Annotated in this window: 192 protein-coding genes, 1 pseudogene and 2 riboswitches (1 of these 195 cut by a window edge); of the genes and pseudogenes, 109 read left to right on the top strand and 84 right to left on the bottom strand. The window is 61.4% G+C overall.

What is annotated here, in order from left to right; translation table 11 throughout:
• The first annotated feature begins 31 nt into the window (after window positions 1-31).
• Entirely contained in the window at window positions 32-430 is a 399-nt protein-coding gene (locus UF78_RS20180) for an NINE protein (RefSeq protein ID WP_045163999.1), read from the top strand.
• A 54-nt stretch (window positions 431-484) separates the two neighbouring features.
• Here the strand turns inward: UF78_RS20180 and UF78_RS20175 are convergent, their stop codons facing one another.
• From UF78_RS20175 to gshB, 7 genes are all read right to left on the bottom strand, one after another.
• Window positions 485-1,756, bottom strand: coding sequence for a dihydroorotase (locus UF78_RS20175; RefSeq protein ID WP_045163998.1), 1,272 nt, complete (start codon window positions 1,754-1,756; stop codon window positions 485-487).
• On the bottom strand, window positions 1,756-2,772 hold the full coding sequence (locus tag UF78_RS20170) for an aspartate carbamoyltransferase catalytic subunit (RefSeq protein WP_045163997.1): 1,017 nt from the start codon (window positions 2,770-2,772) through the stop codon (window positions 1,756-1,758). Before UF78_RS20170 ends, UF78_RS20175 begins: the two co-directional genes overlap by 1 nt.
• 10 nt (window positions 2,773-2,782) lie before the next feature.
• Window positions 2,783-3,295: a bifunctional pyr operon transcriptional regulator/uracil phosphoribosyltransferase PyrR gene (pyrR, locus tag UF78_RS20165; protein WP_045163996.1), complete on the bottom strand. Its 513-nt coding sequence runs from the start codon at window positions 3,293-3,295 to the stop codon at window positions 2,783-2,785.
• A gap of 20 nt (window positions 3,296-3,315) precedes the next feature.
• Window positions 3,316-3,741: a Holliday junction resolvase RuvX gene (gene ruvX / locus UF78_RS20160; protein WP_045163995.1), complete on the bottom strand. Its 426-nt coding sequence runs from the start codon at window positions 3,739-3,741 to the stop codon at window positions 3,316-3,318.
• A complete protein-coding gene (locus UF78_RS20155; RefSeq protein ID WP_045163994.1) occupies window positions 3,738-4,307 on the bottom strand; it encodes a YqgE/AlgH family protein in 570 nt (189 codons plus the stop codon). The genes ruvX and UF78_RS20155 overlap by 4 nt, the downstream gene beginning before the upstream one ends.
• Before the next feature lie 88 nt (window positions 4,308-4,395).
• Window positions 4,396-5,292, bottom strand: coding sequence for an energy transducer TonB (locus tag UF78_RS20150; protein WP_045163993.1), 897 nt, complete (start codon window positions 5,290-5,292; stop codon window positions 4,396-4,398).
• Window positions 5,293-5,469: 177 nt separating this feature from the next.
• Window positions 5,470-6,432 (bottom strand): glutathione synthase, encoded by a 963-nt coding sequence (gshB, locus tag UF78_RS20145; protein WP_045163992.1) that lies wholly within the window; start codon window positions 6,430-6,432, stop codon window positions 5,470-5,472.
• 236 nt (window positions 6,433-6,668) lie between these two features.
• On the opposite strand from gshB, the gene pilG reads away from it, so the two are divergent.
• From pilG to UF78_RS20105, 8 genes are all read left to right on the top strand, one after another.
• A complete protein-coding gene (gene pilG, locus UF78_RS20140; RefSeq protein WP_019339789.1) occupies window positions 6,669-7,076 on the top strand; it encodes a twitching motility response regulator PilG in 408 nt (135 codons plus the stop codon).
• Window positions 7,077-7,120: 44 nt separating this feature from the next.
• Window positions 7,121-7,486 (top strand): twitching motility response regulator PilH, encoded by a 366-nt coding sequence (pilH, locus tag UF78_RS20135; protein ID WP_045163991.1) that lies wholly within the window; start codon window positions 7,121-7,123, stop codon window positions 7,484-7,486.
• Between the two features lie 33 nt (window positions 7,487-7,519).
• A complete protein-coding gene (locus UF78_RS20130; protein ID WP_045163990.1) occupies window positions 7,520-8,056 on the top strand; it encodes a chemotaxis protein CheW in 537 nt (178 codons plus the stop codon).
• Window positions 8,057-8,134: 78 nt separating this feature from the next.
• Window positions 8,135-10,183: a methyl-accepting chemotaxis protein gene (locus UF78_RS20125; protein WP_045163989.1), complete on the top strand. Its 2,049-nt coding sequence runs from the start codon at window positions 8,135-8,137 to the stop codon at window positions 10,181-10,183.
• Between the two features lie 58 nt (window positions 10,184-10,241).
• Window positions 10,242-11,108 carry a CheR family methyltransferase gene (locus UF78_RS20120; protein ID WP_045163988.1) on the top strand — a complete coding sequence of 289 codons (867 nt, stop codon included), beginning with the start codon at window positions 10,242-10,244 and terminating at the stop codon, window positions 11,106-11,108.
• An 11-nt stretch (window positions 11,109-11,119) separates the two neighbouring features.
• Window positions 11,120-18,487 carry an Hpt domain-containing protein gene (locus tag UF78_RS20115; RefSeq protein WP_045163987.1) on the top strand — a complete coding sequence of 2,456 codons (7,368 nt, stop codon included), beginning with the start codon at window positions 11,120-11,122 and terminating at the stop codon, window positions 18,485-18,487.
• Entirely contained in the window at window positions 18,480-19,532 is a 1,053-nt protein-coding gene (locus UF78_RS20110) for a chemotaxis protein CheB (RefSeq protein ID WP_045163986.1), read from the top strand. Before UF78_RS20115 ends, UF78_RS20110 begins: the two co-directional genes overlap by 8 nt.
• On the top strand, window positions 19,529-19,999 hold the full coding sequence (locus UF78_RS20105) for a chemotaxis protein CheW (protein WP_045163985.1): 471 nt from the start codon (window positions 19,529-19,531) through the stop codon (window positions 19,997-19,999). The genes UF78_RS20110 and UF78_RS20105 overlap by 4 nt, the downstream gene beginning before the upstream one ends.
• A gap of 63 nt (window positions 20,000-20,062) precedes the next feature.
• On the opposite strand, the gene UF78_RS20100 is transcribed toward UF78_RS20105, so the two are convergent.
• Together UF78_RS20100 and UF78_RS20095 are read right to left on the bottom strand one after the other, a co-directional pair.
• Entirely contained in the window at window positions 20,063-20,791 is a 729-nt protein-coding gene (locus tag UF78_RS20100) for a 16S rRNA (uracil(1498)-N(3))-methyltransferase (protein ID WP_045163984.1), read from the bottom strand.
• A gap of 78 nt (window positions 20,792-20,869) precedes the next feature.
• Window positions 20,870-22,276, bottom strand: a complete 1,407-nt coding sequence (locus tag UF78_RS20095) for an adenosylmethionine--8-amino-7-oxononanoate transaminase (protein ID WP_045163983.1) — start codon at window positions 22,274-22,276, stop codon at window positions 20,870-20,872.
• A 166-nt stretch (window positions 22,277-22,442) separates the two neighbouring features.
• On the opposite strand from UF78_RS20095, the gene UF78_RS20090 reads away from it, so the two are divergent.
• From UF78_RS20090 to adeC, 5 genes are all read left to right on the top strand, one after another.
• Entirely contained in the window at window positions 22,443-22,997 is a 555-nt protein-coding gene (locus UF78_RS20090) for a cytochrome b (protein ID WP_045163982.1), read from the top strand.
• Between the two features lie 47 nt (window positions 22,998-23,044).
• Window positions 23,045-23,620 (top strand): YceI family protein, encoded by a 576-nt coding sequence (locus tag UF78_RS20085; RefSeq protein ID WP_045163981.1) that lies wholly within the window; start codon window positions 23,045-23,047, stop codon window positions 23,618-23,620.
• A gap of 247 nt (window positions 23,621-23,867) precedes the next feature.
• Window positions 23,868-25,028, top strand: coding sequence for an efflux RND transporter periplasmic adaptor subunit (locus UF78_RS20080; protein ID WP_045163980.1), 1,161 nt, complete (start codon window positions 23,868-23,870; stop codon window positions 25,026-25,028).
• A gap of 6 nt (window positions 25,029-25,034) precedes the next feature.
• Complete coding sequence (locus tag UF78_RS20075; RefSeq protein ID WP_045163979.1) at window positions 25,035-28,169, top strand: efflux RND transporter permease subunit; 3,135 nt, start codon at window positions 25,035-25,037, stop codon at window positions 28,167-28,169.
• Window positions 28,166-29,593, top strand: coding sequence for an AdeC/AdeK/OprM family multidrug efflux complex outer membrane factor (gene adeC, locus UF78_RS20070; RefSeq protein ID WP_045163978.1), 1,428 nt, complete (start codon window positions 28,166-28,168; stop codon window positions 29,591-29,593). The genes UF78_RS20075 and adeC overlap by 4 nt, the downstream gene beginning before the upstream one ends.
• 102 nt (window positions 29,594-29,695) lie before the next feature.
• On the opposite strand, the gene UF78_RS20065 is transcribed toward adeC, so the two are convergent.
• The 4 genes from UF78_RS20065 to UF78_RS20050 form a co-directional block, all read right to left on the bottom strand.
• Window positions 29,696-31,510 carry a DEAD/DEAH box helicase gene (locus UF78_RS20065; RefSeq protein WP_045163977.1) on the bottom strand — a complete coding sequence of 605 codons (1,815 nt, stop codon included), beginning with the start codon at window positions 31,508-31,510 and terminating at the stop codon, window positions 29,696-29,698.
• 243 nt (window positions 31,511-31,753) lie between these two features.
• On the bottom strand, window positions 31,754-32,605 hold the full coding sequence (metF, locus tag UF78_RS20060; protein WP_045163976.1) for a methylenetetrahydrofolate reductase [NAD(P)H]: 852 nt from the start codon (window positions 32,603-32,605) through the stop codon (window positions 31,754-31,756).
• Window positions 32,606-32,685: 80 nt separating this feature from the next.
• The gene (gene ahcY, locus UF78_RS20055; protein WP_045163975.1) at window positions 32,686-34,095 is read right to left on the bottom strand and encodes an adenosylhomocysteinase; all 1,410 of its coding nucleotides are present in this window, start codon (window positions 34,093-34,095) and stop codon (window positions 32,686-32,688) included.
• A gap of 23 nt (window positions 34,096-34,118) precedes the next feature.
• Window positions 34,119-34,270, bottom strand: a riboswitch (S-adenosyl-L-homocysteine riboswitch).
• Between the two features lie 86 nt (window positions 34,271-34,356).
• Window positions 34,357-35,616: a cation:proton antiporter gene (locus UF78_RS20050; protein WP_045163974.1), complete on the bottom strand. Its 1,260-nt coding sequence runs from the start codon at window positions 35,614-35,616 to the stop codon at window positions 34,357-34,359.
• Window positions 35,617-35,935: 319 nt separating this feature from the next.
• On the opposite strand from UF78_RS20050, the gene UF78_RS20045 reads away from it, so the two are divergent.
• Complete coding sequence (locus tag UF78_RS20045) at window positions 35,936-36,370, top strand: hypothetical protein (protein WP_045163973.1); 435 nt, start codon at window positions 35,936-35,938, stop codon at window positions 36,368-36,370.
• A gap of 73 nt (window positions 36,371-36,443) precedes the next feature.
• Complete coding sequence (locus tag UF78_RS20040; RefSeq protein ID WP_045163972.1) at window positions 36,444-36,890, top strand: c-type cytochrome; 447 nt, start codon at window positions 36,444-36,446, stop codon at window positions 36,888-36,890.
• A 21-nt stretch (window positions 36,891-36,911) separates the two neighbouring features.
• Here the strand turns inward: UF78_RS20040 and UF78_RS20035 are convergent, their stop codons facing one another.
• Both UF78_RS20035 and ligB read right to left on the bottom strand, forming a co-directional pair.
• Window positions 36,912-37,292, bottom strand: a complete 381-nt coding sequence (locus tag UF78_RS20035; RefSeq protein ID WP_045163971.1) for a DUF1090 family protein — start codon at window positions 37,290-37,292, stop codon at window positions 36,912-36,914.
• Window positions 37,293-37,352: 60 nt separating this feature from the next.
• The gene (gene ligB, locus UF78_RS20030; protein ID WP_045163970.1) at window positions 37,353-39,023 is read right to left on the bottom strand and encodes an NAD-dependent DNA ligase LigB; all 1,671 of its coding nucleotides are present in this window, start codon (window positions 39,021-39,023) and stop codon (window positions 37,353-37,355) included.
• A 559-nt stretch (window positions 39,024-39,582) separates the two neighbouring features.
• On the opposite strand from ligB, the gene UF78_RS20025 reads away from it, so the two are divergent.
• Entirely contained in the window at window positions 39,583-40,512 is a 930-nt protein-coding gene (locus UF78_RS20025; RefSeq protein WP_045163969.1) for an ABC transporter ATP-binding protein, read from the top strand.
• Window positions 40,509-41,270 carry an ABC transporter permease gene (locus UF78_RS20020; protein WP_045163968.1) on the top strand — a complete coding sequence of 254 codons (762 nt, stop codon included), beginning with the start codon at window positions 40,509-40,511 and terminating at the stop codon, window positions 41,268-41,270. Before UF78_RS20025 ends, UF78_RS20020 begins: the two co-directional genes overlap by 4 nt.
• A 32-nt stretch (window positions 41,271-41,302) precedes the next feature.
• Here the strand turns inward: UF78_RS20020 and UF78_RS20015 are convergent, their stop codons facing one another.
• The 6 genes from UF78_RS20015 to UF78_RS19990 all read right to left on the bottom strand — a co-directional run bounded on the left by UF78_RS20015 (window position 41,303) and on the right by UF78_RS19990 (window position 48,544).
• Window positions 41,303-43,432 (bottom strand): amylo-alpha-1,6-glucosidase, encoded by a 2,130-nt coding sequence (locus tag UF78_RS20015; RefSeq protein ID WP_045163967.1) that lies wholly within the window; start codon window positions 43,430-43,432, stop codon window positions 41,303-41,305.
• Window positions 43,433-43,435: 3 nt separating this feature from the next.
• Complete coding sequence (locus tag UF78_RS20010; RefSeq protein WP_045163966.1) at window positions 43,436-44,500, bottom strand: glycosyltransferase family 4 protein; 1,065 nt, start codon at window positions 44,498-44,500, stop codon at window positions 43,436-43,438.
• A 262-nt stretch (window positions 44,501-44,762) separates the two neighbouring features.
• Window positions 44,763-45,953, bottom strand: a complete 1,191-nt coding sequence (gene metK, locus UF78_RS20005) for a methionine adenosyltransferase (RefSeq protein ID WP_045163965.1) — start codon at window positions 45,951-45,953, stop codon at window positions 44,763-44,765.
• Window positions 45,954-45,967: 14 nt separating this feature from the next.
• Window positions 45,968-46,969 (bottom strand): ArsR/SmtB family transcription factor, encoded by a 1,002-nt coding sequence (locus tag UF78_RS20000; protein ID WP_045163964.1) that lies wholly within the window; start codon window positions 46,967-46,969, stop codon window positions 45,968-45,970.
• 79 nt (window positions 46,970-47,048) lie between these two features.
• Entirely contained in the window at window positions 47,049-47,651 is a 603-nt protein-coding gene (locus tag UF78_RS19995; protein ID WP_045163963.1) for a LysE family translocator, read from the bottom strand.
• Window positions 47,648-48,544: a TauD/TfdA family dioxygenase gene (locus UF78_RS19990; protein ID WP_045163962.1), complete on the bottom strand. Its 897-nt coding sequence runs from the start codon at window positions 48,542-48,544 to the stop codon at window positions 47,648-47,650. Before UF78_RS19990 ends, UF78_RS19995 begins: the two co-directional genes overlap by 4 nt.
• A gap of 165 nt (window positions 48,545-48,709) precedes the next feature.
• Between UF78_RS19990 and UF78_RS19985 the strand changes: the two genes are divergently transcribed.
• The 7 genes from UF78_RS19985 (at window position 48,710) to fba (ending at window position 56,082) form a co-directional block, all read left to right on the top strand.
• Window positions 48,710-49,630 carry a LysR substrate-binding domain-containing protein gene (locus UF78_RS19985; RefSeq protein ID WP_155397679.1) on the top strand — a complete coding sequence of 307 codons (921 nt, stop codon included), beginning with the start codon at window positions 48,710-48,712 and terminating at the stop codon, window positions 49,628-49,630.
• 122 nt (window positions 49,631-49,752) lie between these two features.
• Window positions 49,753-51,750 carry a transketolase gene (tkt, locus tag UF78_RS19980; protein ID WP_045163960.1) on the top strand — a complete coding sequence of 666 codons (1,998 nt, stop codon included), beginning with the start codon at window positions 49,753-49,755 and terminating at the stop codon, window positions 51,748-51,750.
• Between the two features lie 168 nt (window positions 51,751-51,918).
• Complete coding sequence (gene epd, locus UF78_RS19975; RefSeq protein ID WP_045163959.1) at window positions 51,919-52,965, top strand: erythrose-4-phosphate dehydrogenase; 1,047 nt, start codon at window positions 51,919-51,921, stop codon at window positions 52,963-52,965.
• Between the two features lie 48 nt (window positions 52,966-53,013).
• The gene (locus UF78_RS19970) at window positions 53,014-54,177 is read left to right on the top strand and encodes a phosphoglycerate kinase (protein ID WP_045163958.1); all 1,164 of its coding nucleotides are present in this window, start codon (window positions 53,014-53,016) and stop codon (window positions 54,175-54,177) included.
• A gap of 112 nt (window positions 54,178-54,289) precedes the next feature.
• The gene (locus UF78_RS23155) at window positions 54,290-54,484 is read left to right on the top strand and encodes a hypothetical protein (RefSeq protein WP_080890668.1); all 195 of its coding nucleotides are present in this window, start codon (window positions 54,290-54,292) and stop codon (window positions 54,482-54,484) included.
• Between the two features lie 27 nt (window positions 54,485-54,511).
• Window positions 54,512-54,844 (top strand): MliC family protein, encoded by a 333-nt coding sequence (locus tag UF78_RS19965; protein WP_045163957.1) that lies wholly within the window; start codon window positions 54,512-54,514, stop codon window positions 54,842-54,844.
• A 173-nt stretch (window positions 54,845-55,017) separates the two neighbouring features.
• A complete protein-coding gene (fba, locus tag UF78_RS19960) occupies window positions 55,018-56,082 on the top strand; it encodes a class II fructose-bisphosphate aldolase (RefSeq protein WP_045163956.1) in 1,065 nt (354 codons plus the stop codon).
• An 80-nt stretch (window positions 56,083-56,162) separates the two neighbouring features.
• Here the strand turns inward: fba and UF78_RS19955 are convergent, their stop codons facing one another.
• Entirely contained in the window at window positions 56,163-56,540 is a 378-nt protein-coding gene (locus UF78_RS19955) for a response regulator (RefSeq protein ID WP_045163955.1), read from the bottom strand.
• Between the two features lie 219 nt (window positions 56,541-56,759).
• Between UF78_RS19955 and UF78_RS19950 the strand changes: the two genes are divergently transcribed.
• The 6 genes and pseudogenes from UF78_RS19950 (at window position 56,760) to UF78_RS19925 (ending at window position 59,689) form a co-directional block, all read left to right on the top strand.
• Window positions 56,760-57,380 (top strand): class I SAM-dependent methyltransferase, encoded by a 621-nt coding sequence (locus UF78_RS19950; protein ID WP_045163954.1) that lies wholly within the window; start codon window positions 56,760-56,762, stop codon window positions 57,378-57,380.
• Window positions 57,381-57,581: 201 nt separating this feature from the next.
• The gene (locus UF78_RS19945; protein WP_045163953.1) at window positions 57,582-57,860 is read left to right on the top strand and encodes a DUF3509 domain-containing protein; all 279 of its coding nucleotides are present in this window, start codon (window positions 57,582-57,584) and stop codon (window positions 57,858-57,860) included.
• 128 nt (window positions 57,861-57,988) lie between these two features.
• Window positions 57,989-58,462, top strand: a complete 474-nt coding sequence (locus UF78_RS19940; RefSeq protein ID WP_045163952.1) for a hemerythrin domain-containing protein — start codon at window positions 57,989-57,991, stop codon at window positions 58,460-58,462.
• Window positions 58,463-58,524: 62 nt separating this feature from the next.
• Window positions 58,525-59,086 (top strand): annotated as a pseudogene (locus UF78_RS23250) (EAL domain-containing protein); the annotation flags it as partial.
• A gap of 4 nt (window positions 59,087-59,090) precedes the next feature.
• On the top strand, window positions 59,091-59,438 hold the full coding sequence (locus tag UF78_RS19930) for a hypothetical protein (RefSeq protein WP_045163950.1): 348 nt from the start codon (window positions 59,091-59,093) through the stop codon (window positions 59,436-59,438).
• A 62-nt stretch (window positions 59,439-59,500) separates the two neighbouring features.
• Entirely contained in the window at window positions 59,501-59,689 is a 189-nt protein-coding gene (locus UF78_RS19925; protein ID WP_045163949.1) for a hypothetical protein, read from the top strand.
• Window positions 59,690-59,741: 52 nt separating this feature from the next.
• Here UF78_RS19925 and UF78_RS19920 read toward each other — a convergent pair whose 3' ends face one another.
• Together UF78_RS19920 and yccS are read right to left on the bottom strand one after the other, a co-directional pair.
• Entirely contained in the window at window positions 59,742-60,926 is a 1,185-nt protein-coding gene (locus UF78_RS19920; protein WP_080890667.1) for an NAD(P)/FAD-dependent oxidoreductase, read from the bottom strand.
• A gap of 164 nt (window positions 60,927-61,090) precedes the next feature.
• A complete protein-coding gene (gene yccS, locus UF78_RS19915) occupies window positions 61,091-63,277 on the bottom strand; it encodes a YccS family putative transporter (RefSeq protein WP_045163948.1) in 2,187 nt (728 codons plus the stop codon).
• Window positions 63,278-63,469: 192 nt separating this feature from the next.
• Here yccS and UF78_RS19910 point away from each other — a divergent pair, with 192 nt between their 5' ends.
• Window positions 63,470-64,948, top strand: coding sequence for a PhoX family protein (locus UF78_RS19910; protein WP_045163947.1), 1,479 nt, complete (start codon window positions 63,470-63,472; stop codon window positions 64,946-64,948).
• Between the two features lie 222 nt (window positions 64,949-65,170).
• On the opposite strand, the gene dbpA is transcribed toward UF78_RS19910, so the two are convergent.
• On the bottom strand, window positions 65,171-66,550 hold the full coding sequence (gene dbpA, locus UF78_RS19905) for an ATP-dependent RNA helicase DbpA (protein ID WP_045164370.1): 1,380 nt from the start codon (window positions 66,548-66,550) through the stop codon (window positions 65,171-65,173).
• Between the two features lie 124 nt (window positions 66,551-66,674).
• On the opposite strand from dbpA, the gene UF78_RS19900 reads away from it, so the two are divergent.
• The 4 genes from UF78_RS19900 (at window position 66,675) to UF78_RS19885 (ending at window position 70,611) form a co-directional block, all read left to right on the top strand.
• A complete protein-coding gene (locus tag UF78_RS19900) occupies window positions 66,675-67,196 on the top strand; it encodes an ATP-dependent zinc protease (RefSeq protein WP_045163946.1) in 522 nt (173 codons plus the stop codon).
• Window positions 67,197-67,959: 763 nt separating this feature from the next.
• Window positions 67,960-68,223 (top strand): DUF4212 domain-containing protein, encoded by a 264-nt coding sequence (locus tag UF78_RS19895; RefSeq protein ID WP_045163945.1) that lies wholly within the window; start codon window positions 67,960-67,962, stop codon window positions 68,221-68,223.
• Window positions 68,224-68,229: 6 nt separating this feature from the next.
• Window positions 68,230-69,999 carry a sodium:solute symporter family protein gene (locus tag UF78_RS19890; protein ID WP_045163944.1) on the top strand — a complete coding sequence of 590 codons (1,770 nt, stop codon included), beginning with the start codon at window positions 68,230-68,232 and terminating at the stop codon, window positions 69,997-69,999.
• A gap of 90 nt (window positions 70,000-70,089) precedes the next feature.
• Window positions 70,090-70,611 carry a hypothetical protein gene (locus UF78_RS19885; protein WP_045163943.1) on the top strand — a complete coding sequence of 174 codons (522 nt, stop codon included), beginning with the start codon at window positions 70,090-70,092 and terminating at the stop codon, window positions 70,609-70,611.
• A 66-nt stretch (window positions 70,612-70,677) separates the two neighbouring features.
• Here UF78_RS19885 and UF78_RS19880 read toward each other — a convergent pair whose 3' ends face one another.
• From UF78_RS19880 to UF78_RS19830, 11 genes are all read right to left on the bottom strand, one after another.
• On the bottom strand, window positions 70,678-70,860 hold the full coding sequence (locus UF78_RS19880) for a hypothetical protein (RefSeq protein ID WP_045163942.1): 183 nt from the start codon (window positions 70,858-70,860) through the stop codon (window positions 70,678-70,680).
• On the bottom strand, window positions 70,857-71,978 hold the full coding sequence (locus UF78_RS19875; RefSeq protein WP_045163941.1) for a PepSY-associated TM helix domain-containing protein: 1,122 nt from the start codon (window positions 71,976-71,978) through the stop codon (window positions 70,857-70,859). The genes UF78_RS19880 and UF78_RS19875 overlap by 4 nt, the downstream gene beginning before the upstream one ends.
• A complete protein-coding gene (locus tag UF78_RS19870) occupies window positions 71,978-74,437 on the bottom strand; it encodes a TonB-dependent receptor (RefSeq protein ID WP_045163940.1) in 2,460 nt (819 codons plus the stop codon). The genes UF78_RS19875 and UF78_RS19870 overlap by 1 nt, the downstream gene beginning before the upstream one ends.
• Before the next feature lie 128 nt (window positions 74,438-74,565).
• Window positions 74,566-75,546 (bottom strand): FecR domain-containing protein, encoded by a 981-nt coding sequence (locus UF78_RS19865; RefSeq protein WP_045164369.1) that lies wholly within the window; start codon window positions 75,544-75,546, stop codon window positions 74,566-74,568.
• Window positions 75,547-75,548: 2 nt separating this feature from the next.
• The gene (locus UF78_RS19860; protein ID WP_045163939.1) at window positions 75,549-76,067 is read right to left on the bottom strand and encodes an RNA polymerase sigma factor; all 519 of its coding nucleotides are present in this window, start codon (window positions 76,065-76,067) and stop codon (window positions 75,549-75,551) included.
• A gap of 133 nt (window positions 76,068-76,200) precedes the next feature.
• Window positions 76,201-76,902, bottom strand: coding sequence for a 3'-5' exonuclease (locus tag UF78_RS19855; protein ID WP_045163938.1), 702 nt, complete (start codon window positions 76,900-76,902; stop codon window positions 76,201-76,203).
• Window positions 76,899-78,833, bottom strand: coding sequence for a putative nucleotidyltransferase substrate binding domain-containing protein (locus UF78_RS19850; RefSeq protein ID WP_045163937.1), 1,935 nt, complete (start codon window positions 78,831-78,833; stop codon window positions 76,899-76,901). Before UF78_RS19850 ends, UF78_RS19855 begins: the two co-directional genes overlap by 4 nt.
• 179 nt (window positions 78,834-79,012) lie before the next feature.
• Window positions 79,013-79,417: a phosphate ABC transporter substrate-binding protein gene (locus tag UF78_RS19845; RefSeq protein ID WP_045163936.1), complete on the bottom strand. Its 405-nt coding sequence runs from the start codon at window positions 79,415-79,417 to the stop codon at window positions 79,013-79,015.
• 11 nt (window positions 79,418-79,428) lie between these two features.
• Window positions 79,429-80,577 carry a hypothetical protein gene (locus tag UF78_RS19840; protein WP_045163935.1) on the bottom strand — a complete coding sequence of 383 codons (1,149 nt, stop codon included), beginning with the start codon at window positions 80,575-80,577 and terminating at the stop codon, window positions 79,429-79,431.
• Between the two features lie 20 nt (window positions 80,578-80,597).
• The gene (locus tag UF78_RS19835) at window positions 80,598-82,220 is read right to left on the bottom strand and encodes a methyl-accepting chemotaxis protein (RefSeq protein WP_045163934.1); all 1,623 of its coding nucleotides are present in this window, start codon (window positions 82,218-82,220) and stop codon (window positions 80,598-80,600) included.
• 195 nt (window positions 82,221-82,415) lie between these two features.
• Window positions 82,416-84,596, bottom strand: coding sequence for a malate synthase G (locus UF78_RS19830; protein ID WP_045163933.1), 2,181 nt, complete (start codon window positions 84,594-84,596; stop codon window positions 82,416-82,418).
• Between the two features lie 293 nt (window positions 84,597-84,889).
• Between UF78_RS19830 and UF78_RS19825 the strand changes: the two genes are divergently transcribed.
• Window positions 84,890-85,408: a glycine cleavage system protein R gene (locus tag UF78_RS19825; RefSeq protein ID WP_045163932.1), complete on the top strand. Its 519-nt coding sequence runs from the start codon at window positions 84,890-84,892 to the stop codon at window positions 85,406-85,408.
• A gap of 5 nt (window positions 85,409-85,413) precedes the next feature.
• Here the strand turns inward: UF78_RS19825 and rarD are convergent, their stop codons facing one another.
• On the bottom strand, window positions 85,414-86,307 hold the full coding sequence (gene rarD, locus UF78_RS19820; RefSeq protein ID WP_045163931.1) for an EamA family transporter RarD: 894 nt from the start codon (window positions 86,305-86,307) through the stop codon (window positions 85,414-85,416).
• 193 nt (window positions 86,308-86,500) lie between these two features.
• On the opposite strand from rarD, the gene UF78_RS19815 reads away from it, so the two are divergent.
• The 6 genes from UF78_RS19815 to UF78_RS19790 all read left to right on the top strand — a co-directional run bounded on the left by UF78_RS19815 (window position 86,501) and on the right by UF78_RS19790 (window position 93,875).
• Window positions 86,501-87,268 carry an SDR family NAD(P)-dependent oxidoreductase gene (locus tag UF78_RS19815; protein WP_045163930.1) on the top strand — a complete coding sequence of 256 codons (768 nt, stop codon included), beginning with the start codon at window positions 86,501-86,503 and terminating at the stop codon, window positions 87,266-87,268.
• Entirely contained in the window at window positions 87,265-88,875 is a 1,611-nt protein-coding gene (gene treF / locus UF78_RS19810) for an alpha,alpha-trehalase TreF (RefSeq protein WP_045163929.1), read from the top strand. The genes UF78_RS19815 and treF overlap by 4 nt, the downstream gene beginning before the upstream one ends.
• A 681-nt stretch (window positions 88,876-89,556) precedes the next feature.
• On the top strand, window positions 89,557-91,680 hold the full coding sequence (locus UF78_RS19805; RefSeq protein WP_045163928.1) for a TonB-dependent siderophore receptor: 2,124 nt from the start codon (window positions 89,557-89,559) through the stop codon (window positions 91,678-91,680).
• A gap of 49 nt (window positions 91,681-91,729) precedes the next feature.
• The gene (locus UF78_RS19800; protein WP_045163927.1) at window positions 91,730-92,026 is read left to right on the top strand and encodes a DUF3649 domain-containing protein; all 297 of its coding nucleotides are present in this window, start codon (window positions 91,730-91,732) and stop codon (window positions 92,024-92,026) included.
• On the top strand, window positions 92,023-93,549 hold the full coding sequence (locus tag UF78_RS19795; RefSeq protein ID WP_045163926.1) for a PepSY-associated TM helix domain-containing protein: 1,527 nt from the start codon (window positions 92,023-92,025) through the stop codon (window positions 93,547-93,549). Before UF78_RS19800 ends, UF78_RS19795 begins: the two co-directional genes overlap by 4 nt.
• Before the next feature lie 2 nt (window positions 93,550-93,551).
• Window positions 93,552-93,875: a DUF3325 domain-containing protein gene (locus tag UF78_RS19790; RefSeq protein WP_045163925.1), complete on the top strand. Its 324-nt coding sequence runs from the start codon at window positions 93,552-93,554 to the stop codon at window positions 93,873-93,875.
• Window positions 93,876-93,956: 81 nt separating this feature from the next.
• Here the strand turns inward: UF78_RS19790 and UF78_RS19785 are convergent, their stop codons facing one another.
• From UF78_RS19785 to UF78_RS19775, 3 genes are read right to left on the bottom strand one after another with little or no spacing between them, the layout of a single operon-like run.
• Entirely contained in the window at window positions 93,957-94,457 is a 501-nt protein-coding gene (locus UF78_RS19785) for an LEA type 2 family protein (RefSeq protein ID WP_045163924.1), read from the bottom strand.
• 8 nt (window positions 94,458-94,465) lie between these two features.
• Window positions 94,466-95,227 carry a slipin family protein gene (locus tag UF78_RS19780; protein WP_045163923.1) on the bottom strand — a complete coding sequence of 254 codons (762 nt, stop codon included), beginning with the start codon at window positions 95,225-95,227 and terminating at the stop codon, window positions 94,466-94,468.
• A 3-nt stretch (window positions 95,228-95,230) separates the two neighbouring features.
• Window positions 95,231-96,610: an NfeD family protein gene (locus UF78_RS19775; RefSeq protein WP_045163922.1), complete on the bottom strand. Its 1,380-nt coding sequence runs from the start codon at window positions 96,608-96,610 to the stop codon at window positions 95,231-95,233.
• A 210-nt stretch (window positions 96,611-96,820) separates the two neighbouring features.
• Here UF78_RS19775 and UF78_RS19770 point away from each other — a divergent pair, with 210 nt between their 5' ends.
• The 7 genes from UF78_RS19770 to UF78_RS19740 all read left to right on the top strand — a co-directional run bounded on the left by UF78_RS19770 (window position 96,821) and on the right by UF78_RS19740 (window position 104,568).
• Window positions 96,821-97,654 carry an MBL fold metallo-hydrolase gene (locus UF78_RS19770; protein WP_045163921.1) on the top strand — a complete coding sequence of 278 codons (834 nt, stop codon included), beginning with the start codon at window positions 96,821-96,823 and terminating at the stop codon, window positions 97,652-97,654.
• Window positions 97,654-97,872 carry a hypothetical protein gene (locus UF78_RS19765; protein ID WP_045163920.1) on the top strand — a complete coding sequence of 73 codons (219 nt, stop codon included), beginning with the start codon at window positions 97,654-97,656 and terminating at the stop codon, window positions 97,870-97,872. Before UF78_RS19770 ends, UF78_RS19765 begins: the two co-directional genes overlap by 1 nt.
• 201 nt (window positions 97,873-98,073) lie before the next feature.
• A complete protein-coding gene (locus UF78_RS22745) occupies window positions 98,074-98,232 on the top strand; it encodes a YqaE/Pmp3 family membrane protein (RefSeq protein ID WP_003286662.1) in 159 nt (52 codons plus the stop codon).
• A 207-nt stretch (window positions 98,233-98,439) separates the two neighbouring features.
• Window positions 98,440-101,949, top strand: a complete 3,510-nt coding sequence (locus tag UF78_RS19755; protein ID WP_045163919.1) for a response regulator — start codon at window positions 98,440-98,442, stop codon at window positions 101,947-101,949.
• A gap of 1 nt (window position 101,950) precedes the next feature.
• Window positions 101,951-102,769, top strand: coding sequence for a CheR family methyltransferase (locus tag UF78_RS19750; RefSeq protein ID WP_045163918.1), 819 nt, complete (start codon window positions 101,951-101,953; stop codon window positions 102,767-102,769).
• Complete coding sequence (locus UF78_RS19745; RefSeq protein ID WP_045163917.1) at window positions 102,766-103,368, top strand: chemotaxis protein CheB; 603 nt, start codon at window positions 102,766-102,768, stop codon at window positions 103,366-103,368. The genes UF78_RS19750 and UF78_RS19745 overlap by 4 nt, the downstream gene beginning before the upstream one ends.
• A gap of 3 nt (window positions 103,369-103,371) precedes the next feature.
• Window positions 103,372-104,568, top strand: a complete 1,197-nt coding sequence (locus tag UF78_RS19740) for a hybrid sensor histidine kinase/response regulator (RefSeq protein WP_045163916.1) — start codon at window positions 103,372-103,374, stop codon at window positions 104,566-104,568.
• A gap of 19 nt (window positions 104,569-104,587) precedes the next feature.
• Here UF78_RS19740 and UF78_RS19735 read toward each other — a convergent pair whose 3' ends face one another.
• From UF78_RS19735 to UF78_RS19710, 6 genes are all read right to left on the bottom strand, one after another.
• On the bottom strand, window positions 104,588-105,241 hold the full coding sequence (locus UF78_RS19735) for an HAD family hydrolase (RefSeq protein WP_045163915.1): 654 nt from the start codon (window positions 105,239-105,241) through the stop codon (window positions 104,588-104,590).
• Entirely contained in the window at window positions 105,241-106,242 is a 1,002-nt protein-coding gene (locus UF78_RS19730; protein WP_045163914.1) for an ABC transporter ATP-binding protein, read from the bottom strand. The genes UF78_RS19735 and UF78_RS19730 overlap by 1 nt, the downstream gene beginning before the upstream one ends.
• A 108-nt stretch (window positions 106,243-106,350) precedes the next feature.
• Window positions 106,351-107,148 carry an ABC transporter permease gene (locus UF78_RS19725; protein WP_045163913.1) on the bottom strand — a complete coding sequence of 266 codons (798 nt, stop codon included), beginning with the start codon at window positions 107,146-107,148 and terminating at the stop codon, window positions 106,351-106,353.
• Window positions 107,135-108,046: an ABC transporter permease gene (locus UF78_RS19720; protein WP_230623707.1), complete on the bottom strand. Its 912-nt coding sequence runs from the start codon at window positions 108,044-108,046 to the stop codon at window positions 107,135-107,137. Before UF78_RS19720 ends, UF78_RS19725 begins: the two co-directional genes overlap by 14 nt.
• The gene (locus UF78_RS19715) at window positions 108,043-108,846 is read right to left on the bottom strand and encodes an alkaline phosphatase family protein (protein ID WP_045163912.1); all 804 of its coding nucleotides are present in this window, start codon (window positions 108,844-108,846) and stop codon (window positions 108,043-108,045) included. Before UF78_RS19715 ends, UF78_RS19720 begins: the two co-directional genes overlap by 4 nt.
• A gap of 117 nt (window positions 108,847-108,963) precedes the next feature.
• Complete coding sequence (locus UF78_RS19710) at window positions 108,964-110,022, bottom strand: ABC transporter substrate-binding protein (RefSeq protein ID WP_045163911.1); 1,059 nt, start codon at window positions 110,020-110,022, stop codon at window positions 108,964-108,966.
• 349 nt (window positions 110,023-110,371) lie between these two features.
• Between UF78_RS19710 and UF78_RS19705 the strand changes: the two genes are divergently transcribed.
• Entirely contained in the window at window positions 110,372-111,088 is a 717-nt protein-coding gene (locus UF78_RS19705; protein WP_045163910.1) for a UTRA domain-containing protein, read from the top strand.
• 699 nt (window positions 111,089-111,787) lie between these two features.
• Here UF78_RS19705 and UF78_RS19700 read toward each other — a convergent pair.
• From UF78_RS19700 to UF78_RS19655, 10 genes are all read right to left on the bottom strand, one after another.
• Entirely contained in the window at window positions 111,788-112,561 is a 774-nt protein-coding gene (locus UF78_RS19700; RefSeq protein WP_045163909.1) for a hypothetical protein, read from the bottom strand.
• 7 nt (window positions 112,562-112,568) lie between these two features.
• A complete protein-coding gene (locus UF78_RS19695; RefSeq protein ID WP_045163908.1) occupies window positions 112,569-116,006 on the bottom strand; it encodes a T6SS effector BTH_I2691 family protein in 3,438 nt (1,145 codons plus the stop codon).
• A gap of 14 nt (window positions 116,007-116,020) precedes the next feature.
• Window positions 116,021-116,869, bottom strand: coding sequence for a DUF4123 domain-containing protein (locus UF78_RS19690; RefSeq protein WP_045163907.1), 849 nt, complete (start codon window positions 116,867-116,869; stop codon window positions 116,021-116,023).
• Window positions 116,866-118,965 (bottom strand): type VI secretion system tip protein VgrG, encoded by a 2,100-nt coding sequence (gene tssI, locus UF78_RS19685; RefSeq protein WP_045163906.1) that lies wholly within the window; start codon window positions 118,963-118,965, stop codon window positions 116,866-116,868. The genes UF78_RS19690 and tssI overlap by 4 nt, the downstream gene beginning before the upstream one ends.
• Before the next feature lie 190 nt (window positions 118,966-119,155).
• Window positions 119,156-119,674: an Hcp family type VI secretion system effector gene (locus tag UF78_RS19680; protein ID WP_021206448.1), complete on the bottom strand. Its 519-nt coding sequence runs from the start codon at window positions 119,672-119,674 to the stop codon at window positions 119,156-119,158.
• Between the two features lie 280 nt (window positions 119,675-119,954).
• A complete protein-coding gene (selO, locus tag UF78_RS19675; RefSeq protein WP_045163905.1) occupies window positions 119,955-121,415 on the bottom strand; it encodes a protein adenylyltransferase SelO in 1,461 nt (486 codons plus the stop codon).
• Between the two features lie 80 nt (window positions 121,416-121,495).
• Window positions 121,496-124,810 (bottom strand): mechanosensitive channel MscK, encoded by a 3,315-nt coding sequence (gene mscK / locus UF78_RS19670; protein ID WP_045163904.1) that lies wholly within the window; start codon window positions 124,808-124,810, stop codon window positions 121,496-121,498.
• Window positions 124,811-124,920: 110 nt separating this feature from the next.
• Window positions 124,921-126,666 (bottom strand): potassium/proton antiporter, encoded by a 1,746-nt coding sequence (locus UF78_RS19665; RefSeq protein WP_045163903.1) that lies wholly within the window; start codon window positions 126,664-126,666, stop codon window positions 124,921-124,923.
• Between the two features lie 200 nt (window positions 126,667-126,866).
• Entirely contained in the window at window positions 126,867-128,669 is a 1,803-nt protein-coding gene (locus tag UF78_RS19660) for an acyl-CoA dehydrogenase (protein WP_045163902.1), read from the bottom strand.
• A 118-nt stretch (window positions 128,670-128,787) separates the two neighbouring features.
• Complete coding sequence (locus UF78_RS19655; RefSeq protein WP_052679347.1) at window positions 128,788-129,690, bottom strand: polyprenyl synthetase family protein; 903 nt, start codon at window positions 129,688-129,690, stop codon at window positions 128,788-128,790.
• 124 nt (window positions 129,691-129,814) lie between these two features.
• On the opposite strand from UF78_RS19655, the gene fni reads away from it, so the two are divergent.
• From fni to crtB, 5 genes are read left to right on the top strand one after another with little or no spacing between them, the layout of a single operon-like run.
• Complete coding sequence (gene fni / locus UF78_RS19650; RefSeq protein WP_045163901.1) at window positions 129,815-130,864, top strand: type 2 isopentenyl-diphosphate Delta-isomerase; 1,050 nt, start codon at window positions 129,815-129,817, stop codon at window positions 130,862-130,864.
• Window positions 130,865-130,907: 43 nt separating this feature from the next.
• Complete coding sequence (locus tag UF78_RS19645) at window positions 130,908-132,197, top strand: glycosyltransferase (RefSeq protein ID WP_045163900.1); 1,290 nt, start codon at window positions 130,908-130,910, stop codon at window positions 132,195-132,197.
• The gene (crtY, locus tag UF78_RS19640) at window positions 132,190-133,353 is read left to right on the top strand and encodes a lycopene beta-cyclase CrtY (RefSeq protein ID WP_045163899.1); all 1,164 of its coding nucleotides are present in this window, start codon (window positions 132,190-132,192) and stop codon (window positions 133,351-133,353) included. The genes UF78_RS19645 and crtY overlap by 8 nt, the downstream gene beginning before the upstream one ends.
• Complete coding sequence (locus tag UF78_RS19635) at window positions 133,350-134,870, top strand: phytoene desaturase (protein ID WP_045163898.1); 1,521 nt, start codon at window positions 133,350-133,352, stop codon at window positions 134,868-134,870. Before crtY ends, UF78_RS19635 begins: the two co-directional genes overlap by 4 nt.
• Window positions 134,867-135,793: a 15-cis-phytoene synthase CrtB gene (crtB, locus tag UF78_RS19630; protein WP_045163897.1), complete on the top strand. Its 927-nt coding sequence runs from the start codon at window positions 134,867-134,869 to the stop codon at window positions 135,791-135,793. The genes UF78_RS19635 and crtB overlap by 4 nt, the downstream gene beginning before the upstream one ends.
• Window positions 135,794-135,834: 41 nt before the next feature.
• Here crtB and UF78_RS19625 read toward each other — a convergent pair whose 3' ends face one another.
• A complete protein-coding gene (locus UF78_RS19625; RefSeq protein ID WP_045163896.1) occupies window positions 135,835-136,329 on the bottom strand; it encodes a sterol desaturase family protein in 495 nt (164 codons plus the stop codon).
• Window positions 136,330-136,416: 87 nt separating this feature from the next.
• Entirely contained in the window at window positions 136,417-137,460 is a 1,044-nt protein-coding gene (locus tag UF78_RS19620; RefSeq protein ID WP_045163895.1) for an NAD(P)H-dependent flavin oxidoreductase, read from the bottom strand.
• A 144-nt stretch (window positions 137,461-137,604) separates the two neighbouring features.
• Between UF78_RS19620 and UF78_RS19615 the strand changes: the two genes are divergently transcribed.
• The gene (locus tag UF78_RS19615; RefSeq protein ID WP_045163894.1) at window positions 137,605-138,447 is read left to right on the top strand and encodes a 23S rRNA (adenine(2030)-N(6))-methyltransferase RlmJ; all 843 of its coding nucleotides are present in this window, start codon (window positions 137,605-137,607) and stop codon (window positions 138,445-138,447) included.
• A gap of 90 nt (window positions 138,448-138,537) precedes the next feature.
• Here the strand turns inward: UF78_RS19615 and UF78_RS19610 are convergent, their stop codons facing one another.
• Together UF78_RS19610 and UF78_RS19605 are read right to left on the bottom strand one after the other, a co-directional pair.
• Entirely contained in the window at window positions 138,538-139,512 is a 975-nt protein-coding gene (locus UF78_RS19610) for a serine/threonine protein kinase (RefSeq protein ID WP_045163893.1), read from the bottom strand.
• Window positions 139,513-139,581: 69 nt separating this feature from the next.
• The gene (locus UF78_RS19605; RefSeq protein ID WP_045163892.1) at window positions 139,582-140,289 is read right to left on the bottom strand and encodes a ComF family protein; all 708 of its coding nucleotides are present in this window, start codon (window positions 140,287-140,289) and stop codon (window positions 139,582-139,584) included.
• An 84-nt stretch (window positions 140,290-140,373) separates the two neighbouring features.
• Between UF78_RS19605 and bioB the strand changes: the two genes are divergently transcribed.
• The 10 genes from bioB (at window position 140,374) to UF78_RS19555 (ending at window position 152,667) form a co-directional block, all read left to right on the top strand.
• Window positions 140,374-141,429, top strand: a complete 1,056-nt coding sequence (gene bioB / locus UF78_RS19600; RefSeq protein ID WP_045163891.1) for a biotin synthase BioB — start codon at window positions 140,374-140,376, stop codon at window positions 141,427-141,429.
• An 84-nt stretch (window positions 141,430-141,513) separates the two neighbouring features.
• Complete coding sequence (bioF, locus tag UF78_RS19595) at window positions 141,514-142,695, top strand: 8-amino-7-oxononanoate synthase (protein ID WP_045163890.1); 1,182 nt, start codon at window positions 141,514-141,516, stop codon at window positions 142,693-142,695.
• On the top strand, window positions 142,688-143,410 hold the full coding sequence (locus UF78_RS19590; protein ID WP_045163889.1) for an alpha/beta fold hydrolase: 723 nt from the start codon (window positions 142,688-142,690) through the stop codon (window positions 143,408-143,410). The genes bioF and UF78_RS19590 overlap by 8 nt, the downstream gene beginning before the upstream one ends.
• A complete protein-coding gene (gene bioC, locus UF78_RS19585; RefSeq protein WP_045163888.1) occupies window positions 143,407-144,231 on the top strand; it encodes a malonyl-ACP O-methyltransferase BioC in 825 nt (274 codons plus the stop codon). The genes UF78_RS19590 and bioC overlap by 4 nt, the downstream gene beginning before the upstream one ends.
• Window positions 144,228-144,911 (top strand): dethiobiotin synthase, encoded by a 684-nt coding sequence (bioD, locus tag UF78_RS19580; protein WP_045163887.1) that lies wholly within the window; start codon window positions 144,228-144,230, stop codon window positions 144,909-144,911. Before bioC ends, bioD begins: the two co-directional genes overlap by 4 nt.
• A 95-nt stretch (window positions 144,912-145,006) precedes the next feature.
• Entirely contained in the window at window positions 145,007-145,264 is a 258-nt protein-coding gene (locus UF78_RS19575) for a hypothetical protein (RefSeq protein ID WP_045163886.1), read from the top strand.
• Window positions 145,265-145,491: 227 nt separating this feature from the next.
• Window positions 145,492-147,297 carry a phenylacyl-CoA dehydrogenase gene (locus UF78_RS19570; RefSeq protein WP_045163885.1) on the top strand — a complete coding sequence of 602 codons (1,806 nt, stop codon included), beginning with the start codon at window positions 145,492-145,494 and terminating at the stop codon, window positions 147,295-147,297.
• A 151-nt stretch (window positions 147,298-147,448) separates the two neighbouring features.
• Window positions 147,449-148,753, top strand: a complete 1,305-nt coding sequence (locus UF78_RS19565) for a GGDEF domain-containing protein (RefSeq protein ID WP_045163884.1) — start codon at window positions 147,449-147,451, stop codon at window positions 148,751-148,753.
• Between the two features lie 108 nt (window positions 148,754-148,861).
• Entirely contained in the window at window positions 148,862-150,655 is a 1,794-nt protein-coding gene (locus tag UF78_RS19560; protein ID WP_045163883.1) for an acyl-CoA dehydrogenase C-terminal domain-containing protein, read from the top strand.
• 233 nt (window positions 150,656-150,888) lie between these two features.
• Complete coding sequence (locus UF78_RS19555) at window positions 150,889-152,667, top strand: acyl-CoA dehydrogenase C-terminal domain-containing protein (protein WP_045163882.1); 1,779 nt, start codon at window positions 150,889-150,891, stop codon at window positions 152,665-152,667.
• 392 nt (window positions 152,668-153,059) lie between these two features.
• Here the strand turns inward: UF78_RS19555 and msrA are convergent, their stop codons facing one another.
• Together msrA and UF78_RS19545 are read right to left on the bottom strand one after the other, a co-directional pair.
• Window positions 153,060-153,707 carry a peptide-methionine (S)-S-oxide reductase MsrA gene (gene msrA, locus UF78_RS19550; protein ID WP_045163881.1) on the bottom strand — a complete coding sequence of 216 codons (648 nt, stop codon included), beginning with the start codon at window positions 153,705-153,707 and terminating at the stop codon, window positions 153,060-153,062.
• Window positions 153,708-153,806: 99 nt separating this feature from the next.
• Window positions 153,807-156,482: a bifunctional diguanylate cyclase/phosphodiesterase gene (locus UF78_RS19545; protein WP_045164366.1), complete on the bottom strand. Its 2,676-nt coding sequence runs from the start codon at window positions 156,480-156,482 to the stop codon at window positions 153,807-153,809.
• A 111-nt stretch (window positions 156,483-156,593) separates the two neighbouring features.
• Between UF78_RS19545 and UF78_RS19540 the strand changes: the two genes are divergently transcribed.
• Window positions 156,594-157,121, top strand: coding sequence for a hypothetical protein (locus UF78_RS19540; RefSeq protein WP_230623706.1), 528 nt, complete (start codon window positions 156,594-156,596; stop codon window positions 157,119-157,121).
• A gap of 106 nt (window positions 157,122-157,227) precedes the next feature.
• Here UF78_RS19540 and aceF read toward each other — a convergent pair whose 3' ends face one another.
• Window positions 157,228-159,225, bottom strand: a complete 1,998-nt coding sequence (aceF, locus tag UF78_RS19535) for a dihydrolipoyllysine-residue acetyltransferase (RefSeq protein WP_045163880.1) — start codon at window positions 159,223-159,225, stop codon at window positions 157,228-157,230.
• A gap of 27 nt (window positions 159,226-159,252) precedes the next feature.
• Window positions 159,253-161,898 carry a pyruvate dehydrogenase (acetyl-transferring), homodimeric type gene (gene aceE, locus UF78_RS19530; RefSeq protein ID WP_045163879.1) on the bottom strand — a complete coding sequence of 882 codons (2,646 nt, stop codon included), beginning with the start codon at window positions 161,896-161,898 and terminating at the stop codon, window positions 159,253-159,255.
• A 278-nt stretch (window positions 161,899-162,176) separates the two neighbouring features.
• Here aceE and glnE point away from each other — a divergent pair, with 278 nt between their 5' ends.
• From glnE to UF78_RS19460, 14 genes are all read left to right on the top strand, one after another.
• Window positions 162,177-165,122 carry a bifunctional [glutamate--ammonia ligase]-adenylyl-L-tyrosine phosphorylase/[glutamate--ammonia-ligase] adenylyltransferase gene (gene glnE, locus UF78_RS19525; protein ID WP_045163878.1) on the top strand — a complete coding sequence of 982 codons (2,946 nt, stop codon included), beginning with the start codon at window positions 162,177-162,179 and terminating at the stop codon, window positions 165,120-165,122.
• 45 nt (window positions 165,123-165,167) lie between these two features.
• Window positions 165,168-166,091, top strand: coding sequence for a branched-chain-amino-acid transaminase (ilvE, locus tag UF78_RS19520; protein WP_045163877.1), 924 nt, complete (start codon window positions 165,168-165,170; stop codon window positions 166,089-166,091).
• An 81-nt stretch (window positions 166,092-166,172) separates the two neighbouring features.
• Window positions 166,173-167,207, top strand: coding sequence for a lipopolysaccharide heptosyltransferase II (gene waaF, locus UF78_RS19515; RefSeq protein ID WP_045163876.1), 1,035 nt, complete (start codon window positions 166,173-166,175; stop codon window positions 167,205-167,207).
• Window positions 167,208-168,209 (top strand): lipopolysaccharide heptosyltransferase I, encoded by a 1,002-nt coding sequence (gene waaC / locus UF78_RS19510; RefSeq protein WP_045163875.1) that lies wholly within the window; start codon window positions 167,208-167,210, stop codon window positions 168,207-168,209.
• Window positions 168,209-169,330, top strand: coding sequence for a glycosyltransferase family 4 protein (locus UF78_RS19505; RefSeq protein WP_045163874.1), 1,122 nt, complete (start codon window positions 168,209-168,211; stop codon window positions 169,328-169,330). The genes waaC and UF78_RS19505 overlap by 1 nt, the downstream gene beginning before the upstream one ends.
• Window positions 169,327-170,142 carry a lipopolysaccharide core heptose(I) kinase RfaP gene (gene rfaP / locus UF78_RS19500; protein ID WP_045163873.1) on the top strand — a complete coding sequence of 272 codons (816 nt, stop codon included), beginning with the start codon at window positions 169,327-169,329 and terminating at the stop codon, window positions 170,140-170,142. The genes UF78_RS19505 and rfaP overlap by 4 nt, the downstream gene beginning before the upstream one ends.
• Window positions 170,139-170,876 carry a lipopolysaccharide kinase InaA family protein gene (locus UF78_RS19495; RefSeq protein ID WP_045163872.1) on the top strand — a complete coding sequence of 246 codons (738 nt, stop codon included), beginning with the start codon at window positions 170,139-170,141 and terminating at the stop codon, window positions 170,874-170,876. Before rfaP ends, UF78_RS19495 begins: the two co-directional genes overlap by 4 nt.
• Window positions 170,873-171,628, top strand: coding sequence for a lipopolysaccharide kinase InaA family protein (locus UF78_RS19490; protein ID WP_045163871.1), 756 nt, complete (start codon window positions 170,873-170,875; stop codon window positions 171,626-171,628). Before UF78_RS19495 ends, UF78_RS19490 begins: the two co-directional genes overlap by 4 nt.
• Window positions 171,625-173,049 (top strand): lipopolysaccharide kinase InaA family protein, encoded by a 1,425-nt coding sequence (locus UF78_RS19485; protein ID WP_045163870.1) that lies wholly within the window; start codon window positions 171,625-171,627, stop codon window positions 173,047-173,049. Before UF78_RS19490 ends, UF78_RS19485 begins: the two co-directional genes overlap by 4 nt.
• A 106-nt stretch (window positions 173,050-173,155) precedes the next feature.
• Complete coding sequence (locus tag UF78_RS19480) at window positions 173,156-174,886, top strand: carbamoyltransferase family protein (RefSeq protein WP_045163869.1); 1,731 nt, start codon at window positions 173,156-173,158, stop codon at window positions 174,884-174,886.
• 32 nt (window positions 174,887-174,918) lie between these two features.
• Window positions 174,919-175,980: a glycosyltransferase family 9 protein gene (locus UF78_RS22475; RefSeq protein ID WP_080890665.1), complete on the top strand. Its 1,062-nt coding sequence runs from the start codon at window positions 174,919-174,921 to the stop codon at window positions 175,978-175,980.
• On the top strand, window positions 175,977-176,900 hold the full coding sequence (locus UF78_RS19470) for a glycosyltransferase family 2 protein (protein ID WP_045163868.1): 924 nt from the start codon (window positions 175,977-175,979) through the stop codon (window positions 176,898-176,900). Before UF78_RS22475 ends, UF78_RS19470 begins: the two co-directional genes overlap by 4 nt.
• A gap of 1 nt (window position 176,901) precedes the next feature.
• The gene (locus UF78_RS19465) at window positions 176,902-177,840 is read left to right on the top strand and encodes a glycosyltransferase (protein ID WP_045163867.1); all 939 of its coding nucleotides are present in this window, start codon (window positions 176,902-176,904) and stop codon (window positions 177,838-177,840) included.
• Window positions 177,834-178,721 carry a glycosyltransferase family A protein gene (locus tag UF78_RS19460; RefSeq protein ID WP_275589520.1) on the top strand — a complete coding sequence of 296 codons (888 nt, stop codon included), beginning with the start codon at window positions 177,834-177,836 and terminating at the stop codon, window positions 178,719-178,721. Before UF78_RS19465 ends, UF78_RS19460 begins: the two co-directional genes overlap by 7 nt.
• Here UF78_RS19460 and UF78_RS22740 read toward each other — a convergent pair.
• The 3 genes from UF78_RS22740 to UF78_RS19450 are packed head-to-tail and all read right to left on the bottom strand — an operon-like array spanning window position 178,679 to window position 181,186.
• Complete coding sequence (locus UF78_RS22740; RefSeq protein ID WP_080890664.1) at window positions 178,679-179,332, bottom strand: CatB-related O-acetyltransferase; 654 nt, start codon at window positions 179,330-179,332, stop codon at window positions 178,679-178,681. The genes UF78_RS19460 and UF78_RS22740 overlap by 43 nt on opposite strands.
• Window positions 179,319-180,524 (bottom strand): O-antigen ligase family protein, encoded by a 1,206-nt coding sequence (locus UF78_RS19455; protein WP_230623704.1) that lies wholly within the window; start codon window positions 180,522-180,524, stop codon window positions 179,319-179,321. The genes UF78_RS22740 and UF78_RS19455 overlap by 14 nt, the downstream gene beginning before the upstream one ends.
• A 5-nt stretch (window positions 180,525-180,529) precedes the next feature.
• Complete coding sequence (locus UF78_RS19450; RefSeq protein WP_045163865.1) at window positions 180,530-181,186, bottom strand: toluene tolerance protein; 657 nt, start codon at window positions 181,184-181,186, stop codon at window positions 180,530-180,532.
• Between the two features lie 159 nt (window positions 181,187-181,345).
• Between UF78_RS19450 and msbA the strand changes: the two genes are divergently transcribed.
• Complete coding sequence (gene msbA / locus UF78_RS19445; RefSeq protein ID WP_045163864.1) at window positions 181,346-183,157, top strand: lipid A export permease/ATP-binding protein MsbA; 1,812 nt, start codon at window positions 181,346-181,348, stop codon at window positions 183,155-183,157.
• A gap of 33 nt (window positions 183,158-183,190) precedes the next feature.
• Window positions 183,191-184,612 (top strand): bifunctional D-glycero-beta-D-manno-heptose-7-phosphate kinase/D-glycero-beta-D-manno-heptose 1-phosphate adenylyltransferase HldE, encoded by a 1,422-nt coding sequence (gene hldE / locus UF78_RS19440; protein ID WP_045163863.1) that lies wholly within the window; start codon window positions 183,191-183,193, stop codon window positions 184,610-184,612.
• Between the two features lie 42 nt (window positions 184,613-184,654).
• Here the strand turns inward: hldE and UF78_RS19435 are convergent, their stop codons facing one another.
• The 4 genes from UF78_RS19435 to UF78_RS19420 form a co-directional block, all read right to left on the bottom strand.
• Window positions 184,655-185,542 carry a hypothetical protein gene (locus tag UF78_RS19435; protein ID WP_045163862.1) on the bottom strand — a complete coding sequence of 296 codons (888 nt, stop codon included), beginning with the start codon at window positions 185,540-185,542 and terminating at the stop codon, window positions 184,655-184,657.
• Window positions 185,543-185,581: 39 nt separating this feature from the next.
• Window positions 185,582-186,394: an aldo/keto reductase gene (locus UF78_RS19430; protein ID WP_045163861.1), complete on the bottom strand. Its 813-nt coding sequence runs from the start codon at window positions 186,392-186,394 to the stop codon at window positions 185,582-185,584.
• Window positions 186,391-187,566, bottom strand: a complete 1,176-nt coding sequence (locus tag UF78_RS19425) for an NAD(P)/FAD-dependent oxidoreductase (RefSeq protein WP_045163860.1) — start codon at window positions 187,564-187,566, stop codon at window positions 186,391-186,393. Before UF78_RS19425 ends, UF78_RS19430 begins: the two co-directional genes overlap by 4 nt.
• Before the next feature lie 77 nt (window positions 187,567-187,643).
• On the bottom strand, window positions 187,644-187,976 hold the full coding sequence (locus UF78_RS19420; protein WP_045163859.1) for a DMT family transporter: 333 nt from the start codon (window positions 187,974-187,976) through the stop codon (window positions 187,644-187,646).
• A gap of 145 nt (window positions 187,977-188,121) precedes the next feature.
• Between UF78_RS19420 and waaA the strand changes: the two genes are divergently transcribed.
• The gene (waaA, locus tag UF78_RS19415) at window positions 188,122-189,393 is read left to right on the top strand and encodes a lipid IV(A) 3-deoxy-D-manno-octulosonic acid transferase (protein WP_045163858.1); all 1,272 of its coding nucleotides are present in this window, start codon (window positions 188,122-188,124) and stop codon (window positions 189,391-189,393) included.
• A gap of 125 nt (window positions 189,394-189,518) precedes the next feature.
• On the opposite strand, the gene UF78_RS19410 is transcribed toward waaA, so the two are convergent.
• A complete protein-coding gene (locus tag UF78_RS19410) occupies window positions 189,519-190,976 on the bottom strand; it encodes a TolC family outer membrane protein (protein WP_045163857.1) in 1,458 nt (485 codons plus the stop codon).
• A 196-nt stretch (window positions 190,977-191,172) separates the two neighbouring features.
• Window positions 191,173-191,278, top strand: a riboswitch (TPP riboswitch).
• A gap of 102 nt (window positions 191,279-191,380) precedes the next feature.
• Between UF78_RS19410 and thiC the strand changes: the two genes are divergently transcribed.
• Together thiC and cytX are read left to right on the top strand one after the other, a co-directional pair.
• Window positions 191,381-193,261 carry a phosphomethylpyrimidine synthase ThiC gene (thiC, locus tag UF78_RS19405; RefSeq protein ID WP_045163856.1) on the top strand — a complete coding sequence of 627 codons (1,881 nt, stop codon included), beginning with the start codon at window positions 191,381-191,383 and terminating at the stop codon, window positions 193,259-193,261.
• A gap of 359 nt (window positions 193,262-193,620) precedes the next feature.
• Window positions 193,621-194,916, top strand: coding sequence for a putative hydroxymethylpyrimidine transporter CytX (gene cytX / locus UF78_RS19400; RefSeq protein ID WP_045163855.1), 1,296 nt, complete (start codon window positions 193,621-193,623; stop codon window positions 194,914-194,916).
• Here cytX and UF78_RS19395 read toward each other — a convergent pair.
• A complete protein-coding gene (locus tag UF78_RS19395; RefSeq protein WP_045163854.1) occupies window positions 194,888-195,616 on the bottom strand; it encodes a DUF3298 and DUF4163 domain-containing protein in 729 nt (242 codons plus the stop codon). The two genes, cytX and UF78_RS19395, sit on opposite strands and share 29 nt — an antisense overlap.
• 225 nt (window positions 195,617-195,841) lie before the next feature.
• Here UF78_RS19395 and nudF point away from each other — a divergent pair, with 225 nt between their 5' ends.
• From nudF to UF78_RS19350, 9 genes are all read left to right on the top strand, one after another.
• Window positions 195,842-196,459: an ADP-ribose diphosphatase gene (nudF, locus tag UF78_RS19390; protein WP_045163853.1), complete on the top strand. Its 618-nt coding sequence runs from the start codon at window positions 195,842-195,844 to the stop codon at window positions 196,457-196,459.
• Entirely contained in the window at window positions 196,456-196,902 is a 447-nt protein-coding gene (locus UF78_RS19385; protein ID WP_045164362.1) for a DUF1249 domain-containing protein, read from the top strand. The genes nudF and UF78_RS19385 overlap by 4 nt, the downstream gene beginning before the upstream one ends.
• 174 nt (window positions 196,903-197,076) lie before the next feature.
• A complete protein-coding gene (gene cpdA / locus UF78_RS19380; protein WP_045163852.1) occupies window positions 197,077-197,892 on the top strand; it encodes a 3',5'-cyclic-AMP phosphodiesterase in 816 nt (271 codons plus the stop codon).
• 126 nt (window positions 197,893-198,018) lie between these two features.
• A complete protein-coding gene (locus UF78_RS19375) occupies window positions 198,019-198,636 on the top strand; it encodes a YqiA/YcfP family alpha/beta fold hydrolase (RefSeq protein ID WP_045163851.1) in 618 nt (205 codons plus the stop codon).
• An 18-nt stretch (window positions 198,637-198,654) separates the two neighbouring features.
• Entirely contained in the window at window positions 198,655-200,541 is a 1,887-nt protein-coding gene (parE, locus tag UF78_RS19370) for a DNA topoisomerase IV subunit B (RefSeq protein WP_045163850.1), read from the top strand.
• Complete coding sequence (locus UF78_RS19365; protein WP_045163849.1) at window positions 200,538-201,521, top strand: esterase-like activity of phytase family protein; 984 nt, start codon at window positions 200,538-200,540, stop codon at window positions 201,519-201,521. Before parE ends, UF78_RS19365 begins: the two co-directional genes overlap by 4 nt.
• Window positions 201,518-202,045: a retropepsin-like aspartic protease family protein gene (locus tag UF78_RS19360; protein ID WP_045163848.1), complete on the top strand. Its 528-nt coding sequence runs from the start codon at window positions 201,518-201,520 to the stop codon at window positions 202,043-202,045. Before UF78_RS19365 ends, UF78_RS19360 begins: the two co-directional genes overlap by 4 nt.
• On the top strand, window positions 202,042-204,300 hold the full coding sequence (parC, locus tag UF78_RS19355) for a DNA topoisomerase IV subunit A (protein WP_045163847.1): 2,259 nt from the start codon (window positions 202,042-202,044) through the stop codon (window positions 204,298-204,300). Before UF78_RS19360 ends, parC begins: the two co-directional genes overlap by 4 nt.
• 270 nt (window positions 204,301-204,570) lie before the next feature.
• Entirely contained in the window at window positions 204,571-205,209 is a 639-nt protein-coding gene (locus tag UF78_RS19350) for a PqiC family protein (protein WP_230623703.1), read from the top strand.
• 141 nt (window positions 205,210-205,350) lie between these two features.
• Here the strand turns inward: UF78_RS19350 and UF78_RS19345 are convergent, their stop codons facing one another.
• Entirely contained in the window at window positions 205,351-206,916 is a 1,566-nt protein-coding gene (locus tag UF78_RS19345) for an AhpA/YtjB family protein (RefSeq protein WP_045163845.1), read from the bottom strand.
• Between the two features lie 206 nt (window positions 206,917-207,122).
• Here UF78_RS19345 and serB point away from each other — a divergent pair, with 206 nt between their 5' ends.
• Complete coding sequence (serB, locus tag UF78_RS19340; RefSeq protein ID WP_045163844.1) at window positions 207,123-208,337, top strand: phosphoserine phosphatase SerB; 1,215 nt, start codon at window positions 207,123-207,125, stop codon at window positions 208,335-208,337.
• Between the two features lie 185 nt (window positions 208,338-208,522).
• Here the strand turns inward: serB and UF78_RS19330 are convergent, their stop codons facing one another.
• The 5 genes from UF78_RS19330 to UF78_RS19310 form a co-directional block, all read right to left on the bottom strand.
• Entirely contained in the window at window positions 208,523-210,589 is a 2,067-nt protein-coding gene (locus UF78_RS19330) for a GGDEF/EAL domain-containing response regulator (protein ID WP_045163842.1), read from the bottom strand.
• Between the two features lie 61 nt (window positions 210,590-210,650).
• Window positions 210,651-212,471 (bottom strand): hypothetical protein, encoded by a 1,821-nt coding sequence (locus tag UF78_RS19325; protein WP_045163841.1) that lies wholly within the window; start codon window positions 212,469-212,471, stop codon window positions 210,651-210,653.
• 153 nt (window positions 212,472-212,624) lie between these two features.
• Window positions 212,625-213,527 carry an archaetidylserine decarboxylase gene (asd, locus tag UF78_RS19320; RefSeq protein ID WP_045163840.1) on the bottom strand — a complete coding sequence of 301 codons (903 nt, stop codon included), beginning with the start codon at window positions 213,525-213,527 and terminating at the stop codon, window positions 212,625-212,627.
• 11 nt (window positions 213,528-213,538) lie between these two features.
• Complete coding sequence (locus UF78_RS19315; RefSeq protein WP_045163839.1) at window positions 213,539-214,354, bottom strand: rhodanese-like domain-containing protein; 816 nt, start codon at window positions 214,352-214,354, stop codon at window positions 213,539-213,541.
• 45 nt (window positions 214,355-214,399) lie between these two features.
• Entirely contained in the window at window positions 214,400-215,914 is a 1,515-nt protein-coding gene (locus UF78_RS19310; RefSeq protein WP_045163838.1) for an HDOD domain-containing protein, read from the bottom strand.
• Between the two features lie 164 nt (window positions 215,915-216,078).
• Here UF78_RS19310 and motA point away from each other — a divergent pair, with 164 nt between their 5' ends.
• Together motA and motB are read left to right on the top strand one after the other, a co-directional pair.
• On the top strand, window positions 216,079-216,930 hold the full coding sequence (gene motA / locus UF78_RS19305) for a flagellar motor stator protein MotA (RefSeq protein WP_045163837.1): 852 nt from the start codon (window positions 216,079-216,081) through the stop codon (window positions 216,928-216,930).
• Window positions 216,931-216,938: 8 nt separating this feature from the next.
• Window positions 216,939-217,940: a flagellar motor protein MotB gene (gene motB / locus UF78_RS19300; protein ID WP_045163836.1), complete on the top strand. Its 1,002-nt coding sequence runs from the start codon at window positions 216,939-216,941 to the stop codon at window positions 217,938-217,940.
• Window positions 217,941-217,982: 42 nt separating this feature from the next.
• On the opposite strand, the gene rsgA is transcribed toward motB, so the two are convergent.
• A complete protein-coding gene (gene rsgA, locus UF78_RS19295; protein WP_045163835.1) occupies window positions 217,983-219,014 on the bottom strand; it encodes a small ribosomal subunit biogenesis GTPase RsgA in 1,032 nt (343 codons plus the stop codon).
• Window positions 219,015-219,141: 127 nt separating this feature from the next.
• Between rsgA and UF78_RS19290 the strand changes: the two genes are divergently transcribed.
• A complete protein-coding gene (locus UF78_RS19290) occupies window positions 219,142-219,918 on the top strand; it encodes a hypothetical protein (RefSeq protein ID WP_045163834.1) in 777 nt (258 codons plus the stop codon).
• 62 nt (window positions 219,919-219,980) lie between these two features.
• Window positions 219,981-220,523: an oligoribonuclease gene (gene orn / locus UF78_RS19285; protein ID WP_045163833.1), complete on the top strand. Its 543-nt coding sequence runs from the start codon at window positions 219,981-219,983 to the stop codon at window positions 220,521-220,523.
• A 39-nt stretch (window positions 220,524-220,562) separates the two neighbouring features.
• Here the strand turns inward: orn and UF78_RS19280 are convergent, their stop codons facing one another.
• The 3 genes from UF78_RS19280 to UF78_RS19270 form a co-directional block, all read right to left on the bottom strand.
• A complete protein-coding gene (locus tag UF78_RS19280; protein ID WP_045163832.1) occupies window positions 220,563-221,204 on the bottom strand; it encodes an oxidoreductase in 642 nt (213 codons plus the stop codon).
• Window positions 221,205-221,224: 20 nt separating this feature from the next.
• Window positions 221,225-222,904 (bottom strand): C13 family peptidase, encoded by a 1,680-nt coding sequence (locus UF78_RS19275; protein WP_045163831.1) that lies wholly within the window; start codon window positions 222,902-222,904, stop codon window positions 221,225-221,227.
• Between the two features lie 76 nt (window positions 222,905-222,980).
• Window positions 222,981-223,436 (bottom strand): MaoC family dehydratase, encoded by a 456-nt coding sequence (locus tag UF78_RS19270; RefSeq protein ID WP_045163830.1) that lies wholly within the window; start codon window positions 223,434-223,436, stop codon window positions 222,981-222,983.
• Between the two features lie 186 nt (window positions 223,437-223,622).
• Between UF78_RS19270 and UF78_RS19265 the strand changes: the two genes are divergently transcribed.
• From UF78_RS19265 to UF78_RS19255, 3 genes are read left to right on the top strand one after another with little or no spacing between them, the layout of a single operon-like run.
• On the top strand, window positions 223,623-223,985 hold the full coding sequence (locus UF78_RS19265; protein WP_045163829.1) for a CidA/LrgA family protein: 363 nt from the start codon (window positions 223,623-223,625) through the stop codon (window positions 223,983-223,985).
• A 5-nt stretch (window positions 223,986-223,990) separates the two neighbouring features.
• Window positions 223,991-224,698 carry an LrgB family protein gene (locus UF78_RS19260; protein ID WP_196298710.1) on the top strand — a complete coding sequence of 236 codons (708 nt, stop codon included), beginning with the start codon at window positions 223,991-223,993 and terminating at the stop codon, window positions 224,696-224,698.
• 9 nt (window positions 224,699-224,707) lie between these two features.
• Entirely contained in the window at window positions 224,708-225,310 is a 603-nt protein-coding gene (locus tag UF78_RS19255; protein ID WP_045163827.1) for an LON peptidase substrate-binding domain-containing protein, read from the top strand.
• A gap of 16 nt (window positions 225,311-225,326) precedes the next feature.
• Here UF78_RS19255 and UF78_RS19250 read toward each other — a convergent pair whose 3' ends face one another.
• Window positions 225,327-226,646, bottom strand: a complete 1,320-nt coding sequence (locus UF78_RS19250) for a bifunctional DedA family/phosphatase PAP2 family protein (RefSeq protein ID WP_045163826.1) — start codon at window positions 226,644-226,646, stop codon at window positions 225,327-225,329.
• Between the two features lie 301 nt (window positions 226,647-226,947).
• On the opposite strand from UF78_RS19250, the gene UF78_RS19245 reads away from it, so the two are divergent.
• The 5 genes in view from UF78_RS19245 to mrdA are tightly spaced (at most 16 nt apart) and all read left to right on the top strand, a layout consistent with a single transcriptional unit that may run on beyond the window.
• Window positions 226,948-228,213 (top strand): glutamate-5-semialdehyde dehydrogenase, encoded by a 1,266-nt coding sequence (locus tag UF78_RS19245; protein ID WP_045164361.1) that lies wholly within the window; start codon window positions 226,948-226,950, stop codon window positions 228,211-228,213.
• A complete protein-coding gene (gene nadD, locus UF78_RS19240; RefSeq protein ID WP_045163825.1) occupies window positions 228,213-228,872 on the top strand; it encodes a nicotinate-nucleotide adenylyltransferase in 660 nt (219 codons plus the stop codon). Before UF78_RS19245 ends, nadD begins: the two co-directional genes overlap by 1 nt.
• Before the next feature lie 14 nt (window positions 228,873-228,886).
• Window positions 228,887-229,246 (top strand): ribosome silencing factor, encoded by a 360-nt coding sequence (gene rsfS, locus UF78_RS19235; protein WP_021209688.1) that lies wholly within the window; start codon window positions 228,887-228,889, stop codon window positions 229,244-229,246.
• A 7-nt stretch (window positions 229,247-229,253) separates the two neighbouring features.
• On the top strand, window positions 229,254-229,721 hold the full coding sequence (rlmH, locus tag UF78_RS19230; RefSeq protein ID WP_045163824.1) for a 23S rRNA (pseudouridine(1915)-N(3))-methyltransferase RlmH: 468 nt from the start codon (window positions 229,254-229,256) through the stop codon (window positions 229,719-229,721).
• Between the two features lie 16 nt (window positions 229,722-229,737).
• Window positions 229,738-230,686, top strand: the 5' portion of a protein-coding gene (gene mrdA, locus UF78_RS19225) for a penicillin-binding protein 2 (RefSeq protein WP_045163823.1). Its footprint extends 941 nt past the window's final position; only the first 949 of its 1,890 coding nucleotides appear in the window; it begins with the start codon at window positions 229,738-229,740; its stop codon lies off the right edge, out of view.

Below are 230,686 nucleotides of genomic sequence, written 5' to 3'. Positions count from 1 at the left end.
CGCGCGACTCAATCAGACCAGCGAGGCTCAGATGCGGCAGAACACCCATAGCACCCTGATCGGCTATCTTCTGTGGATATTCGGATTCCTCGGTTCCCACCGCTTCTACTACGGCAAGCCGATTACCGGCACCATCTGGTTTTTCACGCTCGGCTTGTTCTTCGTTGGCTGGATCATCGACCTGTTTCTGATCCCGTCGATGGACCGGGAGGCCGACATGCGCTTTCAGCCTGGCCCGATCGATTACACCGTCGCCTGGATTCTGCTGACCTTCCTCGGCGTGTTCGGCGTGCACCGGATGTATCAGGGCAAATGGATTACCGGCCTGATCTACCTGTGCACCGGCGGGCTGTTCTTCGTGGGCGTGCTTTATGACTTCTGGACGCTGAACAGCCAGGTTTCGATGCGCAACATGGAAAAGCGCTGGTAAAGACGGTTTCGAGGGCGGTCCGACCTTCTGGTCCGGACCGCCTGGGTTTCGAGATCAGGCTTGAAAGGCGACTCTGCCGTCGACGATGGTGTGGCGCACCGCCCCTGGGAGGCAGTGGCCGATGAAAGGGCAATTGCGACCCTTCGAATGCCAGACTTCGCCAGCGAGGGTAGAGCTGCGTGGGTCGAACAGGACCAGATCCGCGGCGTCGCCTACCGCCAGGCGTCCCGCCCGAAGCTGCAGTGCGGCGGCCGGACCGCCGCTGAGGCGCGCGATCAGAGTCGGCAGATCGAGCAGGCCATCTTCGACCAGGGTCAATGCGAGCGGCAGAAGAATTTCCGCACTGCTGATGCCCGGCTCGGTTTCGCCGAACGGTGCCTGCTTGGCATCCGCTTCGTGAGGTTGATGATGACTGGAAATCGCCGAAATGACGCCAGCTTTGACTGCTTCGCGCAGGCCGTCGCGGTCGGCGGCGCTGCGTAGCGGCGGTTGCACATGGTAAAGGCTGGAAAAGCCGTGCAGCGCTTCATCGGTCAGGATCAATTGATACATCGCCACGTCGGCGGTCACCGACAGGCCGCGCGCCTGTGCATCGGCGATCATCTGCGCGCCACGAGCGGTGCTGAGCTGGCTGAAGTGGGCGCGGACACCAGTCTGTTCGACCAGCAGCAGATTGCGCGCCAGGGCGATGGTTTCGGCTGTTTCAGGGATCCCGGCCAGGCCGAGAAAAGCGGCGGAAGGGCCTTCATGGGCAAGACCGCCTTCGGCCAGATCGCTGTCCTGGGAATGCATGATCACGGTGAGGCCGAAGGTCGCTGCATATTCCAGCGCGCGGCTCAGGTTCCGGCTGCTGGCGAAGTTGGTCAGGCCATTGCCGAAAGCGACACAGCCGGCATCGCGTAGCGCCACCAGCTCAGCGAGCTGTTCTCCCGCCAGGTTGCGTGTCAGCGCGCCAATCGGAAAGACCTTGGCATGACCGGACTCGCGGGCGCGGTCGAGGATCAGCTCGGCGACCGCGGCGGTGTCCAGCACCGGTTTGGTGTTCGGTGGACAGCACAGGCTGGTGATGCCGCCGGCCGTGGCAGCCAGTGTCTCGCTGGCGATGTTGCCCTTGCGACTGTAACCCGGCTCGCGCAGGGCAACGGACAGATCGACCAGCCCGGGGGCGGCGACCAGCCCCTGGGCATTGATGCTGTGTGCAGCGTTGAAGCCAGCTGGTGCCTGGCCGATGGCGACGACCAAGCCGTCCTGGCAATAGATATCGGTGATTTCATCGCGCCCGTTGGCGGGGTCGATCAGGCGAGCGCCGAGGATTTCGGTTGGCATCAGTTCTGCTCCTCGGCAGCGTATTCGGTTTCGATCTGGCGCTGGGCGGTCTGGCCGCTCATGGCCATGGAGAGCACCGCCATGCGAACCGCGATGCCGTAGGTCACCTGGTTGAGAATTACTGACTGGTCGCCGTCTGCGACCGCCGATTCGATCTCGACGCCTCGGTTGATCGGGCCTGGATGCATGACGATGGCGTCCCGCTTGGCCAGCGCCATGCGCTGTGTGGTCAGCCCATAGAGACGGTAGAACTCGCCCTCGCTGGGCAGCAGGCCGCCCTGCATGCGCTCGCGCTGCAGGCGCAGCATGATCACTACGTCGACATCGCGCAGGCCTTCGGTCATGTCGTGGAAGACACTGACGCCGTATTGCTCCAGGCCGATCGGCAGTAGCGTTTTCGGGCCTATCACGCGAATGTCCGGACAGCCGAGCGTCTTCAGCGCGAGCATGTTGGAACGGGCTACCCGCGAATGCAGGATGTCGCCGACGATGGCCACCGAGAGCTTCTCGAAGTCACCCTTGTGGCGGCGGATGGTGAGCATGTCGAGCATGCCCTGGGTGGGGTGCGCATGGCGCCCGTCACCGCCATTGATGATTGCGACGTCCGGGCAGACGTGTTCGGCGATGAAATGTGCAGCGCCCGAATCGGCGTGGCGCACGACGAACATGTCGGCCGCCATGGCTTCGAGGTTGCGCAGCGTATCGGTCAGGGTTTCGCCTTTGCTGGTCGACGAGGTGGAAACGTTCAGCGTGATCACGTCCGCCGAGAGGCGCTTGGCCGCCAGTTCGAAAGTGGTGCGGGTGCGCGTGGAGTTCTCGAAGAACACATTGCAGACGGTCTTGCCGCGCAGCAAGGGGACCTTCTTGACTCCTCTGGCACCGACTTCGAGAAAGGAGTCGGCAGTGTCGAGGATTTCGGTAAGCAGCGTGCGAGGCAGGCCATCCAGGGACAGGAAATGGCGCAGCTGACCATTGTCGTTGAGCTGTAGCGGCCGCTTGGCGTCAGTAGGCGTCATCGCGAGGGTCTCAATTGGCGGAGGCGAGGGTCTGGTATTCGAGAGCGAGCGGTGCCGGGCCGAGCAGCTTTACCCTTTGGTCGGAAGGCAACGACAGCGTTGCGCCGACTACGTCCGGCCGGATCGGCAGTTCGCGGGCGTTGAGGTCCAGCAGGCAGACCAGACTGACACTGGCGGGGCGGCCATAGTCGAACAGCTCGTTGAGCGCGGCGCGAACGGTGCGCCCGCTCATCAGTACGTCGTCGATCAATACGAGATGCTGGCCTTCTATTTCGAACGGAAGCGCCGAAGGGCGAACCTGTGGGTGCAGGCCATTCTGGGTGAAATCGTCGCGATAGAACGACACGTCCAGCACGCCGAGGGCTTCCTGCTTGCCGCGCAGGTCCAGCAGCGCTTGGCCTATCCAGACGCCACCGGTGTGGATGCCGATAAAAAGAGGCTCCGATATACCGTGACTGCTCAGGTGTTGATCCAGCGCCGCGGCCATTTCGGGCAGTAGCTGATCGGGGTTCGGCAGGGTCATCGTTTCTCCTTGATAACGCATCAGAGGGTTTGCGCCGTCAGCCAGCCTTCGAGTAAAAGGGCGGCAGCGAGGGCGTCGACCGGGCATTCGCGGTAACCGCCTTGCTGCCCGCCGCGCAGGCGTTCGCCTTTGGCTTCGTAGGTCGTCAGACGCTCGTCGTGGGTGTGCACCGGCAGGTTGAAGCGGCCGTTGAGGCGCCGGGCGAACTTCTCCGCGCGCGCACTCATTTCGCTGGGGCTGCCATCCATGTTCAATGGCAAGCCGACCACCAGAGCGTCCGGTTGCCATTCGCGTAATAACGCTTCGATCTGCGACCAGTCGGGCACGCCGTTCTGCGCCTTGAGCACGCAAAGCTCCCGGGCCTGGCCGGTAATCGCCTGACCGACAGCAACGCCGATCTGCTTGGTGCCGTAATCGAAGCCCAGCAGTAAACGCAGGGCACTCATGCGTGACCGACCTGGCTGCTAAGAAGCCGCAGGTCGACACCCAGCGAGGCGGCTGCAGCCGCAAGGCGCTGGTCGTAGGGAAGGTCAAAAAGAATGTGCGGCTGCGCCGGGCAGCTCAGCCAGGCGTTGTCGACCAGTTCGGCCTCGAGCTGACCCGGTTCCCAGCCGGCATAGCCGAGAGCGATAAAGTGCTGCCTGGGACCGTAGCCGTCGGCGATGGCGAAGAGCACGTCCTGGGATGTGGTCACGCCTAGGTCGCCGAGGCCGAGGGTGGCCTGAAACTGCGCGTCGGCCGGGTGCAGCACGAAGCCTCTGTCGGTCTGCACCGGACCACCGGCGAAAATCGGCAGCTGCTGACTGGCGGGACTGACCGGCTCGTCGGGGCGCAGCTGGTCGAGTATGTCGGCCAGGATCAGTCCGCTCGGACGATTGACGATGAGCCCCATTGCGCCTTCCCGATTGTGTTCCACGAGATAAATCAAGGCGTGGGCGAAATTGGGGTCGGCCATATGGGGCATGGCGATCAGGAAATGATGCTTGAGGTAATTGGGTGAGGTCGCGTTCATGGTTGCTAGCTTAAGCGTTGCGGGCGAGGCCGTGAAGCTGCATGCGCTGGCTTGCCGCGCTGTTGACGCCGGGTGCTGATTCAGCTGATCAACGGCTCGACAATCGGTCGCCGCGCTCGAAGCGCCATGTCCTGATGATCTCGACCTGGTCGAACTTATTCGCCAGCTCTCCCGAGAAAGGTGCAAACGGCGCTGCAAGCCTGACGATGCGCATGGCCGCCTCGTCGAGGACCGCCTGTCCTGAGGATTCGAGCACCCGTAGCTCCTGCACCGCGCCGTTGCGGTCGATGACCACCAGCATGCGAAGGCTGCCATAGATCCGCTGACGACGAGCTTCGTCAGGGTAGTTGAGGTTGCCGATGCGCTCGACCTTCTTGCGCCACTCGTCGCGGTACCAGGCGCTGATATCTCGCATGGTGGCGGCGCTGTTCTGGCGACTGACGCGAGGCCGCTTGGCGTACTGCTCGACTTGCTGCGCAAGCTCCGCCTCGAGGCTGGCGATTTCCGAGCTGAGCTGTGAGCTGTCATAGACAGGCGCCGGCTGCGCCTGGGGCTGTGGCTTGTTTTTCTGCGGTTTTGCCGGCGTCTTGTCTAGCTGCGGCGCACGGGTCGCGACTGCGGTTTTCGGGGCCTCGCTGCGAGTGCTAGGCGGCGGCGAAGAGGCCGGCGTCACCTTGCGCACCTGGGTGTCTTGAAATGGCGCTTGCTCGGTCGTTTTCGGGGACGCCTTGTGCTCCAGCGTGCCGCTACCCTGTTGGTTGTCCTGCGCGAGAAAGTCGGCGTCCTTCGGTTTGTCTTCGCTTTTGAACGTGGACAAGGTGATTTCCAGCGACTTGCTGATCTGCTTCGGTTCCGATAGCGAGAAGCCGAGGCCGAGGATCAAGGCTGCGTGCAGCGCGGCGGCGAGAAATATCGTGAAGCCGAGACGATCCGCCGGGCGGACGCCGGTATGGGCAGGAATAGGTTGGCGTGTAGCGGCGTTCATCGCATCACAGTCGGCTCGAAGTGCGCGCAGTCTGCCCAGCACGGCTGCAAAAGTCTATGAACCAGGCGACAGCTTTGCTGCGTAAGGTGACTCCGATTTTTGTTGCGGCGCAGCCAGATGCCTATAGGTTACGCGTGGAAGGTGGCGGTTGGTTGGTAGGCCAACCGCGCACTGGTCTCAGGCGTTGGAGTGGCGCTGCAGTTTGGCCTCGATGGCATCCATCAGACGTTCGCCGATCCGGGTATCGAACGCGTTGTCGATCTCGCGAATGCAGGTCGGGCTGGTGATGTTGATTTCTGTGAGGAAATCTCCGATCACATCCAGTCCGACGAACAGCAGCCCGCGTTTGCGCAGCTCGGGACCGACAATGGCGGCAATCTCTCTGTCTCGATCAGAAAGCGGCTGTGCAACGCCACGCCCGCCGGCGGCGAGGTTGCCGCGGGTTTCTCCTGCCGCCGGGATGCGTGCCAGGCAGTACGGCACCGGTTCACCGTCGATCATCAGTATTCGCTTGTCGCCATCCTTGATCGCCGGAATGTAACGCTGCGCCATGATTTGCCGGCTGCCGTGCTCGGTCAGCACTTCGAGAATCACCGAAAGGTTCGGGTCGCCTTCGCGGTGACGGAAAATCGAGGCGCCACCCATTTCATCCAGTGGTTTGAGAATGATGTCACGCTGCTCGCGGGCAAACTCCCGCAGAATGTCGGACCGTCGACTGACAAGCGTCGGTGGCGTGCATTGCGGAAACTGGGTAGCAAAGAACTTCTCATTGCAATCGCGCAGGCTTTGCGGTCGGTTCACCACCAGCGTGCCGGCTTGCTCGGCAAGCTCCAGCAGGTAGGTGGCGTATACGTACTCGCTGTTGAACGGCGGGTCCTTGCGCATCAGGATGACGTCGAGTTCGCTAAGTGCGCTGTCGATCTCTTCCTCTGCTTCGTACCAGCGCTGGGGGTCGTTGAAGACCTTGAGCGGCCGCATGCGAGCGCGCGCCTCGCCACCTAGCTGATAAAGGTCGCGCTGCTCCATGTAGCAGATGGTCCAGTCGCGAGCTTGGGCTGCCAGCAGCATGGCCAGCGAGCTGTCCTTTTTGAAGGCGATCTGCGCGATTGGATCCATGATGATCCCGACGCGAACAGTCATGCGATGATCTCCGGCGAGGGGCAGAGCGGAGCTGCCAGGGGCTTGAAATGTCGATGCAGATTGGCGGCGGTTGTGCGTTGGGTCAAGGAAAATCCCGCTGCCTTGGCAGCGGATAGCTTGCATTTGAGGAGTGTGCTAAAAAGGTCCGGCGATTGGGTGCAGCCCATCGATGGCAGGGCCTCTGGCGCACTGACATAACGATAAACTACGACTCACCGAGGCGATGGTAGGGCGAAATGGAACAGCACTCCGAGGGCTTGAAGGTCATGGTGATCGACGATTCGAAAACGATTCGTCGCACCGCCGAAACGCTGCTGAAGAAAGTAGGTTGTGATGTGATCACGGCGGTGGATGGCTTTGATGCGCTCGCCAAGATCGCGGATAGCCACCCGCGCATCATTTTCGTCGATATCATGATGCCGAGGCTTGATGGCTATCAGACCTGTGCGTTGATCAAGAACAACAGTTCTTTCAAATCCACCCCGGTGATCATGCTGTCCTCCAAGGATGGCCTGTTCGACAAGGCCAAGGGGCGGATCGTGGGGTCGGACCAGTACCTCACCAAGCCTTTCAGTAAAGAAGAGTTGCTCGGTGCGATCAAGGCGCATGTGCCTGATTTCGCACCGGTAGAGCAAGTATCCTGAAGTTCGGCCCTGTGTGCCGCTGAAGCCTTTCCCACGGAGAAACCATGGCTCGCGTTCTGATTGTTGATGACTCGCCGACCGAGATGTACAAGCTGACGGCCATGCTGGAGAAGCATGGTCATGTCGTTCTGAAAGCTGAGAACGGAGCCGATGGCGTAGCGCTTGCTCGTCAGGAAAAGCCGGACGCGGTACTGATGGATATCGTCATGCCCGGTCTGAACGGTTTTCAAGCTACTCGCCAACTGACCAAAGATGCTGAAACCAGTCACATTCCAGTGATCATTGTGACCACTAAAGACCAGGAAACCGATAAGGTCTGGGGCAAGCGTCAAGGCGCCAAGGATTACCTGACCAAGCCAGTGGATGAAGCGACACTGCTGAAGACCCTGAGCGCCGTACTAGCCGGATAAACGGCGGTTTCGTAATCAAGGGATGTTGCCAGCATGTCGGATACGCCTACGCCGTTTCAGCGACTTCTGGAAATCGATACCCGTTGCCGAGCGCTGGCGGCAGGACTGCCCTCGCAGCAGGAAGCCATCCAAACCTGGGCAGGTATCGGTTTTCGAATGGGGGGGCGACTGTTTGTTGCTCCGATGGGGGAGGTTGGCGAAATACTCCACGAGCCGCGCTATACGTTGTTACCAGGAGTGAAGACCTGGGTGAAGGGCGTGGCAAACGTCCGCGGCCGGCTGTTGCCCGTCATGGATCTGTGCGGTTATTTCGGCCTGGAGCTGTCTCCGTTACGTAAGCAGCGGCGGGTATTGGTGGTCGATCATCAGGAGGTGTTCGCCGGATTGACGGTCGACGAAGTGTTCGGCATGCAGCACTTCCCGGTGGATGCCTTCTCCGAGCAGTTGCCGCCGGTCGAGGCATCGATCCAGCCCTTTATTCACGGTGTCTTTCAGCGCGAGCAGCCTTGGCTGGTCTTTAGCCCGCACGCGCTTGCCGCGCACCAGACCTTTCTGGACGTGGCGTATTGATTTAGGTGGGGTCGGCTGATGCCGGCCTTTTGGTTCTTGGAAGGAAACGTACGGGTGGTCCAGGCGGGGGCCGGAAAAATGAAAAAAATGAACGCAAATGCTTTGCTGGCAGGGATACGTAGCAATACGCTGATCGCCGGGCTGTTTATCCTTCTCATCGTGTCGATGGTGCTGTTGTTCGTGAACTTTGCGTACATCAATACCCAGGCGGACTATGACAATGAGTACATTGGACACGCAGGTGAGCTGCGAGTTCTATCTCAGCGCATCGCGAAGAACGCGGTAGAAGCGGCTGCGGGTACGCCGGACGCATTCGGCTCGTTGAAAGACGCACGCAACGACTTTAGCGAGCGCTGGACCTACCTCTCCGAAGGAGACGATCGCATAGGGCTGCCAGCGGTTCCGCAATCGCTGCAGGCCGAAGTCGCTGCGGTGCAGCAGGACTGGGACACGCTACGGCAGAACACGGATGCGATCCTCGCCAGCGAGCAGACGGTTCTTTCCCTGCATCAGGTCGCCACGACCCTCGCCGAAACCATTCCGCAACTGCAGGTCGAGTACGAAGAAGTCGTCGATATTCTTTTGGAAAGTGGCGCCCCGGCTGCCCAGGTGTCCGTTGCTCAGCGCCAGTCGCTGCTCGCGGAACGTATTCTGGGCTCGGTGAACAAGGTGCTTTCCGGTGACCAGGACTCGGTGCAGGCCGCTGACATGTTCGGTCGTGATGCGAGCCTGTTTGGGCGCGTGCTCAGCGCGATGCTCGAAGGCAACGAAGCCATGGGCATTTCCCGCGTTGACGATGCCGAGGCGCTGGATCGTCTGGCTGCAATCTCCGAGTTGTTTCAGTTCGTTTCCGGTTCTGTGGATGAGATTCTCGAAACCTCGCCGGAGCTGTTCCAGGTGCGTGAATCGTCGAACAGCATCTTCGAAGTTTCGCAGACTCTGCTCGACAAGACCTCTGCGCTGACCCAAGGTCTTCAAGGTCGTGCCGATGCCCGATACATCAATGCCCTGGCTGGCTATGTTCTGGGTGCGCTGGCCCTGGCCTCGATCCTGCTGATCGGTCTGGTGATGGTTCAAGAAACACGTCGTCGTCTGAGTGAAACGGCCGAAAAGAACGAACGTAACCAAACGGCGATTCTCCGCTTGCTCGACGAAATCGGTGACCTGGCCGATGGTGACTTGACCGTAGCCGCCACGGTTACCGAAGACTTCACCGGTGCCATCGCAGACTCCATCAACTACTCCATCGACCAGTTGCGCGATCTGGTCGAAACGATCAACCAGACTGCCGTTCAAGTGTCAGGCGCGGCCCAGGAGACTCAGGCGACCGCGATGCACCTGGCCGAAGCTTCCGAGCATCAAGCCCAGGAAATTGCTGGGGCTTCCGCGGCGATCAATGAAATGGCGGTTTCGATTGACCAGGTATCGGCCAACGCCGCTGAATCGTCTGCGGTGGCGGAACGCTCCGTAGCCATTGCCAACAAAGGCAACGAGGTCGTTCATAACACCATTACCGGCATGGATAACATCCGTGAGCAGATTCAGGACACGTCCAAGCGGATCAAGCGCCTGGGCGAATCGTCCCAGGAGATCGGTGACATCGTTAGCCTGATTAACGACATTGCCGACCAAACCAACATCCTTGCCTTGAACGCAGCGATTCAGGCATCCATGGCCGGCGATGCGGGTCGAGGCTTCGCTGTGGTTGCGGACGAAGTACAGCGCCTTGCCGAGCGTTCGTCTGCGGCGACCAAGCAGATCGAAGCGCTGGTCAAGACCATTCAGACCGACACCAACGAAGCGGTTATCTCAATGGAACAGACCACTTCCGAAGTGGTACGAGGTGCGCGTCTGGCCCAAGACGCGGGTGTAGCCCTGGAGGAAATCGAGAAGGTATCCAAGAGCCTTGCGGCTCTGATTCAGAACATCTCCAACGCGGCGCGTCAGCAGGCTTCGTCAGCTGGTCACATTTCCAACACCATGAATGTCATTCAGGAAATTACCTCGCAGACCTCTTCGGGTACCACTGCGACCGCGAAGAGCATCGGTAACCTTGCGAAGATGGCCAACGAAATGCGTCATTCGGTATCCGGCTTCACCTTGCCGGAAACGCAGGATCAGGCCTGACTGATAGCACGGCGGCCGGTCACGGCTGCTGTGAAAGTTCATGAGTAAGGGGCAGGATATGCAGCCAAGCGTTGACTGGTCACTGAGACCCTTGGCTGATATGTCATCAGCCGAGTTTCGTGATTGGCAGGCCTTGCTCGAAGAGCGCTCCGGCCTCGTAGTGACCGAACAGCGGAGGACGTTTCTGCAGGCCAACCTGAGCAGCCGCATGCGCGAAGTTGGTGTGGCTGATTATGCCAGCTATTACCAGCAGGTTACCGATGGCCCACGAGGCGCGGTCGAATGGTCCACCTTGATGGACCGCCTGACGGTGCAGGAAACCCGCTTCTTCCGTCATCCGCCTTCGTTTTCGATGCTTGCTGCTTACATACAGCAGCGTCAGGAATCGCGCGATGCTGCGCTGCCCTGGTCGCTGTGGAGCGTGGGGTGTGCAAGCGGTGAAGAAACCTATTCGCTGGCGATCTGTGCTGCCGAGGCGTTAAAGGGCACGGCGGGCGAGGCGCAATACGGGGTGATCGGTACGGATATCAGCCTGAGCGCTCTGGGCCGATCTCGAGATGGCCTTTACAGTCGCCGTCGGCTCGATCAGTTGGATCCCGACCTGCGCGAACGATATTTCCAGGCAATGCCTGATGAGCGATTCCAAGTAATACCCAGCCTGGCTGCGCGCGTGTGCTTTGCCAGACTCAACGTGCTGGAGCTGGCTGATGCGCCAATGTCCGATATGGACGTCATTTTTTGTCAGAACCTGTTGATTTACTTCCGTCGCTGGCGCCGCCGCGAAATCCTCAATCGCCTGGTCGAGCGCCTAGCGCCGGGGGGGTTGTTGGTTATCGGCGCGGGCGAGGTGATTGGCTGGCAGCATCCGGAACTGGTGCCGGTAGCCGATAGTCAGGTTCTGGCCTTTACCCGGAAAAGTTTATGAGCGGAGTCGCTATGGGTGATCGGCACGATTATGTCGCCCTGGAGTGGGTGAAAGGCGAAATTGCCGAAACGCTGAAGCAGGCGCGGCAGGCCTTGGAAGCGTTCGTCGAAAACCCGCAGGACTCGACGCGGATGCGCTTCTGTCTGACCTACGTGCATCAGGTGCATGGCACCCTGCAGATGGTCGAGTTTTATGGTGCTGCACTGCTTGCCGAAGAAATGGAGCAGCTCGCCCGTGCGCTGCTTGACGAGCGCGTCGCCAGTCAAACCGAAGCGCTTGAAGTGCTCATGCAGGCGATTCTGCAAATGCCGGTCTATCTGGATCGCATTCAGAGCGCTCGTCGCGATCTGCCAATGGTCGTACTGCCGCTGCTCAATGATCTGCGTGCCGCGCGCGGTGAGAAACTGCTGTCGGAAACCAGCCTGTTTTCACCCAACATGTCCGCTCGGGCGCCGGCTTTGTCTGAGGAGTTTCTGGCCCAGCGGCAAACCGAAGACCTTCCGGGGCTGCTTCGCAAGCTACGGCAGATGCTGCAGGTCGCGCTGGTCGGTGTCATCCGCAACCAGGATCTGCCCACCAATCTGGGTTATATGGCACGGGTCTTCGCGCGCCTGGAAATGCTCTGCCGAGATGCACCGCTGGGTGCGTTGTGGCAGATCGCATCGGGCGTCGTCGAGGGGCTCGCCAGTGGGGCCGTCGCCAACGGCACCACGGTCCGGAACCTGCTGCGACAGGTTGACAAGGAGCTCAAGCGGCTTGTTGCGCAGGGCGCCGACGGAATCAACCAGCCGGCACCTGACGAACTGACCAAGAATCTGCTCTTTTACATCGCCAAGGCGCCCACAGAGTCGCCACGCATCAAGGCGTTGAAGGCTGAGTACAGCCTGGACGATGCGCTGCCCGACAGTACGCTGGTTGATGAAGAGCGTGCTCAGCTGGCGGGTCCGGATCGCGGCGCGATGCGTTCGGTGGTGGCAGCGTTGTGCGAGGAATTGGTTCGGGTCAAGGACAGCCTGGATCTATTCGTACGCAGTGACCGTGTGGCCCTGGCCGAGCTGGGGGCACTGCAGCCTCCGCTCAAGCAGATCGCCGATACGCTTGCAGTATTGGGGTTCGGTCAGCCACGCCGGATCATTCTCGATCAGATCGGTGTGGTCGAAGCGTTGGCGCAAGGGCAACAGCAGCCCGACGATGCGGCGCTGATGGACGTGGCGGGTGCGTTGCTATATGTCGAGGCGACATTGGCTGGCATGGTTGGCGGAACGTCTGACGAACGAGGAGAAGAGAGCCACCTCCCGACTACCGATGTTGCGCAGATTCACCGCCTGGTTATCCGCGAAGCGCGTACGGGGCTCGAACAGGCCAAGGACGCGATCATCGAATTCATCGCCTCCCAGTGGAATCATCAACATCTGGCGCGCGTACCGGAGCTTCTGACCCAGTCGCGTGGTGGGTTGGCAATGATTCCGCTTGCTCGCGCGGCGGCGTTGCTGGATGCCTGCAATCGCTACATTCAGGAGCAGCTCCTAGCCAGGCAGGCCATCCCCGACTGGCAGAGCCTGGATACTCTGGCCGATGCTATCACCAGCGTTGAGTACTACCTCGAGCGGCTCAGCGAAGACTGCGGCTCGCAGGGCGATCTGATTCTTGATGTTGCCGAAGAAAGTCTGCAGGCCCTGGGCTACCCGCTGCGTGACCAGCCGTCGACGGATGAGCATGATCCGATCGCTCCTGAAGCGGGCCTCGAGCTGTCCGATCCGCTGGACGAAATCGAGGTGTTGCTGCCCGAACCGGCTCCCGAGTTCCTGAATGACGCGCAGCCAGAGCAGCCCGTCGCCGTCCAGTCCGATGACGCTTCGGCTGCTGAGCTGACAACGGTCGATACCGATTTGACTATCGATTGGAGTCCTGAGGGCGGAGACGTCCATGCCGACGAGGTTGCCGAATCTGAAAAGCCAGACTGGCCGAGCGAGACCCTCGATCTAGCGGAATCCGTATTTTCGCAGACCGGCGTCACCGAACCAGACGATCAACTGGTGGAGCCTGACACGCAGCCCATCGATGATTCGCTCGGTGACACTGTGGCATGGAGCGAAGCCGACATGGCCGAACTCGATATGCCAGAGGTGGTGCTGCCGGAGCTGATGGAGCAACCGGTTGTTGCCGAGCCGGCGATGAGCATGGAAGACGTCATGGCGGCACCTGTCGTCTCGATCAACCCCCCAGCACAACATGTTCCTCCTACGCTGCTGCCACCACCTGAAAGCGAGGAGCCGGTCGACGAGGACCTGCTCGAGGTTTTCATTGAGGAAGCGGCCGAGGTCCTCGAAACCATCGGCGAGTATCTGCCACGGTGGTGCGCCGACGCCGGGAACAAGGACGCGCTCGGCGAAGTGCGGCGAGCTTTCCATACGCTCAAGGGCAGCGGCCGCATGGTTCGCGCGCTGATCATCGGCGAACTTGCCTGGTCCGTTGAAAATCTGCTCAACCGTGTTCTCGACCGTAGCATCGATGCGAGCGAACCGGTCAAAAAGCTGGTGACCGATGTGGTCGCGCTGATGCCAGAGCTGGTCGAGGAATTTGCGGCCAAGGCGCAACGTCAGCGTGACGACGTCGATCGTTTGGCTGCCAACGCCCATGCCTTGGCCAAAGGGCAGCCAACCGATCCGGATCCACAAGGTGGCGTTGCACTGGATGAGCCGGTGCAGGAGTCAGTTGTTGAAGATGTCCTTGACCCCCAATTGCTGGAGATCTTCCGCAACGAGGCAGAATCGCATCTCACTACGCTGGTCGATTTTCTTGCCGATTGCGCGCAACGCCTTCCGCAACCGGTGACCGATGCCTTGCAGCGGGCGCTGCACACGCTCAAGGGCAGTGCGCACATGGCCGGAATTCTGCCGGTTGCGGAGATAGCCACTCCGCTAGAGAAAATGGTCAAGGAGTTCAAAGCCAATCTGATACCGCTGGATCTGGCCGAGGCAGAGCTTCTACATGCCGCAGAGCAACTGCTGCGCTGTGGATTAGTCAATCTCGAGCACGACCCGCTGGCACCCATCGAAGGGGCCGATGAGTTCATCGCGCAAGTCCATGCGCTGCATCAGGCTCGGCTAGCGGACGCCAGCGAACGTGGCGATAACGAAGCGGGCGAGCCGCGCGATCCCGGCATGATTGCGCTATTTCTCTCGGAAGGCATGAACATCCTGCTGGACGCTGAAGATCTTCTGCGAAGCTGGCGCGAGCACCCGGCCGAGCGCCAGGAGCTGACCGCGTTGCTGGAAGAACTGACGACGCTCGGGCTCGGCGCGCAAATGGCCGATCTGCCGCAGATCGATGCCCTGTGCCAGGTGCTGCTCAACCTCTATGCGGTTGTGCAGGACGGCCGTCTCGCGGTCAGTGCACGTTTCTTCGATGATGCCGAGCAAGGTCACGAGGCGTTGGTCGGGATGATGGATCAGGTTGCGGCTGGTCTACAGGTGACCGGCCAACCCGAACTGGTGGCCCGTCTCGAAGAGCTCTTGGCCGAGGCGATCGATCCGCACGCATACGAGCTGCCGTCCGACGATACACAACCGGAACCCTCTATTCCGACTGTTGCGATTGATGGGCTCGTCGAGGACCCTATCGCCGAAGCCGAAGCCGAAGCCGAAGCCGAAGCCGAAGCCGAAGCCGAAGCCGAAGCCGAAGCCGAAGCCGAAGCCGAAGCCGAAGCCGAAGCCGAAGCCGAAGCCGAAGCCGAAGCCGAAGCCGAAGCCGAAGCCGAAGCCGAAGCCGAAGCCGAAGCCGAAGCCTGGCCAACCGAATCCCGCTCGGAGCAGGATGAGCTGGATGAGGAAATGGTCGAGATTTTTCTCGACGAAGCCGTCGACCTGCTTGAAAGCGCCGGTGGAGCCCTGGAGCGTTGGCTGGGAGATCCCGCCAACCAACTAGCACTCTCGGCCCTGCTGCGCGACCTGCATACGCTCAAGGGCGGTGCGCGGATGGCCGAAATTCGGCCGATCGGCGATTTGGCGCACGAACTCGAAACCCTTTATGAAGGGCTTTCGGATGGCCGCTATGTGCATACCGACGATCTCGCAAAGCTGCTGTTACGCAGCCACGACCAGCTTGCAGTGCAGTTGGAACAGCTCCAGGCGCACAAGCCAATGGATGCTGCCACGAAGCTCATCGAGCACATCAAGGCCTACCGGCAAGGCGTCACGCCAACATTTGAAAGTGGTGTTTCCAGATCCGATGAAACGCTAGCTATTGACGATGCACAGGAGGTGGAGCCCTTAGCCGATGCGCCTGACTCGTCAGCGCTGGAGGGCCGGCTTGATCAGCCGGTGCTCGCCACGGATATCGACGCGGACCAGGCCGAGGCTGACGCGGCAGCGCCCACCGATGAGGATATCGGCCAAGTCGAAGACGTGCCGGTATCGAACGGCGCTTTGCCCGTCGAGCCGGAAACGCCTGGCGAGGATGATCTGCCGTTCGCGGCAGATGCCGAGGTTGAGGAGCCCGAACCATTCGAGGTGCCGGCACCGGCGCCGATGACGGAACCCGCCAGGGCTGAAACCGACAGTTTCGAGCATCGCGATCCCGAATTGGTCGAAATCTTTCTGGAGGAAGGTTTCGACATCATCGAGCGCGCCAGCGCATCGCTACAGCGCTGGATGGAGGATGTCGGCAATAGTTTTGAAATCGAAGCGCTACAGCGGGATCTGCACACCCTCAAAGGCGGCGCGCGGATGGCGGATATTCGCGAGATCGGCGATCTGGCACATGAGCTTGAGTATCTATATGAGGGGCTGTGCGCTGGTAACTACCGATCGAGTCCGACGCTCTTCACGCTGCTGCAGACTTGTCATGACCGGCTTGCGGCAATGCTCGACGCGGTACGCGCCAACCGCGAGCTGCCGAGTGGGCAGGATCTGATTGCGACCATTCGACGGTTTCGATCGAATCCCGAAGAGCAACTGAGTATGCCCAGTAGCGTTGCCTTGAAGGCGGCCCAAGACGCTGCCCAGGACGCCGCCGAAGCGGAGATTCTGGACATTTTCGTCGAAGAGGCGGATGACTTGCTGGAAGAGATGGACGCCGCACTGGGGCGCTGGGAAGCCACGCGCGACAGCACAGCTCCTCTGGTCGACATGATGCGTGTGCTGCACACGTTGAAAGGGGGCGCGCGGCTGGCGGGGCAAAATCGCCTGGGCGATATGGCGCATGACCTCGAACAGCGCTTAAGCGAAAAGCAGCTGCAGGGCGGTCCTTGGGAGGACAGCCTGTTCCTGGATGTTCAGGGCGGCTATGACGCCTTGCTCAAGGAAGTCGAAGCGATGCGCTCGCGTTTGGTGAGCGAGACTGAAGCCTTTTCCGCCGAGCAGGCGCAGGACATTCGACAGGGCGATCCTCCCGAGTCTTCTGTCATCGTGCTTGAAACACCTATCGTGGCCGCCAGTGTTCAGGCGCCGAGCAGCAATACGCCTGCTAAGGTCCTGCCGTTCATCCGTCGTGCTGAGCAGGCTGCACTGGATGCTGCCTCTCGTCGTGCACCGCAGGAACTGGTGAAAGTGCCAGCCGAGCTCCTGGAAGGGTTGGTCAACCTAGCGGGCGAAACCTCGATTTTCCGGGGGCGGGTCGAGCAGCAGGTCAGCGACGTCGGCTTCACGTTGGGAGAGATGGAAGCCACCATCGAGCGGGTACGTGACCAGTTGCGGCGGTTGGATACCGAAACCCAGGCGCAGATTCTCAGCCGCTATCAGGCTGAAGCAGAACGTGCCGGATACGACGATTTCGATCCGCTGGAAATGGACCGCCATTCGCAGCTCCAACAGCTTTCCCGTGCACTGTTCGAGTCGGCCTCCGACCTGTTGGATCTGAAGGAAACCCTGGCTGCACGTAATCGTGACGCCGAAACCCTGCTGCTACAGCAGGCACGGGTCAACACAGAGCTTCAGGAAGGCCTCATGCGCACGCGCATGGTTCCCTTCGACCGGCTCGTGCCGCGCTTGCGCCGGATCGTTCGCCAGGTGGCGGGAGAGCTGGGCAAGCAGGTCGAGTTCCACGTAGGCAATGCAACGGGGGAGATGGACCGCAGTGTGCTCGAGCGTATCGTCGCCCCGTTGGAACACATGCTTCGCAACGCTGTGGATCACGGTATCGAAGTCGCCGCCAAGCGGGTGGCGGCGGGCAAGCCCGAACACGGGAACATTCGCCTGGATCTGAGCCGCGAAGGCGGGGATATCGTTCTGGCATTGAGCGATGACGGAGCGGGCATCAATCTCGAAGCCGTTCGTCGCAAGGCGATCGAGCGCGGACTGATGCTGGCTGGCAGCGATCTGTCGGATCATGAGGTCCTGCAGTTTATCCTCGAGGCGGGTTTCTCCACTGCCGAGAAGGTGACCCAGATATCCGGTCGCGGTGTCGGCATGGATGTGGTGCATTCTGAGGTCAAGCAGCTCGGCGGCTCCATGAGCATCGAATCGACGCTTGGCAGCGGTACGCGCTTCCTGATCCGCCTGCCGTTTACCGTGTCTGTCAACCGGGCGTTGATGGTTTACTCAGGCGAGGATCTCTACGCGATCCCGCTGAATACCATCGAAGGTATCGTGCGGGTATCGCCTTACGAACTGGAGGCCTATTACCAGCCAGGTGCTTCGCGTTTCGAGTATGCGGGACAGACATACGAACTGCGCTATCTCGGCGAACTGCTCAACAACGGCCAACGGCCCAAGCTGGTAGGTCAGAGCTTGCCGTTACCGGTGATCCTGGTGCGCTCGAACGAGCACAGTGTGGCGGTACAGGTCGATAGTCTCGCCGGTTCCCGCGAGATCGTGGTGAAGAGCTTGGGTCCGCAGTTTGCCACGGTGCCGGGGATTTCTGGTGCGACCATCCTGGGTGACGGTCGCGTGGTGGTGATTCTCGACCTCCTCGCGACCATTCGTGTATTGCATGCGCATCTACTCACGCAGCAGCAGCCGTTGCGTTTGCTCGGCGAAGACGAGCCGGTTGAGATAGAGGTCGATCGGCCGACCCTGGTCATGGTGGTGGACGACTCGGTCACCGTGCGCAAGGTCACCAGCCGCCTACTCGAGCGTAACGGCATGAATGTATTGACGGCCAAGGACGGTGTCGACGCGATCACCCAACTGCAGGAACGCAAGCCGGACATCATGCTGCTGGACATCGAAATGCCGCGCATGGATGGTTTCGAAGTGGCGACCCTGGTGCGTCATGATGACCATCTGAAGGATCTGCCGATCATCATGATCACCTCGCGAACTGGCGAGAAGCACAGGGATCGAGCAATGGCCATCGGTGTGAATCAGTACCTCGGCAAACCGTATCAGGAATCGCTGCTGCTCGAGACCATTCAGCAGTTGGTCAAGCGCCATGACTGAGGTCGCTGCGGCCCGCATCGGCGTGATCGCCGATACCTCATTGCAACGTCATGTGCTGCAGCAGGCGTTGAGCGCCAATGGCTACAAAGTGGTGCTCAACAGCGATCCAGCGCGGTTACAGGAAGCGGACCTGATGGCGGTCGACGCCGATCTATGGCTTGTTGATCTGGCCCAGACGGAAGATTCGCCATTGGTCAATGCGCTGCTCGAACGAGACAGTTGCCCGGTATTGTTCGGCGAGGGACACGCGCCGGAACGTCATTCCGAACACTATCCGCGCTGGGAGCGGCGCTTGTTTGGCAAGCTGAAGCGATTGGTCGGCGATCCATCCCGGGTCGTGGGTCCATGTCTGGAAGTGCTGCGCGGGCAGGCGGAACGCCCCGCGCGCCTGGAGCTGCCCGGTGCGCTGGCAAATGCCGATTCATGCGCCGGTGAACCGGCGCGCGAGGTCTGGTTGCTGGCGGCTTCGCTGGGCGGCCCGGAGGCGGTGAAGGCCTTTCTCGACGCATTGCCGAGTGGGTTGCCGCTTGGTTTTGTCTACGCTCAGCACATCGAAGCCAGCTTCGAGTCAGCATTGTCCCAGGTAGTGGGGCGACACAGCCAATGGAACGTCAATCAGAGCCGGGAAAATGACTCCATTCGCTGCGGTGAAGTCGTGGTGGCACCTATCAGCCAGGAAATGAGCTTCGGCAAGGACGGCGCCATGTTGTTCCACGAACGTGGCTGGCCCGAGCCCTACAGTCCTTCCATCGATCAGATGATGCTTAATCTGGCGCAGCAGTTCGGCAGCCGCTGTGGGGTCATTGCCTTCAGCGGTATGGGCAGCGATGGCAACGCTGCGGCCGCCTATGTGTTGCGTCAGGGCGGCAGAGTCTGGACCCAGCGTGCCGACTCTTGCGTTTGTTCGAGCATGCCGGACAGCCTACGCGAAGGCGGCTATAGCTCCTTCAGCGGCGATCCACGCGAACTGGCCCAAGCCCTGGTCAATCATTTTGCGCAACAGGCCAACCAGCCCGTTGCGGTTTTGCAACTGGATAAACCATGAGTCAATCCGTTAGTACCCAGGACACTTCCGCCAGCATCACTGGGCTGCTGGTGCCATTGGCCGACCGTACGCTGCTGCTGCCCAACGTAGCCGTCGCCGAGCTGATTCCTTACCGCGCCCCCCAATCCGCGCAGGGCACTCCGTCCTGGTTTCTCGGTCAGGTTTCCTGGCGGGACCTGAACTTGCCGCTGCTGTCATTCGAGGCGGCCTCCGATGGCCAGCCCGAAGTGGGTGCCCAGGCACGAGTTGCGGTGCTCAATGCCGTCGGAGGGCGCGATCATGTGAAATTCATCGCCTTGCTGGTGCAGGGCATTCCTCGCTCGGTGAAGGTTGATTCGAGCCTGGCGCGTTCAGACGTGGCGCTGGCGCCCCTGGAGCTGGACGCGGTCAACCTGGGCGACGTGCAGGCGCGAATTCCGGACTTGGTCGCGCTGGAGCAAAAGCTGGCGGATGCCGGCCTGATCTGACGGGCCCGCACGGGGACCGTTGATCAAGCGATCGTTGGTAAATGGCTATCGATGCGAGCACTCTCAGACGTCAGTCTGGAAGTCGCCCCATAGCTGCTGCGCAACGCTCAATGCCACCACCGGCGCGGTCTCAGTGCGTAACACTCGCGGCCCAAAGCGGGCCGGTTGAAACCCGGCACTACGGGCCTGTTCGATCTCGGCATCATTCAGCCCTCCTTCGGGGCCGATCAGAAATGCCAGCGTAGCGGGACGCTGATGGGTCGTCAGCGGTTCGGCCAGCGGATGCAAAACCAGCTTCAGATCCGCCTCCACGGCAAGCCACTCCTGCAGTGACATCGGCGGGTGGATGGCCGGGATAACCGAGCGGCCGCACTGTTCGCAGGCGCTAATGGCGATCTGACGCCAATGGGCCAGGCGTTTGTCGGCCCTTTCGTCTTTCAGGCGAACTTCGCAGCGCTCGCTGACGATCGGCGTGATCTCCGTGGCACCGAGCTCCGTCGCCTTCTGAATGGCCCAGTCCATTCGTTCGCCGCGCGACAGACCTTGGCCGAGATGAATCTTTAACGCCGATTCGGACAGGCCAGCCAATTGCTCGCGCAGTTCGACCTTCACATGCTTCTTGCCTACCTCGACCAGTTCGCCCCGGTATTCCTGACCGCTGCCATCGAACAGCTGCACCACCGCGCCGGTTGATAGCCGCAAGACCCGGCTGATGTAATGCGCTGAGGCTTCTGGCAGATCCTGCGTGCCAAGCGAGAGTGGTGCGTCGATGAAAAAGCGGGATATGCGCATCGGGAAAGCTACGGTCGGAAGTCGAGGCGGCAGTTTATAGCGTTCGCCGCGGGCTCAGAAGCCCGCGCCGTACCCTAGCTAACCCGGATCGCGAAACTCCTTGGGTGCACCCGGTGACATGGGAACGCTGACGGTCGTGCGTGTTGCGATATCGATACCCTCGGTGGCCACTTCGGCGAGGAAGTCGATCTGCTCCTCGGTGATGGTATAGGGCGGCAGGAAATACACCACGCTGCCCAGCGGACGTAGCAGTGCGCCGCGTTGCAGGGCGTGTTGATAGACCTTGAGCCCGCGCCGCTCCTGCCAGGGATAGGGAGCCTTGGTGGCCTTGTCCTGCACCATCTCGACGGCGACTGCCATGCCGGTCTGGCGTACTTCAGAGACGTTCGGATGGTCTTGGAGGTGGGCCGTAGCGGACGCCATTCTCGCGGCCAGCGCCTTGTTGGCCTCGATGACGCCGTCCTGCTCGAAAATATCCAAGGTTGCCAGCGCTGCGGCACAGGCCAATGGATTGCCGGTATAGGTGTGCGAATGGAGAAAAGCGCGCAAGGTCGAGTAGTCGTCGTAGAACGCCTGATACAGCTTGTCGGTCGTCAGTACCGCGGCCATGGGCAGGTAGCCACCGGTGAGCGCCTTGGACAGGCAGAGGAAATCAGGCGTGATGCCCGCCTGCTCGCAAGCGAACATCGTTCCGGTTCGGCCGAAGCCGACGGCGATTTCGTCGTGGATCAGGTGTACATCGTAGCGATCGCAAGCGTCGCGCAGCAGCTTGAGGTAGATCGGGTGATACATGCGCATGCCGCCAGCGCCTTGAATGAGCGGCTCGACGATGACCGCAGCGATCTGCGCATGGTGCTCAGCCAGGGTCCGCTCCATATGGGCGAACATGTCGCGCGAGTGCTCTTCCCAGCCCATGCCGTCGGGACGCAGATAGCAGTCCGGGCTGGGGACCTTGAAGGTATCTAGCAGCAGCGGCTTATAGGTGTCGGTAAAAAGTGCCACATCGCCCACCGACATGGCCGCCACGGTTTCGCCGTGATAGCTGTTGGTCAGGGTGACGAAACGCTGCTTGTTCGGCTGCTCGCTGTTGCGCCAGTAGTGGAAGCTCATCTTTAGCGCGACCTCGATGCCGGTCGAGCCGTTGTCGGTATAGAACACCCGGTCGAGCCCGGCCGGTGTGATCTGCACCAGACGCTCAGATAGCTCGACCACCGGCTGATGACTGAAGCCGGCGAGCATCACGTGTTCGAGCTGGTCGAGCTGGTCCTTGATGCGTTGATTGATGCGCGGATTGGCATGGCCAAACACATTGACCCACCAGGAACTGACCGCATCCAGGTAGCGTTTGCCATCGAAATCCTCGAGCCAGACGCCTTCGCCACGCCGTATAGGGATAAGCGGAAGCTGTTCGTGATCTTTCATCTGAGTGCATGGATGCCAAAGTACGGAAAGGTCACGCTGCATCCAGCTGTCGTTCAGGTTCATCTTGGCTCCTTGGCATTGGCGTCGACGCAGCCTAGCAGAAACCGGACGATGGCTCTGACTCGGAGCATCTATCTGCTTGCCCGATAATTTGAAACGAAAAAATGCGATTCATTTCGATCTATAAGCCGTTAGGCTAATCCTCCTGTTCTTCTATCGAGACGCAACCATGCAATGGCGCAATTCGCCCAATAACTACGGACTGGTGAGCATCGTCATGCATTGGCTTATGGCGGCGGCGGTGTTCGGCTTGTTTGCGCTGGGTTACTGGATGGTCGGTCTGAACTACTACAGCAACTGGTATCGCACCGCCCCTGATATCCATAAAAGCGTTGGCCTCGTGCTGCTGGCGCTGATGATCTTCAGAGTCATCTGGCGGTTCAGCAGTCGGGGGCCGGGCCCGGTGCCTGGCCATTCCTCGCTGGTGCACCGAGCGACCAAGGTGGGGCATGGCCTCCTGTATCTCGGCCTGTTCGCAGTAATGATTTCCGGTTACCTGATCTCCACCGCAGACGGCCGCGGGATCGAGGTGTTCGGCTGGTTCGAGGTCCCGGCGCTGGTCACCTCGATTCCTAACCAGGAGGACGTGGCCGGCCTGGTGCACCAGTACCTCGCCTGGGCTTTGGTGATCCTGTCCGGGCTGCACGCGTTGGCGGCACTGAAACATCACTTTATCGACCGCGATTCGACGCTTGATCGCATGCTCGGCCGCGCCGATGCCTGAGGTCTCGTTAGACCACCTTTAAACCATTTTTAGAAAGGAGCGACCCAATGTTGAAAAAAACCCTCACCGCACTTGCCCTGAGCTCGATGATTCTCGCTGGCCAGGCGACCGCCGCTGATTATGTGATCGATACCAAAGGACAGCACGCTTTCGTCAATTTCAAGATCAGCCATCTCGGCTACAGCTGGCTTTGGGGCAGCTTCAAGGAATTCGATGGTGGCTTCAGTTTCGACGCCGACAAGCCTGAGGCCAGCAAGGTCAAGGTCAGTCTGGATACGGCGAGTGTCGATACCAACCATGCCGAGCGCGACAAGCATTTGCGCAGCGAAGATTTCCTCAACGTGTCTGAACATCCAAGCGCGACCTTCGAGTCGACATCGGTCAAGCCCACCGGCGAGGGCACCGCAGACATCACTGGCAACCTGACGCTCAATGGCGTGACCAAGCCAGTGGTAATTGCCGCCAAGTTCATCGGCGAGGGTAAGGATCCGTGGGGTGGCTATCGCGCCGGCTTCGAAGGCACTACCACGCTCAAGCTCAAGGATTTCGATATTAAGATGGACCTGGGCCCAGCCTCCCAGACAGTGGACCTTATCATCTCGGTAGAGGGTGTCCGGCAGTAATCGGAAAAACGCTCCATCAGACGCCGGCGCAAAGCCGGCGTTCTGCTTTTTTGCAACGTGACTACGGGCGGGTTCAGGCATTTGCATGATGTGCCGAATCGATAGCGTCAATTGGCGCGATAGCGCATTGGAGACGCGATTGTCTGTTTACAGACATTGGTGAATGTAAGTATATTCCTCGCATTCTGCCATTCGAGTCTGTCCGAGCTGTCCTGCTCGGGTTAGCTGTTCAACGAGGTCGCTTCCGATGTCAATCAAGTCAGCCGGCGCTGCTCTGATCACGCTTTTTGCCACCGCGACGCTACTCAGCGGTTGCCAGGAAGAAGAGGCGGCGCCAGCCGCTGGGCAGCAGATTCCGCAGGTGGGTATCGTGACGCTCGAAGCCGAGCCGTTCACTCTGACTACTGAACTGCCGGGCCGCACCACTGCGTACCGGGTGGCGGAGGTTCGGCCGCAGGTCAACGGAATCATTCAGAAGCGCCTGTTCACCGAAGGTAGTGAGGTGAAGCAGGGGCAGCAGCTCTATCAGATCGATCCGTCCGTTTATGAGGCCACGCTGAAAAGCGCCGAGGCACGGCTAGCCTCGGCCAAGTCGCTGTCTGATCGCTATGGACTGCTGGTCAAAGAGCAGGCGGTGAGCCAGCAAGCCTACGACGAGGCCCGTGCGGCATCGCTGCAGGCGCAAGCCGAACTCGAACGGGCAAAAATCGACCTACGTTACACCAAGGTACTTGCTCCCATCTCCGGCCGCATCGGCCGCTCTGCGGTGACCGAGGGTGCGCTGGTCAGCAACGGCCAGACGCAGGAACTGGCGACCATCCAGCAGTTCGATCCGATCTATGTCGATGTGACCCAGCCGGTGCAGGACCTGATCGCGTTGCGTGCTGACCTGGAAAGTGGCCGGCTGCAGCAGGCCGGAGATAACGTCGCCAAGGCCCGACTGATCCTGCCGGGCGGCGCCGAGTACGGACATGAAGGTACGCTCGAAGTGTCCGAGGTGGCTGTGGACGAGGGCACCGGTTCGGTCACGCTGCGCGCCGTGTTTCCGAATCCGGACAAGAACTTGCTGCCGGGCATGTTCGTCCACGCACGGCTGCTGGCTGGGGTACGGCAGCAGGCCTTGTTGGTGCCGCAGCAGGGCGTTACCCGTAACGCTCGCGGCGAGCCGACCGCGCTGGTGGTAGGCCCCGACAATAAGGTTGAGCTGCGCCAGATCAAGACGGAGCGCGCGGTGGGCAATCGTTGGCTGGTCAGCGACGGCTTGAAACCTGGCGACCGGGTCATCACCGAAGGCCTACAGTTCATCCGCCCCGGTGCCGAGGTCAATCCGCGCCCGGCCGGCAACGTGCAGCAGGCCGGCCAGGCTGATGGGCCGGCAGGTGTACCTGCTGCCGGCCAGGGGGAATAACCAACCATGTCCAGATTCTTTATCGATCGGCCTATCTTCGCCTGGGTTATCGCCCTGGTGCTGATGCTTGCCGGTACGCTGGCGATTCTCAATCTGCCGGTCAATCAATATCCCAGCATCGCGCCGCCAAATGTGGCGATCTCTGTCAACTACCCGGGCGCTTCGGCGCGGACCGTCCAGGACACCGTCGTCCAGGTCATCGAGCAGCAGCTCAATGGCCTCGATGGGTTGCGCTACATCTCATCGGAGAGCAACTCCGATGGCAGCATGACCATCAACGTGACGTTCGAGCAAGGGACCAACCCCGATATCGCTCAGGTCCAAGTGCAGAACAAGCTGCAGCTGGCGACTCCCCTCCTGCCGCAGCAGGTGCAGCAGCAGGGCATCCGTGTGTCCAAGTCGGCGCGCAACTTCCTGATGGTGGTCGCGCTGGTATCCAAGGACGGCCAGCAGAGCAACTTCGATCTGGCCAACTACATCGTCGCCAACATCCAGGATCCGATTTCCCGGACGCAGGGCGTTGGTGACTTTCAGGTATTCGGCGCTCAATACGCGATGCGTATCTGGCTCGACCCGGCCAAGTTGCAGCAGTACCAGCTGACTGCTGTCGACGTCCGCTCGGCGATACAGGAGCAGAACGTCCAGGTGTCATCCGGTCAGCTTGGCGGTTTGCCGGCGCTGAAAACCCAGCAGCTCAACGCCACCATCATTGGCAAGACCCGTCTGGAAACCCCAGAGCAATTCCAGAAGATCTTGTTGAAGGTCAACCCGGACGGCTCCCAGGTACGCCTGCGCGACGTCGCTAAAGTCGAGCTCGGCGCCGAAAGCTATTCAATCCGCGCCGAATACAACGGCCAGCCAGCTGCGGGCCTGGGCATTCGCCTTGCCGCAGGTGGCAATGCATTGGACACCGCCAATGCGGTGCGCGAGACCATATCCGAGCTGGAACCCTTCTTTCCGCCAGGCGTCGAGGTGGTGTACCCCTACGACACCACACCGGTGATCTCAGCTTCGATCGAAGGCGTGGTGCACACGTTGCTCGAAGCCTTCGTGCTGGTCTTTCTGGTGATGTTCCTGTTCCTGCAGAATCTGCGGGCGACGCTGATCCCGACATTGGCCGTGCCGGTGGTAATTCTCGGTACCTTCGCGATCCTGCTGACCTTCGGCTACAGCATCAACACGCTCACCATGTTCGCCATGATCCTGGCCATCGGTCTGCTGGTGGACGATGCCATCGTGGTAGTAGAGAACGTCGAACGGGTGATGCGCGAGGAAGGGCTCTCGGCCCGGGAGGCGACGCGCAAATCCATGGGCCAGATCCAGGGCGCCCTGGTGGGGATCGGCGTGGTGCTTTCAGCCGTGCTCCTGCCGATGGCCTTCTTCGGCGGCTCCACCGGTGTGATCTACCGCCAGTTCTCCATCACCATCGTCTCGGCCATGGTGCTGTCGGTGTTGGTCGCGCTGATTTTCACTCCGGCGCTGTGCGCTACCATCCTCAAGCCGCATGACGGCGATCACGAAGGCAAGCGCGGTTTCTTCGGCTGGTTCAACCGCACGTTCGATCGCGGCACCCAAGGTTACGAGCGCGGTGTGGCAGGTGTGCTCCGGCGCAAGGCGCCCTACCTGCTGATGTATCTGTTGATCGTGGGTGTGATGATCTGGATGTTTACCCGCATTCCCACCGCTTTCCTGCCCGAGGAGGATCAGGGCGTGCTGTTCGCGCAGGTGCAGACGCCAGCCGGTTCGACCGCCAACCGTACCCAAGAGGTGGTCGAGCAGATGCGCGACTACTTGCTGAACGAGGAAAGCGAAACGGTCCGTTCGGTGTTCACCATTACCGGCTTCAACTTCGCCGGTCGCGGCCAGAGTTCTGGCATGGCTTTCATCATGCTCAAGCCCTGGGAAGAGCGCACCGAATCCGGGCAGGGGGTATTCGACCTGGCCCAACGCGCCCAGGGCTATTTCTTCAGCCTGCGCGACGCCATGGTGTTCGCCTTCGCGCCGCCTGCGGTGATGGAGTTAGGCAATGCCACTGGTTTCGACGTCTATCTGCAGGATCAGGCCGGGCTCGGCCACGAGGCCCTGAGCCAAGCGCGTGATAAGTTCATGGAACTGGCGGGGCAGGATCCGACGCTCACCGGGGTTCGCTTCAACGGCCTGCGAGACGAGCCGCAGTACCACCTGATCATCGACGATGAAAAGGCGCGGGCCCATGGGGTTTCGCTCGCAGCGATCAACGACTCGCTGTCGATCGCCTGGGGCTCGAGCTACGTCAACGACTTCATCGACCGCGGGCGCGTCAAGCGCGTTTATATGCAGGGTGAGCCCACCTCGCGGATGAACCCCGAGGATCTAGGCAAATGGTATGTGCGCAACGATGCCGGCGAGATGGTTCCGTTCACCGCCTTTGCCAGTGGCAAATGGACCTATGGGCCGCCCAAGCTGACGCGTTTCAATGGCGTGCCGGCGATGGAGATTCTCGGCTCGGCCGCTCCGGGCTACAGCTCCGGCGAGGCGATGGCGGCGGTCGAGCGGATCGCCGAGCAATTACCTACCGGCATCGGCTATTCCTGGACGGGCCAGTCTTATGAGGAGCGTCTGTCCGGTTCGCAGGCACCGGCGTTGTATGCCCTGTCGCTGCTGGTGGTATTCCTGGCGCTCGCGGCGCTCTATGAGAGTTGGGCAATTCCATTCTCGGTCATGTTGGTCGTGCCGCTGGGTATCGTTGGCGCGCTGGCCTTTACCATGGGGCGTGGGTTGTCCAATGACGTTTTCTTCCAGGTGGGGCTGCTGACCACCATTGGCTTGTCGGCGCGTAACGCGATCCTGATCGTCGAGTTCGCCAAGACCTTGCACGAGCAGGGCATGACATTGGTCGAGGCGGCGATCGAAGCCTGCCGCATTCGTCTGCGGCCTATCGTGATGACCTCGCTGGCGTTCATGCTCGGCGTGCTTCCGCTTGCGATTTCCAGCGGCGCGGGCGCGGGCAGCAAACATGCGATCGGCACTGGTGTGATCGGCGGCATGCTCAGCGCTCTGTTGCTGGCAATATTCTGGGTACCGCTGTTTTATGTCCTGGTGTCTTCGCTGAGTGGGCGCAGAAAAAAGGTCGCTGAAGAACCTAAGGGAGATACCCCATGAACAAGTCGGTAATGGCCCTGGCACTGATGGCGGCGCTGAGCGGTTGCTCCCTGATTCCCGAGTATCAGCGCCCTGATGCTCCTATGGCGGCTAGCTGGCCGGAAGGCGAGGCCTACGAGGGTGCTTTCAGCGCGTCTCAGGGGCAACAGACTCTGGACTGGGAAACCTTCTTCCGCGACCCGGCACTGCGGCAACTGATTGGCGTGGCATTGGAAAATAACCGCGATCTGCGTGTCGCGGCGCTTAACGTCGATGCCTATCGGGCGCTTTATCGCATCCAGCGAGCCGACCTGCTACCAGCCGTGAGCGCTGACGGTTCCGGGAGCCGCACCCGGACGCCAGGAGACCTCAACCAGACCGGGCAGAGCGCGATCAGCAGTCAATACAGCGCGACGCTCGGGGTGTCCTGGGAGCTGGATCTGTTCGGTCGCCTCGGCAGTCTGCGTGAGCAGGCGCTTCAGGAGTATTTCGCCACCGAAGCAGCGCAGCGCAGCACGCAGATCAGTCTGATCGCCAGTGTTGCCAACGCCTGGTTGACGTTACAGGCCGATCAGGCTCTGTTGCAGGTCAGCCGCGACACTTTGAAGACTTACGAGCAGAGCTTGGGTCTTACCCAGCATAGCTTCGATGTGGGTGTCGCTTCGGCGCTCGACTTGAGCCAGGCACGCAGCGCGGTGGATACCGCGCGGGTCCGTATCGAACAGTACACGCGTCAGGTGGCGCAGGATCGCAACGCGCTGACGTTGCTGCTCGGACAGAACATCCCCAGCGACCTGCCGGTCCCTGGCGAATTACAACGAGAACAGTTAGCAGCGTTGCCCATCGGTCTGCCGTCCGATCTGCTGCACAAGCGCCCGGACATCATTCAGGCCGAGCGCCAACTCAGGGCGGCCAATGCGAATATCGGCGCGGCCCGAGCGGCGTTTTTCCCGAGTATCAGCCTGACCGGCGCGGCGGGCACGGCAAGCAGCGAACTGTCTGACTTGTTCGGCGGTGGCTCGCGTCACTGGAATTTCTCGCCGAGTATCAGCGTGCCGATCTTCAATGCTGGCCAATTGCGCGCCAACCTCGATTACGCCGAGATCAGCCGCAACATCCAGGTGGCGCAGTACGAGACGGCTATTCAGACCGCCTTTCGCGAGGTGGCTGATGGTCTTGCTGCCCAGGCCACCTATACGCGTCAGGTACAGGCGCAGCGCGACCTGCTGGATACCAGCGAAGACTACTTCCGTTTGGCGGAACGCCGCTACCGAACCGGCGTGGACAGCTATCTGACGCTGCTGGATGCCCAGCGCCAACTGTTCGATGTGCAGCAGCAATACATCACCGATCGCCTGGCGCAGATGATCAGCGAGGTCAATCTGTTCAAGGCATTGGGTGGTGGCTGGGACATGCAAGCAGAGCCGATCCCCAGCGAAGGCTGATTGTCTTCGAGAGGCGCCAGCCGCGACAACGACTCCTGCGATGCAGACGCACCAACAAAAACGCCGCCCCGAAGGGCGGCGCTTTTATTGGCGCATTTCAGCTCAGCGATTGCGGGTCAGCAAGGCTGGCTTCTCGCCGCGGGGTTTCGTCGGCAGCTGGTCCAGTTGCTCAGCGCTGGGTAGCCGATCGAGCTTCGACTCCTTGTGGATGATGACGGGCTGCTTTTCCTTCGGCTTGGCCGCGACGTCCTGGCGGGCGCCACCGTCATTGTCGATCCGACGGCCTTCGTTCTTGCGGCGTGGCTGACCACCGCGCGATTGCCCCTGCCGTTTGCCTTTACCCTGGCCGGCACCACCTGTCGAGGCTCCAGCGCCGCGCGGGCCTGCCGCCGCACGCGGCTGGCCCGTACCTGGCTGTGCGGGTGCGCCCGGGCGACGGCCACGGCCTTGCTTGTTCTGATAAGGACTGACGTAATCGACGCGATTACCGAAATTGTCCAGCTCGTCATCGAGAAACACTTCCGGATCGCGATCGCTGGGCAGGCGTGGTGGGCGGCTGACCGGAGCGGTGACCGTGTCGGCTGTCGTCGAGCCAGGCGTGGCGGCCTTGGCGTTGCGCGGCTTGTTCCGCCCGCGGCGGTTGCGCTCGCGCTCTTTCGGCTCACCGCTGGATTCCGCTGCCTTGGCAGCGCGCGGCTTGCGCTCGCTGTTGCGGGCAGGTCGCGGTTGACGTGGCTCGCGTACTTCGGGTTTTTCCGCCTCGATGGTACTGGCGTCGAAGCCCATCAGGTCACCGTCTGGAATCTTCTGCTTGGTCATCCGCTCGATGCCCTTGAGCAGTTTTTCCTCGTCGGGCGCCACCAGGGAGATCGCCTCGCCGCTGCGACCGGCGCGACCGGTCCGGCCGATGCGGTGCACATAGTCTTCCTCAACGTTGGGCAGCTCGAAGTTGACCACATGGGGTAGCTGATCGATATCCAGACCGCGCGCAGCGATATCGGTGGCGACCAGAATCCGCACTTGGTTGGCCTTGAAGTCGGCCAGTGCCTTGGTGCGCGCGTTCTGGCTCTTGTTGCCGTGAATCGCGACCGCTGGCAGGCCGTGCTTGTCGAGGTATTCGGCGAGGCGGTTGGCGCCGTGCTTGGTGCGGGTGAACACCAGCACCTGCTCCCAGGCGCCCTGAGTGATCAGGTGGGCCAGCAGAGCACGCTTGTGCGAGGCCGCCAGGCGGAATACGCGCTGTTCGATGCGCTCGACCGTGGTGTTTGGCGGGGTGACCTGAATCTTTTCCGGCTCGTGCAGCAGCTTGCTGGCGAGGTCGGTGATGTCCTTGGAAAAGGTCGCCGAGAACAGCAGGTTCTGGCGCTTGGTCGGCAGCTTGGCCAGGACCTTCTTGACGTCATGGATGAAGCCCATGTCGAGCATGCGGTCGGCTTCGTCGAGGACCAGAATTTCCACGTGAGAAAGATCGATGGCTTTCTGGTTGGTCAGATCGAGCAGGCGGCCGGGGCAGGCGACCAGTATGTCGACGCCCTTGGCCAGGGCCTGCACCTGTGGGTTCATGCCTACACCACCGAAGATCACCGCGCTTTTGAGCGGCAGATCGCGGGCATAGACCTTGAAGCTGTCGTGAACCTGGGCAGCGAGCTCGCGGGTCGGCGTCAGCACCAGCACGCGCGGTTGGCGTGGGCCGTGCCGGTGTTCGCGATCGGGATGCCCGCCCGGGAAAAGAATTTCGAGTACGGGGAGGGCAAAGCCACCGGTCTTGCCGGTTCCCGTCTGTGCCGCGACCATCAGGTCGCGTCCTTGCAACACGGCGGGAATAGCCCGCTGTTGCACCGGTGTAGGCTGGGTGTAACCGGCAGCCTCGACGGCACCGGCTAAAGCCTCGGAGAGACCGAGGGAAGCAAAGGACATGAGTAATCCTGTCTTGTATAGGGCGTTGCCCTGGGATGATCATGCCTGGCTCGAATCGCGACTGGCGTGCGATCCCGTCCGGTCCTGCCGCATTGGAAGATGCTGGCATCCGGGCGTAAGCCTGGCGGAAGCGCGGAGTATAACAGAGCTTGTTAACACCGCATTGCTAGGACAGTGTGGCAGTTCGCAGGTTCATTGACCAGCTCCCTGTTTCGCAGGGAGCTGGATCGATGGGTCAGCGGGTCAGCGGGTCAGCTTCAGGTTGTCCCAAATGGCCAAGCTGGGCTCGGCCTGGTTCAGAGTGTAGAAGTGCAGGCCCGGTGCGCCACCGGCCAGCAGCTTCTCGCACATCTCGCTGATCACCTGCTCGCCGAAGGCATGGATGCTGTCGGCGTCATCGCCGTACGATTCCAGCTGCTTGCGCACCCAACGGGGGATTTCGGCACCGCAGGCATCGGAGAACCGCGCCAGCTTGCTGTAATTGGTGATCGGCATGATGCCTGGAACGATCGGCGTCTCCACACCCAGCTTGCGCACGCGCTCGACGAAATAGAAGTAGCAGTCGGCATTGAAGAAATACTGGGTGATGGCGCTGTCGGCGCCGGCTTTGGCCTTGCGCACGAAGTTGGCCAGGTCGGTCTCGAAGTTTCGCGCCTGCGGATGCATTTCCGGATAGGCGGCGATCTCGATATGGAAATGGTCTCCGGTTTCGCTGCGAATGAACTCCACCAGTTCATTGGCGTAGCGCAGCTCGCCGCTGGCCATGCCCATGCCTGACGGCAGATCGCCGCGCAGGGCGACGATGCGCTTGATGCCGGCATTCTTGTACAGGTTGAGCAGCTCGCGCAGTTCCTGCTTGCTGTCGCCGACGCAGGAAAGGTGCGGCGCGGTGGGCACCTTCACTTCACCGTCGAGCTGCAACACGGTGTTCAGGGTGCGATCGCGAGTCGAGCCGCCTGCACCATAAGTGCAAGAGAAAAAATCTGGCTGGTATTCGGCCAGACGCCTGGCGGTGGCTATGAGCTTTTCGTGCCCGGCGTCGGTCTTGGTCGGGAAGAACTCGAAGCTGAAGTTGTGGCTACGTGGTTGTGACATGACAGTTCCTTTGAGCGATCGGCCGCACCCTCTCCCGTACGAGCAGGCTCGTCGGGAAGTAGGCGCAGCCGCGGCCTCGATTAGTAGCGGTAGCTATCCGGCTTGAACGGGCCTTCGACTTCCACGCCGATGTACTCGGCCTGGCTTGGGGTCAGGCGGGTGATGACGCCGCCGAAGCCCTTGACCATTTCCGCCGCGACTTCCTCGTCGAGCTTTTTCGGCAGCACCATCACGGTGACGTTCTTGGTCTTTTCGATAACCGGCAGATCGGCGAACTTCTCGTTGAACAAGTGGATCTGCGCCAGCACCTGGTTGGCAAAGGAGCCGTCCATGATCCGGCTCGGGTGACCGGTGGCATTGCCCAGGTTCACCAAACGGCCTTCGGCCAGCAGGATGAGGTAGTCGTCGTTCTGTGCGTCGAAGCTGTCCGGGCCGGTGCGGTGGATCTTGTGCACCTGTGGCTTGACCTCTTCCCACGCCCAGTTCTTGCGCATGAAGGCGGTGTCGATCTCGTTGTCGAAGTGGCCGATGTTGCACACCACGGCGCGCTTCTTCAGCGCCTTGAGCATGCCGGCGTCACAGACGTTGGCGTTGCCGGTAGTGGTGACGATCAGGTCGATCTTGCCCAGCAGAGCCGCGTCGACGCTGGCATCGGTGCCATCGTTGAGGCCGCCCTTGTACGGGGAAACCAGCTCGAAGCCGTCCATGCAGGCCTGCATGGCGCAGATCGGATCGACTTCCGAAACCTTGACGATCATGCCTTCCTGACGCAGCGATTGGGCCGAGCCCTTACCCACATCGCCGTAGCCGATCACCAGCGCCTGCTTGCCCGACAGCAGGTGGTCGGTGGCGCGTTTGATGGCGTCGTTGAGGCTGTGACGGCAACCGTACTTGTTGTCGTTCTTGCTCTTGGTGACCGAGTCGTTGACGTTGATCGCCGGGATCTTCAGGGTGCCTTTCTTCAGCATGTCCTGCAGGCGATGCACGCCTGTGGTGGTTTCCTCGGTCACGCCGTGGACGCCCTCGAGAACCTGCGGGTACTTATCGTGCAGGATCTGGGTCAGGTCGCCGCCATCGTCCAGGATCATGTTGGCGTCCCACGGCTGGCCGTCCTTGAGGATGGTCTGCTCGATGCACCACTCGTACTCTTCTTCGGTTTCGCCTTTCCAGGCGAACACCGGAATGCCGGCAGCGGCTATGGCGGCGGCGGCCTGATCTTGAGTCGAGAAAATATTGCAGCTTGACCAGCGGACTTCGGCGCCGAGGGCGGTCAGCGTCTCGATCAGCACGGCGGTCTGGATGGTCATGTGGATGCAGCCGAGGATTTTCGCGCCTTTGAGCGGTTGCTCGCCGGCATATTTGTGGCGAAGGCCCATCAGGGCGGGCATTTCCGATTCGGCGATGATGATCTCGCGACGGCCCCAGGCGGCCAGGGAAATGTCGGCGACCTTGAAGTCGTTGAAACCGGCAGGCGTCATGACAGCGCTCATTGAAGAGTTCTCCATTCGTTTTGTGCGAATGGGCGCCGTTGATGCGTATGGTTAACGCCCCATCCGAGCCTGACAGGTGAAACCTGATGTGGATCTGCCGCGGCGCGACAAACAGGCCGCGTGGCTTGCGAGATCCAAAACAGGCTTTCGCCCTGCTGCAGCGCCCCTCGGACAGGTGGCGGGCACGGCCGAGCGGTGTCGGCGGTGTGAAGCTCGGCGATTATAGCCGTGACCGCGCGCAATCCCAAGCCCGACGCAGTGCTACCTGTCAGCGACTGTCGCTGCTGTCCCGATGCAGATATTGCGAACCAATCGGCCGATGCTAAGCCCCTGTACCAGAATCGAGAACAGCACTACCAGATAAGTGATGTTGAGTAGCAGGTTGCGCTCTTCGCTGGCGGGCAGCGCCAGGACCAGCGCCACCGAAATGCCGCCGCGCAGCCCACCCCAGGTGAGGATGCGAACGGTGCCGTTGGGTAGCGCACGACCCATCCTGCGCAGCAGCAGAGCAGGCGGGCCTACCGCGGCCAAGCGTGTACCGAGGATCAGCAGCGTGACGCACAAGGCGATCAGCAGGTATTGCGCGCTGAAGGGCAACAAGACCAACTCCATGCCGATCAGGACAAACAGCACCGCATTGAGAATCTCGTCGAGCAGCTCCCAGAAATTGTCCAGATTCTCCCGGGTGTGGTCGGACATCGCGTGGCGGCGGCCCTGGTTACCGATGATCAGTCCGGCCACCACCATGGCGATCGGGCCGGAGACGTGCAGATGGGTCGCCAGGGTGTATCCGCCAAGCACCAGCGCGAGGGTCAGCAACACCTCCACCTGGTATTGATCGATGCTCTTGAGTAAGGCGAAGGTCAGCGCGCCGAGCAGGGCACCGAGCAAGATGCCGCCCCCGGCCTCTTCGAAGAACAGCCAGACGGCCTCGCCGGCCCCCGGCGCCTCCCCTCGTGCCAGCACACCCAGGAGCACGGTGAACACCACAACCGCGACCCCGTCGTTGAACAGTGATTCGCCGACAATGGTGGTCTCCAAGGCTTTTGGTGCGCCCGCTGAGCGCATGATGCCGAGCACCGCGATAGGATCGGTCGGCGAGATCAGCGCACCGAACAGCAGACAGTAGATCAATGGCGGTTGCAGTTCGAATAGGTCGAGAATGTACCAGGTGCCGAATCCGATCACGGCGGTCGAGAACAGCACGCCGACGGTTGCCAGCAAGCCGATTGCCCAGCGGCGGGCACGCAGGTCGGCCAGGTTGATGTGCAGTGCGCCAGCGAATAGCAGAAAGGAAAGCATGCCATCCATCAGCAAGTGATTGAAATCGATACGCCCGACCAGTGTTTCGATCTGCTGTTCGATCGAAGGCAGGCCTAGCAGCGCCAGGCCGTGCAGCAGCACCGAAAACAACAGCGCGGTCGCCATTACGCCGATGGTCGGTGGGAGACCGATGAAACGGTAATTGACATAGGCGAGCAGCGCCGTGAGGCTGATGAAGATGGCTGACAGTTCGAGCATGAACTCCGGATACCTTTCGCAGGTGGGTTAGGCAATGGACTGGCATCGGTGCAGTTGGTGCCGAGCAGCGCGCTGCGACCGGCCGCAAGTACGGCGAGGCAAGGCAGGCATGGCGGAGCGGCACCTGCCGCCGGCAGATTATCCCCGCGCTTATGTGTGGCAGCGCCCTTTGGGTGCGAGCATCCTGAACCGTGGGCGCGTGAGAGTCGCCGCTATCCTCCGCCCGTCTTTGGCGATCCATCCGAACGTGCTGGTGGACGTACGGTCAAACGGGAAGCTCTGGTGAATCTCGCCGGGCGAAACCACAGGAGCTGCCAGCATGAACCTCTTGTTCCGTTCCGTTCCGCTTGTCCTGATCGCCGCGTTCAGCCTACCGGCTGCCGCCAACTCCTGCTATGTCAGTGCCGACACCTCCGGTGCCGTTCCGCCGCCGGTTGTGACAGAAAAATGCTTCGAGTACAAAGGCCTGGACGACAACTCCATCGATTGGGTGTGTCAGGACAACGAGGCCATCAAGAATTCCCAGCGGGAAATCCGTGACAGCTGCCCCGCCGGACATTTCGGCGTATGTACCGCGGCGCTGACACCTGAAACCCTTGCCAATGAGCGCGCCACCGGCACCCAGGCGGATAACGGCACCCTGCCGACCACCGTGCCCAAGGAGGCGCGGATCGTCACCTACCACTATCAGGCCACTGATCGCGCTCAGGCCAAGATCGACTGCGAGAGCGCAGGCGGTGAATGGTCGCAGTAGTCCCGAGGCGTTTGGTGAATCGGTCACCTGGGTAGATAATCGCCGGCCATCGTAGTCCCGAGTGGTTTGTGCCATGAAACTGATGCCGTTGTGCGTTTCGCTGATCGCCGTCCTTGCACTGGTCGGCTGCGACCGCATCGATCCCAATTCGCCGCTGGGCAAGCGCAAGGCGATCTATCAGCAGATGCTCGACACCAAGGAAGACCTCGGCGGCATGCTGCGCGGTCGGTTGCCGTTCGACGCCCAGGGGTTCGTCAGCGGCGCGGCAAAGCTGGACGAGTTATCGCGTCAGCCCTGGCAGTACTACCCGGAGGTCAAGGAAGAGCAGAGCGAGGCGCGGGATGATGTCTGGCAACAGCAGGAACGTTTCAACCAGTTGGCTCGCGAGCTGGAGGCGAACACCGCCGCGCTGGTCGAGGCGACGGCTCAGGGGCCGGTGACCGCTGGCAGCGTCGGGCCCGCCTTCCAGCGAGTCGAAGACACCTGTGAGGCCTGCCACAAGAAGTTCCGCAACTTCTGACTTTGGTAGCGCGCTCCGCCGTCAGCGCTTGGCCGCCTCCAATGCGCGGCGCGCCTGATCCAGGCGGCGCTTGCTGTTCTCGATGACCTGCGCATCGCCGGTGCTTATTGCCTCGCGTAGTTGTGCCTCGCGCATCGTCGCCAGGCGCGCTGCGCGCTCTATTTCGTCGTGATTGGGTTGCAGTGCAACGACCCCGCGACAGCGCTCGGCAAGGCCATGCAGGCGCGCTTCCAATGCAGCGCGCTGGCCGGTGTCGTCCTTCAGGCGCGCCTCCTTGATCTGCTGGCTGATGCGCTCGCGGGCCTGGCTGCACTCGATGCTGGTCTCGGGTGCTGCCAAGGTTGCCTGGACGCCGCAAAGGCTTGATAGCAACAGTATGAAGAGAATTCGCCGGTCGGCCATGCCTTCATCCTTTTTCTTATTCTCGACGTCATATGACTGGACTCAATCAGCGAAGTGCCCTCAAAAGCCGACTATCCCAGCGTCGTGTAGCTGTTGCCGGAGATGAACAACCTCCGGCGCCGAGAGGAACGCGCGCAGCTGCCGGGCACGTGTCGCGCCGATTCCGGGCCTGGATTGCCATTGCTCCAGGCTGGTCGTGGCGAGGGTATTCCAGTCGTCGGCAAGCTGAGTGTCTCCGGTGGGAGGGATACCCAGCGCCTTTAGCCATGCCTTGAAGGGACGCTCACGCGCCAACTGAAAACTCGCCGCCAGGCGGCTGGCACTGGCTTCGCCAATGCCTGGGATTGGTAGGAGGTGATGCTGATCGAGCTGCAGCCAGTCGAGCGCACTCACTACCAGACCGGATTCCACCAACGTCTGCCAAGTGCCTGGACCGAGCTGCGGCAGGTCCAGCCCTTGCTTGCCGCTGAGCCAGACCAGACGCGCTAGGAATTGCTGCTCGCAGCCAGGGCTTGCCTGCCAGCAACTGAGCGCGTGGTACGCGTCAGAAGCAGGGGCGTCGACCGGCTGGCGCCGTTGCGCACGCCAGACGACCCCGTCGTACCGGGGGATGGTAAGGCCGGCCAGAGCGATCGCGACCTGATCGTCGGGGCGAATATCCGCCGCCTGCCAGCGGGCCAGGGAGCCCAGGCTGACGCGGCTGATACGTCGGTCGTCGAGCTGTAGCGGCTCCAGTTCCAGCACCGGCGTGATCTTGCCCGTGCGACCGATGCTGAACTGCACTTGGCGTACACGGGCGACCGCCGTGCGAACTGGATATTTCCAGGCAGCAGCCCAGTCTGGAGGCCTGGCTTGCCAATCGTCGCTGTCCGGACGCCTGCCTTGGCGCAACACGATGCCATCGCTAGCGAACGGTAGCGGATGATGGAACCAGTGGTCACGCCAGTGCTCGGCGTGGGTAATCGTTTCGATTGGTACGGACAGCGCGGCGCTTTGCGCGAAGCCCATCGCTGTCAGGCCGTCCAGGCGAGCCTGCATATTGGACGGGCCGTTAGGCCAATCCCAGACGAACAGGCCGATCTGTCTGGCGGTCCCCTGATCGAGCATCTGGCGCGCCATCGCTCCGGCGGCCTGTGCGCGTGCGCCGGCGCTGCCGACCGTGGCCTGAACGTGGTGGTCGAGCCGCCAGTAGAGTTCACCCTGTAGGACGACGTCTTCAGTGATTGCCAGCCGGGGCGGTATGGCCGGTAGCTGACGGGCGCGTGCTGTCCAGTCCTGACCGCGGCTGCCGTTGCCGCGGCTGATGGCCTGAATCAACGAGCCGTTTCGGTAGTGCAGCGTCACGGCAACACCGTCGACCTTCGGCTGGACCCATAGGTCGGCGCGTTGGGCCATCCAGGCGGCTACGGCTGCGCGGTCGGCGAGCTTCGTCAGCCCGGTCTGGACAACCGGGTGCGGCACGTCGCCCGTCGCGGTCGCCAGCGGATCGGTGGTGATGGCGGAGGCCGGCGCAAAGCAGGCATTCCACTGTTGAAGGCGTGCGACGGCCTGGTCATAAACTTCGTCGTCGACCAGGGTGATGCCTCGACGGTGGTAGGCATCGTCCCACTCGGCGAGTTGCCGCTGCAGCGCGCGGCTTTCCGATTTGGCGCGTTCGGCCGACCAGTCAGGGCATTGCGCCGAGGACAGGACAGGGGCGAGACACAGCAATAGCGTGATGACGGGTCGCATCGGAGCATCCTTGCTCGTTGGGGCTCTGCATTTTGCCAAGCGTGCCCCCACGTGACCGTGCGCTAACGCATGTTGAACAGTTCCTGATGAAAGTCATCGGCAGGCAGGCCGTAGCCAGCGAGACCGTATCCCAACTGGTGGTCGACGTTCGCCGATTGGCTGTGGGCCGAAATCCTGGCCAATCGTGCAGCTGATAGGCCTTGTCCAGTCTGCCGAACAGGCGCTCCAGTGCGCGAGGGCGAATAGCGAGGTAGAGACTGCGCTCATCGCGGCGATGGAGAGCAGGCCGCTGAAGTGAACCATGTCCGCGCGCAGCGGCCAGAATCGGGAGCAATGGCCGGTGGTGACGTCCGTCGTATTGAGCCAATATCGATAAATTGCGTGACGAAGGCCGGTCTGATCCGTTGTATATGCGGTGCCCCTCCTTTTAACGACAGCATAAGTTCGAGCATGCGCCTACGATGCGGCAGTGGGCATGATCGTTATCAACGGCATCGATTAGTGAGCTAACCACCTGCGTCGTACAATCGTCAGCCAATCTTTGCGGAGTGATTCATTAGTGCAGCCCGTGATCTCCATCGAACAGCTGAGCAAGACCTATGCGTCCGGCCATCCGGCGCTGAAAACGATTGATCTGCAGATACGCAAAGGTGAAATCTTCGCCTTGCTCGGCCCCAACGGCGCGGGCAAGACCACGCTGATCAGCATCGTCTGCGGCATCGTCAATCCGGGCGGCGGCCGGGTGCTGGTGGACGGTTATGACATCATCGGCGATTACCGCGAGGCCCGTTCGAAGATCGGTCTGGTGCCTCAGGAGCTGGTCAACGAGGGCTTCGAGAGCGTCTGGGCCACGGTGCGCTTTTCCCGCGGGCTGTTCGGCAAGGCGCCCGACGATGCCTATCTAGAAAAACTGCTGCGCGATCTGTCGCTGTGGGACAAGAAGAGCGCGCGGATCATCGAGCTCTCCGGTGGGATGAAGCGCCGGGTGATGATCGCCAAGGCGCTGTCCCACGAACCGAGCATTCTGTTCCTCGACGAACCGACGGCCGGCGTCGACGTCGAGTTGCGCCGGGACATGTGGGAGATGGTCCGCGGCCTGCGTGAGCGCGGCGTGACCATCATCCTCACCACTCACTACATCGAAGAAGCCGAGGAGATGGCCGACCGCATCGGGGTGATCAGCAAGGGCGAGATCATTCTGGTCGAGGACAAGCAGGTGCTGATGCACAAGCTCGGCAAGAAGCAGCTGACGTTGCACCTGCAGCGCCCGCTGGCAGAGATACCGGCCGAGCTGGCCGATTACCCGCTGGAGCTGGTCGATTCGGGCAACCAACTGGTGTTCACCTTCGACACCCAGCACGAGGATACCGGCATCGCCGACTTGCTCAGGCGCCTCGCCGCGCACGGCATCGATTTCAAGGATCTGCAATCGAGTGAGAGTTCGCTGGAGGAAATCTTCGTCAGTCTGGTAAAAGGCAGCCGCACATGAATTTCTACGCAATCCGCGCCATCTACCTGTTCGAACTGGCGCGCACCTGGCGCACGCTTTTGCAGAGCATCGCCACGCCTGTGATATCCACTTCGCTGTACTTCGTGGTGTTCGGTTCGGCCATCGGCTCGCGCATGGAGGCGATGCATGGCATCCCGTACGGCGCGTTCATCATCCCGGGTCTGATCATGATGGCGCTGCTGACCGAGAGCATCTCCAACGCCTCGTTCGGCATCTACATGCCGCGCTACTCCGGCACTATCTACGAGGTGCTGTCGGCGCCGGTGTCTTACCTGGAGATCGTCATCGGCTATGTCGGCGCGGCGGCGACCAAGTCGATCATACTCGGCCTGGTGATCCTGCTCACCGCGAGGTTGTTCGTCGATTACGAAATAGCCCATCCATTGGTGATGGTGCTGTTCCTGGTGCTGACCGCGGTGACCTTCTGCCTGTTCGGTTTCATCATCGGCATCTGGGCCGACGGCTGGGAGAAGCTACAGATCGTGCCGTCGCTGATCGTCATGCCGCTGGCCTTTCTCGGGGGCAGCTTCTATTCCATCGAAATGCTGCCGCCGCTGTGGCAGAAGGTCACGTTGTTCAACCCCGTGGTGTACCTGATCAGCGGGTTCCGCTGGAGCTTCTATGGCGTCTCGGATGTCAATGTCGCGGTCAGCCTGGGTATGACCATGGGCTTTCTGGCGCTGTGTCTGGTGCTGATCTGGTGGATATTCCGCACGGGTTACCGGCTCAAGAACTGACGACACGCACCCCGCCATCGGCGGGGTGTCGTTTACAGACAGATGTCGACGCTGACAGGTTGCGGGCCGTGCTGGGCTTCGACGAAGGCCACCACGCGCCGGTCCAGACGCTGAAAGGTCAGGTCGATCAGCTGCTCTCCCACCGCCAGTCGCCGCAACTGCAAGCGGTCGATACCTGCCGGCAGGCGCGGTTGGCGAATTTGGATGCGCTGCCGACGACCGTCCACTTCCAGGCCGAGGCAGGCCTGCAACAGCATGAACACCGAGCCGGCCGCCCAGGCTTGCGGCAGACAGGCCACCGGATAAGCTGTAGGCGCTTCGCCGGGGCTGCGGCTGAAACCGCAGAACAGTTCCGGTAGGCGCATGCCGAAGTGGGTGGCGGCCTCGAACAACCCGCTCAACAGGCGCACCACGCCGTCCCGCTCGCCATACTGCGCGAGCCCAGCGGCGCACAGCGCGACATCGTGCGGCCAGATCGACCCATTGTGGTAGGACATCGGATTGAAGCGTGCGGCTTCCGGCGCCAGGGTACGAATGCCCCAGCCGGAGTTGAAGGCGCTTGCCAGCAGCTGCTGCGCCAGAGCTCGACCGCGTACCGCTTCCGGCAGGCCGCAATACAGCAGATGGCCGGCGTTGGAGGTGCGAATCCGACACGGCTCTCCGGCGCCGTCGATAGCCAGAGCGTAGAACTGCTGATCGTCCAGCCAGAACTGCCGCTCCACCGCCGTGCGTAGCCGTTCGGCCTGCTGGCGCCAATGAGCGGCGCTGTCTGCATCGCCGTGCCAGCCGGCCAGTTCCGCCATGGTCAGATAAGCGCGGAAGGCATAGCCCTGAACTTCGACCAGGGCAATGGGGCCGTCTGGTGTCCGACCATCGGCGTGGAATACCGAATCGTGACTGTCTTTCCAGCCCTGATTGAGCAGGCCGCTCGCCTCGCCGCGGGCATAGGCGAGAAAGCCCTCGGGGTGATTGGCGGCGTTCTGTTCCACCCAGCCGATCGCCGAGCGAAGCGCCGGCCAGATCGAGTCGATGAACTGACGATCTCCGCTGCGCCGGGCGTAGGCGCCCGCCAGCACCACGAACAATGGCGTCGTATCGACGCCCCCGTAATAACGACCGAACGGCAGCTCATTGACCGCTGACATCTCGCCCTTGCGCGTCTCGTGCATGATCTTGCCGGGCTCTGCGTCGCGGAAGCGGGAGGTTTCGCTGGCCTGGTGCGCGGCCAGGTAGGCGAGCACGCCGCGTGCCAGTGCCGGATCGAGCCACAGCGTCTGCAAAGCGGTGAAGATCGCGTCGCGCCCGAATGGCGTGGAAAACCAGGGGATACCGGCGTAGGGATAGGGGCCGGTGGGCAAATCGGTAGTGAGCAAGGCGACGTCAGCCCGCGACTTGTCCAGCCAGGACTGGAACAGGCGGCCTGATGCATACAGGCGCGCGCCTCGTTGTTGCTGTCGGCGCATGCTGCGGCGTGCGTTAGCCGCTGCCTGGCGAAAGCGCGCCGGCCCCGGCGCGGCGGGCTCGATACCGATTTCCAGGTAAAGAGCCCAGCGCTCGCCTGCGTCCAGGTCGACCTGAAAATCAGCCTGGGCATCGCTGAGGTGAGTCGGCGTCAGCGAAAAGCTGATTGCGCTGCAACGCAGTTGATTGTCGAGACCGGCATAACGCATTGCCACATGACGCTCACCGAGTTCAGAAGCGTGATGCTCACCGCGTTGAGCGCGGGTTTGTCCGCGTACTTCGAACATGTCACGAAAGTCCGCCGCGAACCCTAGCGAGAGCGGAATCAGGGTCGGTTGGTCGCTATAGTTGGCTAGGCTGAGTCGTTCGTACAGGCGTCCCTGCCAGAGGAAGCGCTTGCGCTCGACATGAATCACTCCTTGCGGTGTGCTGGTATCTCCGAGCGGCCGTAGTGGGCGGTTGCTCAGGTGCGCAGTGAAGTAAACGTTGTCCTGGCTGACCGCGGCCGACAGCAGCGACGCGGGTTGGCCAGCCAGCCGCAGCTGCAGGCGCGACAGTACTCGAGTGTCGTTGCGAAACAGACCGTCGTCGGTCCCTTGAACGTCACCGAAGGCGTCGGCCACCATAAAACTGTCGCCATCCTTGAGCACGTAAAGCGTACGGGGCATGTACGCCTGATGAGTGTCGTGAGTGGTGTTCATAGGTCATGCCAACTTCTGCAGAGGTTGGTGAGGGTCGGTGTCGCCCAGAAGCTTCCAATACAGCTCCAAGTAGCGGCGCGCCATGGCGTGAGACGAGAAGCGCTGCTCAAACACCTCGCGCACATGTGCCCTGTTCAGTTGCGGCAATCGATCGATCGCTACCGCGGCCGCTTCCTCGCTATCGACGATGAATCCGTTGACACCGTGCTCGACGATTTCTGGAACCGAACCACAACGCCAGGCGATTACCGGCGTTCCGCAGGCCATCGCCTCGATCATCACCAGCCCGAACGGTTCGGGCCAGTCGATGGGAAAGAGCAGTGCCCGGGCGTTGCCGAGGAAATCGGACTTTTCTGCATCGCCGATTTCACCGACGAACTCGACCAGTGGATGGTCCAGCAACGGGCGGATTTCCTGTTCGAAATACTTGCGATCGGCGCTGTCCACCTTGGCCGCAATCTTCAGTGGCAGGCCGACCCGACGGGCGATCGCGATGGCGCGGTCGGGGCGCTTTTCCGGCGAGATGCGGCCGAGAAAGGCCAGATATCCGCCGTCCGCCTCGGCGTGGAAGCGGTAAGCCGAACCGTTGAGCCCGTGGTGAATGGTTCCGCACCAGTTGGCGAATGCCAGCGGCGCGCGTTGATCGTGGGAAATCGACACCAGTGGATAGCGGTGCCAACGGCGGTACACCTCGCCCAGATCGTCGAGGTCAAGGCGGCCATGCAGTGTGGTCAGGGTGCGCTCGGCAATGTCCTCGAAGAACGGAAAATGCAGCAGGTCCACATGGAAATGCAGAACGTCGAATTCATCGGCGCGTGCGCGAACCTCGTCCATCAGCCGTAGGTGGCTGGCGAGGTCCGATTTGAGCGGTGCAGGGTCTAGCCGCAGGGCGCGCCGGCGTGCAGGAACCAGGTCGGCGGTCGTTTTGGCATCGGCAGCGGCGAACAGCGTGACCTGGTGGCCGAGGTCCACCAGCGCGTCGGTCAGGTGTGCCACCACCCGCTCGGTACCACCATACAGGCGGGGCGGAACGGCTTCGTAGAGAGGGGCGATCTGCGCAATCTTCATCAGTGGTCTCCTTGATCAGGGATGAACAGAGCGAGAGGTACTGCGGAAACATCTCCTGTTATGCGATCGCTTATGGGATAGGGGCTGCCGGATGATTTTCAAGCGCGGCGCTCGCTGCCGCTTGTCGGCAAACCGTCGGGCTCGGACCGGCGAGGAGTTCGCAGACCAGGCGCACTCGCTCGATATTTTTGGATGGTGGCAGAATGAAAAAGCCCCGCTCAGCTCGCGCTGGCGGGGCTTTTCTCGCACCGGCGGTCTGGTTTTACAGCCCGGCAGCGGCGCGCAGGGCGTCGGCCTTGTCGGTCTTTTCCCAGGTGAAGGCGGTGAAGGTGTCGCCACCGACCGTCATTTCATAGGGATCGCGACCGAAGTGGCCGTAGGCCGCGGTGGCCTTGTACATCGGGTGCAGCAGATCGAGCATGGTGGTGATCGCGTAGGGGCGCAGATCGAAATGCTCGCGGACCAGGGCGACGATCTTCTCGTCGCTGAGCTTGCCGGTGCCAAAGGTATTGATCGAGATCGACGTCGGCTGCGCCACGCCGATGGCGTACGACACCTGGATCTCGCAACGCTCGGCGAGGCCCGCGGCGACGATGTTCTTCGCCACGTAGCGGCCCGCATAGGCGGCCGAGCGGTCGACCTTGGACGGGTCCTTACCGGAGAACGCGCCACCGCCGTGACGGGCCATGCCGCCGTAAGTGTCGACGATGATCTTGCGCCCGGTCAGGCCGCAGTCGCCCACCGGTCCGCCAATGATGAACTGGCCGGTCGGGTTGATGTGGAACTGGGTGTCCTTGTGCAGCAGCTCGGCTGGGATCACATGCTTGACGATCAGCTCCATCACCGCTTCCTGCAAGTCGGAATGCTTGACCTCGGGATTGTGCTGAGTGGACAGGACGATGGCGTCGATGCCGACCACCTTGCCGCCTTCGTAGCGGCAGGTGACCTGGCTCTTGGCGTCCGGACGCAGCCACGGCAGCAAGCCGTTCTTGCGCGCCTCGGCCTGGCGCTCGACCAGGGCGTGGGAGAAGCGGATCGGAGCCGGCATCAGCACGTCGGTTTCGTTGCTGGCGTAGCCGAACATCAAGCCCTGGTCGCCGGCACCCTGGTCTTCAGGCTTGCTGCGGTCGACGCCCTGGGCGATGTCCACCGACTGCTTGCCGATGATGTTGATGATGCCGCAGGTGGCGCCATCGAAACCGACGTCCGAGCTGTTGTAGCCGATGTCGATGATGACGTCGCGCACCAGCTGCTCGAGATCGACCCAGGCGCTGGTAGTGACTTCGCCGGCGACGATCGCGACGCCGGTCTTGACCAGGGTTTCACAGGCCACACGGGCATGCTTGTCCTCGGCGATGATGGCGTCCAGCACCGCATCGGAGATCTGGTCGGCGATCTTGTCCGGGTGCCCTTCGGACACGGACTCGGAGGTGAAAATCGAATATTCGCTCATCTATCGGTTCCTAATTACCGGTGGGTGAGTCGGCTGACAGGGGTGGGCCGGGAAAAATACCGGGCCTGGATCTGAAAACCGTTCTTCAAGCCAATGTAGAGGCTCTCGCCGGGCGTGAGCCCCGCGGCATCGGCCCAACGGGCCAGATCGTCCTGTTCGAAGCCCAACCATAGATCGCCGCAGGCCTCCCTGGCCCAACTCTGGTTGTGGCTGCACAGCTCGGTGAGCAGCAGGCTGCCGCCCACGTTCACCAGCCGTGCCAGTTGCTTGAGTGCTTCGCCCGGCGCTGCCAGGTGATGCAAAACCATGTTCAAAACGACGCAATCAGCAGAAGGGCATTCGTCCTGCAGTGCGTCGGCAAGTTTCAGCTCGACGTTGTCCAGCGCATCCTGCTCGCAGCGAGCGCGTGCGAGTTCCAGCATTGCCGGACTGTTGTCCACTGCCACGACGTGGGCGAATCGATGGGCCAGCTCGGGCAGAAAGCTACCGTCGCCCGGGCCGACCTCGAGCGCTGTCGCAGAAGGTGCGAAATTCAGCGCATTGAGCAGCGCCACTACGCTATCGCGATACTGTGGCAATCCGGCGATCAGGTCCTGGCGCGCCTGAAAACTGCCTGCCATACGTATGAAGAAATCTTCGCTGGCGGCGCTGCGTTGGGCATGCACCGCGGCGATTCGTGCCTGGACGTCGAATGGCAACACCAGTTGATCGACTTCCTCCAGCAAGGCGGCGTGCAGTCGGCCGCCCAGGGTTTCGCCCTGCGGCAGGGTGCGGCGATAGAAGATCGCATTGCCCTCGCGCCGTGTTGCCAGCAGTCCGGCCTGGGTCAACACCTTCAAATGGTGGCTGACGCCGGATTGGCCGATGGCGAAGATCTGTGCCAGTTCGAGCACGCCGAACGAATCGCTGGCCAGCGCACGCAGTACGTTCAGGCGCAGCGCGTCGCCGCCGGCCTTGCACAGGGCGGCGAGCTGGTCGCTGTCATCGAAGGACATCTGGGGAATGCGCAGGCTCATAGGCCGCGCAGTCTAGTCGGTCGTTTTTCGTCCAGCAATGGCTGTATCAAAAAGTTTTGATATTGGGCAAGCTGGAGGTTCAGTTCACCAGGCTGTTTACACCCATGCCGCACGACACCAACCCGAGTCCCAGAAGAAAGAAGCTCGGCAGTAGATTCAGCACATGCTGCAGCCGCGCGTGGCTGGCCAGACGGCGTGCCGCCAGACTGTAAGTGATCAGAATGGAGACATCGACCAGGGCCCAGATCGTGATCAACGCTGCCGCCTGGGGTGCGAAGGGTTGCGCGGGAAGGATGAAGCCCGGCAGGAAGGCCAGGAAGAACAGGATGTCCTTGGGGTTCGACAACCCGACCGCCATGGCGCGCCAGAAATAATGTACATGCGACCGTGGCAGTTGCGGCTCTTCGTCATTGCCGCCGCACAGCCCGTCGGCGCCGAGCCAGATCAGATAAAGGCCACCGAGCACTTGGCCCCATTCGAGAATGACCGGTTCCAGATCCAACGCCAGGTAGATCAACACCAGCGCTGCGACCAGCAGGATCTGGGCGGACAGCACGCCGCCAAGGATGGTCCAGGCCGGCCAGCTGCGTCGCGCGTCGGCAATAACCAGTGCGACGACCGGGCCAGGGGAGGCGATCAGCAAGACGACCGCGGCGGCGAAGGCAAGGTAGGTGGCGTTCATAGTTCGGTCACCAATTCGAATATGCGCGATTGTTTGCCCAGCTTTTCGGTGTAGAAACGCAGGTTGCAGCTGGCGAAGGTGCGCTGCATCCAGCGATCGTTGCCATCGAAGCGGGCCGTGAAGGGGCTGCGGGCATGCGCGGTGTGGCGGTTATCGATGATCAGCAGGTCGCCACAGCCCATACGCACGGGCTCGACGACTTCCCAGGCGAGGTTGCGCAGGGTGTCGAGCGAGCGTTGGGCGCGATCGCTATAGGCGACCATGAACTGCGGGTCGAAACGGAAGAAGGGGGCGTCGGGATCCCCGTAGAGCACGGTCTGATGCTTGTTTATATCGATGCGCTGGTTCTTTTCCGTGGTGCCGTAATCGGAAAAAAAGTTGTACGGCTCATTGAGGAAGAATGCCTGCTGCTCGTAGGTCAGCCGTTCGAGAATGCGATTGACCGAAGCGATGTAGGTGATGGCTTCTGCTGCAGGATCCTGGCGCAGGCACAGCAGCAGCAGATAGTCCGGCTGGACCGCATGGAAGGCATTTTCGGTATGCAGGTCGAGCTCGGTATCGAAACTGTCCGAGGTGGCAGCCCGCGATTGTGTCTGCTGCGGGAAGAAGTTGTTGACGATAGCGCCATCGGACTCCTGGACGTAGCCGATTGGCTCGCCCAGCAGGGCAGTGGCTTGCAGCAGCAGCCGTTCGCTGGTGTCGTCCGGCTTGCAGAGCTCGGCGCGCGAGGCGGGAGTCGGAGGGATGTCGCCGACGTCCGTACTCTCCAACAGCAGAAACCCCTTCGAGTTGCCGAACAGCCGGAAGTCGAGGATTTGCGCGATCTGCTCCTGGCTCAGACCTCCGTTGCTGATGCTGGCGGACAAAAGTAGGTCAAAGTTGCGATCGGACATGTCATTCTTCCCTGCATTTATACGAGGCAGATGCCTCTTCTTATCTGTTGATGCCATCGCATTGCGGGCTCGGTTGCTGGCGCAGTATTGGTGGCGTTCGAGAGGGTGCAAAATGGAAAATACGTCCGTCTGCGATGAGTTTTACTCATGCCGGAGAGAGGCGGCATGACGCTGCGGATGCCTCCTTTGTATGCGCTGCGTGCCTTCGAGGTGGCGGCGCGCTTCGGTTCGTTCACCCAGGCGGCCGAGAGCCTCTGCATCACTCAGAGCGCAGTCAGTCGGCATGTGAAAGCGCTGGAGGAAAACCTCGGCTGTCAGCTTTTCGAACGGCGCGGTTCTCGGTTGGCGCTGACCGATACCGGGCGGTTGCTGGCGCAAGAGCTGAAGGTCGGCTTTCGCACCCTCGAAAACGCCTGCATCGCGGTCAACCGGCGGCAGGACGCGCTGAGACTCAAGGCCCCCTCGACGCTGACCATGCGCTGGTTGCTCGGCGCGTTGGACGACTTCCGGCTGACACATCCGCAGAACCGGGTGCAGCTCACCAGCGCCTGGATGGATCTGGACACGGTCGATTTCCATAACGAGCCGTTCGACTGTGCGATCTTGCTGGGACATGGTGGTTTTCCGGCGGACTGGAATCGAGTCAAGCTGTTCGATGAGTGGCTGGTGCCGGTGTGTTCGCCCGAGGTGCTTGGCAGTACGCGCTGGACGGCCGCCCAGCTGGCGGCGGCCGAATTGATCCATCCCTCTCGCGACTGCCGCGATTGGCGGCGTTGGCTGCAGCGGGTCGGTTTGATCGACGCCGTCGCCTGGCAGCAGGGCAAACTGTTCGACACCTTGGAGCTGGGCATCTCCGCCGCGGCGCAGGGGCACGGCGTTTCAATCGGCGATCTGGCGCTGGTCGCTGCCGAGCTGCACAAAGGTGCGCTGACGCTACCCTTCGACCAGGCGGTGCGCTCCGGCGACAGTTATTACCTGGTGTGGCCGGCGACCGGGGAAACGCCGGTGACGCTGACCCGAATGAAGGACTATTTGTTGAAGCATTTGCCGGATGTCGGCAACCACGGGGTACGCCTGCTCGACTGAGTGGATCGGTGGCGACGGAGCATGCGTGTATTCAGTCATTGCCCCGCCACCCTCGGTAGGGGAAAATGGCCGCCTTTTTCCGCCCCCTTCGTTTTAGAAGCTACCCCGCAGGAGATTCAGCGATGCCCAGCCGTCGTGAGCGAGCCAATGCCATCCGCGCCCTCAGCATGGATGCCGTGCAGAAAGCCAACAGCGGCCACCCGGGTGCCCCCATGGGCATGGCGGACATCGCCGAAGTACTCTGGCGCGACCATCTCAAGCACAGCCCGACCAATCCGCAATGGGCCGACCGCGACCGCTTCGTGCTGTCCAATGGCCACGGGTCGATGCTGATTTATTCGCTGTTGCACCTGACCGGCTACGACCTGTCCATCGATGACCTCAAGAACTTCCGCCAGCTGCACAGCAAGACCCCGGGGCACCCAGAGTTCGGCTACACCGCCGGCGTAGAAACCACCACCGGGCCGCTCGGCCAGGGGCTGGCCAATGCCGTGGGCTTCGCCTTGGCGGAAAAGGTCATGGCCGCGCAGTTCAACCGCCCCGGCCATGAAATCGTCGACCACAACACCTACGTGTTCATGGGCGACGGCTGCCTGATGGAAGGTATCTCGCACGAGGTCTGCTCGCTGGCTGGCACCCTCGGCTTGAACAAGCTGATCGCTTTTTACGACGACAACGGCATCTCCATCGACGGCGAAGTCCATGGCTGGTTTACCGACGACACGCCGCGTCGCTTCGAAGCCTACGGCTGGCAGGTGATCCGCAACGTCGACGGTCATGACGCCGACGAAATTCAGATGGCGCTCGAAACGGCCCGCAAGAGCGACCGTCCGACACTGATCTGCTGCAAGACCATCATCGGTTTTGGCGCGCCGAACAAGCAGGGCAAGGAAGAGTCCCACGGCGCTGCTCTCGGTGAGGCTGAAATCACCCTGACCCGCGAAGCGCTGGGCTGGAAGCATGGTCCGTTCGAAATCCCCGCCGAGATCTATGCCGAATGGGACGCCAAGCAGAAGGGCGCCGAAGCGGAGAACCAGTGGAATCAGCGTTTCGCCGCCTATCAGGCTGAGTTCCCGGCGCTGGCCAGCGAGTTCACACGGCGCATGGCCGGTGAACTGCCGGAAGATTTCGCCGAGAAGGCCTCGGCATTCATTCGCGAAGTGGCTGAGAAGGGCGAAACCATCGCCAGCCGCAAGGCCAGCCAGAATTGCCTGAATGCCTTCGGCCCACTGCTGCCGGAACTGCTTGGCGGCTCGGCGGACCTGGCCGGCTCCAACCTGACGCTGTGGAAGGGTTGCAAGCCTGTAGTAGCTGAAGACGCCTCGGGCAACTACATGTACTACGGCGTGCGTGAGTTCGGCATGGCGGCGATCATGAACGGCGTTGCCCTGCACGGCGGCCTGATCCCCTACGGCGCGACCTTCCTGATGTTCATGGAATACGCGCGCAACGCCGTGCGCATGTCGGCGCTGATGAAGCAGCGTGTGCTCTACGTGTTCACCCACGACTCCATCGGTCTTGGCGAAGACGGCCCGACTCACCAGCCGATCGAACAGCTGACCAGCTTGCGCACCACGCCGAACCTGGACACGTGGCGCCCGGCCGACACGGTCGAATCCGCCGTGGCCTGGAAGCATGCGGTCGAGCGCAAGGACGGTCCGAGCGCGCTGATCTTCTCGCGTCAGAACCTGCCGTACCACATCCGGGACAACGAGACCGAAGCGGCCATTGTCAAGGGCGGCTACATCCTGAAGAGCTGCCAGGGCGAGCCGGAACTGATCCTGATCGCCACCGGTTCGGAAGTCGGGCTGGCCGTTCAGGCCTACGACAAGCTGACCGCGCAGGGACGCAAGGTGCGGGTGGTGTCGATGCCCTGCACCAGCGTGTTCGACGCCCAGGATGCGGCCTACAAGCAGCAGGTGCTGCCAGTGGAAGTCGGTGCGCGCATTGCTATCGAGGCGGCCCATGCGGACTACTGGTACAAGTACGTCGGCTTGGACGGCCGCATCATCGGCATGACCACCTACGGTGAATCGGCGCCGGCCGGCCAGCTGTTCGAGGAATTCGGCTTCACCGTCGACAACATCCTCAGCGTTGCAGAAGAACTGCTGGAAGACTGACAAGCAAGCTGAAGGCCTGACGCTGGACGCTCGAAGTAGAAGCGGCCTGGCTCAGGCTTGAGGGATCACAGCAGCTGAGAAGTGGCGGCTCGAGGCTGGAGTGGCGGCGGCACGAACCACTTCCAGCATCCGGCTTCCGGCTTCCAGCTCGCCCAAGACGAGCCGCGAATGTCCCGAACTCTCCCCTATCGCGTTGCCCTGAACGGTTACGGTCGCATTGGTCGCTGCGTGCTTCGTGCGTTCTACGAGCGCAATGCGGCCTTCGATTTCGAAATCGTCGCCCTCAACGACCTCGCCGATATGGCAAGCCTCGAATACCTCACCCGTTTCGACTCTACCCATGGCCGCTTCCCCGGCGACGTGGCGGTGGCGGGCGATTGCCTGCATCTGAACGGTCACTGTGTGCAGGTGCTGCGCGAGTCGACACCCGAGGCGGTGGACTGGCGCAGCCTGGGCGTGGACCTCGTGCTGGAATGCTCCGGCGCGTATAACACGCGCGCCGGCGGCCAGCGCTTCCTCGATGCCGGTGTGCCGCGGGTGCTGTTCTCGCAGCCCATGAGCGGCGCCGCGGATGTCGACGCCACCGTGGTGATGGGCATCAATCATGAGCAGCTGAGCGGCGCCGAGCGGCTGGTCTCCAACGCGTCCTGCACCACCAATTGCGGCGTGCCTCTGCTCAAGCTGCTCAACGATGCGATCGGACTCGACTACGTGTCGATCACCACTATCCATTCGGCAATGAATGACCAGCCGGTGATCGACGCCTATCACCACGACGACCTGCGTCGCACACGCTCGGCTTTCCAGTCGGTGATCCCTGTCTCGACCGGCCTCGCTCGTGGCATCGAGCGGCTGTTGCCGGAACTCTCGGGGCGGATTCAGGCCAAAGCCGTGCGAGTACCGACGGTGAACGTGTCCTGCCTGGATATCACCCTGCAGATGACCCGCGATACCGACGCCTCGACGATCAACCGGATCCTGCGGGAAGCGGCTGAAACCGGGCCGTTGAAAGGCTTGCTCGCGTACACCGAGCTGCCCCATGCCAGTTGCGATTTCAACCACGACCCGCATTCGGCGATCGTCGATGGCAGCCTGACGCGCGCTTCCGGCCCGCGACTGGTGAACCTGCTGGCCTGGTTCGACAATGAATGGGGTTTCGCCAACCGTATGCTGGATGTGGCCGATCACTATTTGCGGGTCGCCGATCACACCTGAAGCCGCACCGCTTGAAGACATCGCCGTTTTGAACTTAAGGAAGATCACATGACCGTTTTGAAGATGACCGACCTCGACCTCAAGGGTAAGCGCGTGCTGATCCGCGAGGACCTCAACGTGCCGGTGAAGGATGGCGCGGTGAAAAGTGACGCAAGGATCCTGGCGTCCCTGCCGACCATCAAACTGGCGCTGGAAAAGGGCGCGGCGGTACTGGTCTGCTCGCACCTGGGCCGTCCGGAAGAGGGCGTCTACAGCGAGGAGGATAGCCTCAAGCCGGTCGCCGACTACCTGAGCAAGGCACTGAATCGCGAGGTACCGCTGGTCAAGGACTATCTGGACGGCGTTCAGGTGAAAGCCGGTGAGGTGGTGCTGTTGGAGAACGTGCGCTTCAACAAAGGTGAGAAAAAGAACACCGACGAGCTGGCGCAGCAATACGCCGCGCTATGCGATGTCTTCGTCATGGATGCCTTCGGCACTGCCCACCGTGCCCAGGGTTCGACCCACGGCGTGGCCAAGTTTGCCCAGATTGCCTGTGCCGGCCCGCTGCTGGCCGCCGAACTGGATGCATTGGGCAAGGCGCTGAAAAGCCCGGCCAAGCCGATGGCGGCCATCGTCGCGGGCTCCAAGGTGTCGACCAAGCTGGATGTGCTGAACAGCCTGAGTACGGTTTGCGATCAGTTGATCGTCGGTGGTGGCATCGCCAATACCTTCCTCGCCGCCGCCGGTCTGCCGGTAGGCAAGTCGCTGTACGAAGCCGATCTGGTCGACACTGCCAAGGCGATCGCGGCCAAGGTCAGTGTGCCGCTGCCGGTCGATGTGGTGGTCGCTAAGGCGTTTGCCGACGATGCCGAAGCCACCGTCAAGGCCGTTGCTGATGTGTCGGACGACGATATGATCCTTGATATCGGCCCGCAGACCGCGGCCAATTTTGCCGAGCTGTTGAAGTCTTCGAAGACCATCCTCTGGAACGGCCCGGTTGGCGTGTTCGAGTTCGACCAGTTCGGCGAGGGCACCAAGGTGCTGGCCAAGGCCATCGCTGAAAGCCCTGCATTTTCCATCGCCGGTGGTGGCGACACCCTGGCGGCGATCGACAAATACGGTGTAGGCGAACAGATCTCCTATATCTCCACTGGTGGTGGCGCCTTCCTCGAGTTCGTCGAGGGCAAGGTCCTCCCGGCCGTCGAAGTGCTCGAGCAGCGCGCTGCGAAATAAGTGTTTGCGCCGTTATCGCTTCGGCGCTCCGCACAACAAGCGCAACGATCAAGGCAACCCCTGAAGCTCGGTGCTGTCTCTGTTCTGTCCGAACGAGGAATGGAGACTCACCATGCGTTATGCCGCTATCGCTGTTTGCTGTCTTGGGTTGGCCGGGTGCGCCGGCGGTGCACCGGATTCGGCTTGTGAAATATTCGATCCACCGCCAGTTGAAAGCCCAACCGCACAGAACGATCAGCGGGTGCAGATGCAGAGCACTGGCGACCCGACCGCGGGTACTGCCGCCGATGCCCAGGACTGCCCTTGAGTGGTCCAACCAGCCAAGGAGGAATCGATGAAAGGCCTGTTCATTGCGTTTGCCGCGCTGCTGCTCGCCGGCTGCGGCCACTGGCAGTCCGGCCCCGATGCGCCTTTCGTGCGCTGGAAATGCCAGAGCCAGCAGGACATCGCCTGGCGCTATGCCGATGAGAATCGGCAGACGGTGGAACTGAAAATCGGCAACAGCGACAAGGTTCATACGCTGCGCAAGGAACCTGCCACCCGTGGTGCTTTCTATAGCGATGGCGTTGTGGCTTTCCACGACAAAGGCAACGAAGCGCTGGTCTATCGGCTCGCCGACGACAAGCTGCTGGCTCATGGCTGCAGCGCTTCGCTGATTACGATTTAACGCCCATGCGCTGCTACCGGTGTGAGGCAAATTTGCGGCGTTTTCGCCAGAGCTGATGGCTTTTGGCCCGTCCGCCACTACAATGCCGCGCCTATAGCGCGGTGCTTGAACACCGCCAGCCCCTGGGGCAGGCTTTACACGATTAATCGACCCTAACCGGGAGAAAGGAAAACATGGCACTCATCAGCATGCGCCAGATGCTCGACCACGCCGCCGAATTCGGCTACGGCGTGCCGGCCTTCAACGTGAACAACCTCGAGCAGATGCGAGCCATCATGGAAGCGGCCGACAAAACCGACTCCCCGGTGATCGTCCAGGCTTCGGCCGGTGCCCGCAAATACGCCGGTGCGCCATTTCTGCGCCACCTGATCCTCGCGGCCATCGAAGAATTCCCGCACATCCCGGTGGTCATGCACCAGGACCACGGCACCAGCCCGGACATCTGCCAGCGCTCCATCCAGCTGGGTTTCAGCTCGGTGATGATGGACGGCTCGCTGCGTGAAGACGGCAAGACGCCGTCCGATTACGAATACAACGTTCGCGTGACCCAGCAGACCGTCGCCTTTGCCCACGCCTGTGGCGTGTCGGTAGAAGGCGAACTGGGTTGCCTGGGCAGTCTGGAAACCGGCATGGCCGGTGAAGAGGACGGCGTTGGCGCCGAAGGCACGCTGGATCACAGCCAACTGCTGACCGATCCGGAAGAAGCCGCCGACTTCGTCGCCAAGACCAAGGTCGATGCCCTGGCCATCGCCATCGGCACCAGCCACGGTGCCTACAAGTTCACCAAGCCGCCAACCGGTGACACCCTGTCGATCCAGCGCATCAAGGAAATCCACCAGCGCATTCCTGACACCCACCTGGTGATGCACGGTTCCTCCTCGGTGCCGCAGGAGTGGCTGAAGATCATCAATGAGTACGGTGGCGACATCAAGGAAACCTACGGCGTGCCGGTCGAGGAAATCGTCGAGGGCATCAAGTACGGTGTGCGCAAGGTCAACATCGATACCGATTTGCGTCTGGCATCGACCGGTGCGATTCGCGAGTTCATGGCGAAGAACCCCAGCGAGTTCGATCCGCGCAAATACCTGGCCAAGACCGTGACCGCCATGCGCGATATCTGCATCGCCCGTTACGAAGCCTTCGGCACTGCCGGCAATGCGTCGAAGATCAAACCTATTTCCTTGGAAGGCATGTTCGAGCGTTATGCGCGCGGCGAGCTGGATCCCAAGGTCAACTGAGTCGCTGTTGCGAAACACGAGCCCGCCCTGTGCGGGCTCGTTGCGTTATGGGGGCGTCGACTCCGCAGCCATTGGTGCCACTAGGCGAGCAGTTGCTGAATCTGGGTCCGTAGCCTATCCAGCGAGAACGGCTTGGCGATGATCGGGGCGCTGCGCGCGATCGGGCTGCCGGACTCGTGAATCTCGATCGGATAGCCGCTGATGAAGATGACTTTCATCTCCGGCCGCAGTTTGAGCGCCGGTTCGGCAATCATCACGCCGGAAACGCCACCGGGTAATCTGAAATCGGTCACCAGCAAATCCAGCTGCGGCTTGGTCGCCAGAATCTCGAAAGCCTGGGTGGAATCCGACGCTTCCAGGACCCGGTAGCCTTCGTCGGCCAGATAGTCAGACAACAGGCGAAGAATATGCGGTTCGTCCTCAACGAGCAGGACAACTTTGCTGAATGTTGGGCTCATCGGAGCAATTCTCGACGTATTCGGTGAACATATTGCGTCAGCCCGGTGATTAATCCGGCTTGGGGTAAGCACGTTGGGCATTGCAGCATTGCGCAAGTTCAGGGCCGGAACGCCATTCGTCAAGCCTTTGTTGGCGCGCGTACAGTAGAGCGGTTGCGCGTTGGCAATCAAACCATGCCTCATCAGAGCTCAAGCCCCAACCATTTCCGGAAGCCCATCATGACCGACGAAAACACCCAGACCATCGCCGACCGGACCCTGGACGACTATCGTGCCAATGCCGAGGCGTTTCGCGAAGGTACCCGTGATCACGATGTCAGCCAGAATGTCGACGCGCTGCTGCGGCACATCCATGGCGAGCCGCCCTTTCGCATTCTAGATCTGGGATGCGGCCCGGGGCGCGACCTCAAGACCTTCACCGCGCGAGGGCATGTCGCGGTCGGGCTGGAAGGGGCGGAGCCCTTTGTGCAGATGGCTCGGGCCGAAACCGGTTGCGAGGTGCTGCACCAGAACTTCCTGCAACTGGATCTTCCCACCGAAGCCTTCGATGGCATCTTCGCCAATGCGGTGCTGTTTCATGTGCCCAGCCGAGAAATCGTCGCGGTTCTGCTGAAGCTGCACGCGGCGCTGCGCCGCGGAGGCGTGCTGTTCAGCTCCAATCCGCGTGGCAACAATCAGGAGGGCTGGAGTGGCGCTCGCTATGGCGCCTGGTATGACTGGCCAACCTGGCGCGGCTTGCTGCAGTCGGTGGGTTTCGTTGAACTCGAGCACTATTACCGACCGACGGGCTTGCCTCGTGAGCAGCAGCCTTGGCTCGCCAGCGTCTGGCGCAAGGGTTGAGCGCCGACATCAGAAGACAGCGGTTGTTCACCAAGCAGAGCAGAATGCATGCCGCAAACGCCGACTTCATGCGTTTTGCATGCATACAAAACGCTATTATGTGACGCAAGTCACTGAATTATTGGATTTTATTTATCTTCTCCGGTTGGCACGGACGCTGCTCCAGTAATGGAAGCTGGACCATAACCGGAGTACACAATAATGATCGCCGCTGAAAAAATTCTCTCTGCCGCGTTTCCAGAGTTTGAAGTCATTACCCACCCTCGTCCGGACGGCGGGCTTTTGCTGACGCTGCGTAACGATGATCGGGATATCATCAAGCGCGCTCTTTCCAAGGGACAGACCCAGACCAACATTCAGCTGGAGTGGGTCATCAGCTCGATACGCCGCGACCTGGCGCTTGAGGCTGGTATGTCGCCTGCCATCGCCCGTCTGCAGAGCCAGAGCCGCACCGGGCTGCCCACCTACGAGTACGCGTGAGACGAGCGGTCGGCTGGCAATGCTGCGAGCCGGCCGACTGCATATGCTGCGCACTCCAGCGTAGGCGATCCGACCGGGCCGAAGAGCCTTGGATGGTCGCAAAGCCTGATAAGCGATGAGGAATCCGCATGAACGCCATTGACCTGTTGATCGATGATCACGAAAAAGTGAAAGACATCCTGACGCGTCTGACCGAGAGCACTGAGCGTGCGGTCAAGACTCGCGCCGAGCTGCTGCAGAAACTGGAGATGGAAATCACCATTCACACCCAGCTCGAGGAACAGATTCTCTATCCCGCCTACAAGGAAGCCGGCGGCAAGGAAGAACTGAAGATGTATCACGAGGCGAAGGAAGAACACCGGGCGGTTGATTCGCTGGTGCTGCCCGACATCAAGGCGACCGATCCATCGACCGTCGAGTTCTCCGGGCGCATCAAGGTCTGCAAGGAGCTGCTTGAGCACCATATCGAGGAAGAGGAATCGGAAATGTTTCCCAAGGCCCGCGAACTGTTCGACCAAGCCCGGTTGGAAAAAATGGGCGGGCAGATGGCTGAACTGAAAGAGCGCCTGAAGAAGGAATTCAGCGCCAGTCAGGCAGCGTGAACGCAGTCGCCGGGGTGTCTACCCCGGCTGCTGGACGGGCGAAGCCGCCTGAATCGGCTTAGATCACCGAGACGCTGCTGATGCAGGACAGCGAGCTGACGCTGAGTAGTCTGCGCGAAATCGCGGCGCTCGGTATGCGGCTGGCGCTGGACGACTTCGGCCCCGGCTACTCCTCGCTCGGCTACCTGAAGCGCTTTCCGCTGCACATCCTCTCTCAAGGTCGATCGCAGTTTCATCGCTGCCGCGCCGAAGGATGCCAATTCGGTCGCTATCAACCGGGAGATCTTCGGGCTGGGCCATAGCCTCGGCCTGGCGGTGATCGCCGAAGGGATAGAACGCCCCGCGCAATTGCGGTTCCTGATCGCCGAAGGCTGCCAGACCGCCCAGGGGTACTGGTTCAATCGGCCTATGCCCGCCGCCGAACTGCAACCGCTGTTCAGCGACGTAGCGTGTTTCGAAGGGCTCTGGCGCTTGCTGCCGCAGTCCAGACGGTCCGCGGAGCACAGTCGCCGACGTTCGCTTTGGCAAGCCAAGGCACTCTTGGCGATAGCAAGGGTCAACTTCTGTGGAATCGATGATTCAAGAAGTCGCCGGCTGCCTGCCGGCTCACTCTGTAGGAGGTGACCCCATGCGTCTTGCTTATTTATCTGCCCCTGTCCTAGGTCTGCTGCTGGTTGGTTGTGGCCCGGATGAGGAGCCCAAACGCGACGAGATGCCGCCGCAGCCGACCACCGAGCAGCCCGCCGTGCCGCCAACCAGCACGCCGCCGGCTGATACTGGCACTGACACTGGTACTGGCGCCGGTACGGGTGCGGGTCCAGGTACAACCGGCACCGGAACGGGCGCAGGTGCGGAAACAGGTACCGGAACCGGTATGGGCACCGCGCCGGCTGACAACGGCAGCGGCATGGGCACTGAGTCGGGTGCCGGTACCGCGCCCAACACCACCGGCAGCGGTACGGGTACCTCGCAGTAACGTCTCAAATCCGTGGGTGTCTCGCGAGCCTGGCGAGGCACCCATTTTTGCAGGAGATCCGTATGAAATCGAAATGTATCGTTGTCGCCGCAGTGTTGCCGCTTTCGCTGATGCTCGCCGCCTGCTCGCCAGACGATGAGCCCTCGGCTATGGATAACAACAGCGACAACCAGCAGGAATATCAGAACACCGCGACTGACCCAGCTGGGCCACGCGAGGTCTCGCCGCCATCGAACCTGTCCAACGAGTAACGGCACGCCCCGGTGGGGGGTGTTTCTTGCGTAAGAGCTCTACGGGGGTGCGTCAGACGTACTGCGCGGCGGCATAGGCGGACGCCCAGGCCCACTGAAAATTGAACCCGCCCAGGTGACCGGTAACGTCGAGCACTTCACCGATGAAATAAAGCCCCGCGGCCTTTTGCGATTCCATGGTTTTCGACGACACCTCACGGGTATCCACGCCGCCCAGCGTTACTTCCGCGGTGCGATAGCCCTCTGTCCCAGCGGGCACCAGTTGCCAATTCGCAAGCTTCTCCGCCACCTCTTCAAGCTCGCCCGGGTTGTACTGCTTCAGCGGCTTGGAAACGAACCAGTGCTCGGCCAGAAGCCCTGCCATCTTGCGGGTGAACAGCTCGCCCAGGAGCGTCTTCAGCTCGGTGTTGGGCCGCTCGCGTCGCTGTTCGTCGAGCCAGTCTATGAGATTCAGGTGTGGTAGCAGGTTGATCTCGATGGTGTCGCCTGGTTGCCAATACGACGACACCTGCAGAATCGCCGGCCCGGAAAGACCGCGATGGGTGAACAGAATATTTTCACGAAAGCTCTGGCCGTTGCAGCTGACCAGGCAGCCTTCCACCGAAGTGCCGGAAAGCGCGTCGCACATACCCTTCAGCTGCGGCTCGGTGATGGTGAACGGCACCAGGCCGGCACGGGTCGGCAGCACGTTGTGGCCGAACTGTCGCGCAATCTGATAGCCGAAGCCACTGGCACCGAGCGTCGGAATCGACAGCCCGCCGGTGGCGATGACCAGTGATTGGCAGGCGAGCTCGCCGGCGTCGCTCTGCAGCTGATAGCCACTTTCAATTCGCTCCACGGACTGCACGGCGATACTCAGCCGCATGTCGACCCCGGCCTGCTGACACTCCTCGAGCAGCATGCCGAGGATGTCGCTGGCCTTGTGATCACAGAACAGCTGGCCGAGCTTCTTCTCGTGATAGGGCACGCCGTGGCGGCTGACCATCTCGATGAAATCCCACTGGGTATAACGAGCCAGGGCGGATTTGCAGAAGTGCGGATTGGCGGAGAGGAAGTTGGCCGGCTCGGTGTACATATTGGTGAAATTGCAGCGCCCGCCACCAGACATGAGAATCTTTTTGCCCGCCTTGTTGGCATGGTCGAGTAGCAGCACCCGGCGACCCCGCGCCGCCGCGGTGAAGGCACACATCAACCCTGCCGCGCCGGCGCCGATTACCACCACATCCGTCTGCAACACCGCTCACCTCGGTCAGGCCTGAAAACGCGGCATGGTACCCCGCCGCAGCGGCGGATGCAGCGCTCTTCGGCGGTCGGCATGGATCGCTCCGGACTGTTTTTCGACGCACGCCGAGTAGGGCATACGGGTTTGCATGGCTGACTGCCTGGGACCGTATAGTTGCCTCAGGGCAAGGGGGAGGAGGGCTGGCGAACCAGGTGACTGGCCATACTGCGCAGCGGCGCCAGTTGACGGCAGATCAGGCCCAACTGCGTCTGCAGCAGGCGATGCGTATCGTCCATCTCTTCGGATGTCTGTTCGAGTTGCTGCGCCAGGGTTTCTTCGTCCTCGCTGTAAACCGCCACCGGCTGGTTGTTTTGCAAGGCCGCCGCCAGTTCATCAAGGCCGCCCGCCAGGCGTTGCGCGGCGCTTTCCAGCAGATCGTCACGGGCGTCGTCGGGCAGGCTCTCGCGATGTGCGCCCAGCCCCGACAGGTAATTGAGTAGCGTGTGCGAGAGGATCAGAAAGCGGAAGCCGGTCTCGGCGTCCTTTCGGAAGTGGCCCGGTTCCAACAGCATGTTCGACAGCGTGGTCGACAGCGCGGCATCGGCGTTGTGGGCGTTGCGTCGGGCCAAACGGTAGGCCAGATCGTCGCGCTTGCCGCTCTCGTACTGGCGCATGATCTGACGCAGATAATCCGCGTTGCGGCTAAGGGTGTTGGCGACCACCTGGTTGAGGCGGCGGCCCTGCCAGTCCGGAAGGATTAGAAAGACCGCGGCTGCGGCGATCAGGCTACCCAACAGGGTGTCGACCAGGCGCGGCCAGATCAGCCCGTAGCCGTCGCCGACCTGGTTGAAGCAGAACAGCACCAGCAGGGTGATCGCCGCCGTCGCCAGGGTGTAGCGGCTGCTTCGTGTGGCAAAGAACACCACCCCGGCGACCACGGCGAACAGCGCCTGGATCTGCTGACTCGGAAACAGATCGAACAGCGCCCAGCCCACCACCAGCCCTAGCACGGTGCCGGTCACCCGCTGCACCAGCTTGATCCGGGTCGCGCCGTAGTTCGGCTGGCAGACGAATACCGTGGTCAGCAGTACCCAGTAACCCTGTTCCGGATGAATCGCATGCAGCACGGCGTAGCCGCACACCAGCGCCAGGCTCATGCGCAGGGCGTGGCGAAACAGCAACGAGGTGGGTGTCAGTTGCAGGCGGATACGTGCGAAGGCGTCGCGTATCGATTGCGGATCGCGGTCCAGCAGGCTGCTGTCTTGCTCGCCCTCAAGTGCGTCCGGGTTGCTGGCGCTGGCGAGCTGGCGCTGCATGGTCGACAGGTTGCCCGACAGAGCGCGCAATGAACGCAGCAATCCGCGCCAGGCCGGGTTGCTTTGCATCCGCAGGTGCTCCAGCGACGACTCGAGATCGGCTAGCGCCTGCCCATTGGCTTCGCTGTAGCGAAAGGGTTGGCGCAGCTGTATCGCGTTGGCTAGCTCGGCGCAGGCCACACCCTGCAGCCGCAACAGTCGGCCGCAGCGAAACAGTACGTCGCTGTGGAAGAACGCCTCGGCCAACGCCTGATAGGGGTAATGCGAGGAGCTGACGCGTTCGTGCAGGTCTTGAGCGAGGAAATAGAGCTTGAGGTAATGACTGATTTTCACGCCCGGCCGCCCATTGCCGAGTCGGTGCAGCAGGGTTTCCTTGGTGGCATTGAGCGCGCTGACCACGCGGCCGTTCTGTTGCGCCAGCTGCAGGCGGCGCTCTTCCACATCGAGCTGACGCACCGGCTCGAACAGCGAGGCCTTGAGTTTGAAGTACCGGCCCAGCTCCCGATACAGCCTGGCCAGGCTCTGCTGCACGGGTTGGTGCGAAAACAGCGCATTCCAGAGCACAGACAACAGTCCGTACCAGGTTGCCCCGGCCAGCAGCAAGAACGGGTCGCGCCAGGGATGGAGCGCCTCGCCGCCGCGCTGATCGGCGGCGATCATGCTGTAAATGGATAGGATCAGCGTGGCTTGGGCAATGGTCGCGTATCGCTCGCCCAGCGCGCCAAGCATGACCAGGCCGAACGCGGCGGCAGCCATGCCGAGGGCGAACAGCCACGGGTAGGGGAACAGCAATTGCACCGAAGCCGTCGCGATGCTGAAACACAGCAGGGTGACCAGCAGTGCCGAGAGCCGTCCGAGCCAGCTGTCGTCTGTTTCCGCCAAGGCGCTGGCGATTACCCCGAGAAACAGCGGGATGGCCAGGGTCGGCTGCTCGAGAGACCAGCTAAGCCCCATGCTGCCAGCCAGCGCGATCAATACGCGAAGGCTGTAGCCGAACTTCTCCAGGGCCCAGAGGCGGCGCAAGGAATGGCTGAGCGATGGTGAACGCATGGGGCAGTCGGGCCTGGCTATGGAAAGGGGGTTGGGCGCTTGTGGCGTGCAGACGTCACGGCTTGCGTTGCAAAGCTTATACCGTCCGTCCGTCCCGTATCACCGGAACGCCATCGCTTGGTCATCGTTCCGCCGTAATCGTCTGGCTTCATTCCATGCGCCCCTCCCCATTCCGATAAAAGAGGACACCGCATGAACCGTGAACATGATGCCAGCCGCCGCAACCTGCTCAAAGGCAGTGCCATCGCCGCCGTGGTCGCCACGACACCTTTCCTCGGCACGCTGCAAGCCTTTGCCGCACGCAACGCTCAGGGTCGCGGTGCGGGCTTGGTTCGTAGCAGCTACGGTCCGCTGCGCCCAACCAAAGACCTGAGTACGGGTCTGGAGCTGTTGCAGTTGCCAGACGGCTTCCAATACAGGAGTTTCTCCTGGACCGGCGACCTGATGGTAAATGGCCAACCGGTCCCCGCGTCCCACGATGGCATGGGCGTCATTGATGTGCGTCGCGGTCCGAATGGCCCGGAAATCGTGCTGGTGCGCAACCATGAAGCCGGTACCGGTAGCCTGATCGAAGCCAACGGCATCTATGACGACGTCACCCTCGCCAACGGCCAGCGTCCGGCCGGGGGCACCACCAACCTATACGTGTCGCGGGACATCGAACAGCCGGTACGGACCCTGCCCAGCCTGGGTGGTACGCGTACCAACTGCGCGGGCGGCGTCACGCCGTGGGGCACCTGGTTGTCCTGCGAAGAAACCACCGCCGACTACCGCAGCGTCGGCGGCCGCGCCCACGGCTATGTCTTCGAAGTGACGGCAGACCCGGCGCTGACCACCGGCCAGCCGATCATTCAGATGGGGCGCTTCGCCCATGAAGCGGTAGCCGTCGACCCGCGCAACAGTTACGTCTACCTGACCGAGGATGCGCGCAACCAGGCCGGTTACTACCGCTACATACCGACCGATGCCAGCCAGCAACCGGGCTCGCTCGCCGTGGGTGGAATCCTGCAGGCGGCACGGGTACGCAACCGCGCGCTGATCGACCTGCATGCGCCGAGCCAGGGCGACAGCTATCAGCTGGAATGGGTCGAGGTGTCGAATCCTGATCTCGATCCGCAGCCCGAGGGCAGTGGACCCTTTGCCCAGGCCCGTCAGGCGGGAGGTCTGAGCATGAGCCGTGGCGAAGGTATTTGGTACAGCGAAGGCAAGCTGTTCATCGTCGACACCAGCGCCGGTACCGACAGCCAGGGACGTGCCGGTTACGGTCGCGGCGCGGTATGGATGCACGATTTGGCAACCGACCGGCTGACTTGCATCTTCGCCTCCACCGACGCCGAGATCGCCAACAACCCGGACAACATCACCGTCAGCCCGCGCGGGGGCCTGTTGCTTTGCGAGGACGGCGGCGGTGTACAGGATATGTACGGTTTCGGCGAACGTCTGTTGGGGCTGACCACGGCGGGCGAAGCCTATATTTTCGCCAAGAACAACGTGGTGTTCGACGACATACAGGCTGCGGCAGTCGGAAAGAAAGTGTCCGGCGGCGACTACCGCAACCGTGAGTTCTGTGGCGCCTGTTTCGACCCGAGCGGGCATTTTCTCTTCGTCAATATCCAGACCCCGGGCATCACCTTCGCCATCTGGGGTCCCTGGGCGCGTGGGTCGTTGTAGAAGCAGCTGGAAGCCTGAAGCTGGAATCCGGAAGTAAAGCCTTGGGCTTGTGGGGTGGGTGTCGCGCCTTAAGTACACCGTGGCCGCGATTGGTGGATCGGTGAAGCGTGATCCACCCTACGTCAGCTTCGTAGGATGGGTGCAACCCATCAAAGCCGGGCGGTGGAGCCGAACGAAACCCCGCGCACCCGCGCGAAATTCCGCTTTGGCTTCCATCCGGTCTTACAGCTGCCTAACCTTCAACGACCGCCCTTTGATCTTCCCGGCATTCAAGCGGTTGAGCGCCTGTCTGGCGACATCGCGCTCGACCGCGACGAATGCCTGGAAATCGAAGATCGCGATCTTGCCAACCTGCGTGCCCGGAATTCCCGCATCGCCGGTGAGCGCACCAAGAATATCGCCGGGGCGCAATTTGTCCTTGCGGCCTGCGCCGATGCAGAGTGTCACCATTGGCGGCTGCAGTGGTCCGCCCGACTGCGCTTTCAGATCGCTCAACGGTTGCCAATTAAGCGGCGCTTTCTGACGTTCCTCGATGGCCCGGGCGCGGTGGGCTTCGGCGGGAGCGACCAGGCTGATGGCAATCCCCTTCTTGCCGGCGCGCCCGGTACGCCCGACTCGGTGGACGTGAATCTCCGAATCACGCGCCAGCTCGACGTTGATCACCATGTCCAGCGCATCGATATCCAGGCCACGGGCGGCAACATCGGTCGCCACCAGTACCGACAGGCTGCGGTTGGCGAACATCGCCAGGACCTGATCGCGATCGCGTTGCTCCAGATCGCCATTGAGCGCCATGGCGGAAATACCCTTGGCGCTGAGCTGGTCGACCAGCTCCTGGCACTGTTGTTTGGTGAAGCAGAACGCGACGCAGGTTTCGGGGCGGAAGCTGGCGAGGATGCGAACCACGGCATTCATTCGATCTTCCGGATCGATCTCGTAGAAGCGCTGTTCGATCTGCGTGTCGTCATGCAGCGCTTCGACTTTCACTTGTTGCGGGTCGCGCATGAACGTCGCCGAAAGCTGCTTGATGCCAGCCGGGTAGGTGGCGGAGAACAACAGCGTCTGACGCTTGCTCGGGGTCTGCCCGATGATCTCGGCGATGGCATCGTAGAAGCCCATGTCGAGCATGCGATCGGCTTCATCGAGCACCAGCGTGTTGAGACCGTCGAGTTTAAGCGTGCCCTTTTTCAGGTGTTCCTGAATACGTCCGGGCGTGCCGACGATGACGTGCGCGCCGTGTTCCAGCGAGCCGATCTGCGGGCCGATGGAGACGCCGCCGCAGAGGGTGAGGATCTTGATGTTGTCCGCCGAGCGTGCCAGTCGGCGCAGCTCCTTGGCGACCTGATCGGCCAACTCACGGGTCGGACATAGCACCAGTGCCTGGCAGCCGAAATAGCGGGGATTGAGCGGCTCGAGCAACGCGATGCCGAAGGCGGCGGTCTTGCCGCTGCCGGTCTTGGCCTGTGCGATCAGGTCCATCCCCTTGAGCATCACTGGCAGACTCTGCGCCTGGATCGGCGTCATGTCGGTGTAGCCGAGGGCGTCGAGGTTGGCCAGCGTCGCGGGGCTGAGGGGCAGGGTGGCGAAGGCTGAACTGGGCACGGTAATGATCTGCAAGGGAAGGTGGCGCGCAGTCTAACAGGCCTGTGCGGTCGTCGCGTGGCCGGAACGGATACAGCCGAAGCGAGTCCCAAAGGAAGTCAATGGATACTCCCAGGAGGCTGTTTTGTCCCGTTTGTTGTTGCTGCTCAGTGCGCTATCCCTTCCCGCCATTGCCGCAGAGCCGACGCTCTTCGGCCGCTATGAACAGATCAAGGTCGAGGATCTCGGCAAGACGCTCAAGGCCAAGATGGACACCGGCGCGATGACCGCCTCGTTGTCGGCTCGGGACATCGAGCGTTTCGAACGTGAAGGCGAAGACTGGGTGCGCTTCCGCCTAGCCATCGAAGGCGCCGGCGATACCCTCTATGAGCGGCCACTGGCACGCATTGCCGAGATCAAGACTCGGGCAGAGGAGGCGGCGAACACCGACGACGATACCGATCTTGAGCGTGGGCCGGATGTCGCCGAGCGACCGGTGGTCGAGATGCAGCTATGCATCGGTGATCAACTGCATGACGCCGAGGTGAACCTTACCGACCGCAGCCATTTTCGTTACCCCCTGCTGATCGGCGCCACGGCGATCCGCGATCTCGAAGCCGCCATCGATCCTGCGCAGAAATACACCGCGGGTCGCCCTGCTTGCTGAGGCAAGGCTGCCGGGACATAGCAAAGCTACGGTATCGGTAGGCTTTGTGCCGGCAGCTCCGCTCTGGCCTGCCTGGTGGGTGTTATATCCGCCTCTGTTCGAATCCTGCGCAGACATCACCTGCAGCCCGACCACCGAGTCGGGCTGTTTTGCTTCTGATCCCGTGTGGCGGTCTTTGCCAAATGATTGAGAGCGGTAGTACAACGTGGCGGCTTACGCAAAAGAAAGTGTAGGCGCGAGGGAAATGTGCGACGCACTTCATCTAACAGGGAGTTTATCCGGGAAGCAGTAAATATTTTCCGCGTAGCTTCTATATCTATATTGCAATTAGCTGTTGGTTTTATGTCCGTCTCGTTAATGGGTATATCAGTAACAAATGATCACTGGGTTTTGTTTGTGCTCGGAATTGATTCAACGGCAGAGATACGGGCAATGATTTGCCCTGTTTGTAAGTGCGATGAGTTGGTTGCATCCGTGGACTAGCGACTCGCATGGTTTCGAAAATGGCCGTTCATTTTGAAGGGCTATTGTCGATGTCCTCTCTGCCACGTTCGCCGACAGTGCGACGCGCCCCGGCATCAGGGCTCATCAGATGCACGCTGCCAACCTGATTTTTCATTCTGAAGGGCGTCCGGGAGACAGCATATACCGGCCATTTAGGCGTTCGTCAGACTAAAGTCGGGGCTTTCTTTCCGTAACGCTTCCTTGCTAGATTCACGCTGTGGTTTCCTTTACCCGTAATAACAATAAGACGGAGAACGTCATGGCCGACGCCGATAAAGAAAATGCTGCTGCGTACTGGAAGGCGAACGTTCGCCTCATAACATGGAGCCTTGTGGTCTGGGCTCTCGTCTCATATGGCTTTGCTATCCTCTTGCGCCCATTGTTGTCCGGTATCCCGGTCGGCGGAACAGATCTGGGGTTCTGGTTCGCCCAACAAGGTTCCATCATTACGTTCATTTTGATCATCTTCCACTACGCGTGGCGGCTGAACAAACTGGACAAGGAATTCGGGGTCGAGGAGTAAGCCACAATGAGCCAATATTGGATAAATATGTTGTTTGTGGGCGCATCCTTCCTGCTGTACATAGGGATTGCGGTGTGGGCCCGAGCTGGATCGACCAAAGAGTTCTACGTAGCTGGCGGTGGCGTCCATCCCGTAACTAACGGTATGGCAACTGCAGCTGACTGGATGTCTGCGGCGTCTTTCATTTCGATGGCGGGTATCATTGCATCCGGTGGTTACGCGACTTCGGTTTACCTGATGGGCTGGACCGGCGGTTACGTGTTGCTCGCGATGCTGCTGGCGCCCTATCTGCGTAAATTTGGCAAATTCACCGTACCTGACTTCATCGGTGATCGTTTCTACAGCCGAGGCGCGCGCCTGGTTGCGGTTATCTGCCTGATTCTGATTTCGGTCACCTACGTGATCGGCCAGATGTCCGGTGCTGGTGTTGCTTTCTCCCGATTCCTCGAAGTGAGCAACGACGTTGGTATCTGGCTCGCTGCCGCGATCGTGTTCGCCTATGCGGTATTTGGCGGCATGAAGGGCATCACCTATACCCAGGTGGCGCAATACGTGGTGCTGATCATCGCCTACACCATCCCGGCCGTGTTCATCGCCTTCCAGTTGACCGGTAACCCCATTCCGATGCTCGGTATGTTCGGTACCCACGTCGAATCCGGTATGCCGCTGCTGGACAAGCTGGATACTGTCGTTCAGGACCTGGGCTTCGCTGCTTACACTGCTGATGTCGACAACAAGCTGAACATGTTCCTGTTCACCCTGTCGCTGATGATCGGTACTGCTGGTCTGCCGCACGTCATCATTCGCTTCTTCACCGTACCGAAAGTAGCTGACGCTCGCTGGTCGGCTGGCTGGACCCTGGTTTTCATCGCGCTGCTGTACCTGACCGCTCCGGCCGTTGCGTCCATGGCTCGTCTGAACCTGGTCAACACCATCTATCCGGAAGGTCCGCAGGCGGAAGCGATTCTCCATGCAGAGCGTCCGGCCTGGATGCAGACCTGGGAAGAAACCGGTCTGATCCAATTTGAAGACAAGAACAATGATGGCCGCATCCAGATGTACAACGACACCAACGCTGCCTTTGCTCCTACTGCGCAAGAGCGTGGTTGGAACGGCAACGAGCTGGTCGTCAACAATGACATCATCGTTCTGGCCAACCCGGAAATCGCCAACCTGCCTGGCTGGGTTGTAGGTCTGATCGCGGCGGGCGGTATTGCGGCAGCGCTGTCGACAGCTGCAGGTCTGCTGCTGGCTATCTCCTCGGCGATTAGTCATGACCTGATCAAAACGATCATCAATCCGAAGATCAGCGAGAAGAGCGAGATGCTGGCTGCTCGTCTTTCCATGACGGGTGCGATTCTCGTGGCTACCTGGCTGGGGCTGAATCCACCAGGCTTTGCGGCACAGGTGGTGGCACTGGCGTTCGGTCTGGCAGCATCGAGTTTGTTCCCGGCGCTGATGATGGGGATCTTCTCCAAGCGTGTGAACAGCAAGGGTGCGGTCGCGGGCATGCTGGTTGGTCTGGTGAGCACCAGCGTCTACATCTTCCTGTATCTGGGCTGGTTCTTCATTCCAGGCACTGCGTCGTTCGCCAATACGCCTGCAGAGTGGATGTTCGGCATTTCCCCGCAAGCCTTCGGTGCTATCGGTGCGATGCTCAACTTTGCAGTGGCCTACGCGGTATCGATGGCTACCGAGGCACCGCCGCAGGCGATTCAGGATCTGGTCGAAAGTGTTCGTACTCCGAAAGGTGCGGGCGCTGCGCTTGATCACTAATTCGTCCAGAAGTTGGGTTTAGAATCTGACCCATGGGTGAAACAAGTCGGGCTTCCATTTGGAAGCCCGACTTTTTTAAGGAAGATTCATATGATCTGGCATCTAATCGCTGCAATCGTCGCCGCAGTGGCGGGTGCGGGGGTCGCGCTGTTGTTGCGCAGCCTGACCCGTAAGCGGCTACCGAAGTGGATCATCCCGGCATTTGCCGGTCTGGGCATGCTCGGCTACACCATCCATTACGAATACACCTGGTTCGACACCAAGCAAGCGCGTCTACCGCAGGGCTCCGTTGTGGTATCGAGCGAAGAGGGTGAGATGTTCTGGCGCCCCTGGACCATCAAGTTTCCGATGCCACTGGTCTATACGGTACTCGATGGCGCGAGCGCGCAGATCGAAGAGACCAGCAAGGGTCCCGTCGCTCGTTTCACCCTGTATCGCTTTGAAAAGCATCATCTGATGTCCACGGTGAAAAGCGCAAATTACCAGGCGCTTTGCACCGAGAAGGTGATGTTCCGGCTGAACGAGGAAGGTCAGGCGAAGTTTGAAACCATGACCGAACTGGACGTGGCTGCGCCGCTTTATCAGGCCGTTTGCACAGCCGATCACTCCTGATCACTCCATGCCAGCGATGCCGCCTGCGATGGCGGTCAGGGCTGCTGGCGCTGGTTGATCCTTTCGCTACCGGCTCGGCTTCCGCGGCCGGGGTAGCAGGGGCCACAGCCCCAGCCCCGCCTGCGCGCCCAACCCGAGCCAGGCCAAGGTATCCCACCAGCCATCACCCAACAGCGCGGCGAACAATCCGGCCATGCCGAGCAGGGCGATCAGGCTGGGCAGCAGAAACGTCGATTGGCGCCAGCTCATGCCATCACCTCGCGCGTCGATGTGGCGCCGCGACGTCGTACCCACCATAGATAGAGCCCGCTGCTGAGCACGATGATCGTCAGCACGTCCAGCACCGCCCAGAGAATCTGCATCGGCCGCCCGCCGTAATCGCCGAAGTGCAGCGGCGAGGACAGCGACAGCGCATCCATGTACCAGGGGCGGCTGCCGGCAGCTGTGATGTCGAGCGTTTGCGCATCGATCAGCACCGGTGTGAGCAGATGTGAGGTCAGATGGCTGCTGCCGTTCATGAACACCGTGTAATGATGCTCGCTTGAAAAACGCGTACCGGGAAATGCAATGAAATCCGGCTGCATGCCTGGTGCTGCCTGAGCGGCGATTTTCAGCAACTGACTGGCCGGTGCGCGTTCCGTCAACGGCGGGGCATCCCGGTAGGGCTCGAGCATCGCGCTCAGGGATTCGGCACGCCAAGCCTCGATCAGCAGGTCCGCACAGGCGCTGACCACACCGGTGATGCCCACCACCAAGGCCCAACTGAGCGTGACGACGCCGATCAGGTTGTGCAAATCCAGCCAGCGGGTACGGCTGGCTCGTTCATGCCGCACTTGAGCAAATTCCAGTCGCCGCATGAACGGCGCGTAGAGCACCACTCCGGAAATGATGGCGACGACGAACAGCAATCCCATGAAAGCCAAAAGCAGCTTGCCGGGAAGCCCAGCGAACATGTCCACGTGCATGCGCAAGAAGAACATCATCAGCCCGCCATTGGCCGCCGGCATTTCCAGCGCTTCGCCGGTGCGCGCATCGAGCATGAAGGTATAGGACGAATTCGGCTCGGTGCCGGCGGTCGCCGCCATGATGGCGACCACACCGGACGGCTCGTCTGCTTCCCAGCCCAGGTACTGGACCACCTCTTGCGGTCGATGCCGTTCGGCTGCTGCGACCAACTGCTGCAGATCCAGGTGCGGGGTGTCGGCAGGCATCTCACGCAGCTCGGGCGCCTCGCCAAGCAGGTGCTCCAGCTCGTGGTGAAAGATCAGCGGTAGCCCGGTAATGGCAAGCATCAGCAGGAACAGCGTGCAGATCAGGCTGGTCCAGGTGTGGACGAAGGACCAGCGACGGATGGTGGTGGTCCGCATTAGAACTCCAGCTGCGCCGACAGCTTGAGGGTGCGTGGTGCTCCAATGTAATGGCTACTCAGCCAGTATTCCTCGTCGGTCAGGTTGCTCAGGTTGGCACGCAGAGTGAGGGCACGTTCATCCGCCAAGGCCATGCGATAGCGACCGCCCAGGTCGAATGTGGTGAACGAGGGGATGGTATTGTCGTTGGCCTCGTCGGTGTATTGCTTGCCGGTGTAGAAGGCGCCACCGGTGAGCGTCAGCCCGGGTACGCCGAAGATCGCGTATTCGCCGTACAGCTTGGCCAGGTGCCTCGCCACGTCGACCGGGCGATTGCCGTCGTTGGCAGCGTTCGCCGCGCCTTCTACCACCGGATCGAGCAAAGTGACGCCGCCTACCAGCGTCAGTGCTGGGGTAACGTTGCCCGTTACGCTGAACTCCAGGCCCTTATTGTTCTGCATGCCATCCTGAACGAAAAAATTGGCTGCATTGGTGTAGGTGTTGGGCTTCTCGATGTCGAACAGCGCAACGGTGTACAGGGCGCCGCCGAGCTCGGCTTTCGCACCGATTTCGTACTGCTCGCTTACGATCGGCGCCAGTGCCTGGCCGGCGTTGTTCGAGCCGCTCGGCGCCACGCCGCCCGTCTGCAGACCTTCGATGTAGGTCACGTACGTAGTCAGCCACTCGACTGGCTTGTAGACGAGCGAGACGTTGGGCGAGGTTTTAGTTTCGCTGTAGTCCTCAATTTCCGGCTCGCTGCCGAACGCTTCGACCCAGACGAAGTTGTCGCTGAAGGTCTTGATGCGCGAGTGCGTCACGCCGAGGATCGTCGACCATTGTTCGTTGAATGTGATGACGTCGCCGATCAGTACGCTGTCGGACTGGGTGCGGCTGGCCAGATGGTAGTCGCCGTCGCCCAGGTCGTAGGCGGGCTTGGCGACTTGCGGAGATTTGTCGAAGGAAGCCGCGCCGCACAGTACATCTACATATTGCGGCCCATTACCAGTACTGCCGCAGAACGTGCCTGCGGCATAAGGGATGTAATCGGTGTTATAGCGAACTCGGGCGGTGTTCCCTTGGTAACCGAAGGTCATCTCATGGCCGATGCCCACGGTATCGAAAACCGCATCGAGGAAAAGGTTACCGGAGGTCTCTTCGGTTTCCACCGGGGCGAAGGCGTAGAGCGGCTGGACGTACACGCCGGCCGAGTTCACGGTCGGCCCCGTATAGGCGTATTCGGTCGTGTACTGGCTGTAGCCCAGCGCGCCGCGCAGGCTGAACACGTCGCTCAGGCGCCACTGGAAGCGGCTGCCGACACGGTCGTGGCGGCTGTCGTTGTAGGCCCAGCGTTGGCTATAGAGCTCGTCGTTCTCCAAGTCGTCGGCATCAGGCCGGAATGCTTGATCGGCGAAGTACCAGTAGCTGGTGAGGCCCCGCGTCTCGCTCTGCTTGTGCGAGGCGTCGAACTGGATGAGCAAGTCGTCGCTGACGTTCCAGTCCAGTGCGACGCTGGCCATGTGACGGCGTTCGACCTGTCCGTCAATGGCGGTTTCACCGTCCTGGGCGAGCAGGTTGACGCGGTAGGCGAAGCGACCTTCGCTGTCGATCGGTCCGCCGAAGTCGCCGTGCAGGTACTGGTTCTCGCCGCCAGGGGTGCCGTAGGTCACGCTGTTGTAGCGCTCGGCAGTGGGGCGCTTGAGCACGTAGTTGACCAGTCCGCCGGGGCTGGCCGGACCATATAGGAAGCCGGACAGACCGCTGAGGATTTCCAGCCGCTCCATTTCCTCGATGAAGTTGCCGCCATCGTAGCCGTTACTGAAGCGCAGGCCATCATTGGCAATGCTCAGGTTGCCGACGCCGCTGAAGCCGCGAATGGCTACCGCGCTGGCGTAACCGGCGCTGGTCGGGGAGGTGAACTGCGTGGTCGGGCTGAGCTTGAAGATGTCGTCGCTGGAGGTGGCCTGGATGTTATCCATCAGCTCCGAGGAAATCACTGTCACCGAATAGGGAGCATCCTGGAGTGCCATTGCGCCCAGCGCGCCGACGTTTCGCACGGCGCTGGCACGATAGCCGCTTTCTTCGCCGCCCTCAGCCAACGCCTCGGTTGCCGTCACGGTGACATCCGGCAGTGCCATCGCCTCGGTTGCTGCCTGCTGCAAACTGAAGCTGCCCGAAGGGTCCTGACGAAGTTCGAGTCCGCTGCCGCGCAAGGCTCGCTGTAGCGCACCCTGGCCATCGAAGCGGCCTTGTACCGGCTCGGCCATGCGGTCGCGGGTCAACGCCGGATCGATGCTGAGCACCAGTCCCGCTTCGGCGGCGATACGATTGAGGGTCGAGGCCAGAGGTGCGGCGGGCAGAGAGTACTCGCGAACATCGCCAACAACCGCTTCGCCGTTGGCCGCCTGGGCCAGTAGTGGCAGTGGTGCGACGGCAATAGCAACGGCCAGGAGGCTGGGACGGAACAGTGAAAGCGATGGCATTTGTGAATAACTCCCGAATAGGAATATGTCTCAGTTATTCATCAGGCCGGATCAGAAATGAAAAGTGATAGGGGCAGCTGAAAATATTTTCATAGGGGCCTGCAGCGCCGTTGTGGTGGGCGCCGTCGCTACTTGCCCGGGGGGCTGGCGGGTTGCGCCGGAACCACCTTGACCCACCAATCGGTGTGCCGCTCGATCCGCACAGGTAGGCTGGGCGGCAGGGCCGCCAGCGCGCGGTCGGTGTCATTCAGCGGAAAGCTGCCGCTGATGCGCAGGGATTCGAGGCTCGGGTCAAGGCCGAGGTACCCACGGCGGTACTCACCGAGTGTCGCCAGCAGATCGCCCAATGGCAGGTCTTCCACCACGAGCATGCCCCGGCTCCAGGCGTCTGCGGCGATCGGTGCTTCCTGATTGTCGTCAAGATGGTCACGATGCATCACTACCTGCTCGCCAGCCCGCACGGTACGACCCGCCTGGAGGCTGTCCGGAAGCGCGGCCACGGCGGATCGGAGTACGATCAGGCGGGTTGCATCACCCTCTTGCCGAACGATGAATCGCGTGCCGAGCGCGCGCAGATCACCTTGTTCAGTTTCGACGATAAAGGGTCTCGGGTCGCTGCCCGGTGCGGTTTCGACAAGCACTTCACCGCGGTGCAGAAACAGTCTGCGTTCTTGCTCATCGAAGCGAATATCCAGCGCGCTGCGGCTGTTCAGCTGGATATGGCTACGGTCGGCCAGCATGAGGCTCCGTTGCTCGCCGCTGCCGGTGCGCTCGTCGGCCAGCCACACCGGCAAGGGCTGCGACTGCAGCGCCAGTCCTATACCCAGCGTGCTGAACAAGGCCAGCCCGAGAAAGGCGCGGCCGGTGGCTCGCCGTCGCTGGGACGTCGCGCTGATCTGCAGTGCATGTCGCGCGCTCGGGGAATTGATACTGCCCAGTTGCTGGTCGATGCCGCCCAGCTGCGCCCAGGCTTTGGCATGCTCGGCGCTATCGCTCAGCCAGCGTTGGAGCTCGGCATTGACCTGGGGGCCGGCCGTTTCGTCACCGAGGCGCAGCTGCCAGGCGATGGCTTCATTGAGCACGCGGGCCGATACCGGTTGACGGTCCATGTTCATGTAGGCTCGCCGTAAACCGCGATGTAGCACTGGCGCAGGGCCTGGGCCAGGTACTGACGCACGCGAGGGACCGAAACGCCGAGACGCTGGGCGATCTCGCCGTGCGTCATGCCATCCAGGCGGTTATAGAAGAAGGCGGCTCGCGCATTCGCCGAGAGCTGGCCAAGCAGCTCGTTTACCTCGCGCAGCGCTTCGATGACTTGAAGTTGCTCTTCGGCGCTGGGTTGCGTGTCTTCCGGTTGAAGCGCCAGTTCATCGAGGTAGGCGCGTTCCAGTGCGCTGCGGCGGAATTGATCGATCAGCAGGCCGCGGGCAATTGTCGCCAGCAACGCCCGCGGTTCGCGCACGCCGTTCAGGTCATTGCGCCTGAGCAAACGCAAAAAGGTGTCCTGGCTCAGATCCTCGGCGCGGTGCGGGCAGGCCTGATAGCGCCGCAGCCAATTGAGCAGCCAGTCGCGATGGTCGCGATACAGCGAACCCACGAAGAGTTGGTTGGACGACTCACCAGCCGACAAGGCGAAGCTCCAAGGCCGAAATGGCCGCTAACGAGAACTATTCGCATGATCGCAAGTTGCCGTCATAGGTGCAATGACAGATTGTCGGCATGCGGTGGGCGAAGTTGGGCGCTGTGGGTGCTTACCGCCGACATCACAGACGCGCACGCTGGCGCTGTCGCCAGTTGGCCAAGCGTAGGTTCAACGCGGCGAGGTTATCCACACCTTGGCGGCGCGCCTTGCTGAAGAGGATCAAGGCCAGTTCGGCGGTGACCAGTGCATCGGCGCTGGCGTGATGACGCTGCAGCACCTGCAGACCGAAATGGCTGCACCACTCGTTCAGGCCATTCTCCCGTGGCCGGTTGTCGGGGCAGAGCATCGGCGCGAGCTCGGCCACGTCGATAAATGGATGGCGCAGCTTGTAGCCGAGCGCCTGTCGCAGGGCGCGGGCCAGCATGCGCTGGTCGAATACCGCGTGGTACGCCAGGATCGGACTATCACCAACGAACTCCATGAAATCCAGCAGCGCGTCGACCGGATCATCGCCAGCCTCCAGTTCGCTGGGGGCTATGCCATGGATCAGCACGCTTTCGCTGATCTTCTGCGCCGGCCGCAGCAGGGTCGACTGGAACTGATCGCCCAGGTCGATGGCGCCGTCCTCGATCACCACCGCGCCGATGGACAGGACGATGTCGCGGCGCATATCCAGGCCACTGGTTTCCAGGTCCAGCACCACCAGGCGCTGCTCGCGGAGCGGACAGGTGCCGAGTGCCGCCGGCTCGGGCAGCTGATCGCGTCGTTGCAGTTGTTCCAGGCCGAGGATCGGGCCTCGTAGTTTGAACCAGGGCATATTCATAACTGATAACGCAGGGCCAGGCTGCTCTGCAGGCGCTGGGCCTGACGGAAGGATTCGCGCAAGATGCGTCGATCCAGGTGGTTGAGGCTATCCGGGTCGAGCCGGTTGGAATAGGGCTGTCCGTCGCGTGCCTGCTGCTGGTGCTGCTGCATGCGCGTCTGCTGGATGAAATGGTAGGCCTCTTCATAGGCCGCACCATCCTTTGCGTCGATGACGTCCTTTTCGACCAGTTGGCGCAGCCGGTCGAGGGTATTGCAGGTGGCGATGCCGTGACTCAGCGCGAGTAGGCGTGCACCGTCGACGAAGGGTGTCAGGCCCTGCACCTTGAGATCCAGGGTCGGCTTGCCCTCGCCCTTGCGGGTCACCACGAAATCGCGGAAGCGACCCACTGGCGGTCGGTGGCGCAAGGCGTTGTCGGCGAGCATGCGCTGGAACAGGCGGTTCTCGCCGATTTCCTCGAGCAAGTCGTGACGCAACTGCTCGTAACCTTCACACGGCCCCCAGATAGCCCGCAGGTCGAAATAGATGGTGCTGCTGAGTAGGTTCTCCGGCGTTGACTCGCGAATGAACGAACTGAAGCGGCGTTGCCATTCCTGCCTCGAGAGGCACAGCTGGGGGTTGCTGGCCATGATGTTGCCCTTGCACAGGGTAAAGCCGCAGGTGTCCAGGTCCTGGTTGATACGCTCGGCCAGCGGTAGAAGGCGTCCGCGGATATGTGCAGCCTCGGCGGCGTCGGCGGCTTCGAACAGAATGCCGTTGTCCTGATCGGTGTGAAGTGTTTGCTCTCTGCGCCCTTCGCTGCCGAAACACAGCCAGGTGAACGGGACGCCGGGATCGCCGAGCGCGTCGATGGCCAGTTCGATGACGCGGCAGACCGAGTGATCATTGAGCAGCGTGATGATGTGGGTGATCTGCGTCGAGGAGGCGCCGTGCGCCAGCATGTTGTCGACCAGTGGCAGGATGCGGCTGCGGATGATCACCAGCGTCTCGACGCTGTCGGCGTGGGAGATCGCCTGGGCCAGATGGACCAAATCGACCCGCTGCAGGGAGAACAGGTCACGCTCGGAAATCACGCCGCGCAGCGTACCGTTCTCGACAATGCAAACGTGGGCGATATGCCGCTCGGTCATAGCGATCGCCGCGTCGAATGCGCTGGCGTCCGGCGGCAGATGGAAAGGGTTTGGCGTCATGAATCGGGAAATCGGCGCGGATAGCTCGGTGGTGCCGTTGGCGATCACGTGCCGGAGATCGCGCAAAGTGAAGATGCCTTGCGGATGCAGTGCCTCATCGGTGATCACGATGCTGCCGACGTTGCTGTCGTTCATCAGGCCGACCGCTTCGGGTAACGGCATGGAGGGCAGGCAGGAAACCGGATGGTGCAACGCCAGCTCGCCGATACGGGTATCCAACGAATACTGCGCGCCGAGGTTTTCCACCGCGCGCATCTGCGCCTGCTGGTTGACCAGGTCCAGCAGGCTGCTGACCCCGCGCATGGCGAAGTCGCGGAACGCGGCGGATTTGGACACCAGCTTGATGAACGCAGGCTTGTTCAACAGGAAACAGAAGGTGTCTTCCGCGGCGAAATGGCCGGTACGGGTGGCGCGCTCGCCCATCAGCGCCGCCATCGGAAAGCATTCGCCGACGATCACTTCGAACGTGGTCTCGGTGCCGCGCTTGCTGGTATGCGGACGCTGACCGTGCACACGCCCCTGCTTGACGATGTAGAAATGCTCGACGACGCCATCATCGGGCGAAATGATGCAGTCGCCCTCACTGTAAAAGCGCAGCTGACAGTTTTCGACCAGGTAGGCGAGATGGCCCGGCTCCATTTGATTGAATGGAGGAAACTTTCGCAGAAACTCCATGGTTCCATGGATGTTCTGCATGACGGCGGTCTTGCCTGCCTCGGCGAAAGCATCGGCTTTGCTCATGGTTTTTGCGTCCATTTTTTGCGCCCAATGGTGGGCTGCAGGTCCGAAGGGGCACATTGGACGTAAGTCTAGTCGCGGGCAAGGCGCTTTGAGCTGACAGGCATCAGCTGTATCAACTGGGTGTTGCCGATTCTGCAGGCAAAAAAAACCGCCTGGGAAGGCGGTTTTTTTGCTTCAAATTACGGCAGGGTGAACAGCACCTTGACCGAATCGTTGACCGCGGCGCTGTCGACATAGCCGATGGCGTCGGCTTCGGCGGCAATCTTGGCGATCATCGCGGCGTCGTCGGCGACGCTGCTCATTGGCTGGCCCTTGCCGGTGAACACCAGACCGGACCAGTAGGACTTCAGCTGCGATTCGTTCTTGCTGGTCACTGCGGTGTAGAAGCTCTCCTTGGCCGGCGTCCAGTTCTTGAGGTCGACGCCTTTCATGGACTTGTCCTTGCCCAGGAAGATATTGGCGACGTCGGACTGCGACGGGGCCTTGGCCGCGCCTGGGTTGACGATCACGGCGACTTCGGCCTGCACCATGGAGGCCATGCCGAGCAGCAGTGCGCTGCCAAGGATGCGAAGGGATACTTTCATCTGGACGCTCCTCAGAATACGAAGTCGACGCCGACGGAAACGATGTCGCCGTCGTAGTTGCGGGTCGGGGCAATCCCTACAGCGTTGTCGAAGACCTCTTGAGCGCTACGGGTGAACACCCCGTCATACCCGTTCTTGGTATCGACGCGCTTGTACTCGCCCTTGACTACCACGGTCGGCGCAGCTTGATAGTTCAGGCCCAGGGTCCAGGAGCTCTGACGGCCACCGTTGTCGTCCAGCTGTGCATAGGTCAGGTGCGGTAGGAAATCGCCGAAACGACGGCCGCCCATCAGGTAGAACGAGTCGATGGATTCCATGTCATCGTTCTCGATCATGCGCGAGGTCCACTCGTTGCTGCTGATCCAGGTGCCGTTGTCGTACTGGTAGCCGATCGAGGTGAACTTGCCTTTTTCTTTATCGAGGTTCAGGAGCGAAAGCGAACGGTTTGCGCCCAGGCCGATCGCGGTAGCGTCTACCGTGCCGCTGATATCGGTCTTGATATCCGCTTCGACGTAGCCGACACGCAGCGTGCCGAATTCATTGGTGGCCAGGCTCACGCTGGCGCCGAACAGGTTGCCGTAGTCGATATCGAACTGTTCGTCGTAGGCGTAGTAGTCACGATTCTTTGCCTGACCGCCAGCAACCTGGAAGGTCACCGATCCGTAGGAAAGCGGGACGGTGTAGACCGCATCGACACCTTCGTAGTTTGTCACCTGGACCTGGCTGTAGACCTCGTCGGGCAGGCGCAGCCAAGGGTAGCTGTAGCCAACGTCGAGGCTTTCGGAATACATGTAGACCGGGCTGCGCAGGCGGCCGGCGCGAAGCATCAGCTGATCGTTGGTCTGCCATGAGAGGTAGGCCCACTCGAGATTGGCTTTCCACTCATCCTGCTGCGCCTTGGCAGTGGCCTGAACGGTCACGCCGACGGTGTCGGTCACGCCGTAGCTCAGCTGCGCGCCAAACTTGGACAGCTGGTCGCCGCGCCAGGAATCGTTGGTCTGGCCTTGCACGCCATAGCTGCGGCCTTCGTCCTCGCCACCCAGGTGGGTGAAGCCGACGGTGCCGAAACCGTTGAAGCGGTGCTCGCCCTGTTCCAGGGCGAAGACAGGGGTGGTCGCGAGGCAGACGGCTGCCAGGCCGATAACACGTACTGCGGTCATCAGGTTGCTCCTAAAGCAATTTAAACGCGGAATTGGGCCGTGGCCGCACGCAGGTGATCGCCCGTGCTGACCAGTTGCTCGCCCAGACGGGCAGTAGCTTCGGCGCCGTTTGCGGTTGCTTGTGCGTCCTGCTGCAACACTTGGGTTTCTTGTTGGATGGAACTCGACAGGCCGATCTGTTCCTGGGTGAACTGGGCGATGCCGGCGTTGAGTTCGTCGATCTGGTTGACGGTGCACGCAATGGTCTCGAGCAGCTGGGTCGCCTCGACCGAGCGCTCGATGCTCGCGCGAGACTTCTCGCCATTGCTGGTCATCACGTTGAGCACGGTGTTGGCGCTGCTCTGCAGCCGCTGGATGATCTGCTGGATCTCCGCGGTGGACGCGGCAGTCTTTTGCGCCAGATTGCGTACCTCGTCGGCGACCACGGCAAAGCCACGACCCTGCTCGCCGGCGCGGGCGGCCTCGATGGCTGCGTTCAGCGCGAGCAGGTTGGTCTGTTCGGCGATGCTGCGGATTACGGTGAGTACCGAGCCGACTTCCTGGGTTTCTTCCTCCAGCTGTTCCATGGCCTTGACGGCGCCCATTACGCTGTCGCCCAAGTCGCTGATCCCGCTGGACAGGCTGCCAACGTGCTCGCGTGCGGTAGCAGCCTGGCGTGCGGCGGCGTTGGCTTCACCGGAGGCCTGCTGCGAACGCTGCGCCACTTCCTGGATGCTTCCGGTCATGGTGAGGATGTCGCGAGTGATCGAGTCGGTATGGTGTTGCTGCGACTTGGCGTTTTCTTCCGACCCTTGGGTCAGGTTGTACAGCTCCTTGGACACCTGGCCGAGCGGGCTGGCGGCTTCGATGATCTGGCGGATGGTGTGCTGCAGCTTGTCGAGAAATCCGTTGAATAGCTCAATCATGGCGCCGATTTCATCGTTCGACTCGACGTTCACACGCTGGGTCAGGTCGCCATCACCGCGGGCGATGGACTGCAGCGAGGCGATCACACCGCGTACGTTGGCCATCACGCTGCGAATTACCAACCAGGCACCGAGGCTGACCACCACGATGAGCACGAGGGACAGGATGATGCCCAGGCGCGTGGTGTTTTCGTTGGCTTCGCGGGTCCTGGCGAGGGTCTGCTGGAAATCACCATAGGCACCCGCGCGGAACTCGGTAGCCTGCTTCTGCGCTTGGGCCAGATCACTGGCCATGCGGTCCAGACTCGGCCGGAGGTCATCGAACGAGGCGCTGCCGTCGATCAACTTAGCCGAGGCGTCGAGGGCATTGTCCGCATAAGCTTTGACGGCGTTGCGCCAGCCGTCGAGTGCCTGGCGTTGTTGCGGCTGGCTGGCCAGAAGGGTAGCCAAAGCCTGTTGCTGTGAGTCGATCTCACGCAGCACCTGGCGCGCTTCGTCAAGAGTGCCCAGCTCGCCGGCCGCCACGGCGTTATTCAACAGGCCGGGAATACGCGAGAATTGAAAAATCACCACGTCGGCCTTTTCAAGTGTCGGGTAGCTTTGCGTCTCGATGGTGACCAATCGCGAATCCGTCGCGGAAAGCTGCAGCCAGGTGTAGCCGACATACAAAACCAGCCCGAACAGGGCAACGGCAGGAACCAATGACAGCTTGGCGGTAAGCGAAAAGTTTTTGAACATGCATCGACTCCACGGCGGGCGGCGGATACTACGAGACAGCACGTAATAGCGGAATGCCATCTATCTGAAATATTGTGACTAGAAATGGCATTCGGGTCACGTTATCGGTTGTCGCAGCCTGAACTTGAGCGCCGTCTGGCGGAATCAGGACATAAAAAAACCGCCCCGGAGGGCGGTTCTTCGCAACTGCTGCGGTTACAGGCCGTTCTTGGCCTTGAACTCGCGACGGCGGCGGTGCAGGACCGGCTCGGTATAGCCGTTGGGCTGCTTGGTGCCTTCGAGCACCAGTTCCAGCGCGGCCTGGAAGCCGACGTTGTTGTCGAAGTCCGGGGCCAGGGGGCGGTAGGTCGGATCCCCGGCGTTTTGGCGATCCACCACCGGTGCCATGCGCTTGAGGCTTTCGACGACCTGCTCCTCGGTCACCACGCCATGACGCAGCCAGTTGGCCATGTGCTGGCTGGAGATGCGCAGGGTGGCGCGGTCTTCCATCAGTGCGATGTCGTTGATGTCCGGCACCTTCGAGCAACCGACGCCGGCGTCGATCCAGCGGACCACGTAGCCGAGGATGCCCTGCGCGTTGTTGTCCAGTTCGTTGCGCTTTTCCTCGTCGCTCCAGTTGGTGTGCTGTGCCAGCGGGATGGTGAGGATGTCATCGACCGAGGCTTTTTCGCGCTTGGCCAGCTCAGCCTGACGAGCGAACACGTCGACCTTGTGGTAGTGCATGGCGTGCAGCGTCGCGGCGGTAGGCGAGGGGACCCAGGCGGTGTTGGCGCCGGCCATGGGATGACCGATCTTCTGCTCGAGCATGCTCGCCATCAGGTCGGGCATGGCCCACATGCCCTTGCCGATCTGCGCCTTGCCCTGCAGACCGCACGCCAGGCCGACGTCGACGTTGTTGTTTTCGTAGGAGCCGATCCACTTCTCAGTCTTCATCGCCGCCTTGCGAACCACAGGGCCAGCTTCCATGGAGGTGTGAATTTCGTCGCCGGTGCGGTCGAGGAAGCCGGTGTTGATGAACACCACACGCTCGCGCGCTTCCTTGATGCAGGCCTTGAGGTTGACCGTGGTGCGGCGTTCCTCGTCCATGATGCCGACCTTCAGGGTATTACGCGGCAGGCCGAGGACGTCTTCGACGCGACCGAACAGCTCGGTGGCGAAGGCCACTTCTTCCGGGCCGTGCATCTTCGGTTTGACGATGTACATCGAGCCGGTACGGCTGTTCGCGCGAGTGGTGTTGCCCTTGAGGTTGTGCATCGCGGCCAGGCTAGTGAACAGGCCGTCCATGATGCCTTCGGGCACTTCGTTGCCGTCCTTGTCGAGGATGGCGTCGTTGGTCATCAGGTGGCCGACGTTGCGGATGAACAGCAGGGAGCGGCCATGCAGGGTCAGCTCGCCGTTGCCATCGGCCTGGGTGTAGACGCGGTCCGGGTTCATGGCGCGCGTGATGCGCTTGCCACCCTTGTCCAGCTCCTCGACCAGGTCGCCTTTCATCAGGCCGAGCCAGTTACGGTAGACGAGGGTCTTGTCGTCGGCGTCGACCGCGGCGATGGAGTCTTCGCAGTCCATGATGGTGGTCAGCGCCGATTCCATCAGCACGTCTTTGACACCGGCCGCGTCGGTCTGGCCGATGGGGCTTGCCGGGTCGATCTGGATTTCGAAGTGGATGCCGTTGTGCTTGAGCAGCACGGCGATCGGTGCGTCGGCGGCGCCCTGGAAGCCACGCAGCTGGGCGGGATTCCGCAGACCGCTGGTATTTCCGTTCTTCAGCGCGACGACCAACTTGCCTGCTTCGATGCGGTAGCAGGTGGAGTCGGCGTGCGAGCCGCTTTCCAGCGGCGCGGCCTCATCTAGGAAGGCGCGAGCGTAGGCGATGACCTTGTTGCCGCGGATTTCGTTGTAGCCCGGACCCTTGGTGGCGCCGTCTTCTTCAGAAATCGCATCGGTGCCATAGAGCGCGTCGTACAGCGAGCCCCAGCGGGCGTTGGCCGCGTTCAGGGCGAAGCGCGCGTTCATGATCGGCACCACCAATTGCGGGCCGGCCATGCGGGCGATTTCTTCGTCGACGTTCTGTGTAGTGGCCTGGAAGTCTTCGGCTTCCGGCAGCAGGTAGCCGATGTCCTGCAGGAAGGCCTTGTAGGCCACCGGATCGTGGGCTTGACCGGCGCGGGCCTGGTGCCAGGCATCGATCTGCGCCTGCAGGTCGTCACGCTTGGCCAGCAGCGCGCGGTTCTTCGGCGCCAGGTCGTGGATGACGCTGGAGGCGCCGGCCCAGAAGGCATTGGCATCAACACCAGTACCGGGAATCGCTTCGTTGTTCACGAAGTCGTACAGGACTTTGGCGACCTGCAGGCCACCGACTTCAACGCGCTCAGTCATTACTCGCCTCACTTGGTTCTTCTTCAAATCCGTCGGACAGTTCTTCTTGTAGTCCGGGTCGGCGGATACTACATGAAGCGGTTTGGAAAATCAGTCCGCCAAATGGACCGCTCTTCAACCTCGCGGCGAGCGAGTCAATGCCTGAGTCGGCGGGTTTGAAATGGCTGGCTCGGCGCGGCGACGGCGGTAGATTGTTCTATACCTATGGAGCCGGACGCCACGAGTGAGGTCCATAGCATTCGTTTCCCGGACGACCCGCAGGGGTCGTCCATCCATCATTTGAGGAGTCCAAAATGGATCATCTCGTTCTAACCGTCATTGCCGAAGATCAGCCCGGGCTGGTCGAGCGCGTGGCCAAGTGCATCGCCGAGCATGGCGGTAACTGGCTGGACAGCCGCATGTCGCGCATGGCTGGCCAGTTCGCCGGGATTTTGCGGGTCGCGGTACCGAAGGACGCTCACGCCGGGCTGACCGATGCGCTGCAACGGCTGGAGCAGCAGGGTATTCGGGTGGTCTTCGCGCGCAGCGGCGAGGTGCCCGAACGCAGCTGGCGAATGATCCAGCTTCAGCTCGTAGGCAACGATCGCTCGGGTATCGTGCGCGACATCACCCGCCTGCTGGCGGGGCACGGCATCAATGTCGAAAGCCTGAACACCGACGTCCTGCCCGCGCCGATGACCAACGAGCTGCTGTTTCATGCCGACGCTCGGCTGGCGGTGCCAGCCGAGCTGTCGCTGGATGAACTCCAGCAGCACCTGGAGACATTGGCCGATGAGCTGATGGTGGAATTGAAACTGCAGTCAGCCGAGTAAACGCCTTACCTCACCGACACTTGGCGCATCAGCCGCCAGGCGTCGTAGCTGTATACCGCCAGGCCGGCCCAGATGCAGATGAACGCGAGCTGGCGGTCAGCGGGGAAGGGCTCGTTGAACACCCACACCGCCAATATCAGCAGTAGGGTTGGCGTGATGTACTGCAAGAATCCCAGCGTCGAATAGGGCAGGTGGCGCGCGGCGGCGTTGAAGCACAGCAGCGGCAACAATGTCACCGGCCCGGCTGCGACCAGCCAGAGAGCCTGTGGATCGGTCCAGAACGACCATTCGGTGCTCGGTCCGCTGCCGAAGAAGAACAGCCAGCCCAGGGCGATCGGTAGCAGTAGCCAGGTTTCGACCACCAGGCCCGGCAGCGCCGCCACCGGCGCCTGTTTGCGCAGCAGACCGTAGGTAGCGAAGCTCAGTGCGAGGGCGATCGACACCCAGGGGAAATCCCCGAGCGTGATCAACTGCAGGAGCACACCGACCACCGCCATCGCCACCGCCAGCCACTGCAGCGGTCGTAGCCGTTCGCGCAGTACGATCAACCCGAGCAGCACATTGACCAGTGGGTTGATGTAATAGCCCAGGCTCGCTTCGAGCATCTGGTCGTGATTGACCGCCCAGACGTAAATCAGCCAGTTGGTCGCGATCAGCACGCTGGAGATCATCAGCACGCCGATTCGCCGCGGGTGAGCGAGCAGTTCCTGCCACCAGCCCGGGTGGCGCCACAGCATGAGCACCAGCGTACCGAACAGCGCCGACCAGATGGCGCGCTGGGTGACGATCTCCAGCGCCGCATACTGTTCGATTGACTTGAAGTAGAGCGGAAACATGCCCCAGATGCAGAAGGTCGTCAGACCCAGTAGATACCCTTTACGCAGATCGGCAGTGGCCATGGAAATTCCGAAACGGTGCGGCGGAGAGCCGGCCATTCTGCGCCTCTGCGATGGCATTTGTCTGCCGCGTCGACCAATCCCGGATGTTCTGAAACGTTCACAAACAGGCGGCATTGAACGGAGCCGGTAACAGCCCGTCTCAGGAGGATGATCGAAGGCCGCGGTAGCGGCCCGTCCGCCACGAGGGGAATCGATGAAATTGCAGAACAAAGTCGCACTGGTCACCGGCAGCTCCCAGGGTATCGGTCGTGGCATCGCCGTGCGTCTGGCCGAGGAAGGCGCCGATCTGGTCATCAATGGCCGGCACGATGACGACGAATCCCAGGCAACCCTCGAGCAGGTTCGTGCGCTGGGTCGCCAGGCCTGTTTCATTGCTGCCGATGTCGGGGTCGCCGCCGAATGCCGGCGGCTGGTGGCGCAGTCAATCGAGCAGATGGGGCGTCTCGACATACTCGTCAATAACGCCGGCGTGCAGCGGCATAGTCCGTTTCTCGAGGCCGGCGAAGGCGATTACGACCTGGTGCTCAACGTCAACCTGCGTGGCCCGTTCTTTCTCGCCCAGGCGTTCGCGCGGCATCTGCGCGATGCCGGCCGAGGCGGGCGGATCATCAATAACAGCTCGGTGCATGAGGAGTTGCCGTTTCCCAACTTCACCAGCTACTGCGCCAGCAAGGGTGGGCTGAAGTTGCTTATGCGCAACCTGGCGATCGAGCTGGCGCCGCTGGGGATCACGGTCAATAACGTGGCACCGGGGGCGATCGAGACGCCAATCAACCGGGCCCTGATGAATCAACCCGAGAAACTGGCCGGCCTGCTCGCCAATATTCCCACCGGTCGCCTCGGGCAGCCACGCGATGTGGCTGGTGCGGTGGCGTTTCTCGCCTCGGACGAGGCCGATTACATCACCGGTACTACACTGGTGATTGATGGCGGACTGCTATGGAACTACAGCGAGCAATGACCGACACCGATCTGAGCCCTTTCGATTACGACACCCGTGCGGTTTCTGACGCAGACACCCTGACCCCGGCGGACCGCTATCAGGAATTGTTCGTGGCGGTGCAAACGCAGCGCGTGTTTCCCGACAGCAAGACCTTCGTTGACTGCGCGCCACGCCAGCATCCAGAGCGGATTCTGGACAGCTATCGGACACGTAGCGGCGAGCCTGGTTTCGATCTGAAAGCCTTCGTGCTGGAGCATTTCGAGGTCTACCAGAGGGCGCCTACGGAGTTCGTGGCCAACCCCGACGACAGCCTGAGCGAGCACATCGACCGGCTCTGGCCGATACTCACCCGACAGCCGCGGCAGCATCCGGAATTCTCCTCACTGCTGCCCTTGCCGCACGACTACGTCGTACCGGGCGGCCGTTTCACCGAGATGTACTACTGGGATTCCTACTTCACCATGCTCGGCCTGGACGAGAGCGGGCATTGCGAGTTGCTACGGTCGATGGCCGACAACTTCGCCTACCTGATCGATACCTACGGGCATGTGCCAAATGGCAATCGGTCCTATTACCTGAGTCGATCGCAGCCGCCGGTTTTCGCGCTGATGATCGATCTGTTCGAGGATACCGGCGTGCATCGCGCGAGCGATTACCTGCCGCAACTGCGTAAGGAATACGCCTTCTGGACCGAGGGCGCCGATCATCTGCGTCCCGGTGAGGCGCATCGGCGCTGTGTCTGTCTGCCCGACGGCAGCGTGCTCAACCGCTACTGGGACGAGCGCGACACCCCCCGCGAGGAGTCCTATCTCGAAGACGTGGAAACCGCGCGTTCATCGAGCCGGCCGGCGCACGAGGTCTATCGCGACCTGCGCGCCGGGGCCGAATCGGGCTGGGATTTCAGCTCACGCTGGCTGGGCGACCCGCAGCGCCTATCGAGTATTCGCACCACCAACATCATTCCGGTGGATCTGAACAGCTTCCTGCACAAGGTCGAATGTCAGATTGCTCGACTCAGTGATCAGAAAGGCTGGCATGCATGCGCCAAGACGTTCCGCCAGCGCGCCGATGCGCGCCTGGCGGCGATCAACCTGTATCTGTGGAGCGATCGGGACGGCGCCTATTTCGACTACGACTGGACGTTGCAAGAGCAGCGCGACAACCTCACCGCCGCGACCCTGACGCCACTGTTCCTCCGGCTCGCCAGTGATCAACAGGCGGAGCGGGTGGCCGATATCGTTCGTGAACGGCTCCTGGCACCTGGCGGGCTGTCGACTACTGAAATTACTGACACCGGTGAACAGTGGGACCGCCCCAACGGCTGGGCGCCGTTGCAGTGGATGGGCATTCGCGGGCTGCAGCGCTACGGGCACAACGCCTTGGCGCTGCAGATCGAAGAGCGATGGTTGAAGGTCGTCTCGCTGCTGTTCGAACAGGAAAGCAAGCTGGTGGAGAAATATGTGCTGCGCCCCAGCGCCGAGCATGCCGGCGGTGGCGAATATCCGTTGCAGGATGGTTTCGGTTGGACCAATGGCGTGATCCGCAAACTGATGCAGGATGACCCCAGCCACGAGGCCCATCGCTGCCGAGCCGGACGATGCCGGGCGGAGTGGGCGCCAGAGTGATATCTGTTCGAAGCCCAGCTTGACGTTGGGCTTGTCGGTGGCCGTCGGTAGTGCAATCGATGCGGTGGTTTGACCTCCCATGAGCGTGCGGGGTCCTGGCGCCCACGTTCGACGATCGGTGGGCCGTCAGTGCGCCGTAATTTGGCCTCCACCCATGTGGCGTTGAGTGCTGGCCGTTCCGCCTGTGAAGTTGCTGCACATGGTTTGGCGTATCTTGTACAGACTCGGCGCGTTACGAGGGGCGCCAACATCATCGCGTGGCCGAGTCGAGTCAGCTCAACAATCTTCTAGCTCAGTTGGTTGGCCGAATGGCCAATCCGGTTCGCACCTGCACTTAACCCTTGCGTAGTTGGCCGCTTGTGTCGGTCGTCCCTCATGGGCCAAGCGCTGCCGCACGTAGCGCCAAGGTTCCATCCGAGTACTCAATCCGGTTCGCTGAATGGCCGATGCTGAGCCTGGCGGTTGGTATCCCGTTGCATCTATCAGCTCGAACGAAGCCGGCCGGACGAGGTAGCGATCGCAGGCCGAGGCGCTGCGATGCACGGGGCAACAGCGGGTCGCTACACCAGCAATCGCACTCAACAGCGTTTAACGAGCTCGTGAAGAACTGATTCTAGCCTCTTCTAAATAAAAACATTTATCAATATCATGCGCATTAACGTTATTTGAAGGGTTGGTCCCATGAGCCTCGTTGTCGCTTCGCCGCCGTTTTCTTTGCGCCCACTGGCGCTTGGTCTGCCAGTTCTGATTGCCTGCTTCGCCGCCGAGGCTCAGGATACGGTTGAGCTGGAGGCACAACAGATCACTGCGCCACGCGAAGTCGAGCGGGGCAATGGCCCGGTCGAAGGCTATGTCGCAAAACGCAGCGTCAGCGGCACCAAAACTGACACACCAATCGTCGAGACCCCGCAGTCGATCAGCGTGATCACTGCCGATCGCATCCGCGACCAGGGTTCGCTGACCATCCAGGACTCGCTGCGCTATGTCGCCGGCATGCGCGGCGAGGCCTATGGCTTCGACAGTCGTGGCGACTCCGCACTGATTCGCGGTGTGTCTCCGACGACCTTTCTCAATGGCCTGCAGCTGAGCGTCGGTAACTACAACAACACACGCACCGATCCTTTCACGCTGGAACGCGTCGAGGTGATAAAGGGACCGTCGTCCATGCTCTATGGGCAGAGTTCGGTCGGCGGCTTGCTCAATTTCGTCAGCAAGCGTCCGCAGGCCGAACAGAAGAGCGAGCTGCAGCTGCAGTACGGCAGCTTCGACCGCAAGCAGATCGCCTTCGACAGCACCGGTCCGCTGGATGAAGACGGCACGTTGCTCTATCGCGTGGTCGCGATCCAGCGTGACAGCCAGACCCAGGTCGATCACACCAAGGACAACCGCCTGCTGTTCATGCCGTCGCTGACCTGGCGTCCCAACGAGCAGTTCGAATGGACGCTGATGGCCAATGTGCAGAAGGACGACGGCGGCACCACCAGCTCCTTTTTGCCGCACCGCGGCACGGTGCTCAGCGCGCCCTATGGCGAGATTGGCAGTGAGCGCTTCGTCAGCGAGCCGGGCTTCGATGAGTACGACAGCGAGCAGAAAGCGCTGACCTCGCAGATGGCCTGGCAACTTGATGCCACCTGGACGCTGCGGCAGAACCTGCGCTGGCAGAAGAGCAAGGTCAGCTATCAGACCATGTACGGTTGGCCGCCGGTACTCGGCGCCGACGACCGCACGGTCAACCGCGTCTGGTCCATTTCCAAGCCGGAAGTCACCATCTGGACGGCCGACCATCAGGCCGAGTCGCGCTTCGACACTGGCGCGCTGCAGCACACCGCGCTGGTGGGTATCGACTACCGGCATGCCGTCACCGATAGCCGGACCGCTCGCGGCGTGGCCACCCCGCTGGACCTCTACGATCCGGTGTACGGCACCTTCGATCCGTCCGGCATCACGCTTTCCGACGTTCCGCAGCAGCGCGTCGCTCAGCAGGGCCTGTACGCCCAGGACCAGATCCGCTACCAGAACTGGCTGATGACTCTCGGTCTGCGCAAGGATTGGGCGGACACGCGAGTCGAGGAGGGCACTCGGCAGAAGGATGACGCGGTCACCGGTCGCGTCGGTCTGACGTACCTGTTCGACAATGGCGTGGCGCCCTACATCAGCTACAGCGAATCCTTCACGCCGATCATCGGTCTGGATAACTTCACTCAGCAGTCCTACAAACCGCTCGAGGGCGAGCAGTGGGAGCTCGGTGTGAAATACCAGCCGGCTGGTAGCAACACGCTGCTCACGGCCGCGGTGTTTGATCTGCGCGAGAAGAACCGCCAGATGCCCAACCCGGCGAATCCTCTCAGCACCATCCAGGCCGGCGAAGCGCGGGTCAAGGGACTGGAGCTCGAAGGGCTGGTCGAGCTGAACCCGAACTGGGATCTGATCAGCACCTACACCTACCTGGACAGCGAAGTGGCCAAGGGCCCCTCCGCCCAGCAGGGCAAGCGCATCGCCAGCGTGCCTGAACATATGGCCTCGCTGTGGTCGCAGCACCGCTTCAGCATCGCCGGCATTCCCGGCTTCAGCGCTGGTGCCGGTGTGCGTTACGTCGGCGCCAGCTGGGATGGCACCGATACGCTGAAGACGCCATCGACGACGCTGTTTGACGCCCTGCTCGGCTACGCCTATCAGGACTGGGCCTTCACCCTTAACGCCACCAACCTGGAAGACGAGACCTACTACACCACCTGCCTGTCGCGTGGCGACTGCTTCACGGGCAACCGCCGCACCGTGGTGGCGACCGCGAGCTACAGCTTTTGAACGTCGCTGAGCCGCGCGCCGCTTGCAGGCCAGCAAGGGAGGATTCGAGGTGAGTCGCAACGTATCCATAAACCGCTGGAACATCGCGTCGCGTGTGCTCGCGGCGCTGGTCGGCGGCTATGCGGTCGCCTACGCGGTGACCGCCTTTCTGGCGGTCTACCTGCCGCTGGTCCGGCCTGATCGTGTGGTGTTTTCCAGCCTCGCCAGCTTTGCCGTGTGGACGGCGGTGGTGATCTACGTGTTCGCCGCCCGCAGTGCCACGCGGGTATGGCTGTTGATCGTCGGCGTGACCGCGGTGCTGTGCCTGGCCGCGTTCTTTTCCGGCGACTGGAGGGTTCGTCCATGAAACTGCGCCAAAGCATGGCCGGCTTGCACACCTGGGGCGGACTGCTGCCGAGCTGGCTGCTGTTCGTGATCATCTTCGCCGGCACTGTGGCCTGCTTCGACAAAGAACTCACCCGCTGGATGCGCCCCGCGCTACATGATGGTGTGGTCTCGAGCCTGGGCGCGGACGATGTGCGCGGCTGGCTGCAGCAGAACGTCAGCGAAAAGCTCCACGCGTTCTGGATGCACGGCCCGACCGAGCGCGAGCCTTACTGGCGGCTCGGTTGGGAAGTCGATGGCAGCGAGACCTTCAACAACGTCGCCTTCGATCCGCGCGGTACGCAGGCCGTACCGATGCCGGAAACGGTCGGCGGCGAGTTCTTCTTCAAGCTGCACTACAACCTGCACGCCGGCGACATCGGCATGTACATCGTCGGCCTGGCCGGCATGTTCATGCTCGTCGCGCTGGTGTCGGGGGCGATCATCCACCGGCGCATCTTCAAGGACTTTTTCACCCTGCGGCCCAAGGCCAACGGCCAGCGTGCCTGGCTCGATGCGCACAACCTGTTCGGCGTAGTCGGTTTTCCATTCCATCTGGTACTGGCGTATACCGGTGTGGCGATCTTCGCCGCGACCTATATGCCGGCCGCCGCCCAGGTGAGCTATTCCGGCAATGTCATGCAGTACTTCAGTGAGGTGATGGGTAGCTTCGAGCGCGAAGAAGTGCACCAGCCGCCGGCTACCCCGGTGTCGCTCGACGCGCTAATCGCCGAATCGCGCCAGCAATGGGGCGGTGGCGAGGTGGGTTGGGTCAGCGTGCATCATCCCGATGATGCCTCGGCCGTGGTCGACGTCCGCCTTCGTGACCGTTCGCGTATCGGTTCGCCGCAAGACACCCTCAGCTATGACGCCAGTACCGGTGAGCTGCTCAACCGCCAGGACGCCTCCACCGGCTATCGCGCCTACCTCTGGCTGGCGGGGCTGCACATGGCGCAGTTCGGCGGCACGCTGGTGCGTCTGCTTTATCTGCTGATGGGGCTTGCCGGTTGCGCGATGCTGATCGGCGGGCTGCAGGTCTGGCTGGCCAAACGCGAGCAGCGCGGTGATGCGAGTGTGGTCTGGGTGCGCGCATTGAACGCGTCGGTGTTCGCCGGTCTGCCGCTGGCCAGTCTGGCGCTGCTGTGGGGTAATCGGCTGATCCCGGCGACATTAGCCGAACGTGCCGTGGCCGAAGGCTGGGTGTTCGTCGGCGTCTGGTTGCTGGCTGTGCTCTGGGCCGTTCTGCGCCGCCATCAGAGCCGTCGCCTGCTGCGCGAGCAACTGCTGCTCGGCGCCGTGCTCGCGCTCGGCTTGCCGGTCGTCAACGCGCTGACCTCCGATGGTCATCTGATCGCCAGCGTCGGACGCGGTGACTGGGCCTTGGCGTCGGTCGATCTGTTCATGATCGTCGTGGGGCTGGTCTGTGCGGCCTGCGCCTGGCGCTTGAACACAACGCCGGTTGCCGCTGCGGCGCGCGGTCGGACCACTCGCGTGCAAGAGGCCTGACCATGCTGCTATTGGCTTTCGCAATGGCCTACCTGGGCATGACGCTGCTCTGCCTGGCCATGAACCGCCACCGTGGCGTGCTGTTGCGCGCCGATACGCATCTGCTGGGGATAAGGGGGCTGCGGACGCTGGCTGCGGGCTGCTTCGGCGTCGCTCTGTGGCTGTGCATCGCCAGCGAGGGCGGTGAGATGGGAGCGGTTGTCTGGCTTTGCCTGGTGATGCTGGCCGGCATCATGCTGGCGTTGCTGCTCGCCTGGCGGTCACGTTGGGTACTGCCTGTGGCGCCGCTATTGGCGGTCTGCGGCGTTTTGCTGGTGATGTACTAGCGCCGTACCCGGCACTCGTTGAAATCGGTTTCCCGCGTTTCATTCCGCTGGCAGCCGATTCCCCGGATGTCGGCAAATGACTCAAGGCCGGCGATAGGGCGAAGTTACCGCCGGGGACAGATCCAACGTGCCCTTCTCGACGAAGCGCTGCGTGCCGAACAACCCACCGGCCAGCTTGCCGCGCAGCACGTAGGGCACTTCGTTCATGCCGATGTTCTCGGCCAGCCCCAACGCTTGGCGCGCCGCCGAGAAGGCGGAAACCGTCACCGGCACGCCCAGCACGGCTTCGCCGAAGCGCGGCACGCTGCCGCTCGCGTCGCTGACGCCGCTGGCCAGACGCCGGCCGTTGACGTCCAGATCGAGCGCGACCCCGTTGTAATCGAGCGCCATGTCGTTGGGGTTCTGTATTCGCAGCTTGACCTCCATGCGCAGCTCCAGCCCTTCGCCCGGCAGGGGCTGGATGCCGGCGACCTGGACGTTCAGCGGATCGCGCTGGCCGAAGGCCGCGCAGCCGGCCAGGCTCAGTACCAATAGGAGCGTGGATAACAAAGAGACAGCGGGTATCGCTCGGTGTATGTGCATAAGGCGCTCTACTCGGATTTCCTGGTGAGGCTGCCCAGGCCCTGCAGCAACTCCATGGGCAGCGGGAAGACGATCGTCGAGTTCTTGTCGCCTGCGATGTTGCTCAACGTCTGCATGTAGCGCAGCTGCATCGCACCGGGCTGGCGGCCGAGCATCTCGGCCGCCTGCATCAGTTTCTCCGATGCCTGCAATTCGCCCTCTGCATGAATGACCTTGGCGCGCCGCTCGCGTTCCGCTTCGGCCTGGCGCGCGATGGCGCGGATCATCGACTCGTCGAGGTCCACATGCTTGATCTCGACGTTGGCGACCTTGATCCCCCAGGCGTCGGTCTGGGCGTCGAGCACCTGCTGGATGTCGTTGTTGAGCTGCTCGCGCTCGGCCAGCATGTCGTCCAGATCATGCTTGCCCAACACCGCCCGCAGGGTGGTCTGGGCCAACTGACTGGTGGCCGAATGATAATCCTCGACCTGAATGATGGCTTTTTCGGCGTCCAGTACCCGGTAATAGACCACGGCGTTGACCTTCACCGACACGTTATCGCGGGAGATCACGTCCTGGGTCGGTACGTCCAGTACCAGCGTGCGCAGATCGACCCGCACCATTTGTTGAATGCCCGGGATGACCAGAATCAGCCCGGGCCCTTTGACTCTCCAGAAGCGGCCCAGCTGGAATACCACGCCACGTTCGTATTCACGCAGGATACGAAAGGCTGATGCCAGCAATGCGATCAGTAGCACCAGCACCGCTATGAAGCTCATTTCAAAACCCATGATTCACCTCTTCTCGATGGGCGGCGCGTCGGCCGCAGTGACGTCCAGTTGCAACCCGCGTCTGGCCACGACGCGGACCTGCTGACCCAGGTGCAGGGGCGAGGGGCTCACCACCTGCCAGTGTTCGCCCTGCAGCTGCACCCAGCCGCAGGCGGGGTCGTTCGTTTCGATTCGGGTCACCGGCGCCAGGCTGCCGACCAGCTCGGCGTCACCACTGACCAGGCGTTGCCGACGTGCCTTGAGCGCCATGCTGACGATGGCGAACAGCAGCAGCGCACTGAGTGCTGCCAGCGTACCGATCAAGGCCAGGGGAATACCGTAGCCCGGCACGTCGGTGTCGAACAGGATCACCGCGCCGGTGACGAAGGCGGCCACGCCACCCAGACCGAGCACGCCGAAACTGGGTATGAAGGCCTCGGCAACCATGAAGCCCAATCCCAGCAGAATCAGTGCCACGCCGGCGTAGTTCACCGGCAGCAGTTGCAGCGAGTACAACGCCAGCAGCAGGCAGATACCGCCGACCACACCGCCACCGCCGGTGCCCGGGTTGGAAAACTCGAATATCAGGCCGTAGATACCGATCATCATCAGGATCAGTGCCACGCTGGGGTTGGTGATCACCGCCAGCAGGCGCACGCGCCAGTCCGGATCGTAGCGGTCGAGCGTGGCGTTGGCGGTGTGCAGCGTTCGCTCTCCTGCACCGGTCCGAAGGGTCTTGCCATCGAGTTGGGCAAGCAGGTCCGAGAGATCGGTCACCAAGTAGTCGACCACCTTGAGCTTCAGTGCTTCGTTGGCCGACAGGCTGACTGCTTCGCGCACCGCTTGCTCGGCCCACTCGGCGTTGCGTTCGCGCAATTGCGCCAGGCCGCGAATGTAAGCAGCGGCATCGTTGACCTGTTTGCGGCTCATGGCGTCGCCGTGCTCGGCCCCCGCTGGGGCCGCGTCGGGTTTTTTCTCGGGGGGCGCGCCCGGCGTGCCGCCAATCTGCACGGGCGTGGCAGCGCCGAGGTTGGTGCCCGGACTCATCGCGGCGACATGGCTGGCGTAGAGCATGTAGGTCCCGGCACTGGCCGCGCGCGCGCCGCTGGGCGTGACATGGGTGGCGATGGGCACGGGGCTGGCGAGAATTTCCTTGATGATCGCGCGCATCGAGCTGTCCAGGCCGCCCGGCGTGTCGAGCTGCAGCACCAACAGCTGCGCATTGGTTTGCGCTGCGCGCTGGATGCCCCTGATGAGGTAGTCGGCACTGGCCGGCCCGATGACCCCATCGACTCGCAGGACGGTGACTGGCGCTGCAGCCAGCGCCGTGCCGGTGCATCCCAGCCACGAGATCAGCAGCAGCGACAGCAGCCTAGCCAGGTGGTCGAAGCGGCGGTGGCGCATGGGCGTGATCCTCCGTGGGCGGCGATTGTCATGACAGTGATCGCGGCAGCACCAAAGAGGATAGTTCAGCTGGCGCGGGGCTCCTGTCGCGTAGCCGATCATTTACCGGCCGGATGGAAACGGCCTGAACTCTATCGCGCTATCGGGCCTCACAATTCAGAAGGTCGTTGCGCACGAAATATCCTGTCGGCTCGCCATTGAGGAGTATCCATGCGTATTCATCATCTCAACTGTGGCTGCATGTGTCCGCTGGGTGGGCGCCTGTTTGACGGTTTCAGCCCTGGACTGACGGCCAGTCTGGTGTGCCACTGCCTGTTGATCGAGACCGAGCGGCACGGGCTGGTACTGGTCGATACCGGCTTCGGCAACTGCGATGTGTTGGAGCCGCGCAAGCGACTCAGTTCTTTCTTCATTGCGCTCAACAACATCAAGTTCGAGCGTCGTTTAACGGCACTGGAGCAGGTTCGCCAACTGGGCTTCGCCCCTGAAGATGTCCGCCACATTCTCCTGACTCACCTGGATTTCGATCACGCCGGCGGGCTGGAGGATTTCCCTGAGGCGCAGGTTCATGTGTTGCAGCGGGAAATCGACGCGGCGCGTGGCACCCATAGTTTCATTGGTCACCAACGTTATCGTCAGCGCCAGTGGGACGCGGTGCGCAACTGGCAGTTCTATCAGCCGGGAGGCGACAGTTGGTTCGGCTTTCAGGCCGTCAGGGAGCTGCGCGGGCTTCCTCCGGAGATTCTGCTGATCCCGCTGACGGGGCACACACATGGACATGCGGGCGTCGCACTGCAGAGCGGCGACGGTTGGTTGCTGCACGCCGGCGACGCCTACTTCTACCGCGACGAAGTGGGCCAGAACGAGCGTCATTGCACGCCGGGACTGCGCTTGTATCAACGCATGATGGAGGTGGATCGTCCGGCGCGCCTGGCCAACCAGCATCGCCTCTGGACCTTGTCAATGGAGCACAAGGGTGAGGTAACGCTGTTCTGCAGCCACGATGCCAAAGAGTTCGAGCGCATGCATGCGGGAGGGCGCTGATGTCGCCGCAAGACGACCGCACCGGCGGGGCGGTGCGCGCCATGATGGGCTATGTACGCTGGATCGGCCTGGTGGCCTGCTCGCTGGCCGGGCTGGGTTATTTGCTGGTGGGGCATTTCAATATGGCCGGTCTGATGCTCGCTTTGGCGGTGCTGTCGTGGATCAACATCCGGCGCAAGCGCGGTGCGCGACCCGGCTCACCCCCGGCCGACCATTAGCGGGCCGATGGCGAATGCGCTCGCGGCGATACAGACGCGCCACCGGTTTCGACGCCTGCTGCCTGCCTGTCCGCTTCGGTCGCCGCTTAATTCGGTGCCTTTATTGGCCGGTTGGCACGCCAACGCCAAAGGAACCCCCAGGGTTCGATCGGGTCGATTCACAGTAGGCGTTAAGCCAGAACCAGACCTTAGGGGACCATGATGGACCTGATCCGAATCATCTTCGCGATACTGCTGCCTCCGCTGGGGGTGTTTCTACAAGTCGGCTTCGCGGGCGCCTTCTGGCTGAATATCCTGCTGACCCTGCTGGGTTACATCCCAGGGATCATTCACGCAGTGTGGATCATCGCGCGACGCTGAGTCGGACGTTGGTACAAAGCCCGGCCATTCAGCCGGGCTTTTTGTGCTTGTAAGCGGGGCGGTGTAAAGTCCACGGTCGACCGCGTGCGTGAGGCTATCTCACGCGAATCACTTTGAACTTGACGGGATCGGAGCGTTCGTTTCTGCGACGCAGCTCCCGCGCTGCCGTGGGTCACTGCCGCTGCGCAGCACCTGGGAAGGAACCAGATGGGCAACTCTTTCATCGATCAGAACCACTTCAGGCGCATCCTCAACCGCAACGTGGCGGTTCCCCTCGGGTTCGGTTTCCTCAGTGCGTTTTTTTTCAGCGTCATCGTCTATTTCCTGTTGAACGTCAGTCATTGGGTAGAGCGCTCGGTGCTGGGTGTGTCCTACGCCCATGAGATGCTGAAATCGATCGGCGAGCTGGAAGCCTCGATGCGCGGCTATCTCGTGGCCGGCGAGGAGATTTTTCTCGAGCCCTACCGCAGCGAATTACCGGCATTCGGAGACCAGCTCCGGAAGATCAGGCGATACGCAGAAGATGATCCGGTGCAGCTGGGACGTATCAAACGCGTCGAGGAGCTGCATGACCAGTGGGTCGGGTTCGCCGAGGAGGCGATCACCCGTCGCGCGCGGAACGAGCCGGTCTTGGACTACGTGCGAAGCCAGCGCGGACTGGAACTCAAGCGAGAGCAGCGGAGACTGCTCAACGATTTTATCGCCTATGAACGACAGGTTCGCGCCGAACGCACCGATACCGCAGAGTTGGTCACCACCGCGCTGATCGGCGGTTTTCTGCTGTTTAGCCTGATATTCAGCGGTCTGCTGGTTTACTTCGGGCGGCGCGATCTGCTCAGCCTGTCGGATAGCTATGCGCAATCGCTCGAGCAACAGCAGGCGCATGCCGCGGCGTTGGAACAGCAGGCCTGGTATCGCACCGGCCAGACGCTGCTCAGCGAGTCGATGCTCGGCGAGCAAGGGTTGACGACCCTGGGGCAGAACATTCTCAGTTTTCTCGCACGCTACCTCGACGTGGCCGTCGGGGCGCTTTACGTCGTTCAGGACGGCAAGCTGCAGCGGATCGCGGAGTTCGGCTGGGACAAGGACAAGCTGCACAGCGATCGCACCCTGGTGCTCGGCGAGGGGTTGGTGGGGCAGGTGGCGCTGGAACGTCGGATGATGGGCCTGGACAGCTTGCCGGCTGGGTACCTGAAGGTCAGCTCGGCGCTGGGCAGCACCGATGCCAGGTCCGTGCTGATCGTTCCGGTGGAAGACAGCGGCATGCTCAATGCGGTGTTGGAGATTGGTTTCCTGCGGCCGTTGCGAGATGACGACAACGAGTTGCTGCGGCGCGTCAGCGGCAGCATCGGCTCGGCCATCGAAGCCGCGCGCTATCGTCAGCGGCTGCAGCGAGCCCTGGCCGAAACCCAGCAGCTCAACGAGGAGTTGCAGGTGCAGCAGGAAGAACTGCGCGCCGCCAATGAGGAACTCGAAGAACAATCGAGCGCGTTACGCGAATCGCAAGCACACATGGAAGAACAGCAGGCCGAGCTGGAACAGACCAACGAGCAGCTCGCCGAGCAGGCTCTGGAGCTTGCGCGGCAGCGTGACGAGATGGATCTGAAGAATCAGCGTCTGCATGAAGTCCAGCTGATGCTTGAGGAACGTGCTGACGAATTGCAACGCGCCAGCCGTTACAAGTCGGAATTCCTGGCCAACATGTCCCATGAATTACGTACGCCGCTGAACAGCTCGCTGATTCTCGCCAAGCTGCTGGCCGACAACCCCGAAGGCAACCTGCGCGACGACCAGGTGCAGTTCGCCCGTTCCATCTACTCGGCCGGCAACGATCTGCTCAACCTGATCAACGATATCCTCGATATCGCCAAGGTCGAGGCCGGCAAGCTCGACGTGCGTCCTGAGCTGGTCATCCTGGCGCGAATGGTCGACGGGCTGAAGAGTCTGTTCCTCGCCCAGGCGCTGGACAAATCGCTGCAGTTCGACGTCGAGCTGGGCGATGGCCTGCCGGCCAGCCTCTATACCGATCGTCAGCGGCTCGAACAGGTGCTCAAGAACCTGATGGCGAATGCCTTCAAATTCACCGAAAAAGGCTCGGTCACCCTGCGCGTGACGCGGCATGACGATCGTCAGCTCGCCTTCGCTGTGCAGGATTCAGGTATCGGTATCGCCAAGGACCAGCAGGCGGTGATCTTCGAAGCGTTCCGCCAGGCGGACGGCACCACCAATCGGCGTTACGGTGGGACCGGCCTGGGGTTGTCGATTTCCCGCGAGCTGGCTCAACTGCTGGGCGGCACCATCGAAGTGCACAGCGAACCAGGTGCCGGCAGCGTGTTTACTCTGATCGTCCCGGAGCACTACAGCGAGCCCGTTGCCGATGAGTCAACGACGCGGTTGCCGCCTCCGTCTCTGCCGGAGTCGACCGCCGCTGCGGCCCAGCCCCAGTCCACAGCGCTGGCGGCCGCACCGGCATGGCTAGGCGAACCGTCGGTACCGACGCTGGCTGACGATCGCAACAGAGCACCGTTCAGCGAGCGCTCGGTGCTGGTCATCGAAGACGATCCGCATTTTGCCTGCATCCTGCGCGACCTCGCACACGAGCTGAAGTACAGCTGCCTGATCGCGCAAAGCGCCGATGCCGGTTTCGACACCGCCGTGGAGTATCGCCCCGATGCCATCCTGCTGGACATGCGACTGCCCGACCATTCCGGCCTGACCGTGCTCGAGCGTCTCAAGGAAGATCCCATCACGCGGCATATCCCGGTGCATATCGTCTCCGTCGAGGACCGCAAGGAGGCTGCCCTGCAAATGGGGGCGATCGGCTACGCGGTCAAGCCGACCAGCCGAGACGATCTCAAGCAGGTCTTCAGCCGGCTGGACGCGAAGTTGGCGCAGAAAGTGAAGCGCATCCTGTTGGTCGAGGACGATGCCCGGCAGCGCGAAAGCGTGTCGCGGCTGATCGAGGACATCGACGTCGAAATCACCGCGGTGGAATTCGGCGAGCAGGCCCTTGAGCTGCTGCGCTCCACCGTTTTCGACTGCATGATCATCGACCTCAAGCTGCCTGACATGGATGGTTACGAGCTGCTCGAACGCATGGCACGCGAGGAAATCTGTTCTTTTCCACCGGTCATCGTCTACACCGGGCGCAACCTGACGCGCGACGAGGAAGCCGCGCTGATGAAGTATTCGCGCTCGATCATCATCAAGGGTGCGCGCTCGCCGGAGCGGCTGCTCGACGAGGTCACGCTGTTCCTGCACAAGGTCGAGTCGGACATGCCACCAGAGCGGCAGAAGATGCTCAAGAGCGTGCGCAGCCGTGAAAAAGCCTTCGAGGGCCGCAAGATCCTGGTGGTCGATGATGACGTGCGCAACGTCTTCGCGCTGACCAGTGCGCTGGAGCAGAAGGGTGCGCTGATCGAGATCGCCCGCAACGGTCACGAAGCCATCGCGCAGTTGCAGAGCGTCGATGACATCGACCTGGTGCTGATGGACATCATGATGCCCGAGATGGACGGCTTCACTGCTATGCAGGAAATCCGCAAGGATTCGCGCTTTGCCAAGCTGCCGATGATCGCGGTGACCGCCAAGGCCATGAAGGACGACCAGGACCGTTGCCTGGTCGCCGGTGCCAATGATTACCTGGCCAAACCCATCGATCTCGATCGCCTGTTCTCGTTGATTCGCGTCTGGTTGCCTAAAGTGGAGCTGCTGTGACATGCCCGAACGCTCCCAGGCCATCGAGCTGAAGCTGCTGATCGATGCGATCTATCTGCGCTACAGCTACGACTTCCGCGATTATTCCGGCGCCTCACTCAAGCGCCGGATACTCTTGGCGCTGAAGCAAATGCGCTGCGATAGCATTTCGGAGCTGCAGCACAGAATCCTCTATGATCCGCAGACGTTCATGGAGCTGCTGCAATTTCTCACCATCCCGGTGAGCGAGATGTTTCGCGATCCGAGTTATTTCCTGGCGCTGCGCGAGCATGTGGTGCCGGTGCTGCGTACCTATCCGTCGTTGAAGATCTGGATCGCAGGTTGCAGCACTGGGGAAGAGGTCTACTCGATGGCGATCCTGCTCAAGGAAGAGGGCTTGCTCGAGCGCACCATTCTCTACGCTACCGATATCAATCCGCGTTCGCTGGAGCAGGCGCGCCGGGGTATTTTCGATATCGGCGACATGCGTCAGTACACCGAGAACTACCAGCGTGCCGGGGGAAAACACAGCCTCAGTAGCTACTACACTGCAGCCTATGATTCGGCGATCATGGATAAGTCATTGAAAGAAAAGGTGACTTTTGCCGATCATAGCCTGGCGACGGACAGTGTGTTTGCCGAAACCCAACTGGTTTCCTGCCGCAATGTCCTGATCTACTTCAACAAACCATTGCAGGATCGAGCCTTTGGCCTGTTTCACGATTCTCTGTGTCACCGCGGTTTTCTCGGGCTGGGCAGCAAGGAAACCGTGGAATTCTCCGGCTACGCTGGACGCTACGAAGCGTTCGACAAGCAGGAAAGGATCTTCCGCAAGCTATGAAACTCAGGGTCATCGACACTTCAACCAATCCCCTGGCCCGGCGCATCGATGCCGTGGTGATCGGCGCCTCCGCGGGTGGTCTGGCCGCGTTGAGTATGTTGGTCGAAGGGCTGACGAGCGATCTGCGCCAGCCGCTGTTGATGGTCCAACACGTGCCGCCGAGCGGGCCGACTCAATTGGCTGAAATCTTCCGGCGAAAGACGGCACTGCGGGTCAAGGAAGCGGATGACAAAGAAGTGGTGCGCGGTGGGACCCTGTACTTCGCGGCGCCTGGTTACCATTTGCTGGTCGAAGCGGATCTGTCCCTGTCGCTCAGCCAGGACGATGCGGTTCATTTTTCTCGTCCCTCGATCGACGTGCTGTTCGAGTCGGCCGCCGATGCCTGGGGCGATCGCGTCGCCGGCATCCTGCTGACCGGCGCCAATGAAGATGGCGCTGCCGGCCTGGAGGCGATCAGGCGCTCCGGCGGCGTCACCATCGTTCAGGATCCCGAGGAAGCCGAGGTTCCGACCATGCCGCTTTCCGCACTCCAGCGCTTTGCGCCGGATTACATCTTGCCCTTGCGCGATATCCATAATTTGTTGCGCGAACTGGAGTGACCCATGCCTGACCACACCGATGAAGCGAACCTGCTGATCGTCGATGATTTGCCGGAAAACCTGCTGGCGCTGGATGCCATTCTCAGGAGTCCGGGCGTTCGCGTTCATCAGGCTGAATCGGCGGAGCAAGCGCTCGAGCTGCTGTTGCAGCATGAGTTCGCGTTGGCCATTCTCGACGTCCAGATGCCTGGCATGGACGGCTTCCAGCTGGCAGAGCTGATGCGTGGTACTGAGCGCACCAAGCACATCCCCATCGTTTTCGTCAGCGCCGCGGGTCGCGAATTGAATTACGCCTTCAAGGGCTACGAGAGCGGTGCGGTGGATTTCATGCACAAGCCTCTCGATACCCATGCGGTGCGCAGCAAGGTCAGCGTGTTCGTCGATCTCTATCGCAATCGCAAGCGAATGGCGCGTCAACTCGAAGCGCTCGAGCTCAGCCGCCGGGAGCAGGAGGTGCTGCTCAACGAACTGCGCAGCACCAAAGCTGAACTGGAAGACGCGGTGCGCATGCGCGATGACTTCATGTCGATCGTTTCCCACGAGCTGAAAACGCCGCTTAACACGCTGATTCTCGAGGTCCAACTGCGCAAGCTGCAGCTTGGCCGAAACAATCTCGCTGCCTTCACTGAAGACAAGCTGCGGCAGATGGTCGACAAGGACGAGCGGCAGATTCAAAGCCTGATCCGCCTGATCGACGACATGCTCGATGTGTCACGGATCCGCACCGGAAAGCTGTCGATCCGCCCCAGCCGCGTCGATCTGGGCAAGCTGACCGCCAGCGTCGTGGAGAACTTCGCGCCGCAAATGGAGGCCAGTGGCTGCACGCTGCTGTTCCAGCGCCCGGAGCCGATCATCGGAGTTTGGGACGAGTTTCGTATCGAGCAGGTGCTGGCGAACCTCCTGACCAATGCGATGCGCTACGGTGCAGGCAAGCCGGTGCAGGTCAACGTTAGCGCCAGCCCGACGACTGCCTGTATTGAAGTGCGCGACCAGGGCATCGGCATCAGCCAGAACAGTCTCGAACGAATCTTCTGCCAGTTCGAGCGCGCCGAAGGCAGCGAGAGCAGTGCCGGGCTCGGGCTTGGATTGTTCATCGCCGAGCAGATCGTCAAGGCGCACGACGGTCGCATTCAAGTGGAAAGCGAAGAGGGCAAGGGCGCGCTGTTTCGCGTCCTGCTGCCGCTGAACGCCGAGGCCTGAGGCGGCCCCGGCCGGCCTTTCAGCGCCAGGTTAGTTGCGGCCAGCCCCTGGCCTCGGCTTGCTCGCGCAGCAGCGGGTCGGGGTTCACTACGTAGGGATGCGCCACCTGCTCGAGCAGCGGCAGGTCGTTGATCGAGTCGGAGTAAAAATGCGCGCCGTCCAGCGATTCGCCGGCCGCGTCGGCCCACTCGCGTAGCCGTGCCACCTTGCCCTCACGGTAAGTCAGAACCCCCCGTGTATTGCCGCTGTAGAAGCCGTGCTGCTCCTCCAGTTGGATCGCCAGCACCTCGTCGATACCGAGCCGTTCGGCGACGGCTCCGACGAGAAATTCCGCTGAAGCGGATATCACCAGAATGCGGTCACCGGCTTTGCGATGCTCGGCGATATGGCGCATAGCATCGCTGTAGATCAGCGGTTCGATCACGTCCTCGACGAACGGCCCGACCACATGGGCGACCTCTTCGGCGGTGCGGCCCACCAGCGGTGCCAGGCTGAACGCCATGTAGTCCTCCATCGCCAGCCGGCCGAACGCGTACTCGGCCATCAATTCGGCGTCCTTGCGCAGGAAGGATTCAGCGTCCACCCAGCCGATCTTGGCCATTTCCTGCGACCAGAGGCTGGCGCAGTCGCCGTCTATCAACGTTTCGTCCAGGTCGAATATCGCCAGTGCCATCAAGCCACCTCGTGAATTGCGGAAGCGTCGATGGTAAGGCCTACCTGGCGACCGTGGGGATGAAGATCGGAGGCGGAGCGATTGAGCACGTCCACCAATAGCTCGACGCCACGCGCTTCGACCCGATAGCGGATCACATTGCCGAGCAGACTGTGGCTTCTGATCACGGCCGCGATCCCGTCGCTACCCTCGGCTGCATTGACGAGAGCGATGGCCTCCGGGCGGATCGCCACCTGAGCACTGATCGGACGCTGCAGTAGTCGTGAGGCCACGTCTGCCGCGAGCAGGTTGTAGTTACCGATGAAGCCCGCCGCAAAGGCATCCACCGGTGATGTGTAGAGCGTCTCGGCGTCGGCGCTCTGGACGATCCGCCCGGCGTTCATCAACAGGATGCGATCCGAGAGGGTCAACGCTTCTTCCTGATCGTGGGTGACGAAGATGGTAGTCAGCCCCAACTCTTTCTGAATTGCACGGATCTGTTCACGCAGATGCTTGCGGATGCGCGCATCGAGCGCCGACAAGGGTTCGTCGAGCAGCAGTAGGCGGGGACGTGTGACCAATGAGCGTGCCAGTGCCACACGCTGGCATTGCCCGCCCGAGAGCTGGCTGGGGTAGCGTCGGGCAAACTCGCCGAGCTCGACCATTGCCAACACCTCGTTTACCCGCCGGGCGCTTTCGTCTCTGGCGACCTTCTGCATGCGCAGGCCGAACGCGACGTTCTGCTCGACCGTCATGTTGGGGAACAGCGCGTAGCTCTGGAACACCATGCCGATCTGGCGCTTCTGCGGTGAAAGCGGCACCAGATCCTCCCCGTCCAGCAGGATCTGTCCGCCGTCGACTTCGGTGAGCCCAGCGATGCAGCGCAGCAGCGTGGACTTGCCGCAGCCAGACGGACCGAGCAGCGTGATCAGCTCGCCCTTGGCGACTTCGCAATCGATATCGCTGAAGACCTGGGTGTCGCCAAAGGCTTTGTGCAGGCTGCGGATGGAAAGGTAACTCATGGGATGTTCCTGTCTAAAAAGCCGCTGCAGTGGTCAAAATGGATCGGGTGGCGTTCCGCGTCAGCCCACGGCTCTACGAAGCCGTCGTGCCGGGCGTTTCGTAAATCGTCAGGACCTGTCTCGGTTCAGCCGGGTCGCCGCCCAAGTGAACACCAGCACGAAGAAAAAGTAGGAAATCACCAGCGCACTGTTGAAGTGGCCGCTGCTGTTTTTCATGTTGTTCAGGTACACCTGTAGGGTTTCGTAGCGCGTGCCCACCAGCAGATTGGCGAACACGAATTCGCCGAACAGAAACGAGAACGACAGGAACAGCGACACCATCAGTCCCTTGCGCAGGTTTGGCAGCACGACAAGGAACGCCGCCTTCCAGGTGCTGGCGCCAAGCAGGTGGGCGGCGTCCATCAGGTCGCGCAGGTTGATCGCCTGCAGGTTGTTGCTGATGGCGCGGTACATGAACGGCAGCGCGATGGTGAAGTAGGCGCCGATCAGGATCCAGGGTGTGCCGACCATCGCCAGCGGCCCCGAGCCATAAAGCTGCAGCAGCCCGACCGAGGACACTACCGGCGGCACCGCGAAGGGCAGCAGGATCAGGATGTTCATCAGCCCGTCGAGTTTCGGGAAGTGGTAATGCACGACGAACAGCAGCGGCAGGATCAGCACCACCGCCAAAGCCAGCGCACCAAAGCAGACCAGCAGTGATTGAGCGAACGCCCGCAGGAAGCGTTCGTCACTCCACAGTTGTAAATACCAGTCAAAGGTCAAGCCGTCCGGCAGGATGGTCGCCGACCAGCTGCTGGAAATCGAATAGAGGAAGGTCGCAGCCAGTGGTAACAGCAGGATAAGAAACAGCAGCCAGACCACTGTGCGGTGATACAGCGCGCCACGTTTGGCTTCAGCGGCTCGCATGGTAACTCCTCTTGAGCAGCACCTGATGCGCCACGGTAATCACGCCCATCAGCCCGACCAGCACCATAGACAATGCGCTGGCCATGTTCGGATCGAGGGAGATATCGCCGGAAATCATCGCCGCGATTCGGATCGGCAACACGTTGAAGTTGCCCGTAGTGAGGTAGTAGACCGTGGCATAGGCCCCCAGCGCATTGGCCAGCAGGATGACGAAGGTGCCGAGCAGCGCTGGGGTAAGCACCGGCAGGCCGATGTAGCGCCAGTAGCTCCAGGTACCGGCGCCTAGCAAGGAAGCCGACTCGCGCCAGTCCTCGCGCAGCGCGTCGAATGCGGGGTAGAGCAGCAACACGCCCAGCGGAATCTGGAAGTAGGTGTAGAGCACGATCAGGCCGGTTTTGGAGTAGAGGTTGAAGTCCTCGATGATTCCGGCCTGCTTCAGGAGGATCGTCAGCGCCCCGTTGAAACCGAGCAGGATGACAAAGGCAAACGCCAGCGGCACGCCGGCAAAGTTGCTGGTCATGTTGGAAAAGGCCATGACGAAGTCGCGTAGTTTGGAGTCGACCTGACGCAAGGAATAACTGCCGAGAATCGCGATGACTATGCCGAAAAGGCTCGACCAGAAGGCGATCTGCAAACTGTGCTTGATGGCTTGCAGATAGAACTTCGAACCAAAGATCTTCTGGAAATTGGCCAGGCCCCAGCCATCAGCCGTATGCAGGCTGTTGACCGTCACCCACAGCAGCGGGGCGATCTGGAAGGCGAAGAAGAACGCGGCGAAAGGCAGCAGGCAAAGCAGCGCCAGGCGTTTACTGCCTGGAGACCTGTGACTGGCGACCGTCGGCGCCGCGCTGTCGCGGATGGCGGCGGTCTTGAGGTTGTTCTCAAGCGGCGCGGTCATTTCAGCAGCTCCCGGCACAGCGGTTTGTCATGGGCAACGCCGAGCAGTTCGCACAGCGTGCCGCAGAGTTCAGTCTGTTTCGGTCGAGCAGTGGGGTCGAGGCTGAATGCCGAACCCAGCACGAACAGCGGGACCTCGCGTTCCTCTGGTAGCAGTCCGTTATGGGAGCGATCGTTGTTCATGCCGTGGTCGGCGGTGACCAACACCTGATAGCCGTCATCCAGCCAGCGTTGCAGATACTCGGCCAGCAGAACATCAGCGCGGCGCGCGGCGTTGCGGTATTGAGACGAATCCAGGCCGTGCTTGTGGCCGGCGTCGTCGATGTTCATCGGATGCACCAGCAAAAAGTCCGGGTTGTGTCGTAAGCGCAGGCTTTCAGCATCGGCGAACAGATGCGAGTCCGGATAGTGGTCTTCGTAGTAGAAGTGTCCGTGCTGGATGGGCCGCTCCGGGGTGTCGCTGTGGCGGTCGCGTGCCGCCTGGAAGGGCGTGCGATTATAGAGTTCGCTGACCCAATGGTAGGCCGCAGCTGCTGTGCTCAGCCCGGCATCACGGGCATGGTGGAAAATGCTGTGTTCGTTGGATAAGCGCACCACCTCGTTGTGCACGATACCGCTATCGATCGGCGGCACGCCGGTGAGGATGCATTCATATAGCGGCCGGGATAGCGCCGGTAGCTCGCAGTGCAGCCGGTACAGCGCACCGCGCCCGGCCATGCAGTACGCCTGCAGATGACCGAGCGCGTGCTCGGCGACCTGGTAGTTGAGGCCATCGAGAATGACGAGAATGGCTTTGCCCATGGCGCGTTCCTTGTTGAGGGCGGTCGTAGGTGGGTCGGGCGGAGCTCCGCTTCAGCCCACCGCCCGCGTGCGGGTGGCTAGAGCGGGACGCCTCCGATCCAAGCCCACCGCAACCGGTCACTCCATTTCGATGATCACGTTTTCCTGCCACTGCTGCGGCAACGCCTTGGAGGTCGCTTCCCAGGCTTCGGCGTTCTTGATGGGCTTAACCTTGGCGTACTGCTCGTTCGGCAGCAGCTTGGCCTGCACCTCGGCGGGCAAGGTCAGATGCTCGGCCCGAATCGGTCGCGCATTGCCCTTGGCGAGGTTGATCTGCCCGGCGTCGGAGAGGATGTACTCGCGTGCCAGCTTGGCGGCGTTGGGGTGCTTGGCCCATTTGTTGATGATGGTCGTGTAGCCGGAAATGACCGAACCATCGGAGGGAATCAGCACTTCGAAACGGCTCGGGTCGATCTGGTCGCGGTACGACAGGCCATTGAAGTCCCAGACCACGCCCACTTCCACTTCGCCGCGCTCCAGCGTCTGGATGGTCGGGTTCGACAAGGATAAGCGGCCCTGCTTGGCGATCTCGGCAAAATAGTCCAGGCCCGGCTGGATGTTCGTCTCGTCGCCGCCGTTGGCGATGGCAGCCGCCAGCACGCCATTCACCGCCTGCGCGGCGGCACTGACGTCACCGATGGCGACCTTGTACTCGCCATCTTTGAGCTCGGCCCAGGAGGTTGGCGCCTTGTCGACCAGCTGCTTGTTGATGATGAAGGCGATCGAACCGGTGTAGGCCAGCATCCAGTGACCGTCCTTGTCCTTTGCCCAGTCCGGGATCTGCTCCCAGGTGCTCGGCTTATATGGCTGGGTAACGCCCTGCTGCACGGCGATCGGTCCGAACGCCGCGCCGACATCGCCGATGTCGGCGGTGGCGTTGTCTTTCTCAGCGGCGAACTTGGCGATCTCTTGGGCCGAACTCATGTCGGTGTCCATGTGCTTGAGGCCGTACGTCTTCTCCAGGTCCTGCCAAGTGTCTTTCCAGTTGGCCCAGCTGTCCGGCATGCCGACGCTGTTGACCTCAGCTTCCGCGCGAGCCGCCTCTTCGAGGTCTTTCAGGTCCGTTTGTGCAGCGTTCGCCGATGTCGCCAGGGCGATCGCTGATCCCAGCAGTGAAGCCAGCAGCAGTCGTTTCATCAGAAGCTCCTTTCGCAGGTTGGTCTAGGTCAGCAAGACTGAAGCCAATCTAGGGGGCGCAAATGACATTTTGATGTCGATGCCTCCGCCGCCGCCTCTCGGGGGCGACACCGCGACAGGAGTGCCGTAGCAAGCCTAGCTCAGGCTGGGAACCTTGCGTGGCGTGGCTCTATCGAAATCCGCCGATACGCTTGGATGGGCCAAAAACAACCGTTGTGGGACCCGCTTTCCGTACCAATGTCACGCGGCAGTCATTTGGCTTGCCTAACCTGCAAAGCGTTTGCGGTTGCAAAATGCGAGAGCAAGCGCTCTGTTCTAGTGCTGGACTAGTCCAGTTGAGGAGAAAGTGATGCGTGACGAGGCACCGCGGGCGGTTACGGCAATCTGTCGGTCCTTGCAGGAGCAGATCGCCCACGGATTGCTGCAGCCTGGCGGGCAGCTGCCATCCGAGCGCAAACTCAGCGAGCTCTTCGATACCACGCGCATCACGCTGCGAGAGGCGCTGGGCCAGCTCGAGTCGCAGGGTTTGATCTATCGGGAGGATCGCCGTGGCTGGTTCGTTTCACCGCCTCGGATCGCCTACAACCCGCTGGTACGTAGCCACTTCCACGCTATGGTCCATGAGCAGGGTAGGCTCCCGGCAACCGAGATCTTGTCCGCCCGGTTGGTGCCCGCCGCAGCGGAAATTTGCGCCCGACTGGGATTGCCTGCGCTGTCCGGCGTCATCCAGATCCGCCGCGCCCGACGCATCGATGGTCGTCTGGTGCTCTACGTCGAACACTATCTGAACCCCAGCTACTTCCCAGGCATCCTCGACTATGATCTGACCTGCTCGCTAACCGAGCTGTATGCCAGCGAATATGGCATCCACTACGGCCGCGTCCGCTTCGACATGGTCCCCACCGCCCTGCACCCCGAAGCCGCCACGACCCTGCGCACCGCCCCCGGCAGCCCCGCCCTGCGCATCACCCGCCTCAACCGCGACCAGCATGATCGGTTGATCGATTGCGATGTGGAGTACTGGCGGCATGATGCGATTCATGTGTGTGTGGAAGTGCCGGAGTGAAGGCGAATGCCGATTCGCTGGTCTGTCTCGCTGGGCTCGATATCGGCGCGCTGTTGGGACGGGCATCGGAGTCATTGCCCTTGGGAATGGCATGGAGGTGCCGGCCTTCTGGCTACGGTCTTCTCCAGATCCACGACGGTCGCTGGCGGTGCTGGCGTAGTAGCTATCGCTCATGTTCGTTTTCTGATCTTGCGGCAGGTCCGTTAATCGACGTACGCCACATGCTGAGCCATCAGCTGGCGTATTGAAATAGAGCTGCAGGGCGTTGGGCCAGGGTCGCTGGGCCACGGGCCTGGTGACGGAGCCGACCCGCGAGCTCTCGACGTTGCCGCCGTGGCTGGAGGTCGAGTGGTGGTGCGCAGGCGAACCTCGCTCTTGAGGTTGAGGCTACCCAGTTGCGCGACCAGCCCCGGCAGGTTGCTCTCGATACGCACCAGGGTGGTGGCGCTGCGGATGCTATGCGGCAATGCCGCATTGGCATCCAGCTTGGCCCCGCTCTAGCAACGCATGTTGATTAGCATGTTTCCACCGATGGTCGTCTGGAAGTTCTATGGGCTGCGCTCCAGGGAAGAGTCTGGATAAGTTTGTTCAAGGGACTACTCATAAGCAATCATTCACTCGTATGTGGCACCTACAAAGGGAACAGGCAGGTGTTTTGTGAAAATAGCGCCATATCGGTATTGGATTTCTATTAATTTTTTAAAACTGCAAGACTTCTATTTTTTTACGTGTGTGTGGGGTGTCTGTGTTTTTTGAAAGTATGATTTCAGTAGTGGTTTCAAAGCCTTTTTTGTGACAGAAAATATATGTCCACCACGGCAGTGTCTTGTTGAGATTCTCGTTGAGCCACTCATATTCCAAGCTGATTAGGTGACGTGATTTGTCTATGTAAATGTGCTTTATTTCGTCCCAGGTAAATACATTGTGTCTGTAGAGACTGTGCATTTCTTGGAATTGCTTTGAGTTAGCTAGGCCTAGATAAAGCAAGCCCATGCCGCCAGGCCCGGCGAGTGCTACCCAAAAGGCCGATGGGTCAAGTGCGACAACGAATAGAACGGCGATAGCGGCGATAATCGTCAGCCATTTCAAGGCGATCATCCAGCCTTTACCTAGTGCTTTCCACTCGCAGAGTTCTATACCTGTTTCGGTCAGGCGATAAGCGAATTTTGTTTTTTGATGCGTTGTGCCATATAAAGCTAAGAAGAAAAGAAAAAAACCTGGTACTGCAATAAAGGTAGTTTCAATTAGCTCGAAGCTTGCATTTTTATAGAGTAAAAAGTAACTAAAGATTAGAGTTGTGCATAATAGGAAGGCAAACATCCCATTGGCGACGGTTGTGTTGTAAGGGCGCGCCTTGATCCTCCATTCCAGTAAGGCACGTTGGTTGGCGTGCTTCCACTGGTGGTGTGCTGGAAGCTCGATGGGCTGATTCCAGGGAAGAGCCTGTAAGAATTTTCTCAATGTACTGCTCATAAATAAATCATTTACTCGTATGTGGTACCTGCAAGGAGAGCAAGCGGGTGCTTTGTGAAGAGAGAACCATATCGCTATTGGGTTCCTTGCTGAGCGCATCGCTTTTCAGATTCGCCTCGGAGGATGAGCTGCCTATATCCACGCGGAACATATAGCCTTGGCCGTTAGTGCTTTCCAGAATTTGCTCCGGGTAGCGAACTTCCAGCTCCAGCATGGGGGAGCGCTGGTAAGCAACCCAGGTTTGCCAGAGGCGGTGCTGTGTGCCCTCGGGGTAGAGGGTGTCGCCTGGCAGCGGTCCGCTGGGACGCTGCGCGGGAGGTTGACCAAATTGGTCGATGGGCGCCCAGTAGCCTTCGAGGAACTGGTCGTAGAACTTGTCTGCCATGCCTTGCATCAGGCTATCGGAAAACCAGCCGCTGTCGACCATGGCCGGTTGCAGTTTTACGGTTGTTCCCGCCAGTTCGGACGGTAGCAGGAGCTGTAGCCAGAAACCGGTATAGATGCGTGGGCCACGCCCGTAGTATGGCAAGGTGGAGGCGCGAGCCGCCAGGCTGGGGCGTAGGCAGATTTCCTTCAGGGTGCGCAGTTCCTCCTTATGATGCTCGTCACTGTGTGTCCAGGTGGGGGATTTGCCCCAACTGCTGCGATACAGCCAGAGCCGTAGACCCTCGCGCTTGTATTGGTTGGCGATCATGCTGGCGATCAGGTAGATCACGCCAAGTAACGCGATGATGATGGTCACCGGGTTGGACATGACCCAGGCAAAACCGAACCAGAAGCCCAAAGCACTGCCAACTAGTTGGACGCCAGCTACTGACGACATAAATATCAATGCAACCAGTTTTGTGCTTTGAGCATATTTCTCTTCAGGGCTGGTTGCGTTGCTAACATCTTTGGAAACCTGCCAGGCCTCTACCCCCGCGGCGATAGCGCCGAATGCTGCCATACCCATAGTACGTAAGACGAGCTGCCGAGCCAGCAATGAGGCTTCAACTTCACCCGTTTTAAGCCAAGCCCTTACACCTGCTTTTGCAAGTTGAGTGGTATTTCGGCCAATTGTTTTTTCAAGCTTGGCCCATTTGTTCCACGCCGGCACCGTCCAGAGTGCCATCAGTGCGTTGGCGGTATAGGCGGCATTGGCGCCGACCGTGCGCAGCTCATCCTCACTGAAAATGCCATCATTGCGTGCCTTGTCCAGGCTATTGATAAAGTTCCAGACATTCAGCCCTGCGACCAGCACAGGCAGGCTGCCGCCGAGCTCCTGGTTCATCCACTGACGGCTGCGGGCTGCATAGCTTGCCGAGTTTTTTGCTTTGAGCTGCAACTGATCGAGCAGCTCTGACTGGCCCAGTGTCGCAAGCCACATGGCTACTTGGCGGGTTTGTACCTTGGTGATCCTGGTTTCGGTGACGACGCTACCGATTACCTCATTAGGCCGTTGCAGGTTCAGCGTCTCGCGCTTTTGTTCCAGCCCGAGCAACTGTATGCGCGCCGAGCGTTTGTCGGGGCCTTTACCGGGTAGAGAAAGAGTGCGTTGCAGGCCCTTGATGTTCTTTTCGAGCTGGGCAACCTGCATCTGCCATTGACGGTTCTTCTTCGCGAACTCGGCATCCAGAATCAAACGCGTCTGCGTGGAGATTTCCGTAGAGACCAAGACCTGGGTGACGCTGAAGGCAAAGATTCGAACCTTGGGCGCAAATTTCGTGCTCAAGGCCGGCAACAGAACAAAGGCCATCAGGTTCCAGCTGTCCTTGGCTTTTTGCCCCACTACGTTGCGCAAGGTCTCGAAGGCATGCTTGCCGGGTTCGGAAAGGTCCTTGTACAGGTTGCTGGCTTGTACGCTCGGCAGGTCAAGTACCGATTTCACCTCGTTGGCACGGCTGACTTCGCTAGTGATGTCGGAGAGTCCGCCGTGAGCCTGGCCGCTACCGTCGCCCTGCCGACCTTGGTTGTCGATGGTGCCGTAGGTGGTGAAATTGGCGGAGATCTTGTCGATCAGCGCGGAAAGCTCGGCGCTGAAATTGAACAGCGCCAGGCCTGCCAGCGTAGTGGGTTTGCCGTACTGCTCGCAGAGCCATTGCTTGCCCGTGTCGCTCGCGCCCAACTGCTCGTACAGATTGGCCATGGTGTCCAGCAGATCGGTCGATTGCTGAGGATGGCAGGGGTCATAGAAAACCTCTTCCGCTTTCGGACTGAGGCTTTTCAGCCAGGCGAGCAGGTCGCTTTCGCTGCGTTGGATGTGGGTATTGAGGCGCTCCATTTCATCGGCGCGCTCTTGCAGATAACTCCAGGCCTCATCGAAGCGAACGTCCTCGCGCCAGGTCTTTTTCTGCTGCCATTCCTCTACCAGTGCGCGCCATTTAGGCCCCGACGGTGGGTTACCCCAATTCGTGCGAAATTGCTGTTGAACCCGCTGCACTTGCAGCGATTTGAGTGTCAGGGTCGCGTCACTGCCGCCGTGATTGAGTAGCTGCGCTTCGCTATCGAGCAGGCTGTGAGCGTCTTTGATGAAAGCTTGCTTGCGGCTTGGGTTAGTCGATACCGATTTGGGCATGAAGGGGTCTAGTTTGACGCCGCAAAGCCCCTGAATGAGCGTAGCGCTATTGATCTTGTTGGCGTGCTGTTTGTCTGCTGCTGCCAGTTCCAGCCAGCGGCCCTGCAGATTCATGGCCAGGTCATCGACGATGGCCATGGGATCGTCCAGAGCAACGAAGAGGGCACTGTCCTGATCGGGTACGCTGCCGAGTATGAGAGCCTGGTCGATCGGCTTTTTGCAGGGGCGGGACGTATCATCGTTGTTCGCTGCTACAAGACAGCTCTTGAAGGTCGGGGCTTCTCCTCCTGCCAGGATATCGGCGACCGCGCTGCCTATTTCGCGGATAGGAGCGGCATGTGCTGCCTGCATCTGGGTACAGTATTGCGGCAAGTCCAGTGCGCGCATCCAGCGCTTTTGCTCCTGGGGGTTGCTGCGCATTTTTTCGCACAGGCGCCAGGTCCACTGCACGGGGGCGTAGGCAATGAGTAGGCGGCTGCGCTTTGGGTAAAGCAGATAAGGTTGGCTGTCACCGGGGTTGTTTCGCTCATCCTTGCCCAGCTGTGCACTACCCCATTGATGGCGGATGAATTGGTGGCCCTTCACCTGATATTCGTGAAGGGTGCGATCAGTTTCATTCCACACATAAAGCCAGCCGTCACGGAGCTGACGCAGGGTATAACTACGCGTCTTGAGCTTCGGCAGGTTGCTGCTGGACCAGCCTTTTGGCAGCGGGTTTGGACCTTGGGCACTGCCGCGTGCCGGTGACTCATCTATCGCATAGCGAACGGGATGGATTGCAATTTCACCCGCTTTCAACGGGCACTGACCGTTCGCATTGGCGGGCTTGTCCTCGAAGGCCTGATTGCGTTTGGCTTGTTGCAGCGTTTTGTCGGAAGTTGTCGTGCTCATGGAAATCCGTTCCTTTAGCCGGTAAGGCAATCTTCATCCAGAGCTTGAATACGTCGCTCTGGAGGCAGTTCCTGGGCGTCTGGCACCTTGGCTAGCCAAGCTTGGTAGGGGCTATCGAGGCGTGTGGCGAAGTCGTCTCCCCAGCAGGCGCAGCGCTCGACCCAGATCGCAATACTCTGTTCATTGACCAGCCCCCAGGCTTCGGCATCTAGCAGACGCTGTTCCAACCATAGATCTCGCTCTTGTTCGGCAAGGCTTGATAAGGTTTGTGGATAGTCTTCGTTCAACCAGTCGTAGAGGCGTTCCTTGAAGCTTCGCCGATAAGCCTGTTCTAGGGCCTGAACCTGGTCATCGGCGAGGTGGTTGAGTTTGCCCTCTAATGTCGGACTGTGTGGTTGCGGACGATAGGAGTGCCATTCGACTGCTACCGAGGGCGCCCACCTTGGAGGGGATAGTGGAACGAGCCATTCACCGATGGGGCCCAACAGACTTTGATAAGCGGACGAGGGATAGCTGTTCAACCAGTAAGAGGTCACCAGTGGGTCAGCGAAACGGAAGAGGCTGTAGCTACCAAAGTCGTCCGTGACGGTGATGTACTGGCTCAGGTGATCGGCGACATCGTTCAGCGGTGCCGAACTCTGTAGCCTGCTGGCCTGACGCTGAAGAAGAGGGTTGTGTTGCCATTCATTGAGCAATGATGAATGCGTATCTAGCCCTACCAGAATTGGGCCGATTTCTTTGACGCCGTCCCAGCGGGTGCCGTTGTAAAGTGGAATGACCTCGATATGCTCGCCTGCTGCATAAAGCCATTGCAGAGCGTCCTGGCGGAGCACACCATCTACGAGCAAGAAGTCTCGGCTCATGCCCCGGCCTCCTGGTTGGCTCGCTCGCAGATCTCACAGCGTGGAGAGGCTCGTAATAAAGCTTGGCGCTGCGCAGGCACTAGGAGCTCGCCTGCCTTATCCGCATCCGCCGATTTCACCGCGCCCGGCTGGACCGGCGCAGCCCCCGACCCCTTACCCGGACTGCCGCCAGAGTTCATCCTGATCACCGGCCCGACCATGGTGATGCCGCTGCCGTCGAGCTTGATAAAGCTACCGGCGGCCCTGAAGGTCAGTTCGCTGCCTGCTTCGAGGACGACTTTGAGGCCGCTGGAGAGGTGGATTTCGTTGCCGGCTTCGATGAATTGGCCGGTGCCGATCTTCACGTGTTGGTTGTTGCCCACGGTCAGGTGGTCGTTGGCTTTGACTTCGCTGCGGCGATCGCCATGGGTGGTGCGGTGTTCTTCGGCGCGGAATTCGCTGTAGCTGTTGGCTTCGACGGTGTCATGGCGTTCGTGGCCGATGCGGATTTTCTGGTCGTGCTCAATGTTTTCGTCCCAGTCGCGTTGGGCGTGGAGGTAGATCTGCTCGGCGCCCTTGCGGTCTTCGATGCGCAGTTCGTTGTAGCCGTTGCCACCTGGACTGCTGAGGGTTTTGAAGACGCTGCGGGTCTTGTTCGCAGGCAGGTCGTAGGGAACCGCATTCTCTTTGTGGTAGAGACAGCCGGTGATCAGTGGCTGGTCGGGATCACCCTCAAGGAAGGTGATCAGTACTTCCATGCCAACGCGGGGAATGGCGATACCGCCGTAATGGTCGCCGGCCCAGCTCGATGAAACGCGCAGCCAGCAGCTGGTTTTGTCGTCGGCTTGCCCGTGGCGATCCCAGAAGAATTGCACCCTTACTCGACCGTATTCGTCGCAGTGAATCTCTTCACCGGCTGGCCCGGTGACAACCGCACTCTGGCTGCCAAGGATGCGTGGCTTGGGGTGGTTGAGAGCGGGGCGGAATGGGACGGCCCACGGCGTGGCGGTGAAATGGTTGCGATAGCCTTGGTAGAAATCGGTGCTGGCAAGAGCCCCTTCACCGCAGCCTTCGTCCCGGAGGGGAGAGTGGGTCGGAACGTGCAGGCTGGACGCGTTGGCGACCGACTCCTCCAGTACCTGCGGTTGTTTGCCTTCGTGATGAATTTCGGTGAGCAGCCATAGCTGATTCCAGTCACCGCGCGGATGATCGCTGAGTGAGAGGAAGTGGCCGCTGACCAGCTTCGGCTGATCGCTATCGCCCTCGGCCAGTTCGAAATCGTGGCGGTGGCGTTCCAAGGCGCGGCGGGACAGGTGTTTGCCACGCTCGCGATCGACGAAGCGCCCTGGGTAGTCGTAGTCCTCGAGGTCGGGCTGAGTGCCGCTCTGAACCGCCGCCTCCATCGTCAGACGTGGCTTTTCGAAATCGTAATCACGGCGGGTGACGCGGCCGGTACGGGTTTCGATGCGTACCCCGAAGCGCTTGATTACCGGCTCGTCGGCGACCAGGCCGCTGTCCTGCTGATACGCGGCCGGCGCAAGGCTGGGAAATACCGTCTGGTCGTCGCCGAAGACCAGCATATGGCCGGATTCGCTGTGTCGGAAATGGTAGTGAATACCTTCTTCCTCGCAGAGGCGCTGGATGAAGTGCAGATCGGTTTCGTCGTATTGAACGCAATAGTCTCGCTCGGGGTAGATCACCGGACCGAGGTCGAAACGATGACTGTCGCCGGCGAGAATGCCGTGCTCCTCCAGGACCTGGGCAATGATCCGCGGCACCGAGAGGTGCTGGAAGATGCGCTGGTTGGTCCGGTGCGCCAGATAGGCAAGCCTCGGGACAATGATCAGCTGGTAGCGCGTCAGGCGTTCGCCGGACTCGCCTTGGGCGGCGCGATAGACCTGGCCGTGGATGCCGCCACCATCCCTGGCGAATGTCAGGAACGCGGACTGCTGAAGCAGGCTTTCGAGATCTAGATCCGGACGCTCGCTGACCAGCTCCAGTTCGAAGCGGTAGGGCTGGCTGATGGCTTCTTTACCGCTGAATTCGAGCACTTGAAAGTCATGCTCGATGCCTTCGATGTGCAGGGAAAAGTGCTTTTGATTGGCGGGGGCGAACATCCTTGTTCCTCCTGGATCCGTCCATGGTGTGCGCCAGGGCGCATGCGGGGGTTTGATGTACCACGCATCGACGGCGTTGCGGTGCGCTGGGTCGCGCATTGTTTCGCCGCGGTTTCAATTTCTATTACTGCTTCGCAAAAAAGCTTCAGCCGGGACGTGCCCGGCCGAAGCCATTGATGCGGTGATCGCCTTAGCTGGCGATCGGGGTGCGCCAGTCGTCGGAGCCGGAAGTACCGGAGACTTCGTGGGTCCAGACGATCTTGCGGTAGGTGAAGTACACGTCTTCCAGGTGGGTGAAGTGCGACATGTTCGGATCCTGGCAGTTGGGCATGCGCGACTGCACGTCGACGATCACCGCATCTTCCAGTTCGATGGTGAAGTAGTGTTCCTGGGTGCCGGTGGACGAGGTGCGGTACCACTCCAAGCGGCATTTGTTCAGACGCTCACCGGAGGTCAGAGCGTTGAAAATCAGCGGCGACGACTTGTCGAACACCTTGGTGATCATCAGCGGCTTGTGCACGCGCTGGCCGGTGGGCTGACCCGATTGCGGATCGCGCGGAATGATGACCTGATGCTGGAATGCCTGCACCAGGATCTGGTCTTCGTGTCCTTCCTGGAAGATATTGCCGACCGAGTCCTCGGTGAAAGTGCCTGCAGTGATCAGGCCTTGCTTGGTGCCTTCGAGGGAAAGATACGCGGGTGTTGGCATGGGTGCTCTCCTTGCTTCGTTGAATGCCGGAATGGCTGATCAATTCTTACAAGGAGCATGCCACCTAAATAAAACATATATCTATCAAATGCTTGCGTCTTTACTTGGAGAGCGTTCGGCTGACCTTGCGGGGCGCTTCACATTTAGTTGGGCAACATCCTGCCGACTCTGTGCAAGGTTTGGCGCATAGAGACGGCAGGCCAGTCACCACGGGCTGGGACGCCCGCAGAGCTGTCTCGGCAGGCGGTGCTTTGCGCAGTATTTTGCGCAAGGCCAAGGCTCAGGAGGAGCAACTGATCTCCAGATGCTTACCCCATTCTGGCGGGCGCTCCGCGTAGCGATCCATGCCGGGTTGCTCGTCGAAGGGGCGGCTGAGCACGGCATGCAGTTCACGAACCGGGCCGTAATCGCCTGTTTCTGCGGCCTCGATTGCCTGCTGGGCTAGATAGTTGCGCAGGATGTACTTCGGGTTGACCGCATGCATGCGTGCTTGCCGCACGGTCTGGTCGTCCCCTTCACGTTGAGTGCGCTGGAGGTAGCCCGCGGCCCAGTCGTCGAACGCTTTGATGTCGATGAAATCCTCACGTAGCCGAGCCAGGGCCTGCTCGGGTGAGTGATCGCCGAGTTCGCGGAAGAAGTTCGTGTAGTCGATGGAGCTGTCCTGCATCAGTTGCAGCAGACGCTGCACCAGCGCCTTATCGTCGTCCTCGGCACTCCGAAAGCCTAGGCGCCGGCGCATCAGGTCGAGCCAGGCGGCTTCGTAGATTGGCAGGAACAGGTTCATCGTCGCGCGCAATTGCTCGATCGCGATAAAGGGCGTCAGCGCCTGGGCCAGTGCGGCCAGATTCCAGTGTGCGATGGGCACCTGATTCTCGTAGGAATAGCGTCCGGCGTCGTCGGAATGGTTACAGATGAAGCGCGCATCGAAGTCATCGAGGAACGCGTAGGGGCCGAAATCGAAGGTGATGCCAAGGATCGACATGTTGTCGGTGTTCATCACTCCGTGGCAGAAGCCATAGGCCTGCCAGTAAGCGATCAGCTCGGCGGTGCGCTCCAGCACTTGGCGGAAGAACGAGTGGTAAGGCTCGGGGTGCTCGAGGCAGTCGGCGAAGTGGGATTCGACGACGTGATCGAGCAGCTGCTTCAGTTCGTCGTGCTGCTTGGTGTAGTAGAAGAATTCGAAGTTGCCAAAGCGTACGTGGCTCTGGGCCAAACGCAGCAGCATGGCGCCGCGCTCCTGGCGTTCGCGATAGACCGGTGTATCCGAGCCGGTTACGCAGAGCGCGCGCGAGCTCGGGATACCCAGCGCGTGCAAATGCTCACTGGCGAGGAATTCGCGAATAGATGAACGCAGCACGGCACGGCCATCGCCCATGCGCGAATAAGGCGTCTTGCCCGCCCCCTTGAGGTGTAGATCCCAGTGCTCGCCGGCCTCGTTGACCACCTCTCCGAGCAGCAGGCCACGACCATCGCCCAGGCGCGGGTTGTAGCTGCCGAACTGGTGACCGGAGTAGACCATCGCCCGCGGTTCGGCGGTGCTCCAGAGTTTGTGACCGGAAAACAGCTCGGCGAACAACGGATCGTCAGCCACTGCCGGATCGAGATCGAGCAGCGCCATGGCCGCTTCGCTGGCGATCACCAGGCGCGGTGTTTCCAGCGGCTGCGGCGTCACTTCGGTGGAGAACACGTCGCCCAGTCGAGCGAAGCGGTTGTCGAAATTCAGCTCGGTGAGAGTCTTCACAGGTGCTCCGGCGCTGTACTGTGCCGCGCCCGGAGAGCGGGCGCGTTTGAGTTTGGAGGCCGCGTCGGTAACGACGTTCCTCAGACTGGACTGTCGGCGGGCGGCTGCGCGGGCTTGTCATCAGCCTGCCGGGTTCCGGGAGCGGTACCCAGCTGCAGCACTTTGCCATCGAAATTCTTCAGGAACACGTCGACCTGGCGGAAGGCGATGCTGATGCCGGCCTTGGCGAACTCGCGGTCGATGAAGCGGTTGATTTCGTCGGTGGCCGGGTTGCGGTCGCCGAGATCGCGCACGTGAATACGCAACTCGTGGTCCAGCGTGCTCTCGCCAAAAGTCAGGAAAAACACGAGCGGTTCCGGCTCCTTGAGCACGCGCGGGTTGTCCTGGGCCGCCTTGTACAGCAGCTTCTTGACCATATCCAGATCGGATCCGTAGGCGACACCGATCTTGATGGTCACCCGGGTGACGGTGTCGCTCAGTGACCAGTTGACCAGCTGGCCAGTGATGAAGGTCTTGTTCGGGACGATAATGTCCTTGCGGTCGAAATCGGTGATGGTCGTCGCACGAATGCGGATCCGGCTGACCGTGCCAGACAGATTGCCGATCGTCACCACGTCGCCGATGCGTACCGGACGCTCGAACAGAATGATCAAGCCGGAAATGAAGTTGGCGAAGATTTCCTGCATGCCGAAGCCGAGCCCCACCGACAGCGCGGCGACCAGCCACTGCAGCTTGTCCCAGCTGACCCCGAGCGTCGACAGGGTGGAGACGATGCCAACACCTGCCAGCAGATAAGACAGCAATGTTGTGGTGGCGTAGGCGCTGCCTTGCGCGAGGTGCAGTTTCGACAGCACCAGAACCTCCAGCAGACCTGGCAGGTTGCGCGCCAACGCCACGGTGATGGCGACGATAAGCAGCGCGCCGAGTAGGTTGTTCAGCGTGATCGCATTGGTGGTGGCGGTCTCGCCGCTGCCGCTGGTGTATTCGTACAGCACCACGTTATCCAGATAGGACACCACGCTGATCAGGTCGGACCAGACCCAATACAGCACCGCAAAGAACAGGCCGAACATGGCCAGACGCGTCAGTCGCAGCGACTGCTGGTTGACCTGTTCGATATTCAGCCCGGCCTCGCCGGTGGACTCGCTGGTGTCCGTCCCGTCCTCCACCTGGGCTTCGCGCTTGGCCAGCGCGCGCTGGTAGGCCAGGCGTCTGGCGGCAACGGTCAGGCCGCGAATGAGCGTGGCCTCGATGACGATCCAGGCGAGCAGCAGATACAGGGTATCGATCAGTCGGCCGGTCAGCTTCAGCGCCGTGTAGTAATAGCCGAAGCCCACCGCCACGATCAGCGCCAGCGGCAGGATGCTGAACAGCAAGCCGATGAAACGCCTTACCGGCGGCGCGTTCTGGCTCGATGGGCCCTTGAGCAACAGACGGGTCAGGCGCCAGCTCATCAGTGCGTAGCAGGTGAGGACCACGACGATTCCGATCACATCATCGACCAGGCCACCCGGCTGCAGCTCCGCGATGGCCACCACCGCGACCAGTGCCATCACCACCAGGCCCAGCCGGCGAATTTCATTGCGCAGGAAGACCACCTGTGGGCGGAACCAGCCAAAATGAGTCTCGGCCACGCGGTTCGGCGAGAGCATCCGATAGGCGCTGTAGAACACCAGCCAGGCCTGCGCCATCTGGTAGAACGCGGCGCCTAGGCTGATGTTCTGGCCGCGTCCGTCCATTTGCAGAACGTAGCCGCAAAGCGCCAGGAACAGCGTACCGGGAAGCGCCAGCAGAAGGTTCAGCAGCAGCGCCAACGGCGTATGCAACTGGCTGTCGTTGCGAAAATGACCGATGTCGTTGCTGAGCGAGTCGAGCTTGGCGTTGATGGCATTGCGGCGCCAGAGCAGCAAACCGATTACCAGCAACAGCGGCACGAAGAACAGCGGCCGTTCCAGCAATCCGGCGCCGAGCGCCTCGAACACCGAGCCCCATGGCATCGCTCGCAGCTGCCGATCCAGCAGTGTCGGTACGCTCTTGAACCAGTCCAGATCCAGCGGCCTGTTGCTCGGGATCCAGAACATCTGCTCGTCGAGCGTTTCGCGCATAGCCTGGGCTTTGGTCTGCAACTGGCGCTGGTTCAACTGCAGCGTAATCGACTCGCTGAGCAGGGCGTTGAGTTCATGGTTGAGTCGGTCGAGCAACTCGCTGCGGGTGCGTAACAGCTCCAGCAATGCACTACGCAGCTCCGGCGTGACTTCACTCGGCGGCAGCTTGGCGAGCTGCTGATCGACATAGTCTTCGACGTTGCCACTGACTTCGCGCCGTTGACTCAGCTCGAACTGATACAGACGGATGTCGGCGATCTCATCGGCCAGGTTCTTGTCCAGTTTCAGCTGCGGTAGCGCCTGCTGCTGCTGATACAGCACCTTCGAGAGCAGCAGGCTACCCTCGAGCACGGCGATCTGTTCTTCGAGCGCTTGATCAGCCTGGTTCAGCGTGTCGAGCTGCTGACGGGTTTGCAGGTTCTGTTGGGTCAGGTCGTTGAGCCGCTCGGTAGCGCGCAGCAGGTAGCCCGAAAGCCGGCGATTCTCGGCGCTTTCCGCGGGAAGCAGCTTGTCTGAACCCGCCTTCTCGGCTTTCAGCGAGAACTCGGCGACGGTTTGTTCCGACTCTTCCCGGCGCTTGTTATTGATCGCCGTCTGTAACGCCATGGTTTCCTGTTCGGCGCGCGCGATGCGCTCGGACAGCAGGTCGCGCCGCGCGACGCCGAGGTCCTGCAGCTGGCTGTTGCCGGCCAGTTCGTTGCGGCGCAGTTCGATCTGCGCGTTAAGTGCGGTTTTCTCGGCGCCGAGCAACGCACGGCGCTCGTCGCTCAAGGGCTTGCCACCCTCACGACCGCCCTTGAGCAGCGTGTTGATTTCCTCGATTCGTGTCTGATGCTTGCTGATATCCGCCTGAGCGCGTTCCGGACGCGTCTGCGCGCTGATGATCATGCTATTGGCGGCGGTCAGCGCCGTTTGCCAGCTTGACATCTGCTCGACGCGCTCGGCCAGCCGCTGCTCGAGCTCGGAGACCGACAGCTTGGCCAGCTTGGCCGCCATGTCACTGGTATCGCTGCTTTTGAGTTTGCTCAGTTCCTGCTGGGCCGCGGCGATTTCCTTCGACGCCCCGGCGAGCTCAGTCTTGAGATCAGCCAAACGCTGACGCGCGGTCTCTGCTTGCTCCGTAAATCGCTGGGCACTTTCGCTCACGCTGGGTTGGGCGTCTTTCGGGGCCTCTGCTTCGGCTGCCTGGTTGTTGGGCAGACCGGGTACCGCGGGGGCGGCTTGAACGAAAGCGAAAGGCGAAGCGATGACGAGCAGTGTCGTCAGCATGAAGGTGCGCAAGGGGGCCATGGGTACTATCGAAAGGCAGAAATGAGTGCAGAGTCTAAGGGCTGCCGATGGCCGAGGCGAGTCCACAGATCGGAACGTCTCACCTCGCAGCTTATCGCTCGGCGTCCTCGTCAGAAGTGCAAACTGGGGCCTGGCGTGTTGCCCTCCGGAAACTTCAGGCCGACCTTGCGCACTTCGCCATGCTCCATCGAGGCGATGGTCCAGATCAGGCCATTCCACTCGATCTGATCGCCGACGACGGGCTTGCCGCCGACACGTTCGGCCATGAATTGACCGATCTGCTGATTGCCATCCACATCGCCCAGCTTCAATCCGTAGAGGGCTGCGAGGGCGCTCATCTGGGCTTCGCTCTCAAGGATGAAATCGCCAAAGAAACGCATGTCGCGACCGCGCTGCGGCGCTTCGCTGAACAGCTTGCCGAGGGCCGGCAGGTCTTCCTCATGGCCGATTACGCAAAGGATGTCGTCAACCTGCAGGCGGGTACTGCCGGACGGATGCAGCAGCGCCTTGCCGCGAAACAGCGCGGCGATGCGCGTGCCGGTCGGCATCTTCAGTTCACGCAGGGCGGCGCCCACGCACCATTTCTTGGCCGTCAGCCGATAAATGAACATTTCCCACTGGCTGGTCGTGTGGATCTGTAAGCCCGCACGTGAAATCGGCAGAGGCGACGGCGGGACCTCGACTTTGGCCTTCTTCGCCGCCCAGGTCAGCGTCGTACCTTGCAGCAGCAGCGAGACCAGCACGATGAAGAAGGCGACGTTGAAGAACAGCTGGGCATTCTCCAGACCCGCCATCAACGGAAATACCGCGAGGATCACCGGTACTGCACCGCGCAGGCCTATCCAGGAAATGAACAGGCGCTCGCGCAGGTGGAAACTGCGAAACGGCAGCAAGCCGATGAACACCGCAAGCGGGCGGGCGAACAGGATCATCCACAGCGACAGCGCGAGCGCCGGCAGGGCGATCGGCAGCAAATTACTGGGAGTCAGCAGCAGGCCGAGCACCAGGAACATGCCGATCTGGCTCAGCCAGGCCAGGCCGTCGAACATGTGCAGAATGCCGTGACGGTTGCGAATGGGCCGGTTGCCCAGTAGCAGGCCGCAGACGTAGACCGCGAGAATGCCGCTGCCGCCAATGGCGCCGGACAGCGCATAGATCATGATGCCGCCGGCCACCGCCAGCAGCGGATAGAGCCCATCCGCCACTGACAGCCGATTGATCAGATGTAACAGCAACCAGCCTCCAGACAGGCCAAGCAGGGTGCCGATGCCGAATTGTTGCAGCAGGTTGACGAAAAAGCTCCAGCCGAAGCCGGTCTGACCAGACGCGAGCATGTCGATCAGGGCGACGGTGAGGAACATGGCCATGGGGTCGTTGCTGCCCGACTCGATTTCCAACGTCGAGCCGACGCGCTCGTTGAGCCCGCGACCGTTGAGCAGGTTGAACACCACGGCCGCATCCGTCGAGCCGACGATGGCGCCGATCAGCAGCCCTTGCATCAGCGGCAGGTCGAACAGCCAGGCGGCCGCCAGGCCGGTCAGCCCCGAGGTGATCACCACCCCGGCAGTGGCCAATGAAAAGGCCGGCCACAGGGCTACGCGGAAGGTCGCGGCGCGGGTACGCATGCCGCCGTCGAGCAGGATGATCGCCAGGGCCAGGTTGCTGATCAGAAAGGCCAGCGAATAATCGTCGAAGACGATCCCGCCGATGCCGTCGACCCCGGCGAGCATGCCCACCGCAAGGAAAATCACCAGAATCGGCACGCCGAGGCGTGTCGATAGGGAGCTCATCAGGATGCTCGCCGCAACCAACAGGGCACCGACAAAAAACAGTTGGTTGATGTTGCCGATATCCAAGCGCGCTCTCCGTGGGTTAGTGCCGCTGGCGAACATGCAGGGCGCATGCCAGCGATTCTAACCTGCTGATTTGGCGAGCTGTCAAAAAAGGCCTAAGGCGCGATGGGCGCAATAGGCGGACACGGAACCCAGTTGAGGACCTTAGGTTGCGCTAGGCCGCACGGCACGCACCCGAGGTCGGGGCGCGCCGTGCGCGGAGGTTAGAACCAGCTGTCCTGCATGCTCAGGCAGGTATCGTCGCGGCTGGCGAGAATTGCCAGTTCGTGGTGGCAGCTCGGCACTTCCCAAGTCAAAAAGTAGCGTGCCGCCTGCAGCTTGCCGCGGTAGAAGTCCGTGTCGGCCTCGTTGCCGCCCGCCAGTCCTTGCTCGGCGTGGATCGCCTGTTCAAGCCAGCGCCAGCCGATCACCGCATGGCCGAACACCTTGAGGTACAGCGCCGAGTTGGCCAATGCGAGATTGACCTTGCCGGTCATCAGATCACCCAGCAGCGTCTGGGTCACCTCCGTCAGGCGCGCAATCAATTGCTCCAGTGGCTGGCGCAGCGCATCCAGAGAACTGAACGCTGCGGCGCGTTTGCAAGTGCCCTGGATCAGGCCGACCAACTGACGCAGGCCGGCGCCGCCGTTCTGGCTCAGCTTGCGCGCCAGCAGATCGAGCGACTGGATGCCGTGGGTGCCCTCGTGAATGGGATTCAGTCGGTTGTCTCGGTAATACTGCTCGACCGGGTATTCGCGGGTATAGCCATGGCCGCCGAGGATCTGAATCGCCAGCTCGTTGGCCTTGAGGCAGAACTCGGAGGGCCAGGACTTGACGATCGGCGTAAGCAGGTCCAGTAGCTCATGGGCGCTGATGCGTTCTTCCTCGGTCTGCGCGGTCTGCTGCTCGTCGACCAGGCGCGCGGCATACAGGCCCAGATCGAAGGCGCCTTCGACGTAGGCTTTCTGCGTCAGCAGCATGCGCTTGATATCGGTGTGCTGGATGATCGGTACCTGCACCGAAGCTGGATTCTTGCCGTCCGGCAGACGCCCCTGCGGACGTTCGCGGGCATAGTTCAGCGAATACAGGTAACCGGCGTAGCCGAGCATGATCGCGCCCATGCCGACGCCGATGCGCGCATCGTTCATCATCTGGAACATGTACGACAGGCCCTTGTGCGGCTCGCCTACCAGGTAGCCGACACAGTTGCCGTTGTCGCCGAAGTTGAGCGCGGTGGAGGTGGTGCCACGCCAGCCCATCTTGTGGAACAGCCCAGCCAGGATCACATCGTTTCGGTCGCCCAGCGAGCCGTCATCGTTCACCAGGAATTTCGGCACGATGAACAGGCTGATGCCCTTCACGCCAGGTGGGGCGTCCGGCAGCTTGGCCAGCACCATGTGCACGATGTTTTCCGACAGCGGATGATCGCCACCGGATATGAAAATCTTGTTGCCCTTCAGGCGATAGGTGCCGTCGCCGGCCGGCTCGGCGCGGGTACGCAGGTCGGACAGGGATGAACCGGCATGGGGTTCGGTCAGCGCCATGGTGCCGAAGAAGCGGCCCTCGATCATCGGTTGCAGAAAGCGTTGCTTCTGCTCCTCACTGCCGAACACTTCGATCAGGTGTGAGGCGCCCATCGTCAGCATCGGGTACGAGGAGGTGCCGATATTGGCCGACTGGAAATGCGCGAAACAGGCCCGTGAGAGCAGATTGGGCAACTGCATGCCGCCATCGTCGAAGCTGCGCGAGGCGTTGTGAAAGCCGGCTTCAATGAACGCATCGACGGCGGGCTTTACCTCCGGAATCAGCACGGCTTCGCCGTCCTTGTAGATCGGCTCGTTCTCGTCGGCCTTGCGGTTGTGGGGAGCGAAGAGGTTCTCGGCGATGCTGCGGGCGGTGTCCAGCGCGGCGTTGAAGGTTTCGCGGTTGTGGTCGGCGAAGCGCTCGCGCTGGGTCAGGGCCTCGGCATCGAGCACTTCATAGAGTTCGAAGGCCAGGTTGCGTGGGCAAAGCAGCGTCTCGGACATGAAAATTCCTCCGTTTTATGCGGCCGAGTCTAAGGAGGCGTCGAGATGAATGCCTAGCACCATACATTCGAGTGATAAAGCGACACACAAATGCCTAGTGGTGCTTGTCAGGCCCGGTTCACCGTGGCCTTGCGCAGAAGTACTCGATAAACCGGGCCAAATGACCGTCACCGATGCCGGCGGCGATCAAGTGGTTTTCGGCGCATGCCAGATGGTCTTCGATGCGTTGGCTAGCCGCATCTCGACCCAGCAGGGCAACGACGGTGCTCTTGCCGGCATCCTTGCCGGCGTCCTTGCCGATCTGCTGGGGGCTAAGCTGATCGGCTAGATCATCGAGCAACTGGAAGGCCTGCCCCAGTTCGTTGGCGAAACCGTTGAGGTGAAAGGTGCGAGTAGCGCTAGCTCCGGCTAGCAGCGCGGCGAACTCGACTGCCGCGGTAAATAGAGGGCACGTTTTCAGGCGATTGGTATGGGCGATGGCCTCGAGCGGTCGTGCCTGTCTTCCCTCGCGCAGGTCATGGAACTGACCACGACTCAGACCCTGCGAGCCAGTCGCTTGGGCGAGCAGCCGCACCAGCTGGCTGCGGGTATCCGCAGCGATGTCTCCGGGTGAGGCGACTATGCTGAAGGCGTGGCTGAGCAGCGCCACTGAGCCCAGAACGGCGGCATCCTCGCCATACTGCCGATGGATCGTCGGTCTGCCGCGTCGTAGCTCGGCGTTGTCCATGCATGGCATGTCATCCAAGAACAGCGACGCGGCGTGGACCATTTCCAGCGCGCACGCAAGATCGAGCCCGACGGCCACGGCTGGCTCGTCCTGCAGATCCTTGAGTGCCAGCAGCAGAAGCAGTGGCCGGGTCCGCTTGCCGGGGGCGAGGGTTCCTTCTCGCATGGCGGTGCCGAGCACGTCCGACGACGGCGCCTGCGGCAACCATTCATCCAGCCTTTCGTCAATTTGCGCACGTAACGCTCTAACCGTCTGGTCGAAGTCGTGTTGCGTGTTCGGCAAGACAATGGCCACAGGTGATCTCCTGTTCGGGCTCTCAATAGCGAGGCAAATCTTGTACATTATTTTCGATATGTACAGGTTCGGCACTTTTTAATGACCACAGTCGTCAACATAAGGTCATCGAGCGAGGCGCTGCATGGATAACGAAATGATTGCCGGACGTAAAAACGATCACCTGGATATCGTGCTGGGCCCCAGTCGCGGCGGTGCCGTGGTGAACGCCGGCTATGCCGCGTTGACATTCGAGCATTGCGCCTTGCCGGAATTGCATTTGGACGATATCGACATCCGTACCGAACTGTTTGGCCGGTCCCTTGCGGCGCCGCTGCTGATCAGTTCGATGACTGGCGGTGCGGCCCGGGCCACGCAGATCAACCGCAACCTGGCCGAAGCCGCCGAGACGCTAGGCATCGCGCTTGGCGTCGGCTCGCAGCGCATCGCACTGGAAACCGGCGCCGATCAGGGGCTGACCCGACAGTTACGCCAGCTGGCCCCGAATATCCCGCTGCTGGCTAATTTCGGCGCCGCGCAGCTGGTGGCCGGCTACGGCCTGGACCAGGCACAGAGGGCGGTCGACATGATCCAGGCCGACGCCCTGATCATTCACTTCAATCCGTTGCAGGAAGCCGTGCAGATGGGCGGTGACCGTGACTGGCGCGGCGTGCTGCAAGCGATCGAAGCCCTGGCGGCACGCCTGCCGGTACCGCTGGTAGCCAAGGAGGTCGGCGCGGGGATCTCGCCCAGGGTTGCGCAGCGGCTGTTGGATGCCGGGGTTGCGGTCATTGACGTTGCCGGGGCTGGTGGCACTAGCTGGGCCGCGGTCGAAGCCGAGCGCATTCTCGACCCGAAGCAGCGCGCCATTGCTCAGGCGTTCGCCGGATGGGGCATCCCCAGCGTGCAGGCGATCGCTGGGGTGCGCCGCGCGTGCCCGGAGGCGCGCTTGATCGCATCGGGTGGCATTCGCGACGGCGTCGATGCGGCCAAGGCGATCCGCCTCGGTGCCGATTTGGTCGGTCAGGCCGCGGGCGTGCTGGACGCGGCGTTGATCGGGCCACACGCGGTCGTCGATCATTTCCAGGTGTTGATTCAGCAACTTCGCATTGCCTGCTTTTGCACGGGTTCGGCCGACCTTGCAGCGCTGGCACGAGCGCCGCTGCTACCGGCCTTCGATCCGAGCGGTTTCTGATGCCACCGCTGCGCCGTGGTCCGGACAGGAAAGGTGCCCGTCGATGACGCATTTCGCGGTGATTTCGCCGCCGTTCCTGAGTCATCTGCGAGCCTTGGAGGCGATCGCGTCTGAGCTGCTCGACCGAGGTCATCGGGTTACTTTCGTGCAGCAAGCGGACCTTGCCGCGGCATTGCGCAATCCAGCCCTGGGATTCGCTCAGACCGGCGCATGCTCGCATCCGCCCGGTTCGCTCAAAGCGGTCATCGACCGCGCGGCGCGTCCGGGCGGGCCATGGGGCATCCGCCGGGTCATCGCGGACATGGCTGCCGCCACCGAAATGTTCTGCCGCGACGCACCGCCGCTGCTGCGTTCCATCGGTGTCGAGGCGCTGATTGTCGACCAGATGGAGCCCGCAGGCGGACTGCTGGCCGAGCACCTCGGTTTGCCTTTCGTGTCGGTGGCCTGTGCGTTACCGGTCAACCGCGAGGCGCTGGTGCCGCTGCCCGTGATGCCCTGGCGCTACCAGCCCACACCCTGGGGCGAGCAGTTGAACCTGCACAGCAGCAAGGTCTACGACCGCGCGATGAAAGCGCACGCCGAGGTCATTGCGCGTCACGCCGCAGCGTTCGGTCTGCCGCCTCGTCAGCGCCTTGATGAGTGCCTGTCGCCACTGCTGCAACTGAGCCAGACGACAACGGGCTTCGACTTTCCGCGTGCCAGGCTGCCCGCGCATTTTCACGCTGTCGGCCCGCTGCGTCCGGCGCTGACCAATGAGCCCGTGCTGGAGCTGCCGGTCGCTACCGACCGGCCGTTCGTGTTCGCCTCGCTGGGCACCCTGCAGGGCGATCGCTTCGGACTGTTCGAACGCATCGCCGCGGCCTGTCGAGAGCTCGACCTGCAACTGCTGATCGCTCATTGCGGCCGGCTTGATACACGCCAGGAGCAGCGCCTGCTCAAGGCCGGGGCCGCCTGGGTCACCGATTTCGCCCCGCAGCGGGCGGTGCTTGCGCGGGCCGATGCGCTGATTACCCATGCCGGTTTGAACACTGTGCTCGATGCGCTGGAGGCGGGCGTGCCGAGCCTGGCGCTTCCGATCGCCTTCGATCAACCGGGCGTCGCCGCGCGGGTAGTGCATGCGGGCGCAGGACTGAAGCTCGATCCTCGCCTGGCCAGCCGACGACGCATGGTGCATGCGCTGCGCCGGTTGCTCCGCGAGCCCGGCTTTGCCCAGCGCGCGCGTGTGCTGGGTGAGGAGGTGCGTGCGGCGGGCGGCGCGTCTCGGGCGGCGCAGCTGATCGAGCAGACGTTAAAGGGCAGAGCGCATGCCGCACCGGGAGCCGAACATGGATGATGCGGACCTGATTCTCGTCGGCGGCGGCCTGGCCAACGGCCTGTTGGCGCTGCGCCTGCGCCAGCAACGCCCCGATCTGCGCCTGCTGGTGCTGGAGCAAGCCGATACCCTTGGCGGCAACCACATCTGGTCGTTTCATGAGCATGACCTCACGCCTGCGCAGCGAACCTGGCTGGAACCGCTGGTGACGTACCGCTGGCCGGGCTACGAGGTGATATTCCCCGGTCTCAGGCGACGGCTCGAGAGCGGCTACGCCAGCATCGTTTCCCTTCGGTTTCACCAGCACCTGATGGCTGAGCTGGCGGATGAGGTACGGCTGAGCGCATCGGTCAGCCAGGTTGACGCCCGACAGGTGCGCCTCGCCTCGGGCGAGGTGCTGAACGCCGCTGCGGTGATCGACGGTCGCGGCGTGCGGCAAACCAAGCAGCTGGCCCTGGGCTTTCAGAAATTTCTCGGCCAAGAAGTACGGCTGCAACGGCCGCATGGTTTGGCCCAGCCAATCATCATGGATGCCAGCGTCGCCCAGCGGGACGGCTATCGCTTCGTCTACGTGCTGCCGCTGAGCGTCGATACCCTGCTGATCGAGGACACCTATTACGCCGACGGCGACGCGGTGGCCCTCGACACGCTGCGCGCCAACATAGCCGGTTACGCCAGCGAGCGTGGCTGGGTCATCGCCGAGGTGCTGCGGGAAGAGCAGGGCGTGCTGCCGATCATCCTGTCCGGTGATCTGCCGGCGTTCTGGGACGAGGCGTGCGGAGTGCCACAGACGGGCCTCGCCGCCGCGCTGTTTCACCCCACCACAGGCTATTCGCTGCCGGACGCGGTACGCCTGGCCGATCACTTGATCGCGCTGGATCGCTGGGACGCCGGCGGGCTGTTCGCTTCCATTCGCGCCTATTCGCTGACGCAGTGGCGCCAGCGAGGATTCTTCCGTTTGCTCAACCGCATGCTGTTCATGGCCGGCCCGGCGGATTGCCGCTGGGCGGTGATGCAGCGCTTCTACTGCCTGCGCGAGCCACTGATCCAGCGTTTCTACGCGGCCAACCTGACCACCTGGGATCGCTTGCGCATCGTCTCGGGTAAGCCTCCCGTGCCGGTGGGCGAGGCGCTTCGGGCGCTGGCAGCCGGCAATCTGCACAAGGACAAACGATGAGCGAGCCAGCAGACGGGATGTTCAAACGGGCCGTGGTGATCGGCGCCGGTTTCGGCGGGCTGGCGCTGGCGATTCGTTTGCAACGTAGCGGCGTACAGACCACCTTGCTGGAAAAACGTGACAAGCCGGGCGGCCGTGCCTACGTCTATCACGACCAAGGCTTCACCTTCGATGCCGGGCCGACGGTGATTACCGATCCGCCGGCATTGGAAGAACTCTTCAGCGGCGCCGGCAAGCGCATGGCCGACTATGTCGAGCTGCTGCCGGTCAGCCCCTTCTACCGGCTGTGCTGGGAGGACGGCTACAGCTTCGACTACGTCAACGACCAGGCCCAGCTGGACCGGCAGATCCACGCGCTCAACCCTCGTGACGTGGCCGGCTATCAGCGCTTTCTCGCCTATTCGCGGGCGGTGTACGAGGAGGGCTACGTCAAGCTCGGCACCGTGCCCTTCCTGTCGTTTCGCAGCATGATCGGCGTCGCCCCGCAGCTGGCCAAGCTGCAGGCCTGGCGCAACGTGTACAGCATGGTGGCCAAATTCGTGGAGAACGACCGGCTGCGCCAGGCGCTCTCCTTTCACTCGCTGCTGGTCGGCGGCAATCCGTTCGAGACCTCGTCCATCTACGCGCTGATCCATGCCCTGGAGCGCCAGGGCGGTGTCTGGTTTCCCCGCGGCGGCACCGGGGCGCTGGTGCAGGGTATGGTCCGGCTGTTCGAAGATCTGGGCGGCAGGCTGGAGCTGAACGCCGAGGTCGCGCGGATCGAGCTGGAGGCTGGACGCGCGAAGGCCGTGATCACGGGTGACGGTCGCCGCTTCGACACCGATGCGGTGGCTTCCAACGCGGATGTGGTTAACACCTACAAGCAGCTGCTCGGGCATGAGGAGCGTGGTCGCGACGAGGCCAAACGGCTCTCCGGCAAGCGTTTCTCGATGTCCCTGTTCGTCATCCATTTCGGTCTCAAACGCCGTCATGAGCACCTGCAGCATCACACGGTGTGCTTCGGCCCGCGCTATCGCGAGTTGATCGACGAGATCTTCAAGCGTGAGACGCTGGCTGACGACTTCTCCCTCTACCTGCATGCACCCTGCGTCACCGACTCGTCGCTGGCGCCGGAGGGCTGCGCCAGTCATTACGTGCTGGCACCGGTGCCGCACCTGGGCACGGCGGATATCGACTGGGCAGTGGAGGGGCCGAAATATCGCGACCGCATTTTCGAGTATCTCGAGCGGCACTACATGCCGGGCCTGCGTGGGGATCTGGTCACTCATCGCATCTTCACGCCGCATGATTTTCGCGATGAGCTCAACGCCCATCTCGGCTCGGCGTTTTCGCTGGAGCCGATCCTCACCCAGAGTGCCTGGTTCCGCCCGCACAACCGCGATGACGTGATTCCCAATCTCTATATCGTCGGCGCCGGCACCCATCCGGGCGCGGGCGTGCCGGGTGTGGTCGGGTCGGCCAAGGCCACCGCGGGGTTGATGCTGGAGGATTTCATATCAAGGGGGCAGGGCGGATGAACGACCGGGTAATCGATCACTCGACCCAGGCTATGAACGTGGGCTCCAAGAGCTTCGCTGCGGCGGCGAAGCTGTTCGACGAGCGCACTCGCCAGAGCGCCGTGATGCTCTACGCCTGGTGCCGTCATTGCGATGATGTGATCGACGGTCAGACGCTGGGTCATGGCCAGGTCGAGGGTGATCGCTCCACCGGCGAAGCGCGCCTGGCCGAGCTGGTGGACCTCACGGAACGCGCCTATGCCGGCGAGCCGATGAGCGATCCGGCCTTCGCCGCCTTCCAGCAGGTGATTCAGCGTCACCGGATCCCTCGGGAGCATCCGCTGGAGCATCTGGCCGGTTTTCGCATGGACGTGCAGGACTACCGTTACCAGACACTCGACGACACGCTGCTCTACTGCTATCGCGTCGCCGGCGTGGTGGGCCTGATGATGGCGCGGGTGATGGGTGCAGAAGCGGAGCCGACCCTGGACCGCGCCTGTGATCTGGGCCTGGCCTTTCAGCTGACCAATATTGCGCGGGATATCGTCGAGGACGCCCAGATCGGGCGCGTCTATTTGCCGGCCGATTGGTTGGCCGAAGCCGGCATTCCCGAAGACGAGGTCGCGCTGCCGGCCCATCGCGCGGCATTAGCGGCGTTGGCGGCGCGGCTGGTGGACCTGGCCGAACCCTACTACCTGTCGGCGTCCCAGGGGCTTCGCGACCTGCCGCTACGCTCGGCCTGGTCGATCGCCACCGCCCATGGCGTCTACCGGCGGATCGGCGTCGAAGTGAAGGCGCGGGGCGCGGCGGCCTGGGACACACGCGTATCGACCAGCAAGGCGCAGAAACTGCAATTCCTGCTGGGCGGCGGGGTGCTGGCGCTCGCGTCGCGGCGGATGCAGATCACGCCGCGTCCCGATTCGCTATGGACGCGTCCGCGCTAAATAGCCCACGTCAGGTAGCAGCTTCTCGTCTCGCTAGTGATTCAACGGTCGCTGGTCTTGCGCAACGGGCCATCGTGCAGCTCGCGCAGCTGTTGTTTGAGCACCGGCAATGGCGGCGCATAAAGAAAGCCGAATGACACGCAGCGCTCCTTGCCTTCGACCGCATGGTGCAGACGGTGGGCCTGGTAGAGGCGCTTGAGATAGCCGTTGCGCGGCACGTAGCGCAGTGGCCAGCGGTGGTGCACCAGACCGTCATGGGCGACGAAGTAGAGGAAGCCGTAGCCCGTCATGCCGGCACCGATCCATTCCAGCGGGTGGTAACCGGCAGTGCCCAGGGCGATCAGCAGGATCGCCACGCCGGCGAACACCATCGCATATAGGTCGTTTTTCTCAAACCAGCCGTTGCGTGGCTCGTGGTGGGACTTGTGCCAGCCCCAGCCCCAGCCATGCATTACGTACTTATGCGCCCACCAGGCGAACAACTCCATGCCGACCAGCGTGGCAAGAAATACCAGGGAGTTGGTCAGTACGGTCATTTTCGATCCGTTGCTTCGGCAGGTCGCACCAGTCTACGCGTCGCATCGCGCGCGTCGACCCGACTCCGACACCTGGCGCTGGCTATTTCAGTCTGACCAACCCACCGCCAGCGAATGGGTCAGCTGCGCTGCTGGGACGGCCTGGCAGCCGCTTGCATTCTGCCCCGCCCAGAGTGGTGAAAAATCGCTGATGCCCTGGGGCTCGGCAGCGGCGCGCAGACTGCCAATCGCATTGCTGGCCAAAGGAAAGGCCGGCACTGCCTCGGGTCGTGGGCCGAGTTCGCGGATCAGTCGGTTGACCATGCCGCGCGCCGGCCGACCGGAAAACAGCGTGGTCAGCACCGTACGTTCCGCCGCTGGGCTCTGCAATGCCTGACGATGCAGCGCGCTGGTGCGGCTCTCGTCGCACAGCAGGTAAGCCGTGCCGACCTGTACGCCGGCCGCACCGAGTGCCCGCGCCGCGGCGACACCGCGCGCATCGGCGATGCCGCCGGCAGCAATCACCGGCACATCCAGCGCGGCCACCAACTGCGGCAACAGGGCGAAGGTGCCGACCTGGCCGTCGATATCCGCGCTGAGAAACATCCCTCGATGGCCACCGGCTTCGACACCCTGGGCGATGACCGCATCGACGCCTTGATTCTGCAGCCAGTGGCCTTCTTCGAGCGTCGTGGCGCTGGAGAGAATCCTCGCGCCGGTTGCCTTGACCCGCCTGAGCAGGTCCGGGGCAGGCAGGCCGAAATGAAAACTGACCACCGCCGGACGGTAACGCTCGACCACCTCAGCCATCGCTGCATCGAAGGGCTTGCGTGTCGCGCCGCTGGGAATGCTCATCGGGTCGATCTGGTGCTCTAGGAGAAAGGGCGTCAACACGTCCAGCCACGCCTGTTCCCGTTCCGGCTCGATGGCTGGCGGCTGGTGGCAGAAGAAGTTGACGTTGTATGGCCGGTCGGTCAGTGCCGTCATAGCGCTGAGCTCGGCATCCAGCGAGTCGGCGTTGAGCATGCCCGCGGGAATCGAACCCAGGCCGCCGGCCATTGACACCGCGGCGGCGAGCTGATGGTTCTGCGAGCCGGCCATCGGCGCCTGGATGATCGGAAGGGTGATGCGCAAGAGGTCGCGGATGTCCATCTGGGCTCCTTGTCGGCTGGGCAGGGCTGTTCACTGTAGCAGCCGATTATCGAAGAGTTGCATCGGCGTTCGCGTTGATCTGCGAGCAGCCCCTGCGAATCGCCGCGCCGCACGGTTAGACTGTGCGCTCTTCAGGAGTGCCCGATGAATTACCGCCACGCTTTTCACGCCGGCAATCACGCCGACGTGTTCAAACACCTCGTCCTGTCCCGGCTGTTCGCTTTGCTCGCGCGCAAGGAAGCGCCGTTCGCCTACCTCGACAGCCATGCCGGCGTCGGTCTGTATGACCTCGCCGGTGATCAGGCCAGCCGCACCGGCGAATGGCTGCAAGGCATCGCCCGGCTGTGGCAAGCAGACGACGCTCCGGCAGCGACCGAGGACTATCTGAACGTGATCCGCGCGCTCAATCCGGACGGCGTGCTGCGCTACTACCCGGGATCGCCGGAACTGGCCCGGCAGCTAAGCCGTCCGCAGGATCGTCTGCAGCTCAACGAGAAACACCCCGAGGATGGCCGTCTGCTGAAGGACAACATGGCCGGTGATCGCCGTGTCGCGGTGCATCTGGGAGAGGGCTGGCACGTGCCGCGGGCGTTGATGCCGACTCAGGAAAAACGCGTGGCGTTGCTAATCGATCCGCCCTTCGAGCAGGCAGACGAATTGACCCGCTGCGTGCAGGCGCTCACCGAAGCGCTCGGACGCATGCGCCAGACAATCGGCGTTATCTGGTACCCGATCAAGGATGAGCGTCAGCTCAAACGCTTCTATCAGCAGTTGTCGCGCAGCGGCGCGCCGAAACTGCTGCGCGCCGAACTCCATGTCCATCCCACCGACGAAGCGCTGCGCTTGAATGGCTCCGGTCTGGCCATCAGCAACCCACCATGGGGCCTGGAAGAGGAACTGCGCGAGCTGCTGCCGTGGCTGGCCAAGCTGCTCGGGCAAAGCGAGGGAGACTGGCGGCTGGACTGGCTGATCGATGAGAAGCAGTAGCGGCTGGAAGCGGTAAGGTGGTCGATTTTTACATCCACCGTCCGCCCGGTGGGTCGGTGAAGCGTGGCCCACCCTACGCGAGCTTCCCGTTCAGAACAGCTTCAGCGGCTCTTCCTGCAGCGCGGACATCTGCTCGCGCAGGGTCAGGATCTGATTGCCCCAATAGCGCTCGGTGCCGAACCAGGGAAAGCTCATAGGAAAGGCGGGATCGTCCCAGCGGCGTGCCAGCCAGGCGCTGTAGTGCATCAGGCGCAGCGCGCGCAGGGCCTCGATCAGTGGGAGTTCGCGCGGGGCGAAGTCGTGAAATTCGTTATAGCCATCGACCAGCTCAGACAACTGTCCGAGCCGCTCGTGACGTTCACCGGCGAGCATCATCCAGATGTCTTGAACCGAAGGCCCCATGCGGCAATCGTCCAGGTCCACCAGGTGGAAGGCGTCATCCCGGGCGAGAATGTTGCCCGGGTGGCAGTCACCGTGTAGGCGGATCGGTTGGAACTCGGTGCGGGCGAACACGTCGTCGACTCGCTTGAGCAGGTCGCGGGCCACCGATTCGTAGGCCGGCAGCAGGCTTTTCGGAATGAAACCGCCGTCCAGCAGCGTGGTCAGCGAGTCGTGGCCGAAATGCTGGGTGGTCAGGGTTTCGCGGTACTCGAACGGACGGCTGGCGCTGACCGCATGCATACGGCCGAGCAGCTGTCCGAGGCGGTAAAGTTGGTCGAGATTGCCGGGTTCCGGTGCGCGACCGCCACGCCGAGGGAACAAGGCGAAGCGAAAACCGGCATGTTCGAAAAGCGTCTTGCCGCCGTGCTCCAGCGGGGCAACCACCGGTATTTCGCGGTCGGCCAACTCCTGGGTGAACTGATGTTCCTCGAGTATGGCCTCATCACTCCAGCGGCCGGGGCGATAAAACTTCGCCACGATGGGCGTCTCATCTTCGATGCCCACCTGATAGACGCGGTTTTCGTAACTGTTCAATGCCAAGACGCGGGCATCGCTGATGAAGCCGGCGCTTTCCACCGCATCGAGCACAAGATCGGGTGTGAGTGTGTCGAAAGGGTGGCTCATGGTCGGCTCCGTAAATGGGTCGGCCAGTGTATTGCACTGGCGCGTTTACACAACCGCGGCTCTGGCCGCCTAATCGCCCGGCCTTGGCGTACGCGCCAGGCAGTAAATATCGACCCGCTCGGCGCCCGCGCGTTTCAACAAGCGAGCCAGCGCTTCGGCGGTTGCGCCAGTGGTAAGCACGTCATCTATGACCGCCACATGGCGACCCACGATCTGCAGCTCGTTTGTCAGCGCAAAGGCCTGGCGTAGGTTTTGGCGCCGGCTGGCGGCATCCAGCGCTTGCTGCGATGGGGTCTCATGAATGCGCTGCAACAGCTCGCGCTGGACCGGGATATCCAGCACCGGGCTCAGCCAGTTGGCGAGCATCTGTGCCTGGTTGAAGCCACGCTGGCGCAACCGCTTGCGAGCCAGGGGGACCGGCAGCAACATGTTCGGGCGTGGCAAGCCTTCGTCGAATCGGTGCTGCAGGTAGCGCGCCAGCTGCTCCGCCAGCAAACGACCGAAAGGCCAGCGTGACTGATGCTTGAAGCGCGTAACCAGGCTGTCCACCGGAAAGGCGAAGCGCCAGGGCACGGCCACATGGTCGAAGGCGGGGGGATGCTTGAGACACTGGCCGCAGATCGCGCCGGTCGCTGGCAACGGCAGCGCGCAGATCGTGCACTGCCCGCCGAGCCAGGGCAGTTCGGCCTCACAGGGACCGCATAGTGATTGCCCGGCTTCGCAGCGCTCGTCGCAGAGCTGGCAGAATTGCTCTAATTTTAACCAGTTGTAAACCATGATTCCTTTCCAGGTTGACAGCGCCTTTGGCTTGGCTAACCATTTCGCATCCGTGCCAAAGAATTCTATTACAAGGAATGCCTCATGAGCGCCACAGCCGCTTGCGCCACGCGTCACGATTGGAGCCTCGCTGAAGTCAAGGCGCTCTTCGAACAACCCTTCAACGACCTGATCTTCCAGGCTCAGGCCGTGCACCGCCAGCACTTCGATGCCAACCGCGTGCAGGTGTCCACGCTGCTGTCGATCAAGACCGGTGCCTGCCCGGAAGACTGCAAGTATTGCCCGCAGTCCGGCCACTACAACACCGGGCTGGATAAAGAAAAACTGATGGAAGTGCAGAAGGTGCTGGAGGCGGCTGCCGAAGCCAAGGCAATCGGTTCTACCCGTTTCTGCATGGGCGCGGCCTGGAAGCACCCCTCCGCCAAGGACATGCCCTATGTGCTGAAGATGGTCGAAGGCGTAAAGGCGTTGGGTCTGGAAACCTGCATGACCCTCGGCAAGCTCGATCAGGAGCAGACCAAGGCGCTGGCGGCGGCGGGGCTGGACTACTACAACCACAACCTCGACACCTCGCCGGAGTTCTACGGCAACATCATTACCACCCGCACCTACGCAGACCGTCTGGAAACGCTGAGCTATGTGCGCGAGTCGGGCATGAAGATCTGCTCCGGCGGCATCCTGGGTATGGGCGAGTCGTTGAACGACCGCGCCGGCCTGCTAATCCAGCTGGCCAACCTGCCCGAGCATCCCGAGTCGGTGCCGATCAATATGCTGGTCAAGGTCAAGGGCACGCCGCTGGCCGACGAGCAGGACGTAGACCCCTTCGACTTCATCCGCATGCTCGCCGTGGCGCGGATTATGATGCCCAAGTCCCATGTGCGCCTGTCCGCCGGTCGTGAGCAGATGAACGAGCAGATGCAGGCGCTGGCCTTCCTCGCCGGTGCGAACTCGATTTTTTACGGCGAGAAGCTGCTGACCACCGGCAACCCGCAGGCCGACAAAGACATGCTGCTGTTCAAGCGCCTGGGCATCCAGCCCGAAGCGCGCGAAGAGCACGACGACGAAATCCACCAGGCCGCCATCGAGCAGGCACTGGTCGAGCAGCGCGATTCGAAGCTGTTTTATAACGCGGTCGTGTGAACACGGAGCTGGAAGTTCGAAGCCGGACGCATGAAGCGATTCGGCCGTGCTTCCAGCGTCAGGCTTCCAGCTTCGAGTGAATCCATGCCTTTCGATCTGCAATCCCGCCTCGTGGAGCGCCGCGCGGCCCATCTCTATCGCCGTCGCCCCCTGCTGGATACACCGCAGCAGCCGGAGGTGACGGTCGATGGCGAGGCGCTTCTGGCGTTCTGTTCCAATGACTACCTGGGGCTGGCCAGCCACCCCGAAGTGATCCGCGCGTTGCAACAGGGCGCCGAACGCTGGGGCGTCGGCGGCGGCGCCTCGCATCTGGTGATGGGTCACAGCACACCGCATCATCAACTCGAAGAAGCGTTGGCCGAATTCACCGGCCGGCCACGGACGCTGCTGTTTTCCACCGGCTACATGGCCAACCTGGCGGCGGTTACCGCACTGGTGGGGCAGGGCGATACCGTGCTCGAAGACCGGATCAACCACGCCTCCCTGCTCGACGCCGGACTGCTCAGCGGCGCGCGATTTGCCCGCTATCTGCATAACGATGCGGCCAGTCTGGCCAAACGCCTGGAGAAGGCGACCGGCAATACACTGGTGGTGACGGACGGCGTGTTCAGCATGGACGGTGATCTGGCCGACCTGCCAACGCTTTGTGCCACCGCGAAAGCTCGCAACGCCTGGGTAATGGTCGATGACGCCCATGGTTTCGGTCCGCTGGGTCAAACCGGCGGCGGCATCGTCGAGCATTTCGGCTTGGGCATCGCTGACGTGCCGGTTCTTGTCGGCACGCTGGGCAAGGCGTTCGGTACCGCAGGGGCCTTCGTGGCCGGCAGTGAAGAACTGATCGAGACACTGATCCAGTTCGCGCGGCCATACATCTACACCACCAGCCAGCCACCAGCGGTCGCCTGCGCCACCCTGAAGAGTCTTGAGCTGCTGCGCAGTGAGGGTTGGCGCCGCGAGCATCTGCAGCGCTTGATTGCACGCTTCCGCCGCGGCGCGACCGAGATCGGCCTGACGCTAATGGATAGCCCGACGCCGATTCAGCCAATCCTGGTTGGCAGCAGCGAGCGTGCCTTGAAGCTATCCGCTGCCCTGCGTGAGCGGGGGATTCTGGTCGGTGCGATCCGCCCGCCCACTGTGCCGGCCGGCAGCGCGCGGCTGCGCGTCACCGTCAGTGCGTCGCACAGTGAGGCGCAGGTGGAACGACTGCTGGATATCCTGGCCGAATGCTGGAATCGATTGGCCGAGGAGCCTGAAGCGGATGCGTGATCAGCTGATTTTGTTGCCCGGCTGGGCGTTCGGCCCGGCGGCGCTGCAACCTTTGTGCGAGGCGTTGGTCGAGCTCGCACCCAGCCTCGACGTCGTAGTCGAGCCGTTGCCCGAACTGAGTGCAGCGCATGCCTGGCTCGACGAGCTGGACCAACGCCTGCCGCGCGACAGTTGGCTGGCCGGCTGGTCGCTGGGCGGCATGCTGGCCTCGCAATTGGCGGCGCGGCGTGTCGATAGCTGTCGTGGGTTGATTACCATCGCCAGTAATCCCTGCTTCCGTGCCCGACCACAGTGGCCGGAAGCCATGGGTGCGGACATCTTCGACGCCTTTCACGAGGCGTTCCGGCTCGATCCCGAGGAAACCCTTAAGCGCTTCCGTTTACTCTGCAGCCGGGGCGGCTACGATCCGCGGACACTGGCTCGGCAGCTGGAGGTGAGTCAGTCCCAGTCGTCGTCGCAGGTGTTGGATGCGGGTTTGCAGTTGCTGGCGGAGCTGGACGGGCGTGGTGCGCTGCACGGCTATTTCGGCCCGCAGTTGCACCTGTTTGCCGGTAACGATGCGCTGGTGCCGGCAGCTGCCTGCGAGGCGCTGCGGCGTTGGATGCCGGGCATCAAGGCCGAGCTCATAACCGGCGCGAGCCATACCGTTGCACTGGAGCGGGCCGACGACGTCGCGGCGGCGATGGTGGCCTTCATCAAGGGCGCCTTGGCATGAGCGACTCGGTCGCGGTACAGGTGCCAGGTGCCGAATCTGCGCTGCCTGATAAGCGTCACGTGGCAGCGTCGTTTTCCCGCGCCGCGGCCAGCTACGATTCGGTGGCCGAGCTGCAGCGTGCTGTCGGCAACGTGCTGTCCGATCGCTTGCCTGGTGATCTGCGCCCCGCGTGTTGGCTCGATCTGGGTTGTGGCACCGGCCATTTCTCCCGCGCCTTGGCGAGCCGTTTTCCCATCGCCAATGGTGTGGCGATGGACATCGCCGAAGGCATGTTGCAGCACGCGCGACCGCAAGGCGGCGCTGACGCATTTGTGGCGGGCGATGCCGAGTGTCTGCCGTTGCGCGACGCATCGGTCGACTTGATTTTCTCCAGCCTGGCGCTGCAATGGTGCGAAGATTTTTCCGCGGTGCTGAACGAGGCTCGCAGGGCGCTGCGCCGCAATGGGGTGTTCGCCTTCAGCAGTCTGTGCAGCGGCACCCTGCAGGAGTTGCGCGACAGCTGGCAGGCGGTGGATGGTTTCGCCCACGTCAACCGTTTCCGCAGTGAGCAAGCGTACCGGCGGCTTTGCGCCGCCAGCGGTTTGAGTATCCTGAGCCTCGATGTGCAACCGCAGGTGCTGCATTTCGCCGAGCTGCGCCAGTTGACCGCTGAACTCAAGGCACTTGGTGCCCACAACCTGAACCCAGGCCGGCCGGGCGGGCTTACTGGCCGGGCTCGTATTCGCGCGCTGATCGATGCCTACGAGCGCTTCCGCACCCCAACCGGGTTGCCGGCGACCTATCAGGTGATCTACGGCGTGCTGCGCAAGGATGATCGATGACAGCGTTTTTCGTGACGGGTACCGACACCGAAGTCGGCAAGACGACCATCGCCGCCGGGTTGCTGCATGCCGCTCGTCTTGCGGGGCTCAGTACCGCGGCGGCGAAGCCGGTGGCGTCGGGCTGCGAGATGACCGTCGACGGGCTACGCAACAGCGATGCGCTTGCGTTGCATGGCCAGTGCACCCTGCCGATGCGTTACGAGGAGGTCAATCCGTTCGCCTTCGAGCCGGCCATTGCGCCGCACCTGGCCGCACGTGAGGCGGGCATCGATTTGAACGTGGCGCGGCTGGTCGACCCGGTCCGGCAGATGCTGGCGCTGCAGGCGGACTTTTCGTTGGTAGAAGGGGCCGGTGGCTGGCGTGTCCCCTTGGCGGACCGCGAAACGCTTTCCGAACTGGCCGTGCAGCTCGGGTTGCCGGTGATTCTGGTGGTTGGGGTGCGCCTCGGTTGCATCAATCACGCGCTGCTCAGTGCCGAAGCCATCGAGCACGACGGGCTGCAATTGGCAGGTTGGGTCGCCAACATCATCGATCCCTCGATGTCGCGGCTGGATGAAAACCTCGCTACGCTGGCCGAACGCTTGTCAGCGCCTTGCCTGGGTCGCGTCCCGCGCCTGCCGGCCGCTTCCCCCTGCGATGTGTCGTCTTATCTTGATCTTGGGCCGCTCATTCCTGCCTGACAGGGTTCGTCGGTCCGCTTATCGCCATCCGGCACTGGCGACAACGCGTCGGCTCTGCTTCAATGATGGCTAACTGATCGCACGGGAATCGCAACATGCAGATCAATAACAACCTCCTTTCTGCCGGACTGGGCGCATACCAGGCCGGACAGCAACGTGTCGATAACGCCGGCGCTGCGCTCGCCGCGAGCACCTTGCCGGCTGCCGAGAATTCCCAGACGGTCGCCGATGCGATCGAGCTGACCGAGCAACTGGTTCAGATGAAAGTCGGTGAGCACACCGCGAAAGCTGGCGTGCGACTGTTGCAAACAGCCGATGAAGTGCTCGGTACCCTGATCAATACCAAAGCCTGACAGCGCTGGCCGCTCTGGCCGGCGTTCTTTGCCCTAGCGGCGCTTTCTCTCTTATCTCGATATTCATGGCGCCCGACCAACGGCGTCCTGGCCCCTGCTTGACATCGTGCAGGCCTAAACGTATGTTTCAAACGCCTGTTTGACCTGCCGCGTTGGCGGTCACAATCCAAATCCAAGAGTGGCCGGTCGGTCACCTGAACCAAGAACCCACCGCTGAGGTTTACGCTATGCCTGACTACAAGGCTCCCTTGCGCGATATCCGCTTTGTACGTGACGAACTGCTCGGCTACGAAGCGCACTACCAAAGCCTGCCGGGTTGTGAGGACGCCACCCCGGACATGGTCAACGCCATTCTCGACGAAGGCGCCAAGTTCTGTGAGCAGGTGATTGCCCCGCTGAACCGTGTGGGTGACATCGAAGGCTGCACCTGGAGCGAAAGCGGCGTGAAGACGCCGACCGGCTTCAAGGACGCCTACCAGCAGTTCGTCGAAGGCGGCTGGCCGAGCCTGGCCCATGACGTCGAGCACGGCGGCCAGGGTTTGCCGGAGTCGCTGGGTATGGCGATCAGCGAGATGATCGGCGAAGCCAACTGGTCATGGGGCATGTACCCCGGCCTGTCCCACGGTGCGATGAACACGCTTCACGAGCACGGTACGCCCGAGCAACAGCAGACCTACCTGACTAAGCTGGTGTCCGGTGAGTGGACCGGCACCATGTGCCTGACCGAGCCGCATTGCGGCACCGACCTCGGCATGCTGCGCACCAAGGCTGAGCCTCAGGCCGATGGCAGCTACAAGGTGTCCGGCACCAAGATCTTCATTTCCGCTGGCGAACACGACATGGCCGATAACATCGTCCATATCGTTCTGGCCCGCTTGCCCGATGCCCCGCAAGGCACCAAGGGCATTTCGCTGTTCATCGTGCCTAAGTTCCTGCCGAACGCAGAAGGTGGCGTGGGTGAGCGTAACGGTGTGTCCTGTGGCTCGCTGGAGCACAAGATGGGTATCCACGGCAACGCCACCTGTGTAATGAACTTCGACGGCGCCACCGGCTTCCTGATCGGCCCGCCGAACAAGGGCCTGAACTGCATGTTCACGTTCATGAACACGGCGCGCCTGGGTACAGCCCTGCAGGGCCTGGCGCATGCCGAAATCGGCTTCCAGGGTGGCATCAAATATGCTCGTGAGCGTCTGCAGATGCGTTCGCTGACTGGCCCGAAAGCGCCGGAAAAAGCCGCTGATCCGATCATCGTGCACCCGGACGTACGCCGCATGCTGCTGACCATGAAGACCTTCGCCGAAGGCAACCGTGCAATGCTCTACTTCGCCGCCAAGCAGGTCGATATCGTCCAGCGCAGCACCGACGAAGCGCAGCGCAAGGCCGCTGACGCCATGCTCGCCTTCCTCACTCCAATCGCCAAGGCGTTCATGACCGAAGTCGGCTTTGAAGCTGCCAACCACGGCGTGCAGATCTACGGCGGCCATGGCTTCATCGCTGAGTGGGGCATGGAACAAAACGTTCGCGACAGCCGCATCTCTTGCCTGTACGAAGGCACCACCGGCATCCAGGCACTCGACCTGCTCGGCCGCAAAGTGCTGATGACCCAGGGCGAAGCGCTGAAGGGCTTCACCAAGGTGGTTCACAAGTTCTGCCAGGCCAACGAGGGCAATGAGGCGGTCAAGCAATTCGTCGAGCCGCTCGCCAAGCTGAACAAGGAGTGGGGCGACCTGACCATGAAGGTCGGCATGGCCGCGATGAAGAACCGCGAGGAAGTCGGTGCCGCTTCGGTGGACTACCTGATGTACTGCGGTTACGCCTGCCTGGCCTACTTCTGGGCCGACATGGCGCGTCTGGCCTCGGAGAAGATCGCTGCCGGTGAAGACACCGACGGTTTCTACACCGCAAAGGTGCAGACTGCACGCTTCTACTTCCAGCGCATCCTGCCGCGCACCCGCACTCACGTGGAAACCATGCTGTCCGGTGCCGACAACCTGATGGACATGGACGAAGCTCACTTCGAACTGGCGTACTAAGGTTCAGGTGAAATCAAAACCGCTGCTTCGGCAGCGGTTTTTTTTGGCTTCGATAAATCCAATTCGTACCGATGCTGTTCCTGCCGGGTGATTGGCTGGTCGAGTGCTGGCACAATGCTTGTCTTCTTCACGGCTATTTGCCGGAGCTGTCGTGTCTCGTCTGAACGCCGCACGCTTTTTCAGCCATTTCTATGCGCCGCTGGCGTTGTTGTTCGGTGCCTTGGTGGCCGCACGACAGCCGAACCTGAACGAGTTCTTCATCTCGCTTTTCAACGTACTGCCTACCGTCTTGCTGCTACTTGGCGGGGCGTTTTGCATCGCCTATGGGCGGCTGCGCGAGACTTGCCTGCTGCTGACGGTTTACATCGTCTATTTCCTGCTGGATTCCCAGGCGGACCATTATCGCCTCAATGGCGCGCTGTTACCTGAAGCCGCATTGACGTTCCATCTTTGCAGCCTGCTGTTGCCGGTGCTCTATGGGCTGTACGGGTTGTGGCAGGAGCGGGCTCATCTGCTGCAGGATGGCCTGGCGCGGATTGCTGTACTGTTTGCTGTGGTGGCGGTTGCGTTGGCCCTGGCGCGGCGTTTTCCGCAAGCATTGCTCGACTGGCTGATAGACGTCCGGTGGCCATCGTTGGCGGCGGACTGGCTGCAGCTGATCCAGCTAGCCTATCCGGCGTTCCTGCTGGTGCTGACCGGCTTGCTGATCCAGTACGTGCGCCGACCCAGGCCGGTCCATGCGGCTCAGTTCGTGGCCCTGATTGGCTTGTTGTTGATGCTACCGCAAGTGTTCAGTCGGCCCGGCGCGCTCAACGTCATGAGCAGCCTGATGATGCTGATACTGGTGGTGGCGATCGCGCAGGAGGCCTACCAGATGGCCTTTCGCGACGAACTCACGGGACTGCCTGGGCGCCGTGCACTCAACGAGCGTCTACAACGGTTGGGACGGCAATACGTCATCGCCATGGCCGACGTGGATCGTTTCAAGGCATTCAACGATACCCACGGTCACGACGTCGGCGACCAGGTGCTACGGCTGGTGGCGAGCCGGTTGCGCAAGGTGGGTGGCGGCGGGCGTGCCTATCGTTACGGCGGCGAAGAGTTCGCTTTGGTTTTCCCAGGGCGCGATCTGCAACATTGTCTGCCTCACCTGGAGGCGGTCCGGCAGGCGGTCGAGGGTTATCCACTGCAATTGCGCGACAAGACCCGCCGGCCGAAAGCCGCCGAGCAGGGGCGGCAACGTCGCGGCGCTGGTACCGCTGGCGCAGTTTCGGTAACCATCAGCATCGGCGTCGCCGAGCGGTCGGTGACGCAGCGTACACCGGAAGAGGTCATCAAGGCGGCGGACCAGGCGCTTTATAGCGCCAAGGGCGCGGGCCGCAACTGTGTGCGGGCACATGGCGAGAACCGCCGCGGTGCGGTACGCACCTCCAAACAAGCGGTCACCGACGCCTAAGCAGTTATGACGGCGCATTCATCGTCTGCAATGTGATTGTTGAGCGGCCTGGTCTGCCGGTAGCGTGCTGCCTATAACAATGCACCGCGCTGTCTTCTGGAGAACGATATGCCCGCTTACAAGGCTCCCCTGCGCGACATGCGCTTCCTGATCGATGAAGTGTTCGACTTCCACGGCAGCTATGCTGCCAACGGCGCAGAGGACGCCACTCCGGACATGGTTAGCGCCATCCTTGAGGAGGGTGCCAAGTTCTGCGAGCAGGTTCTCTCGCCGCTCAATCGCAGCGGTGATGAAGAGGGCTGCCATTTCGACAACGGCGTGGTGACGACTCCCAAGGGCTTCAAAGAGGCCTTTGCCCAGTACGCACAGGGCGGGTGGATGGGGCTGGCCTCGGACCCGACCTATGGCGGACAGGGTCTGCCGCATTCGCTGGGACTGGTCATCGGAGAGATGGTCGGCTCGGCCAATACCTCCTTTGGCATGTATCCAGGGCTGACGCACGGCGCGATGGCCGCGATCGCTGCTCACGGCACCGACGACCAGAAACACGCCTATCTGACCCACATGACCGAGGGCCGCTGGACCGGCACCATGTGCCTGACCGAGTCCCACTGCGGCACCGATTTGGGCTTGATCAAGACTCGCGCTGTGCCTAAGGCTGACGGTAGCTACGCCATCAGCGGTACCAAGATATTCATCTCCGCCGGTGAGCACGACATGAGCGAAAACATCGTGCATCTGGTGTTGGCCAAGCTGCCCGATGCGCCCGCCGGTACCAAGGGGATCTCGTTGTTCATCGTGCCGAAGTTCTTGCCTGACGCTTCCGGCGAAGCGGGCGAGCGCAATGGTGTCGCCTGTGGTTCCATCGAGCACAAGATGGGAATCAAGGCGTCCGCTACCTGTGTGATCAACTTCGACGGCGCCACGGGCTTTCTTATCGGCGAGCCGAACAAGGGCCTGAACTGCATGTTCACCATGATGAATCATGCACGTCTTGGCACGGGCATGCAGGGGCTCTGCAATGGCGAGGCGAGCTATCAGGGCGCCGTCCAATACGCCAACGAGCGCTTGCAGATGCGCGCACTGAGCGGGACAAAATATCCAGACAAGCCAGCCGATCCGATCATCGTCCACCCGGACGTGCGGCGCATGCTGCTCACCATGAAAGCCTTCAACGAAGGCAACCGCGCGTTGGCCTATTTCACTGCACAGTTGCTCGACCAGATCCACAGCCCCGATGAAGGTCAGCGCCAGGAGGCCGAGGCCCTGCTGGCTTTTCTCACGCCGATCTGCAAAGCGTTCATGACCGACACCGGCCTGGAGGTGACCAACCTGGGCATGCAAGTGTTCGGCGGCCATGGTTATATCCGTGAATGGGGCATGGAGCAGCTGATGCGCGATTGCCGCATCGCGCCGATCTACGAAGGCACCAATGGCATTCAGGCACTCGACCTGCTTGGCCGCAAAGTCCTCGGCAGCCAGGGTAAGCTGATGCTTGGCTTCACCAAACGAGTGCATCGGTTCTGCGAGACCAACGCCGAGCATCCTCAGTTGCAGAGCTATGTGTCGCAGCTGGCCGTCATAAACCGCGATCTGGGCGAGATGACCCAGCGAATAGGCATGGCCGCCATGAAGAACGCTGACGAAGTCGGCGCAGCGTCGGTCGATTATCTGATGTACTGCGGCTACCTGATTCTCGGCTACTTCTGGCTGCGCATGGCCGTGGTTGCCCAGAGCAAACTGGAGGCGGGAGATGGCGATGCCGCGTTCTACCAAGCGAAGCTGATCACCGCTGAATTCTATTTTGCGCGCTTGCTGCCGCGTACCGCGGCGCACAAATCGGCTATCGAAGCCGGTGGTGCAAGCCTGATGAAACTGCCTGCCGACCAGTTCATTTTCTAATCCAACGGTTTGCCTAGCGCCCGCCCTGTGCGGGCGTTTTTATTGGACGTGGCCGGGAATCTTAGGCCTCAATCGGTATGCAGCGACGGCTGAAAAACAGGGTGGAAGCACTGTCGTGACGAGAACCCGTTAGTCACTTTAAGACCCTTCGGGCGTCTACAAGTCTTCAGTTAGACTCGCAGAACTGCTCCGGCCAACCGGCCAGGCGACACGTTTCTGCGAGGTCCTTTTCCATGGCTGACTACAAAGCACCGCTGCGCGATATGCGATTCGTCCTGAATGAAGTCTTCGATGCCCCGAAGCTCTGGCAGACGTTGCCAGCGCTGGCGGAGGTCGTGGATGCGGAAACCGCCGAGGCGATTCTCGAGGAAGCAGGCAAGATTACCGCCAACACCATCGCTCCGCTCAATCGTAGCGGCGATGAAGAAGGCTGCCACTGGGTTGACGGGGCGGTCAGCACGCCGGCCGGTTACGCAGAAGCCTATCGTTTGTATGCCGAAGGCGGCTGGGTTGGCGTCGGCGGCGATCCGGCCTATGGCGGCATGGGCATGCCCAAGACGATCTCGGCGCAGGTCGAGGAGATGATGAACTCCGCCAGCCTGGCCTTCGGCCTCTATCCGATGCTGACCTCCGGTGCATGTTTGTCGATCTACGCCCACGCCAGCGAGGAGCTCAAGCAGAAGTATCTGCCGAACATGTACGCCGGCATCTGGGCCGGCTCCATGTGCCTGACCGAGCCGCATGCCGGCACCGATCTCGGCATCATCCGCACCAAGGCCGAGCCACAAGCCGATGGCTCCTACAAAGTCAGTGGCACCAAGATCTTCATCACTGGCGGCGAGCACGACCTGACCGACAACATCATCCACCTGGTGCTGGCCAAGTTGCCCGATGCGCCGGCCGGCTCACGCGGCATTTCCCTGTTCCTGGTGCCCAAGGTCATGGTCAACGAAGACGGCAGCCTGGGCGAGCGCAACAGCCTGAGCTGTGGTTCGATCGAGCACAAGATGGGCATCCAGGCCTCGGCCACTTGCGTGATGAACTTCGACGGCGCCACCGGTTGGATGGTTGGCGAGCCGAACAAGGGCCTCGCGGCGATGTTCACCATGATGAACTACGAGCGTCTGGGTGTCGGCATCCAAGGGTTGTCGACCGGTGAGCGTTCGTACCAGAGCGCCATTGAATATGCGCGTGAGCGCATTCAGAGTCGCGCGCCGACCGGCACGGTGGCGCAGGACAAGGCCGCCGATCCGATCATCGTGCATCCAGACGTGCGCCGCATGTTGTTGACCATGAAGGCCTTGAACGAGGGCGGTCGTGCATTCTCCAGCTACGTCGCGCTGCAATTGGATATCGCCAAGTTCAGTGACGACGCCGAGGCCCGTCAGCGTGCCGAAGCGCAGGTGGCATTGCTGACACCGGTGGCCAAGGCCTTTCTGACTGATATGGGCCTGGAAACCACCATTCACGGTCAGCAGATTTTCGGCGGCCACGGCTTCATCCGGGAGTGGGGTCAAGAGCAACTGGTGCGTGACTGCCGGATCACGCAGATCTACGAAGGCACCAACGGGATTCAGGCCCTGGATCTCCTGGGGCGCAAGGTAGTGGGCAGCGGCGGCGAGCTCTACAAGGCTTTCACCGACGAGATCCGCCGCTACTGTGCGACAGCCGATTCGGAGCTAGAGGAGTTCATCGCGCCGCTCAAGGCCGCCGTGGCTAATCTCGACGAGCTCACAGCCTTCATTCTCGACAGCGCGAAGAACAACCCCAACGAGATAGGTGCCGCCTCGGTGGAGTATCTCCATGTGTTCGGCTACACCGCCTACGCCTATATGTGGGCACGGATGGCGAGCGCTGCGCGGGGCAAGGAAAGTCAGGACGATTTTTACGCGAGCAAGCTGGGCACGGCGCGCTTCTTTTTCGCGCGCCTGCTGCCGCGTATCCATTCGCTGAGCGCATCGGCGCGGGCCGGTAGCGCTTCGCTGTATCTACTCGATGCAGCACAGTTCTAAACAGCTTAACCCGTGAAGGCATAATGAAATTAATTAGCCATGTTTGGGAACGATGCGCCACTACGCCAGTCATAGACCTGCATCGTTTGTAGGCAATCACTTACATGCCGAGCCAGGGATCGGCTTCCTTGTAAGTGATTGCTTACAAATCGTGGTGCAAAATTGCTACTACTGGTCCTGGCGACCGAGCGGTAGTCTTTTGCGCTATGGACGCGGCGTAGGGAAGCGCATAAGAAAATACGGAAGCGTAACGGAACGACGCCAGGAAGGCGCAAGTCACGGATGTCAGGATTCAGTCTGCAAAGGCCCCGCTTCGGCGGGGTTTTCTTTTTTTACCAGCCGAGACGCCGACTGGCCAGCGTCACACTGGCCTTGCATGCGGAGCTTAATGCTCAGGCTGGCATACATACTCCTGTGCCACCGAGTCCACAGTAACCACCGGGATTCTTCGCCAGATACTGCTGATGGTAGGCCTCGGCATAGTAGAACGCTGGAGCATCGGCAATTTCCGTGGTGATACTGCCCAGCCCGTGCTTGCTCAGCTCTTCCTGAAAGCGCCTTTCGCTGGCGCGAGCCTCTTGCTGCTGGGCGCTGTCGAGGCAGTAGATGGCCGAGCGATACTGGGTGCCGATGTCATTGCCCTGGCGCATACCTTGAGTCGGGTTGTGCGCCTCCCAGAATAGCCTGAGTAGCTCCCGGTAAGTGATCTGCTGCGGATCGAATACAACCAATACGGCTTCGGTGTGTCCGGTGAGACCGGAGCAGACTTCCTCGTAAGTCGGATTTGGCGTGTGACCACCGGCGTAGCCAACAGCCGTACTCCAGACGCCGGGCTGCTCCCAGAACCGCCGTTCGGCACCCCAGAAACAGCCCATGGCGAATATCGCTTGCTGTAGGTGAGCGGGAAAGGGCGGTTGTAGTGGGTTGCCATTGACGAAATGGGCCTCGGGAACAGGGACTGCCGTGGCGCGACCGGGGAGGGCTTGTTCCGCGTCGGGTAGCGCCTGTTTGTGAACGAGAATTTGCGAACGCAGGGTCATGGTGGTCCTCAAGCCTGAATAGAAGGGCTGCTGGTAGCCTAGGCTACCAAGCGCGCAAAACCAACGCGTGCTGACTAAGGCGCTACGCGGACGAAAGGTTTAGAGCCAGTGCGGATAACGGCGCAGTGAAACGAGTAGTTGGTTGCCGGGGATGGGCTTGTCGAACAGATAGCCTTGGCCGATATCGCAGCGCTGATGGCGTAGAAATGCCAGCTGCTCAGGCGTTTCGATGCCTTCCGCGACCACTTTCAGGTGAAGGTTGCGGGCCATGGCTATCACGGCGGAGGTGATTTCGATGTCGTCCTGGCTGTCCGGAATGTCCTTGATGAAGCTTCGATCTATCTTGATCACGTCGATGGGGAATTTCTTCAGGTAACTCAATGACGAATAGCCGGTCCCGAAGTCGTCCATCGCCAATGTCACCCCGAGCGCCTTCAGGCCGATCAGTTGCTGACGCGTCTCCTCGGTGGCTTCGAGCAGCAGGCTCTCGGTCAGCTCCAGTTCCAGGCTGCCTGGGTGCAACCTCTCTTCGGACAGAATGGTAGCGATCGAACCGACCAGCTCGGGGTCGGAAAACTGCTTCGGTGAAAGGTTGATCGCGATCTGTGGCGAGCCGATACCCAGCGCAGCAAGCTGTAGGCCCATCCGGCACGCTTCACGGGCAACCCATTTGCCGATGGGAATGATCAAACCGGTTTCCTCGGCCACACTGATGAACTGATCGGGCCGGATCATGCCTTTTTCCGGGTGATTCCAGCGCAGCAATGCCTCCAGCCCCTGCAATCGACCGCTACGCAAGCAGAGCTTGGGTTGGTAGAAGACTTCGAGTTCGTTCTGCACCAGTGCGCGGCGCAGGTTGTTTTCCACGAACAGCTTGTAGTTGGCTTCGGCGTGCAGGGCTTCGGTGAACACCTGCACCTGATTCTTTCCGTTGGCCTTGGCCTTGTGCAGGGCCTGGCCTGCATGTTTCATCAGTGTTTCCGGGTCGCGACCATGCAGTGGTGAGCAGGCAAGACCCAGGGAACCGCTGACACTGATCAGCTGCTTGTCGACGAACAATGGCTTGTCGAGGATGCGCAGCACCTGATTCGCCAGATGCTGGCCTTCTTCCAGATCCATGTCGTCGAGTAGAAGGGCGAACTCGTTGCTGGCGAAGCGTGCCAGGACGCTGTCCCGGTTCAGGCTGTTGCGCAGACGCCGGGCGAGGCTGGTCAGCAGCTTGTCGCCGGTCTGGTGGCCCAGGCTGTCGTTGATCCGCTTGAAGTTGTCGATGTCTACCAGTAGCAGACACAGCTGGGGCTGCTTGTCGTTGGCGAAGCGCTCTTCGATGCTGCGGATGAAGAATGGGCGGTTGCCGAGGCTGGTCAGATTGTCGGTGTAGGCCAGGCGCTCGATATGTTGTTGCGCCAGCTTGCTTTGAGTGATGTCTTCATAAATGCCGATGTAATGTGTCAGTTCGCCATTCTCACCGTACACCTTGGAGATCGACAGCTGCCCCCAGTACGGTTCGAGATTCTTGCGCCGGCTGCGAAACTCACCTTGCCAGCTATTGTTTTTCGCCAAACTGGATGAAGTGTCGAAAAGCAGCTCGCTGAGGTTTTCCAGCGAGGTCAGCTCCGTGAGACGGCGTCCGCGGACCTCGTCGGCGGAAAATTGCGTGATGGCGGTAAAGCTCGGGTTGACGTAATCGACGACGCCGTTCTTATCGACCAGAATAAAGGCGCTTGCGCTTTGCTCCACTGCTCGCTGGAACAGGTGCAGGGTATGTGTGGCGCTGAGTCGCTGCTGGTTGGCCAGCACCTGCGCGTACTGATCCGCCAATTCCCCCGCGAACGCCACTTCATCGGCATGCCAGACGCGTGCGCTACCGGAATGCTCCAGGCAGAGCACACCGATGACTTCCCCTCCCACCCGTATGGTTGCGTCCAGAATGGAGGTGATGCCCCGCGGCTTGAAGAAGTCTTCGATCAGTTCCTGGGTGCGGGGATCTTCCAGGACGTTGGGTACGTCGATGGCGCGGCCGCCATGCAGCGCTTCCATGTAACGAGGGCAGGCGGACATATCCAACGCCGACGGGTATTCCTGGCTGTCGTTGTCACGCCGGTATGCGGCAATGGCTTCGAGCTGATTGCCGTTCAGGTGCCAGATCGCCGCTCGCGCGATGCCATAGGCTTCGCAAGCGGCCTGGGTGACCAATCGCGCGGCTTCCAGCTGTGGATCGGCTGAGCTATAGCGATGCCGGGCCAGACGCACGATCAGGCTCTGCTGGGCCCGTGAACGAATCAGGTGCTCGAGATGTACGTCAGCGGTTTGCGAATAAACGTCTGCTGACCGATTGAGTGTCGTCGCGGGTAATTCCAGAGCAGGCAGCACGTCAGCCGCGCGTGGCTCTACGACCAGATAGCCCCGGAGCAGCTCGCGGCCATACTGCTGGCAGAGTTCGCCGATCTCCAGGAGATCCAGCACGCCGTTAGCCGAATGCAGGCAATAGCGGATGGAATAATGACCCTGGGTGGCCAGTTGAGCCTGGACGATATCGTGCGTTCTTAGCCGCACTGCCGGCTCCATCAGGCTGGCGTAGGGCGAATCTATCAATGAGCACAGCTCGTGGGCCGGCAGACCAAAGTGGCGCTCGCAAGCGGGATCCAGGTAAAGCAATGCCCAGCTGGATTCGTTCAAACGCTCGAAACGCAGCATCCCGAGCCTGGAAGGCACTGGCAACTGCGTCACAACCTCGGTCGCCAAACGGCTGGCGGCATCGGTATGTATTTTCATCGAGCGGTTTGCTTCCAGTATGCTGCGGGAGTCGCCTTGCAAGCCGCAGATCACGGCGCTTCCTGGGCGAAACGATGGCTAAATAATATTAAGCTACAGCAAGGGTGCATCATGCGACAGGGACTGACAAGCCTGCTTTCGAAGTTACTGTTGATCTCGTTTTTTCTGGGTGCCAGCGTACCGCTGCAAGCCGCTGAAACGGGCACTTTCGGCTCCGAGGAGGCGACAAAATATCTGGCGGAGCTGAAGGCGCTCTATCTTACTTCGGATGAGCGGAAAGCCCTGCTGGCGCACAGTAATGCCTTGCTGGAGACCCACACGTTAAAAGCGGCGTACCAAGTCGGACAAGCCCATCCGCAGGACCTGAGTTACCGTTTGAGCCTGGGGGCTCCCGGCGAACTGCGTATCCGCGAAGAGCGGCGCGATGCGTCTGGCAATGTCGCCGTGCGTAATCGCAGCCTTTCGGTTTTCGGAATGGATCCCTATTTGCAGTATCAATGTCCACCACAAGGCATCGTTTGTTCGTTTACCAGCCCAAACGGTGGCGAGCCCTGGCTGACCATACTGCGCGATTCCAAAGGAGCCGAGGAGCTAGCCAAGGCACTGTCCTTTCTGTTTCGCAATTTGCAGAAAGGCTAGGCCGCTCTCCAGAAGCAAGAAGCCTCAAGTTTTGAGGCTTGAGGCTTGAGGCTTGAGGCGTTGATATGAACAGCCCCGTCGGGCAGGGCTGTTCAGTACCAGGCGATCACAGCAGCATCGTGCGGATATCCGCCAACAGCTCGGACAGGCGCTTGGTGAAGCGCGCCGCTGCGGCGCCGTTGATGACGCGGTGGTCATAGGACAGCGATAACGGCAGCATCAGGCGGGGCTGGAAGGCCTTACCGTCCCACACTGGCTGCATGGTTGCCTTTGAAACGCCCAGAATCGCCACTTCCGGTGCATTGACGATCGGCGTGAAGCCGGTACCGCCAATGTGGCCGAGGCTGGAGATGGTGAAACAGGCGCCCTGCATGGCATCCGGGGACAGCTTCTTGGTGCGGGCCTTCTCGGCCAGCTCCGCCGCCTCGCCTGCCAGCTGCAGCAGACTCTTCTGGTCGACGTTCTTGATGACCGGTACCAGCAGGCCGTCCGGTGTATCCACCGCAAAGCCGATGTGCACATACTTCTTGCGAATCACTGCCTTGCCGCTAGGTGCGAGCGAGGCATTGAATTCTGGAAGTTCCTTGAGCAGGTGAGCACAGCCCTTGAGCAGAAGCGGCAGCACCGTCAGCTTGACGCCGGCCTTCTCCGCGACCGATTTCTGCGCAACGCGGAAGGCTTCCAGCTCGGTGATGTCCGAGGACTCGAATTGGGTCACGTGCGGTACGTTCAGCCAGCTGCGATGCAGGTTGGCGGCACCCACCTGCATCAGGCGGGTCATCGGTACTTCTTCGATTTCGCCAAACTTGCTGAAGTCGACCTCAGGAATCGGCGGGATACCCGAACCACCCGCGGCGCCTGCTGCTGGGGCCTGCTTGGCCTTGTTCATCATGGTCTTGACGTAGGCCTGAACGTCTTCCTTGAGAATCCGCCCCTTCGGACCGGTGCCCTGGACATCGGCCAGCTCGACACCGAATTCACGTGCGGTCATGCGAACCGCGGGGCCGGCGTGAACCTTGGCGCCGGCTTTGCTTGGGCCGCTTACCGTCGGCGCTGGCGTCGCGGCAGCCTTGGCTTCCGGTACGCCCTGCTTGTTCGGCGCGACCGCCTGCTGCTGTGGTGCAGCCTCCTGCGGCTTGGCTTCGGATTTCTTCGCAGGGGCTGCGCCTGCCACCTTGAGTGTCAGGATCAGGTCGCCTGTCTTGGCTTCGTCACCGACCTTGATCGACACAGACTCCACCACGCCCGCCTTGGGCGCCGGAATTTCCATGCTGGCCTTGTCGGATTCGAGTGTGATCAGCGACTGGTCCGCCTCGACGCTGTCGCCGGCCTTGACCATGACTTCAATGACATTGGCGCTGCCGCTGGAGCCGATGTCCGGAATGCGAACCTCTTCCACGGACTCGCCCGCAGGTTCTTCGGCTGCTTGTTCGGCTGGCTTCTGCTGCTGGCTTTGCGCCTGAGCTGCCGGTGCGCTGCTCGCTGTCGCCGGCTTGCTTGCAGCTGCACTCTTGAGGATCAGGATCAGATCACCGGTGCCGACCTCATCGCCGATCTTTACGGAAATGCTCTCGACCACGCCGGCCGCGGGAGACGGAATCTCCATGCTGGCTTTGTCTGATTCGAGAGTGATCAGCGGCTGCTCGGCGTCGATGGTGTCGCCGACGTTGACCGAAATCTCGATCACACTGGCTTTGCCCGAGGAACCGATATCCGGGACCTTGATCTCCTGCGATTCACCCTCGTTGGCGGAAGCTGATGGATTGTCATCGCCGGGAGGGGTAGCCGCTTCGGCTTCATCGGCCGGGCCGCCGGCTGCTGCGCCAGCCGGCTCGGCAGCGGCTTGCGCCGGTGCCTCGCTGCTCTGACCCTCTTCGCTTTCCAGCTCCAGCAACTCGTCGCCTTCCTTCAGGCGGTCGCCCAGCTTGACCTTCAGACTCTTCACCACGCCGGCCTTGGGCGCGGGGATCTCCATGCTGGCCTTGTCGGATTCGAGCGTCAGGATGCTCTGGTCGGCTTCGATACGGTCGCCGACCTTGACGAACAACTCGATAACTTCACCCTCACCGCTGCCGATGTCGGGTACGCGTATGGTTTCACTCACAATAGGTTCTCCTGTGCGCACGCAGCATCAGCAATCCAGCGGATTGCGCTTCTCGGGGTCAATACCGAACTCGGTGATGGCTTCGGCCACGACCTTGCGTTCGATGGCCCCGCGATCGGCGAGTGCCTGCAGTGCGGCGACGGCGACCCAGCGACGGTCGACTTCGAAGAAGTCACGCAACTTGGCGCGCGAGTCGCTGCGGCCGAAGCCGTCGGTGCCCAGCACCTGGTACTCGCGAGAAGGTACCCACTGACGGATCTGGTCGGCGAACAGCTTCATGTAGTCGGTCGAGGCCACAACCGGGCCTTCGCGGCCTTCCAAGCACTGCTGGACGTAGGTCTTGCGCGGCTCTTCGGTTGGGTGCAGACGGTTCCAGCGATCCACGGCCAGGCCGTCGCGGCGCAGTTCGTTGAAGCTGGTGACGCTCCAGACATCGGCGCCGACGCCCATCTTAGCGAGGATGTCCACAGCAGCGCGTACTTCACGCAGGATGGTGCCCGAGCCCAACAGCTGCACACGGTGCTTGAAGTCGCCCTTGGCTTCTTCGAGCAGGTACATGCCCTTGATGATGCCATCCTCGACACCCTGCGGCATGGCCGGCTGCTGGTAGTTCTCGTTCATCACGGTGATGTAGTAATAGACGCTCTTCTGCAGCTCCATCATCTCGTGCATGCCGTGATGCATGATCACCGCCAGCTCGTAGCCGTAGGTGGGGTCGTAGCTGCGGCAGTTGGGGATGGTGCTGGCGAGGATGTGGCTGTGGCCGTCCTCGTGCTGCAGGCCTTCGCCGTTGAGCGTGGTGCGCCCGGACGTGCCGCCCAGCAGGAAGCCGCGAGTCTGTGCATCGCCCGCCGCCCAGGCCAGGTCGCCGATACGCTGGAAGCCGAACATCGAATAGAAGATGTAGACCGGCAGCATCGGCTGGTTGTAGTTGCTGTAGGCGGTACCGGCGGCCATGAAGGATGAGAACGCGCCGGCCTCGTTGAGACCTTCCTGCAGGATCTGCCCGTCCTTCTCTTCGCGGTAGTACATCACCTGATCGCGGTCGACTGGCTCGTACAGCTGCCCTACCGGCGAGTAAATGCCCAGCTGACGGAACATCCCCTCCATGCCGAAGGTGCGCGCCTCGTCCGCGAGGATCGGCACGATGCGTTTGCCGAGGTCCTTGTCCTTGACCAGTTGCGACAGGATCCGGCCGAAAGCCATGGTGGTGGAAATTTCACGCTCGCCGGAACCGTCGAGGACGGCTTTGAGGGTTTCCAGCGGCGGTGTCGGGATGCTGAAGCTCTTCGGCCGGCGCTGCGGTAGCGAGCCACCGAGCTTTTCGCGGCACTTGCGCAGGTACTTCATTTCCGCGCTGTCTTCGGCTGGACGGTAGAACGGCAGTTCTTCGAGCTGCGAATCGTTGACCGGGATATCAAAGCGATCGCGGAATTTCTTCAGACTGTCGATATCGACTTTCTTGGTGTTGTGGGCGATGTTCTTCGCCTCACCGGCACCGGTGCCGTAGCCCTTGATGGTCTTGGCCAAGATGACTGTCGGCTGGCCCTTGTGGTTGACCGCCTGATGGTAGGCCGCATAGACCTTATAGGGGTCGTGACCGCCACGGTTGAGCTTCCAGACTTCCTCGTCGGACATGCTCTCGACGCGCTTGAGCAGTTCCGGGTCGGCGCCGAAGAAATGCTTGCGCACGTAAGCGCCGTCTTTGGCCTTGTAGTTCTGATATTCGCCATCGATTGCCTGGTCCATGCGGCGCTGCATGCGACCATCTTCGTCGGCGGCGAACAGCGGATCCCACAAGCGGCCCCAGACGACCTTGTTGACGTTCCAGTTGGCGCCTTTGAACACGCCTTCCAGTTCCTGGATGATCTTGCTGTTGCCGCGAACCGGGCCGTCCAGGCGCTGCAGGTTGCAGTTGATGACGAATACCAGGTTGTCGAGGTTTTCGCGGCCGGCCAGGGAGATGGCGCCAAGCGTTTCCGGCTCGTCGCACTCTCCGTCACCGATGAAGCACCAGACGCGCTGCTTGCCTTTGGGAATGAAGCCGCGGTTTTCCAGGTACTTCATGAAGCGTGCCTGGTAGATCGCAGTGATCGGCCCCAGACCCATGGAAACGGTCGGGAACTGCCAGAAGTCGGGCATCAGATGCGGGTGCGGGTAGCTCGACAGGCCTTTGCCATCGACTTCCTGACGGAAGTTGAGCATCTGGTCTTCGCTCAGGCGGCCTTCGAGATAAGCGCGGGCATAGATACCGGGGGAAGCGTGGCCCTGGTAGTAGATCAGATCGCCGCCGTGCTCCTCGGTAGGAGCCTGGAAGAAGTAGTTGAAGCCGATGTCGTACAGCGTCGCGCTGGAGGCGAAGGTGGAAATGTGTCCACCCAAGTCCGGGTCCTTCAGGTTCGCACGCATCACCATTGCCAGTGCGTTCCAGCGGACCAAGGAGCGAATGCGGCGCTCCATGAACAGGTCGCCGGGCATCTTGGCTTCGCGGGTGACGGGGATAGTGTTGCGGTACGGCGTGGTGATGCCATAAGGAAGTGGCGTGCCGCTGCGGGTGGCCAGTTCCCCCATCCGGGTCATCAGATAGTGGGCGCGGTCTTCACCTTCGCGGTCGAGTACTGACTCGAGGGCGTCCAGCCATTCCTGGGTTTCGACGGGATCGAGATCTTGCATGGCTTGCTCCAGGGCGGAAAGGCTTCCAGAATCGGTTGCCTGCTTCGCGGCCGGCTTTGTGGGCCGGTGCGTATATGTTCTTGGATGTTTGGCCGGGGGTAGGGCCGGGCTCTGTAGTTTTACTACAAAACAACGGTTGATTCAGCCCCCTGCAACATTCTTTCGTAGTAAAACTACATCTCAGCGGTTCGGCCTGACTCGCTGGCGCCGGCGGAAACTGCTCTAGTACGGGCGCCTCCGCTTCTCCAGCAGCCAATCAAGGCATTAAGGAACTTTTTATGAGCCTGCCAGTACTGGTTGCATTGCCAACGTCGCTCCAATCTTTGGTCACCCGTGCCGAGGAGACGTTCCTCAGTGCGGTTCACGACTCATCGGCGCAGGCGAAGCAGCAATTCGCCGCTTGGCCGTCAGCGCGTCGCGAGGCATTTGGCCGGGTCTGTGCGGCCAGTGACTTCGTCAGCGAACAGGTTAGCCGAGATCCCGGCATGCTGCTGCAGCTGGCCGAGGCCGGGCTGTTGGAGCGATCACTGCAAGGCGAGGAAATGCGCACGACACTTGCCGAGATACTCCGCGAGTGCGCCGACGAAGACAGTCTGGGGCACGAACTGCGGCGGTTTCGCAATCTGCAGCAGGTGCGGATCATCTGGCGCGATCTTACGCGTCAAGCGGATCTGGCCGAGACGTGCGGCGATTTGTCCGACATGGCCGACGCCTGTATCGATCTCGCCTACCAATGGCTTTATACGCGCCACTGCGAGCAGTTCGGGGTGCCGACCGGACGGCGCAGCGGTGACGCGCAGCAGATGGTCATCCTCGGCATGGGCAAGCTGGGTGCGCGCGAGCTCAATCTGTCCTCCGATATTGATCTGATCTTTGGCTATCCCGAAGGGGGCGAAACAGTCGGTGCCAAACGGTCACTGGATAATCAGGAGTTCTTCATCCGTCTCGGCCAGCGACTGATCAAGGCGCTGGATGCGCCGACTCTGGACGGCTTCGTCTTTCGCGTGGACATGCGTTTACGGCCTTACGGCTCCTCGGGCTCGCTGGTGCTGAGCTTCAACGCGCTGGAGCAGTACTATCAGGACCAGGGCCGCGACTGGGAGCGTTACGCGATGATCAAGGCGCGGGTAGTCGCCGGTGATCAAGGGGCCGGCAAAGAGCTGCTCGATATGCTGCGGCCGTTCGTCTATCGGCGTTACCTCGACTTCTCCGCCATTGACGCGCTACGCAGCATGAAGCAGCTGATCCAGCAGGAAGTCCGACGCAAAGGCATGGCTGCGAACATCAAGTTGGGTTCCGGCGGTATCCGCGAGGTGGAATTCATCGCGCAGGCGTATCAACTGATTCACGGCGGGCGCGACCTGAGCTTGCAGCAGCGGCCGTTGCTCAAGGTGCTGGCAACGTTGGCCGGGCAGGGCTACCTGCCGTCGGCCGCCGTCGACGAGCTGCGCGAGGGCTATGAATTCCTGCGCTACACCGAGCATGCGCTGCAGGCCATCGATGACCGCCAGACGCAAATGTTGCCGGACAGCGAGATCGACCGTGAGCGCGTCGCGTTCATGCTGGGATTCGAAACCTGGGAAGCCTTCCATGAACGCCTGTTGCATTGGCGCGGTCGGATCGACTGGCATTTCCATCAGGTGATCGCTGATCCCGACGAAGATGAAAATGCTGAGGGCGAGGCGCTCGTCGGTGGCGAATGGCTGCCCTTGTGGGAGCAGGATTGGGACGAAGAGTTCGCCTGCCGTCAGCTGGCGGAGGCGGGGTTTCATGATGGCCAGGCCGCCTGTCTGCGTCTTGCCGCGCTGCGCGGCGGTAGTCAGGTACGAACCATGCAGCGCCTCGGGCGGGAGCGGCTCGATGCCTTCATTCCTCGCTTGCTGGCGCAGGCGGTCGAGCAAGATGATCCGGATCTGGTGCTCGAGCGAGTGCTGCCGCTGGTCGAAGCCGTGGCGCGGCGCTCAGCCTATCTGGTCTTGCTGACGGAAAATCCCGGTGCGCTGCAGCGATTGCTGGAGCTCTGTGCCGGCAGCCCCTGGATCGCCGAACAGATCGCTCGTTTTCCATTGCTGCTCGACGAATTGCTCAATGCCGGGCGGTTGTTCAGTCCACCACAGGCCCCGGAACTGACGGCTGAGCTACGTGAGCGGCTGGCGAGAATTCCCGAAGACGATCTTGAGCAGCAGATGGAGGCGCTGCGGCATTTCAAGCTGGCGCATCGGCTGCGCGTGGCAGCATCGGAGATCGCCGGTACGTTGCCCTTGATGAAGGTCAGCGACTACCTGACCTGGCTCGCCGAGGCGATTCTCGAGCAGGTGCTCGCACTGGCCTGGCGGCACACCGTGGCCCGTCACGGCCAGCCGCGGCGCGCGGACGGCTCTTTGTGCGATCCGGCGTTCGTGATTGTCGGCTACGGTAAAGTCGGCGGCATCGAACTCGGCCACGGCTCCGACCTGGATCTGGTGTTCATCCATGACGGCGATCCAAACGCTGAAACCGATGGTGTCAAGCCCATCGACGGCGCCCAGTTCTTCACCCGCCTGGGACAGCGCATCATTCACCTGCTGACCACTCAGACTACCTCTGGTCAGCTCTACGAAGTCGACATGCGGCTGCGGCCGTCCGGGGCTTCCGGACTGCTGGTCAGTTCGCTGAGCGCTTTCGACCGCTACCAGGGCCAGGAAGCCTGGACCTGGGAACATCAGGCACTGGTCCGGGCTCGCGTGCTGGTCGGCTGCCCTCAGCTTACGGCGGACTTCGAGAAGGTTCGCGCGGCGGTGCTCGGACGACCACGCGATCTCGAGCAGTTGCGCCGCGAGGTCAGCGAGATGCGCGCCAAGATGCGCGACAACCTCGGCACCCGTGCGACACAGGCGGGCCTAGCCGAAAAAGCGTTCGAGGCGGAGGGCGAGTTCAATCTCAAGCAGGATGCCGGTGGTATCGTGGATATCGAATTTATGGTGCAATACGCGGCTTTGGCGTGGTCGCACCAGCATCCGCAACTGCTGCGCTATACCGATAACATCCGCATTCTCGATGGGTTGGAGCAGGCCGGGTTGATGACCGGCGATGAGGTCAGACTGCTGCAGGATGCCTACAAGGCATACCGCGCGGCTGCTCACCGGCAATCACTGCAAAAACTGCCCGGGGTCGTGAGTGGGGATCAATTTCATGACGAGCGTCGCGCAATAATGCGCATCTGGCGTGAGCTGGGGCTCAGCTGATCTCGTCTGCAAACACAGCATTTATCGAATTCCGAGGTGGCAACAATGTCGATGGCCGATCGTGATGGCGTGATCTGGTATGACGGTGAGCTGGTGCAGTGGCGCGACGCGACCACCCATGTACTGACTCATACCCTGCATTACGGCATGGGCGTTTTCGAGGGCGTGCGCGCCTACGACACACCGGCTGGCACCGCGATCTTCCGCCTGCAGGCGCACACCGATCGTCTGTTCGATTCGGCGCACATCATGAACATGCGGATGCCGTATTCGAAGGAAGAAATCAACGAAGCGACCCGCGCCGCCGTGCGTGAGAATAATCTGGAAAGCGCCTACATCCGCCCGATGGTCTTCTACGGATCCGAAGGCATGGGCCTGCGCGCCAGCGGCCTGAAAGTTCATGTGATCGTCGCTGCCTGGCATTGGGGTGCCTACATGGGTGACGAGGCGCTGGAGATGGGCATCAAGGTGCGCACCAGCTCCTTTACCCGTCACCACGTCAACATCAGCATGACCCGCGCCAAATCCAACGGTGCCTACATCAATTCGATGCTGGCCCTGCAGGAAGCCATTTCAGGCGGCGCCGACGAGGCGCTGATGCTGGATCCGGAAGGCTACGTGGCCGAAGGCTCCGGCGAGAACATCTTCATCATCAAGAATGGTGTGATCTACACCCCGGAAGTGACCGCCTGCCTCAACGGCATCACCCGCGGCACCGTATTGACCCTGGCCGACGAGCTGGGCATCAAGGTGGTGGAAAAGCGCATCACCCGTGACGAGGTCTACATCGCCGACGAAGCTTTCTTCACCGGCACTGCCGCCGAAGTCACGCCGATTCGCGAAGTCGACGGCCGCAATATCGGCATTGGTCGTCGCGGCCCGGTCACCGAGCGCATCCAGAAGGCCTATTTCGATCTGGTGTCTGGCAAGACCGATGCGCACGCCGAGTGGCGGACGCTGGTCAAATAAAGCCTGAAGCTGGAAGCCAAAAAGCCGGATTGAAATAACCCCGGCGCTCGCTTCCAGCTTCGAGCCTATGGCTTGTAGCTTATGAATATTCTGATTGTGGGTCCCAGCTGGGTCGGCGACATGGTGATGGCGCAGACGCTGTTCGTCTGCCTGAAACAGCGCCATCCGGATTGCCAAATCGACGTGCTCGCACCCGAGTGGAGCCGGCCGATCCTCGAACGGATGCCAGAAGTACGTCAGGCGCTGAGCTTCCCGGTGGGGCACGGCGTGCTGGACATGGCGACCCGGCGCAACATTGCGCAAAGCCTGCGAGGCCAGTATCAGCAGGCGATCCTGCTGCCCAATTCGCTGAAATCGGCGCTGGTGCCGTTTTTCGCCGGGATTCCCAAACGCACCGGCTGGCGCGGCGAAATGCGCTTCGGCTTGCTCAATGACATGCGCAAGCTGGATAAGCAGCGCTATCCGCTGATGATAGAGCGCTTCATGGCGCTGGCCTTCGAACCTGGTGCCGAGCTGCCCAAGCCCTATCCGCGGCCGTCACTGCGCATCGACGCTGAAAGTCGCGATGCTGCGCTGGTGCGTTTCGACCTGAGTATGGATCGGCCCGTGCTGGCGTTGTGTCCGGGCGCTGAATTCGGCGAATCCAAGCGCTGGCCGACCGAGCACTTCGCCGAGGTGGCCGAAGCGAAAATCCGCGAGGGCTGGCAGGTTTGGCTGTTCGGCTCGAAGAACGACCATGCCGTGGGCGAGGATATTCTCCAGCGATTGATCCCTGGTTTGCGCGAAGAGGCGCGCAATCTTGCCGGCGAAACCAGCCTGGCTGAAGCAATCGATCTGCTGTCGTGCGCCGAGGCGGTGGTCTCGAACGATTCCGGGCTGATGCACGTGGCTGCCGCTCTCGGCCGCCCGCTGGTGTCGGTCTATGGTTCCACCTCGCCAGCGTTTACTCCGCCGCTATCCGATCAGGTCGAGGTCGTGCGCCTGGGCCTCGATTGCAGCCCATGCTTCGAGCGCACCTGCCGTTTCGGTCACAACAACTGCATGCGCGAACTCGGGCCGCGTTCGGTGATTGACGCACTGGATCGCCTGGTGCCACAGCCGGTCGAGGTGCGTTGAGTGAGGGTGTTGTTGATCAAGACATCCTCGTTGGGTGATGTCGTGCATACGCTTCCGGCGTTGACCGACGCGCAGCGCGCGATACCTGGCATTCAGTTCGACTGGGTCGTGGAGGAGGGCTTCGCCGAGATTCCGGCCTGGCATCCGGCAGTGGCCCAGGTCATTCCCGTGGCGATCCGCCGTTGGCGAAAGCATCCCCTGCAAACGCTTCGTTCTGGTGAATGGCGCCGCTTCAAGACGCGTCTGCGTGAGGCCCGCTATGACTTGGTCATCGATGCACAAGGTCTGCTCAAGAGCGCCTGGCTGACCCGTTACGTTCAAGCCTCGGTCGCCGGTCTGGACCGGGACTCGGCGCGGGAACCGCTGGCGTCGCGTTTTTACGATCGCCGCTACGTCGTGCCACGTGATCAGCATGCCCTTGAGCGTGTGCGGCAGCTGTTCGCGCAGTCGCTCGGTTATTCGGTCCCCGAAGCGACTGCCGATTACGGGCTGGATCGCAGCCTGCTGGCGACATCCAACGAGCAGCCCTATCTCCTGTTTCTGCACGGCACTACTTGGCCGAGCAAACATTGGCCGGAACCTTACTGGCGCGAATTGGCCGAGCGTATGAGCGATTTCGGCTGGGCGATCCGCCTGCCGTGGGGCAACGCTGACGAAAAGGCGCGTGCTGAGCGTATCGCGCAGGGACTGGATAGCGTATCGGTATTGCCCAGATTGAATCTCGGTGGAATCGCTAAGGTAATCGCCGGTGCGCGTGCCTGCGTCGCCGTCGATACCGGGCTTGGACATCTGGCCGCTGCGCTGGATGTTCCGAGTATTTCGCTTTACGGCCCTACCTTGCCGGGCCGTGTTGGCGCCTATGGCCGCTCGCAGGTGCACCTGTGCGCGACGGGCCCGAACGCCGGTAAAGGCGATCGCCACAAACCTTGCTTCGACGACTTGCCACCCGAGCGTGTCGCCAGCGAACTCAAGGCCCTGTTACGGTCATCGGAGACACCCTGATGCAGCTGGCCTTCATTTTGTACAAGTATTTCCCGTTCGGCGGACTGCAACGCGACTTCATGCGCATCGCACTGGAATGCCAGCGTCGCGGCCATGCCATTCGAGTCTACGCGATGATCTGGGAAGGTGAGGTGCCTGACGGCTTCGAGGTGCTGATCGCGCCGGTCAAGGCAATCTTCAACCACACCCGTAACGAGCGCTTCACCACCTGGGTCGAGGCGGATCTGGCAAAGCGTCCGGTGGATCGGGTGGTCGGCTTCAACAAGATGCCTGGGCTCGACGTCTACTATGCGGCCGATCCCTGTTTCGAAGACAAGGCGCAGACCCTGCGCAATCCGATCTATCGTCGCTGGGGCCGTTACAAGCATTTCGCCGAGTACGAGCGCGCGGTGTTCGAACCGCGGTCAAAGACCGAAATACTGATGATTTCCGAGGTTCAGCAGCCGCTGTTCGTCAAACACTACGCGACACCCACCGAGCGCTTCCACCTGCTCCCGCCAGGCATTGCGCAGGATCGGCGTGCGCCGAGCAATGCTGCTGAAATTCGCCTGGCGTTCCGCGACGAATTCGCACTGGGCGGCGACGAGCTGTTGCTGGTGCAGATCGGCTCCGGCTTCAAGACCAAAGGCCTCGACCGCAGCCTCAAGGCGCTGGCGTCGCTCCCACGCGAGTTGAAAAAGCGCGTGCGCCTGTTCGTTATCGGGCAGGACGATCCGAAACCCTTCCAGATGCAGGCCAAGACGCTGGGGGTGTCCAGTCAGGTCGAGTTCCTCAAGGGGCGCAGCGACATTCCGCGTTTTCTGCTCGGGGCCGATCTGCTGATCCATCCGGCCTATAACGAGAACACCGGAACGGTCCTGCTGGAAGCGCTGGTCGCCGGATTGCCGGTGCTGGTTACCGATGTCTGCGGCTACGCCCACTACATCGCGGACGCCGACTGCGGTCGCGTGGTGTCCAGCCCGTTCGATCAAAACCAGCTCAATCGCATGCTGGCCGAGATGCTCGCCGATGACGCGCAGCGCAATCGCTGGGCACACAACGCATTGGCTTATGCTGACCGCGCCGACCTTTACAGCATGCCCGTACGGGCGGCCGATGTGATTCTGGCGGAGCGACCATGATTTTGATCCTTGCCGAGCCCTTCCAGACGCTCTGGGCGGACGTTGACCCGTTCGAGGCGGTCGAGCAGCTTCAGGGCCAGGTCTATCGTGAGCTCGACGGCCGGCGCACTTTGCGTACCGAGGTCCAGGGACGCGGTTACTTCGTCAAGATCCACCGCGGTATTGGCTGGGCGGAGATCGTCAAGAATCTCGCGACCGCCAAGCTGCCGGTGCTCGGTGCCGGACAGGAGTGGCGCGCCATCCAGCGCCTGCACGAGGTCGGCGTGCCGACAATGACGGCGGTGGCCTATGGCGAGCGCGGCAGCAATCCTGCAGCTCAGCATTCGTTTATCGTGACTGAAGAGCTGGCGCCGACGACCAGCCTCGAGGACTACAGCGCCGATTGGCTACAAGCCCCACCTGAGCCCCGACTCAAGCGCGCACTGATCGCCGAGGTCGCGCGTATGGCCGGAACCATGCACCGCGCGGGTGTCAATCATCGCGACTGCTACCTCTGCCATTTCCTGCTGCATACCGACAAACCGGTGATCGCCAGCGATTTTCGCCTGTCGCTGATCGACCTGCATCGTGCCCAGGTGCGCCGCGAGACACCGCGTCGTTGGCGCGACAAGGACCTGGCTGGTTTGTATTTCTCAGCGTTGGGCATCGGCCTGACCAATCGCGACAAATTGAGATTTCTAAGGGGCTATTTCCAAGTGCCGCTGCGCCAGATCTTGCGTGATGAGGTGGCACTGCTGTCGCGTCTGGAGCGCAAGGCCGGACAGTTGCAAAACCGCTTCCAGCGCAAATACGCACCTGGAGCCCAGGAATGAGCGATTGGCAAACCGTCGGCGAGCTAAGTGCTGACGTCGCTCATGCGTTTGGTGATCTGGATGCCGTTTTCGCTCTGGATGGCGAGCGGATCGCAAGGGATCCATTATCCGAGGTCATCCGGGTCAGCATTGCTGGCGAGCGTTTTTACGTGAAGCGCTATTGGGCTGCCGGTAAAGGTTTACGGCGTTTCATTGGGCGCCCGAGAGTCGAGGCTGAGTGGCAGAATCTGCAATATTTCAGCGATTGGGGGATTGCCGTTGCACCCTTGATCGCCTGGGGTATGCAGCGACGGGCAGGCTTCTTTCAGCGTGGCGCATTGATCACAGTGGAGGTGCCTGGGACCACGGATATGGCTGCCATGGCGTGCGCTGCCGATCCTAGGTTAGCGGACCGCCGGTGGGTTCAACGCGTCAGCGAACAAGTAGCTGGCGCAACGCGCGCTTTGCATGATCATCACTTCGCCCATAACGATTTGAAATGGCGGAACTTGTTGGTCAATGAGGCGGGTGAATTGTTTCTTATCGATTGCCCGTCGGGGGATTTCTGGTGGGGCCCGCTGCTCAATCACCGGATCGTCAAAGACTTGGCTTGTCTGGACAAAGTGGCGAGATACACGTTGTCGCGTACTCAGCGACTGCGTTTCTTCCTGCTCTACCGTCAGCACCAGCGGATTGGTCCCGGCGATAAAGCGTTGATCAGAAAAATACTGACCTATTTCGAGGGGCGCGAATGATCGAGTTCATTTCGCCGGAGGATGCCGGTGCCCTGCGTAGGGCAGGCCTGGATAGCTTCGATGCCCTGTGGGCCTTGGAACTCGACGCCGTTGATGCACCCAACACCGCTCGCGACGGGTGGAGCAGTGTGTCCCGACTGGATATCGGTGGTGTCGGATATTACCTCAAGCGGCAGAGCAACTATCTGTCGCGTAGTTTGCGCCACCCTCTCGGAGAGCCGAGTTTTGCGGCGGAGTTTCGCAATATCCGCCGCTATCAGCGCAAGCAGGTGCCGACTCTCAGTGCAGCGTTTTTCGCCCAACGTCGTGTTCAAGGCACCTTCCGTGCCGTTCTGTTAACTCGTGCGCTTGATGATTGGCAAGACCTGAGCTACCTACTCGCTCAGTGGGGCAGACTCGGGACGATGCTCCAGCGGGCGGCCCTTATTGCGTGTGGGCGCCTAGCCCGGCAGCTGCACGAAGCACGTGAGACGCACGGTAGTTTCTATCCAAAACACATCTTCCTTCGGAAGAGTTCCGGTGGCTACGAGGCGTGTCTGATCGACTTGGAGAAGACCCGTACATTATTCACTGATAGGGGGCGAATACGCGATCTCGAGGCCTTGATTCGCCGCGTCGGTTTCTGGAACGAGGATGAATTGCGCTGCCTGTTAGCGGCTTATTTGGGCGAAGAGGAAGGTAACAGCCATGCGGTTGATCTCTGGTTGAGCCGCGTTCAGACGCGCCGTCAACACAAGGATGCGCAGGCATGAATCTCGACGAAATGCGTCTGGCCGGACGAAACCCAGCGCTACCGCTAAGTGTCGCGCTGGGCGCCGGCCAGTTGCGTATCGAACAATGGCTTCGGGTCCTGCCAGGTCAGCGCTACGTGGCGCGGGCGCAGTGGCGGGGGCATTCTGTACTGGCCAAGCTGCTTGTGGGGGATCGAGCGCGCCAGCATTTCGAGCGCGAGCTCATTGGCGCGCAACTGCTTGCTGGGCAACAAATGACTACGCCGGCGCTGCTGGAGCAAGGTTTTGACGAGCGTGCAGGCGGTTGGCTGCTTTTTGAGTATCTCGAGGGCGCGCGCAGCCTGCATGACGACTGGCTCGAGGTGGCTCATCAGGTGCCGTTGAGTGACGGGCAACGGTCGGTGCTGGACAGTGCGCTGGCGGAGATCGCCCGCCTGCACGCAAAAGGGCTCTGGCAAAGCGATTTGCATCTGGACAACCTGTTGCGCCGAGATCAGCAGCTGTACCTGATCGATGGTGGTGGCGTTCTCGGAGAGGTGCCAGGCCAACCTTTGTCTAGAGATCTTGCCCTGGAAAATCTAGGGCTGTTCTTTGCGCAGTTGCCGGCCGTACTGGAGCCGTTTATCGAAGAGTTGCTGGTTAGCTATCTGCTGGTCAACAGCACGCAAGCGCTTCCACTCGAGGCGTTGCTCGACAAGGTGCAAGCGGCGCGGCGGAAGCGGCTCACCAGTTATTTGAACAAGGTCGGTCGTGATTGCACGGCGTTTAGCGTGCGTCGTGATGGTAGCGGCCTGGTGGCCGTGCGCCGGGAGCGTGAGGCACAGTTGAAAACGGTCTTGGACGCCCCGGATGACTATCTCGCCGGAGGCGTAGCGCTCAAAAAAGGGGGGAGCTCCACGGTTGCGCGTGTCGATGTGCTGGGCGAAGCGCTTGTTATCAAGCGCTACAACATCAAGAACCTGGCCCATTGGCTGAAACGCTGCTGGCGGCCGTCCCGAGCTTGGCACAGCTGGGTCGAAGCACACCGTCTGGATATGCTGGGCATCGCCACACCCCAGCCTCTAGCCGTAATCGAAACGCGTCGCTGGGGGCTGCGCGGGCGCAGTTATCTGATTACCGAGTATGTAAGTGGGCAGGATATAATCGCGCGTTTCGAGCCTTACGTGGACGCCACGCCCCCCGAACGCGAACTGCTGGCATTGGAGCAACTTTTCGCTGCCCTGATTCGCGAGCGTATCAGCCATGGGGACCTTAAAGGCACCAACCTGCTCTGGCGAGATGGCTGCTGGGCTTTGATCGATCTGGATGCGCTACGTCAGCATCGTAGCGTGGCTAAGTTCCGTCAGGCTTTCGCGAAGGATCGTGACCGTTTATTGCGCAACTGGCCGGCAGATAGCGTTTTGTGCCGTCTGCTGGATCAACGTTTACCGAAGACGGCCTGAAGCAGAATGCCGAGGCTGAAAAGAATGCCCACGGGCTGTGTATTACAACGCGGGGCTACAGGCTTCAGGCTTTAGGCTCCAAGCTGATTTCAAGAGGCTTTTTACAGTGGCATTGACGATTCTCGGCCTTTCCGGCGCCCTCAGTCACGATCCTTCCGCGGCGCTGTACGTCAACGGCAAGTTGATCGCTGCAGCGGAGGAGGAGCGATTCGTGCGCGACAAGCATGCCAAGAATCGCATGCCTTATGAGTCGGCCAAGTTCTGCCTGGAACAGGCCGGGATCAAGCCGTCCGACGTCGACGTGGTGGCGATCCCTTTTGCGCCGATCAGCATCTTGGAGAAGGCCCGCTGGCATTACGCCAAGCGCTACTGGTACGCACCCGATCGCGCACTCGATGCCATTCTCTTCGGCAATCGTCGCTACAAGCGCTACCACAAGCGTATCCAGTGGTGCCTGCAGCAGCTCGGCTTCGATCTGAAAAAAATCAAGATCGAGCCGGTCGAGCATCATCTTGCCCATGCATCAAGCGCTTATCACTGTTCAGGCTTTACGGAAAAAACCGCGATTCTTGGCATCGATGGAAAGGGTGAGTACGCAACCACGTTCTTTGGCTATGGCGAGAACGGCCGGATCCACAAGATAAAAGAATTCTACGATCCGGATTCGCTGGGAGGCCTTTATGGTGCCATCACCGAATTCCTCGGTTTCGAGATGCTCGACGGCGAATTCAAGGTCATGGGCATGGCGCCATACGGCGACGCGACCAAATATGATTTTTCCCGCCTGGCTAAGTTTGAGAACGGCGAGCTGACCATCAATACCGATTACGCCAATGTCATCGGTTTTCGCCGCTACAAGGAAAAGGGCAAGGGTTATTACTTCTCGCCCAAACTGATCGAGTGGCTAGGGCCGAAGCGCGAAGGCGATATTGCCGACGATCCCTACATTCACTATGCGGCGGCGATGCAGGCGCTGTTCGAAAAGCTCGCCCTGCAAATGATGGACTATTACTTGGGTGACATCATTCGTGAGACCGGCAAGATCGCTTTCGCCGGCGGCTGCGCGTTGAACGTCAAGCTCAACCAGAAGATCATCGCCCGCGACGAGGTCAAGGAGCTCTTCGTTCAGCCAGCCTCTGGTGACGCTGGTACTGCCGTTGGTGCTGCGGCCTATGTATCGGTGCAGCGCGGCGTGCCGGTGGAGAAGATGGAGCACGTCTATCTTGGGCCGTCCTACTCAAATGAGGACATCATTGCGGCATGCGCGCGCCATCCGAACAAGCCGACCTGGACGCAGATCGAAGACATGCCGCAGCGTATCGCAAAGATCATGGTCGAGGGCAACCCGGTTGCCTGGTTTCAGGGTCGCATGGAGTTTGGCCCGCGTGCATTGGGCGGGCGCTCGATCATTGGTTGCCCAAGCGTGCCCGGTGTCGCCAACCGCATCAACGAGCAGATCAAGTTCCGTGAACGCTGGAGACCCTTTTGCCCGTCGATGCTCGACACCGTCGCGCCGCAGATGCTCAAGGTCGATCATCCGAGTCCTTTCATGACTTTCACCTTCGAGGTCAACGAGGACTGGAAGGAGCGCGTCGGCGAGGTGGTGCACGAGGACGGCACCTCGCGCGCCCAAGTCCTGGAGCGGCGCCATAACCCCCGCTGGTATGACCTGATGCTTGAGTTGGAGAAGATCACTGGTAACGGTGTATCGCTCAATACATCGCTTAACCGCCGTGGAGAACCGATGATTTGCTCTCCAACCGATGCGCTGAACATGTTCTATGGATCGGATCTGCAGTATCTGATCATGGAGGATGTGTTGGTGGTGAAGCAGTAACCTGACAATAACAAGAGTGACCGGGAATAAGCATGGCTGTGCAATACGCATCTCGCGGAACGCGAGCGACGGATAGGTCTGAGCGTAACGAATGCCGTATCGCGGTGGTGCCTTCGATGGGGCTGGGTGATAGCTTGATTTATCTTGTCATCGCCAGCAACTTGGCCCGTGCTGGTTATCGAGTGACGATGCTAAGCAATCATCTGGCGCACTTCGCCGAGTGGCTGCCTGGGCTGGAGATGTTGCCGTTTCCTGAGATCGGCAGGACCCTGGAAATTTGCGATGACTATGATCTGGTGCTGTCCGATTGCGGCAGCATTGTTACTAGGGCCGACTCCGACCAGGCACAGCTGGCGGAGCGTTTCGTTTTTGTGGGTACGCTGAGGGTGGATTCCTGCTACGTCAAAGATCACTCTGACCGGATCGAGCAGCGTATCGGGCCAAAGAAGGCTCGGTTGATGAAGCGTCTGGCGACCTGTGCAGGCCCGCTGCGCGTGCTCGACGATGACAGGGTCTCGATGGTTGACCAAGCAGTTGCCTTTTGCAATGTGCGGTTGGGGCTGGACGACGCGTGCGCTGACCCAGGCTTCGTCATGCCAGCAACATTGCGCGCCCGGCGCTACGCTCGCAGGGTCATGCTGCATCCAAGCTCTTATAGTGAGAAAAAGAACTGGCCTCACCAGAAGTACTTGCGGCTGGCGCGACGATTACAGCGTCAAGGCTATGAGCCTCAGTTCGTTGTGTCCCCCAAGGAGCTTGCTCTTTGGTCGCCTCGTCTGGGAAGCGAGTTTCCGATTCCCCGCTTCGCTAATGCCTGTGAGCTGGCGGCTCACCTGTACGAATCCGGATATGTGATTGGTAACGATTCTGGCGTGGGGCACCTGGCCTCGGCGCTGGGCACACCAGTGGTGACATTGTTTCGCAAGCGGCGGGATGGATTCTGCTGGCGGCCGGGCTGGGGAATGAATGCCGTGGTCCGGCCACTGTTATCGGTGGGAGTATCCAAGCACGGCTGGAAGCGTTTCCTCGGAGTCGGTCGGGTCGAGCGGGCGTTCGGAACCTTAGTCCGTAAGCATGAGCGTGTTCCCCGATGACTGCACCGTGCGATCAGCATGAGCTGTTGCTGTCGGTGATTATCCCGACGTACAACTATGCGCACACTTTGCCCCGTGCGGTGGGCTCTGTGCTGCCGCAGATTGATGCGACAGTGGAATTGTTGGTCATCAACGATGGTTCAACTGACGACACCCGCGCCGTTCTTGACAATCTGCAGAATCACGCCGGCGCGAGTATGCGCGTAATTCATAAAGAAAATGGCGGTCCGGCCTCGGTGCGCAATCTCGGTATCGCGCAAACGCGAGGGCGTTTTTTGCTATTCCTCGATGCCGATGATGAGTTAACGCCGAACGCGCTACGGCTGCTGGCCGAACACATCGATAGTCACCCCGAAACTCGAATGATAATTGGCGAGCATTGCTCTGTGTCGACGGACGGCGGTCAACGTAGGCATCCGCTGCGCCCGCTGCCTACGAGTGCCTGCGCTCGAGTTCATGCTTATCTTCTGGACAAGACAATTGCCCTTTCGAATGGCGCTTGCGCCATGCACCGTGAAGTGTTCGCTTTGGCAAACTATCCCGAGACGCTGCGTAGCGGTGAGGATATCCCAGTGTTTGCTCAGGTTCTGGCACGCTACCCATGTTCAGTACTGAACCATCCGTTGGCTTTAATTCACAAGCACGACACCAGCTTGCGACATAACGTGATCCATGCCCGTGCAGCACAGCTCAAACTGGTTGACGAGGTGTTTTCGGAAAAGCGCATGCCGGCCTCTTTGCAGAGGCTCAAGCGGCCCTATGCAGCACAGCGCTGCCTATCCCTGTTTCGTACCTTCCAGAATGCTGGGGAGTTGGCGGAGGCCCGGCATTACTATCGAGAGGCGCTGCGCTATGACTGGACGGTGATATTCAATTGGTCCTATACGCGCAAATACCTTCGTATGCTTGGGAGCACTTGACATGCGAGTCCTCGTGCTTACAAGTGCCGATCGTGCTCTGGACAATCGCAGTCTGTGGTTGTCGTTGCGGGCGTATGGTGACGTTGAGGTCCGCTTTCTCAATAAGAGCCAGCAGCGAGGGCTAAAAAGTTACTTCGCTACGCAAGTTGTATGCGGCTATGAGTGCATCATTTTGGACCTCATGTTCAAGCACATTTGTACTCAGGGCCGGTTCTTACGCAGCCTCCCATCGCTGACGCTCTATGAAGAAGACGCCTATCTTGACTTCATGTCCGGCTCCAAGTGGCAGGGTCATTTCGTGCGCTTCTACAAGCAGTTGCCTGGCGTGCGAGTAATCAGTACTGGCTTTATGGTAACGCAACATTTGCGGGCCGCCGGAGTCGATGCGCATTTCATTCCGAAAGGATTTGATTCCGCACGTATGCAGTTGCAGGACTGCGAGCGTGATATCCAGCTGGGGTTTATTGGCCGGCTTGGCAGCGCGGCCTACGCTGCTCGTCGTGCGTTGTTAGAAGCGCTTGCAGCGGTGGAGCCGCTGCAGATCATGCGCACCCATTCGGCTGATGAATATGTGCAAACACTCAATCGGATTCACATTTTCATAAGCGCTGATGTTGGGCTGAATGAGTACATGGCCAAGAACTTCGAAGCCATGGCGTGCGGTTGCCTGCTCTTGGCTAAGCGCCAGGGGCGGGGTGAAGAGAATGCGCTGGGTTTGGAGGATGGCGTCAACGTGCTGCTGTACGACGATATCGATTCGTTGCGCAAACGTCTTGCCTGGGCGCGTAAATACCCCGAATTGGCCCGCGTCGTCGCGCTGCGGGGACATGAGCATGTGCTTGCCAACCACGCCTATGAAAAACTTGCCAGCAAAATCGCGGCGGTGATATCCGCGCCGTTTGCTACCGTACCCTCGTTACCTTGGTGGAAATTTTGGTAAGCAGCAACACCTATCCGAAAGTTAGCGTCATCATCGCTTCCTATAATCACGCACCGTATATTGAAGCATCGATTCGCAGCGTGATGGCCCAGACGTACCCGAACGTCGAGCTGCTCGTTGTGGATGATGGCTCCAGCGATGAAAGTGTTTCGGTAATCAATCAATTGCAGCGCGAGTTTGGCTTCGATTTCCGGGTACAGGCGAACCAGGGGTTGTCCCGGACGCTCAACGCCGCTATCGCACGCAGCTCGGGCGAATACGTGGCGCCCTTTGGCTCTGACGACATCATGCTGCCTAACAGGCTCGCGCTGCAGGTCGAATACATGCGGGACAAGCCAGAGGTGGGTATCTGTGCCGGCTCGGTGACGAGTATCGGTCCGGATGGCGCACCGCTTGGCAATGACAAGCCGCCCCATTGGCGGCGGTTGGATTTCGAAGATGTATTTCTCAATCGCAAGCCCGGCTCGCCCGCCGCAACGTTATTGTTTCGTCGCGAGGCGCTGGAAGCGGTGGGTGGTTTCGACCCGCATATCCGTCTCGAGGACTTAGTTATCGAACTCAAGATAACTCATGCAGGTTGGTTTATTGATGTGCTGGGGGAGACTCTGGCGCTTTATCGAGTCCATGCAAGTAATACCTACAAGAATTATCCTTTCATGGTCGAAAACGTGCTTATGACTTTTTCACGCTTCAGTGACCATCCGGCCTATAAGCAAGTTTGCGCCAATTACCGCAATTCGATGTTTCTCAAATGCGCGCGTCAGGATAAAACACTCGCACGCAAATTACTTCGTGAATTACCGCTGCGCGCATGGAATAAAAAGACCATCAAGGGGCTTTACCGCTTGCTGTTGCCTGCCAAAGCCCGTGAGCGTGCATAAGACAGGAATGCAGCAAGATCTTCGCTACATAACAACGAAACCACTGTTCGTATCTCTTCTTCGGGCCAATTCCACCAGGCTGACTGGAGTAGCGCATCGCGGGTAGGTTCATCGAAGCGCCATCGAACGAGCGCCGCGGGGTTGCCCGCGACTATGGCGTACGGCTCGATGTCGCGGCTAACTACCGCGCCGTTTGCTACAACTGCTCCATGGCCAATTCTTACGCCTGAAAGAATGACGCAGTTGGCACATAACCATACATCGCTACCGATCTCCACGTCGCCACGCGTACCGCCATATTCTTCTATATGGCTCGCTTCCGGTAGGTATGCCGGGAACGGATAGGTTGTTACCCAATCCGTACGATGATGGCCTCCGAGAAAAATCTGAACGTTATCGGCAATAGAGCAATAGCTGCCGATGCGCAGAGTACTTCCTTCCCGCCAATCATGGACCTTGGGTAGACCGTAGCTCCCTATGCCGATCTCATAGTCGGGATAATGCTCACGAAACCTCGCCTGTGGCCGAAGGAAGCGCGGAAGCTCAGGGCGACCCAGCCAGCGCTGCAGTGCTTTGCGCAGCCGCCGTTCCAACTGCTTAAGTGGATTCATTTGCAGGTTCCGACTTAAGCCAGGCATTGATTAGCAGGGCGAACGGGATCCAGATGAGGAACCAATGTTCCTTGGGTCGGGACAGGAAGTCCCGACCTTCCGTCAGTCCGGCAACCAAGCCGAACACCAGCAGTGCGGAGGCCACCAGCACCGCGGGTTTGTGCCGATTACGCCAGCTGTATACCGCAGCAATTCCATATAACGCTAGCCATAGGGCCAGCCCTATGAGGCCTCCGGCCAGCAGCACGGCAAGTTCGATGTTATGCGGGTCGTTGAAGACGCGTCCGGTGCCTTTTAGCTCAAGCAGCAGTTGGTGATCGTAGCCATAACCGAACAGGGGGCGCTGAATCGCGAGCTTCAAGGCCTCGGCCCAGATATCAGGGCGGTAGGAAAAACCTCTCGCCGTTAGCGCTGTGGGGTAGAAGAGCAGCAACGCTAACCCCAGGCCAGTGATCGCAAGCAAAAGTAGCAAGCTGCGACGGTTCAGATGAGCCAAGCATAACCAGATCGCTGTAACCGAAAGCGCGAGTAGCGGCGTTCTTGATCCCGTCGCGATAAGTACTACTCCTAGTGTCGCTAGGCAGGCTAATGGCAGCGGCGCCAGCGGTTTGTGTGCTGAGAACCAGTACGCCAACCAAAACGCGGCGAAAAAGCCATAAACATGGGCGCTCAGCAGTGGGTTATAAAGCGCGCCATAACCGTTAAAGCGCTGACCGCCCAGTGGTGCGTGTCCACTATAGATGAAGTAACCGTAGGAAAGACCAGCGGCTATTGCTGCGGTGACTGCTGCAACTTGCAGGACTTGTTCGAGTGCCGGTGGACGCTTTAGCGCTAGCATGGCTGCGCTAACCAGCATCACCAAAACATATATGGGGCGCTTTATCAGGGAGAATGCGGCTGTATTACTGTCGGACCAAAGTAGAGTCAGACTCATATAGGCACCAAACAGTAAAAAAGCGGCAACCAGTGGATGCGCTATGACACGCAGGGCTAGGCGTGGCTGCATCACCATAACCGCCAGGGCTGGGGCTGCTAATAGCGCGTAATAGAGCTTATGAAATAAGGCGCGATCGCCGATCCAAAAAAGACCTGTTAGCAGCGCCAGCCAGCCGACTGGCAGCACATGGTAAGTTATTAAACGCGAGGGAACGGTACCTCGGCTCTTCTCTTTGGCAATGATTTCAGACGGCAAAACGGTCATCCATGGGGGCTAGGTTCGGGCGACAGCTGAATCAATTCATTGACAGAAATTTTGTATTTTGCTGTCTCTGCGTAACTGTTGAAAAAACTACGATCGCCATCGCTGATTAGCCATATTCGGTCGTTGGGATAGCGCAAGATATGGCGGAAATTGCGTAGCCTCTTCCGCTTGCCCAGAGCTCGTTTTCCGGCGCTCATGTCTGCAATGTCAATCAATCCAAGCCTTCCGCTGGGATCAATCACTACATTTCCAAGATGCAGCGAGCGAAAAAAAACGCCTTGGTTATGCAGTTCGGCGACGAAAGCGCCGAAGCGGATACGCAGGGCTCGCTTCTCGGCTTCGTCATGCACTTGGCGCAGCGTCCGTCCTTCAAGCGGCGCATAGTGCACGATGTCGCGACGCAGAGAGGATACCCGGTACACGCCTAATATGCGGGGGCAGGCGATGCCGCGATCATTCAAAGCGACCGCATTGTCAGCGAAGCGTTCGGCATAGGGATAGAGGGCGGCAGACGATAGCAGGCGTTTGCGCCGGAATAGCTTTAGATAGCTTCCGTCATTCAGGAGTAACACCTTTTCCCCGTGTCCGTCAGACTCGATTGTTTCGGCGTTACCCCGCAACGATAGAAACTCATCATAGGTGAGGGGGGTCATGCGCAGGGGTACCAAGCTATTTTTCAAATTGCGCAGTTTACCCCAAACGGCGGTTTACGTTGGGTTCTACGTTGCGCTGGCGAGGCTGGCCGGCCTGAAGCCGTCGAGCTTGCAGGGCGTGATAGAATCTCCTGTCTTCTCTCCGGTACTCCGTTACTAATGAGCAAAATCGTCGAAACAGCAGCTCAGCCTTCATCCAGTCTGAAGATTTATCTACGCCTGCTGGGGTACGTGAAACCTTACGTTGGGCACTTTGCACTGAGTATTTTGGGGTACGTGATATTCGCGTCTTCGCAACCGATGCTTGCCGGGATTCTCAAATATTTCGTTGATGGTCTATCCAATCCCGATGCTGTGCTATTTCCCGACGTAGCTTATTTGCAGGATTTGCAGCTTTTGCAACTCGTGCCCTTGCTGATCGTTCTCATTGCCATCTGGCAGGGGATTGGCTCGTTTCTTGGTAACTTTTACCTTGCCAAGGTTTCGCTTGGATTGGTACATGACCTACGGCTTTCACTGTTTGCCAGCCTGTTGAGGCTGCCTAACCGTTATTTCGACAATCATAATTCCGGGCATCTCATATCGCGTATCACGTTCAACGTGACGATGGTTACTGGCGCTGCCACGGATGCTATCAAGGTAGTTATTCGCGAAGGCCTGACAGTAGTGTTTCTGTTTGCCTATTTGTTGTGGATGAACTGGAAGCTGACCCTGGTGATGCTAGCAATCCTGCCGATCATTGCCCTGATGGTCAGTAGCGCTAGCAAGAAGTTTCGCAAGCAGAGCAGTAAGATCCAGGTTGCGATGGGCGATGTTACTCATGTCGCGTCCGAGACTATCCAGGGCTACCGGGTGGTACGCAGCTTCGGTGGGGAAGCATACGAATCGGCGCGCTTTGCCGTTGCCAGCCGGGACAATACTGAAAAACAGCTCCGTATGACGAAGACTGGAGCGATTTACACACCGATGTTGCAGCTGGTGATTTACGTTGCTATGGCAGTGTTGCTCTTTCTTGTGCTGTTCTTACGTGGTGACGCCACAGCGGGAGACATGGTTGCCTATATCACCGCAGCCGGCTTGCTGCCCAAGCCGATTCGACAGCTATCGGAGGTCAGCTCAACGATCCAGAAGGGCGTAGCAGGGGCGGAGAGCATTTTCGAGCAACTGGACGAAGCTCCCGAAATCGACGAGGGAACGGTCGTGCGTGACCGGGTGAGCGGCCGTTTGGAAGTGAGTAATCTCAGTTTTAGCTATCCTGGTGCGCAGAAACAGGTGCTTAGCGAGATATCTTTTAGCGCCAGCCCAGGTCAGATGGTTGCGTTGGTCGGCCGTTCAGGAAGCGGTAAATCGACGCTCGCTAATCTAATCCCGCGTTTTTACCATCACGAGACCGGGCAGATCCTGCTCGACGATGTAGATGTCGAAGACTACAAACTGCGCAATTTACGCCAGCACATCGCCCTGGTTACTCAGCAAGTTACCCTCTTCAACGACAGTGTGGCCAACAACATAGCCTATGGCGATCTTGCTGGCGCACCTCGAGAGGCAATTGAGCGCGCTGTCGAAGCGGCTTACGCTAAAGAGTTTATCGACCAGTTGCCTGAGGGGCTCGATACTCAGGTAGGCGAGAACGGTGTGCTGCTGTCCGGCGGCCAACGTCAGCGTCTAGCGATTGCTCGAGCATTGCTCAAGGATGCTCCGGTACTCGTGCTGGACGAAGCGACCTCGGCTCTGGATACCGAATCAGAGCGACATATCCAGGCGGCGCTTGATCAAGTTATGAAAGGACGCACCACATTAGTGATCGCGCACCGGCTTTCGACTATCGAAAAGGCGGACCTGATTTTGGTCATGGATCAAGGGCGTATCGTCGAGCGCGGCTCCCATCAGGAACTGCTCGCGATGAATGGCTATTACGCCAGGTTGCACGCGTTGGGGCTGGATAACCACGCAGCTACCGACAACGCCTGATCATATATGCGATTTTTACTGCGGAGCCCCTTTATGAAGCTATCCATGCCCCGATTCGACCAAGCCTCCGTTCTGGTGGTTGGCGACGTCATGCTCGATCGTTACTGGCATGGCGGGACTTCTCGGATATCGCCGGAAGCGCCGGTGCCGGTAGTCAGGGTCGATCAGGTGGAGGATCGGCCGGGTGGTGCGGCGAACGTTGCGCTCAACATCGCCGCGCTGGGTGCGCCGGCGGAATTGGTTGGCGTTACCGGTGTCGATGAGGCGCAGCAAAGTCTGGCGGATAGCTTGGCGGCGGCCGGGGTCAAAGCGCATTTTCAATCCATCGAGCATCAGCCAACGATTATCAAACTGCGGGTCATGAGCCGTCATCAGCAGCTGTTGAGGATGGATTTCGAGGAGCCCTTCGACACCGACCCGGCTGCTCTGTTGAAACAGGTCGACGCGTTGCTGGATGGCGTCAAGGTGTTGATCCTCTCCGATTACGGCAAGGGTGCGTTGCGTAACCACCAGGCGTTGATCCAGGCTGCGCGCCAGCGCAGCATTCCGGTATTGGCCGATCCGAAGGGCAAGAATTTCGAAATCTACCGTGGTGCTTCGGTGATCACACCGAATCTCGGTGAGTTCGAGGCCATCGTCGGGCATTGCGCGGACGAAGCCGAATTGGTGACCAAGGGTGCCGAGTTGATGCATGACCTGGAGCTGGGGGCCTTGTTGGTGACGCGTGGCGAGCATGGCATGACACTCCTGCGCCCGCAGCATTCTCCGCTTCACCTGCCGGCGCGCGCGCGCGAGGTATTTGACGTTACCGGCGCTGGCGATACCGTTATATCCACACTGGCTGCGGCGATCGCAGCCGGAGAGGAATTGCCGCAGGCCGTGGCGCTGGCCAATCTGGCCGCTGGCATCGTTGTCGGCAAGCTGGGTACCGCCTGTATCAGCGCTCCCGAATTGCGTCGTGCCGTACAGCGTGAGGAAGGTTCCGAGCGTGGCGTGATGACGCTCGAGCAGTTGCTCACCGTTATCGACGACGCTCGCGCCGAAGGCGAGAAGATCGTCTTCACCAATGGCTGTTTCGATATTCTGCATGCGGGGCATGTGACCTATCTGGAGCAGGCCCGTGCGCAGGGCGATCGTCTGATCGTCGCGGTCAACGACGATGGCTCGGTGAGTCGTTTGAAGGGCCCCGGGCGCCCGATCAATTCGGTCGACCGCCGCATGGCTGTCCTGGCCGGTCTCGGCGCGGTGGATTGGGTCGTTTGCTTTGCGGAAGACACGCCGGAAAATCTCCTGGCGCAGGTGAAGCCGGACATCCTGGTCAAGGGTGGCGACTATGGTGTCGATCAGGTTGTGGGCGCCGATCTGGTCACCGCCTACGGTGGTGTCGTGAAGGTTCTGGGGCTGGTGGAAAACAGCTCGACCACCGCAATCGTCGAGAAGATCCGCAGCCGCTGAAGCGTATCGGCGAGCGCCGAGCTCGCCAGCCGGCGTTGGCTGTTATCGACACGCAGCGGAGGTGGTCGTATCGATCCAGTCACGCCAGCGGATGCGCTCATCCCGCACGATCCATTCATGTTGCGGCGCAAAGCTTTCCGATAGCCACAGCCCACGCGTGCTTGCCGGTATCGGCTGGCCCTTGCGCAGGGTCAGCAACGCCGCGGTCGGTCGCCCCTGGTGCAGCGGAATCAGATACAGGTCTGGGCGGCTGCGATCGAGCTGCGCAACCAATTTGCCGTCCTCGAGACGCTCATCGACGTGGAACAAGCTCAGTTCCCGGGTTTCCTTTGGCAGCTCCAGGCGCATGTCGTAGACCAGCTGCAGCGATGCAGTTGGCAGATGCACGTATGCCCTCGGGCGTTCCATCAGTGTCATCTGGCCGCACTGGACCGGTCGGGCCGAGCCGGACAGCGACGCTAGATTGAAATGCACCGCTTCGCGATAGCGCAAGCTGCCCTGATAGGGCGCGGGTAGCCAGATATCGCCGAAGCGACCGGCAAGCCAGCCTTCCGGGGTTTCCAGCAGGCATTCTTCGGCGACCTCCTGAATGGCTGTCAGCAATGGCAGGCTGAGTTCATGTGCCGGCACATAGCCGGAAATCAGCTTCAGGACCACATCACCGCGATCCAGCCGCTGCTGACGCACCAGCACCCAGTACTCCTGGCCCTGCCAGCAGAGCGTCAGGCGTACTGATACGCCGAGGTTAGCCAATTCGAGGCTGAACCGCGCCGGATCCTCGATATGGACCGATCGCCGCCGTTCGAGCATCTCACTGAAGTTCAGTGGCCGGCCGAGGCTCTGGTAACGGAGATGCTCCGGGCTGGCCTCTACGAGTAACGGTAGCGTCTTGAATGCGGTGGGGTTCTTGCGGATCAGCACGCGCGGCATTCGGCTCCTCCTGGCAGTAGGCGGCCGTTTGGCCGTGTTTTATTGTTGTTGGGATAGAACGGCTGCGGCGGTACGCACGTTATCTGACAAGTGTTGTGGGGTGATGGTGCCGATGATTGCTGCGCCGACACCCGGATGCGCAAACAGCAGCTCGAAGCTTGCTCGCACCGGGTCCTCGCCTGATTTCAAGCAGGCGTGACCGCTGGCCAAGGCCTTTTTTATCAGGATGCCCTTGGCGTGGCATGCAGCGTAGTCGAGTATCGGACGTTCGGTCTGCTCGTTGAGGTTGTAGGTCACCATGGCGCAGTCGCCCTGCTCGAGCGCCAGCAGGCCGCCTTCGATGGTTTTGCCGGAGAGGCCATAGCCGAGAATCTTGCCCTCGCGCTTGAGCTCGGCAAGCGTCTCGTAAACGCCGCTGTCTCGCAGAATTTCGACGTCGCGCCCATCGGAATGCACCAGCATCAGGTCGATCCGGTCGGTCTGCAGCCGCTTGAGGCTGCGTTCGACGGAGAGGCGAGTGTGGGCGGGCGAGAAATCGAAATGCGACTGGCCGTCGATGAATTCTTCACCCACCTTGCTGACGATGACCCAATGATCGCGCTGGCCTTGCAGCAAGGGCCCCAGACGCTGCTCACTGACCCCGTAAGCCGGCGCGGTGTCGATCAGGTTGATGCCCAGATCGCGGGCCAGTTCGATCAAATGGCGCGCCTGCGCATCGTTCGGGATGCTGAAGCCGCTGGGGTATTTGACACCTTGATCGCGGCCCAGCTTGACGGTGCCGAGGCCCAATGGCGAGACCGTCAGGCCGGTGCTGCCCAGTGTCCGATGCAGGTCGTGCAGTGTCGCAGTCATGGCAGCAGCCCCTCCCAAAAGGGTCCTGTGACCGAAGGCTGAGGCAACTCGGGTAACGGAGAGTGCTGCTGAGGGCGGATACCGTCGCGAGCCAGTGCTGTTTGAACACGGTCGGCGAAATCTGGCGATAACGCCAGCTTGGTCGGCCAACCGACCAGTAACCGCCCCTGTTCCGCGAGAAAGGCGTTGTCTGGTCGTGCTTGTGCAGATTGGGCTGGCTCGGCGCGATCGATGCGCAGCGTGGCCCATTGCGCTGAGGAGAGATCGATCCAGGGCACCAGTTCGGCCAGCTCTTTCTTCGCCGCTGCGATCTGAGCCGCGTCGTTGCGCGCGACACCGCCCGCTTCGGCCAGATCGCCGCCCAGGTACCAGACCCATTCGCCGTCGGCGGCCGGATGGCTGGTTACGGTGATTCGTGGTTTGGAGCCGGCGCCGAGACAGTGGGCATAGAGCGGCTTGAGCGTGGCCGCCTTGACGATGACCATATGCAGCGGGCGTTTTTGCATCGAAGGTTGGGCGAGACCCAAGGCGTTCAGCAAGTCGGCGTTGCCGGCGCCCGCGGTCAGGACGATGCGCTGCGCGCGGATGGCGCGGCCATCGATGACCAGCCCGGTCAGCTCGCCGTTGTCTCTGAGCGGTTCGATCCGGTCTGCCTTCAGCAGGCCGGGGCCAGCCAGCTCCGCCAAGCGTTGAATGAGGCTGGGTACGTCCAGCACCAGCTCGCTGAGCCGATAGACCTTGCCTTTGAAACGTGGGTCCTGCAGTGCTGGGGGCAGCTCGTCACCCTTGACCTGACCGACGCGCGAGCGCACCGCCTTGCTGGCGAAAAAACTGGTGAGATTGCCGGTCAGCGTGCCGGGAGACCATAGATAGTGTGCATCGGAGAGCAGCTGGACGCCGGAGAGATCCAGCTCGCCGTCGCCGGCCAAGGCGTCGCGCCAGCGGCGCGGCATGTCGGCGATGGCTTCCGACGCACCCGTCAGCGCACCACTCAATGCGTACTTGGTACCACCATGGATGATCCCTTGCGATTTGACGCTTTGCCCGCCGCCGAGTACGCCTCTTTCGACCAGCAGGGTCGAATACCCTTGCTGACGCAGGCGCGCGTTCAGCCAAAGGCCGGCGACGCCACCTCCTACGATCAGGACGTCGGTGCTCAGGGAATCGGACATGGGCGGGCCTCATTGAGAAATCAGGCGCGCAGTATAACCGCTCGTCAATCGGCTTGATCTGTCGCCTGGCGGCGGCCTCAGTGGCCCGTGCTGCTGGAAAACAGCTGTATCACCACCACACCAGCGACGATCAGCGCCATGCCGAGCACGGCCGGCAGGTCGAGTTTCTGCTGATAGATCAGTGCGGCCGCGACGCTCACCAGGACGATGCCGAGGCCGGCCCAGATGGCGTAGGCAATTCCCACCGGGATGGTCTTGACCACCAGGGCAAGCATCCAGAACGAAAGGCTGTAGCCCGCGATCACCAGAAACAGCGGCAGCGGGCGGCTGAAGCCATCCAGCGCCTTCATGGACGTGGTGGCGATCACCTCGGCGGTAATGGCGATGGCGAGATAGATGTAGCCAGTCATAGAGTCTCCGGACGGGTAAGGGAGCGCTATATGCGCTACGGTTCATTCGGCTGCGGCAATGCGGACAAGTTCTCGACTGCCGCTGCGGTTTCTCGCCGTCATCGCTGTGGCCGTTGCGTAGATGCCTTTGCTAAGCTCCGCGGCCATGAATCGTGCCCTCTATACCCTGCTTTTCCATCTCGCCTTGCCGCTAATCCTCGTACGGCTGTTATGGCGCTCCCGGCGTGCTCCGGCCTATTCGAAGCGCATTGGTGAGCGCCTCGCAATTGGTTTGCCAGCGTTCAAGCCTGGCGGTATCTGGATCCATGCCGTGTCGGTGGGTGAAAGCATCGCCGCCGCGCCGATGATCCGTGAGCTCAGCGCGCGCCATCCTCAATTGCCGATTACCGTGACCTGCATGACGCCGACCGGCTCCGAGCGGATCAGGGCCCTGTTCGGCGATACGGTGCAGCACTGCTATTTACCCTACGATCTGCCCTGGGGGGCCTCGCGTTTTCTGCAACGGCTGCAGCCAAAACTGGCGGTGGTGATGGAAACCGAGCTGTGGCCTAACCACATCCATCAGTGTGCACGTCGCGATATTCCCGTGGCGTTGGCCAATGCCCGATTGTCCGAGCGCTCGGCACGGGGGTACGCACGTTTTAAGCGGTTGACCGCCCCGATGCTGGCCGAGTTGAACCTCATCGCTGTGCAGACCGAGGCCGAGGCCGTGCGCTTTCGCCAGCTCGGCGCACGCGACGCGTGCGTGAAGGTGACAGGTTCGATCAAGTTCGACCTGAGTATCGACTCGGCCCTCTCGACGCAGGCGGAGACGCTGCGGCAGCAGTGGCGTGCTTCGGATCGACCGATCTGGATCGGCGCCAGTACCCATACCGGCGAGGACGAGATTTTGCTGGCCGCCCATCGGCAGTTGCTAAGCACGCATCCCGGAGCCTTGCTGATCCTGGTGCCGCGCCATCCGGAACGCTTTGGGGCGGTGTACGAACTGTGCCGAAAACAGGGCTTTGCCACCGTTCGACGCTCGCTTGGCGAGCCTCCGCTGGCTCAGACGCAGGTGCTGCTTGGCGATACCATGGGCGAGCTGCTGTTTCTGTTCGCGTTAGCGGATGTGGCGTTTGTCGGCGGCAGCCTGGTGCCCACCGGCGGGCACAACCTGCTGGAGCCCGCCGCGCTCGGCAAGCCCGTGCTGACGGGGCCGCACTTGTTCAACTTCCTCGATATTGCCGCGCAGTTGCGAGATGCCGGTGCGCTAAAGGAGATTGACAGCGCTCCGGAGCTGACGGCTGAAATCACGGCGTTCTGGGACGAGCCGGAGCGAGCCGAGCGGGCCCGAGCCGCGGGATACGACGTGTTGAAAAATAATCAGGGCGCGCTGGAGCGGCTACTAACGGCGCTGGGGCGGTTGCTCGAACGCTGAGGCGGGAGCCGGTATCAGAAGCTTTCTGGGGTGGATGCGGTTCCTCTGCATCACCTTTACTTTCGCTCGGCGGGTCGATCGGGCATACAGACTGTGCCTTTCACCGGCGCCGCCGTCAGGCTGGCCTACTCCACGCGAACCGGCTTGCCGATGTTCTCTGAAAGATCCGGCGGCAGGAAGTCGCTGTCCGGGTCGTAGTCGGCCTTCAGGTAGCGTTGCAGATCCTCCAGGTCGCCTGGACTGAGTGTGCCGGCGGCCTGCTTCAGGCGCAGGTTGTCGAGGATGTAGTCATAGCGCGCATTGTTGTAATCGCGTACGGCGGCGAACAGACGCCGTTGAGCATCCAGGACATCGACGATGTTGCGCGTGCCTACCTGGTAGCCGATATCGGTCGCCTCCAGTGCGCTCTGGTTGGACACGATCGACTGCCGGCGTGCCTCGACCTGTTCCACATCCGTATTGACTGCGCGATGCAGATTGCGGGTGGATTCCACCACCTGGCGGCGCAGACTCTCGCGCTGTTGCTCGGTCTGAGTCAGTTGGTAGAAGGCTTCACGACCTTGCGAGGTAGTCAAACCACCGCTGTACAGTGGAATGTTCAGTTGCAGCCCGATGCTGGCCTGTTCGACGTCACCGTTGTAACGCGGCACATCGAAGCCTGGGATATCCATGGTGCCGGTATTGGTGAAGCCCAGGCTGTCGTTATCACCTTTGCTGTAGCGGGCAATGGCATCGACCGTCGGGGCATGGCCGGCACGGCGCTGGCGTAGGGTTTCTTCGGCAGCAATCACCGCCTGGTCGACCGCTTGCAGATTGAGATTCTGTCGCGCGGCCGTTTCGACCCAGGCGCTGGCGTCATTGGGAACCGGTGGCAACACCGGCAGGCTGTGCTCGATGCCTTCCAAGGCCAGGTATTCGTGGTTGGTCAGGGTGAACAGTGCCTGGAAGGCATCATCGACCTGGCGTTGCGCGATCATCCGGTTCGCGCGAGCAGTATCGAAGCCGGCCTGGGCCTCGAGCACGTCGGTACGATCGGACAGGCCGACTTCGAAGCGTTCATCGGCCTGATCGAGCTGCCGCCGGAAGGCCGCTTCTTCGGCCTTGGCGGCGGCAAGGTTGTCCTGCGCGCGCAGCACGGCGAAGTAAGCCTGAGCTGTCAGGCGGATCAGATCCTGCTCGGCAATGGAATATTCAAGCGCGGCCTGCTCGCTGACGGCTTCGGCCGCCTGCAGCTGGAACCAGCGATCGGCACGAAAGATCGGCTGGCTCAGCGTCGCCTGATAGACAGTGCCGCTGCGTGACAACGAGGTCGAGCCGGCGCTGGTGTCGACGTCGGTGCGGGTATGGCTGGTCTCGGCTCCAGCACTAAGGTTCGGCAGTAGGCCGGCGCGGGCCTGCGGCACGATCTCCTGCGTAGCCTGGTACTGAGCTCTGGCCGCTGCTAGATCGGCGTTATTTTCGACGGCCTGACGATAGACGCTGATCAGGTCGGTGCGGCTGGAAAGCGAGGGTGCAGTCTCGGCCCATGCCAGCCCCGACGAGGCGGCGGTCACGGCGAGTGCCAGCGTGAGTCTGCGCAGCATGTGCGTCTTTCCTTGAAGCGAAGTGATGGGCAAGGCTATGCGCCGTCAGGCGAGCGGTCAAGGTGCTTGGCGCCGCCGCGCCAGGTCCGATGGAGACGGAACTGAGCCGGCTGGATGGCGCTTGGAGATGTGACCCGACGGTCGCATACGGCTGGTTCGGCGTGGCTTTCCCTCGAGCTCTTGATTACACTCGATCCTGTTCTTGTCGGGGTGCCTTGAGTGAAAGGCTGAGATCGGATAATCCGGATCCCGTTGAACCTGATCAGGTTAAGGCCTGCGTAGGGAACAAGATGTGCTCGCCAGTCTTTCGGCCAGCTCTCTCGGCGCCAGTCCCGGCGCGCCCGATGCCCTTTTCCCGCCGTGTTTTTCAGGTTCGCTCCGACAACTTTCGAGGAGCTAGCCTGATGCGTGCAGAACAACAAAACCTAAGTGAATCAGCCCAGGTCGACCAGGGGTCGATTCAGCCTTTCCCGCGTTCGCAGAAAATCTACGTCCAGGGTTCCCGCCCGGACATCCGCGTGCCGATGCGTGAGATCACTCTGGACGTGACACCTACTGATTTCGGTGGCGAGATCAACGCGCCGGTGCTGGTCTACGACACCTCCGGCCCTTATACCGACCCGAACGTACAGATAGATGTACGCAAAGGCTTGGCCGACGTGCGTTCGGCCTGGATCGACGACCGTGGCGACACCGAGCAGCTCGATGGGCTGACTTCACATTTCGGCCAGCAGCGCTTGGCCGATGCCGAGCTGACCAAGATGCGCTTCGCCCACGTACGCAACCCGCGCCGCGCCAAGCCTGGCAAGAACGTCAGCCAAATGCATTACGCGCGTCAGGGCATCATCACGCCCGAGATGGAGTTCGTCGCCATCCGCGAAAACATGAAACTGCAGGAAGCACGCGCCGCCGGCCTGCTCACCGAGCAGCACGCCGGGCAAAGTTTCGGCGCCTCAATCCCTAAGGAGATCACCGCCGAGTTCGTCCGTGACGAAGTGGCCCGCGGTCGCGCCATCATCCCGGCGAACATCAACCACACCGAGCTTGAGCCGATGATCATCGGCCGCAACTTCCTGGTGAAAATCAACGGCAACATCGGTAACTCGGCGCTGGGCTCCTCGATTGAAGAGGAGGTGGCCAAGCTGACCTGGGGCATCCGCTGGGGCTCTGACACGGTGATGGACCTGTCCACCGGTAAGCACATCCACGAAACCCGCGAGTGGATCATTCGCAACTCACCGGTACCGATCGGAACCGTGCCGATCTACCAGGCGCTGGAGAAGGTCAATGGCGTCGCTGAAGACCTGACCTGGGAGCTGTTCCGCGACACGCTCATCGAGCAGGCCGAGCAGGGCGTGGACTATTTCACCATCCACGCCGGCGTGCTGCTTCGCTATGTACCGCTGACCGCCAAGCGCGTCACCGGGATCGTCTCGCGCGGCGGCTCGATCATGGCCAAGTGGTGCCTGGCGCATCACAAGGAGAATTTCCTCTACACCCATTTCGAGGAAATCTGCGAAATCATGAAGGCCTACGACGTCAGCTTCTCGCTGGGCGATGGCCTGCGCCCGGGCTCGATCGCCGACGCCAACGATGCCGCGCAGTTCGGCGAACTGGAAACCCTCGGCGAGCTGACCAAGATCGCCTGGAAGCACGACGTGCAGTGCATGATCGAAGGCCCCGGCCATGTGCCGATGCAGATGATCAAGGAAAACATGGACAAACAGCTGGAATGCTGCGACGAGGCGCCGTTCTATACCCTCGGTCCGCTGACCACCGACATCGCGCCCGGCTACGACCACATCACCTCCGGTATCGGTGCGGCGATGATCGGCTGGTTCGGTTGCGCCATGCTCTGCTACGTCACGCCCAAGGAGCACCTGGGCCTGCCGAACAAGGATGACGTCAAGACCGGCATCATTACCTACAAGATCGCCGCGCATGCTGCCGATCTCGCCAAAGGGCATCCGGGGGCGCAGATCCGCGACAACGCGCTGTCGAAGGCGCGCTTCGAGTTCCGCTGGGAAGATCAGTTCAACCTCGGCCTGGATCCGGACACGGCACGCAGCTATCACGACGAGACACTGCCCAAGGACTCGGCCAAGGTGGCGCATTTCTGCTCCATGTGCGGGCCGAAGTTCTGCTCGATGAAGATCACCCAGGAAGTGCGTGAATACGCCAAAGAGAACGGCCTGACTGATGAGCAGAAGGCTATCGAAGCCGGTTTCGCCGAGCAATCCTCGCGCTTCAAGGACGAAGGATCGGTGATCTACAAGCAGGTGTGACGATGCTTCCGTAGGAGCGCGCCATGCCGCGAACGCAGCCTGTGATCCGTCGGGGTCACCTGGTTCGCGGCCGCGGGCCGCTCCCGCGGGCGCGTGTATGCCTGCCTGGATTCGTAGGGTGGATGTCGCTTTTCACATCCACCCGAGATGCCGCCGTCGGTGGATCGATGAAGCGTGATCCACCCTACGTAGGGTCATGGTTTTTTATAACCGTCGGGCGGGTACAACCTGTCGAAGCGGCGCCCGCTCAATCGGGTGATGAGCGCCGCAGCGCGCGCTGCTGGCCAATTCCTTTTGTGAGTCGAAACACTCGCGCTCACGGTTGTGCGCCGGGCAACCGGCTTCTCTGAGATAACAATGTGAACATTCCAGGTCGTTATTCCCCGCACCAGATCATCGCCGCTGAACACCGTGTCTTCGGCGGGCGTGATCTGTTTTCCTTGTGGTTCTCCCTCGGTATCGGTCTGATGGTGCTGCAGCTCGGCGCTTTGCTGGCGCCGGGACTAGGCATGAGTGACGCCTTGCTGGCGATCGTCAGCGGCACCACAGTCGGTGTGCTGTTGCTGGGTGCAGTCGCGGTAATCGGCAGCGATACCGGCTTGTCGTCGATGGCCAACCTGAAGCGCACGCTGGGTGATCGCGGTGCGGTATTGCCCGCGCTGCTCAATCTCGTCCAACTGGTCGGCTGGGGCGCGTTCGAAATCATTATCATGCGTGACGCGGCGAGCCTCCTCGCTGCCCGTGCGTTCGGTGAGCAGAGCTGGCTGCTCAGCCCTGCATTCTGGACGCTGTTTTTCGGTGCCCTGGCCACGCTGCTGGCGATCACCGGGCCGCTGACGTTCGTGCGCCGAATCCTGCGCAAGTGGGGGATCTGGCTGTTGCTCGGTGCCTGCGTCTGGCTGACCTGGAACCTGTTCGACAAAGCCGATCTTGGTGCGCTCTGGGGGCGTCAGGGTGATGGCTCGCTGCCCTTCGCGCTGGGCTTCGACATTGCTATTGCTATGCCGCTGTCGTGGCTGCCGCTGATCGCCGATTACTCGCGCTTCGGCAAGGCGGCGCGGCGCGTCTTCGGCGGTACCGTCCTCGGATTCTTTGTCGGCAACGTTTGGCTGATGAGTCTGGGCGTGGCCTACACCCTGGCCTTTGCCGATAGCAGTGAAGTCAACGCGTTGCTGCTGGCGTTGGCCGGCGCGGGATTGGGTATCCCTCTGTTGCTGATTCTGCTCGATGAATCGGAAAACGCTTTTGCCGACATCCATTCAGCGGCGGTGTCGGTTGGCATATTGCTGCCCTTCAAGGTCGAGCGGTTGGCGCTGGCCATCGGTGTGCTCTGCACCTTTATCGCCTGGCTCGCGCCGCTGGCCGAATATCAGAATTTCCTGTTGCTGATCGGCTCGGTGTTCGCGCCATTGTTCGGCGTGGTGCTGGTGGATCACTACCTGCTCCGGCGCCGTGGCCTGTTGCCGGCGCGCAGCGCGGCCTTTCGCTGGCAGACGCTGTTGGCCTGGGGTTGTGGCGTGGTCACCTACCATGTGTTGGCCAGCGCCTTGCCTGAGATCGGCGCCAGCCTGCCGGCACTGCTCCTGTCCGGCGGGTTGTTATTGTTGCTGAGCCTTTTCGGTCGAGTTACGGCAGGTACGCCGGTTTCAGAATAGTGGCGAGTTCCTGGTAAGGAATTTCCAGCTCAGGATGACCGCTCGAATACGGTGCGATGCTGTAGACGTCATATTTGAGCAGCACCTTGTCACGTAGCAGGGCGACATTGGCGGTCCGCTGGAACGGCCACTGTCGAGCAAACGCGGCGTCATGCTGGTTGGCCACCAGCCAGCGCTGATGCGCTTGAGCGGCGACCCGCCAGAAGGCGCCTTCCTTGCCGGGAAGGAGGATGTCGGCAAGCTCCAGTTCGCGGTCCTGCTCGCGGTCATAGTTGATGAAGCCGCGGCCCGGCATGCCGTGGGCGCCTCCGGTGTACAGATAGCTCGACAGCTCGATGACCAACAGGGCGTCATGCTGATCGCGCAACTTGGCCTGCAAATAGCTGCTCCAGCCGCGCTCGGCGTCGCGCAGAAAATCCCGCTGATAGCCCTCCAGAGTGGCCGGCACCTTCGCATCTGGGCTGTTCACGGTCATCTTGCGCAGGCGCTGGTCGATCAGCGCGTTCAAGGCTGGCTCATCGGCGAATAGCTGGGTATCGATATTCACCAGCGGGCAACCATCGTCCTGTTCAGGGCAGCCGGCGGGGCGTTGCTCGCTGATGATCTGTCGAACCTCGACGGGCCGCTCCCCGCCAAGGTGCTGGCAGGCGCTGAGTAACAGGCTAAGGGCGATCAGTGCAAAGGTTTGGCGAACGGGCATCAATGCTTCATGGCTCTTGTGGGGTTGAGGTGCGGTTTCGAGTGCCAACGAGTTGGGAAGTTCGTAAACGGGGCGACAAGCAATTTTTCCCCCTGCGAGTGGTCTGCAAAGGGCTGCGCCTGAAGAAACGGCGCGCTAGGATGACACTTGAGAGACCGCTCACGCCGTGACGGTTGCAGCCTTTCCGTCGCCGCAGGCGCGGACAAACCGATATGTGAGTGATTCATGACTGATACTTTCAACCCCGGCCCGGATGATGTCGAGATCGTTGAGCGAGAGCAATGCTTCAGCGGCTTCTATCGCCTGGATCGCCTACAGTTGCGTCATCGTCTGTTCAGCGGTGGCATGGGCCGCCAGCTGGAGCGCGAGTTGTTTGTCCGTCACGATGCGGTCTGCGTGTTGCCTTACGACCCGCGCCGGGATGAGGTCGTGTTGATCGAACAATTTCGAGTCGGTGCGATAGGGAAAGTCGCGAATCCATGGCTGATCGAACTGGTCGCCGGTCTGATTGACAAGGACGAGCAACCGGAAGAGGTGGCACGTCGCGAAGCGGTCGAGGAGGCAGGACTGGAGGTCGCCGAGTTGTGGCCGGTGACGACCTACTTCCCGTCGCCGGGCGGCAGCACCGAGCGAGTGCATCTTTATGTCGGACATTGCGACAGCTCCAATGCGGGCGGCGTGTTCGGCCTGGATGAAGAGGGCGAGGACATCCGCGTACACGTCTGGTCGGTCGAGCGGGCGCTGCAAGCGGTGCGCGACGGTGGCATCGACAACGCCGCGAGCATCATCGCGCTGCAGTGGCTGGCCTTGAATCGTGACGAAATCAGGGGGGCATGGACATGAGGCGAACGCGCGAACGATACCGCGTCGACCTGCTGGAGCTGCAAGCGGCCTGCGAGGCGAACTACCTGCGGCTGATGCGCCTGCTGCCCGATATGCGTAACCAGCCGGAGACGCGTCGAATCGCCATGAGTCAGGGTGATCGGCTGCTCGGCGTGCTCGTGCTGAAGGTGATGGAGAGCTGCCCCTATACCACCACTGTGCAGATCAGCCAGCAGGATTGCCTGCCTTGGCTGCCCGTGCCGCAGATGGAGGTGCGGGTCTATCACGATGCGCGTATGGCTGAGGTCATCAGTGCCGAAAATGCCCGGCGTTTCCGAGGAATCTACAGCTACCCCAACGCGCAGATGCACCAGCCTGACGAAAAGAACCAGCTCAATCTGTTCCTCGGCGAATGGCTCGGTCACTGCCTGGCATGCGGTCATGAGCTCGAGCCGGTGCTGTAAGCGGCGATCGACGTTGAGACATTCGCTGCACTAGAAACATGACCGTCTTTCGCTGCAGCCATCGCGCGGGTTCGCTTGCAGTGTGTTCTGTGATACATGCCCGCATCGCGTGGTTTACCCCTGCGACCACCAGCCACCATAATTCGTCTGCCATTTCGCCAAAGGAGACGGGGCTTGGCTGCGTCGACCCTCACTGCTGAAAAAGACTCGGTACTGCTCGTGCAGTTGACCGATAGTCATCTGTTTGCCGAGGCGGGTGGCAAGCTGCTGGGCCTGGATACGGGCGAAAGCCTGCAGCGCGTTGTCGATCTCGTTCTCGACGAGCAGCCTCGCATCGACCTGATGCTGGCGACGGGCGACCTTTCGCAGGACGGCTCGTTGGCCTCCTACCAACGCTTTCGTCAGCTTTCCGAACGTATCGACGCTCCGGTGCGCTGGTGCCCAGGCAACCATGACGAGCTGGCCGCGATGCAGGAAGCTACCCGCGGCAGCGAGATCATGCTGCCCGTGCTGGACATCGGCGCATGGCGGGTCATCCTGCTCGATACGCTGGTGCCGGGTTCGGTATTCGGGATGCTCCGCGACGATCAGTTGGCATTGCTCGAGCGGACCCTGCGGGACGCCCCTGAGCGTCATCACCTGATTTGTCTGCATCATCATCCGGTCACCATCGGCAGTCGTTGGATGGACAGCATCGGGCTGCACAACCGCGACGCGCTGTTTGCCGTGCTTGATCGCTTTCCATGCGTTCAAGCGGTGCTCTGGGGGCACATTCATCAGGAATTCGACGCCTTGCGCGGTGACGTTCGACTCCTCGCCACACCGTCCACCGGCGTGCAGTTCGCTCCGGGCAGCGAAGATTTCCAGGTCGATACATGTGCGCCGGGATACCGTTGGTTGCGCCTCTATGCTGATGGGCGGCTCGAAACCGGCGTCTCTCGCGTGGTCGGCACGACGTTTGAAGTCGACTACAGCGTCAAGGGCTACTGAGAACCGGCTGCTTCGGCCCGTTCGCAATCGCATAGCCGGGTTCGCGCACGACTCGGTTCATGCAGCTTGCAGCCAGCGCGGCTCGCCTAGTAGCCTTTCCGTCTTTTGTCAGCTCAGCGAATCCGCATGACACGCACGAAACCCGCCATCCTCTATATGCACGGCCTCAACAGCTCCCCACGGTCGCAAAAAGCCAGCCAGTTGACCGCTGCGTTGGGCCGTATCGGCATGAGCGCATGGCTACAGGTACCCGCGCTGCACCATCATCCGCGGCATGCCATCGCTCAGCTGGAAGCGGCCATCGCCGAGTTGGGGCGTCCCGTGCTGGTCGGCAGCTCGCTCGGCGGATACTATGCAACGCACCTCGCCGAGCGTCACGGACTCAAGGCTCTACTGATCAATCCGGCCGTGACGCCGCACCGTCGCTTCGATGGCTATCTCGGGCCGCAGACCAATCTCTACACGGGCGAAGTCTGGGAACTTACCGAGGACCACGTGGTGGCGCTGGCTGAGCTGGAAGTGACGCCACCCCGGGACGCCGAACGCTATCAGGTCTGGTTGCAGACGGGCGATGAAACCCTCGATTACCGTCAGGCGGCCGACTTCTACAGGGGTTGCGCGGTACGCATCCAGGCCGGTGGCGATCACGGCTTCCAGGGTTTCGCCGAGCGGCTTCCCGCCCTGCTGGCGTTCGCCGGCTTCGATCCGGCGATTTTCGCAGACGTCGATTTCTCCGATTTATAAGGACATCACGAGACGCCCATGTCTTACACCGCAGAAGCCATTGAAGTCCTCTCCGGCCTGGATCCGGTGCGCAAGCGTCCGGGCATGTACACCGACACGTCTCGGCCCAACCATTTGGCCCAAGAGGTCATCGACAACAGTGTCGACGAGGCGCTGGCGGGTCATGCCAGCTCCGTCCAGGTGATTCTGCACCAGGACAATTCCCTTCAGGTGATCGATGACGGCCGCGGCATGCCCGTGGACATCCATCCGGAGGAGGGCGTCTCGGGTGTTGAGCTGATCCTCACCAAGCTGCACGCCGGCGGCAAGTTCTCCAACAAGAACTATCAGTTTTCCGGGGGGCTGCACGGGGTTGGCATCTCCGTTGTGAACGCCCTTTCGACCCGGGTCGAGGTGACGGTCAAACGGGACGGCAGCGAATATCGCATGGCCTTCGCCGACGGATTCAAAGCCAGTGAGCTGGACATCATCGGCTCGGTCGGCAAGCGCAACACGGGCACCAGCGTGCATTTCTGGGCCGACCCGAAGTATTTCGATTCGCCGAAGTTTTCCATCAGCCGGCTCAAGCATGTGCTCAAGGCCAAGGCCGTGTTGTGTCCAGGACTCAACGTCAGTTTCGAGGACAAGAACACCGGTGAAAAGGTCGAGTGGCACTACGAAGACGGCCTGCGTTCGTATCTCGTCGATGCCGTGAGCGAATTCGCTCGCCTGCCTGACGAGCCCTTCTGCGGTAGCCTGGCCGGCAACAAGGAGGCGGTCGACTGGGCTTTGCTGTGGCTGCCCGAGGGGGGTGACAGCGTCCAGGAAAGCTACGTCAACCTGATACCTACCGCGCAGGGCGGCACCCACGTCAATGGCCTGCGTCAGGGCCTGCTGGATGCCATGCGTGAGTTCTGCGAGTTTCGCAATCTGCTGCCACGCGGGGTCAAGCTGGCGCCCGAGGACGTCTGGGAGCGGATCGCCTTCGTGCTGTCGACCAAAATGCAAGAGCCGCAGTTTTCCGGCCAAACCAAGGAGCGTCTGTCTTCCCGGGAGGCCGCGGCGTTCGTCTCCGGTGTGGTCAAAGATGCCTTCAGTCTCTGGCTCAACGCGCACCCTGAGCTGGGCATGCAGCTTGCCGAACTGGCCATCAGCAACGCCGGGCGCCGGCTCAAGGCAAGCAAGAAGGTCGAACGCAAGCGCATCACCCAGGGCCCGGCGCTTCCCGGCAAACTGGCCGATTGCGCGGGACAGGATCCTGCGCGCTCCGAGTTGTTTCTGGTCGAGGGTGACTCCGCCGGAGGGTCGGCCAAGCAGGCCCGTGACAAGGAGTTCCAGGCGATCATGCCGTTGCGTGGCAAGATTCTGAATACCTGGGAAGTCGATGGCGGCGAGGTGCTGGCGAGCCAGGAAGTGCACGACATCGCGGTCGCCATCGGGGTGGATCCCGGTGCGGCGGACATGTCACAGCTGCGCTACGGCAAGATTTGCATCCTCGCCGACGCCGACTCGGACGGCCTGCACATCGCGACCCTGCTTTGCGCGTTGTTCGTTCGCCATTTCCGCCCGCTGGTCGACGCCGGGCATGTCTATGTGGCGATGCCGCCGCTGTACCGCATCGATCTGGGCAAGGATATTTTCTATGCCCTGGACGAGGCCGAGCGCGACGGCATTCTGGATCGGCTGTTGGCCGAGAAGCGCCGTGGCAAGCCTCAGGTGACCCGGTTCAAGGGCCTTGGCGAAATGAATCCGCCACAGCTACGCGAAACCACTATGGATCCCAACACACGCCGACTGGTGCAGTTGACGCTCGATGATTTCGACGGCACCCGTGAAATGATGGACATGCTGCTGGCCAAGAAGCGCGCCGGTGATCGCAAAAGCTGGCTCGAATCCAAGGGTAACCTCGCCGAGGTGCTGATTTGAACCGTCGCTGGATTGCGCTGTTGATCGCGCTGGTGGTACCGGTCTGGGCTGTCGGCGATGTTCAGGAGCTGGCGCTGGTCAGCGAGCATCCTGTCGAGGGAATCGCTCATGGCAACTTGTCGGGATTGGCCTGGTGCGGTGACGGACTCTGGGCTGTCTCGGATCGGGAGGACGATCTGTTATACCGCCTGGATGCAAGTGAAACCGTCTGGCGTGCCGAAGCCGAGCAATTCGAGCTACCGCCCGTACCGAACACTGGTTTGTCATGGGGTGTGCGCATACGGGCCGCCCTTACCGGCATGGTGCGCGGTGGTGAGATGGATTTTGAAGGGCTGAGTTGCGACAGCCTCGGCAATCGCTATCTGGTCAGCGAAGCGCACGCGGCGGTGCTCCGGGTCAGCCCGGCGGGCACGGCGGAGTGGCTGAACCTGCCGGATGGCCTGGTCCGTCAGGCACGCGCGAGCGGAATGCTGCTTCAGTTCAACGCCATGTTCGAGGGCGTCACTGTCGATCCGGAGGCTAATCGGCTGTGGCTTGCGGCCGAACATAGTCGCCGCGGTTTGATGGTTATGCATCGTAAGCAGAGCGTCTGGCAATGCACTGGCGGTTGTGTATTGCTAGCTGAAGGGGGGCGCGAGTCACCGCCTGCGGCGATGAACGAAAACGACCAGCCGCGACGCTTTTCCGGCCTGGCTTTTCATCGGGACAAGCTATTCACGTTGGAGCCCGTTCGGCATCAGATCTGTCGGCGCAAGCCGGCGACCGGCGATAGCGAAGCGTGCTGGAGCTATGCCGCCACGGCTTTGGCGGATTCGCGTCGCTATGACACGCCCTTCGGCAATGCCGAAGCACTGTGGGTAGACGCCGAGGGTGCCTGGATCGGCGTCGACAACAACGGGCTCACACGTGCCGACGGCGAAAAGCGGCCGGTCGTCTGGCGCTTCGCCGCGCCGAAGGGCGGCTGGGGTGCCAAGCAGTGACCCAGCCTGCCGGCCGGCGCGCCGGCCGCGTCATGCTGGTGCTGGCGTGGGGGGCGGGTTTGCTGCTGGCCACGCGGTTCTTCGCCGACTGGGAGCAGAGTCGCTTCAATCCCAATAGTGAACCCGTTTCGGTGGTGCGGGGCGATCAGGTCGAGGTGCGGCTGGAAAGTAATTTCCAGGGCCACTTCATTGCTGACGGGCTGATCAATGGCCAGTCGGTGACCTTTCTGCTGGACACCGGGGCAACCGACGTGGCAATACCAGCCGAGCTGGCGGAACGCCTTGTTTTGCCCCGCGGCGCCCCAGTGACGCTGCAGACCGCCAACGGTCGGACGACCGGTTATCGTACGGTGCTCGACAGCCTTGCCCTTGGCGACATCGTGCTGCAAAACGTGCCCGCCCTCATCGCGCCAGGCTTTGGCGGAGAAGAGGTGCTGTTTGGCATGAGTGCCTTGAAACAACTCGAATTCACCCAGCGCGCCGGCACCCTGGTGCTGCGCCAACACGCCACGGATCGACCATGAGCGAAACTATCGACCTGAGCCTGGACGGCGTGGAGCGTCGCTCCCTTGCCGACTTCACCGAGCAGGCTTACCTCAATTATTCGATGTACGTGATCATGGATCGCGCTCTGCCGCATATCGGCGACGGCCTCAAGCCTGTGCAACGGCGGATCATCTACGCCATGAGTGAGCTGGGGCTGAACGCCGATTCGAAGCACAAGAAATCGGCGCGTACCGTTGGTGATGTACTCGGCAAGTTCCACCCTCACGGCGATTCGGCCTGCTACGAAGCCATGGTGCTGATGGCGCAACCGTTCAGCTATCGCTACACGCTGGTCGACGGTCAGGGTAACTGGGGCGCGCCGGACGATCCGAAGTCCTTTGCCGCCATGCGGTATACCGAGGCCCGCCTGTCGCGCTATTCCGAGGTGCTGCTGTCGGAGCTGGGGCAGGGCACGGTGGAATGGGTGCCGAACTTCGATGGCACGCTCGATGAGCCGGCGACCCTGCCGGCGCGGCTGCCCAACCTTTTGCTCAACGGTACCACCGGTATCGCCGTGGGTATGGCCACCGACGTGCCGCCGCATAACCTTCGCGAAGTCGCCGCCGCCTGCGTGCGCCTGCTCGACGAGCCGAACACCTCGGTTGAACAGCTCTGCGAGCATGTGCAAGGCCCGGACTATCCGACCGAGGCGGAAATCGTCACGCCACGCGCCGACCTGCTGAAGATCTACGAAACCGGCCGCGGCTCAGTACGCATGCGCGCTGTGTACCGCGTCGAAGATGGCGATATCGTGGTCACTTCGTTGCCGCATCAGGTGTCTGGCTCCAAAGTGCTGGAGCAGATCGCCGCGCAGATGCAGGCCAAGAAGTTGCCGATGGTGGCCGATCTGCGCGATGAATCGGACCACGAGAACCCCTGCCGGATCGTCATCATTCCCCGCTCCAACAGGGTCGACGCTGACGAATTGATGCAGCACCTGTTCGCCACCACCGAGCTGGAATCCAGTTACCGGGTCAACACCAACGTCATCGGTCTCGACGGCCGACCTCAGGTGAAGAACCTCAAGGTGCTGCTCAGCGAGTGGCTCACCTACCGCATCGGTACCGTGCGCCGCCGTCTGCAGTTCCGTCTGGACAAGGTCGAGAAGCGCCTGCACCTGTTGGAAGGCCTGCTGGTGGCCTTCCTCAACCTCGACGAGGTGATCCATATCATTCGTACCGAGGACCAGCCCAAGCCGGTCCTGATGGCACGTTTCGAATTGTCCGAGCTACAGGCCGACTACATTCTCGATACCCGTCTGCGGCAGCTGGCGCGCCTCGAAGAGATGAAGATTCGCGGTGAGCAGGACGAATTGGCCAAGGAACGGGAACGGCTGCTGGCGCTGCTGGGCAGTGAAGCCAAGCTTAAGAAACTGGTTCGCAAGGAGCTGATCGCCGACGCCGAAACCTATGGCGACGAGCGCCGTTCCCCTATCGTGGCGCGCGCCGAGGCGCGGGCGCTTTCGGAAAACGAATTGCTGCCTTCCGAGCCGGTCACGGTGGTGATCTCCGAGAAGGGTTGGGCGCGTTGCGCCAAGGGCCATGACATCGACGCTACCGGGCTTTCCTACAAGGCCGGGGATGGTTTCCGGGCCGCTGCAGCGGGCCGATCCAACCAGTACGCGGTATTCATCGACTCTAGCGGGCGCAGCTACTCGCTGGCGGCGCATTCGCTGCCTTCTGCACGCGGCCAGGGCGAGCCGCTGACCGGGCGCCTGACGCCACCGCCGGGCGCCAGCTTCGAATGTGTGCTGTTGCCGGATGACGAGGCGCTGTACGTCATCGCGTCCGACGCCGGTTACGGTTTCGTGGTCAAGGGCGAGGATCTGCAGGCCAAGAACAAAGCCGGCAAGGCGTTGCTTTCGTTGCCGGCTGGCGCACGCGTGGTCGCACCTCGGCCGTTGAGGAATCGCGATCGGGACTGGCTGGCCGCCGTCACGACCGAAGGCCGCCTGCTGGTGTTCCCGGTCCGCGATCTGCCGCAGCTGGGCAAGGGCAAGGGCAACAAGATCATTGGCATTCCTGGCGATCGCGTCGCCAGCCGTGATGAGTATCTGACGGATCTCGCCGTGCTGCCCGAGGGCGCGACGCTGGTCTTGCAAGCCGGCAAGCGCACTTTGTCGCTCCGGGCCGATGATCTGGAGCACTACAAGGGCGAGCGCGGGCGGCGCGGGAACAAGCTGCCGCGCGGCTTCCAGCGCGTGGACGCGCTGCTGGTCGAGGCGGTTAACTGAGACGGAAGTCCATTAGAGGCTGGCTTCCAGCAGCCGTTTCACGGAAGATAGTGGCCTTCGAATTTTCATCGCGATTCGCGATGCGGTTGCTGCGCTCCTCAGTCGCATCGGGAATCAAAACAATCGGTACGGCGACTAGGTGGCAGACGTAACGGAGCGGGCAGATGTCCGCTGGCGTACCGCATCATCCGGTCCGGTGCCAAGGTAGAGACGAACGTGCAGCGCCTCACAACTGTTTTGCTACTAGCCTGTGCCAGCCTCGTTGGCTGCGTGACCCAACCCGTGCCGATGTACCGACTCGACAACGGTACTGTGGAAATGCCTGCGCAAGCGGCAGACGGCGCGTCGATACTGCTGGGCCCCGTAACGCTGGCCGACTATCTACAGCATGATGCACTGCTGCAACGTTTGCCGGATGGGAGCCTGGCCGCCAATGGCCAGCAGGCTCGCTGGGCCGGCGATCTGCAAGGCGATATCAATCAGCTGCTGTTGCGCCAATTGGCTTGGCGCTTGAAGACCCAGAGCGTCGAGCTGAGCCCCGGCAGTAAAGGGTTCAGCCCCGACGTGCAGATCGAGCTCGAAATAACCCGATTGGATTCCGGTCCGCAGCATCCCGCGGTGCTGGAGGCGCAATGGCGCCTGTTGGACAAGCAGGGCAAGCGCCAGGGCAGTCGCCTGATCCGGCTGCAGGAGGAGCATCAGGGGAGTACTGCTGACCAGGTACGTGCGCAGAGCCTGTTGCTGCAGCGAATGAGCGAGATGATGGCATCCGCTGTCGAGCCGATGGTGATCGCCAAGGCGCGCGTAAAGCAAAACGTCAGCAAGGCGCCGAGTAAGCCGGCGTCATCACCCCCGGCGATTCCCGCGGTCGAGCCGATCAGGACCGATCTGGAAGTTTTTCGTTTCTGAAATTCTCATAAGCTGATTTCAGACGAGGCCCGACTGGGAGGCGATAAGCGCTCCCCGTCGGGCCTCGTGCTGTATGGGTTTTATCGGCCTGCGTCCCGCAAGGCTCCGTCGAGCAGGCTGGGGTTCTGGTCGACGCCGGCGTCAGGTGATGCGATTGCGAAGCTCGTGCATGCGCGCTAGTTGGCGCTCGAGCAAAGACGGGTAGGGTTCGAGCAGGCGCTCGACGCAGCAGGCACCTTCCGGGCTGGCAATGGAGCGGATGCGCGCGCGCTGACGAATCAGGCTGTCCTCACCAATTCCGCGCTCGACCAATAGCAGATTGCGGCTGTGCTGGGACATCGCCAGCGCTGCCTGCGCTGGCTCGCTGAGCAGCAGGTCGCCCTGGCTGAGGTCATCCAGACCTTCGCCCTGGGTCAGCCCCAGTTGCAGCTGCAGGGTGATGCCGCTGTCGGCGACCTCGATCTGCAGAGCGTGCCCGAGTGCGCGCATCAGCTCGCCGCAGCACAGGGCGTGGGTCAGGTAGTTCTGCTCGTCGTCCTGGCTGTGGAACAGCATCAGGCTGCTGCCATCGTTGAGCGTGTGCAGCTCGGCCTGATAGAGGGTGGCGGCCTGCTGTAAGCAGTCGCTGTAGCGCTGCAGCAGCTCGGTAAGGCGTGCACGTGGCAGGCGACGCAATTGTTCTTGAGCGCCGAGTTGAATCGCCAGCACTGCGCTTTTGCCGGGTTGCGCGGGCGTCGCGGGAGCGGCCGCTGCCGGTACGGGGCTCCGTTGTGGCTTGGCTTCCTCGAAGGGCGGGTCCTCATCGAACGGATCCAGGTCGTCTGCCTCGATCGGCGTGTCGGCTATGCCAATCTCCGAGGGTATGCGCTCGTGTTCCTCTTCATCGTCGAGGCGATTGCCGAGATCGGGTGCTGAGCGCTCGTAGTCCGTAGCTGGCGCCGCCGCCGGGACATCGAAGTGCGCCGAGTAGATGTCCTGCATGCTCTCGTCCAGCTCGATCTCCGGCTCGGGCTCTTCGGGAACCAGACGAGCTTGCAGTTGGCGAGCCAAATCGCCGATCTCATCCTGTCGGCCGGCACCGGGCGCCGGATCGTCGGGATCGCGTAGCCACAGGCGCAACTGCATCAAGGGGAGCGAAAGCTGCCGGCCCAGGCGCATGCTGAGTGTCAGCGTGAGTGCCAGGAGGATCAGGCTGAGCAATCCCATGCTTTGCAGGCTGATGGTCATGGGTTGCTGAAATTGCCGCATGTCGAGGCTGATGCGCAGGTGTCCGGCGATCACCTCTTGGAAGCTGATCGGCGCGGAGTAGAGGCCTTCTTCGTCGCCCAGCAGGTTCCGCTGCGGGCGCGTGCCTGATTCGGCCAGCACCCGGTTGTCGACGCTGTAAATCGCGGCGTGCGCCACTAGCGGGTTCTTAACCAGATTGCTCAACAACACATTAAGGCTGAGTATGTCGTTGGCTACCAGCAGGTCGGTGGCCGAGGCGGCTGTCTGGGTGAGCAGGCTCTGGCCCAGGGCATCGGCTTGCTGTTCCATCGCATGCTTGAATTGCATGCCCATGACCCAGGCATAGATAACCAACGCCAGCGCAACCAGCAGCAGGGTGTGGCTGGCCACCCGCAAAACCAGCGGAACGCGTCGCTGGCGCAGTGCGCGATAGATGAGCAGGAAGAAGTTGTCGGGCTTGACGGATGCGGGCCGGTTCACAGAGCGCGGCTCTACTCTTAAGGAAGGTGCCGCGCAGTATACGGAAAGCGCACTGGAGGCTGAAGGTCTCCCGGTCAAAGCAGACGAATTGTAGCGATATTGCGGCCCGGATCGCCGGGTTGGGGTGCGTCTGGCGCGTACCGTGACGTTCAGCGGCGGGGTGGCTGTTGTAGAATGCCCGCCTTCTTTGTCATAGGAGCTGCGCCTTGCGCGAAATCGTCCTGATTAACATCACCGGGGAAGATCGCCCCGGCCTGACCGCAGCTATCACCGGCGTGCTCGCCCAAGGTGGCGTGAATATCCTGGATATCGGTCAGGCGGTGATCCACGACACCTTGTCGTTCGGCATCCTGGTGGAGATCCCCGATACCGAACGAGCCTCTTCGGTGCTCAAGGACGTGCTGTTCATGGGCTACAAGCACGACCAGCAGGTGCGCTTCACACCGGTCGCCGAGCAGGATTATCAGCAATGGGTCGCAGGGCAGGGCAAGCCCCGGCATATCGTCACGCTGTTGACTCGGAAGGTCACTGCCGAACAGTTGCAGCGGGTCAGCTCGATCACCGCCAAGTATGGCCTCAACATCGATCACATCGACCGTCTCTCTGGCCGTCAGCCGCTCGACATGCCTGAAGACCTGGGCAAGGGTTGCATCGAGTTCTCGGTGCGGGGCGAGCCGGACGACACCGCGGCGTTGCGCGCCGAGTTTCTCAGTGTGGCGCAAGAACTCAATGTCGATATCGCCTTCCAGCGTGACTCGGTGTTCCGTCGCAACCGTCGACTCGCGGTGTTCGACATGGACTCGACGCTGATCGAGGCTGAAGTCATCGACGAGCTGGCCAAGGTGGCGGGAGTCGGCGATCAGGTGGCGGAAATCACCGAGCGAGCGATGCGCGGTGAATTGGATTTCCGCGCCAGCTTCAAGGAGCGCTTGGCGCTGCTCGAAGGCCTGGAGGAGCGCTCATTGGCTGAAGTCGGCGCGCGCCTGCGGCTTACCGAGGGCGCCGAACTGCTGTTCGCCGAATTGAAGCGGCTGGGCTACAAGACGGCAATCCTCTCGGGCGGCTTCACCTATTTTGCACGCCAGTTGCAGGCCAGGCTTGGCATCGATTACGTCTATGCCAACGAGCTCGAAATCGTTGACGGCAAGCTCACCGGCGTCGCCCAGGAGCCTATCGTCGATGCCCAGCGCAAGGCCGATCTGCTACGGGAACTGGCTGCGCGGGAAGGTTTACGTTTGGAACAAACGATTGCAGTCGGCGACGGCGCCAACGATCTGCCGATGCTCGGATTGGCTGGGCTGGGCGTGGCCTTCCGTGCCAAGCCACTGGTCAAGCAGTCGGCCAAACAAGCGATCTCGACCCTGGGCCTGGACGGGATTCTCTATCTACTCGGTTTCAGGGACCGGGAAGGGGTGGAGTAGAAGCAGCTGTAAGCTTTTAGCTAGAAGCTAGATGTGCAGTTGACGGCAGGTCCCACACTAGATTCGCTTCCAGCTTCCAGCTTCCAGCTTCCAGCTTCCAGCTTCCAGCTTCCAGCTTCCAGCTTCCAGCTTCCAGCTTCCAGCTTCCAGCTTCCAGCTTCCAGCTTCCAGCTTCCAGCTTCCATCTATTCTTCGTCAGAGGCGAAGTTATAGTCCATCGACTGACTTGGCCCCTGCAGATATTGACCTTGGATGTAGCCGACACCGGCTTGCCACAGGGTGGCCAGGACGGTGGCGCTATCGACGAAGGGCACTATGGTCTGCTTGGCCTGTTCGTGCAGGTCTGCCAGTAGCTGCTTGAGCGCCTCCTGGTTTTCCTGACGGCTCAGATCTTGGGTATAGGAACCGTCGATTTTCACGAAGTCGACGTTGAGGTGCTTGAGCGTATTGAATGGATTCAGCACGCAGCCGAACTGGCTCAGCGCGATGCGACAGCCCAGCCCGGTCAACCCTTGGGTCAGGGCTTTCGCCTGTCGCAGGTAAGCGACGGTATCATTTTCGTCGAGCTGGAAGATCAGCGAATCAGGCGGCAGTTTGGACGCCTTGAGTGCAGCCCCGAGCCAGGTGAGCAATGACGGGTCCTGTAGGCTGGCGTCCGACAAATGAACCATCAACCGTGTGCTATGGCCTTTGTTGCGATGCTCGGCGAGCAGTTTGATGGAATTGAGCAGGACCCACCGGTCGATCTTGGTGGCGAGTCCCGCTTCTTTCGCTGCATCGAGGAATTCGCCGGGTGGGACTTCCACCCCTTGCGGATCAAGCAGGCGTAGCAGGACTTCGTAATGCTCGTGGCTGTCGCCGCGCAAGCTGATGATCGGCTGAAATAGCAGGCGAAAGCTGTTTTTCTCCAGTGCCTGTTGCAACATCGCGAGGATATTGCCTCGGCTGGCGGCCTTGGCTAGTTCGCTGGCCGGGTCGTAAATTCGAAGCCCGTTGCCATCGGCAAGCTCCTCGGCGCAGCGATGAGCGCGATCGATTACGTCTCGCGCTTTCGCGGTCCGCTCGTCGAGTGCTGCGACCCCGATGCTCAGGCTGGTCTGAACGGTGCGGCCGCCGACATCGAACAGATGGCCTTCAACTTTATGCAGCAGCTCGGTCAATGGTTGCTCGAGTTGGGCAGGCGCGGCCTCAGGCATCAACACCGCAAACGCATCGTCGCCGAAGCGTGCCAGCTCGGCCCTTTCGTGAAACTGCCCGCGTAGCAGTTGGGCCAGCTCGGCCAGCAGTCGGTCCGAATCGCCGAGGCCGATATCGGCCTGCAGGCTGGCAAAGCGATCGATCCGTACGTAAGCGAGACTTGAGCTTTGCCCCGCGTTGACGGCGCGTTCGACTGCGCCGTCGAGCAATTCGAGAAAATGGGTACGGTTGTAAAGCCCTGTCACCAGGTCCTGGCTGCTGATTTCGCGCAGCTTTTCCAGTTCCTCGTTGCCAGTCTCGGCGCGAATGACCACCTGGATACAGGGCTCGCCGTCATAGCTGGCCGGGGAAAAATGCATGCGGGCCTTGAAATTACCGCCGTCGGCACGAATGCCGCCACAAACCAGCTCGGCGTTGCCCTGGATGCTTTGATAGTTCTTCAGAAAACCTTTGAACTCCCCCTGATCGCAGGAAGCGATCAGGTCGATCATCGGCATGCATTCCAGTTCTTCTACGTCGTCGTAGCCGAATAACTCGAGGTAGGCGCGGTTGGCGTAGATATGCATGCCGTCGTGGACGTATGCAATGGCGTCCACGGAGCTCTCTAGCAGCAGTTGGCAGCGCTTCTCGGCCTCGCGCAGCGCCAGCTCTGCAGAGCGGCGGGCGCGACGCTCGTCAAGATTCGTCAGTTCTCGATTGGAAACCAGGATCAACCATTCGTCTTCCCCTTGCGGTAGCGCGCCTTGAGCGCCGAGAGCGAGGGCTTCGGTGATCGCGTCGACATCATTACCATCGACCAGCTGGATGACCGGAATGTCTTTGGCTTGCTTGCGAATGGCGCCAATGACTTCGCTGGGATCGAGGTTGACGCTGGTCGGCGCGCTGATCAGCAAATCCCAGGTCTGCTGAAGTGCCTCGGCAAGGTCCTCGCTGGAGGTGAGACGGTGCACACGCGTCGCCTGGCCCGCGTTTCGGAACAGGCTGACCAGTCGCTCAGCTTCATTCTGCGAATCCTCGAGGATCAGCAGGCGGATGGTTTTCTTTTGCGGGGCCATGGCAGCAGCTTTGGAACGCGCCGTAGAGGAGCGTGAAGGCTAAAAAACGGTGAGCCGCAATCTACAGCGTGTTCCAGAGCGAGTCAAAATCTTCACCTCCCGGAGACGCCTGGCTTCCCCGTGCTGTGATCGACGTCTCCCGGGGAGCGGTTGCGTTGCCTACCAACTGATATTCGAACTGGTTGTAACTGCTGGAGCCGGTTTGCCGACGGCAGAGCATCGCGCGCAGCTCATTGCCATTCTGGTTGATCTGCACTTTCTGCCCTTCCTGAAACGGTAGTCGCGGAACGATCAGCGTCGCCGGGCGCGAGATTACGCTGATCTCCGGCAGCAGGAGGGCGCGCAGATACTCGCTGCCTTGTTCAGTTTTGCGTAGCAGGCGCAGACCGCAAGGGTGCGCGGAGGGGGCAATGAGTTCCACCCCCATCTGTGGACCGCTGCCGCGAACCTGACGAATCCAGCGTACCACCGCGACGCTCCAGGTTTCACTGGAGTCTTGCAGCCCTAGCAGCTCGCCCGCCTGGAGCTGTGCCGGTACTTCGCCCGGCCAGGATAGGCAAAAACCGCCGGGACTGTGATCGACCCGTTGCACCTCGAATGTTGGAAAGCAATTGTCGCTCGAAGGGCTCGAAGGGCTCGCGGGCCCCTGCTCATTTGCTTTCTCCGTCATGACGGGGCGAACGAACTCGATATAGTCGTTCGGCAGGATCGGATCATCCTTGACCACGGCGGCATCGTACGCAACGGACCAGACGTCGGGTGCGGCATTGTTCAATTTGAACACGGCGGGAGCGGCGTCTGGCCGCTTCAGTAGCTCGCCAAACTGGCGTTGGCCTGCCAGGTAGTAATGCAGCGCACTCATGCCAATGCATATTTTCATGGTGCCCTGCGCAGGGGTGCGCTGGAAGCTGCGCTCGGAAATGTCACCCCAGGCGGCACTCACATGCTGTAGCAGATCGAGGCTCAACCCCTCGGGTATCGCGAGCGCCTTCTCTTCGGCGGATTGCGCAGGGGACTGCAAGTGCTTCTGGATAGCCTTGACCAGCCCATGCGGATCGATGCCGAGCAGGTCCGGCCGTTCCTCTGCGGTAAACATTGATCGATAGCGCGGCGGGCCATCGATGCGAGAAGACACGCCGAACAGGCTGGACGGGTTTTGCGCGGTTTGCAGGCGAACCAGTGCGCTCCAGGGCTCGAGTAGCTGAGCCAATTGGGCGATATTCTGCTGGCGCATCTGATTGCAGCGAGCGCTACCGATCATCAGTGCGACGATATAGCTCTGTTCGGCGCTCAGGCCTTTGACTCGATAGCTCAGGTCGTCACGCACCAGGGTGCGATGGACACCGTGCGTCACGGCGATGGCGTATAACCGATGAAGCTCGAGCCACAGGCCATCTGGCGTCGGCCTGTAGAGCTGGGTCGAGCGAACCAGGATGGCGCCGAGACTACGGATTGCCCGCTGCAACGAGATCGTGAGCAGCTGCAGGCGTTCGCGTCCGGTCTGCGGAGCCAGCTCGACGGCAATCAGCTTGTAGCCGATCGCAAGATGGTTATGCAGTGCCTGACACAGGCTGGCGACCTTGCGTGGGCGTTCGCTGAGCACGATCGGCTGGTTGATGAAATAGCGTTCCAGTTCGCGGCAGACGAAATGGATTTCCGGTCGCAGCAGTTCGAGCAGTTGCAGGCGGGTCTGGGCCGTGGTGCGTAGCTGGTTGAGTTCCAGTATGGCTTGGTAGAGCTGCCGTGCAGTTTCGCCGAGATTGGCCTTGGGCAGGCCGGAAAGCCAACGTTTGATGTCGCGCACGCTGGGCTCGCAGAAGGATAACTCCTGGCGATCCGGCGTCGGTACACGCAACAGCAAGGGTTGGCTCTGGTTTTCCACGCAATGATCTCCGTGACAGTCCTGACGCATCGTCTTTGATTCGGCGGTGCGTCCAGGCGTTCGCCAGCGGTGATGTCAAAATGGAATCGTTTCGAGTGACATCATAACGAACGAGAAGATGTTGGCTAGTGCTAGCCGACCATTGGCTATCGCTTAGGGCAGGGTCGTGTTCGAAGCTGGCGTGGCAGTCGGTGGCACCGGCTTGGTCTGTCCCAGTCCATCACCCATGCATACCGGCGTCAATGCCGACAGCTCTTCGGCCCAGCTGACCTGATCGGGCCCGAACAGCAGAATCACGGTAGAGCCAAGCTTGAAGCGCCCCATCTCGGCGCCTTTCTCCAGATGGATGGGGGCTCGGCTCGCCTCGTCGTAACGGACGGTCTTGAGTGCGCGCTTGGGCGGTGTGACCAATCCGGCCCACACCGTCTCGATGCTGGCGACGATCATTGCGCCAACCAGCACCATCGCCATGGGCCCACGCTCGGTATCGAACAGGCAGACCACCCGTTCGTTACGGGCAAACAACTCCGGTACGCCTTCGGCAGTCACGGTGTTAACCGAGAAGATGCGACCCGGCACGTAAACCATTTCGCGCAGGGTGCCGGCCAGCGGCATATGCACGCGGTGATAGTCCTTGGGCGACAGGTACACGGTGGCGAAATCGCCACCCATGAAGGGGGCCGCTCGTTGGTGATCGCCTCCGAGCAGCTCCGTCACGCTGTAGCTATGGCCCTTGGCTTGGAAGATCCGGCCTTGCTCGATCCGGCCGAGCTGGCTGATGGCCCCATCGCATGGGTTTAGAATCGCGCCAGGCGTCGGATCCAGAGGCCGAGCGCCGTCCTTCAGGGCGCGGGTGAAAAAGGCGTTGAAATGTTCGTAGGCGGTTGGGTCTTCGACCTGAGCTTCGCGCATGTCGACCTGGAAGTGCCGGACGAACCATTTGATGAAGGTGTTCTTCACCCATGGCAGGCGACACTCGGCGAGGCAACCGGCCAACCGTGAGATCAGGTGATGCGGGAGCAAGTACTGACTGAATACGAACAAGCGATCTTTCATGGGTGACCTTTTCATTGCTGGATCGGGGTGTCGGGCAGGTTGCCCCATTCGCCCCAGGAGCCTGGATATCCCTTGACGCGCGGATAGCCCAAAGCCTTGGCCAGCAGGTAGGTGAAGCCGGAGCGATGATGCGTCTGGCAGTGGGTGATGATTTCCTTGTCAGCGGTGATGCCGAGCGCTTCCAGCCGTTCGGCGATGTCTTCGCGGATACGCAGGGCGCGCGCCGGGTCCATCGCCGCGGTCCATTCGAAATTGATGGCGCCGGGGATATGGCCGGCGCGAGCTGCAAGTGCCTTCTCGCCGCGATATTCCTCGGGCGAGCGAGCATCCCAGATGACCAGGTCGGGAGCGCCCAGCCGGCTTTCGATGTATGGGTGGGTAGCGCTAGGCGCCTCGTCGAGCGTCAGGGCAATCGGCCCGCCTGCGTCGACGGGCTTGTCTTGCGACAGCGGCCTGTGCTCGGCCAGCCAGGCGTGCAGCCCGCCGTTCAGGTAGTGATAGCGATGATGCCCGATGACATCGAGCAACCAGATGAAGCGCCCGGCCCAGCCGCCCCCTTCGTCGTCATAGGCCACATAGACCGCGTCGGGGTTATGCCCCAACGCGCCGAACAGTGCCTCTAGCTGGGGCTTGCCAGGCAGATGCCCCGGTGCGGGTGGCTGGCCGAGCTGAGTCAGCTTGGGATCGACGAATCGTGCGCCGGGCAGATGGCCTTCGGCGTAGCGAGTCGCGCTGGTCAGGTCGACGAGGATCAGCTCGGGTTCGTTAAGGCGCTCGGCCAGATCGGTTGGTTCGATTACCAGGGGGAGGGCTGAAAACGCGGACACGGCAAATCTCAGTCGGACGGAAAGGGTAAAGTCTAGCGAAAAACATCAGCGGCCGCGTTTGCTGAACGTCGCCAGGGCGCGCTCGATGCATTGGACGGTTTTGGTGAAGGCCTGCAGCCCCATGTCGCTGAATGCGCTGTTGTCCTGATCCGCCACCAGCAGCATGAACGTTCGACCCTCATGGCCAACGGAGCGCAGCAGAACGTGCTCGCTGGGGAAAAGCGCCTTCAGCGCGCCCGGCAGTAGCGCGGAAAACTGTGCCACGTTGTCAGGTGTGAGCCGAAGCAATGCGGGCTTTTCGAGCAACCTGCGCAACACCTGGCTCTGGTCCGGATCTAGCGTCAGCCGGATGGCCTCGCTCGGCAGGCCGCTGGTCTGCTGGCTGACTAGGCGCTGCTGCTTGCGGTCGACCAGCATCAACAGCACCCGTTGCATGCCGGCGCAGGACAGCGCTTTGCAAGCGGTGGCGGTGAGTTGGACCACGTTGCCGTACGGGCTGGGTTCGCTGAGCAGTTCACGGCAATGCGCGCGCCACTGCGCCAAAGCGTCGGTATCCGGCAGCTTTGCGACTTTTTCGTGCTGGAACCTGCTCTCCCAGGGCCAGAGCAGGCCCTGAGCTGGATGCCAGAGATCGGTCTTGCCGATGGCTTGCGCACTGGCCACGGCCTGCTGGTGCGTCATTTGCTGCAACTCGGCTAGCGGGACCTGAAGATACAGCCCGGCGAGCCGCTGCCAGCGCAGGCTGTGAATACCGCTCCAGCTGTGGTGCGCCGAGAGAGCGAGACCGTTGGCGAGCAAAATGGTATTGCTCGGCAGGGTGAGCCATCGACGCAGCGGCGGATCGGCATCGAGCATCTGTTGCTGATGCAGGGGGTGCTCATTGTCATGGGCGACATGCAGCGCTTTGACCAGCATGCGGCGATGCTCGCTGAGCAGCCGATAGCCCTGGGCGACCCAGCCGGGCAGCCCCCAGTGTTCGGCAGTTGCCACGCAAAGTTCCAGTAGCGATATGCCCAGCAGCGATTGTTCGACCTGACGGGCCGGCTCACGCTTGACCAATACCCGCTGCTCCCAGGCCTCGAGCAGTTCCGGATGAGCCGCGACCAGTGCCCAGACGGGCGCAAGGAACAGCAGGCTGCTCCAGTGGATTTCCTGCCAGAGTCGTGCGAGGCGGGAGGCGAAGAGCCCGTTGGCTTGCTGGCTGGCATGGCTGCTGATCAGCATGATTTGCCGCAGCGGTGCGGGGATATCGCGCGGCTGGGTTGCTGGAATCCGTGCGAACAGGGCTTCGGCGCGTTTCAGCCCGATGCGGCTGAGCGCAACTTCCAGGCTTTCGGCTGGCTTGTTGGTGGTTGCCGCGTTGCGGTTGGCTTCGCGAATCACGACGAGCGCCAGGACCGGGCTCTCCTGAATCAGATCGGCGATCTGGCGCATGGACATGCTGCTGTCACGCAGCGCCCGCTGGACGCGCGCATACGGATCGGCGGCTGCAGGTAGCACGACGGCGTCCAGCGTCTTTATCCAGGCGGCAAGTGTGCAGGGGAGTGGGGTCGTAGTCATGGCGCCGTCAAACTAGCATTTCATCGGGATGGCCTTTAGTCTGGCGCAAAAGTTCCGATAACCAGAACAATTCTTTTCATACGCCCCGCCTGTAACCCAGTGAGCGCGCGATGTTGCGCGGCTCGTCCCAGGTGCCCTGAGATCAGGTTTTAGACGTACCCCCTATGGCAAAAATTATCGGCATCATCGTAGTCATCGCCAGCGTGCTCGGCGGTTTTGTGTTGTCTGGCGGCAAGCTCGGCGCGCTTATCCACCCGTTCGAGGTGATGATCATTGGTGGCGCGGCACTGGGTGGCTTTCTCCAGGCCAACCCCGGCAGCACGACGAAGATCGTGTTCAAGAAGTCCTTGCAGATGTTCAGCTCGCGGTTCACCCACAAGTACTACCTGGAAGTGCTGGGCCTGCTCTATGAAATCCTCAACAAGAGCCGTCGCGAGGGGATGATGGCTATCGAGGCGGATCTCGAAGAGCCGAGCGCCAGCCCCATCTTCAGCAAGTACCCGGCGATTCTGAAGGATGACCGGATGACCGCGTTCATTTGCGACTATCTGCGAATCATGTCGTCGGGCAACATGGCTCCGCATGAGCTGGAGGGGCTGTTCGACATGGAACTGAACAGCATGAAGGAGGAGCTCGAACATCCTTCTCATGCGGTATCCAAGATCGCCGACGGCCTGCCTGCGATGGGTATCGTCGCGGCGGTACTGGGTATCGTCATCACCATGTCGGTGCTGGCCGAAGCGAACAATGCGGAAATCGGCGAAAAGGTTGGCACGGCGCTGGTCGGCACCTTCCTCGGTATTCTTGCGTCCTATGGATTCTTCGGGCCGCTGGCGGCCGCGCTCGAGCATGATGCCAAGGAGGAACTGAACCTCTACGAAGGCATCAAGGCAACCCTGGTTTCTTCCGCCTCCGGCATGCCGCCGACCCTGGCGGTGGAGTTCGGTCGCAAGGTGCTGTTTTCCGCGCATCGGCCTAGCTTCTCCGAGCTTGAACAAGCCATGCGTGGCAGCTAAGCGCAACCATGGACAATACCCAACCAATCATCATCAAGCGGGTCAAGAAATCCGCGGCCGGGCACCATGGCGGCGCCTGGAAGATCGCCTTCGCCGATTTCGCGACCGCCATGATGGCGTTCTTTCTGGTGATGTGGCTGATGTCTTCGGCCACGCCGGAGCAGAAGCGGGCCATTTCCGGTTACTTCCAGGACCCCATCGGTTTTACCGAGAGCGCGAGTCCGCACGTCATCGATCTCGGCGGTACGCCCACGCCGTCGCCGGACCGCACGCTCAATGAGGAGGTTGATCCGGCGATCCAGCAGAGCGAATCGAAGATCGACGCCGATCAGGCGGAAACCTTCGCCGAGCAGTTGGAGCGCGAGCGCCTGGAGCTGTTGTTGCAGGAATTGCAGAACAAGGTCGACGAAAACCCGGACCTGACCCGCTTCAAGGACCAGATTCTGTTCGAGATCACTCAGGACGGATTGCGGATCCAGATCATGGATGCGGCCAATCGCCCAATGTTCGCCTTGGGCAGTGCGCAGCTGCAGCCCTATTTCGAAGATATCCTGCTGGCGATGGCCGATACCATTCGCGCGGTACCGAACAAGATCAGCGTCAGTGGTCACACCGACGCCAAGCCTTACTCGGGGCAGGGCGATTTCGGCAATTGGGAGCTGTCGGCGGGCCGCGCCAACGCGGCACGGCGCACGCTGGTCGCTGGCGGTTATCCGGAAGACCAGATCGCCCGCGTGGTGGGCTATGCGTCGTCGGCCTTGTTCGATCGGGAAAACCCGTTGAATCCGGTCAATCGGCGCATCGACATTCTGGTGCTGACCAAGAAAGCGCAGCGCAACATTGAGGGTGAACAATCGGATGCGGCAGATCAGCCGGACAGTCCGGAGCAAGCGTCCACAACCGGAGCGCCGTTGCCTGCGCCTGAGGTATTGCCTCCGGCAGAATTGCGCAAGCGATTGAATATCTTCGAGGACGGTGTGCTGCAGTTCGACCAGCCCGACGGCAATTGACGCCGCGCCTTGGCGTTCACGGCTGGCTCAGGAAGCGAATGACTAATAGTCGGCTTCTGGCAGGCTGCTGATGATATGCCGATAGCTGGCCATGCGCTGCGGCTGTATCTGCCCTTGCTCCAGTGCTTTCAATAGCGCACAGCCCGGCTCGCGGTCGTGCCTGCAATCGCGGAAGCGACAATGTCCCAGCAACTCCTGAAACTCGATGAAGCCGGCTTCCACATCGGCGCGGCTGACGTGGCCCAGGCCGAATTCGCGAATGCCTGGTGAGTCGATCAGCTCACCACCGCCTGGAAAGTGGAAGAGGCGGGCAGTGGTAGTGGTATGGGTGCCCTTACCGGTCATTTCCGACAGTGCTCCGACGCGCGTATCGACACCCGGCAGCAGGCTGTTGACCAGCGACGATTTGCCCACTCCGGACTGGCCGACGAACACACTGACATGACCGTCGAGCCGCGCTTGCAGTGCCTCCATGCCCGCGCCGTCATGCGCGGACACTTCCATCAACGGGTAACCCAGGGTCCGATACACCGACAGCAGCGCGTTGAGTGCGCCTTGGTTCTGCGCATCGATCAGATCGGCCTTGTTCAACAGCAGCAAGGGGGTGATGCCGGCATGTTCGGCGGCGATCAGATAGCGGTCGATGAGGTTGGCGTGAGGTTCCGGCAGTGGGGCAAAGACGATGACGATCAGGTCGACGTTGGCTGCCACCGGCTTGAGCTGACCGCGCGTGTCGGGCCGGCAGAGCTCGGACTGGCGCGGCAACTGGGCGACGATCACGCCGATGCCCTGATTGCCCGGTCGCCAGACCACCCGGTCGCCGGTCACCAGGGCCGGCAGGTTGGCGCGCAGATGGCAACGAAATACCTGACCGCGGTGTTCGCCTTCCTGTGCCTCGACCTCAACCTGTACACCGAAGTGGGCGATCACCAGGCCGGTCTGCTCCGGGCCGAGGTCGCCGCCCTCGAGCTCTTCGATGGCACGTGATTCTCGGCGCGCGGCCCGTGAGGCGCGCTCTTCCTGGATCTTCTCGATACGCCAGCTTTGCCGGCGGTTGAGGTGGCGTTTGGCCATTGGTCTGCGGTGCCTGGGCTGGAAAAAAGTAGGCGAGTCTAGCATGCCGCCAGGCGCGATCACGGGCCTGTATGGGGCGCTGCCGGACGGTTAGACTTTGTGACTGGTGCTTCTGCGACGATCCTCCATGCCGGCTTTTTCTCTCGCTCGATTTCCCGCCTTGCTGGCATTGTTCAGCCAACTGTCGTCACTGATCGTCAGCTGGTTGCTGTTGCTGGCATTGGCGCGGTTGACGGGCTGGTCTATCAGCCTGCTGACCGCCGCGTGGCTGCAGGGCTCGCTCGCGGCGCTTTTCGGCCAGCTGTTCGGGTTGTCGCGCTGGTGGCTGCCGATCAACTTCGGTTTTGTACCGGGGCTGGTACTGCTGCAGGACCAGTCGCTGCCGCCCTGGCTGCTCCTGGCTGGCTTCATCGTGCTGCTGTTGTTGAACTGGAATGCGTTGACCGAGCGGGTGCCGCTGTACCTGACCGGTACGGCAGCGGAGCAACAGCTGATCCAGCGGTTGGCACGGTTGCCTAGCGACTTTCGTTTCGTCGATCTGGGCAGCGGCCTCGGCGGAACCCTGCTGCGACTGGCGCATGCCTATCCATCGGCACACTTCATGGGTGTCGAGACCGCGCCGCTGACCTTTGCGCTGTGCTGGTTGCGCTGCCTGCCGCAGCGCAACTGCCGGGTGCGTTTTCGAAGCTTCTGGCGTGAATCCTTGGCCGATCATGATGTGGTCTATTGCTTTCTTTCTCCCGCACCCATGCCAGCGTTGTGGCAGAAGGCGCGCAACGAGATGCGGCCCGGCGCGCTGCTGATCAGCAACAGCTTCGAAGTGCCGGGGGTCGAGCCGCAAGAGATCCTGCCGATCGAGGACTGGCGGCGCTCACGTCTGTTGATCTGGCGGCCAGCAGGCTGAAGCACTACCTGACGGCCCTTTCGCGAGCGGCTAAACTGCGCGCCACAGCCAAGGAGCTCACCATGCAGAACTCACAAAATCTCATCTGGATCGATCTGGAAATGACCGGCCTGGATCCGGACAACGACGTCATCATCGAGATGGCGACGATCGTCACCGACAGTCAGCTGAACGTCCTGGCTGAGGGGCCGGTCATCGCCATCCATCAGAGCGACGAAGTTCTTGCCGGCATGGATGAGTGGAATACCCGCCAGCATGGCGGTTCCGGTTTGACCCAGCGGGTGCGTGACAGCCGAATCTCCACCGAAGAAGCCGAGGCGCAAACCCTGGCCTTTCTCGAGCAATGGGTGCCCAAAGGCAAGTCGCCGATCTGTGGCAACAGCATCTGCCAGGACCGGCGCTTCCTGTATCGGCGCATGCCGCGCCTGGAAGCCTATTTCCATTACCGTAACCTGGATGTTTCGACTCTCAAGGAGCTGGCTGCGCGCTGGGCGCCGGACGTGCTGGCAGGCTTCAAGAAGGGTGGTACGCACCTAGCGCTGGATGACATTCGCGAATCGATCGCCGAGCTGCGCCACTACCGCGAGCATTTCATCAAGATCTGAGCTGCGGGCTATAAGCGAGAGCGGCAGCCTCCCTGTCGCCTATTTCCCCAGGCGCCTTAATTCGTCCGATTCGACTATTCGCGTGCCGTCGCCTTCCTCCAGTGCCAGCCGCCAGAGTGCACGCGCGAGCGTGCAAGCGGCGATGCCGCGATACTTGCCGGGTAAGAGATATGAGAGCGGTGTGGTCAGCCGTTCCATCGGGCGCACCTCCATGCGAGGACCCAGCAGCTGCGATGGGCGCGCGATGGTCAGTTGCGGCCAGTCCTGCGCACGCAGTGCCTCTTCCATCTCGCCCTTGACCCGACAATAGAAGATCGAACTGTCCGGATTGGCGCCCAATGAGCTGATGACCAACAGGTGGCGTGCACCCAGCTCACGGGCGCGTCTGGCGAACGCCACGACCAGATCATGATCGATAGCGCGGAAGGCTTCCTGGCTTCCGGCTTCCTTGAGGGTGCTGCCCAGGCAGCAGAAGGCGGTGTCGAATTCACCCGCCAGCTGCGGCAACAGCGCCTGCAATTGACCGACCGGGTTTTCGAGCCGGGGGTGTTCGGCCAATGGTTTGCGGCTGGGGGCCAGCACGCTCTCCACTGTGGGTTCGTTGAGCAGGCGGTCGAGCAGGTGCTCGCCGGTCAGCCCGGTGGCGCCGGCAAGCAAAATGCGCTGTGGCGTCAAATACATGGTTTGGCTTCCTGTAACGATCAGTCGGTCGGCGTTGGCTGTTGTTGGTTCAGCGTGCGCCAGTGTTCGACAACCTGCTCCGGTGCCCATATTTGCGGCTCCGAAGCCTGATAGTGGTCGGCTTGCTCACGTTCGGCAACCCTCGCCTGTGCCAGCGTGAAGGCCTGCACAATGTCTTTGGTTTCCTGCAGGGCTTCGGCGAACAGGGCCCGCCCGAAATAGGTGAAATCGCTCTCCTCGGAGCAGCCGAACGACACCCGGTCGGCGCGAGCGGCGGTGATCACCAGGGTGTGCAGGTTTTTCAGTGGCCCGATGAAGCCGCCGGAATAGCAGGCGGAAATCACCACCACCTTGTTGCGTTCGGCGAGCGGCTGCAGTAGCACTGCCAGGTCCGCCGCCGGCAGGTCCTCAAGTGCCAGTCGGGGTTGTGCCAGTACCAGCTGATGGTCGGCGGAGCCGTGACTGGTCAGGTAGATGAAGATCAGGTCTTCTTCGCCGCTGCGCTCGGCCAGCCGCTGAATGGCACGAGACAAATTTTCACGGGTGGCCAGCGGCCGATCGGCGAGATGGTCACGGTGGTTGACCAGGGTGATCTGGCCCCGGGCGGCGAAGTGTCCGGCCAGCAGTTCGTCGACATAGTCCACCTCGCGAAGGAACACGCTCTGTTGACCATCGCCAGCAAGGGTCAGGCTGTAGAGTTCGGCCTTGGGGGTCGATACCGGGACTGCGTCGAGGGCCTCGTCGAGCAATTGCCCTTGGCGCAACAGGCCGATTTCCAACGGATCGGCCAAGCGTTTGCCTGCGAGGTCTTGGATGAGGCGGCCGGCGTGCCAGGATCCGCTCTGCTCGGTGCCGTCGGGAAGGGTTAGCGTGCCTGGGCCGTCGAACCGCCCCGCGCGAAAGGTGCCTTGGTAATGGCTACCGTCCGGTTGTTGCAGGCTGCCCTTGCCGTGGTATTGCCAGCGCTTGAATCCGCCACTGTAACGCGTACCGTCGATGCCGATGTATTCGCCTTCACCGCTTAGCTCACCGTGTTTGAAAGTCCCTTTCCAGACCTCTCCGTTGGCCTCTTCGTAACGACCCGGCCCGTGGAACTGGTCGTCCTGGAACTGGCCAAGATAGTGTTCGCCGCCGCCCCCGCGATAGACGCCCTTGCCGGTCAGGCGGCCATTGACGAAGGTGCCGCTGAACTCACCGGTTGCATCGCGGCGGATGCCCTCGCCATGGGGCTGGCCTTCGACGAACCCGCCTTCGTACGTCACGCCATCCGAGCTCTGCAGTTTGCCGATGCCGTGGTAGAGGTCGTTCTGGAATTCCCCTTCGTAGCTCAATCCCTGCTCGGTATAGCGCCCTCTGCCGTTGAGGCTGCCACGCAGGAAGTGCCCTTCGTAGACGCCGCCCGTGGCGTAGCTGAACCGTCCCTGACCATCGAACAGCCCCTGCTTGAACTCGCCTTCGTAACGGTCGCCATTGGCGCCTTGCCAGACGCCGTGGCCATGCCACCGGCCGTCTTGGAACGCGCCGCGATAGTGGCTGCCATTCGGGTAGTCGATACGCCCTTCGCCCTGCAACAACCCATCGACAACCTCGCCGCGGTAGCGTCCGCCGTCAGGCAGCACGGCATCGGCAGGTAGCAGCGGCTCGCCATCACCGCAGGCGGCGAGGGAGCAGGCGAACAGGAACGGAGCGAGGCGGCGCATGCGGCAATCCAGAAATGCGATGCCGGCAGTATGCCGCAAACGCGCCGGGGCGCGACAACCACGCACCCCAGCGACTTCAGACGATGCAGAGCGCCAGGGTTTCGGCGATGTAGGCGGGCTTCTCCACGCCTTCGATTTCCATCACAACGCGACATTTGAGCAGCCACTGCCCTGGGTTTTTTTCGTACGCGTCCAACAACGTCGCGGCCAGGCGTACCCGCGAGCCGACCCTCACCGGCTGAATGAAACGCAGGCTGTCGAGTCCGTAGTTGACGCCCATCTTGGTGCCTTCGGGTCGGATCATGACGCCTTCCATCAGCATCGGCAGCAGCGACAGCGACAGATAGCCGTGTGCAATGGTCCCGCCGAAAGGGGTCTGCGCCGCCTTCTCAGGATCGATGTGGATGAATTGGTGGTCGCCGGTGCAATCGGCGAACTGGTCGACTCGCTGCTGGTCGACGGTGAACCATTCGGAGCGGCCAAGCTCCTTGCCAATGTAGTCCTTGAGTTCTGTTACGGGTACCTGCGGCATATGTCCTCCGGGCGTTTGTTGTTTTATTAGCGGTACAACGCGGACGGCCAGATCAGCATGCGCCTGGCGACGAATCAAGCACGCATGCTGCTGCGAATGATGGGCCATAGACCGGGCCGGCACGTGCAGCAGGTTTCGTTGTAGGGAGATGCCTATAATTGCGCTTCTTTTGTATCGGAGACGCTCATGCTGCTACGCGGCCTAACCTGGCTGGTGCTGTTCCAATTGCTCGGCACCGCGCTCAATGTAATGGTTTTGCCGATACTGCCGGGGCCTATCATCGGGCTTCTGCTGCTGTTCGCGGCGCTATTGGCGCGCGGGCAGGCCAGCGAATCGCTGCAGTTGGCCGCCAGGAGTCTGTTGCGCTATCTGCCGCTGCTGCTTGTCCCGCCGGCCGTGGGTGTGATGGCCTATAGCGAGGCGATTCTCGACGATTTCTGGGCGATTGTCGGCGTGCTGGTGCTGTCCCTGGTGGTGTCGTTGGTGTTCACCGGCTGGCTGATGCAGGCCCTGATCCGCCGCCAGCAACGCGGTACGGGGCGGACATGATCACAGTGCAATGGCAGGCGGCCTGGGATGCGGTCATCCATCATCCGCTGTTCGGTGTGGCGATTACGCTGACGGCGTTCCAGTTGGCTTACGCGGCGTACGAGAAGACCCGCTGGGTGTTTCTGCAGCCCGTGCTGGTGTCGATGCTGGTCGTCATCGGCACTCTCTTGGCGTGCGGCCTCAGTTATGACGAATACCGTGGCAGTGCGCAAATGCTCACTGTGCTATTGGGGCCGGCGACCGTGGCGCTGGCCGTGCCGCTGTATCTCAATCTGCGGCGGATTCGCGAGTTGTTCGGGCCGATCATGCTCACGCTGCTATTGGCCGGTACCGGCGCGACGGCGCTGGGTATGGCGTTGGCCTGGGCTTTTGGTACCGACCCGATGATTCTGATGACCCTGGCACCAAAATCGGTGACCTCGCCCATCGCCATGCTGGTGGCCGAGCAGATTGGCGGCGTGGTGGCGCTCGCCGCGGTGTTCGTCATGATCACCGGTATCATCGGCGCGATTATCGGTCCGGAACTGTTGCGTCGGTTTGGCGTTCAGCATCCTGCAGCCCGCGGCATGGCGCTCGGGTTGACCGCCCATGCGGTGGGCACCGCTCAGGCGCTGCAGGAAGGCGACGAATGTGGTGCTTTTGCGGCGCTGGCGATGAGTCTGATGGGCGTGATGACGGCGGTACTGCTGCCGCTGGCCGTGTTGCTGTTGTAAGGAGTCTCAATGAAGCTGCCGTTGTTTCCGCTCGACACCGTGTTATTTCCAGGTTGCGTCCTCGATCTGCAGATCTTCGAGGCGCGCTATCTGGACATGGTCAGCAGCTGCCTGAAAGCCGGACATGGCTTCGGTGTGGTCCGTCTCATCGAGGGCAGCGAGGTGGGGCTGGCAGCGAGCGAATACGCGCCGACCGGTTGTGAGGCGCTGATCCGGGACTGGCAGCAGCGTCCCAACGGCTTGCTGGGCATTCGGGTTGAAGGCGGCAGGCGCTTCGATGTGCTGTCGGCCGAAGTGCGGCGTGATCAGCTCACCGTGGCCGAGGTCAGCTGGCGCGACGAAGGCGACGATCTGCCGCTGGGCGATGAGCACGTTGACCTGGCGGTTCTGCTTGAGGCTCTGGGGCAGCATCCGCTGGTCGAAACCCTGGGTATGGGCGGTGCCGTGCAGGGGCAACGTTCTCTGGCGCACCAGTTGGCCTACCTGCTGCCTTTCCAGCCGGAGCAGAAGGTTGAACTGTTGCAGTTGGACGATGCACCGTCGCAACTGCAGCGCATTCAGCATTGGCTGGAGCAATTGCAAGGCGACGCAGTTGCTAGTGACGACGCCTAGGTTCTCTGGCGGTAGGCTATTGATAGCGATACAGCAACATGGCACCCGGCAATGCCCAGATCGCGAACGCGCCGATCAGGCCCAGAACCGCGGGTAGAATCAGCCACCAGACCTTGGGAGAGAGTGCGTTCATCGGTGCACGCCATTGCACGACGGTCAGGCTCGCCGCGCAAATGGTGGAGGCCAGAACGGCACCGGCGATCACGTCGGTCGGCCAATGCACGCCCAGATAGACCCGTGACAGTGCGATGGCGGTTGCGGGCAGTCCTGCCAGAAGGACCCAGGCCAGGCGCAGGCGCGGCGGCTGGCCGCGCCCGGCAAGGACCCCGAGGGTGAGAAAGAACGCGAATGCCGCCGAGCTATGGCCGCTGGGAAAGCTGAAACTGTGCAGGGGTTCGAGAAGGATTTCCGGGCGGATCCGCCCGAACGTCGCTTTCAGCGCGCCGTTGGCCAGCGCCGTGCCCAGCAGTGTGAGGATGGCGAACGTCGCCGCACGCCATTGCTTCGCCACGATCAACAGCAGGCTCAACAGCACCGCGGCCCACAGCTGGGTATGGAAATCGCCGGCCCGGGTGACCACGACCACGAAACGATCGAATATCGGGCTGCGCTCCCCTTGGACGACGGTCATCAGGCCTTGGTCGAATTCCTCCAGATAAGGCCAGCCGAAAAATAAACCGATCAAGATGATGGCGCTGAGGCCTGCGGCCAAGGGTGTGACCCAGCGCATCTGATGCAGGCTGCAGTGCACTACACCGCCGATGAGCAGTAGCAATGCCGCCAGAACAACGCCTGCCTCGCCCCAGAAGCCGTCCGGCAACGGCAGTCGCACGGCGGCGCCGGCCGTCCAGCCCGGTAGCAGATAGGCCATCGACCAGCCGGCCGTCGCGACCAGGCTGACCAGCAAAAAACGCCCGAATGGCATGTCGAGCATACCGGCTGTGAGCGGTAGCATGGGTCGTAGGGGGCCGATGAAGCGCCCCACGAGGAGGCTGGCTATGCCGTAGCGCTCGAAGTACAGCTCAGCGCGGGTCAGCCATTCCGGGTGTTCACGCAACCCACGCATGCTGCGGATGTTCTGGTGATAGCGCCGACCCAGGCCGTAGGACAGCAGGTCGCCCAGCAGGCCCCCGGCGTAGCCCAGCAGCAATGTCTCGCCGAGACTCAGTACACCGCTGCCGGCGAGCACGGCGATGGCAAAAATCATCACGGTGCCCGGCATCAGCAGGCCGACCACGGCCAGGCATTCCAGGCAGGCCACCAGAAACAGGCTCAGACCCAGCCATTGCGGATTGCCAGCGAGCCAGCTAGTCAGAGCGGTGAGCCATTCGGGCATGGTTTTTTCCTTGAATCGAGACGGTTTCGACCCAGCACTTACGGTGCCGGTTTCAAAGCGTGGCCATGATAATGCTGGACGTGTGGCCGAGCGGGCTTGCGGCGGCTCGTCCTGGGCGTGGTGTGGTTGCTTGTGGTGTGGCGACACGTCGCGGCTGGTCTTTCAGGCACGTGCAGTCGATCCCAATACCGTCTTCAGGCAGTTTGGCGCATCGCTTGCAACCATTCGCCCGGCGCCGCTGTGCGGGAGGCCCATGGGTGGCTATAATCAGCGGCTTTTCCTCCATCAGGCCAGCCAGACCATGACCGAGTCCGTACTCGACTACATGACCCGCCTCGGTCGCGCCGCGCGCGAGGCTTCGCGTGTGCTTGCGCGCGCCACCACCGCGCAGAAGAATCGGGCGTTGCATGCTGCTGCTGCCGCGCTCGACGTCGCGCGCGAAGAGCTGGTGGCCGCCAACCGGCAAGACCTCGAGGCAGGACGTGCGAATGGCCTGGACGAGGCCATGCTGGACCGCCTGGCGCTGACCCCGGCGCGCATCGACGACATGATCGAAGGGCTGCGCCAGGTCGCCGGTCTGCCCGATCCGATCGGCGAGATCCGCGACATGCGCTATCTGCCCTCGGGCATTCAGGTCGGCAAGATGCGCGTGCCGCTGGGCGTGGTCGGCATCATCTACGAGTCGCGGCCGAACGTGACCATCGATGCTGCCAGCCTCTGCCTGAAGTCTGGAAACGCGACTATCCTGCGAGGCGGTTCGGAAGCGATTCATTCGAATCAGGCGATCGCCCGCTGTATCCAGCTGGGCCTGGCCGAGGCTCAGCTGCCGGCAGCGGCGGTGCAGGTCGTCGAGACCACCGATCGTGCCGCAGTCGGCGCGTTGATCACCATGCCCGAGTATGTCGACGTCATCGTGCCGCGCGGAGGCAAGGGCCTGATCGAGCGCATCAGTCGCGACGCCAAGGTGCCGGTGATCAGGCATCTGGACGGCATCTGCCATGTCTACATCGACCAGGCCGCCGATCTCGACAAGGCCATTCGTGTCGCGGACAACGCCAAGACCCAGCGCTACGCCCCCTGTAACACCATGGAAACGCTGCTGGTGCACGCGGCCATCACTACACGCGTGCTGCCGCCGCTGGCTGCGATCTACCGTGACAAGGGCGTCGAGTTGCGCGGTTGCGCGCAGACCTGCGAGCTGCTCGGGAGCGACGTGCTGGTAGCCAGTGAAGCCGATTGGTCCACCGAGTACAACGCGCCGATCCTGTCGATCCGGGTAGTCGAGTCGCTGGACCAGGCGATCGAGCACATCAATCGCTACGGTTCACAGCACACCGATGCGATCGTCACGGAAAATTTCACCGATGCTCGCCGCTTCATTACCGAAGTCGACTCGGCGTCGGTAATGGTCAATGCCTCGACCCGTTTCGCCGACGGATTCGAATATGGGCTGGGCGCGGAAATCGGTATTTCCACCGATAAGCTGCATGCGCGCGGTCCGGTTGGCCTGGAGGGGCTGACCAGTGAGAAATATGTGGTGTTCGGCGACGGCCACGTGCGTACTTGATGAGCGCTGCTCGTAAGCCCCGGCGCATCGGCGTTCTCGGCGGTACCTTCGATCCGGTGCATATCGGGCACTTGCGGGGTGCGCTGGAAGTGGCCGAAACGCTTGGGCTCGATGAGGTTCGTCTGGTGCCGAATTTTCGTCCGCCACACCGTGAGGCACCCAATAGCTCCGCGCAGGATCGTCTGGCCATGGTCCGGTTGGCCGTACAGGACCTGCCACCCCTGGCGGTCGATGCGCGCGAGCTGGAGCGCGACAAACCGTCGTATACCCTCGACACGCTGCTGTCGCTGCGTGAAGAGCTGGGGCGCGACGATCAGGTTTTCCTCATCGTAGGCTGGGACGCCTTTTGCGGGTTGCCCGGTTGGCACCGCTGGGAAGAGCTGCTCGAACACTGCCATATTCTCGTCATGCAACGCCCGGACGCCGACAGTGAAGCGCCCGAAGCGCTGCGGGATCTGTTGGCGGCCCGCAGCGTGAGCGACCCATTAGCGCTCGCCGGCAGCAGCGGGCAGATCGCCTTCGTCTGGCAGGCGCCTCTCGAGGTGTCGGCGACGCGAATTCGTCAATTTCTGGCCAGTGGCCGGTCGGTCCGTTTTTTGGTGCCCGACGCCGTACTGGCTTATATCAACGCGCACGGACTCTACCGGGCGTCGAACTGAGGTTGTTTCAAGCTATGCAAAATGATTCTTTGGTCCAGCTGGCCGTCAGCGCCCTGGAAGATCTGAAAGGCGCCGACATCACCACCATCGATGTCCGTGGCAAGACCAGCGTCACCGACTTCATGGTGATCGCCAGCGGTACCTCCAGCCGCCACGTGAAGTCGCTGGCCGATAATGTGCTCGAGAAGGTCAAGGAGCAGGGTGTACGTCCGCTCGGCAGCGAAGGCCTGGATGGCGGCGAATGGGCATTGCTCGACCTGGGTGACGTGGTGGTGCACGTGATGCAGGTGCCGACTCGCCAGTTCTATGATCTCGAACGCCTCTGGCAAGGCGCCGAGCAGAGTCGCGCGCAGCACGCGGGCGAGCAGGAATAAGCGATCCATGCGGATCAAGCTGGTCGCGGTGGGCTCCAAGATGCCGCGTTGGGTAGAAGACGGTTGGCACGAGTACGCTAAACGTCTGCCTGCCGAACTGCCGCTAGAGCTGCACGAAATATCGCTTAACACGCGCGGCAAGAATGCCGACGTGGCGCGGTTGATTCGTCAGGAAGGCGAGGCCATGCTGGCGAAGGTCCAGCCTGGCGAGCGAATCGTCACACTGGAAGTGACGGGGCGGTCGTGGAGTACGGAGCAGCTGGCATCCGAGTTAGAGCGTTGGCGGCTCGATGCGCGCAACGTCAACCTGATGGTGGGCGGGCCGGAGGGGCTGGCGCCCGAGGTCTGCGCGCGCAGTGAACAACGCTGGTCGTTGTCGCCGCTGACTTTGCCACATCCGCTGGTACGCATTCTCATCGGCGAGCAGATCTATCGCGCCTGGACGTTGCTGTCGGGTCACCCTTACCACAAGTAGTACAGCCAAAGCCAAGATGTCCCAGCCGATCCCCCTCAAGGACCACGAAAAAGACGCCCGCCTGGTGCGTCAGCGCGTGCTCGTGGGTGGGGCGCTGGTCTTGCTGCTGATTAGCCTGTTGGTTGCACGCCTGTATTACCTTCAGGTCGTTCAGTACCAGTACCATTCGACGCTCTCGGAAAACAACCGCGTCCATGTCCAGCCGATCCCGCCCAACCGGGGGCTGATCTTCGATCGGACCGGCAAGATCATCGCCGATAACCGCCCAAGCTTCAGTCTGACGGTGACTCGCGAGCGCGCCGAAGATTGGCGTAAGACATTGGATACCGTGGTGGAGGTGCTGGCGTTGTCGAGCGAAGAGCGCGAGCTCTTCGAAAAGCGGGTATTGCAGGGGCGGCGGCCTTTCGAACCGGTGCCGATCATGTATGAGCTGTCGGAGGAGCAGATCGCGCGCATCGCAGTTGACCAGTTCCGTCTGCCCGGCGTCGAGGTCGCGGCGCAGCTGGTTCGGCATTACCCGCAGGGCGAGCACTTCGCGCACTCGGTCGGCTACGTCGGTCGGATCAACGAGGCGGAGGTCAAACAACTCGATCCGGTCAACTACAGCGGTACCCACCATATCGGCAAGACCGGCATCGAGCGCTTTTATGAAGACTCCTTGCATGGGCAGGTGGGCTACGAGGAGGTCGAAACAAACGCTCGCGGGCGGGTGTTACGGGTGCTCAAACGCACTGATCCGATTCCGGGCAAGGACATCACCCTGACGCTCGATCTGGAGCTGCAAAAGGCGGCCGAAGCCGCGTTGGCCGGCCGTCGAGGCGCTATCGTGGCACTGCAGCCGGCAACCGGCGAGGTACTGGCGATGGTCAGCCAGCCGAGTTTCGATCCCAATCTGTTTGTCACTGGTATCAGCTTCAAGGCATACGGTGAACTGCGTGACTCGATTGACCAGCCGTTGTTCAATC

The sequence above is a fragment of the Stutzerimonas stutzeri genome (assembly GCF_000952685.1).
GTDB classification, from domain to species: Bacteria; Pseudomonadota; Gammaproteobacteria; order Pseudomonadales; family Pseudomonadaceae; genus Stutzerimonas; species Stutzerimonas stutzeri_E.
This window is presented reverse-complemented; position numbering and strand designations above follow the sequence as displayed.

Excerpts from the sequence above, each read along its gene's own strand:
- UF78_RS20180 (WP_045163999.1), top strand. The coding sequence starts at position 32 with ATGCGGCAGAACACCCATAGCACCCTGATCGGCTATCTTCTGTGGATA.
- UF78_RS20175 (WP_045163998.1), bottom strand. The coding sequence starts at position 1,756 with ATGCCAACCGAAATCCTCGGCGCTCGCCTGATCGACCCCGCCAACGGG.
- UF78_RS20170 (WP_045163997.1), bottom strand. The coding sequence starts at position 2,772 with ATGACGCCTACTGACGCCAAGCGGCCGCTACAGCTCAACGACAATGGT.
- pyrR (WP_045163996.1), bottom strand. The coding sequence starts at position 3,295 with ATGACCCTGCCGAACCCCGATCAGCTACTGCCCGAAATGGCCGCGGCG.
- ruvX (WP_045163995.1), bottom strand. The coding sequence starts at position 3,741 with ATGAGTGCCCTGCGTTTACTGCTGGGCTTCGATTACGGCACCAAGCAG.
- UF78_RS20155 (WP_045163994.1), bottom strand. The coding sequence starts at position 4,307 with ATGAACGCGACCTCACCCAATTACCTCAAGCATCATTTCCTGATCGCC.
- UF78_RS20150 (WP_045163993.1), bottom strand. The coding sequence starts at position 5,292 with ATGAACGCCGCTACACGCCAACCTATTCCTGCCCATACCGGCGTCCGC.
- gshB (WP_045163992.1), bottom strand. The coding sequence starts at position 6,432 with ATGACTGTTCGCGTCGGGATCATCATGGATCCAATCGCGCAGATCGCC.
- pilG (WP_019339789.1), top strand. The coding sequence starts at position 6,669 with ATGGAACAGCACTCCGAGGGCTTGAAGGTCATGGTGATCGACGATTCG.
- pilH (WP_045163991.1), top strand. The coding sequence starts at position 7,121 with ATGGCTCGCGTTCTGATTGTTGATGACTCGCCGACCGAGATGTACAAG.
- UF78_RS20130 (WP_045163990.1), top strand. The coding sequence starts at position 7,520 with ATGTCGGATACGCCTACGCCGTTTCAGCGACTTCTGGAAATCGATACC.
- UF78_RS20125 (WP_045163989.1), top strand. The coding sequence starts at position 8,135 with ATGAAAAAAATGAACGCAAATGCTTTGCTGGCAGGGATACGTAGCAAT.
- UF78_RS20120 (WP_045163988.1), top strand. The coding sequence starts at position 10,242 with ATGCAGCCAAGCGTTGACTGGTCACTGAGACCCTTGGCTGATATGTCA.
- UF78_RS20115 (WP_045163987.1), top strand. The coding sequence starts at position 11,120 with ATGGGTGATCGGCACGATTATGTCGCCCTGGAGTGGGTGAAAGGCGAA.
- UF78_RS20110 (WP_045163986.1), top strand. The coding sequence starts at position 18,480 with ATGACTGAGGTCGCTGCGGCCCGCATCGGCGTGATCGCCGATACCTCA.
- UF78_RS20105 (WP_045163985.1), top strand. The coding sequence starts at position 19,529 with ATGAGTCAATCCGTTAGTACCCAGGACACTTCCGCCAGCATCACTGGG.
- UF78_RS20100 (WP_045163984.1), bottom strand. The coding sequence starts at position 20,791 with ATGCGCATATCCCGCTTTTTCATCGACGCACCACTCTCGCTTGGCACG.
- UF78_RS20095 (WP_045163983.1), bottom strand. The coding sequence starts at position 22,276 with ATGAACCTGAACGACAGCTGGATGCAGCGTGACCTTTCCGTACTTTGG.
- UF78_RS20090 (WP_045163982.1), top strand. The coding sequence starts at position 22,443 with ATGCAATGGCGCAATTCGCCCAATAACTACGGACTGGTGAGCATCGTC.
- UF78_RS20085 (WP_045163981.1), top strand. The coding sequence starts at position 23,045 with ATGTTGAAAAAAACCCTCACCGCACTTGCCCTGAGCTCGATGATTCTC.
- UF78_RS20080 (WP_045163980.1), top strand. The coding sequence starts at position 23,868 with ATGTCAATCAAGTCAGCCGGCGCTGCTCTGATCACGCTTTTTGCCACC.
- UF78_RS20075 (WP_045163979.1), top strand. The coding sequence starts at position 25,035 with ATGTCCAGATTCTTTATCGATCGGCCTATCTTCGCCTGGGTTATCGCC.
- adeC (WP_045163978.1), top strand. The coding sequence starts at position 28,166 with ATGAACAAGTCGGTAATGGCCCTGGCACTGATGGCGGCGCTGAGCGGT.
- UF78_RS20065 (WP_045163977.1), bottom strand. The coding sequence starts at position 31,510 with ATGTCCTTTGCTTCCCTCGGTCTCTCCGAGGCTTTAGCCGGTGCCGTC.
- metF (WP_045163976.1), bottom strand. The coding sequence starts at position 32,605 with ATGTCACAACCACGTAGCCACAACTTCAGCTTCGAGTTCTTCCCGACC.
- ahcY (WP_045163975.1), bottom strand. The coding sequence starts at position 34,095 with ATGAGCGCTGTCATGACGCCTGCCGGTTTCAACGACTTCAAGGTCGCC.
- UF78_RS20050 (WP_045163974.1), bottom strand. The coding sequence starts at position 35,616 with ATGCTCGAACTGTCAGCCATCTTCATCAGCCTCACGGCGCTGCTCGCC.
- UF78_RS20045 (WP_045163973.1), top strand. The coding sequence starts at position 35,936 with ATGAACCTCTTGTTCCGTTCCGTTCCGCTTGTCCTGATCGCCGCGTTC.
- UF78_RS20040 (WP_045163972.1), top strand. The coding sequence starts at position 36,444 with ATGAAACTGATGCCGTTGTGCGTTTCGCTGATCGCCGTCCTTGCACTG.
- UF78_RS20035 (WP_045163971.1), bottom strand. The coding sequence starts at position 37,292 with ATGGCCGACCGGCGAATTCTCTTCATACTGTTGCTATCAAGCCTTTGC.
- ligB (WP_045163970.1), bottom strand. The coding sequence starts at position 39,023 with ATGCGACCCGTCATCACGCTATTGCTGTGTCTCGCCCCTGTCCTGTCC.
- UF78_RS20020 (WP_045163968.1), top strand. The coding sequence starts at position 40,509 with ATGAATTTCTACGCAATCCGCGCCATCTACCTGTTCGAACTGGCGCGC.
- UF78_RS20015 (WP_045163967.1), bottom strand. The coding sequence starts at position 43,432 with ATGAACACCACTCACGACACTCATCAGGCGTACATGCCCCGTACGCTT.
- UF78_RS20010 (WP_045163966.1), bottom strand. The coding sequence starts at position 44,500 with ATGAAGATTGCGCAGATCGCCCCTCTCTACGAAGCCGTTCCGCCCCGC.
- metK (WP_045163965.1), bottom strand. The coding sequence starts at position 45,953 with ATGAGCGAATATTCGATTTTCACCTCCGAGTCCGTGTCCGAAGGGCAC.
- UF78_RS20000 (WP_045163964.1), bottom strand. The coding sequence starts at position 46,969 with ATGAGCCTGCGCATTCCCCAGATGTCCTTCGATGACAGCGACCAGCTC.
- UF78_RS19995 (WP_045163963.1), bottom strand. The coding sequence starts at position 47,651 with ATGAACGCCACCTACCTTGCCTTCGCCGCCGCGGTCGTCTTGCTGATC.
- UF78_RS19990 (WP_045163962.1), bottom strand. The coding sequence starts at position 48,544 with ATGTCCGATCGCAACTTTGACCTACTTTTGTCCGCCAGCATCAGCAAC.
- UF78_RS19985 (WP_155397679.1), top strand. The coding sequence starts at position 48,710 with ATGACGCTGCGGATGCCTCCTTTGTATGCGCTGCGTGCCTTCGAGGTG.
- tkt (WP_045163960.1), top strand. The coding sequence starts at position 49,753 with ATGCCCAGCCGTCGTGAGCGAGCCAATGCCATCCGCGCCCTCAGCATG.
- epd (WP_045163959.1), top strand. The coding sequence starts at position 51,919 with ATGTCCCGAACTCTCCCCTATCGCGTTGCCCTGAACGGTTACGGTCGC.
- UF78_RS19970 (WP_045163958.1), top strand. The coding sequence starts at position 53,014 with ATGACCGTTTTGAAGATGACCGACCTCGACCTCAAGGGTAAGCGCGTG.
- UF78_RS23155 (WP_080890668.1), top strand. The coding sequence starts at position 54,290 with ATGCGTTATGCCGCTATCGCTGTTTGCTGTCTTGGGTTGGCCGGGTGC.
- UF78_RS19965 (WP_045163957.1), top strand. The coding sequence starts at position 54,512 with ATGAAAGGCCTGTTCATTGCGTTTGCCGCGCTGCTGCTCGCCGGCTGC.
- fba (WP_045163956.1), top strand. The coding sequence starts at position 55,018 with ATGGCACTCATCAGCATGCGCCAGATGCTCGACCACGCCGCCGAATTC.
- UF78_RS19955 (WP_045163955.1), bottom strand. The coding sequence starts at position 56,540 with ATGAGCCCAACATTCAGCAAAGTTGTCCTGCTCGTTGAGGACGAACCG.
- UF78_RS19950 (WP_045163954.1), top strand. The coding sequence starts at position 56,760 with ATGACCGACGAAAACACCCAGACCATCGCCGACCGGACCCTGGACGAC.
- UF78_RS19945 (WP_045163953.1), top strand. The coding sequence starts at position 57,582 with ATGATCGCCGCTGAAAAAATTCTCTCTGCCGCGTTTCCAGAGTTTGAA.
- UF78_RS19940 (WP_045163952.1), top strand. The coding sequence starts at position 57,989 with ATGAACGCCATTGACCTGTTGATCGATGATCACGAAAAAGTGAAAGAC.
- UF78_RS19930 (WP_045163950.1), top strand. The coding sequence starts at position 59,091 with ATGCGTCTTGCTTATTTATCTGCCCCTGTCCTAGGTCTGCTGCTGGTT.
- UF78_RS19925 (WP_045163949.1), top strand. The coding sequence starts at position 59,501 with ATGAAATCGAAATGTATCGTTGTCGCCGCAGTGTTGCCGCTTTCGCTG.
- yccS (WP_045163948.1), bottom strand. The coding sequence starts at position 63,277 with ATGCGTTCACCATCGCTCAGCCATTCCTTGCGCCGCCTCTGGGCCCTG.
- UF78_RS19910 (WP_045163947.1), top strand. The coding sequence starts at position 63,470 with ATGAACCGTGAACATGATGCCAGCCGCCGCAACCTGCTCAAAGGCAGT.
- UF78_RS19895 (WP_045163945.1), top strand. The coding sequence starts at position 67,960 with ATGGCCGACGCCGATAAAGAAAATGCTGCTGCGTACTGGAAGGCGAAC.
- UF78_RS19890 (WP_045163944.1), top strand. The coding sequence starts at position 68,230 with ATGAGCCAATATTGGATAAATATGTTGTTTGTGGGCGCATCCTTCCTG.
- UF78_RS19885 (WP_045163943.1), top strand. The coding sequence starts at position 70,090 with ATGATCTGGCATCTAATCGCTGCAATCGTCGCCGCAGTGGCGGGTGCG.
- UF78_RS19880 (WP_045163942.1), bottom strand. The coding sequence starts at position 70,860 with ATGAGCTGGCGCCAATCGACGTTTCTGCTGCCCAGCCTGATCGCCCTG.
- UF78_RS19875 (WP_045163941.1), bottom strand. The coding sequence starts at position 71,978 with ATGCGGACCACCACCATCCGTCGCTGGTCCTTCGTCCACACCTGGACC.
- UF78_RS19870 (WP_045163940.1), bottom strand. The coding sequence starts at position 74,437 with ATGCCATCGCTTTCACTGTTCCGTCCCAGCCTCCTGGCCGTTGCTATT.
- UF78_RS19865 (WP_045164369.1), bottom strand. The coding sequence starts at position 75,546 with ATGGACCGTCAACCGGTATCGGCCCGCGTGCTCAATGAAGCCATCGCC.
- UF78_RS19855 (WP_045163938.1), bottom strand. The coding sequence starts at position 76,902 with ATGAATATGCCCTGGTTCAAACTACGAGGCCCGATCCTCGGCCTGGAA.
- UF78_RS19850 (WP_045163937.1), bottom strand. The coding sequence starts at position 78,833 with ATGAGCAAAGCCGATGCTTTCGCCGAGGCAGGCAAGACCGCCGTCATG.
- UF78_RS19845 (WP_045163936.1), bottom strand. The coding sequence starts at position 79,417 with ATGAAAGTATCCCTTCGCATCCTTGGCAGCGCACTGCTGCTCGGCATG.
- UF78_RS19840 (WP_045163935.1), bottom strand. The coding sequence starts at position 80,577 with ATGACCGCAGTACGTGTTATCGGCCTGGCAGCCGTCTGCCTCGCGACC.
- UF78_RS19835 (WP_045163934.1), bottom strand. The coding sequence starts at position 82,220 with ATGTTCAAAAACTTTTCGCTTACCGCCAAGCTGTCATTGGTTCCTGCC.
- UF78_RS19830 (WP_045163933.1), bottom strand. The coding sequence starts at position 84,596 with ATGACTGAGCGCGTTGAAGTCGGTGGCCTGCAGGTCGCCAAAGTCCTG.
- UF78_RS19825 (WP_045163932.1), top strand. The coding sequence starts at position 84,890 with ATGGATCATCTCGTTCTAACCGTCATTGCCGAAGATCAGCCCGGGCTG.
- rarD (WP_045163931.1), bottom strand. The coding sequence starts at position 86,307 with ATGGCCACTGCCGATCTGCGTAAAGGGTATCTACTGGGTCTGACGACC.
- UF78_RS19815 (WP_045163930.1), top strand. The coding sequence starts at position 86,501 with ATGAAATTGCAGAACAAAGTCGCACTGGTCACCGGCAGCTCCCAGGGT.
- treF (WP_045163929.1), top strand. The coding sequence starts at position 87,265 with ATGACCGACACCGATCTGAGCCCTTTCGATTACGACACCCGTGCGGTT.
- UF78_RS19805 (WP_045163928.1), top strand. The coding sequence starts at position 89,557 with ATGAGCCTCGTTGTCGCTTCGCCGCCGTTTTCTTTGCGCCCACTGGCG.
- UF78_RS19795 (WP_045163926.1), top strand. The coding sequence starts at position 92,023 with ATGAAACTGCGCCAAAGCATGGCCGGCTTGCACACCTGGGGCGGACTG.
- UF78_RS19790 (WP_045163925.1), top strand. The coding sequence starts at position 93,552 with ATGCTGCTATTGGCTTTCGCAATGGCCTACCTGGGCATGACGCTGCTC.
- UF78_RS19785 (WP_045163924.1), bottom strand. The coding sequence starts at position 94,457 with ATGCACATACACCGAGCGATACCCGCTGTCTCTTTGTTATCCACGCTC.
- UF78_RS19780 (WP_045163923.1), bottom strand. The coding sequence starts at position 95,227 with ATGGGTTTTGAAATGAGCTTCATAGCGGTGCTGGTGCTACTGATCGCA.
- UF78_RS19775 (WP_045163922.1), bottom strand. The coding sequence starts at position 96,610 with ATGCGCCACCGCCGCTTCGACCACCTGGCTAGGCTGCTGTCGCTGCTG.
- UF78_RS19770 (WP_045163921.1), top strand. The coding sequence starts at position 96,821 with ATGCGTATTCATCATCTCAACTGTGGCTGCATGTGTCCGCTGGGTGGG.
- UF78_RS19765 (WP_045163920.1), top strand. The coding sequence starts at position 97,654 with ATGTCGCCGCAAGACGACCGCACCGGCGGGGCGGTGCGCGCCATGATG.
- UF78_RS22745 (WP_003286662.1), top strand. The coding sequence starts at position 98,074 with ATGGACCTGATCCGAATCATCTTCGCGATACTGCTGCCTCCGCTGGGG.
- UF78_RS19755 (WP_045163919.1), top strand. The coding sequence starts at position 98,440 with ATGGGCAACTCTTTCATCGATCAGAACCACTTCAGGCGCATCCTCAAC.
- UF78_RS19750 (WP_045163918.1), top strand. The coding sequence starts at position 101,951 with ATGCCCGAACGCTCCCAGGCCATCGAGCTGAAGCTGCTGATCGATGCG.
- UF78_RS19745 (WP_045163917.1), top strand. The coding sequence starts at position 102,766 with ATGAAACTCAGGGTCATCGACACTTCAACCAATCCCCTGGCCCGGCGC.
- UF78_RS19740 (WP_045163916.1), top strand. The coding sequence starts at position 103,372 with ATGCCTGACCACACCGATGAAGCGAACCTGCTGATCGTCGATGATTTG.
- UF78_RS19735 (WP_045163915.1), bottom strand. The coding sequence starts at position 105,241 with ATGGCACTGGCGATATTCGACCTGGACGAAACGTTGATAGACGGCGAC.
- UF78_RS19730 (WP_045163914.1), bottom strand. The coding sequence starts at position 106,242 with ATGAGTTACCTTTCCATCCGCAGCCTGCACAAAGCCTTTGGCGACACC.
- UF78_RS19725 (WP_045163913.1), bottom strand. The coding sequence starts at position 107,148 with ATGCGAGCCGCTGAAGCCAAACGTGGCGCGCTGTATCACCGCACAGTG.
- UF78_RS19720 (WP_230623707.1), bottom strand. The coding sequence starts at position 108,046 with ATGACCGCGCCGCTTGAGAACAACCTCAAGACCGCCGCCATCCGCGAC.
- UF78_RS19715 (WP_045163912.1), bottom strand. The coding sequence starts at position 108,846 with ATGGGCAAAGCCATTCTCGTCATTCTCGATGGCCTCAACTACCAGGTC.
- UF78_RS19710 (WP_045163911.1), bottom strand. The coding sequence starts at position 110,022 with ATGAAACGACTGCTGCTGGCTTCACTGCTGGGATCAGCGATCGCCCTG.
- UF78_RS19705 (WP_045163910.1), top strand. The coding sequence starts at position 110,372 with ATGCGTGACGAGGCACCGCGGGCGGTTACGGCAATCTGTCGGTCCTTG.
- UF78_RS19700 (WP_045163909.1), bottom strand. The coding sequence starts at position 112,561 with ATGAGCAGTACATTGAGAAAATTCTTACAGGCTCTTCCCTGGAATCAG.
- UF78_RS19695 (WP_045163908.1), bottom strand. The coding sequence starts at position 116,006 with ATGAGCACGACAACTTCCGACAAAACGCTGCAACAAGCCAAACGCAAT.
- UF78_RS19690 (WP_045163907.1), bottom strand. The coding sequence starts at position 116,869 with ATGAGCCGAGACTTCTTGCTCGTAGATGGTGTGCTCCGCCAGGACGCT.
- tssI (WP_045163906.1), bottom strand. The coding sequence starts at position 118,965 with ATGTTCGCCCCCGCCAATCAAAAGCACTTTTCCCTGCACATCGAAGGC.
- UF78_RS19680 (WP_021206448.1), bottom strand. The coding sequence starts at position 119,674 with ATGCCAACACCCGCGTATCTTTCCCTCGAAGGCACCAAGCAAGGCCTG.
- mscK (WP_045163904.1), bottom strand. The coding sequence starts at position 124,810 with ATGGCCCCCTTGCGCACCTTCATGCTGACGACACTGCTCGTCATCGCT.
- UF78_RS19660 (WP_045163902.1), bottom strand. The coding sequence starts at position 128,669 with ATGTCCGAGACGCTGCTTTGCCCACGCAACCTGGCCTTCGAACTCTAT.
- fni (WP_045163901.1), top strand. The coding sequence starts at position 129,815 with ATGGATAACGAAATGATTGCCGGACGTAAAAACGATCACCTGGATATC.
- UF78_RS19645 (WP_045163900.1), top strand. The coding sequence starts at position 130,908 with ATGACGCATTTCGCGGTGATTTCGCCGCCGTTCCTGAGTCATCTGCGA.
- crtY (WP_045163899.1), top strand. The coding sequence starts at position 132,190 with ATGGATGATGCGGACCTGATTCTCGTCGGCGGCGGCCTGGCCAACGGC.
- UF78_RS19635 (WP_045163898.1), top strand. The coding sequence starts at position 133,350 with ATGAGCGAGCCAGCAGACGGGATGTTCAAACGGGCCGTGGTGATCGGC.
- crtB (WP_045163897.1), top strand. The coding sequence starts at position 134,867 with ATGAACGACCGGGTAATCGATCACTCGACCCAGGCTATGAACGTGGGC.
- UF78_RS19625 (WP_045163896.1), bottom strand. The coding sequence starts at position 136,329 with ATGACCGTACTGACCAACTCCCTGGTATTTCTTGCCACGCTGGTCGGC.
- UF78_RS19620 (WP_045163895.1), bottom strand. The coding sequence starts at position 137,460 with ATGGACATCCGCGACCTCTTGCGCATCACCCTTCCGATCATCCAGGCG.
- UF78_RS19615 (WP_045163894.1), top strand. The coding sequence starts at position 137,605 with ATGAATTACCGCCACGCTTTTCACGCCGGCAATCACGCCGACGTGTTC.
- UF78_RS19610 (WP_045163893.1), bottom strand. The coding sequence starts at position 139,512 with ATGAGCCACCCTTTCGACACACTCACACCCGATCTTGTGCTCGATGCG.
- UF78_RS19605 (WP_045163892.1), bottom strand. The coding sequence starts at position 140,289 with ATGGTTTACAACTGGTTAAAATTAGAGCAATTCTGCCAGCTCTGCGAC.
- bioB (WP_045163891.1), top strand. The coding sequence starts at position 140,374 with ATGAGCGCCACAGCCGCTTGCGCCACGCGTCACGATTGGAGCCTCGCT.
- bioF (WP_045163890.1), top strand. The coding sequence starts at position 141,514 with ATGCCTTTCGATCTGCAATCCCGCCTCGTGGAGCGCCGCGCGGCCCAT.
- UF78_RS19590 (WP_045163889.1), top strand. The coding sequence starts at position 142,688 with ATGCGTGATCAGCTGATTTTGTTGCCCGGCTGGGCGTTCGGCCCGGCG.
- bioC (WP_045163888.1), top strand. The coding sequence starts at position 143,407 with ATGAGCGACTCGGTCGCGGTACAGGTGCCAGGTGCCGAATCTGCGCTG.
- bioD (WP_045163887.1), top strand. The coding sequence starts at position 144,228 with ATGACAGCGTTTTTCGTGACGGGTACCGACACCGAAGTCGGCAAGACG.
- UF78_RS19575 (WP_045163886.1), top strand. The coding sequence starts at position 145,007 with ATGCAGATCAATAACAACCTCCTTTCTGCCGGACTGGGCGCATACCAG.
- UF78_RS19570 (WP_045163885.1), top strand. The coding sequence starts at position 145,492 with ATGCCTGACTACAAGGCTCCCTTGCGCGATATCCGCTTTGTACGTGAC.
- UF78_RS19560 (WP_045163883.1), top strand. The coding sequence starts at position 148,862 with ATGCCCGCTTACAAGGCTCCCCTGCGCGACATGCGCTTCCTGATCGAT.
- UF78_RS19555 (WP_045163882.1), top strand. The coding sequence starts at position 150,889 with ATGGCTGACTACAAAGCACCGCTGCGCGATATGCGATTCGTCCTGAAT.
- msrA (WP_045163881.1), bottom strand. The coding sequence starts at position 153,707 with ATGACCCTGCGTTCGCAAATTCTCGTTCACAAACAGGCGCTACCCGAC.
- UF78_RS19545 (WP_045164366.1), bottom strand. The coding sequence starts at position 156,482 with ATGAAAATACATACCGATGCCGCCAGCCGTTTGGCGACCGAGGTTGTG.
- UF78_RS19540 (WP_230623706.1), top strand. The coding sequence starts at position 156,594 with ATGCGACAGGGACTGACAAGCCTGCTTTCGAAGTTACTGTTGATCTCG.
- aceE (WP_045163879.1), bottom strand. The coding sequence starts at position 161,898 with ATGCAAGATCTCGATCCCGTCGAAACCCAGGAATGGCTGGACGCCCTC.
- glnE (WP_045163878.1), top strand. The coding sequence starts at position 162,177 with ATGAGCCTGCCAGTACTGGTTGCATTGCCAACGTCGCTCCAATCTTTG.
- ilvE (WP_045163877.1), top strand. The coding sequence starts at position 165,168 with ATGTCGATGGCCGATCGTGATGGCGTGATCTGGTATGACGGTGAGCTG.
- waaF (WP_045163876.1), top strand. The coding sequence starts at position 166,173 with ATGAATATTCTGATTGTGGGTCCCAGCTGGGTCGGCGACATGGTGATG.
- UF78_RS19505 (WP_045163874.1), top strand. The coding sequence starts at position 168,209 with ATGCAGCTGGCCTTCATTTTGTACAAGTATTTCCCGTTCGGCGGACTG.
- rfaP (WP_045163873.1), top strand. The coding sequence starts at position 169,327 with ATGATTTTGATCCTTGCCGAGCCCTTCCAGACGCTCTGGGCGGACGTT.
- UF78_RS19495 (WP_045163872.1), top strand. The coding sequence starts at position 170,139 with ATGAGCGATTGGCAAACCGTCGGCGAGCTAAGTGCTGACGTCGCTCAT.
- UF78_RS19490 (WP_045163871.1), top strand. The coding sequence starts at position 170,873 with ATGATCGAGTTCATTTCGCCGGAGGATGCCGGTGCCCTGCGTAGGGCA.
- UF78_RS19485 (WP_045163870.1), top strand. The coding sequence starts at position 171,625 with ATGAATCTCGACGAAATGCGTCTGGCCGGACGAAACCCAGCGCTACCG.
- UF78_RS22475 (WP_080890665.1), top strand. The coding sequence starts at position 174,919 with ATGGCTGTGCAATACGCATCTCGCGGAACGCGAGCGACGGATAGGTCT.
- UF78_RS19470 (WP_045163868.1), top strand. The coding sequence starts at position 175,977 with ATGACTGCACCGTGCGATCAGCATGAGCTGTTGCTGTCGGTGATTATC.
- UF78_RS19465 (WP_045163867.1), top strand. The coding sequence starts at position 176,902 with ATGCGAGTCCTCGTGCTTACAAGTGCCGATCGTGCTCTGGACAATCGC.
- UF78_RS22740 (WP_080890664.1), bottom strand. The coding sequence starts at position 179,332 with ATGAATCCACTTAAGCAGTTGGAACGGCGGCTGCGCAAAGCACTGCAG.
- UF78_RS19450 (WP_045163865.1), bottom strand. The coding sequence starts at position 181,186 with ATGACCCCCCTCACCTATGATGAGTTTCTATCGTTGCGGGGTAACGCC.
- msbA (WP_045163864.1), top strand. The coding sequence starts at position 181,346 with ATGAGCAAAATCGTCGAAACAGCAGCTCAGCCTTCATCCAGTCTGAAG.
- hldE (WP_045163863.1), top strand. The coding sequence starts at position 183,191 with ATGAAGCTATCCATGCCCCGATTCGACCAAGCCTCCGTTCTGGTGGTT.
- UF78_RS19435 (WP_045163862.1), bottom strand. The coding sequence starts at position 185,542 with ATGCCGCGCGTGCTGATCCGCAAGAACCCCACCGCATTCAAGACGCTA.
- UF78_RS19430 (WP_045163861.1), bottom strand. The coding sequence starts at position 186,394 with ATGACTGCGACACTGCACGACCTGCATCGGACACTGGGCAGCACCGGC.
- UF78_RS19425 (WP_045163860.1), bottom strand. The coding sequence starts at position 187,566 with ATGTCCGATTCCCTGAGCACCGACGTCCTGATCGTAGGAGGTGGCGTC.
- UF78_RS19420 (WP_045163859.1), bottom strand. The coding sequence starts at position 187,976 with ATGACTGGCTACATCTATCTCGCCATCGCCATTACCGCCGAGGTGATC.
- waaA (WP_045163858.1), top strand. The coding sequence starts at position 188,122 with ATGAATCGTGCCCTCTATACCCTGCTTTTCCATCTCGCCTTGCCGCTA.
- UF78_RS19410 (WP_045163857.1), bottom strand. The coding sequence starts at position 190,976 with ATGCTGCGCAGACTCACGCTGGCACTCGCCGTGACCGCCGCCTCGTCG.
- thiC (WP_045163856.1), top strand. The coding sequence starts at position 191,381 with ATGCGTGCAGAACAACAAAACCTAAGTGAATCAGCCCAGGTCGACCAG.
- UF78_RS19395 (WP_045163854.1), bottom strand. The coding sequence starts at position 195,616 with ATGCCCGTTCGCCAAACCTTTGCACTGATCGCCCTTAGCCTGTTACTC.
- nudF (WP_045163853.1), top strand. The coding sequence starts at position 195,842 with ATGACTGATACTTTCAACCCCGGCCCGGATGATGTCGAGATCGTTGAG.
- UF78_RS19385 (WP_045164362.1), top strand. The coding sequence starts at position 196,456 with ATGAGGCGAACGCGCGAACGATACCGCGTCGACCTGCTGGAGCTGCAA.
- UF78_RS19375 (WP_045163851.1), top strand. The coding sequence starts at position 198,019 with ATGACACGCACGAAACCCGCCATCCTCTATATGCACGGCCTCAACAGC.
- parE (WP_045163850.1), top strand. The coding sequence starts at position 198,655 with ATGTCTTACACCGCAGAAGCCATTGAAGTCCTCTCCGGCCTGGATCCG.
- parC (WP_045163847.1), top strand. The coding sequence starts at position 202,042 with ATGAGCGAAACTATCGACCTGAGCCTGGACGGCGTGGAGCGTCGCTCC.
- UF78_RS19330 (WP_045163842.1), bottom strand. The coding sequence starts at position 210,589 with ATGGCCCCGCAAAAGAAAACCATCCGCCTGCTGATCCTCGAGGATTCG.
- asd (WP_045163840.1), bottom strand. The coding sequence starts at position 213,527 with ATGAAAGATCGCTTGTTCGTATTCAGTCAGTACTTGCTCCCGCATCAC.
- UF78_RS19310 (WP_045163838.1), bottom strand. The coding sequence starts at position 215,914 with ATGACTACGACCCCACTCCCCTGCACACTTGCCGCCTGGATAAAGACG.
- motA (WP_045163837.1), top strand. The coding sequence starts at position 216,079 with ATGGCAAAAATTATCGGCATCATCGTAGTCATCGCCAGCGTGCTCGGC.
- motB (WP_045163836.1), top strand. The coding sequence starts at position 216,939 with ATGGACAATACCCAACCAATCATCATCAAGCGGGTCAAGAAATCCGCG.
- rsgA (WP_045163835.1), bottom strand. The coding sequence starts at position 219,014 with ATGGCCAAACGCCACCTCAACCGCCGGCAAAGCTGGCGTATCGAGAAG.
- UF78_RS19290 (WP_045163834.1), top strand. The coding sequence starts at position 219,142 with ATGCCGGCTTTTTCTCTCGCTCGATTTCCCGCCTTGCTGGCATTGTTC.
- orn (WP_045163833.1), top strand. The coding sequence starts at position 219,981 with ATGCAGAACTCACAAAATCTCATCTGGATCGATCTGGAAATGACCGGC.
- UF78_RS19280 (WP_045163832.1), bottom strand. The coding sequence starts at position 221,204 with ATGTATTTGACGCCACAGCGCATTTTGCTTGCCGGCGCCACCGGGCTG.
- UF78_RS19275 (WP_045163831.1), bottom strand. The coding sequence starts at position 222,904 with ATGCGCCGCCTCGCTCCGTTCCTGTTCGCCTGCTCCCTCGCCGCCTGC.
- UF78_RS19270 (WP_045163830.1), bottom strand. The coding sequence starts at position 223,436 with ATGCCGCAGGTACCCGTAACAGAACTCAAGGACTACATTGGCAAGGAG.
- UF78_RS19265 (WP_045163829.1), top strand. The coding sequence starts at position 223,623 with ATGCTGCTACGCGGCCTAACCTGGCTGGTGCTGTTCCAATTGCTCGGC.
- UF78_RS19255 (WP_045163827.1), top strand. The coding sequence starts at position 224,708 with ATGAAGCTGCCGTTGTTTCCGCTCGACACCGTGTTATTTCCAGGTTGC.
- UF78_RS19250 (WP_045163826.1), bottom strand. The coding sequence starts at position 226,646 with ATGCCCGAATGGCTCACCGCTCTGACTAGCTGGCTCGCTGGCAATCCG.
- UF78_RS19245 (WP_045164361.1), top strand. The coding sequence starts at position 226,948 with ATGACCGAGTCCGTACTCGACTACATGACCCGCCTCGGTCGCGCCGCG.
- nadD (WP_045163825.1), top strand. The coding sequence starts at position 228,213 with ATGAGCGCTGCTCGTAAGCCCCGGCGCATCGGCGTTCTCGGCGGTACC.
- rsfS (WP_021209688.1), top strand. The coding sequence starts at position 228,887 with ATGCAAAATGATTCTTTGGTCCAGCTGGCCGTCAGCGCCCTGGAAGAT.
- rlmH (WP_045163824.1), top strand. The coding sequence starts at position 229,254 with ATGCGGATCAAGCTGGTCGCGGTGGGCTCCAAGATGCCGCGTTGGGTA.